Source organism: Pseudomonas sp. A214 (assembly GCF_900156295.1).
Lineage (GTDB): Bacteria > Pseudomonadota > Gammaproteobacteria > Pseudomonadales > Pseudomonadaceae > Aquipseudomonas > Aquipseudomonas rhizophila.
Window position 1 is genome coordinate 1779492 of the sequence record NZ_LT707062.1, and the last position, 230686, is coordinate 2010177.

The window sequence follows — 230686 nt, forward strand, 5'->3', positions numbered from 1 at the left end:
GCCGTCCTGGTCGTAGTTCCTGCCGATGAACTGCGGCGGAATCTTCAGTTCCTGGAAATGCACCACCACTTCGTCAACTTTTCCGCAGAGCAAATCCCAGTACCCCGGTCGGCCGCCGGGATAGTGGATGGTCACGTTGATGATCGACTCCAGCTGTTCGCCCATGGCATCGAGCACAAACGCAATCCCACCGGCCTTGGGTTTGAGCAGGTAGCGAAAGGGTGACTGTTGCTGGGCATGCTTGCCTTCGGTGAAGCGTGTGCCTTCGACGAAGTTGAAGATGCCCACGGGGTTGTTGCGAAATTTCGCGCAGGTCTTGCGGGTGGTTTCCAGGTCCTTGCCTTTCTTTTCCGGGTACTTCTCCAGGTAAGCCTTGGAGTAGCGCTTCATGAACGGGAACCCCAGGGCCCACCAGGCCAGGCCGATCACCGGTACCCAGATCAGTTCCTGCTTGAGAAAGAACTTCAATGGGCGAATGCGCCGGTTCAGCACGTACTGCAACACCATGATATCGACCCAACTCTGGTGGTTGCTGGTGATCAGGTACGAGTGCTGGTAGTCCAGGCCTTCCAGGCCGCTGAGGTGCCAGCGGGTGCGGCGCAGCAGGTTCATCCAGGCCTTGTTGTTGCTGATCCAGACTTCATGAATGTGGCCCATCAGCCAGTCGGTGAAACGCTGGGCGGCGGGGAAGGGCAGCAACAGCTTGAAGATTGCCACGATGAACAGCGGGGTGCAGCAGGCGATGGTGTTCAACGCCAACAGCAGCGAGGCAATGACGCCGCGCACAGGAGCAGGCAGGAAATCCAGCATTTAAATATCCATGGGTCGGTTGGCGGCCTGGATCGCGGTCAGGGCGATGGTGTACACGATGTCGTCGACCTGAGCGCCGCGGGGCAAGTCGTTTACGGGTTTGCGCAGGCCTTGCAGCATGGGCCCGAGGCTGACGCAATCGGCGCTGCGTTGCACGGCCTTGTGGGTGGTGTTGCCGGTGTTCAGGTCCGGGAAGATGAACACCGTCGCCCGGCCGGCCACCTGGCTATTGGGCGCCAGTTGTCGGGCCACGGTTTCGTTGGCGGCGGCGTCGTATTGCAGCGGCCCGTCGATCAGCAAGCCGTGTTGCGCCTCGTGGGCCAGCAGGGTGGCTTCGCGGACTTTCTCCACCTCTTCACCGCTGGCCGACTCGCCGCTGGAATAGCTGAGCATTGCCACCCGTGGCGTGATGCCGAACGCGGCAGCCGAGTCGGCGCTTTGCAGGGCAATCTCCGCCAGCTCCGCGGCGCTGGGATGCGGGTTCATCACGCAGTCGCCATAGACCAGCACTTCTTCGGGGAACAGCATGAAAAACACCGAAGACACCAGCGAACATCCCGGGGCGGTCTTGATCAGTTGCAAGGCCGGGCGGATGGTGTTGGCGGTGGAGTGGATAACACCGGATACCAGCCCGTCGACTTCATCGAGCGCCAGCATCATGGTGCCGATCACCACGGTGTCTTCCAGTTGCTGTTCGGCCATCGGCGCGTTCAGGCTTTTGCTCTTGCGCAGCCGCACCATCGGTTCGACGTAACGCTCACGAATCGAATCCGGGTCGAGGATCTCCAGCCCCGGCGGCAGTTCGATGCCCTGGGCTCGAGCCACTGCCTCGACGTCCGCCGGTTTGGCCAGTAGCACGCAGCGAGCGATGCCTCGGGCCTGGCAAATGGCGGCGGCCTGGACTGTCAGCGGTTCACTGCCCTCAGGCAGCACAATGCGTTTGTCGGCGGCCTGGGCGCGCTGGATCAATTGGTAGCGGAACACGGCCGGCGACAAGCGCATTTCCCGTGGCGTACCGCAACGCTGATGCAGCCATTTGGCATCCAGGTGGCTGGCGACAAAATCGGTGATGATCTCCGCACGTTCGCGGTCGTCGATCGGAATTTCCTTGTTCAAGCCATTGAGCAGGTTGGCGGTGTCGTAAGACCCGGTACTGACCGACAGCACCGGAAGCCCCGCCTGCAAGGCGCCTCGACAAAGGTCCATGATGCGCGGGTCGGGCAGGGTGTCGCTGGTCAGCAGCAGGCCGGCCAACGGTACGCCGTTGAGCGCTGCCAGGCTCACGGCCAGGATGATGTCGTCGCGATCACCCGGGGTCACCACCAGCACGCCGGGCTTGAGCAGCTCCACGGTGTTGCGCATGGTGCGGGCGCAAATAATGATGTTGCTCATGCGCCGGGTTTCGTAATCGCCGGCATTGAGCACCTGCGCGCCCATCAGGTCGGCCACGTCACGGGTGCGTGGGGCGTTGAGTTCGGGGCGGAACGGGATGCAACCCAGCAGGCGGAAATCGCCGCTGCGCAACAGCGGCGAGTGCTCCTTGAGCCGCGCGGAGAAGGCCTCCATGCTTTCCTCGGTATGGACTTTGTTCAGGATCACGCCGAGGACTTTCGGGTCTTTGGGCCCGCCGAACAGTTGCGCCTGCAGCTCGACGCGACCGGAAAGCTCGGTCAGCACTTCGTTCTCCGGCGCCGACACCAGGATGACCTCGGCGTCCAGGCTCTTGGCCAGGTGCAGGTTGACCCGCGCGGCATAGCTGGCGTTGCGGGTCGGGACCATACCCTCGACGACCAGCACGTCCTTGCCGATGGCAGCCTGCTGGTAGAGGGTGATGATTTCTTCCAGCAACTCATCGAGCTGGCCGTCGCCCAGCATGCGTTCGACGTGCGCCAGGCCCAGCGGCTGCGGCGGCTTGAGGCCGTGGGTGCGGGCCACCAGTTCGGTGGAGCGTTCCGGTCCGGTATCGCCGGGATGGGGCTGGGCGATAGGTTTGAAAAAACCGACTTTCAGCCCGGCCCGTTCGAGTGTGCGCACCAGCCCGAGGCTGATGGAGGTCAGACCCACACCAAAATCGGTGGGCGCGATAAAAAAAGTTTGCATGCGGATTCTCTAAAGGTGCATGGCAAAGGCGAGGCTATAACTGCCGTCTACCGTCAATTCAGGCGCCAAGGTTATCGCTAACCGGGGCCTGTGCGCACCAGCCGCAGTCAAAGGACTGGCCTATTTTTTCAATACGTTGCGCCGGGTCCAGCACCCAGGCCCGGGACTGCCACGGCGGCAGGTGGCGCAGATGCTGGGTGTGGCCACAGGACAGCTCGGCCACCCAGTGCCCGTCCTCATCCTGATGAAAACCGGTGACCGTCGGTCTGTTCGAACAAGCCCGTTTGTCCGGGTTCCGTTCGCTTTCGGGCAAATCCTTGTTTAGACTTGTCCGTTCTTCATTCTTATGCAAAAGGTCTCGCCCCATGCTGATCGCCGCCAATAAGGCTGTCTCCATCGACTATACCCTGACCAACGACGCTGGTGAGGTCATCGACAGCTCTGCCGGCGGCGCTCCGCTGGTCTACCTGCATGGCGCAGGCAACATCATCCAGGGTCTGGAAAAAGCCTTGGAAGGTAAAACTTCCGGTGACGAGCTGAACGTTACCGTTGAGCCGGAAGATGCTTATGGCGAATACTCCGCCGAGCTGGTCAGCACCCTGAGCCGCAGCATGTTCGAGGGCGTGGATGAGCTGGAAGTAGGCATGCAGTTCCACGCTTCGGCCCCCGATGGCCAGATGCAGATCGTCACCATCCGCGACCTGGAAGGCGATGACGTCACCGTTGACGGCAACCACCCGTTGGCCGGTCAGCGCTTGAACTTCCAGGTCAAGATCGTCGACATTCGTGATGCCAGCCAGGAAGAAATCGCCCATGGTCACGTCCATGGTGAAGGTGGCCATCACCACTGATTTGTGCGCTACGCTCAAGTGAACTGGAAAGGCGCCTTACGGCGCCTTTTTAGTCTGTTGCTGTTAGCATCGTCCATGGCTGTTCGAAAAGATCCGCAAACCTGGAGTTCGTCATGAGTGCTTTCCACGACCTTAAACTTAAAGCCCTGGATGGTCAGGAACTTGATCTGGCGCCGTTCAAGGGGCAAGTCGTGCTGGTGGTCAATGTCGCCTCCAAATGTGGCCTGACACCTCAGTACGCTGCGTTGGAAAACCTCTATCAGCAATACAAGGCCAAGGGGTTCTGTGTGCTGGGCCTGCCTTGCAACCAGTTCGCCGGACAAGAGCCGGGGACGGAACAGGAAATCCAGGATTTCTGCAGCCTCAATTATGGTGTGACGTTCCCGTTGTCCAGCAAACTGGAAGTGAACGGGCACGACCGTCATCAGTTGTACCGTCTGCTGGCAGGCGAGGGGGCCGAGTTTCCGGGGGACATCACCTGGAACTTCGAGAAGTTCCTGCTGGGCAAGGACGGTCGGGTGCTGGCGCGTTTCTCACCGCGCACGGCGCCGGATGATCCGGCCGTGATCCAGGCTATCGAAAAAGCCTTGAGCTGAACCTCCGGAGCAACCATCACCCTGTTGTGTGCGGGCACACTCCTCTCGGCTTCCTTTTGATCCACAATCATTCAAATCAATAGTGCTACCCATTGCTTTCCACGGTCCATATTATCGCTGTCATATTCGACCTGCGACCCTGTTTCCGTGGAGTGTCCCATGCCTGTAAAAGCCTTGTTCAAACCCTTCCATCTCGGTGCGCTGGAGCTGCCGACCCGGGTAGTGATGGCGCCGATGACTCGCTCCTTTTCCCCAGGCGGCGTGCCGAACACCAAGGTCGTGGAATATTACCGCCGTCGCGCGGCGGCCGGCGTCGGTCTGATCATTACCGAAGGCACGACTGTCGGGCACAAGGCCTCCAACGGTTATCCGAACGTGCCGCATTTTTACGGCGAGGCCGCGCTGGCCGGCTGGAAACAAGTGGTTGATGCCGTGCATGCCGAAGGCGGCAAGATCGTTCCGCAGCTCTGGCACGTAGGTAACGTGCGGCGCCTGGGGACCGAGCCGGACGCGAGCGTGCCGGGCTATGGTCCTTCGGAAAAACTCAAGGACGGCCAGGTCGTGGTTCACGGCATGACCCAGGCGGATATCGACGAAGTCATCGCAGCGTTCGCCCAGGCGGCGAAAGACGCCCAGAGCATCGGCATGGACGGCGTGGAGATCCACGGCGCCCATGGTTACCTGGTGGACCAGTTCTTCTGGGAGGGCAGCAACCAGCGCACCGACGGTTATGGTGGAAGTCTGGCCAACCGATCGCGATTCGCCATCGAACTGATCCGCGCCGTGCGTGCTGCGGTAGGTGAAGGGTTCCCGATCATCTTCCGTTTCTCCCAATGGAAGCAGCAGGACTACAGCGCGCGTCTGGTGCAAACGCCAGAGGCCTTGGGCGAATTCCTCAAGCCTTTGGCAGAGGCCGGTGTGGATATTTTCCATTGCTCGACACGTCGCTTCTGGGAGCCTGAATTCGAAGGCTCCGAGCTGAATCTGGCGGGCTGGACCCGCAAGCTGACCGGCAAACCAACCATCACCGTCGGCAGCGTTGGCCTGGATGGCGAGTTCCTGCAGTTTATGGTCAACACCGACAAAGTCGCGCAGCCGGCCAGCCTGGAGAAACTGCTGGAGCGCCTGAACAATGATGAGTTCGACCTGGTGGCGGTGGGGCGTGCGCTGCTGGTAGACCCGGATTGGGCGCAAAAAGTGCGTGAAGGCCGGGAGCAGGAGATCTTGCCGTTCAGCCGTGAGGCGTTGATGACACTGGTTTAAGCGGCGCCTGCCATCGCGAGCAGGCTCGCTCCCACACCGGATTTGGGTTGTTCACCGAACGTGTGATCAACACAACACCCTGTGGGAGCGAGCCTGCTCGCGATGGCGGCCCCAGCGTCACTGAAAAAATCAGCGCACCGTCGGCGCAGCCGGCATCACCTGTTCACCGACACAAACCCCGCGCAACTGCGTCTCGAACTGCTCGATCACCGATGGCCAGCCCTGGCGACTGGCATGCTGGCGCGCATTGAGCCGCACACAACGCAAGGTTTCACGCTCCTCCAGCAGCCACCGGGCCGCGTCGCAGAACGCCTCTTCATCCCCCGGCATGGCCAGCACGCCGTTGTGACCGTGACGGATGTGTTGCGCCGCCGCGGCCTGATCATAGGCCACCACACCCAGCCCGGACGCCAGCGCCTCCAGCACGACATTGCCGAAGGTTTCGGTCAGGCTCGGAAAGACGAATACATCCCCGGACGCATAGTGGCAGGCCAGCGATTCGCCACGCTGGGCCCCACAAAAGATCGCGTCGGGCAGTTCCTGTTGCAGCGCGGCCCGTTGTGGACCGTCGCCTACTACCACCAGTTTCAGCCGCCGCTCCGGGAAAGCGCTGCACAGTGTGTTGAAACTACGTTTGAGCAGACCCAGGTTCTTCTCCGACGCCAGACGCCCGACGTGGATCAGCGCAATATCGTCATCGCCCAAGCCCCAGGCCTCACGCAGGGTTGTCGAGCGTTTGATCGGATGGAACAGTTGGCTGTCCACACCGCGGGACAACAGCGCCACACGCTCGAAATGCCGGCGTTCCAGCTCCATGCGCTGGCTGAGGCTCGGCACCAGGGTCAGGCTGGAGCTGTTGTGGAACCAGCGCAGGTAATGGGTGAGGGCCCGACTCAACAACCCGAGGCCATACTGCTGGGTGTATTGCTGGAAATTGGTGTGGAAGCCACTGACTACCGAGATGCCCAGGCGCCGGGCCGCCCGCAATGCCGATAAACCCAGCGGCCCTTCCGTGGCGATATACAGCACGTCCGGGCGATGACGTTTCCAGCGCCGCAGCAGCTTGTGCATCGAAGCCTGGCCCCACTGCAAGCCCGGATACCCCGGTAGCGGCCAGCCTCGGCACAGCAACAACTGCTCGTCGCTGGCCTGGCGTTGATCGCCAGCCTGACGGGGCCGTATCAATTCCACCTGATGCCCGCGAGCGCGCAAGCCGTCGCACAGGCGGCCCAGGGTATTGGCCACGCCATTGATTTCCGGCGGGAAGGTTTCGGTGATGAGGGTGATATGCAGGTGTGTGCTCATGACCCCAGTGTCGACCGGGGCCATTTCGCCATTGTGACGCTTGAATGATGGATTTGTGACGGGTCAGCCTTGGCGGGCCAACGCGGTCTCGGCGCCTTGCTCGCGCACCCAGAACAAGGTCGCGCCGGCTACCGCTGCCGGCATCATCAGGATGTTGACCACCGGGATCAGCAGCACCAGGTACACGCTGCCGCCAAAACCCAGGCTCTGCCAGCGTTTTTCCCGCAGCCAGGCGAGCATTTCGTTCCAGCCCAGCTTGTGGTTGTCCGCCGGGTAGTCGATGTACTGGATCGCCATCATCCACACCCCGAACAGCAGCCATAACGGCGCCGCGACGATATTGATCACCGGAATGAAGGACAGCACCAGCAGGCCCAGGGCGCGGGGCAGGAAGTAGCCGAGCTTGCGTGCCTCCCGGGCCAAGGTGCGAGGGATCATGGCGATCAACTCGCCCCAGCTGAAGGCCGGGAAGTCGTCGGTGCCACGGATCACCACTTCGACTTTCTCCGCGAGAAAACCGTTGAACGGCGCGGCGATGACATTGGCGAGCATAGTGAAGGTGAAAAACACCATCAGCACCACAAGCACCACGAACAGCGGCCACAGGACATAGTTGAGAAAGCTCAGCCAATCCGGTAACGACGGCATCAGCGTGTCGACCCATAGGCTGAACTGATGGCCGGCCAGGTAGATCAATCCGACGAACAGCACCAGGTTGATCACCAATGGCAACAGCACAAACAAGCGCAGACCCGGGCTTAAGACCAGTTTGAGTCCTTCTCGCAAATATTGCGGGCCGGACAGGACGGGGGCGGGCATAAGAGGCTCCGAGCGAAGATGAACGCGCCGACCATACCGGCTTTGCCGGGCTCGGGAAAGCATCGACATGGCGTGTAACAACGTTTGCCGAGTTTATTGAACTGACTGATCTGGATAGAGCTCACCTATGAGCTGGATTGTTAAACCGTATTTCCTTAATCTTCGCTCCCTCGATACGCTGCACCCATTCTTTTCAGGACTGTCGAACCCAAGCCTTCCCCAAGTGCGTCAACAGTCCCTTTTATTCGCGCCGCTCACCCGGCGTTCCGGCCCGCAAGGGCCGGTCAACAGGAGCAGGTCATGTCTGAAGTGCGTCATTCGCGAGTGATTATTCTCGGTTCCGGCCCTGCCGGTTACAGCGCTGCGGTGTATGCCGCCCGTGCCAACCTCAAGCCGCTGCTGATTACCGGCATGCAAGCCGGCGGTCAATTGACTACCACCACCGAAGTCGACAACTGGCCGGGCGACGTCCACGGTCTGACCGGCCCGGTGTTGATGGAGCGTATGAAAGAGCACGCCGAGCGCTTCGAGACCGAGATCGTTTTCGACCACATCAATGCCGTGGATTTCGCCGCCAAGCCGTACACCCTGACCGGTGACAGCGCGACCTACACCTGCGATGCCCTGATCATTGCAACCGGCGCCAGCGCTCGTTACCTGGGCCTGCCATCGGAAGAAGCCTTCATGGGCAAAGGCGTTTCCGCCTGCGCCACTTGCGACGGCTTCTTCTACCGCAACAAGCCAGTGGCTGTGGTGGGTGGCGGTAACACCGCCGTCGAGGAAGCCCTGTACCTGGCCAACATCGCCAGCACGGTCACCCTGATCCACCGTCGCGAAACCTTCCGCGCCGAGAAGATCCTGATCGACAAGCTCAATGCCCGTGTGGCTGAAGGCAAGATCATCCTCAAGCTCAACGCCACCCTGGATGAAGTGCTGGGCGACAACATGGGCGTGACCGGTGCCCGGCTGAAGAACAACGACGGCAGCTTTGACGAGATCAAAGTCGACGGTGTGTTCATCGCCATCGGCCACACTCCGAACACCTCGTTGTTCGAAGGCCAGCTGGAACTCAAGGACGGCTACCTGGTGGTCAAGGGCGGCCGCGACGGCAACGCCACCGCCACCAGCGTCGAAGGTATCTTCGCGGCCGGCGACGTGGCGGACCACGTCTACCGTCAGGCGATTACCTCGGCGGGTGCCGGTTGCATGGCAGCCCTGGACACCGAGCGTTACCTGGATGGTCTGCAGAACGCTTCGTTCTGATTCAACAGGTACAAAAAAACCGGCTTCGGCCGGTTTTTTTATGCGCGGGATTTTTCTGTTCAGTGGACAAGATGTTTTGTTCACCACAACCCCCCCTGTGGGAGCGAGCCTGCTCGCGATGGCGCCGGGTCAGCTTGCATCAGTGTTGGATGTGCCACCGAATCGCGAGCAGGCTCGCTCCCACAGTTTTTTGTGTGGTCAGGGGAATCTGTATTTCAAGACAACTTCGCCAAGCACGTCTCCAGAATATCCAACCCTTCCTCCAACACCGCCGCCTCGGTCGTCAACGGCGCCAGCAGCCGAATGATGTGCCGCGATTTACCGCTGGGCATCAGCAACAAACCAGACTCCCGCGCCAAGGCCAGCAATTGTGTCAATTGTGCCGAAGCCGGGCTGCCGTCGGCATGGGCCAGTTCGATGCCGCGCATTGCCCCGACGCCAGTCAGGCGGCCCAGGTAAGGGGACAGCCCGCGACTGCGCCATGACGCGTAGCGGCTGACTATCGCCTCTTCCTGTTGCGTGCCCCAGGCTTGCAGGTTTGCGTCGGTCATTTCCTCCAGGGTTGCCAATGCGGCGGCGCAGGCGATGGGATTGCCTGAGTAAGTGCCGCCCAAGCCACCTTTGGGCAGATTGTCCAGCAGCGCCTTGCGCCCCACCACGGCGCCCAGGGGGACGCCGCCGGCAATGCTTTTACCCAGCAGGATCAGGTCCGGCTCGATGCCCAGTCGCGAGAACGCAAAGCGCTGGCCGGTGCGACCGAAGCCGGACTGGATTTCATCGATGATCAGCACGATGCCTTTCTCGTTGCAGAACTGTCGGAGGGCCTGGGCAAAGGCAATATCCATCGGCAGGAAACCGGCTTCGCCCTGCACAGGTTCGACGATGAAACACGCCACGTCATTCACGTCGATTTCGACGCTGAACAACCGCTCCATGGCCTTCAACGCTTCTTCGCAGGTGACGCCGTTGTCCTTGCTGGGGTAGGGCAGGTGATAGACCGGTCCGGGCAGTACGCCGACTTTCTGTTTGTAGGGCGCGACCTTGCCGTTGAGATTGAGAGTGGCCAGGGTTCTGCCGTGGAAGCCGCCATCAAAGGCGATGACGGCCGTGCGCCCCGTGGCGCCGCGCACGATCTTCAAGGCGTTTTCCGCGGCTTCGGCGCCGCTGTTGGTGAGCATGCCGCTGACCGGGTAATCCACCGGGATAAATGCTGCCAGACGCTCCATCAATTCGATGTAGGGTGCGTGCGGGGCGGCGTTGAAGGCGTAGTGCGTCAGCCGGGTTGCCTGTTCGCGGATGGCTTCGACGACACGGGGATGGCAGTGGCCAAGGTTCAACACGCCGATGCCGCCCACGAAATCGATGTAGCGTTTGCCGTCGGTGTCCCAGACCTCGGCATTTTTGCCGTGGCTGAGGCTGACAGGGTGCACGGTGGAAATCGATTGGCTGATGGTTTCACTGCTCATGGATGACGGCTCGGAGGAAGGAAAGATTCCCTTTATCTAAGCCGCGAGCAGAGGTGGCCGGCAAACGAAATAAAGTTGCCGGGTCAATCTTAAAAGTCGGGATGTGAGATCAGTGAGTCTGGCGAGAACTGTTTCTGTGGCGAGGGAGCTTGCTCCCGCTGGACTGCGCAGCAGTCCCAAATCAGCACGCCTGGTGCATCAGTTCACATGCCGGGGCCGTCTGGGGGCTACTTCGCAGCCCAGCGGGAGCAAGCTCCCTCGCCACAGAAAAGCGGACCTCGGCACAGAGGGGAGGCGCGTTGGGTCAGCGCCGCCGCAACGGCTGAGTCTCGAACTTCACACCCGCCAAGCCATGGGCCATCAGCGCCCGGATATTGCCGTGGTCGCTGCCCTCAGGCGTGGCCAGTACCGACCGGTAATGTTCGCCGAACGCCAGCAGCGCTTCTTGATCGCTCAAGCCTTCGAGCAGCGCCAGGCCCAGGGTCTTGCAGGAACCTTCGTTCTGCCCGGCGGCGTTGTCGACGTCACCGTTTTTAAAAGGCTGAGGCTGGTAGTCGTAGCCATTGGCGATAAACGCCAGGGTGTCGGCAAAAATGTGTTCGCCGCTCTTGAGGCTGGCGCGCAGGGTGTTCAGGTCAGGCATCGGGTTTTCCTTTGGCGAACGCCGCTTGCTGTTCGGCGCTGGCTTCTTGCTGGTATTGGGCTTTCCACTCGGCGTAGGGCATGCCGTAAACCACTTCGCGGGCGTCATCGAGGCTGACCTCGATCTGGCGTTCATCGGCAGCTGCCTTGTACCACTTGGACAGGCAGTTACGGCAGAAGCCGGCGAGGTTCATCAGGTCGATATTCTGCACATCCTTGCGGCTGTCCAGGTGGGCAACCAGCCGACGGAAAGCGGCGGCTTCAAGTTCGAGGCGTTGTTGGTCGTTCATGGTGGTCTCTGCGAGACAGCTTCAAGTGGCAAGCTTCAAGCTGCAAGTGGGTTTGCGGTCATCAGGCTTGAAGCTTACAGCTTGTAGCTTTTAGCGGCTACGAAGTAGCCCGGCTGGCGGCGAGCGTAATCGATACTGACTCGGCAAATCGCAAGGCGTGGGGCTTGTCGACTTCGACTTCGGCATACAGCACCGATTCGTTGGCCATGACCAGATCGAGCAGTTCCTGGGTCAGGCGTTCGAGCAGGGCGAAACGGTTGCCTTCCACGTGGGCGATGATCGCCTTGGTGATGGTGCGGTAGTTCAGAGCGTGGTCGATGTCGTTGTCGCGCACCGCATCCTGGGCCGCGTAGAGGATGGTCAGGTTGATCAACACATCCTGTTTGTTGAGGATTTCGTCCTCGTTGATGCCAATGAACGTGCGCAAGCGCAAGTCCTTGACCTTGATGCGCGCCATGGCGGGTTGAAGTTGTGGCATTTACTTGCTCCGTCGAATCAATTGCAGGAACTCCTGGCGGGTGGTGCTGGATTCGCGAAAGACGCCGAGCATCACCGAGGTGTTCATGGTCGAGTTCTGTTTTTCGACACCGCGCATCATCATGCACATGTGCTGGGCTTCGATCACCACCGCAACGCCGGCCGCCTGGGTGACCTGCTGCACCGCGTCGGCAATTTGCCGGGTGAGGTTTTCCTGGATTTGCAGGCGGCGGGCGAACATGTCCACCAGCCGGGCGATCTTCGACAGCCCCAGGACCTTGCCCGTAGGAATATAAGCCACATGAGCCTTGCCGATGAAGGGCAGCAGATGATGTTCGCACAGGGAATAGAGTTCGATGTCGGCGACGATCACCATTTCATCGCTGTCGGAGGCGAACAGGGCGCCGTTGACGATCTGTTCGACGCTTTGTTCATAGCCGTGACAAAGGTACTGCATGGCCTTGGCCGCGCGCACCGGAGTATCCAGCAGGCCTTCGCGTTCCGGGTCTTCACCCAGGCCGATGAGGATCTCGCGATAGTTCTGGGGCGATAGCGCCATGGTGCATCCTCGAAGCAAGGCTATTTGACGTGCCGGCCGCCGTTGACGGTCAGGGTCGTGCCGGTGACGTAGGGGTTGTCCAGCAGATAACGCAGGCTCTGATAGATCACTTCACTGCCGGGCTCGATGCCCAGCGCGGACTTGGCCAGGGCCTTGGCACGGTAGGCCGCGTCGTCTTCGGGATTGAACAGTAGCAGGGCCGGGGCAATTGCGTTGACCTTGATGTGTGGCGCGTATTTCGCCGCGAACGACAGGGTCAGGCTTTCGAGCCCGGCCTTGGTGGCGCAATAGGCGATATGCCGGCTGCTGCCCTTGCGCGTGACGTCATCGCTGATGTGCACGATATCCGCCGGGGTTGAGCGTTGCAGCAGCTCGGCACACTGCAGGTTGATCAGGTAGGGGGCGAGCATATGCACGGCGAACATGGCGTTGAACGCAGCGGCTTCGTGGCCGGGCGTCTCGGTCAGCCATGCCGAGGCGTTGTGGACAATGGCGCGCAATCGGTCGGTGTGCTGCTTGAGCTGATCAATGAAGGCCGAAATCCCGGTTTCATTGGAAAAGTCAGCGAACAGCACGATCGCCCCCAGATCCCGCAACGCCTGCACGCCCGGGCGCTCGGTGCGGAAAGTGGCGATTACCGGATGACCGTCTTCGAGCAATCGACGGGCGCAGTGCAAACCGACGCGCTGGGCTGCGCCAGTGATCAGGATCGGAGCGGTGGCGCTGGGCATAGGAAGGCTCGGTTCACGGCAATCGTAAAACTATAACAGCGACGCAAGGTGGCGACGACTCTGTGGGAGCAAGCCCGCTCCCACAGTGACCCTTGTTGAACGCGAACGCTGCGGCCGACGAGAACGGCCCGGCATCACTGATTCTGCGTAGCCGGCTTGGCTGGCAGTGCTTTGGGCGCTGCACCGTTCAACCAACCCGCCAGCAGGTGAGTCGACATCGGAATAAACAGATAGACCATCAATGGCGTCAGAATGAGTGTGCTGATCAGCACGCGGCTCATCATTCCCAGCTCACTGAGCAATGGCCCCAGCAGAAAGTTGAACAGCAGCGACACCGGAAAGAACGCGAGCCAGATGGCCACGGCCTGTTTCCAGCGCGGTGGCCGTTGATCGCCGGCGCCAAACCAACCGTCGATACCGCGCACCCTGTGTTCCGAAGGGTGGGCAAACAGCTCGCTGCCTCGCGCCAGCCACGCCGTGCGCGAGGCCGAGTGCTCCCAGGCATGCAGGGTCTGCTCGTCGGCAAAGCGGAAAATAATCTGGAATTCATCGCTCTGAGGCGGTGGCGCGAGTACACCGGAACCCAGGTAGCCGGGAAAGTCGGTGGCCAATTGTTCGCCTTCGCGCAACCAGACGATCAGGTCCTGATAGCGCCCATTGGCGACACGACGGGCCACCATCAAGGTGACGGGTGAGGTAGACATTATGTATCTCCGTAAAACAGGTGCGGTACTCCGGGTAGGAGATTCGCGGGAACGCCCCAGGGTGGTGGGGCGCGTCCGTTCGCCAAAAAGCACGCAAGGTTTATTCCTTCTTGAGTGAAAAGCAACAAAATCGCGCATCAGTGGCGTTTGTTCTTGTCATCCTATGACTCAGAGGGAGTACACTGGGATCCAATTTGCCAGCCGGAATTGTCTGCCAAAATGAGCGTAATCACTGAGGATAACTTCGTTTTCCAGGCAACCACTGCCTTGAGGCAGGAGGAACTGTTCCCCATCCGCGAAGTAGCGCGGTTGACCGGCGTGAACCCCGTGACCTTGCGCGCGTGGGAGCGTCGCTACGGTCTGATTCAGCCCACGCGCACCGAAAGCGGGCATCGCTTGTACTCCGTCGGCGATATCGAAAAGGTGCGCAGCATCCTCGCCTGGATTGAGCGCGGGGTGGCCGTGAGCAAAGTGGGAAAGATCCTGACCAAGACCGAATCGGTGCAACCGGTTTCCGCGCTTATTTCCTCAGATCTGGTGAAAGCCGACTATGCCCAGTGGCAACAACAGGTGGCTGGCGCGGTTGGCAACTTTGACGATATAGAGCTGGACCGTCTCTACGGGCAGATATTTTCCACCTACGCCGTGCCGATCGTATTTCAGGACATCCTGATGCCGGTCTGGCGACAGTTGCAGCAACGCCAGCAGGAGTTCGGACAAACCAGCGAATGGGTGTTTTTCGATGGGTTCCTGCGCTCACGCATCATCCAGCGACTCCTGCTCAAGCGCGAAGCCCAGTCGCGACGGGTGTTGGTCGTGGGCATTGTCGGTCAATGTCGAGAGCTGGAGTTGCTGGTCACGGCGCTGTTCGTCTCCAAGGCGGAAGTCGGCGTCAGGGTGTTGACCATTGGGCTGCCATTCGACGAACTGACCCTGGTGTGCCAAAAGGTCCAGCCGTTGGCGTTGGTGCTGGTTTCCAACCATGCACCGCCTGCCGAGTTACCTAAGCGCCTGAACAAGTTGGCGATGGGCCTGGACTGCCCACTGATGCTGGCCGGTGACGCGTCCGATCTGCTTCAGGACAGCCTCGCCGGGTCGTCGATCGGTTGCCTGGGCAGTGAAGGGACCTTGATACATCAGCGGTTGCGACAGCTATTGGCGGGAAATCTGGATACCTGATAACCGGCAGGTCAAGCCGTGCACTAGATGTGCATGGCCGGATGGGTCAGACGGTGTTGCTGAAGGATGTATTGGCGCAGGCGCTCGGTCTCATCCTCGTCATTCTGGCTCAGGTGGTAGGCGTACAGGCCCTGATCGGTTTCCCGTTCCAGTGTGCCGCGCAAGGAAATCCTTTCATAACCTGATGGGCTGAACCACAAGGCAAATTGCTTTGGCGGCTTGGTCCGACTGCGGTTTTGCAACAGGATTCCTTTGCAGGACACCTCATGGGCCCAGAGCGGCCCGGGCAGGCCTTTGGCATTTTCCAGCGCCACCGGCTCGTCAAGCGTGAGGCGCCATGGCCGAATTTTCGGCCCATCTTCGTAGATGCTGGGCACACCCAGACGCAGGTGCATTGCGTGGAATTCGTCTTCCACCAGGTGCAACGGAAAAGTCATTTGCTGGTTTTCGAAGTTGGCTTGCAGCGTCACCTGTTCGTTGGCCGCCAGACGCGTCAGCAAGTCACGAATCTGCGACCCGCCGTTTACCAGCAAGCTCGACGTTACATCCCGCTCGTTGAGTTGCGGGTTGTGCTGCATGGTCCGGATGAAATCCAATTCATCCTGCGTCAGTAGGGCGTCGCGCTGCATGATGTGCTCGAAAAGAGGATTTACACTTTCACTGGTGATTGTAGTGACTGACCGCTAATTCGCCGGTTTGTTTGCGCCGTTCGTCGCTTCGAGTCGGGCAATGGTTGCTCGTGCTTCGGCCAGCTCCTTTTCCAGCTGGGCGACGCGTTGCTGAGCCTTGACCTGAGCGGTCACGTCTTTTTGCACGCCCACGAAATAAGTGCGTCCGTCAGCCTCGTTTTTCACCGTCGACAGAGACAACTCATTCCAGAAAGGGCTGCCGTCCTTGCGGTAGTTGCGCAGAATTTCCCGGCAGGCACCGTTCTGCTTGAGGGCCGTGCGAATCTGCTCCAGGGCCGGCTGGTCGCGATCACCTGACTGCAGGAATCGGCAATCCTGATAAAGAATCTCTTCACTGCTGTAGCCGGTCAGCCGTTCGAAAGCCGGGTTTACATAGATCAGGATATTGTCTTCATCGCCTTCTTTTTCAGCGATGACAATGCCGTCGTTCGAGGCGTTGATGACCAGTTGCATCAGTTGAGCATTAATCATGGGCGACATCCCTTGAACATCCCTGTGTGCGCTGCATTTTAGAAGAACCTACCGCGATGTCTACTGGCCATTATTGGATGTTGAGAGTCAATCGCAGCGTTGCGTCTGAGCCTGCTACTATCGCCGCTCTTTTTATTCAGGTTCAGGATCAGATTGATGAAAGTCGCCATCCTTTCGGGTTCCGTCTACGGGACCGCCGAAGAAGTCGCTCGGCACGCCGCCAAACTGCTCGGTGAAGCGGGTTTTGAAACGCTGCACAACCCGCGCGCAAGCCTTGCGGACATTCAGGCGTTTGGCCCGGCGGCCTTGCTGGCCGTGACTTCCACGACGGGCATGGGAGAGTTGCCGGACAACTTGATGCCCTTATATTCGACGATTCGCGACCAATTGCCAGCCTTTTTTCGTGACCTGCCGGGTGCCGTGATAGGCCTGGGCGACGCCAGTTATGGCGATACCTTCTGCGGCGGTGGCGAGCAGATGCGCGAGTTGTTCGCCGAGCTGGGCGTGCGCGAGGTATTGCCCATGTTGCGTCTGGATGCCAGCGAAAGCGTCACCCCGGAAACCGATGCCGAACCTTGGCTGGAGGCGTTGATCGACGCGCTGCGTCGCTAACGTAATGTGAGGTGAACGGTCACCCCCGGATGACTCGCTCGGCCAGTAAGCTGGCTGCCAATGCAACTACCGACCTCGCGGGAGCTGACTAGACTGGTTAGCTTGTTCATGACTGTTTCAGAACAAGCACCTATAACTAGAAAGCAGAGGTCAGAGCCGTGAGCGTAGCGCCCGTCCCATCGACACTCAGCATCAAGGATCAGGTCAGTGCCGCCGAATGGCAAACCCGCGTCGATCTGGCCGCCTGTTACCGGCTAGTCGCCCTGTATGGCTGGGATGACCTGATTTTCACGCATATATCCGCCAAGGTGCCCGGGACCGATGATTTTTTGATCAACCCGTTCGGGTTGATGTTTCATGAGGTCACCGCCTCGAGCCTGGTCAAGGTCGATCAGGCCGGCAACAAGCTGATGGACAGCCCCTACGAGATCAATCCGGCCGGTTATACCATCCACAGTGCGGTGCATGAGGTGCGGCACGATGTGGTGTGTGTGCTGCATACCCACACGGCGGCCGGCGTTGCTGTGTCGGCACAGAAGCAGGGTGTGTTGCCTATCAGCCAGCAATCGTTGTTCGTATTGTCGAGTCTGGCGTATCACGCCTATGAAGGCGTGGCCCTCAATCACGAAGAGAAGGCCCGCCTGCAGGCGGATCTGGGCGCCAATAATTTCCTGATGCTGCACAATCACGGTCTGCTGACCTGTGGCGGCACCATTGCCGACACCTTCCTGATGATGTTCACCTTCCAGCGAGCCTGTGACATCCAGGTCCTGGCGCTCAACGGTGGGGCTGAACTGATCGCCATCGAGCCGCAGATACTGGCCGGCGCCCGGGCGATGATTGCCGGGGTGACCAAAAGCGCCCAAGGCATGGGAGGCGCGCTGGCATGGCCGGCGTTGCTGCGCAAGCTGGATCAACAAGATTCGGGTTATAGATGCTGATGCCTCTGGTCCAGATTCCCCTGCGTATTTGGCGCCAGCGCGGCCAGACTTTGATGTTCCGTGGCCACGCTATCCGGTATTGGGTGGCGGGGCACGGCGAGCCGTTGTTGCTGATCCATGGTTTCCCCACCGCCAGTTGGGACTGGCATTACCTGTGGCAGCCGCTGGCACAGCGTTATCGGGTGATCGCCTGCGACATGCTCGGTTTTGGCGACTCGGCCAAGCCGACGGATCATGCCTACAGCCTGTTGGAGCAGGCTGACCTGCAGCAGGCTTTGCTGGCACATTTGAATGTGAAGCAAGCCGTGCATGTACTGGCCCATGATTATGGTGACAGCGTGGCCCAGGAACTGATCGCCCGTCACTACGAGGCGCGCATCGAACTCGCCAGTTGTGTCTTTCTCAACGGCGGTCTGTTTCCCGAAACCCATCGTCCGGTGCTGATGCAAAAACTGTTGCTCAGCCCCTTGGGCTGGCTACTGGGCCGAGCTTTTTCCCGAGAAGGCCTGGTCAAGAGTTTTCGCCAGATATTCGGCCCCAGGACTGGCCCGACCGAAAGCGAGCTGGACGATTACTGGAGCCTGGTCGAAACCCATAACGGACCGCGGATCATGCACAAACTCATTGCCTACATTCCCGAACGGCGTGTGCAGCGTGACCGCTGGGTGCAGGCCATGCAGCGCGGCGAGGTGGCGCTGCGGGTGATCGACGGCGCGGTCGATCCGATTTCCGGTGAACACATGGTGGCGCGCTACGAGGCGCTGATCCCCAACCCTGACACCGTACTGCTGCCCGACATCGGCCACTACCCGCACACCGAAGCCCCGGTGCAGGTACTCAAGCATTACCTGGAGTTTCGCGAAAACATGGCCGCACCGGTCAGGCAGGTGGTCTGCTCATAACTGTTGAAGGTTGGAGCACTATCGCGAGCAGGCTCGCTCCCACGGAGAGGCGAGTCTACGCAGGCCTGTGTGGGAGCGAGCCTGCTCGCGATGGCAGCGACTCGGTCCCGCCTCTGGTGAGGGTCACGGAGCCCACAGCAGATCCGGCTCGTATCATCCCCTCACCTTATTGGCCACCATTCACTTGCAACCCTGTTGATTGTGACCAACCGCCCTGTGCCCGACACTCGGGGCATTGTCCTATTGCCTGCTGGAGTTCTGCCCATGAGTGAATCTGTGCGCTTCGAAGATAAAGTCGTGATCGTCACGGGAGCTGGCGGTGGCCTGGGGCGAGCCCATGCCCTGTTGTTCGCCAGGCAGGGGGCCAAAGTGCTGGTCAACGACCTCGGCGGCTCTGCCCAGGGAGAAGGGGCCAACGCCTCGGCGGCGGATCGGGTGGTCGCTGAAATTCGCCAAGCCGGCGGCATTGCCGAAGCGAACCACGACTCCGTCACCGATGGCGACAAGCTTGTTCAAAACGCGCTCGACGTGTTTGGCCGGGTCGATGTAGTGGTCAACAACGCCGGGATCCTGCGGGACAAGACCTTCCACAAAATGGAGGACGCCGACTGGGATCTGGTCTACCGCGTCCATGTCGAGGGCGCCTACAAAGTCACCCGCGCCGCCTGGCCACACCTGCGTGAGCAGAATTACGGGCGGGTGATCTTTACGGCCTCCACGTCCGGCATCTACGGCAACTTCGGTCAATCCAACTACGGCATGGCCAAGCTCGGCCTTTATGGCCTGACGCGCACTCTGGCCATCGAAGGTCGCAAGAACAATATTCTGGTCAATGCCATCGCGCCCACCGGTGGCACCCGCATGACCGAAGGCCTGATCCCGCCGCAGGTGTTCGAACAGCTCAAGCCTGAACTCGTCAGCCCGTTGGTGGTGTACCTGGCCAGCGAGACCTGCCAGGAAACCTCCGGGTTGTTCGAAGTGGGCGGCGGCTGGATGGGCAAGGTGCGTTGGGAGCGCAGCCTGGGTGCCGGCTTCGATCCAAACAAAGGTTTCTCGCCCGAAGACGTCGCGGCCCACTGGCAGCAAATCTGTGATTTCGAGGGTGCGGTACACCCCAATGACAACCTTGAAGCGTTGAAGGAAATGATGGCGAACTTGCAGCGCTACACCGTTTGACCTTGCGGCCTCGACCCGTTGTCGTCAGACGCGGCAACGGTGGTCAGGGGACGTATTTCTTCACCAGCGCCGCCAGATTCGCGGCAGTCTCGATGTCCATCACACCGTCGTATTTCGCTGGACGAAAGTGCAGCTGAAAGGCTCGCACCAAACGCTGAAAACCCGCACTTGTGGCAGCTGCCGACGTGTCATACCCATATTTGCGGAACAAGCCGAGCAGCTGCTCGCGAGTCGGCAGGCCGTTGCATTGGTAGGCGCGGGTGTAAGCTTTCTGCGTGGGTTCATCGAACCATGCGCCGATGCCCTTCAGATACAGCGTATGCCAAGGGAACATCGGGCCGGGATCGCTTTTCCTGCCAGCAGCAATATCCGAGTGTCCCACCACATTGACCGGGCTGATGTCCGGATAGCGCTTGAGGATGTTCAACGCCAGGTATTCGATCGCCTCGACTTGCTGAGGTTGATAAGGCGGGAAAGTGAATTGCCCGTGGTTATCGGTGGCCAGGTTGACGATTTCAACACCGATCGAGGTGTCGTTCAGATTCGTGCGACCACCCCAACTGCTCACCCCCGCGTGCCAGGCTCGTTGGTTCTCGTCGACCAGATTGAAAATCTGCGGTTCCTGGAAACCTGCTTTCAAGTAACTCGGGTCGCTGAAGTCCGGGATGAGGTAGTGGGCGCTGACAGAGGAACCGGTCAGTGCGTTGATGGAGGATGAAAAGTTCGCGGCGGTGTAATGAAAGACTAGAAAACGAATTCTATTGTTGAAGCCTTTTACCGAGCGATAGCTGTTGTAGTTGATAAGTGTCATAAAAACTCACTGAGGTTTAAAGTCAAAACAGAATGCTGTGACTGACATTCAGCCTAACAGTGAGTTTTTGATGGGGCCGTAGTGGGATTCTTGCTTTGTTGTAGGAATAGGCCTTAGAAGGTTTGGGAGTCTGCTGTTGGTAAAAGTAAGGCGCAAAAATAATCTTGTAGCATTTAAAAAGTGTCGCTGAGATTTCAGCGGCCAAGTTGCTTGGGTATAGTATGTGTCAGGTGTATCTCTTCTCTAACATGAATTTAGGCGCTTTCCAGTTTGGACCTTTGATGCATAGCCCTTTATCACCGCTTATCAATACTCCTGCTTCGAAAAGTTTTATGTAAGCTTTTTCAAGTTCTCCATGCTGTACAAGCTCACGATTGTGACGTCTGATCAGCATGTCTAAATGTGGGTGTGCTCTCAGTAACGCAAATACCGTGACGATCTCTTCCAATGGCTCGTTCTTGACTATTTGCTCAACAGTGTTCATTGCGACATCTCCTTCAGAAGCTGCTGGTAATCTCTTTCGTCCTGTAGGTTTGCTTTTGCTAAGGCATCCGACGTATAAAACAATGTTCTCGCGATCTGAGATTTTATAATCTTCGAGCGTTGCGGTATGAGCATTATTCCAGTCAGGTGAGCCTTCTTTGGGTGAAAAGTTATCAGCCAGTCCCATAGCTCGAAATCTTTCGAGTTCCCTGATTTCGTGAGTGTAGTACCGTCGATCTGTATCGGTGACATCGACCTTGCCACTCACAATACTCTGAAGCCGTTCGACCATGACATCATTCGCATCAGACTGATTCAGTCGTGCGATATGCAGCTTCACGGCGTCTATCCCCTCCTGAGTAATCGTCGCTGTCCGCCAATCCAGCTCAAGAATAGGTCCACCTGCCTGCTCCGGATTAAAGTCGCGTCCACTGTGCTCACCCTTGGTAGTCGCGCCCTCATAAGGACTGTTGAAGACGGTATAGATCGGTGGAAGACCCGATTCAACGGGGAACACCGTGACAAACCCACCAAAACTGTAGAGATCAAACTCCGGGTGCGTATCGATTCGCCCGTCTACCGCCATCGGGGTAGGGCCTTTGTAGGCGGTCACGTTTGGCATGGCCGCCGGCAATACTGTGGACGCGCTACCCGGCTTCACTATGGGCGTCCAGATCATGCTGGTGGAAGTGGCGTCGGGGCTGTAGGACCTGTAAAAATTACCGTGGGGATCAGGCGTGGCGAACCGAACCGGTGCTTTGGAGCGCGCCGATGTACTGTTGCCACCTGTCACGACAAATTCCGTTCTGTTACCCACAGTTCTGGAACCAATAACGACCGGCAGGTTGACCTCACCTTGCGCAGCTGCGATGGCGTGCAGATCGTCGGAATTACCCGGTGCAAGTTCGGACAGCGGGACGCTCAAGGCATAGAGGTCACCGTTGCCCAGTTCCGATGGATAAAGCAGGGCCGCAAATCCTGCCAAAGCCGGTGCGGCTACTGCGATGGCCGATTCGATAGCCATGGCTATCGCAGTTCGTAACGCAGCCTGGATTGCCGAGGTTGTTGCCGGATTTGTGATCAGACTACTGCCAGCGAGTGTGAACACTGGACCGGCTGCGACTGCCGCGCCCAGTACGGGGAATGCTCCGTCAGCCAGAGCGTGGCGCAACGCTTGTTCCTGAGTTTGGCGTCGGGTCTCCGCCTCGGCTGCCTTACGTGCATGAGCAGCGGCACTGCGTTTGGCTTCAGCCTGAGCAGCGGCTTTTTCAGCCGCTGCCAGACGTTGTGCCTCTGCCGCAAACCGTGCTCGTTCTTCGGCAACGCGTTTAGCCTCGGCATCAGCTGCCTTGCGTGCCTTCTCAACAGCCGCACGTTTGGCTTCGGTCTGGGCCTTTGCCTGCGCTGCGGCTTTTGCTGCGGCTGCTGCTTTTGCCGCGGTGCTGGCAATGGTTTTGTTATGCGTGGCTAAGCGAGCGTCCAGTAGCTCTATCTGCGCAGCCAGGAACTTCGCTTGGAAGGCCGCGGCGTAAGAAATATTCCATTTGGCTATTGCGTTGTAATAACGCCTTTGCCCTCCGAGACGACCAAGAAGCTCAAAACCCTTATAGGAAGGATCTCGAGTTTTATGGGTTAGTGGGTCATGGCCATAATAAAGGTTGGCCGTTTCTATTTGTTGCTGAAAGTCTGTCCTTGCTCTGAAAATCTGTAGCTTCAGTGTCCGTAAGTCAATTTCGAGAGCATCGGTTTCACGGGGGACCACAGCACGAACGGCCGCTCGTGTTTTTGCGAGTTCGGCATCGGTTATGCGTTTGATATTTTTTATGTTTTCTTTGAATAGTGTCTCGGTGAAGTCATTGCTTTCAATCAGCCATTCAATGGCATAGTCAACTGCGTCGTATGCACGATCGGAGTGGTCGGGGCCTGACACGCCTCTAGCACTGAATCCGTATCCAGGAGACGACGAAGGCTTACGAGGTATACCTCTATTTACAAGTATGTTTTTTTCTTGTTGCATATCGATTTCCTTTTCGATACGTGCATTTCAAATGTCCCTGCCAGTACTCACTGTATGCAGCCGTGCCTGTTCATTTATTCGTCACCATCAAGGCGGCGAAAAAGACTATAAGTTCGATTGCATTGGCTGGGCAGGTGAGAGATTCCGACCATGTTGTAGGAATCGAGAAGTTTCACGCAGGAAATCAACCCACATAAAAAAAGGCCGCTGCAAAAAGCAGCGGCCTGAAAATGACGTTGCAAAGGAGCAGAAAACCAACGTCAGTGAACACGGGAGGTGATGGACCGATGCGCCAATCCATCCGAGTGACGGTGCGCCGGTCGCGAGGGACGCGATGGCGGCTTGTGCCTGCAGGCCCGTTGCCCTGAAAGCCCGGCCAGCATAGGGATTGGCCATCGTCGGAAACAGCCCGGATCCGGACATGCACCGTTGCAGGGCGCGCAACAGTTAACAGGCCCGATGAATATGCGCGGCGCTGATGACCCATCATCCAGTGCGTCCATGCGCGGCGCAAAGCCCCGTATTCCATGACCTGTAATCCTTTCGGGGTACAGCGCGAATACCTCCTTGGTGCGCTTATCGCCCATGTCGTGCGGCAGTAGGGTGAAGGCTCTGTCACTCACCGGGGAAGACGCATGACAACAATAACAATGCGCGCCATCTTCAAACCGCAGGCGCTGGCCGTCGCGGTGGCCTTGGGTTGCTCTGCCCAGGCGCAGGCCGTTTCATTCAATATTGGCGAGATCGAGGGGCAGTTCGACTCCTCGTTGTCCGTGGGCGCGAGCTGGGGCATGCGCGACGCCGACCGGGACTTGGTTGGCAGCGTCAACGGCGGTACGGGGCAGTCATCCACCGGTGACGATGGGCGGCTGAACTTCAAGAAGGGCGAGACCTTTTCCAAGATATTCAAAGGCCTGCACGATCTAGAACTCAAGTACGGTGATACTGGCGTGTTCGTGCGCGGTAAGTATTGGTATGACTTCGAACTCAAGGACGAAAGCCGCCCGTTTAAGGACATCAGCGACAGCAACCGCAAGGAAGGCTCCAAGTCGTCAGGGGCGCAGCTTCTCGATGCGTTTGTCTATCACAATTACTCCATCGCCGACTTGCCGGGTACGGTGCGTGCGGGCAAGCAGGTGGTCAGTTGGGGTGAAAGTACCTTCATCGGCAACTCCATCAACAGCATCAACCCGGTGGACGTCTCCGCGTTCCGCCGGCCGGGTGCCGAGATCAAGGAAGGCCTGATCCCGGTGAACATGCTGTTCGCCTCCCAGGGCTTGACCGACAAGCTCACCATCGAAGGTTTCTACCAACTGGAATGGGATCAGACGGTCGTCGATAACTGCGGCACTTTCTTTGGCAACGACGTGGTAGCCGATGGCTGCACCAGCGGCTACACCGTGGGCAGCCCGGCGATTGCGCCATTCGTACCATTGACTCAGGCCTTTGGCCAAGGCATCCAGGTGAATGACGAAGGCGTTGTCATTGCTCGCAGCGGTGACCGTGACGCCCGTGATTCCGGCCAGTGGGGCACGGCGTTGCGCTGGCTCGGTGACGACACCGAGTACGGCCTGTACTTCATGAACTACCACAGCCGCACGCCAACCGTGGGCACCACCACCGCCGGCCTGTCTACATTGTCGGCATTGCCGGGAATGGTCGCGATTGCAGAAGGGCTTGCCCCTGGCAGCGGTTCGGGGCTGGCGCAAAGCGTGATGCTGGGGCGCGGTCAGTATTACCTTGAATACCCCGAGGACATCCGTCTGTACGGTGCCAGCTTCGCCACCACGCTGCCTACCGGCACCGCGTGGACCGGGGAAATCAGCTACCGCCCCAACGCACCTGTGCAGCTCAACACCAACGATCTGACCCTGGCCTTGCTCAACCCGATCGCAGGCGGTGCAGCTTCGCCCATCGCGACCTCGCCCGGGGCCGATAACACCGGTTATCGTCGTAAGGAATTGACCCAGATCCAGAGCACCCTGACGCACTTCTTCGACCAGGTGCTGGGCGCTGATCGCCTGACCGTGGTGGGCGAGGCGGCGGTGGTGCACGTCGGTGGCCTGGAATCCAAGGACAAGCTGCGTTATGGCCGTGACTCGGTCTACGGCCAGTACGGGTTTGGCGGTGACACCGACGGCTTCGTCACCTCGACCTCGTGGGGCTATCGCGCCCGGGCAATTCTTGACTACTCCAACGTCGTTGCCGGTATCAACTTCAAGCCCAACGTCTCCTGGTCCCATGACGTAGCCGGCTACGGTCCCAACGGCTTGTTCAACGAAGGCGCCAAGGCCATCAGCCTGGGTGTCGATGCCGACTACCGCAACACCTATACCGCCAGCCTGAGTTACACCGACTTTTTCGGCGGCGACTACAACGTCCTCGAAGACCGCGACTTCCTCGCGTTGAGCTTTGGCGTGAACTTCTGATCTGGCTGACAAGGAAAAACCAATGCGCAAGATGATTCTGCAATGCGGCGCCCTGGCCCTGAGCCTGCTGGCCGCGAACGTGATGGCGGCAGTTTCGCCGGATGAAGCAAACAAATTGGGCACCAGCCTTACGCCGCTGGGCGCGGAAAAGGCAGGCAATGCCGATGGTTCGATTCCGGCCTGGACCGGCGGCATCGCCAAAAACGCCGGGGCGGTGGACAGCAAAGGCTTTCTGGCCGATCCCTTTGCCGGGGAAAAACCGCTGTTCACCATCACCGCCGAGACCGTGGACAAGTACAAGGACAAGCTTTCCGAAGGCCAGATAGCGATGTTCAAGCGCTATCCGCAAACCTACAAGATTCCGGTCTATCCGACCCATCGCAGCGTCTCGCTACCGCCCGAGATCTACGAGTCGGCCAAGCGCAGCGCCCTCAACGTCACCACCATCAATGACGGCAACGGCCTGGCCAACTTCACCGGTAACCGTTACTACGCATTCCCGATCCCCAAGAACGGCGTGGAAGTGCTGTGGAACCACGTCACCCGCTATCACGGCGGCAACGTGCGGCGCATCATCACCCAGGCCACCCCACAAACCAACGGCAGCTTCACCCCGATCCGCTTCGAAGAAGAGATCGCCGTGCCGTTTCTGATCAAAGACGCCGATCCGGAAAAGGCCAGCAATGTGCTGACCTATTTCAAACAGTCGGTCACCGCGCCGGCACGTCTGGCCGGTAACGTGCTGCTGGTGCATGAAACGCTTGACCAGGTGAAGGAGCCGCGCCTGGCCTGGATCTACAACGCCGGCCAGCGCCGTGTGCGTCGCGCCCCGCAAGTGGCCTACGACGGCCCGGGCACCGCCGCTGACGGGTTGCGTACCTCCGATAACTTCGACCTGTTCTCCGGCGCGCCGGACCGCTACGACTGGAAGTTGGTGGGGAAGAAGGAAATGTACATCCCCTACAACAGCTACAAACTGGATTCCCCCAGCCTCAAGTATGACGACGTGATCAAGGCCGGCCACATCAATCAGGATCTGACCCGCTATGAACTGCATCGGGTCTGGGAAGTGGTCGGTACGGTCAAGCCAAACGAACGTCACATCTACGCCAAGCGCCACATGTATTTCGATGAAGACAGCTGGCAGGCGGCACTGGTGGATCACTACGACGGTCGCGGTCAACTGTGGCGGGTGGCCGAAGGTCATGCCCAGTTCTACTACGCCAACCAGAATCCGGGCTACACCCTTGAGGCGCTCTACGACATCATCGCCGGCCGCTACATCGCGCTGGGGATGAAGAACGAAGAGAAGCGCAGCTACGAGTACGGTTTCGAAGCCAGGGCTGCTGACTTCACGCCCGCGGCGCTGCGCTCGACGGGGGTTCGTTAAGACCTGGCGGTTTGAAGCTGACTGTGGCTGCCGTTAGATAATCGTGAGGACCGGCAATCGATTTGCCGGTCTTTTTTTATGGGCGCCAATCAGCGCGCTGAATACTTCTCCAAAGGTGAGCGCCACAGGACTAGGGTGATGAAACAATAATAAACTGGACTTCGCACATGACCGCCATGACCCCGTGTCCGGACCGTCCTGGATTGCTGCCCCGCCTGTCTTCGACCCATGTGCCGCGCAGGTCCTTGAGCGAGCCCTTGCTGGCCTCCGAGGCGCGGGTAAAACTGCTTTGCGCACCAGCGGGCAGTGGCAAGAGTGCGTTGTTCGCTGAGTGTTTCCTGCAAGCCCCCGCCGCTTGCCGGTTGCATTGGTTGCCGCTTGGGGGCGCAATGCTGGACGCGGCGCAAATGTGCGAGCGTCTGGCGCAGACCCTCGGGCTGCCGTTGCTGGATGAAGGGGGGCTGCTGGCTCACCTGGCGGGCTTGCAAGCACCGACCTGGCTGTTCCTGGATGATTACTGTCGGGTACCCAACCCCGAGCTGGATCAGTTTCTCGATCGTCTGTTGAGCATCAGCAGTCCGGCGCTTCACCTTTGGTTGAATGGTCGCCGTCGTCCTCACTGTAACTGGCCGCGCCTGCTACTTGATGACGAACTGCATGAATTCGATGCCCAGGCGCTGGTCTTCACCCATGACGATGTCCAGCAGTTGCTCAAACATTTGCCCGGTCCCCAGGGCGCTCGCACCGCGCGCGAGGTGATACAGCGCAGTGGCGGTTGGTGCGCCGGGGTGCGCATCGCCCTGCTTGAACGTTGTGAATGGGCGCGCAGCCACGCGTCGCCGGGGCGGCCCGGGACCCTGCATGACTACCTTGAATATGAGCTGTTCAGTACGCTGACCCCGGACCTGGCGCAGGCCTGGCGAGTGCTGGCGCATCTGCCGCGCTTCAATGCCCGGCTCTGCGAGCATCTGTTTGGTGACACGGTAGGCGCCGAATGCCTGCCCTTGTTGTTGGACCTGGGCTGTTTTATCGAACCGTGGGAGCAGTCTTCGGACTGGTTGCAGATTTTCCCGGCGCTGGCCCGACTGGTGCGTGACGAGCCCTGGCCGCAGGGACGCTCCTGGCATCGCCGGGCTTGCCAGTGGTTTGCCGCCGAGCAGGATTGGCAAATGGCATTCGAGCAGGCCATGCAAGCGCAAGAGTTCGAGGCTGCCGTCAGTTTCCTGCAGCATCTGAATTTTGAACACGTACTGCAGCGCAGCAACGTGACGCTGTTGCTGAAGCTGCATGATCAACAAGGTGAAGCGCTGACACTCGGTACACCGCAATCGGTGGGGTTGGTCACGGCTGCGTTGCTGTTCGCCGGACGCTTCGATCAGGCATCGGTGTGCATCGACCAACTGGCCAGGTTCATGCCGCAACCTTCGGCCTGCCTGCAGCGGCAACTGCTGGCCCGGTGGCAGGTTCTGCTGGGCTGGCTGCTGCACCTTTCGGGGGATGGCGAGCAGTCCCGCGAGCACTTGCTCCAGGCCCAGGCGAGCCTCGACCCAGAGGCCTGGGCCTTGCACCTGTTGTGCCAGTTGGGGCTGACACAGCAGGCACTGCTCAAGGGGGAACTGGCCACTGCGCAATGGATCAATCGCCAAGCCCTGTGCCTGGCGCGCGCCCAAGGCTCACTGGTCTTCGAGGGCTTGCTGGAACTGGAGCACGCCCAAGTCCTGGAGCAACGCGGCGCTCCTCACCGGGCCGATCATCTGTTGAGCGCAGTTCAGGGGTTGCTCGATAAGCCTGGCCAGGACTTTTCTGCCTTGCTGGGACGTATTGCCTTGCGCCGTGGCCGTCTGGCTTTGCGCATGGGGTTGGCCGAGCAGGCTGCCGAGCAGTTCCAGGCGGGCCTGGAAACGGGCCTGCATTGCCAGGACAAACAAGTGCTTTATGGTTTTCTCGGCAAGGCCACCCTGGCGGCCAATGGTGGCGACTATGGCGAGGCTTTCCTGCAACTGCGCGATGCCGAGCGGATCATGCAACAGCGGCACATCCCCGACACGGTGTACCGTGGCGTGCTGTTGCAAACCAGTTGCCAGTTCTGGCTGCAACAGGGACGCCCGGAACTGGCTCACGAGGCCCTGACCCGGGTCTTGCGTCACTTTCACGGGCCGCAGGCCAAGCATGCCCCACCTGCGACCCTGGAGTTGATTCCGCGACTTGAGTACCTGTTGGTACTGACCGAAGTTTATCTGCATCGGGCGCAAGACCCGCAAGCGCAACTCAAGGCAATGATCGACCGGGCACAGCACTGTGAAATGCATGGCCTGGAGACCGAACTGTATCTGGCGCTGGCTGAAGTCGTCTGGCTGTCCGCTGATCGTTCCCAGGCACGATCGCTTGTGCAAGAGGGCCTCAAGCGAGTTGCCTGTTGGCGCGCCCAGCAAGCCTTGTGCGAGTTACGCGCGCGCCAGCCCGATCTGTTGGGCTGGGCGCAATCGGCTGAGCACATTGAGCAGCCGGCGGTGGCAGTCGAAGACACGTTGTTGAGTCATCGGGAATTGGAAGTGCTGGAGCTCATTGCGCAGGGCTATTCAAATCAGCAGATTGCCGAACGTTTGTTCATATCCTTGCACACGGTAAAAACCCATTCGCGGCGGATACACAGCAAGTTAGGCGTTCAGCGGCGCACGCAGGCGGTCGCCAAGGCCAAAGTCATGGGCGTGATGAGATAAAGAATTCCCAAGGGCAAGACGATTACCTGCCGCCGCTACGTATCACCGCTCACATCAATGGTGTGATCAGGATTGGCCCGTTGGCTGATCCGATCCTGCGCCTGCCTCATACCCCATCCGCCAGCTCACGGCCCGGGTCGCGGCCAACAGTCGTTGCGCCGCCGGGCCGTTTTCATCGGCATGGAACAGGGAAGTCGGGCCGACAATGGTCATCACCGCCGTCACTTGGCCGACAGCATTGAATACCGGGGCTGACAGGGCATCCACGCCGGGCATCAGCAAGCCATGCACATGGTGCAGGCCGCGACTGCGTATTTGCTGGCACAGGGTGGCATAGGCCTGGTCGTCGGCCAGGGCGTGGGCGGTGGAAGCGCTCACTTCCTGTTCGCGCAAGCCGATCGTTTCGCGCGTCGGCAGGTAGGCGCTGAACACCAGCCCCGTGGACGAGCTGAGCAGCGGCAATACCGACCCCAGTTGCGTCACCACGGTCACTGCCCGTATGGCGGGTTCGATCCGAACGACCGTGGCGCCGTGATTACCCCACACCGCCAGGAAACAGGTTTCGTTCAAGTCATCGCGCAGTTCGGCCAAGGGCAGGGCGGCCACTTGCAACACGTCCATGCCGTTCAACGCCGCCAGGCCCACGCGCAAGGCTTCGCGCCCGAGGCCGTAGTGGTTGGTGGACGTGTTCTGTTCAGCGAAACCGCTGGCGATCAAGGCCTGCAGGTATCGATGAACCTTGCTCGCCGGCATTTGCACGTGTTCGGCCAGGCGCGACAGCGACGTGGAGGGCGACAGTTCGGCCAGGGCCTTGAGGATGTCGGTGCCGACTTCGGCCGAGCGGACTTTCTGTTTACCGTTGCTGAGCGGGGTTTCCATGGAGGCGCTGAGTCCAGAGGCGAATGGGCGTCTTTATAGCTTGACGGTCGCTGTCGAGCAAATTACGTTATGCGTAATTGAATTACGATAAAAATAACCTGTGCGCCTGACGTTTCTTCGTGGAACGACGAGGTCGTACCCAGTCCTGTGTTCAGGAGGCTCCATGACCCTCGATTCCACAGTGTCGGACCTGGCCTATCAGTCAGGCTTTGGCAATGAATTTGCCAGCGAGGCGCTGCCCGGCGCCTTGCCCGTTGGCCAGAACTCCCCGCAAAAAGCCCCTTACGGTCTCTATGCCGAATTATTCTCCGGCACTGCCTTCACCATGGTTCGCAGCGAAGCGCGGCGGACCTGGATGTATCGCATCCGGCCGTCGGCCAATCATCCGGCCTTCGTCAAGCTTGAACATCAGATAGCGGGCGGTCCTCTGGGTGAGGTCACGCCCAATCGCCTGCGCTGGAACCCGTTGGATATTCCTGCCGAGCCAACCGATTTCATCGATGGACTGGTGCGCATGGCGGCCAATGCCGGCTCGGACAAACCGGCCGGTATCAGCGTCTACCATTACCGCGCCAACCGTTCCATGGAACGGGTGTTCTTCAACGCTGACGGGGAATGGCTGATCGTGCCGCAGCTGGGACGGCTGCGGATCGCCACCGAGCTGGGCGTGCTGGAACTGGCGCCGCTGGAAATTGCCGTGATCCCCCGGGGCCTGAAATTTCGCGTCGAGCTGCTTGATCCACAAGCCCGCGGCTATATCGCCGAAAACCATGGCGCACCGTTGCGCCTGCCGGACCTTGGGCCGATCGGCAGCAACGGCCTGGCCAACCCGCGGGATTTCCTGGCGCCGGTCGCTCATTACGAAAACCTCGCCCGACCGACTGCGCTGGTGCAGAAATTCCTCGGTGAGTTGTGGGGTTGCGAGCTGGATCATTCGCCCTTCGATGTGGTGGCCTGGCATGGCAACAACGTGCCTTACAAATATGACCTGCGCCGTTTCAACACCATCGGTACGGTCAGCTTCGACCACCCGGACCCGTCGATCTTCACCGTATTGACCTCACCCACCAGCGTCCACGGCCTGGCCAATCTCGATTTCGTGATCTTCCCGCCGCGCTGGATGGTCGCGGAAAACACCTTCCGTCCGCCGTGGTTCCATCGCAACCTGATGAATGAATTCATGGGCCTGATCCAGGGCGCCTACGATGCCAAGGCCGAAGGTTTCCTGCCCGGCGGCGCCTCCTTGCACAGTTGCATGAGTGCCCATGGCCCGGACGGCGAGACCTGCACCAAGGCGATCAACGCCGAGCTGACGCCTGCGAAAATCGACAACACCATGGCCTTCATGTTCGAAACCAGCCAGGTCCTGCGCCCGAGCCGTTTCGCCCTGGACTGCCCACAATTGCAAACTGACTACGACGCCTGCTGGGCCTCGCTGCCGGTCACGTTCGACCCGACCCGGAGATAACCCATGACTCAACTTTCCCCTGCCCGTAGCTGGGTCGCCTCCGCCAACGGCCATGCCGACTTCCCGCTGCAGAACCTGCCGCTGGGCATCTTCAGTATCGATGACGGTGCTCCCCGTAGCGGCGTGGCGATTGGTGAGCAGATTTTCGATTTGCAGGCCGCGTTGCAGGCGGGCTTGTTTGACGGCGCGGCGCGCGAAGCCGTCGAAGCCATGAAGGACGGCCAGTTGAATGCATTCTTCGACCTCGGCCGCAGCGCTCGGGTGGCCCTGCGTGAACGCTTGCTGGAGCTGCTGCGCGAAGACAGCTCGCTGCGGGGCAAGATCGAAGCCCAGGGCGCGAAACTGCTGGTCCGCGCAGCCGACTGCCAGATGCATTTGCCGGCCAGGATCAATGACTACACCGACTTCTACGTCGGTATCGAACACGCGCAAAACGTCGGCAAGTTGTTCCGCCCCGACAATCCGCTGTTGCCCAACTACAAGTACGTCCCCATCGGTTATCACGGTCGCGCCTCGACCATTCGCCCGTCCGGTACCGACGTGCGTCGCCCCAAGGGTCAGACGCTGCCCGCCGGCCAGACCGAGCCGACCTTCGGCCCGTGCGCGCGACTGGACTATGAGCTGGAACTGGGCATCTGGATCGGCAAGGGCAACGCCTTGGGCGAACCCATCGCCATCGGTGATGCTGCCGAGCACATTGGCGGTTTCTGCCTGCTCAACGACTGGTCGGCCCGGGATATCCAGGCCTGGGAATACCAGCCGCTGGGGCCCTTTCTGTCCAAAAGCTTCCTGACCAGTATCTCGCCATGGGTGGTGACGGCCGAAGCCCTTGAACCGTTCCGTCGCCCACAACCGGCGCGTCCGGCAGGCGATCCGCAGCCGTTGCCATATCTGCTGGACAAGCGTGACCAGGCCGGTGGGGCCTTCGACATTGAACTGGAAGTCCTGCTGCTGACCGAAGCCATGCGCGAGCAGAACCTGCCGGCCCATCGCCTGACGTTGAGCAACACCCAGTACATGTACTGGACCGTAGCGCAGATGGTCGCCCACCACAGCGTCAATGGTTGCCAGTTGCAGGCCGGTGACCTGTTCGGTTCGGGCACCTTGTCGGGGCCTGAGAGCGGTCAGTTCGGCAGCCTGCTGGAGATTACCGAGGGCGGTAAAAAGCCAATCGAGCTGGCCTCTGGCGAAGTGCGCAAATTCCTTGAGGACGGTGACGAGATCATCCTGCGGGCCCGTTGCCACCGCGAAGGTGTTGCGTCCATCGGCTTTGGCGAATGCCGGGGCAAGATCCTGCCGGCGCGGTGAGGGACAGGGCATGGAACTCTACACCTACTACCGCTCCACTTCGTCCTACCGGGTGCGCATTGCCCTGGCGCTCAAGGGCCTGGATTACCAGGCCCTGCCGGTCAACCTGATCGCTGCGCCTGGGGGCGAACATCGTCAGCCGGCCTATCTGGCGATCAACCCTCAGGGCCGGGTTCCGGCGCTGCGTACCGACGAAGGCGCGTTGCTGGTGCAGTCACCCGCCATCATCGAGTACCTGGAGGAGCGTTATCCACAGGTGCCGTTGCTCAGCGCCGACCTGACGGTTCGGGCTCATGAGCGAGGCGTCGCGGCATTGATCGGTTGCGATATTCATCCGCTGCACAACGTCAGCGTACTCAACCAGCTGCGGCAGTGGGGCCACGATGAAACGCAGGTGGCGCAGTGGATCGGGCATTGGATCAGCCAGGGACTGGCGGCGGTGGAACAGTTGATTGGGGATGACGGCTACTGCTTCGGTGCAGCACCCGGGGTCGCGGACGTGTATCTGATCCCGCAGGTATACGCGGCAGAACGGTTCAATGTCTCCCTGGAGGCGTATCCACGGATCCGTCGCGTTGCGGCGTTGGCGGCTGCGCATCCAGCGTTTCAACAGGCGCATCCGGCAAATCAGCCTGATACACCTTGAGCCCCCTGTGGGAGCGAACCTGTTCGCGATGGCGGTGGTTGAGCTTACAAACATGTTGTCTGACACACCGCTATCGCGAGCAGGCTCGCTCCCACCGAAGGAGAGGGGGCGAGCCGTTGGGTTACCACCTCGTCATCCGCGATCTACACCTGCTCAATGCACAATTGAATTGGGCGGCAGATGCCCCAGCCGTTCCGTCAGCCGGATTCGCTGGATCGGGTCTTCGCTGAGCATCAGCGCGTGCTCCAAGTCGAATCGTTCGGCGTTGGGACAGTCGAGCCGTTGGTACAGGCTGGCGCGGGCCAGGTAATCGGCGGCGCTGGCGTTGCCCAGTTCAAGCACCCGTTCGGCGTCGATCAGTGCAGCAATGTAGTCGTCGTTGGTCAGATGCAATTGGCGAAGATTGCGCGACAGGCGCTGGAGCATCTGCATGGGCTCGGCACTGACCAGGTGCTCGGCTTTGAGGGGCATGTTGGCGCCGTATTGGCGTTGCAGCAGTTCCCGACAGTCGTTGGGGTACAACCGGCGTCCGCCACACGGGTCGAGCAGATGATCGGCACCGGGGACCCGCAACAGGAAGTGACCGGGGAAATTGACACCGACCATCGGAATCTCCAGGCCACGAGCCAGCTCCAGGGCGATCAGGCCGAGGGCCAGGGGCTGTCCACGTTTACGCGTCAGCACCTTGTCGAGCAACGCGGCCCGTGGGCGCAGGGGCGTGAAATCGTCCTGGGCGAATCCAAGGTCATTGAGGCGGCGCAGCAAGGGTTGGCCCAGTTCGCTGACGGGCAGCATCGGCAGGTCATGGCTGACACGCTGTTGCAGATCCTTGAAATCGTTCAGCAACGCCGGTACGTCCACTTCGCGATCATGTTCGGCAGCAATCCACAACGCTGCTTCGAACAGCGCCGGTGGGGAGCGGTGCAGGCAATCAAAAAAGGCTTGGCGCGGTGTCATCACAGTCTCCGGGCTATGCCTCGTTTTTAGCTCTGCTGCGGGCTTTCGTCCAGTCTCGTCCGGGGAAGGAATCAGGTTATGCCCAAAAGACTGGCCGTCCGGTCGACTTATTCCGGCGCGCTCCAGCAAATTTTGAGCGCACGCCTATACTGGCGGAACAAACAAAAGTGATTCGGGAGCCTGTCGATGTTTGCTCTCATGCAAAGCTCCCGCCTTGAATCGCTGCACCTGAGCGTAGACCCGGCCACCGGGTTGAAGGCGGTGATTGCCATTCATTGCAGCCGTCCTGGGCCTGCTCTGGGTGGATGTCGTTATCTGTCCTACCCCGACGATGAAAGTGCCGTGGTCGACGCCGTGCGCCTGGCCCAAGGCATGAGCTACAAGGCCGCACTGGCCGGCTTGCCGGTGGGCGGCGGCGTGGCCGTGATCATGCGTCCGGCCCATGTCGAAAGTCGGGCTGCGTTGTTTGAGGCATTTGGGCGCTGCATCGAGCAATTGGATGGCCGCTATATCACCGCCATCGACAGCGGCACCTCGGTGGCGGACATGGACTGCATCGCCCAACAGACCCGTCATGTGACCAGCACCACGGCTTCGGGAGACCCAGCGCCTCACGCGGCGATGGGGGTATTCGCCGGCATCCGTGCCACGGCCATGGCCCGCCTGGGCAGCGATAACCTGGAAAGCCTGCGGGTAGCGATCCAGGGCCTGGGTAATGTCGGTTTCGCCCTGGCCGAACAGTTGCACGCCGCAGGCGCCGAACTGTTGGTCAGCGACATTGACCCTGGCAAGGTTCAACTGGCGATGGAGCAACTGGGCGCGCATCCGATCGCCAACGATGCACTGCTCAGTACCCCGTGCGACATCCTCGCCCCCTGTGGCCTGGGCGGGGTGCTCAATAGCCAGAGCGTGGCGCAACTACGCTGCTCGGCGGTTGCCGGGTCGGCCCATAACCAGTTGAGCAACCTGCAGGTGGCCGATCAATTGGAACGGCGCGGGATCCTCTATGCGCCGGATTATGTGATCAACTCCGGAGGCCTGATCTATGTCGCCTTGAAGCATCGCGGCGAAGAGCTGTCGACGATCACCGCGCATTTGTCGAAGATCGGCGCCCGGCTTACGGAAGTCTTTGCCCACGCCCAGGCAGAAAAACGCTCACCGGCCAGGGTGGCCGATGAATTGGCAGAGCGTTTGTTGTACCGATAAAAAAGATCGCAGCTTTCGGCAGCTCCTTGGTGGATTCCATGGAGCTGCCGAAGGCTGCGATCTTTTCAAGGCTTATTCAGCAGGGGCATTGAGCAGTTCGGACAAGGCGTCCGGTTGACTCTTGAACGCCTTGGCGAACACATCGCGATTTTTCGCCATGTAGATGCCGGCTTCCTCAACCTGTTTCTCGCTCAGCGAGGGAACGGCTTTTTGCAATACTTCGGCCAGCAATTCGGCGAGTTCCAGCATTTTGTCATGACGGTCAGCTTCGGCTTTATCCATGAACAAGCGCTCCAGATCTCGGCTGCTGCGGTATACCACTTCGACGGCCATTCACCACCTCACATGCCTTCACATTGGTTATCTTTGTGACTACTGTATTTATATACAGCCAAAAGGATAAGCGAATCCCTTCCCTTTGGATAGTGGCTTTTTAATGTAGACGTATTTGCACATTTGTCGCGAGCGCTGGTGTGTGAGCCAGCCTGCTCACGACAGGGCGGCATCAACATCGCAAAAGTGTCGGGTTGCGGCCCATCGCCATCTCACCCTCAGCCGCTGGCCTTTTTTCTGCATGCAGAACAACCGTCACGTCCAACCCGCATCATCCGGTCGAGTCGACCTAAGGAAACTACATCGTGAAAATCAACTGGGCCGAGAACCTGCGCCAGAACGTACATCAGTTGGCCGAATCCCTGGGCAATCTGTTCGTCGAGACGTTCCATTACCTGGCACTGTTTGCCATCGGAGCGGTGACCGCCTGGGCGGCGGTGATGGAGTTTTTGCAGATGCTCGAGCAGGGGCACATCAAGATCGATGACATCCTGCTGCTGTTCATCTATCTGGAATTGGGAGCGATGGTCGGGATCTACTTCAAGACCAACCACATGCCGGTGCGGTTCCTGATCTACGTGGCGATCACGGCGCTGACGCGCTTGTTGATTTCCAACGTCTCCCACCACAGTCCGCCTGACCTGGGCATCATCTACTTGTGCGGCGGCATCTTGCTGCTGGCGTTCGCGATCCTGGTGGTGCGTTACGCTTCCTCGCAGTTCCCTTCGGTGAAAATCGAGCACCCGCACCGCAAGGTTGGCGCGGGTTCCAGCGAGCACGCCGAAGTGGAGAAGGGCGAGATCTAGAAACCGGCGGGGGCGGATGTCGCGCCCTGCGTCTGCGGTGGTGGCAGCTTGACGTTGTCACCGCCGGTCATGGCTTCGAGGATCGCCACAGCGCTGTGGCCCTGCTCGATGGCGATGCCGAACTGGATGCTCTGGACCAGGCGCCGCAGGCGTTCCGGGTCATTGCGTTGCTGGGCGCTGATCATGCGCTTGGCGACGATGCGCCCGGCCTTGGAGAGGGTCAGCATGATGCTGCCGTCCAGGCCCTGGATGCTCAGATTGATTTGATACTGCGGCGCAAAAGCGTCGGTAATGAGCTGAAAAGGGTTGTCCATGATGCGTCACCGCCTGATTGAACGTGCAGTTGTTGACCGGCCGTGATCGGGATTAGTTCGCGATACCGGACCACCGGCCATTCCATGATCGTGCTTCATCCAGAGCCAGGCAGAGGTTGGATCGGAAGATCCCAACCTGCGACCGCTCCAGCAGAGAGGTAGCAAGGGGCATGCCGGAAAAACTGTCGGACAATGATCATGGCGCATAGGCGCTGAAGGCCTTGGCATGCGGCCCGGGAGGCTGCCCGTTTCTGTGCAGGAATGGGCGAATGGTCGCTGACGGTGCAGGGTGAGCGCAGAATTTTCGTGGGGTAAGCAAGGCGAGGCAACTCCCGACATTAACAGCGCTTTTGTCCGTTGTCCGGCTTTATTTGCGTATGAATATTTATCTTTTCGAAGGGGTTGAATTGTTCTGCCGCCAGCCCGACTCTGTATTCAAGGGGCCGTCGCGCTACCGTCGATTGGCCCCTGGCGAGCTAGCCGAAATAAGGGATGAACTATGCAAATCCAAGTCAACAGCGATAACCATATTCAAAGCAGCATCCGACTGGAGGAGTGGGTACGTACTACCATCGAAAGCACGCTCGAACGTTATGAAGAAGACCTGACACGGGTCGAGGTCCATTTGCGGGACGAGAACGGCGACAAGCCCGGTCCCCATGACTTGCGTTGTCAGCTGGAAGCACGGCCAAAGGGTCTGCAACCGGTCTCGGTGACACACAAGGCCGATACGCTGGAATTGGCCATCGAAGGGGCGGCCACCAAGCTTGAACATGCCCTGGAGCATCTGTTCGGCAAACTGCGCGTCAAACGCGCCACCGCTGAGAAACCGACCGAGTCGGTGGCCTTGGCCGATGCGATGCTGGAAGAAGAATTCCTGGAGAACGAACGGGCTGCACTCAACGGCTGAGCCCGATCATTTAAAATTACCCACCGAACAGACGGGCCTGCAATCGCAGGCCCGTCTTGTTTCAGCGATCCATCGCAGCCCCTGATCAGAACGCCACGGACGTCTGCACATACAGCGTGCGCGGTTCCCCTACGTATTTGCCCCGGTTGTTATCGTCGAACGAGCGGGTGAAATACTGGGTATTGAAGATGTTCTTCACACCCACCGCCACGTTCAGGTCCGACAGTTGCGGGCCGAAATCATAGGCGGCGCGGCTGCTGAACAGCATATAGCCAGGGATATTGCCGGTACTGCCGTCGGCGCTTTCGGCGCGGGTATTGGCGTTGTCGGCAAACTGCGCGCTCTGATAGGTGCTGTCCAGGTTCAATTTCCACGGCCCGTCCGTGTAACCCACGCCCAGTGTGCCTTTGTGCTTGGAAGAAAATGGCACGCGGTTGCCTTTGTTCGGTCCGTCTTCCCGAATGGTGGCATCGACGAAGGCATACGTGGCATATACGTCAAAACCGGCCAGCGCCGGACTCAGGCCGTCGAGGGCGTAGTTGATGCTGGTTTCGATGCCCTGGTGGCGGGTTTCGCCACGGGCAATCACCGAATCGTTGGTTTGGTTGCTTTCGTATTGGTTGTCGAAGTTGATCAGGAACGCACCGATCTCCGCCCGCAGGTTGCCATTGTCATAGCGGGTTCCAAGTTCCCAGGTGCGGGCTTTCTCCGGTTTCACTTCACCGCTGCTCACACGGTTGGGCATCTGGCTGTACTGCACACTGCCGAATGAACCTTCGGTATTGGCATACAGATTCCATTCATCGGTCAGGTGGTACAGCACATTCAGCGCTGGCAGGGCGGTGTTGTAGTCACCCTTGTATTTCACGTTGGTCAGATTGTTTGTCTGTTGCGATTCGATCATTTCGTAACGAATACCGGGCGTGATCGTCCATTTGCCAATATCGATCCGATCATCGATGAAAATTGCATTGGCTTCAGTTCCACCCCGTGTATCGCGGTCGTTTCGGCTGGAGGTTGTCGGCAATTCGTTGCTGGCGATCGGCGTGCGATAGCGCAGTTCATGGCCGGCCTCGTTGATGTAGCGATAGCCGACGCCGACCTCGTGGCTGGTCGGCCCGAGGTCGAAACCTTGGGCAAAACGGGTTTCCAGGCCGCGTACCCAATATTCGCGAGGCGACAGGGACAGGAAGGAGCCCTGGTCCAGGTAGCCGCTGCGCAAAGTCTTGGTGAAAAACGTGCTGGCGGTAAATTCGCGTCGATCCTGCTGGTAGCGGTAGCCGAAGTTGACCAGGGTGCGACGGCCCCAGAAGCGGTCATTCTGACGGGTGGACTGATACGGGTTGGCGTCGTAGTCGGCCACATTCAGGCCGCCGGGCATGTCGGCCTCGCCTTCGTAGTATTGGGCCATGGCATTAAAACTGTTGGCCTCGTCCAGTTGGTAGTTGCCCTTGAGGATCAAGTCGTCGATTTGTGTGTCGCTGTGTTCGCGCCAGTCGCCGCCGCGAGTGCCGGAGTACAACAGGGCACCGCCAAGGCCGTTGTCGGCGGTGCCGCCGGCCAGCAGGTTGGCGGATGTCTTGAAGCCGTCGTGGCTGGAAGACGGACTGGTCTCGGTCTGGAAGCCGCCCTTTACCGTCGGCGCCTCGGGAATCGCCCGCGTCACGAAGTTGACCACGCCACCGACGTTTTGCGGACCGTAGCGCACCGCGCCGCCTCCGCGCACGACATCCACCGCGTCCATGTTGCCCATGCTGACCGGCGCGAACGATAGCTGCGGTTGGCCGTAGGGTGCGAAAGGCACCGGGATGCCGTCCATCAGCACCGTGGAACGTGAGGCCAGGCGAGGATTGAGCCCGCGGATACCAAAGTTCAGCGCCATGTCATGGCTGCCGGTGCCGTTGTTTTCCGGTGCGTTGACGCCAGGAATGCGATTGAGCACATCCCGGGCCTGGGTCGCGCCCTGGCGTTCGAACGCCTCACGACGGATGACGTCTCGGGCACCGGCGTGTTCGAAGACATTGGTCGGCGCGGCATCGCCGAGCCAGTCACCGACCACGGTGGTGGTGCCGATGTCCAGCGCGGTGCTGGCGGCCGGTTGCAGGCTGAAGGCGTTGTCTGCCTCAGGGCGGGCTTGCAGGCCTGTGCCTTCGAGCAGCGCGCTCAGCCCTTGCTCTGGGCTGTAGCTGCCTTCCAGGCCACGACTCTGCAGGCCTGCGGTCGTCTGTGAGCTGAAGGAAATCAACACCCCAGCCTCGCGTCCGAATTGATTGAGGGCATTTTCCAGTGACGACGGCGCGATGTGATAGGGCTTGGCATCTGCAGCCTGTACGCAAGGCAGTACGACGAAACTCAAGCTGGCCCCCAGGAGCAATTGACGCACGGTACGGGCGAGCGGGGTGAGACGGGTGGGTTGTTGCGGCATGGATGAGAATCCCGAGAAGGTTGTATCGAAGTGCTTTCCTTCTCTGTCACCCCAGGTGTGGAAAACGGCTCACTGGTGCATCACTTTTTTTCAGCTGGGGTGGCCGTGGTTCAGGCTCGAGCTTCGACCGAGATCCAATAGCGGGTGAAACGACGCACTTTTACCGGCAGGCTGACTTCCAGCAGATCGAGGATTCGCTCGCTGTCGTCCAGCGGATAGGTTCCGGAGATCAGAAGGTTGGCGACCGCCTCGTCGCAGTGCAATTGGCCACGTCGGTAGCGGCCTAGCTCGTCGAGAAAGTCTGCCAGGCGCATGTGCGCCGCTACCAGCATGCCCTCTGTCCAGGCGCCGCTGTTGGCATCCAGGGCCGTGGCGGGCCCGGCGCCGTTGATGCCAAGGCTCAGTTGCCGTGACGTCGCCAGCAACAACGCCGGGCCGTGTCGGCTACGAATGTCCACCTGGCCTTCAAACACCGCCACCTGGGTGTGGTCCGGATACTCGCGTACGTTGAACCGGGCGTTGCGGCTTTCCAGCAGGCCATGGGCGGTCAGCACTTGCAGGGGCCTTGGGTCGCGGGCAGCGGTCAATAACAGTTCCCCCTCCAGCAGGTGGATCAAGCGGCGTTGAGCGTCGAAGCGAACGTCTACCGCACTGCCGCTGTTGAGCTGCAACTGACTGCCGTCATCCAGCGTCAGACGACGCCGTTCGCCTACCGGGCTGCGAAAATCGGCCATCAATGGGGGTAGCAGTTGGCGTTCACGCAGGCTCCAGGTCAACGCTGAACCGGCCCCAAGCACCAACAACATTTTGAGCGCTCGACGCCGCGCAGCGGACTTCGGTGCATTGAGGGCCGCATGGGCCAACGGAGAGGGCACGCTGCGCAGCCGCTGATTGACCCGCTGGATATGCTCCCAGGCGCGGCGATGTTCGTTGTGAGCATTGAGCCATTGCTCCCAGGCTTTCTGCCGGCGAGTATCGAGTGGGCCTTGCTGCATTTCCAAAAGCCAGTGCACGGCCTGTTCGGCCACTTTCGCACTGACATCTGGTGCGCTGTTCATCGCTGGGGTCATAAGGCGAAGTAGCAGCGCATCGCTGCCTTGTTCAAATGACGCTTGACCGTCGCCAATGAAATTCCCAGTTCACGGGCTATTTCGTTGTAGGTCAGGCCATCGACCTGGGCCAGCAGAAACGCCTGCTTGACCGCTCGCGGCAAACCATCGAGCAGTTGGTCCAGTTCCATCAGGCTTTGCAGGATGATTGCCCGTTCTTCCTCCGACGGCACCACCTGCTCCGGCAGTTGGGCGAGGGTATCGAGGTAGGCGCGCTCAAGGTCCTGGCGTCGGTAGTGGTTGAACAGTACGCGCTTGGCAATGGTCGTAAGAAACGCCCGGGGTTCCAGGACAGGCTGCGGGTCGCGCGCAGTCAGTACGCGCATGAACGTGTCCTGGGCCAGGTCGGCGGCACTGTCGGGGCAGCCGAGTTTTCTTCGCAACCAGCCGTTAAGCCAACTGTGATGGGCGTTGTAGAGCACTTCGACGGTGTGTGCAGGCGGCAACGAGGAGCATCCCGACAGCGATGAGCTGTGCTAGAGAACAAGAATTGTTCGCATTGTAGGGGCGCGGCGGTGGCTACGGCAATCGGGATCAGTACCTGCTTGTTTCATTTGACCGGGGCACGTTGATGCCTAGCGCAAAAACGCCTGTCGATACTCGCCGGGTGTTGCGCCGAGGGCCTGCCGGAAACGATTCGTAAAATGGCTGGCGCTGGCGAACCCGCAGGCCAACGCGACCTCACCCAGCGGTTTTGACGTGCTGCGCAGCCAGTGCCGCGCGTGGGCCAGACGTCGTGCCAGTACGTATTGATGGGGCGGCAGGCCGAAGCTTTCGCGGAACATCCGGGCAAAGTGATATTCAGACAGCGCACATAGGGCCGCCAGTTGGCCGAGGCTGATGGCGTCGGCCAGATGGCTGTCGATGTAGTCCACCAGCATTCGCCGCTGGTGAGCGGCCAGCCCGCCCTTGAGGCGAAGCCCCTGGCGCTGGCCGACCTGGCTCAATAGCAGATGGTTGAGCAAGTCATGGGCCAGGCTGGTGGTCAGAAGGCGTTCACCGGGCTCATCCCAGTTCAGGGCGATCAACTGGCGAAAGCGCTGTGCCTGTTGCGGGTCGTCGAGAAAGGTGGTTTCGCGCAGTTGCACTTGCCGCGGCTCGCGATCCAGTAGCGTGACGCAACCGAGGGCGAATTGCTCAGGGCTGAAGTACAGGTGCGCGAGGCGAATGTCGCCATTGATGACCCAGGCCGATTCATGCCCGGCCGGCAGGACGCAGAGTTTGCCGGGTGCCCCGGTGGTGTCGGGGCGTTCGCGGCGAAACGTGCCGGTACCACCGGCGATATAGCACGACAGCGTGTGGTGAGTCGGCGCCTCGTAGTCTTGGGCGTCGTGATGGTTGCTCCACAAAGCGGCCGCCATGCCATCTCCAAGCTCGGCACTGTGCTCAAGGCGAGCATTGGGCGAACTGTTGAGGGCTTGAAAGACTTGCAGGGTTTGCAGTGTGGGCATGATCGGGTCTCTCCAACGCCTTGCATCCTACTCCGTCGATCGGCTCATGCCAGCCTGCAAAGCGACAAAACCGCAAGTTTACGCAAGCGCCCGGTGGCGGGCGGCGCAACACTGGCGGTCATTGTCAGGAGTTGCCGTCATGAACCTCTCGTTGTATCTACTTACCGTGCTCATCTGGGGCACCACCTGGATTGCGCTGAAATTGCAGTTGGGCGTGGTCGCCATCCCCGTGTCGATTGTCTATCGCTTCGGCCTGGCGGCGCTGATTCTGTTTGTGATGCTCTTGCTCAGCCGACGTCTGCAAGCCATGAACCGGCGCGGTCATTTGATTTGCGTGGCCCAGGGCCTGTGCCTGTTTTGCATCAACTTCATGTGTTTCCTCACTGCCAGCCAATGGATTCCCAGCGGGTTGGTCGCGGTGGTGTTCTCTACCGCCACGCTCTGGAATGCCCTCAATGCCCGCGTGTTCTTCGGTCAAAGGATCGCCCGCAACGTCATGCTGGGCGGCGCCTTGGGCTTGCTGGGGCTGGCGCTGCTGTTCTGGCCGGAGCTGGCGGGTCATAGCGCAAGCCCGCAAACGCTGCTCGGGTTGGCCTTGGCGCTGCTGGGAACCTTGTGCTTTTCGGCGGGTAACATGCTCTCGAGTTTGCAACAGAAGGCCGGTCTCAAACCGTTGACCACCAACGCCTGGGGTATGGCTTATGGTGCGGCGATGCTGGCGGTGTGGTGCCTCTTCAAAGGCATCCCGTTCGATATGGAATGGAACGCGCGCTATGTCGGCTCGCTGTTGTACCTGGTGATCCCAGGTTCAGTGATCGGCTTCACCGCCTACCTGACGCTGGTGGGGCGCATGGGGCCGGAGCGGGCGGCGTATTGCACGGTGCTGTTTCCGGTGGTGGCGTTGAACGTCTCGGCGTTGGTCGAGGGCTACCAATGGACGGCGCCGGCACTGCTCGGGCTGGTGTTGGTGATGTTGGGGAACGTGCTGGTGTTTCGCAAACCCCGGCCCGTGGCGACGCAAGCCGCCCTGGGCGCACGCTGAGCCAGGGCATGGCAGGCCCGGACCCGGCGCCTGCCCGATGGTTTACTTCCAGACTTGTGGGTTGACCAGGTTCTTCGGTCGCTCGCCCAGCAAAGCGCTGCGCAAGTTTTCCACGGCAAGATTGGCCATGGCTTCACGGGTTTCGTGGGTGGCCGAGCCGATATGGGGCAGGGTTACGGCGTTTTTCAGCTGGAACAGCGGCGATTCGGCCAATGGTTCTTTCTCGTAAACGTCCAGCCCGGCGCCGCGGATGCGGTTGTTCTGCAAGGCTTCGATCAGCGCCGGCTCATCCACCACTGGGCCGCGGGAAATATTGACCAGAATGGCACTCGGTTTCATCAGGGCCAGTTCACGCTGGCCAATCAGGTGGCGGGTCTTCTCACTCAATGGCACCACGAGGCAAACAAAGTCCGCTTCGGCGAGCAACTGATCCAGATCGCGAAATTGTGCGCCCAACTGATCTTCCAGTTCGGTCTTGCGGCTGTTGCCGCTGTAGAGAATCGGCATGTTGAACCCCAGCCGGCCACGCCGGGCAATGGCGGCGCCGATGTTGCCCATGCCGACAATCCCCAGGGTCTTGCCGTGCACGTCAGTGCCGAACAGCTGCGGGCCGACCGTCGCCTGCCATTGGCCGGCCTTGGTCCAGGCGTCCAGTTCAGCGACGCGCCGAGCGCTGCTCATCAGCAGGGCGAAGGCCAGGTCAGCGGTGCTTTCGGTGAGCACGTCAGGGGTGTTGGTGAGCATGATTCCACGCTCATTGAAGTAGGCCAGGTCATAGTTGTCGTAACCCACCGACACGCTGGACACCACTTGCAGATTCGCGGCGCTCTGCAGTTGTTCGCGGCCGAGCTTGCGTCCGACACCGATCAGGCCATGCACGTGGGGCAAGGCTTCGTTGAACTGTGCATTGATGTCGCCGTTCGACGGATTGGGCACGATCACGTCGAAATCCTGTTGCAGTCGTTCGACCATCTTGGGTGTGACACGGCTGAAGGCAAGTACGGTTTTTTTCATCGCAGAAGGCTCATCAGGCAAGGAATACCAAGCACGCTAACATTCTGGATGTGGGTTAGGCGAGAGGGGAGCGTCGATTGAGGCGAGTCAGTGGCAGGAATGGAGTACTTATGGGCAGTACCTATGGGGGAGCATCTATGTTGGATGTGGGAGCGAGCCTGCTCTCGATGACGGCGGCACATCCACCATCACTGCAAACTGATCCACCGCTATCGCGAGCAGGCTCGCTCCCACAAGGGATTTCTATTTCATCCCTGGGGTGTTTACGCCGCCCGCAGCGAAATAAACGCGTAGTTGACCGGTGCCTCAGTGGCAACCCGTGCTCCACTGGCCAGGACCTGGCAGGCCACGTCATCACCGGACAAATGGAACTGCCATTCACTGGCCGCTTGCTCCAGTGGCTGCAAACGGACCTGATCAATGACTGCGGCGAATGCGCTCATGTCCGGCAGGTACGCGGTAAACCCGTCGCCCTTCAGCGCGGTGGTGAGGATGCCCAGCGAAGCGCAGATGCGCTCCTTGATCCGGATTTCCTCGCGATCGGCCTGACGTGAGCGTTCGATCAACTGCGCCAGTTCCCTGTCGACCAGTTCACCGCCGAGTATCAGTTGCGGTCCGGTCTCCCACGACTCTGGCGGGCATTCCTTTACGGCAATGTTGAGCGGGATGTGCGGGTTGATTTCCATCGGATAGATACGGCACACCAAGGGGCGGCGCTCGTAGATGCGGCACAGGTTTTCTTCGTCAAGATTGCGGCAGCGCCCGGCGTTATAGGCGGCGAAGGTGATTGCCACCAAGGCCTCGGTGGTGCCGCTGTGGACCCGCGCCGAACGGCGCTCAGCGTGTTCGCGTTGCGCCGCCGGCAGGCCGAGGCCGTTGGGCAGGAAGGCTTCCACCAGGACAATCAGCTGGCCGCCGTCGTCAGCCCACATCCGGGCCTCGTCGAGGGTCAGGGGGACATGGTGATCGGTGCAGCATTTGCCACAGCCTACGCAGGAAAACGTTGTGTTCATTGAGCGCCCGGTCAAAAGCTGGAAGGCGGCGACAGAAAAACGCCGCGATTAACCGATGCGAAGCAAGTTGTGCGCCATCACCGGCTGTTGTCGGCGGGGCGGATGGAGTCCCACTCGGTCACGTAGGCGGTCTTGGATTTCTTGCGGTAAAGGCACAGCTCGGTGCCCGTCGCGCCTTTCATGTGTTTCTGCGGATACTGGCCTTGCAGCAACAGCGCGGTATAACCCACCCGGTCATCGAACTGCGCGGCAGTGCCCACAGGCTCGGCGTTCTTCAAGCCGCTGGCCTTGATGCAACTGGCAAGCACGGTTTTGTCATGGGTGGCCCAGGCCTCTGGGCTGGAGGCGTGGGCCTGGGCGGCGAGGGCCGTGAAGCCCAAAAACATGAGTGCGTGGATTTTCATCAGCAAGATCCTTGTTCTGGGAAGCCAGGACAGGAGTATGCCTGAGGTGCCGGGATGATCATTCCCCTATACGCATGGGAATGATCATCAGGCATGACTCAGTGGCCTTGCTCGGCAACCGCCTTGGCGGCCGTGATCAGGCACTTGGTCAGCTCCGGTGAGGAGAACTTGGTCAGCACGCCATTGGCCCCGGATAGCCGAGCCTTCTCGCTGTTCATGGCGCTGTCCAGCGAGGTGTGCAGCAACACATAGAGGTGGGCGAAGTCCGGCGTTTCCCGCAGGGTCCGGGTAAGGGCGTAGCCGTCCATCTCCGACATTTCGATGTCGGAAACGATCAGGTTGATCTGCTGTGCAGTGCCTTGCAGGTCCAGCAGGCATTCGATGGCTTCCTTGGCGCTGCGAGCGGTGTGGCATTGCAGCCCGAGGTTGCGCAAGGTGTGTACCGATTGTTGCAACGCCACCTGACTGTCATCGACCACCAGGATCCGCGCGTTGCCCAGGACTTCGGCGTCTTCCATGCTCAGCTCGGTGGGCGCCGTTTCAATCTGCGCCGGGGCGATACCGTGGATGACTTTTTCGATGTCCAGCACCTGCACCAGCGTGCCATCCACCGACGTCACGCCAGTGATGAAGGCGCGTACGCCGCCTGAGCCGAAAGGCGGGGGTTTGATGTCGGTGGTCAGGCAATGCACGATCTTGCTCACCGCCTGCACATGCAGACCCTGTTTGGATCGACTCACATCGGTGACGATCAGGCAGCCGCCATCCGGATCTTCCAGAGGGCGTTCGCCGATGGCGCGGCTCAGGTCGATCACCGACAACGAGGCCCCGCGCAGGGTGGCGATGCCTTTGACGTGCGGGTGCGACTCCGGCAGTTTGGTCAACGGCGGGCAGGGAATGATTTCGCTGACTTTGAGCAGGTTGATTGCCATCAGCTTGCCGCTGCGCAAGGTAAACAGCAGAAGCGAAAGTGAGTCTGCGCGGGCTTTGTTGGAAGACATAAAAACCTTCTGTGGAAAAAGGTGGGGCGAGCGTGAAGAACGCCAAAACAGCTTTTGATATTGGGTTATCGACCCGATGGGGGCTGGCTTTAGGGCGAAACCCACAGACAATCGATTTCAGCTCAGTGGCCTGGGAATGCATACGCTATGGTCAGGCGATAAATGCCCTCGCCGCATGGGGCGTCGGTGGTACAGAAGGTTTATTTGAGTCCCAACCGCTTGGCCATCCGCCCCAGGTTTGCCCGATCCAGACCCAGTTCCCGAGCGGCGCTGGCCCAGTTGTGCTGATGCCGTTCCAGGCAGGCGATGATCAGCTTGCGTTGAAAATCGTCCATGGCTTCACGCAAGTCCCCCGTGACCCCCTCCAGGGCAGGTGCGGGGCTGGCGGATGAAGGTGGCGGGTGTTCTTCCGGGCTGCGGGGCAAGTCCAGGTCCTGGGCGCTGAGGCTGAGGATCTTTGGCCGCACCGGACACCGGCCCAAGGCTTTCAAGGCGCTTCGGCCGATCAGGTGCTCCAGTTCACGTACGTTCCCCGGCCAGTCATACGCCAGCAATGCGGCCTGGGCGTCACTGGTCAGGCGCAGGCTGCCCAGGCCCATGCGCGAACGGTTCTGCTCCAGGAAAAACCCGCTGAGCAGCAGCACATCGCGCCCACGATCCCGTAGTGCCGGCACCAGCAACGGGTACACGCTCAGGCGATGATAGAAGTCGGCCCGATATCGCCCGTTGCGCACTTCTTCGGCCAGATCGCGATTGGTGGCCGCAATCAGGCGTACATCGACACGATGTTCCTTGTCCGAGCCCAGCCGTTGCAACTGGCCGCTCTGCAACACTCGCAGCAGCTTGGCCTGCACGGTCAAGGACAACTCGCCCACTTCATCGAGGAACAACGTGCCGCCATCGGCCAGTTCGAATTTGCCACGCCGGTCGTTCGTGGCCCCTGTGAACGCGCCGCGTACATGGCCGAAGAGTTCGCTTTCCACCAGGGTATCCGGCAGTGCGGCGCAGTTGAGGCTGATAAGCGGCTGCTCGGCGCGCTTGGAGGCCGCGTGTATGGCTTGGGCGACCAGCTCCTTGCCAACCCCGGTTTCGCCAGTGATCAGCACCGTCAGGTCGCTGCCCCCCACCAGGTTGATTTCTTCCACTAATCGCTTGTGGGCCTTGCTCTGGCCGACCATGTCGCGAGGTTGCTGGCCGCTGGCCTGGCGGTAGACCTCGGCGCGGCGATGTTCGTCTTCGGCTTTCAAGGCCAGCCGATCGATGCGTTCGGCCGCGCTGACCGTGGCGGCAGCCAGGCTGGCAAAGGCCTGCAAGGCGCTCAGGTCGATGGGCTCGAAGCGTTCGGGGTTCAGCGCGTCGAGGGTCAGCAGGCCCCACGGTTGCTCGTCGACGAACAGTGGGCAGCCCATGCAGTCGTGGACCTCCAAGTGCTCCTCCAGACCTTCGACCAATCCGTCGTACGGGTCGGGCAGGTCACTGTCGGCGGCAAAGCGAGTGGGCTGCGGGCTGGCCAGCAGTGCCTGGAAGCGGGGGTGTTCGCTAATCCGGAAGCGTCTGCCCAGGGTATCGGTACTCAAGCCATCCACCGCCAGCGGCACCAGACAGTCTCCGTCCAGGCGCAACAGCGCGGCGGCGTCGCAGGGCAACAGGGCTCGCAGCGCGCCAAGCAGGCGACGATAGCGCTCGCCTTCCGGCAACTCGCGGGAGAGGTCGGCCACCAGCGGAAGCAGTGAGGTCAGCAGGGAGGTTGCGGTCATAATGACTCCATATGGTCCTAATGACTATAAGATGCCATATGTCTTTATGACTACTTAATTCGTAAGCAATTGAAAATGTTCAATAAATTTTATGGCATGAAACCTGATAGGCATAGGTATCAGTTTTTCGTAATACGCCAGGAGTCACCTTATGCTCAGCCGAGAAGAACGCGCCATCATCCGCTCCACCGTGCCCTTGCTTGAAAGCGGTGGTGAAGCGCTCATTACTCACTTTTATCGCATGATGCTGTCCGAATACCCGCAAGTGCGCCCGTTGTTCAACCAGGCTCACCAGGCCAGCGGTGATCAGCCCCGTGCCCTGGCCAACGGCGTATTGATGTACGCCCGGCACATTGACCAGCTCGATCAGTTGGGCGACCTGGTGGCCAAAATCGTCAACAAGCACGTCGCCCTGCAAATCCTGCCGGAACATTACCCCATTGTGGGGGCCTGCCTGTTGCGGGCGATCGCCGAGGTGCTGGGTGAAGAGATCGCCACGCCGCAAGTGATTGCCGCGTGGGGCGCTGCCTATAACCAGTTGGCCGATATCCTGATCGGTGCCGAAACCGGCATGTACGAGCAGAAAGCCGCAGCGCCGGGCGGCTGGCGGGGCGAGCGTGAGTTCATCCTGGCAGCCAGGGTGCAGGAGAGCTCGGAAATCACTTCGTTCTACTTCGAACCGGCGGACAAAGGCGCGATCCTGGTGGCGGAACCAGGCCAGTACATCGGCATGAAGCTGGTGTTGGATGGCGAGGAGATGCGCCGCAATTATTCTCTGTCGGCCCTGGCGGACAACGGTCAGTATCGCATCAGCGTCAAGCGCGAGCCGGGCGGGCGCGTGTCCAACCACCTGCACCATCATTTCCCGATTGGCAGCAGCATCCAGTTGTTTCCACCGTCAGGGGACTTCTTCCTGACCCAGAGCGACAAACCGCTGGTGCTGATCAGCGGCGGCGTCGGCATCACGCCGACCCTGGCGATGTTGCAGGCGGCGCTGCAAACCGAGCGGCCGGTGCATTTTATCCACTGCGCACGTAACGGCGGCGTGCACGCGTTCCGTGACTGGATCGATGACCTGGCCCAGCGGCATCCACAACTCAAGCGCTTCTATTGCTACGACGAAGATGACGGCTTGAGCCCGGCAGCTGACAAGGTCGGCTTGTTGAGCCAGGAACAACTGGCGCAATGGTTGCCGCAGCAGCGTGACCTGGATGCCTACTTCCTTGGGCCCAAAGGCTTCATGGCCGCCGTCAAGCGCCACCTCAAGGCACTGGGCGTGCCGGACGGGCAAAGCCGCTACGAATTCTTCGGCCCGGCGGCGGCGCTGGAGTAACGGCGGGGCGAGCCGGGGTGATCCGGTTCGTCTGCATCGCGAGCAGGCTCGCTCCCACAAGGGGTTTTGGTGGTGAACACGATGGGTGAACACCGCAGAAAACTGTGGGAGCGGGCTTGCTCGCGAAGGCGGTTTGTCTGAAACAGTGATGCTGGATGTGCTGGCCTCTTCGCGAGCAAGCCCGCTCCCACAATGGATTTGCGGCGGGCACGATTGGGTGAACAACGCAAAGACAACTGTGGGAGCGAGCCTGCTCGCGATAGCGGCGCCATGTTCACCCCATCCCGCCTGACTTCTCCAAGCAAAATTAATCCGTACTTAACCTCCCTCCTGTTTATTCCCCTCAATGTGGGCGGCAGCCGCTCGTTCTCTGTCATGGTCAGCGTGTAGACTTTGGCCATCCGACAGTGCGCCGGGTTTCTCCAGGCTGCGCGTCGATCCAATGCATACAAAGGGAAACGCAATGAATGAGCAAATGCTGCGCTTAGGCCGTGAACGGCGCTATCTGGTGCTGTTGGGGCTGATCTGTCTGGCGCTGATCGGCGGTGCGCTGTACATGCAGGTGGCGCTCGGCGAGGCGCCGTGCCCGCTATGCATCCTGCAGCGGTATGCATTGTTGCTGATCGCTATTTTCGCCTTCATTGGCGCGGCCATGCGTACCCGTCGCAGCCTGACGGTTTTCGAAGGCCTGGTGGTGCTCAGTGCCCTGGCCGGTGCGGCGGTAGCGGGGCATCACGTGTACACCCAGTTCTTCCCGGCGGTCAGCTGTGGCGTCGACGTGCTGCAACCGATTGTCGATGACCTCCCGCTGGCGAAGATCTTCCCGTTGGGCTTCCAGGTCGACGGCTTTTGCTCCACCCCGTATCCGCCGATCCTGGGCTTGTCCCTGGCACAATGGGCACTGGTGGCGTTCGTCCTCACGGCGATCCTGGTGCCGTTGCTGGTGTCGCGCAATCGCAAACAACTGCCCTAAAGCGCCTCAATCAGACGCCCCGGTTTTCTGTAGGAAGCCGGGGCGTTTTGCGTTTCAGTCTTACTGCGTGCCAGCCTTGATCCGAGACAATAATGAGCCGCGACAGCGTGCGACACGTTGTCACACATTTGCTGTCATCCGGCCACTTGCTGCGCGAATAAGCACCTCGTTCTGCAATGAAAAATCAGCCGTTGCAGGCTCCATCCGGCTAACTGCCTCCCCCCGTAGCAGGCATTTCTAACAATCGGGCGTCTTGCCGCTCAGCCCCCGAATGACGGGGGCTCTACGGGCGTAAAAACTCTCTTTAATCAGCGCAAGCTGTCTAAATCGGGCGTAGTAGACCTACGTTTTCTGGGGTTCTTGTTGAGAATGAATTTCGATAAGATGCCGGCTTGTTTCGAATTCTGCGAAAGATTGTTGCTCGATTTGATGAAAATTATTTCAGGATAAGACATGGTCTCCGGCGCCTCAGCTCACTACAATCGCCCGCACCGAATTTCCGACCCGGCTCAAGCTTGAGTCCGTGAGGTGGTCGAAGGGCTCAAGGCCCCATGCGACCCCAGGTGTCGGTGCCTTCCAACTACCCGCACCAAATGGAATTGGGCTGTAACAAGGCCTTTGACCTACGAATTCGAATAAGAACTCACTGCTGGCCCGGGATGTGTCGAACAGCGTCTGACGCTGCGACGGTCAGCCCTTATTCAATCCAAGAAAAATGCCAACCCTTGGCAGGGTGAAGTGTTGGCGATCAAAACCCAACTGCATTGCGCAAGCTGCTTTAGAGGTCGTGAGATGAGTAAAAACAGGTACCCCCGATTACTAGGCTTGTTGCCTTTGCTCGGCACGTTGTTGCTGGGAGGCTGCAACATGACCTTGCTCGATCCCAAGGGTCAGGTCGGCCTGGATGAACGTAATCTGATCATCACCGCTACGCTGTTGATGTTGCTGGTCGTCGTGCCGGTTATCGTCATGACCTTCCTGTTCGCCTGGAAATACCGCGCGTCCAACACCAGTGCCACGTACACGCCCAAGTGGTCGCACTCGACCAAAATCGAAGTGGCGGTGTGGACTATTCCGGTACTGATCATCATTGCCCTGGGTTACATCACCTACAAGTCCACCCATGCCCTTGACCCGTATCGTCCGCTGGACTCCGACGTCAAGCCGATCACCATTGAAGTGGTCTCGATGGACTGGAAGTGGCTGTTCATCTATCCGGAACAAGGCATCGCCACGGTCAACAAGATCGTGTTCCCGGCCCACACGCCGATCAATTTCAAAGTCACCTCCGACACCGTGATGAACTCGTTCTTCATCCCGGGCCTGGGCGGCCAGATCTACGCGATGGCGGGCATGCAGACCAAGTTGCACCTGATCGCCAACCAGAACGCCGAACTCGACGGTATCTCCGCCAACTACAGCGGCGCGGGTTTCACCGGCATGAAGTTCAAAGCAATCGCCACGACCCAGGAAGAATTCGACGCCTGGGTCAACGATGTGAAGAAGGCACCTAAACAGCTTGAAAAAGCTGAATACGAAGCCCTTTCCAAACCGAGCCAGAACAACCCAGTCGAGCTCTACTCTTCGGTCACGCCGAACCTGTTCCAGACCATCATCGACAAGTATGAAGGGATGAACCCGGGCAAGCCGATGCACCACGAGAAGAACGAAAAGGAAGTGGCCCACAACATGGAAGGGATGGACATGAGTTCGCATTCAGCTGCCGGGGCAGAGGAGTAAACGATGTTTGGTAAATTAAGTTGGGAAGCGATCCCGTTCCACGAGCCGATTGTCATGGTGACCCTCGCCATCATCGCGCTCGGTGGTCTGGCGTTGTTCGCGGGGATTACCTACTTCAAGAAGTGGACCTACCTGTGGACCGAGTGGCTGACGTCGGTCGACCACAAGAAAATCGGCGTGATGTACATCATCGTCGCCATGATCATGCTGCTGCGCGGTTTTGCCGACGCCATCATGATGCGTACCCAGTTGGCCATGGCCACCGAGGGTTCGCCTGGCTACCTGCCGCCTGAACACTATGACCAGATCTTCACCGCCCACGGCGTGATCATGATCATCTTCATGGCGATGCCATTCTTCACCGGCCTGATGAACCTTGCAGTGCCGCTGCAGATCGGCGCGCGTGACGTGGCCTATCCGTTCCTGAACTCCTTGAGCTTCTGGCTGCTGGTTTCCGGTGTGGTACTGATCAACCTGTCCCTGGGCGTTGGCGAGTTTGCCAAGACCGGTTGGGTTGCCTATCCACCGTTGTCGGGACTGCAATACAGTCCGGGCGTGGGGATGGATTACTACATCTGGGCGCTACAGCTATCGGGACTTGGGACAACGCTAACGGGGGTCAACTTCCTGGCCACCGTGCTGAAGATGCGTACCCCGGGCATGAAGCTGATGGACATGCCGATCTTCACCTGGACCTGCACCTGGGCCAACGTCCTGATCGTCGCTTCGTTCCCGATCCTGACCGCTACCCTCGCTTTGCTGACGCTTGACCGCTACATGGATTTCCACATTTTCACCAATGAACTGGGTGGAAATCCGATGATGTACGTCAACCTGTTCTGGGCCTGGGGTCACCCCGAGGTGTACATCCTGATTCTGCCGGCGTTCGGGATTTTCTCCGAAGTCATCTCGACGTTCTCCGGCAAGAAGCTGTTCGGCCACCACTCGATGATCTACGCCAGCGGCGCGATCTCGGTGCTGGGTTTCATGGTCTGGCTGCACCACTTCTTCACCATGGGTTCGGGTGCCAGCGTCAACGCCTTCTTCGGTCTGGCGACGATGCTGATTTCGATCCCGACGGGTGTGAAGCTGTTCAACTGGCTGTTCACCATCTACCAGGGCCGTCTGCGTTTCACCAGCCACGTGCTGTGGACCCTGGGCTTCATGGTGACCTTCGCCATCGGCGGCATGACCGGCGTACTGCTGGCCATCCCGGGTGCGGACTTCGTGCTGCACAACAGCCTGTTCGTGATCGCGCATTTCCATAACGTGATCATCGGCGGCGCTGTATTCGGCTACATCGCCGGCTTCGCCTTCTACTTCCCGAAAGCGTTCGGCTTCAAGCTGCACGAGGGCTGGGGCAAGGCTGCATTCTGGTTCTGGATCTCGGGCTTCTTCGTCGCGTTCATGCCGCTCTATGCACTGGGCTTCATGGGCATGACCCGTCGTCTGAACGCCACCACCAACCCTGAGTGGGTGCCGTACCTGTACGTCGCCATGTTCGGCGCGGTGATGATCGCCGTGGGTATCGCCTGCCAGCTGATCCAGTTGTACGTCAGCGTGCGTGACCGCAAGAAGCCAGAGAACATGTGCGAGCACGGTGACCCGTGGAATGCCCATACCCTGGAATGGTCGACCTCGTCGCCTCCACCGTTCTACAACTTTGCCGTGCTGCCAAAAGCCGACGTCATCGACCCGTTCACCGAAGCCAAGGAAAACGGTACCGCGTACCAGACTCCGGCCAAGTACGCGCCGATCCACATGCCCAACAACACCGCGACCGGTGTGGTCATGGGGGCGCTGTTGACCGTGTTCGGTTTCGCGATGATCTGGCACATCTGGTGGCTGGCCATCGCCAGTCTGGTCGGCACCGTGGTGTATTTCACCATTCATGCCGCCCGTGACGATCAGGGCTACATGGTGCCGGTGGATGTCATCGAGCGCATCGAAGCCGAGCAGCACAAACGTCTGGTCGCGGCAGGGAAAGTCCCAGCCACCGCCACCCGTGTTGAAACCTCGTTGGAACAGGCTTAAACCATGTCGAACTTAGTGACCAATGTTGGACACGCCCATGGTCATGACCATGGGCACGATGACCATCACCACGACTCGGGCGAGATGACCGTATTCGGTTTCTGGCTCTACCTGATGACCGACTGCATTCTGTTTGCGTCGATCTTCGCGGTGTACGCGGTGCTGGTTAACAACGTCGCCGGTGGCCCGTCGGGCCACGACATCTTCGAGCTGCCGTATGTGCTGGGCGAAACCGCACTGCTGTTGTTCAGCTCGATCACCTACGGCTTCGCCATGCTGGCGTTGTTCAAGGGCAAGAAAACCCAGGTACTGGGCTGGCTGGCGATGACCTTCCTGCTGGGCGCCGGCTTTATCGCCATGGAGATCAACGAGTTCCACATCCTGATCGCCGAAGGCTACGGCCCTAGCCGCAGCGGCTTCCTGTCCGGGTTCTTCACCCTGGTCGGCACCCACGGTCTGCACGTGACCAGCGGCCTGATCTGGATGGCGATCATGATGTACCAGGTCCACAAAAACGGCCTGACCGCCACCAACAAGACGCGCCTGAGCTGCCTGAGCCTGTTCTGGCACTTCCTGGACGTGGTGTGGATCTGCGTATTCACCGTTGTTTATCTGATGGGGACCCTGTAAATGGCTAACGCACATTCCCACGATGGCCACGACGCCGGCCACGGCAGCGTCAAGTCCTACGCCATCGGTTTCATTCTGTCGGTGATCCTGACGGTTATTCCGTTTGGCCTGGTGATGTACCCGACGCTGCCGAAAAGTCTGACCCTGTGGATCATCCTGATCTTCGCCGTGGTCCAGGTACTGGTGCACCTGGTGTACTTCCTGCACCTGGACCGCTCCGCTGCCCAGCGTAACAACGTGGTCGCGTTTGTCTTTGCCGCGATCGTCATTGTCCTGCTGGTCGGCCTGTCGTTGTGGATCATGTTCAGCATCCACACCAACATGATGGCGCACTGAGGAAAGTCCGGATGTCCTTAAAGCACTTTATCCAAATCACCAAGCCGGGGATCATTTTCGGTAACGTGCTTTCTGTGGCAGGCGGGTTTTTCCTGGCCTCGAAAGGGCATGTCGATCTGGCCATCTTTCTGGCGGCGATGATCGGCACTTCCCTGGTGGTGGCGTCCGGTTGTGTATTCAACAACTGCATCGACCGCGACATCGACATCAAGATGGAGCGCACCAAGAACCGCGCCCTGGTCCAGGGCCTGATCCCGGTGCAACTGGCCCTGGCGTTCGCCACGGTGCTGGGTGTCGCCGGTGTGGCGCTGCTGTACTGGGTGGCCAACCCGTTGGCGGCGCTGTTCGCGGTGATCGGGTTTGTCATCTATGTCGGTTTCTACAGCCTGTACCTCAAGCGCAAGTCGGTCCACGGCACGCTGGTGGGCAGTCTGTCGGGGGCGATGCCGCCAGTGATCGGTTACGTGGCGGTGAGCAACAGCTTCGACATGGCGGCGCTGACGCTACTGGTGATGTTCAGCCTGTGGCAGATGCCGCATTCCTATGCCATTGCGATCTTCCGCTTCAACGATTACCTGGCCGCCTCGATTCCGGTGCTGCCGGTCAAGCGCGGCATCCAGGTGGCCAAGAAGCACATCCTGCTCTACATCCTGGCCTTCCTCGTGGCGACCTTGATGCTGACCTTCAGCGGCTACGCCGGCATGAGCTACCTCGCCGTCGCCGCCGCCATGGGCATGTACTGGTTGTACATGGCCTGGACCGGCTACAAGGCGGTGGATGACACGGTCTGGGCACGCAAGCTGTTCGTGTTCTCGATCTTCACCATCACCGCCCTGAGCGTCATGATGTCCCTGGACTTCAAAGTGCCGAGTGAGTTGTTGCTGACTTACGCGCCTTAAGCTTCAGACACCACACAAAAAGCCCCGCCTTCGAGAGAAGTGCGGGGCTTTTTTGTGGGTGTTGCTTCGAACTGTCGACATTCCTGTGGGAGCGAGCTTGCTCGCGAAAGCGGTGGGTCAGCTGAGGTGATGTTGACTGACAGGGCGCATTCGCGAGCAAGCCCGCTCCCACAGGTGCTACGGCGAGCACATAATCTGCGAACGCCGCTGATCCATTGTGGGAGCGAGCCTGCTCGCGATGACGCCGGCCCATTCAACATCGATGCAAGCTGAACCACCGCTATCGCGAGCAAGCCCGCTCCCACAGGTTCTGGCGGCGGGCTGACAACCGCCGAACAAGAAGGCTTATTGCTGGGCGATGCTGTAGCCGTCGAACGCTTTGTGCTGTTGCAGGGCGGTGACGATGCTTTTGCGGGTGACCGGTTGTTCGGTGCCGTCGTTGTCCAGGAAGATGTCATTTTCCAGCTCGGCCTGGTCGCCTTCGCCGACGAAACTGAAGCCCAGGAATTCAAAGGCCTCGCGGTCGACGTTCGGCTTGGAGCGTGGGGTGCGCAAGGGCAGGGTGACGCTGATGCCGTCCTTGCTGATGACAAACACTTCGGCCTCTTTCTTGGGCCGCGAAGCCTTGCCTTTGCTGCCGCTCGGATTGCTGATGGCCTGGTGGGTCTGGTTCAGCACTTTCAGGGCCAGGCCATAAACCAGTTCCTGGAAGGTCGGGTCGTCCTTGTAGCTGGACAGGATACGGCTGATGGGGAAGCGGCTGCTCAGGTCTTCCAGTGCCGCGAAATCGGCGGCTTCGGCGTCCTTGAGCTGCTTGAGCTGGCCCATCAGTTCGTAGGCCTTGTCATCGTCGAACGCGTCATGGGCCTGGCGGATGGCGTTGCGCAGCTCGCGAATCTGATCGCTTTCGCGGTTCGACTGGAACGCATCGAGAACCATCTCACTGATGCTTTTGGCCTGAGGCAGATGCTGTGAAAGATTGATGGAGTTTTCGTATTCCGCTTTGGACGACAGGGTGACTACGGATTCAGCGGTATTGGAATCGGACATTGAAATTTCACTACTTCTGTTAGCTGGATGAGGCGAGAAAGGCGTTGAGCTTTTTTCCGGTCGCCTAATCTATTGGACCCGGGCGGCGTTGTCACGGTTGAACCGGTGGCAGGTCGGCATTTGTTGTTCAGATACGCATCATTGGCAGATCACATTCTTGCCGGCCACCTTGGAGCGATACAGCGCCTGGTCCGCCCGGTCCAGCAGCATCGTGTGCTGCTCATCCCCACGCCGCTGCACCACGCCAAAACTCATGGTGACCTGGAAATCGCCCACCGGCAGCAGATCGGACAGGCTACGGCGAATGGTTTCAGCCATCAGGCAGGCGTCGGCCAGGGAGGTATTGGGCAAAATCATGATGAATTCATCACCCCCCCAACGTGCGAGCAAGTCGCCGTCGCGTTCGCAGCGTTTAACGGCTTGCACCACTTGTACCAGCGCTGCGTCGCCGAAAGCATGACCGTAACGATCATTGATGTCCTTGAAGTCATCGACGTCCATGGCGATCAGTGACAACGGCTCGCGAAAACGCTGGGCACGCTCGCAGGCCAGCGGCAGGGCCTGTTCGAGACGATAGCGGTTGGCAACCCGCGTCAGGGCGTCGGTTTCGGCAAGCCTGCGGTTTTCGTCGAGCTGTATCTGCAACTGATGGTTGACCCGGGACAGTTCCAGGGTGCGCTCCTGGATAACGGCTTCCAGCGATTTGTTGCGCCGTTCCAGTTGTTCGAACAGACGCTTCTTGTCGTCAATGCTGCGATGGGCGCCGATCATCCGCGCCACCGTGCCGTCGGGGTTACGGGCGATCACATAGCCACGGTCCTCGATCCACATCCAGGAGCCGTCGCGCGTGCGACAGCGGTATTCGGCCTGGTAGTGATGGGAGCGTTGTTGCAGGTGGTCGTCGAACAAAGCCATCACCTGCGGGTAATCATCGGGATGGATCACGCTTTCCCATGTCAGCACGGTGTTATCGAGTGAGTGAGGCGGATACCCCAGCATCGTGTACCAGCCAGGGTTGCGGTAGACGAAACCGGTGTTGGCGTTCCAGTCCCAGATGCCATCGCTGACCAGCTCAAGGATGGTGTGCAGCACACCTTCGTCCAGACCGGACAGGTCGAGGCGCAGCATATCGATGTTCGAGGCGTCGCCCATCGTCGTTTCCTCAATCAGCCTTGATATCAAAATGCTCGTCCAAGGAAGAAGAGTAGCCGATGGGGCGGGGTGGCACTAGCGAGGTTACGCTCTGTTGGGGCGCTGACGAGGGCCGGGGGTGGACGGTCTGTGTGGGACTCAAGCGCTGGGGGGAAGATCGCAGCCTCGTTGCACTCGTCAGCTCCTACTTTGTCATTCGGGTTGGGTTTGGGGTTTGCCCCATTGCTGCATCGCAAATTCGACAAAGCTGCGCAGTTTGGGCAACCGATAGCGATCCTGGGCATACATCAGGTTCATTGGCCGGTGGGGAAGTTGATAGTCCTGCAGCAGCGCGACCAGATGGCCTTCTTCCAGGTCTTGCGCCACCAGTGCATCGGGCAGCATCACCACGCCCATGCCGGCCAGGGCCGCGCGATGCAGTCCTGAGGAGCTGTTGATCAGCATCGGCCCAGTCACCGGTACTTTGATTTCACCTTCCGGCCCGTTGATGGGCCAGTGATCCTGGGCGAAGCGCCACTCGTCGCCGGCGGAATAGGCGAAGGACAGGCAGTCGTGCTGCTCCAGGTCAGCGGGTTTTTGCGGTGTGCCGCGGCGCGCCAGGTAGGCCCTGGATGCGCAGATGGTCAGGGTGTAGTCCATCAACGGTCGGGCGATCAGCTTAGGGTCGGTGGGGCCGAGACGGATGGCGACGTCGAAACCATGATCCAGCAGGTCCAGGCGTTGGTTGGTCAGCACCACGTCGAGTTTAAGCTGGGGATGGAGCCGGCTGAATTCGGCCAGCGCCGGGGCAAGGCGCTCGGTGCCAAAGGTCAGTGGCGCGGTGATGCGCAAGGTGCCGGTGGGCTCGCCTTGCGTCTGCTCGGCCAGTCGTTCGGAGTCGGCCACCAGCCCGAGTACTTCCAGGCAGCGCTGGTAATAGGAAGAGCCGAATTCCGTCAGGCGCTGGCGCCGCGTCGTACGGTTGATCAGGCGCACGCCAAGACGTTCTTCCAGTGCGCGAAGGTGATTACCCACCATGGTGGTGGACATTTCGCACACCTGGGCCGCCGCTGTCAGGCTCCCGGTTTCCACCACTTTGACGTAAACCGTCATTGCCTGAAAAAGATCCATTATCAAGCCTGGCTTTAAAATGATTGAAGGAATGTAGCGTTTATCCAGCAAGGGTGGCTAACCATACTGGAAAAAACCACCTGATGGAGCTTGAAGCCATGACCGCCGCCTGCCTGATGACCACCTACCAACCCCTGGCGCTGAATTTTACCCATGGGTTGGGTACGCGCCTGTGGGATCAGGACGGTCGCGAGTACCTGGATGCGGTGGCGGGCGTGGCTGTGACCAACGTCGGCCATTCCCACCCTCGACTGGTGGAGGCTATCAGCGAGCAGGCTGGCCTGCTGCTGCACACCTCCAACCTGTACGGCATCGACTGGCAGCAACGGTTGGCGAAAAAACTCACTCAGCTCTCAGCCATGGATCGGGTGTTTTTTAACAACTCTGGTGCCGAGGCCAACGAAACCGCACTGAAACTGGCGCGCCTTTATGGCTGGCACAAAGGTATCGAGCAGCCACTGGTGGTGGTCATGGAGAATGCGTTTCACGGACGCACATTGGGCACCTTGTCCGCCAGTGATGGCCCGGCGGTGCGCTTGGGCTTCAATCGGTTGCCGGGGGATTTCATCAAGGTGCCATTCGGTGATCTGGCGGCGCTGGAAAATATTCAGCAGGTTCATGGCGAGCGCATCGTTGCGGTACTGGTGGAACCGATCCAGGGCGAAAGCGGTGTGCAACTGGCGCCGCCGGGCTATCTCAAGGCCTTGCGTCAACTGTGCACCCGGCGCGCCTGGTTGCTGATGCTCGACGAGATCCAGACCGGTATCGGCCGCACCGGCCAATGGTTTGCCTTCCAGCACGAAGGCATCGTGCCGGACGTCATGACCCTGGCCAAGGGCTTGGGCAATGGCGTGCCCATCGGCGCCTGCGTGGCCCGGGGCAAGGCGGCCGAACTGTTTACCCCTGGCAGCCACGGCAGCACCTTCGGCGGTAATCCGCTGGCCTGCCGGGTGGGCTGCACGGTGCTGGACATCATCCAGGAGCAAGGTTTGCTGGACAACGCCAGGCATCAGGGTGAACAGTTGCTCAACCGGCTGACGGCCGAACTGGCGGACAACCCGAACGTGCTGGCGATTCGCGGCCAGGGCTTGATGATCGGCGTCGAACTCAAGCAACCGGTCCGCGACCTGAGCCTTTGTGCCGCACGTGACCACGCTCTGCTGATCAATGTCACTCGCGGCAAGACCATCCGCCTGCTGCCCCCGTTGACCATTGATGGGCGGGAAGTGGAGATGATCGTCAGGGGGGTGAGCCGGTGCCTGGCGCAGGATTAAGGCAAGTGCGACACGGCTGGACGGAATTTTTGTCAATTGCCGTGTTCCAACGCCAGCCAGAGTCGATACTGGCACTTCAGAATTAAAATACCAGGAGCACCTTCATGTTCACCTCGCGTCGCTTGATTGTTGTCGCAACCGCTGTGGCCCTGCTGTCCGGCTGCGCGTCGCCTAATCCTTATGACAACCAGGGGCAGGCCTCCACAGAGTCCTCCGGCATGAGCAAGACTGCCAAGTACGGCGGCCTCGGTGCCCTGGCCGGTGCGTTGGCCGGTGCGGCCATCGGTCACGATAACCGTGGCAAGGGTGCATTGATCGGCGCTGCGGTCGTGGGGGCTTCCGCGGCCGGCTACGGTTACTACGCCGACCAGCAGGAAAAGAAACTGCGTGCCAGCATGGCCAATACCGGCGTTGAAGTGCAGCGCCAGGGCGACCAGATCAAACTGATCATGCCGGGCAACATCACCTTCGCCACCGACTCGGCGAACATCGCGTCCAGTTTCTACCAGCCGCTGAACAACCTGGCCAACTCCCTCAAGGAGTTCAACCAGAACCAGATCGAAATCGTGGGTTATACCGACAGCACCGGCAGCCGTCAGCACAACATGGATCTGTCGCAACGTCGTGCACAGAGCGTGGCGACCTACCTGACGTCCCAAGGTGTCAGTGGCGCCAACCTGACGGCCCGCGGTGCCGGCCCGGACAATCCGGTGGCCAGCAACGCCGACGTCAATGGCCGCGCGCAAAACCGCCGTGTCGAAGTCAACCTCAAGGCCATTCCGGGCCAGCAATACCAGACAGCGCCGCAGCAGGGGCAGACTTACCAGCAATACCCATAACCGCTGGGCGGTAAATGAAAGGGGGCCCCTGAAAACAGGGGCCCCCTTTTTTGCGGCTAGCGTTTGGACCTTTGCAGTGTTCACTTTAGTAGATAGGTTCAGTTAGCCTCTTTCACCGCACTCAAGAACGCGCACGTGCGCTCCTGCTGCGGGTTTTCGAAGATCTGCGCCGGAGTGCCCTGTTCGTGGATCTGCCCTTTGTAGAAGAAGCACACCCGATCGGCGAATTCCCGGGCGAAGCCCATCTGGTGGGTCACCATCAGCATGGTCAGGTTGTGCTCGGCCCCCAGTTTGCGGATCACATTCAGCACTTCGCCACACAGTTCCGGATCGAGTGCCGAGGTCACTTCGTCAAACAGCATCACCTTGGGTCGCATCGCCAGCGCCCGGGCAATCGCCACCCGTTGTTGCTGGCCGCCGGACAACTGCGAAGGGTAATGGTCGAGCTTGCTGCCCAGCCCTACCAGCTCCAGTAAATCGGCGGCGCGCTCCCGGGCTTCCTTCGGATTCATGCCCAGCACTTGCACCGGCGCCTCGATCACGTTTTGCAGCGCGGTCATGTGGGGAAACAGATTGAAGCTCTGGAACACCATGCCGATCTTGCCGCGCACACGGCGGATGTGCCGGTCGTTGGCCGGCACCAGCACGCCGTTGCGGTTGGGCATGTGGGTCAGGGAGTCATCTTCGATGCGGATCTGGCCCTGGTCGATGCCTTCCAGGGTCATCAACACCCGCAACAATGTGGACTTGCCCGAGCCGCTGGGGCCGATGATCGCGACTTTTTCACCGGGCGCGACATCCAGGTTCAGATGGTCGAGCACCGTAAAGCTGCCATAGCTTTTGGTCACGTCCTGGAAACTCACGATCGGCCGGGACGGTGTCTGATCTTGCATGGCCGGGGCCTCCTGCTGCGACGCCAGCGTGCTGCGCCGGGACAAATCGGTGGGCGAGGACAGGGGTAAAGTCATTAGCGTAGCTCCATGCGCGTTTCAAGGCGCCGTACCAGATAGGCCAAGGCGAGGCTCAGGGCGAGGAAGAACAGGCCGACCATGGTGATCGGCTCCAGGTAACGGAAATGCTCGGAGCCGATGTTCTTGGCCTGCTGCATGATTTCCACCACGGTGATCGCCGACAGCACCGGCGTGTCCTTGAGCATCGCCACCAGGTAATTGCCCAGCGGCGGTATGATCGGCCGCAGCGCCTGGGGCAGGATGATGTTGCGGTAAGCGTTGTACGGAGCGATGTTCAGTGCCGTCACCGCTTCCCACTGCGCCCGCGGCACCGCGTCGAGGCCGCTGCGATAGACCTCGGCGATGTAGCAGGCGTAGTGCAGGCCGATACCCAGGACCCCCACTTGCATGGCCGTCAGGCTCAAGCCGTAGTTAGGCAGCACGTAATAGAGGAAATACACCTGGATCAGCAGCGGCGTACTGCGGATGAACTCGATCACGGCGGTGGCCGGCCATGACAGCCAGACTTTTCGGCTGCGCCGACCAATTGCCAGGAACAGCCCCAGGACAATCGCAATCAGAAAGCCGATCAGGGTGATGCCCACCGTATTGAGCGAGGCGCGCAGCAAGTCCGGCAGGATCTGTGCGGCGTAGGACCAGTCGAACAGGGTCATGACAGACCTCCACGCATCCGGCCCCGGCTCAGTCGTCGTTCGACATGGCGCATGCCCAGGTTAATGGCCTGGGCGAGGATGAAATACATCACCAGCGCCAGGCTGAAGATCTCCAGGGTCTGGAAGGTTGCCTGATCCAGCTGCCGCGCGCGGAAGCTCAGGTCGGACAACGTGATCAACGACACCAGTGACGTGTTCTTGAGCAATTCGATCAGCAGGTTGGTGCCCGGTGGGATCGCCGCCAGCAGGGCCTGGGGCAGGATGATCCGCTTGAAGCGCTTGAAGCCGCTGAAATTCAGCGCCGTGCACGCTTCGTATTGCCCCTTGGCCACCGAGCTGATGGCGCCGCGCATGACTTCGGCACCATAAGCGCCGATGTGCAGGCCCAGGCCGACAATCGCCACAGCATAGGGGCTCAACTCAACGTTGAACGGCGGCAGTGGTAGCACGAAGAACAACCAGAACAACTGCACCAGCAGCGACGTGCCACGAAACACTTCGATGTAGGTGATGGAAAACCAGCGCAGCGCTCGCCACGGTGACAGTCGCCCCAAGGCCGCCAGGACCGCGGCGACGATCGCCAGCAGCGAGCCGAGAAAGGTCACCTGAAGCGTGACCCAGGCCCCTTGAATCAATAACGGAAGTAATTCGCCCATGGTTCAACCCGATATCCGATGAAGCAGGGAACAGGCATCACGCACTGCGCGTCATGCCCGTTTCGGCTATGGCTGAGCGCAGAGCTCGGCCGCGGTTTTGCTGGTCACGTTGGACTTGTCGAAACCGAACGGCGCAACGGCCTTGAGGTGTTCTTCAGAGCCTAGCCATTTCTTCAGCTCGGCATTGACCGCATCGCGCAGGTCTTTGTCTTCGGGGCGGAAGGCGAGGGCGCCGTAGCCGATGTGCGACGGGTCGTCCTTGAACTCGGTCATCGCCTCAACCTTGTCACCGCCCTTGCTGGCCAGGCCCTTCATGGTCAGTTGCGTCCCGACGGCAGCGTCCGCGCGACCGGCGCGCACCGCTTGCAACTGCGCGGTGGTGTCGGGGACCTGAAGGATCTGCTCATCCTTGACCCCGGAATCCCGGGCGTACGCCAGGTTCACCGTACCGGCCATGATTGCCAGCTTCACGTCCGGTTGTTTGGCGATGTCTTCATAGCTGTGCAGTTGCTTGGGATTGCCCTTGGCCACGAGCAGGGCATCGGGCAACTGGTATTGCGGATCGGTGAACAATACCTGCTTGCAGCGCGCCGGCGTGATGTACATCCCGGCGGCAATCACATCGAATCGGCCGGCGCGCAGGCCGGGAATCAGCGAGCCCCATTCGGTGAGCACGCCGTTGACCTGCTTGATGCCCATCTTGGCGAAGATGATCTTGGCGATTTCCGGTGATTCACCGGTAACGGTGCCGTCGGTTTCGGTAAAGGCGAACGGCGTTTCGTTGGCGTAGCCGATCCGGATGCTGCTGTTGCTTTTGACGGTATCGAGGGTGGCAGCGTGAACGCTGCCAGCCAGGCCAAGTACGGCACAAGTCATTAAGAGCCGACGCAGGGGCGCGCATGTGGCGGGAAGGAAATTGCTCATCGGTAAAATCTCCTGTTTCTTGTGGATCCGTCGTTTGACGGCTCTGTGGTAGGAGGCAGTGTTACAAGAGCAAAGCGTACAGCGGCTGATCCGGCCTTGGCCTGGAATCGGGAGCGGCGCCGGTACAGGTCGATCCGGCTTTTTTGTCGGGGTGGTGAACCCGCCTGGATGACAACCTTGGACCGAGCATACAAAAGCCCCGGCACCGATTGTATTGCACTAGGACAATTGCTTTGTCGCCGTTGCCGCGGGATGCTGTGCGCACCAGAACACACGCGGGTTGCAGCGTCATGGAAAAGTGGAAATCAGCCTTGGACGCGGCCCGTAGCGGTGAGTCCAAATACAAGATTCTGGTACAGGCCATTGCTGACGATATCGAGCAGGGCGCCCTGGCCAATGACCAACGTCTGCCGCCGCAACGGCAAGTGGCCGACGCCATGGGCATCAGCGTGCAGACCGTCACGAATGCCTACAAGGAGCTGGAGCGCCAGGGGCTGGTGCGCTGTGAAGTGGGGCGCGGCAGCTTCGTTTCGCGACGCATGAGTGATCGGGTCGCGACCTACATTCTCGACAGCCCCGAGCGCGCGCTGGTGGACTTTTCCATCACGCGAATCATGCACACCCGCGAGCACGACCAGTTCTGGCGCGACACCTGCCTTCAATTGAGCACCGAAGAAGATCAGCCGTGGATTCATGCTTTTCGTCCGATCGCAGGTTTTGAATCCCATCGCGAAGCGGCCGCCCAATGGATCGGCCGCCAGAGGTTGAAGGTTGATCGCAACGACATATTGATCACCAACGGCGCAGCCCATGGGATCTTCCTTGCTCTTGCTTCCCTGGCCGGCCCCGATGATGTGGTGCTCTGCGAAGGGGTGACCGACCACGGGGTGATCGGCAATTCCCAGGTGCTGGGTTTCACCCTCAAGGGCCTGGAGATGGATCGCTATGGCATCGACCCTGAACACTTCGAGGACATGTGCAGCAACGAGCGCATCACCGCGCTGGTGTGCACGCCGAACCTGAACAACCCCACCACCAGCCTGATGCCCGACACCCGCCGGCGGGAAATCGCCGAGATTGCCCGGCGCTTTGGTGTGCACATCATCGAAGATGACGTATACGGTCCGCTGCTGGACGAGCGCCGTGCGCCGCCCATCAGCCACTACCTGCCGGAGCTGTCGTTCTATTGCACCAGCATGACCAAGTCGGTGCTCACGGGGCTGCGCATCGGTTATCTGGTGGTGCCCAAGCGCCTGGCGCTACGCACCGAGAGCATCCTGCGGGTCAACAGCTGGATGGCCACGCCCATGGTCTCGGAGATCGCCGCCCGCTGGATTCGCGATGGCCGCGCCGAGTCGCTGGTGCAGCTGCAACGACGGCTGTTGGCCGGGCGCCAGGCGATGGTGACCGAGTACATGGGCGAGCATCTGCTGGGCCAGCATCCTCACGCCTTGAATGCCTGGATAGGCATCCCACCTCGGTGGGAGGTGGACAGCCTGGTGCGGGCGCTGCGGCACAAACACATCGCCGTGACCTCTCCCGACCCGTTCACCGTGCGCGGCACCCCCAAACCTCGTGCGGTGCGAGTATGCGTAGGCGCCGAATGCAGCGATGAGGAAATGCGCCATGCGCTGATCGGCATGCGCGAGATGTTTGACCAGTATCCGCAGGTGCATGATTTTTAACTGTGGGAGCGAGCCTGCTCGCGATAGCGGCGTAACAGCCAACAGAAACTGTGGCTGTACTGTCTCCATCGCGAGCAGGCTCGCTCCCACAGGGGATTTGTAGTGGTCGAGGATTTGGGGCCGGACAATCATTGATTAAATTGCCCTAGTACATTCATCACCACAATCCAGCCCTCTTAGACTGCGCCCAACACATCAGCTCGGGATGCGGTCATGGCAGTGTTGCAGCTACAGGATGTCTACCTCGCTCGCCAGCGCATCGAATCGCTGGTGCGGCGTACGCCCATGGAGCATTCCCCCAGCCTGTCACGGCTGATGGGGGTGGCGGTGTACCTCAAGCTCGAATCCCTGCAAATCACCGGCAGCTTCAAATTGCGTGGTGCGAGCAATGCCGTGGCCCAGCTCAGCCCCGAGCAAAAGGCCCTCGGCGTGGTCACCGCTTCGACCGGCAATCATGGTCGGGCGCTGGCCCATGCCGCTTCGCAACAAGGCGTCAAGGCGATTGTCTGCCTGTCGAACCTGGTGCCGGCCAACAAGGTCCAGGCGATCCGCGACCTCGGCGCGCAGGTGTGCATCGTCGGCCAGTCCCAGGACGATGCCCAGCGCGAAGCCGAACGCATCGCCAGAGAGCAGGGTGCGACCTTTCTGCCGCCCTTCGACCATCCAGCGATCATCGCCGGCCAGGGCACCCTCGGCCTGGAGATCCTCGAACAACAGCCGGATGTGGCCCAGGTGCTGGTGCCGTTGTCCGGTGGCGGCCTGTTCGCCGGCGTGGCGCTGGCGCTCAAAAGTGCGAATCCGGCGATTCAGGTGCATGGCATCAGCATGGCCCGAGGTGCCGCCATGGGCGCCAGCCTCGCCGCCGGGCATCCGGTGGAAGTCGAGGAGTTGCCCACTCTGGCGGACTCCCTCGGCGGCGGCATCGGCCTGGACAACCGCTACACCTTCGACATGACCCGGCAACTGAGCGATGACCTGCACCTGCTTTCAGAAGCTTCCATCGCAAATGCTTTGCGCCACGCCTATCACGAGGAACGCCTGGTGCTTGAGGGCGCTGCCGTGGTGGGTATTGCCGCTTTGCTCGACGGCCTGATCGAACCGCGCGGCCCCATTGTGCTGGTGATCAGCGGGCGCAACGTCGACACCGAACAACATGCCCGCGTGATCGCCGGGGACCCTCAATAACCTTCAGCCGCAACGGAGCCAGCCATGAGTGAAGTCACCCTATTGAGCGAAGCGGATCTGCGCAGTTGCGTGGCCCTCGACTTGCCCAGCATCGACGCCATCGAGCAGGCCTTTGTGCTGCTGGCAACGGCAGCCGTGGCGATGCCGCCGATCCTGCGGCTGGACATCCCCGAACATAACGGTGAGGTGGATGTGAAGACCGCTTACCTGCCGGGTCTGGAGCGGTTTGCGATCAAGGTCAGCCCAGGCTTTTTCGATAATCCGAAACTCGGCCTGCCCAGCCTCAACGGCATGATGATGCTGTTGTCGGCGCGCACCGGTTTGCTCGAGGCGCTGTTACTCGACAACGGCTACCTCACTGCCGTGCGCACGGCCGCGGCCGGGGCGGTGGCGGCGCGCTGCCTGTCCCGCCCGCAGAGCCGCAGTGTCGCGTTGATCGGCGCTGGCGAGCAGGCCGCGTTGCAGCTTCAGGCACTGCGTCTGGTGCGGCCCATCGAGGAGGTGCGGGTCTGGGCTCGCGATGCACAAAAGGCCCAGGCCTTCAGTGCCGAACTGGCACGTGAGACGGGGCTTTCGGTGACACCGTGCGCAACGCTCGACGCCGCGCTGGAAGGCGTGGACATCGCCATCACCTGTACCCCCAGTCGTGAGCCGCTGATCGAGTCCCGGCATCTGCATCCCGGCCTGCATATCACGGCGATGGGCTCGGACGCGGAGCACAAGAACGAGATTTGTCCGCAAGCCCTGGCGGCAGTCGACTGCTACGTCGCTGATCGCCTGAGCCAGACCCGCGTGCTCGGCGAATTGCATCACGCCCTGGCGGCCGGTGTCGTCGGCGATGAGTCGGCGTTGCTGGAGCTGGGCCAGGTACTGGCGGGGCAGCGGGCCGGGCGGACCGATGAGGCGCAAGTCACCTTGTGCGACCTCACCGGCACCGGCGCCCAGGACACCGCCATCGCCAACCTGGCCTTTGAGCGGGCGCGGGCGGCAGGCAAGGGTTTCCCATTCGGTCGTTGACCGATCTTTTATTCGTGCGTCATTGATCAGAGGGCAGGTGGATGTCAGAGATAGTCGTCAATCTTCCGTTCCAGCGGGAGGAATACGCCCAGCGCCTGGCGAAGGTCCGTGTGGCCATGCAGGTTCAGGGCCTGGAGCTGTTGCTGGTCACCGATCCGTCGAACATGGCCTGGCTCACCGGCTACGACGGTTGGTCGTTCTACGTACACCAGTGCGTGCTGCTGGCGCTGGACGGCGAGCCCGTGTGGTTCGGTCGCGGCCAGGATGCCAACGGTGCCAAACGCACGGTGTTCATGCAGGCCGAGAACATCGTCGGCTACCCGGACATCTACGTGCAGTCGCGCGAACGCCATCCCATGGACTACCTGTCCCGGGAAGTGATCAGCGCTCGTGGCTGGGGCGCGCTGACCATCGGCGTGGAGATGGACAACTACTACTTCAGCGCCGCCGCATACCTGTCGCTGCAAAAACATTTGCCGCAGGCCAAACTGGTGGACGCGGTGGGCCTGGTGAACTGGCAGCGGGCGGTCAAGTCCCCCCAGGAAATCGCCTACATGCGCATCGCCGCGCGCATCGTCGAGAACATGCACGGTCGGATTCTGGAGCGGATCGAGCCGGGTATGCGCAAGAACGAACTGGTGGCCGAGATCTACAGCAGCGGCATCCTTGGGGCCGATGGTCATGGCGGCGATTACCCGGCCATCGTGCCCTTGCTGCCCACTGGTGCCGACGCCAGCGCGCCGCACCTGACCTGGGACGACTCGCCGTTCGAGAAGGGCGCCGGGACTTTTTTCGAGATTGCCGGTTGCTACAAGCGTTACCACTGCCCGCTGTCACGCACCATCTACCTGGGCAAGCCGCCGCAGCATTTTCTCGACGGCGAAAAAGCCGTGGTCGAGGGCATCGCCGCCGGCCTGGACGCGGCCAAGCCGGGCAACACCACGGGCGACATCGCCGTGGCGTTTTTCAAAGTGCTGGAGAAGTTCGGCATCCACAAGGACAGCCGTTGCGGCTACCCGATCGGTATCAGTTACCCACCGGATTGGGGCGAGCGCACCATGAGCCTGCGCCCCGGCGACACCAGCGTGTTGCAGCCGGGCATGACGTTCCACTTCATGCCCGGATTGTGGATGGACGATTGGGGCCTGGAAATCACTGAAAGCATCCTGATCACCGAAACCGGCGTCGAGACGCTGTGCAACGTGCCTCGTCAATTGTTCGTGAAGGATTGAGCCATGACTGACTTGCCTGCCAATCCCATCAGCGCCACGGTCGATTTCACCCGCGAGGGCGTACAGCACGGTTTTCTCAAACTGCCGTACTCGCGAGACGATTCGGCCTGGGGCGCGGTGATGATTCCCATCACCGTGATCCAGCGCGGCAGTGGCCCGACGGCGTTGCTCAGTGGTGGCAACCACGGCGATGAGTACGAAGGCCCGGTAGCCCTGAGCAAGCTGGCACAACGGTTGACCGCGCAAGAGGTGAGCGGAAGGGTGATTATCGTGCCGTTCATGAACACCCCGGCGTTCCATGCCGCACGCCGGACTTCGCCCATCGACAAGGGCAATCTCAACCGCAGTTTTCCCGGCAAGCCGGACGGTACCGTCACTGAGAAAATCGCTGACTATTTCAACCGTACGTTGCTGCCTTTGGCCGACATCGTCCTGGACATCCACTCCGGTGGCCGGACCCTGGACTTCCTGCCGTTCGCCGCCTGCCACGTGTTGCCGGACAAGCAGCAACAGGCCCGTTGCGAGGCGGGGATGCTGGCGTTCAATGCGCCGTATTGCATGCGCATGCTGGAACTGGACGCCGGGGCGATGTACGACACCGCCGCCGAATCCCAGGGCAAGGTGTTTGTCACCACCGAACTGGGCGGTGGCGGCTCATCGACGGCCCGCAGCGTGGCGATTGCCGAGCGCGGCGTACGCAATCTGCTGATCCACGCCGGCATCCTGCGCGGCGAAATCGAGCTACAGCCATCGATGATGCTCGACATGCCCGATGCCAGTTGCTTCATCGCCAGCGAACACGACGGCCTGCTGGAAATGTGCCGCGACCTGGGAGAACACGTGACCCTGGGCGAGGTGGTGGCGCGTATTTACGACGCCACCCGCAGCGGCGTCGCCCCCATCGAATACCGCGCCGCCCGCAGCGGACTGCTGGCGGCCCGGCACTTTCCGGGGCTGGTGCGATGTGGCGATACCTTGGCAGTGATTGCGGATGTGTTGGCGTGAGTCGGGTTGGGCACTGAACTTGTGGCGAGGGGATTTATCCCCCGCTGGGTTGCGCAGCGACCCTACAACCTGACACTTCGGTATGGCAGACAGATTGAGTCAGTAACTTGGGGGCTGCTTCGCAACCCAGCGGGGATAAATCCCCTCGCCACAATTGATGTATGCCTTGAGTTTTTAATCACCGGGAGCCCGGCCCATGCACAAGCTCGACCGCTATGACCTCAAGATCCTGCAGATCCTCGCGGAGGATGGACGGATCACCAAGTCGAGTCTGGCCGAGGCGATCAACCTTTCGGTGACGCCGGCCTGGGAGCGGGTGCGCAAGCTGGAAATGGCAGGGCTGATCACCGGCTATCGGGCGCAGATCGACTGGGGCGCGGTGTTCAAGCGTCAACAGGTGCTAGTGGAAATCACCCTGGCCCGACACACCGCCCAGGACATGCGTCGCTTCGAGCAGCGCATGGCCACCGCCCCGCAAGTCGCGTTCTGTTACGCCACCGGCGGCGGGGTGGATTACCTGGCGATGATCCAGTCTCCGGATATCGATCACTACCAGCGCTTTGTCGATCAACTGCTGCTCGAAGACCTCGGCATCGAGCGCTATTTCACCTACATCGTCACCAAAACCATCAAGACCGGCGGCGCCTTGCCGGCGGAGCTGGCACCGTCAACCTGAGCACCGCAGAAATCACTTTTACAGCCCCTTGTTTCAGAAAAAACCAAGCAATGACCTACGGCAAACACCCGATTATCCAAGTGCCGCTGCCCTAGCATGGTTTCACGCACACGGTCTGGAGTGAACGTCATGACTTATCAACATCCGCTGCTGTTCAAAGCGCTTTGCTACATCGACGGCCAGTGGGTCCACAGCGACAGCGGCCAGAGCATTGCCGTGCACAACCCCGCCACCCGCACGGTGATCGGCCATGTGCCGATGCTCGATCAGCCGCAGATTGTCGCGGCGGTGGACGCGGCCCAGCAAGCATTCCCCGCGTGGCGTGAACAGAGCCTGGATGCCCGGGGCGAGATTCTACGACGCTGGGCGGCGTTGATCGTCGAACACAGTGAAGACCTGGCGCGCATCCTCAGCCTGGAGCAGGGCAAATCCCTGGCCGAATCCCGCGGCGAAATCGCCTATGCCGCAAGCTTCATTCCCTGGTTCGCCGAAGAAGCCCGGCGCTTGTACGGGCAGAATATCCCCAGCCACATTCCCAACGCCCACCTGGGCACCCTCAAGGAACCGGTGGGCGTCTGCGCGCTGCTCACGCCGTGGAATTTTCCGTCGGCGATGATCACCCGCAAGGCCGCCGCTGCCCTGGCTGCCGGTTGCACCGTGGTCATCAAACCGGCCCACGAAACGCCGTACTCGGCTTTGGCCTTGGCGCAATTGGCCGAGGAGGCGGGTTTTCCTGCCGGGGTCTTCAACGTGGTGTTGGGTGAGCCGCAGATGACCATGGAAACCCTGGTCAAGGATCGCCGTGTCCGCTCAGTGAGTTTCACCGGCTCGACTCGGGTCGGCAAACTGGTGCTGCAAGCCGCCGCCCATGATGTGAAGAAAGTCGCCCTGGAGTTGGGCGGCAACGCGCCTTTCATTGTCTGCGCCGATGCTGACCTGGCGCTGGCGGTAAAAGTCGCCGTGGAGGCGAAGTTCCAGACCTCGGGCCAGGATTGCTGCGCGGCGAACCGGATCATGGTCCAGCGCCCGGTTTATCAGGCGTTCCTCAGCCGTTTCGCCGCGGCGGTTCGGGCGTTGCGGGTCGGCCCGGCCATGGTCGATCAGCAGGAGCAGGATGTGGATATTGGCCCGTTGATGCACCAGGCTGCATTCGACGTAACTGCCGACCGGGTCGCCGATGCGCTGGCCCTTGGCGCCCAGCGCCTGGTCGGTGGCGAGGCCCATGCCTTGGGCGGCTTGTTCTACCAGCCAACGGTGCTGGCTGATGTCACGCCGCAGATGCGCATCTACCGCGAAGAAAATTTCGCGCCCATCGCCGGGGTGATGCCGTTCGACACCCTGGATGAAGCCATCGAAATGGCCAACGACACCGAATACGGTCTGGCAGCCTATATTTGCTCCAACCGCCTGGACCTCATTTATCCACTGATTCGCCGTCTCGACCACGCCATGGTCGCGGTCAACGGCGTCAAGTTCACCGGCCATCCGATCCCCTTCGGTGGCATGAAAGCCTCGGGCCTTGGTCGCGAGGGTGGCAGCGAGGGCTTCGAGCCCTTCGTCGAAACCAAATACTTTTGCCTGCACCATCAAGGCCAGTTCCCAGGAGAATCCGCATGAGCCAGGAATTCAACACGCTGTTCGAACAAGACCGTGCGCATTTCATGCACCCCTCGACCCACGCCCACGACCACGCCAGCGGTGCGCTCAAGGGCCGGATCATCAAGAGCGCAGCGGGCATCCGCATTCGCGACCATGAAGGCCGTGACTTCATCGACGCCTTTGCCGGCCTCTACTGCGTGAACATCGGCTACGGCCGCACCGAAGTGGCCGATGCCATCTACAAGCAGGCCAAGGAACTGGCCTACTACCACACCTACGTCGGCCACTCGAGCGAGGCGATCATCGAACTGTCCAGTCGCATCATGGACTGGGCACCGGAAGGGATGAAGAAGGTCTACTACGGCCTGTCCGGTTCCGATGCCAACGAAACCCAGGTCAAACTGGTGCGTTACTACAACAACGTGCTGGGCCGGCCGCAGAAGAAGAAAATCATCTCTCGCGATCGTGGCTACCATGGTTCGGGCATCATGACCGGCAGCCTGACTGGGCTGGCGACCTTCCACCAGCATTTCGACCTGCCGGTGGAAGGGGTCAAGCACACCGTGTGCCCCCATTGGTATCGCAAGGCCCCGGCGGGCATGGACGAAGGCACGTTCGTACGCTACTGCGCCGATGAGCTGGAAAAAATGATCCTGGCTGAAGGGCCGGACACCGTGGCGGCGTTCATTGGTGAGCCTTTGATGGGCACGGGCGGAATCATTGTTCCGCCGGCCGGTTATTGGGACGCGATCCAGGCGGTGCTGAAAAAGTATGACGTGTTGCTGATTGCCGATGAAGTGGTCTGCGCCTTCGGTCGCCTGGGCTCGAAGATGGGCAGCCAGCGCTACGGCATGAAGCCGGACCTGATAACCACCGCCAAAGGCCTGACCAGCGCGTATGCACCGTTGTCGGCGGTGATCATCGGGGAAAAGGTCTGGAGTGTGATTGAAAAAGCCTCCCAGACCGAAGGCGCCATGGGGCACGGCTGGACCTATTCAGGGCATCCGATCTGCGCGGCGGCGGCACTGGCCAACCTCGACATTCTCGAGCGGGAAAACCTCACCGCCAACGCCGAGGATGTCGGCGGCTACCTGAACCGCCGGCTGCGTGAGAGCTTCGAAGGCCATCCGCTGGTGGGTGAAGTGCGCGGTGATGGCATGCTTGCGGCGGTGGAGTTCATGGCTGATCGCGAGCAGCGCAGCGCTTTTGATCCGGCGCTGAAAGTCGGCCCCAGGGTCTCGGCCGCTTGCCTGGAACGCGGCATGATCGCCCGCGCCATGCCCCACGGCGACATCCTGGGCTTCGCCCCGCCGCTGATCCTGACCCGCGAAGAGGCGGACCTGATCGTCGACATCACCAAAGGGGCTATCGATCAGGTGGCGGGTGAAGTGTTGGGGTGAGGGCAGGGTGGCGCAGAACCTGTGACACCAGCTCCCACAGGAGATGGGTGCGGGCACAGACTTTGTGAACACCCCAATCAAAACTGTGGGAGCGAGCTTGCTCGCGAAAGCGGTGTGTCTGAAACGGTGATGCTGGATGTGCCGCCGACATCGCGAGCAGGCTCGCTCCCACAAGGCGTCGGAGTCAAAAAAAAGCCCGCCCGATCATGCGATCGGGCGGGCTTTTGGGTGCCGCTTGGAGATTACTTCTTCAAACCGTAATGCTCATCGAGCATGCCGGGTGAATTGGGGGCCTTGGGGGCGTAGTCCCGGGGCGGTTCCTGAACCTCTTTTGGCGGGGTCAGGCGTTCCCGTGGCGTCTGCGCCGCATCAGCGTGCAGGGCGGCCAGCAGGCGTTGGCGAGTCTGCTCGTCGAGGGCCAGGCGATTGGCACCCTCGGACAAATGATCCTGGACGTCCTGGTAGCTCTGAGTGAGTTTTTTCACCAGAGAAGCGGTGCTGTTGAAGTGAGTGACCACTTCATTCTGATAACTGTCGAAACGTTCCTGAATGTCGTCCAGCTGACGTTGCGTGCTGTTAGGCACCGCATTGGGCAGCAGTCGGGCAAGCAGGAATCCAATGGCGACACCGGCAACCAGGGCAAGAGTCGGCAACAGCCAAACTAAGAGCGAGTGTTCCACGAGTCCTTCCTCTATAAACGGCTTTGCTTTACGTTAACGGCTCGGACCTGCGCTGTATACCGCGAAGAACATCGCAATCATGCCAGGCACAGACTTTTAGCTAGACGAGTCGACCCTATTCGGGGTCACGGAGTTCTTTCCCTTGCTTATGCGCGAAACCCCTGTAGTCATTGATGGCCCCGTGGGCCAACTGGAAGCCTTGTACCTGGACAGCGAAGCGCCCCGTGGCCTGGCGCTGATCTGCCACCCCAACCCGGTGCAGGGCGGGACCATGCTCAACAAAGTCGTCTCGACCTTGCAACGCACTGCCCGTGATGCTGGCCTGGTTACGTTGCGTTTCAATTATCGCGGGGTCGGCGCCAGTGCCGGCAGCCATGACATGGGCACCGGCGAAGTCGACGACGCCCAGGCTGCAGCCGATTGGTTGCGGGAAAAATACCCGCAACTGCCGCTCACCCTGTTCGGTTTCTCGTTTGGCGGCTTCGTTGCCGCAAGCCTTGGCGGACGTCTGGAAGCCCAGGGCCAGCCACCCAAGCACCTGTTCATGGTGGCCCCGGCGGTGATGCGCCTGGACGCGCAATCGCCCTTGCCGATGAGCGGCGAGTTGACCGTGATCCAGCCGGAAACCGACGAAGTGGTCGACCCCCAGCTGGTTTACCAATGGTCGGACGCGCTCCAGCGCCCCCATGAGCTGCTGAAAGTGGCAGAATGCGGGCACTTTTTCCATGGCAAGCTGACCGATCTCAAGGATCTGCTCCTGCCGCGCCTCTCGAATTGACAGCAGTCTGACAAGCGATAACCCATGACGACTCGTACCCGCATCCTGACCGGCATCACCACCACCGGCACCCCGCACCTGGGCAACTACGCCGGCGCTATCCGTCCGGCGATCCTCGCCAGCCGCGACAGCAACGCCGATTCGTTCTATTTCCTGGCCGACTACCACGCCTTGATCAAATGCGATGACCCGTTGCGCATCCAGCGCTCGCGCCTGGAAATCGCAGCGACCTGGCTTGCCGGTGGCCTGGACGTGGACCGCGTGACCTTCTATCGCCAGTCCGACATTCCCGAAATTCCGGAACTGACCTGGCTGCTGACCTGCGTCGCCGCCAAGGGGCTGCTCAATCGCGCCCACGCCTACAAGGCGTCGGTGGACAAAAACGTCGAGGCCGGCGAAGACCCGGACGCCGGCATCACCATGGGGCTGTACAGCTACCCGGTGCTGATGGCCGCGGACATCCTGATGTTCAACGCCCACAAGGTGCCGGTCGGTCGCGACCAGATCCAGCACGTGGAAATGGCCCGCGACATCGGCCAGCGCTTCAACCATCTGTTCGGCCAGGGCAAGGAGTTTTTCACCATGCCCGAGGCGCTGATCGAGGAGAGCGTCGCCACCCTGCCGGGCCTTGATGGCCGCAAGATGTCCAAGAGCTACGACAACACCATCCCGTTGTTCAGCAGCGCCAAGGACATGAAGGACGCGATCTCGCGGATCGTCACCGACTCCCGCGCACCGGGCGAAGCCAAGGATCCGGACAACTCCCACCTGTTCACCTTGTTCCAGGCCTTCGCCACGTCAGCGCAGTCCGACGAGTTCCGCAGCGAACTGCTGCAGGGCCTGGGTTGGGGCGAAGCCAAGAACCGCCTGTTCCAATTGCTCGACAGTGAACTGGGCGAGTCCCGCGAACGTTATCACCAGTTGATCGAACGCCCGGCGGACCTTGAAGACATCCTGCAACTGGGTGCGAAAAAAGCCCGGGCCGTGGCCACACCGTTCCTCAACGAACTGCGCGAAGCCGTCGGCCTGCGTTCGTTTGTCAGCCAGGTTCAGGTGGCGACCAGCACGAAAAAGAAAGTGGCCAAAGCCGCACGTTTTGTGAGCTTTCGCGAAGACGACGGCAGTTTCCGCTTCCGTCTGCTGGCCGCCGATGGCGAGCAATTGGTGTTGTCGCGCAATTTTGCCGATGGCAAGACCGCGGGCCAGGTCACCAAGCAACTGCAAGCCGGCCAGCCACTGGACGTGCGCAGCGACGAGCTGAGCTTCAGTGTCTGGCTTGACGGCGCCTGTGTGGCCGACAGTCCGGCCTTTGCGGACAGCGCCGCTCGGGATGCTGCCATCGAGGCTTTGCGCGTGGCCCTGACGCCAGTTCAGGACTGAACCGGGGCTATTCCGACCATCGGCTCGAATAAGGGCCGATTGCCATTCCCGCGGGCCGTCGCTACAGTGACGGCCCGTTTTTGTTGCCTTGCTAACGAATATGACGCCCCTAGAACGATATCAAGCTGATCTGAAACGCCCGGAGTTCTTTCACGACGCAGCCCAGGAAACGGCAGTGCGGCATTTGCAGCGCCTGTACGACGATCTGGTCGCCGCGTCGAACAACAAGCCGGGCTTGTTGGGCAAACTGTTCGGCAAGAAGGATCAGGTCCCGGTCAAGGGCCTGTATTTCTGGGGCGGTGTCGGCCGTGGCAAAACCTACCTGGTCGACACCTTCTTCGAGGCGTTGCCGTTCAAGGAGAAGACACGGACGCACTTCCACCGCTTCATGAAGCGTGTGCATGAAGAAATGAAGACGCTGGGCGGCGAGAAGAATCCGCTGACCATCATCGCCAAGCGGTTCTCCGACGAGACCCGGGTGATCTGCTTCGATGAGTTTTTCGTTTCCGACATCACCGACGCCATGATTCTCGGCACCTTGATGGAGGAGTTGTTCAAGAACGGCGTGACTTTGGTCGCCACCTCGAACATCGTGCCGGACGGCCTTTACAAGGACGGCCTGCAACGCGCGCGCTTCCTGCCGGCCATTGCGCTGATCAAGGAACACACCGATATCGTCAACGTCGACAGCGGGGTGGACTATCGCCTGCGTCACCTGGAGCAGGCGGAGCTGTTTCACTTCCCCCTGGACGCCGCAGCTGAAGAAAGCCTGCGCAAGAGCTTCCGGGCCCTGACGCCGGAATGCACCCAGGCGGTCGAAAATGATGTGTTGGTTATCGAGAATCGCCAGATCCGCGCCGTGCGGACTTGCGATGACGTAGCCTGGTTCGACTTTCGTGAACTGTGCGATGGCCCTCGTAGCCAGAACGACTACATCGAGCTGGGCAAGATCTTCCACGCGGTACTGCTCAGCAACGTGGAGCAAATGAGCGTCACCACCGACGACATTGCCCGCCGGTTCATCAACATGGTCGACGAGTTCTACGACCGTAACGTGAAGCTGATCATTTCGGCCGAAGTCGAACTCAAGGATCTCTACACCGGCGGTCGCCTGACCTTTGAGTTCCAGCGAACCTTGAGTCGTTTGCTGGAAATGCAATCACACGAATTCCTGGCGCGGGCGCATAAGCCGTAATCCGGTTCGGATAAAAAAAGGCCTGCAATTGCAGGCCTTTTTTGCGCGTGCGAGCTCAACGGCGCACCGCATAACCCTGTGGGAGCGAGCCTGCTCGCGATAGCGGCGTATCAGTCAACATCTATGCTGGCTGCCACACCGCTATCGCGAGCAGGCTCGCTCCCACATTGGACTGTATTCAACCCTTGATTCACGCCGCCTGCTGAAATTGCTGTCGATACTGGTTCGGCGATAACTCGGTATGTTGGCGGAACAGCCGTGCGAAGAAGCTCGCATCGTCGTAGCCGACTTCATAGCTGATGGTCTTGATGCTTTTGCGGCTGCCGGACAACAAGCCCTTGGCGGTTTCTATACGCAGCCGTTGCAGGTAATGCAGCGGTTTGTCTCCCGTGGCGGTCTGGAAGCGGCGCATGAAGTTGCGGATGCTCATACCGTGCTCCCGAGCGACGTCCTCAAAGCGGAACTTGTCGGCGAAGTGTTCTTCGAGCCAGTGCTGGATCTGCAGGATGATCACATCCTGATGCAGTTTCTGGCCCCCGAAACCGATTCTTCCCGGTGAGTAGCTGCGCTGCACTTCATAGAGAATGTCTCGTGCCACGGCCTGGGCCACGTTGGCGCCGCAGAACCGTTCGATGAGGTAGATATAGAGGTCGCAGGCCGAGGTCGTGCCGCCGGCGCAGAACAGGTTGTCGGCGTCGGTCAGGTGCTTGTCCTGGTTGAGGTGGACCTGGGGGAAGCGCTCCTTGAAGGCGTTGAAGAACCGCCAGTACGTGGTGGCTTCCTTGCCATCGAGCAGCCCGGCCTCGGCCAGCCAGAACACCCCGGTCGCCTCGCCGCAGAGCACTGCGCCACGGGCATGCTGTTCCCGCAGCCAGGGCAGGACCTGCGGGTAACGTTGGCAGAGGGTGCCGAAATCATCCCAAAAAGCCGGGAGGATGATCACATCGGTATTTTCCAGGCCGCCGTCCACCGGCATGATCACGTCGCTGAAGCTGTTCACCGGTTTGCCGTCGGGACTGACCAGCCGGGTTTCGAACGCCGGTGTCAGGCCGTGGCCCAGTTGTTTGCCGTAGCGCAGGCTGGCCAGGTGGAAAAAATCCTTGGCTTGCATGAGGGTGGAAGCGAAAACCCGGTCGATAGCCAGGATGCTGACGCGCCGCAAAGGCGTGGAGACGTGTTTGGACATAATTGATCTTTATTTTTATAGGGGAAAGTGGTCACCAGACGGCTGGATCGTCTTATTTTTTGTCGGATGTGTCCAGTGTCCTGTCATCCCCCGCAGGCTTAGGCTCTGTTGGATAACCCCATCGAACAATAATGCAAAGGTGTCCCATGATCCCCAGAACCCTGTTCAGTTCCGAACACGAACTGTTTCGCGACAGCGTACGAACCTTCCTCGAAAAAGAAGCGGTGCCGTACCACAGCCAGTGGGAAAAGCAGGGGCATGTGGATCGTCAGCTGTGGAACAAGGCGGGGGAGGCGGGGATGTTGTGCTCGCATCTGCCAGAGGCTTATGGCGGGCTGGATGCCGATTTTCTCTACAGCACCGTGGTGATTGAAGAAATCGGAAGATTGGGGCTGACGGGCATTGGCTTCTCGCTGCACTCCGACATCGTTGCGCCCTACATCCTGCACTACGGCAGTGAAGCGCTGAAACACAAGTACCTGCCCAAACTGGTGTCTGGTGAGATGGTCACGGCCATCGCTATGACCGAGCCGGGCGCCGGTTCCGACCTGCAAGGCGTGAAGACCACGGCGGTGCTGGAGGGTGATGAGTACATCATCAACGGCTCGAAGACCTTTATCACCAACGGCTTTCTGGCCGATCTGGTGATTGTGGTTGCCAAGACCGATCCGAAAGCAGGCGCCAAGGGCACCAGTCTGTTCCTGGTGGAAGCGGGCACACCTGGCTTCGAAAAAGGCAAGCGCCTGGAGAAGGTCGGGATGAAGGCTCAGGACACTTCGGAGCTGTTTTTCCAGGATGTTCGCGTGCCCAAGGAAAACCTGCTGGGGCAGGCCGGGATGGGCTTTGCCTACCTGATGCAGGAACTGCCCCAGGAACGCCTGACGGTGGCTATTGGTGGCCTGGCGTCGGCCGAAGCGGCGCTGCAATGGACGCTGGACTACACCCGCGAGCGCAAGGCTTTCGGTAAATCCATCGCGGACTTCCAGAACACCCGGTTCAAACTGGCGGAAATGGCGACCGAGATCCAGATCGGTCGGGTCTTCGTCGACCGCTGCCTGGAACTGCATCTGCAAGGCAAGCTCGACGTGCCGACGGCGGCGATGGCCAAGTACTGGGGCACCGACCTGCAGTGCAAGGTGCTCGACGAATGCGTGCAGCTGCATGGCGGCTACGGGTTCATGTGGGAATACCCGGTCGCCCGGGCGTGGGCCGACGCGCGGGTGCAGCGCATCTATGCTGGGACCAATGAAATCATGAAGGAAATTATTGCGCGGTCGCTTTGATGTCGTAGTGACTGTTAGACCGCTATCGCGAGCAGGCTCGCTCCCACATGGGCTCTGTGTCGATCACAATGTTGTGGTCAGACATAAATCCAATGTGGGAGCGAGCCTGCTCGCGATGGGGGCTATGAACTGATCAAGGCGCCGGGTTCGGCTGATCCTTGTGAATCGCCTCGATCCCCGCCAGCACTTCATCGGACAGCTTCAGGTCGAAGCTGGCGATGTTGCTGTCCAGTTGCTCCAGCGTGGTGGCGCCAATGATGTTGCTGGTCACGAATGGTTGTCGGGTAACGAAGGCCAGGGCCATCTGTGCCGGGTCCAGGCCGTGTTCCCGCGCCAGGGCCACATAACGGCTGCACGCGGCTTCCGATTGTGGATTGAAATAGCGCATGAAGCGGCTGTAGAGCGTCAGGCGGCCCTTGGCTGGCCGTGCGCCGCCTTCATACTTGCCCGACAGGAAACCGAACGCTAATGGCGAGTAAGCCAGCAGGCCACACTGTTCGCGGATGGCGATTTCCGAAAGCCCGATCTCGAAACTGCGGTTGAGCAGGTTGTAGGGGTTCTGGATCGACACTGCCCGCGGCCAGCCACGGGCTTCGGCCAGGGCGAGGAACTTCATGGTGCCCCACGGCGTTTCGTTGGACAGGCCGATGTGGCGGATCTTGCCGGCCCGGACCTGCTCGTCCAGGGCCTCGAGGGTTTCCTCCAGCGGGGTGAAATCTTCGTCGGCCTTGTGCTGGTAGCCCAACTGGCCGAAGAAATTGGTGCTGCGTTCCGGCCAGTGCAGTTGGTAGAGATCGATCCAGTCGGTCTGCAGGCGCTTGAGGCTGGCGTCCACCGCTTCGACGATATGGCGGCGGTTGTGCTTGAGGTTTTTGTCGCGGATGTAGTCGATGGTGTTGCCGGGGCCCGCGATCTTGCTCGCCAGGATCCAGTCGGCACGGTCGCCGCGGCTCTTGAAGTAATTGCCGATGTAGCGCTCGGTGGTGGCGTAGGTCTCGGCCTTGGGCGGTACCGGATACATCTCGGCGGTGTCGATGAAATTGATCCCGGCACCCTTGGCGCGTTCGATCTGGGCGAAGGCCTCGGCCTCGCTGTTCTGCTCACCCCAGGTCATGGTTCCGAGGCACAGGGCGCTCACGTTTAGATCGGTACGGCCTAGCTGGCGATAATCCATCGGGAACTCCTTGGGCAAAACAATCATAAAAGCAGGTTGAATTATTTTTCGCAATCTGCATAATTGCGCACCTCTTTCTGCAGTGGAAGTGATGCGCCGCCGCCGAAGAATCTTGCCGTTGAACGGACGCGCCGACCCGAGCCCCCGAAAGCGTCTGTATCCGGCTGCCTTTGACTTGTCAAAGTACGCACTATTCAGTAAGATCCGCCGTCTAATTTACAGGGCGGCCCCTGAGGCTATAAAGAATGAAAACTTTTACTGCTAAACCGGAAACAGTAAAGCGCGACTGGTTTGTCGTCGACGCTGCTGGTCAGACCCTGGGTCGTCTGGCCACCGAAATCGCGAGCCGTCTGCGTGGCAAGCACAAGCCTGAGTACACCCCTCACGTCGACACCGGTGACTACATCGTCGTCATCAACGCTGAGCAAGTACGTGTTACTGGCGCTAAAACCACTGACAAAATGTACTACTCCCACTCCGGTTTTCCTGGCGGCATCAAGTCGATCAACTTCGAAAAGCTGATCGCCAAAGCCCCTGAGCGCGTGATCGAGACCGCGGTTAAAGGCATGCTGCCTAAAAACCCACTGGGTCGCGACATGTATCGTAAGCTGAAGGTTTATGCGGGCGCTGCTCACCCTCATACTGCTCAGCAGCCCCAAGAACTGAAGTTTTAACGGAATAGTTCATTATGTCGGCGACTCAAAATTACGGCACTGGCCGTCGCAAGACTGCAACCGCACGCGTTTTCCTGCGTCCGGGCACTGGTAACATCTCCATCAACAACCGCTCCCTGGATAACTTCTTCGGCCGCGAAACTGCCCGCATGGTAGTTCGTCAGCCGCTGGAACTGACCGAGACCGTCGAAAAATTCGACATCTACGTCACTGTTATCGGTGGTGGTGTAAGTGGTCAGGCTGGCGCAATCCGCCACGGCATCACTCGCGCCCTGATGGATTACGACGAAACTCTGCGCGGTGCACTGCGCAAAGCCGGCTTCGTAACTCGCGATGCTCGTGAAGTTGAACGTAAGAAAGTCGGTCTGCGTAAAGCGCGTAAGCGTCCGCAGTACTCGAAGCGTTAATTTCGCTTTCGCGTTCAAAAGGCGCCCAGTTCCTCACGGAGCTGGGCGTTTTTTTATGCGCGAAAGATTTATGCTGTGACAACTTGCCACATCCGTGAAGCCCCTATACTACAAGGCTTGGCGGTTGGGTCGCTTGGTAATTACCTTGTCAGAACTGGGGCTTTTCATTACCATTCGGCAAAATTTTTATAAGTTCAGATTTTTACTTAGTAGACGCCTGATTTAACAGGCCACAAAGCTGATGGGAGAGGACTGAATGAGCAATGACGGCGTGAATGCAGGCCGGCGTCGCTTCCTGGTAGCAGCCACATCCGTGGTGGGTGCTGCAGGAGCGGTGGGGGCTGCGGTCCCGTTCGTGGGGTCATGGTTTCCCAGTGCCAAGGCGAAAGCCGCAGGTGCACCGGTGAAAGTGGATGTCAGCAAGATCGAGCCAGGCCAGCAGATGATTGCTGAGTGGCGCGGTCAGCCGGTGTTCATCGTCCGCCGTACAGAGGAAATCCTGGGGAATCTGAAAAAGATCGAGGGCCAGTTGTCTGACCCTACCTCCAAGAACTCGACGCAACCGACCTATGTCGATCCGGAGACACGCTCGATCAAGCCGCAAGTCCTGCTGCTGATCGGGATTTGTACGCACCTGGGTTGCTCGCCAACGTTCCGTCCTGAGGTAGCCCCTGCCGACTTGGGCAAGGACTGGGTCGGTGGTTATTTCTGCCCTTGCCACGGCTCCCATTACGACCTGGCGGGTCGCGTCTACAAATCGCAGCCTGCACCTCTGAACCTGCCAGTTCCCCCGCATTCCTATGAGACCGACGACATCATTGTCGTTGGCGTCGATACGGAGACAGCGTGATGAGCAAATTCATGGATTGGGTTGATGCGCGCTTTCCCGCGACCAAAATGTGGGAAGACCATCTCAGCAAGTATTACGCTCCGAAAAACTTCAACTTCTTCTACTTCTTTGGCTCCTTGGCATTGCTCGTTCTGGTCAACCAGATCGTCACCGGTGTCTGGCTGACCATGAGTTACACCCCTTCGGCGGAAGAAGCGTTTGCCTCCGTCGAATACATCATGCGTGACGTCGAGTACGGCTCGATCCTGCGTCTGCTGCACTCCACCGGCGCTTCGGCGTTCTTCATCGTGGTTTACCTGCATATGTTCCGTGGTCTGCTCTACGGTTCGTATCAGAAGCCTCGTGAGCTGGTGTGGGTCTTCGGCATGCTGATCTACCTGGCGCTCATGGCGGAAGCCTTCATGGGCTATCTGCTGCCGTGGGGCCAGATGTCCTACTGGGGCGCCCAGGTGATCATCTCGCTGTTCGGTGCAATCCCGGTCATCGGTGATGACCTGACCCAGTGGATTCGCGGTGACTACCTGATCTCGGGCATTACCCTGAACCGCTTCTTCGCCTTGCATGTGGTGGCCCTGCCGATCGTGATCCTCGGTCTGGTGGTGCTGCACATCCTGGCGCTGCACGAAGTCGGCTCGAACAACCCCGATGGCGTGGACATCAAGAAGTACAAGGACGAAAACGGTGTACCGCTGGACGGCATCGCCTTCCACCCGTACTACACCGTCAAAGATATCGTCGGCGTGGTAGTGTTCCTGTTCATCTTCTGCTCCATCGTGTTCTTCTTCCCAGAGATGGGTGGTTACTTCCTCGAGAAGCCTAACTTCGAGCAGGCGAACGCCTTCAAGACCCCTGAGCACATTGCTCCGGTCTGGTACTTCACGCCGTTCTACGCGATTTTGCGGGCGGTTCCAGACAAGCTGCTGGGCGTCATCGCCATGGGTGCGGCGATCGCCGTGCTGTTCGTCCTGCCGTGGCTGGACCGCAGTCCGGTCAAGTCGATGCGCTACAAAGGCTGGCTGAGCAAAATCTGGCTCTGGGTGTTCTGCATCTCGTTCGTGATCCTGGGTGTGCTGGGCGTACTCGCTCCAACGCCGGGCCGGACACTGCTGTCGCAGGTCTGCACCTTCCTGTACTTCGCCTACTTCATTCTGATGCCGTTCTACACCAGGCTCGAGAAGACCAAACCGGTTCCGGAAAGGGTGACTGGCTGATGAAAAAGCTATTTTCTGTACTGATTCTTGCTGCTATGCCTGTACTGTCCTTTGCGTCCGCATCCGGTGGTCCTGAGCTGGAAAAAGTCGACATCGACGTTTCCGACAAAGCTGCCATGCAGGATGGCGCGCGTACGTTCGCCAACTACTGCATGGGCTGCCACAGCGCCAAGTTCCAGCGTTACGAGCGCGTAGCTGATGACCTGGGCATTCCCCATGAGTTGATGCTCGAGAAGCTGGTGTTCACTGGCGCCAAGCTGGGCGATCACATGAACATCGGCATGCAGCCGGCAGACGCCAAGACCTGGTTCGGGGCTGCACCGCCCGACCTGACCCTGGTGGCACGCGTGCGTGGCACCGACTGGCTCTACGGTTACCTGCGTTCGTTCTATGAAGATCCTGCGCGTCCTTGGGGCGTGAACAACAAGGTCTTCCCGAACGTCGGCATGCCAAACGTTCTGGTCGGCCTGCAGGGTCGCCAGGTGGTAGGCTGCAAACAGGTTCAAATCGTCGAGGACGGCAAGAAGCAATACGATCCGCTGACCGGCACCGCTTTGACTCACGAAGCCTGCGACCAGTTGACCGTGTTGCCTAACACCGGCAGCCTGACTGAAGAGCAGTTCGACGAGAAGGTCAAGAATCTGGTGACCTTCCTGGCCTACTCGGCCAACCCGGTGAAGCTGGAGCATCAGCGCATCGGTACTTATGTGTTGCTGTATTTGGCGTTCTTCTTCGTATTCGCTTACCTGCTCAAGCGCGAATACTGGAAAGACGTGCATTGATAAAGCTGTAAACCGTTGCTGTTAATCGTGCGCGCCCAAGGGCGTCTCTGGATGTAACGAACCTGGTCCGCCAGGTGTTACGGGAGGCGCCCTTTGGGCGCGCTCGTTTTTCCGTTTTTCGATAATTTCAACAAGCGAGGAGGATCGCCATGGGCGTGACCAATCGGTTGGCCTGTTACTCCGACCCCGCCGACCACTACTCCCACCGGGTACGTATCGTACTGGCAGAGAAGGGTGTCAGCGCCGAGATCATTTACGTCGAAGCGGGCCGTCAGCCGCCGAAGCTGATCGAAGTGAACCCTTACGGCAGCCTGCCCACGCTGGTCGATCGTGACCTGGCATTGTGGGAGTCGACAGTGGTGATGGAATACCTGGATGAGCGTTATCCGCATCCGCCTTTACTGCCGGTATATCCTGTTGCGCGGGCCAACAGCCGTTTGCTGATCCATCGCATCCAGCGTGACTGGTGCGGGTTGGTGGACCTGATCCTGGATTCACGAACCAAAGAACCTGCGCGGGTCGTGGCGCGCAAAGAATTGCGTGAAAGCCTGACTGGCGTATCGCCGCTGTTCATCGACAAGCCATTCTTCCTCAGTGAGGAACAAAGCCTGGTGGATTGCTGCCTATTGCCAATACTCTGGCGTTTGCCGATTCTGGGTATTGAACTGCCGCGGCCTGCCAAGCCGTTGCTTGATTATATGGAGCGCCAATTTGCGCGTGAGGCATTCCAGGCGAGTCTGTCTGGTGTCGAACGTGACATGCGCTAAGGCTTAGGGAGCCGCTATGAACTCCAGTCGACCTTATCTGGTCCGCGCGCTCTATGAGTGGATTGTGGACAACGATTGCACCCCGCACATGCTGGTCAACGCCGAGTATCCATCGGTGCAGGTGCCGCAGGGTTTTGCCAACGATGGGCAAATTGTCTTGAACGTATCACCGGCCGCCGTGCGTCACCTGCACATGGACAATGACGCGGTCAGTTTCGAGGGACGCTTCGGGGGGGTGCCACACACCCTGTACGTGCCTATCGCCTCGATCCTGGGGATTTATGCCCGGGAGAATGGTCAGGGTATGGTGTTCGAGCTGGAATCGCCGTTGGATGGCGAAGAAGAGTTCGAGGCTGATGATGACCTGCCGCCACCGGATGACGAGCCGCCGCGTCCTAGCGGGCGGCCTAGTTTGAAAGTGGTGAAATAGCTGGCAGACATGTGCCACAAGGCCATGTAGCCACAGGTTGTGTGAAGGCCTGGCAAGTTGGTTTAGAGAATGCCTGTGTCGCGAGATGCGGGCATTTTTTTTGTGTCGTTGGTGGGTGTGTATATCCGTTTCTGCGGTAACGGCTACTTATGGTTCCGCTCTTACAGCGGCTCACTTTTGAGAAGCGCAAAAGTAAGCAAAACGCTTCTGCCCCACCACTCGGTGCCTCGCCTAGGCTCGGCATGCCCGAACGCAGGCATTGCTCCGTGGGCCCGCCGCGAAGGGCCATCCATGGCCCAGCGCGGCTATCCCGGCATCCATGCCGGGATGCCCACTGCGCAATGCCTGCGTTCGGCCAGCGTGGTTTAACGGGGCGTCGAGATCAAGATCAAAAGCAGAGCAAGAGCAAGAGCAAGAGCAAGAGCAAGAGTGGGGTAGATGCCAGTATCTATTTAGCTGAACTACCGCTATCGCGAGCAGGCTCGCTCCCACATTGATTTGTGGGGGCTCACACATCTGCAAGCGACACAAAAACCTGTGGGAGCGAGCCTGCTCGCGATGACGCCGGTACATCCAAGCATCACTGCAAACTGACCCTCCACTTTCGCGAGCAAGCTCGCTCCCACAGGGGAAACCCGTTCGCTCCAGAACAGGCCGGCTGTCAGGCCGCCTCGTTTTTGATTTTGATCTGGGGCGCCCCGTTAACCACGCTGGCCGAACGCAGGTATTGCGTAGTGGGCACCTCGGCATGGATGCCGAGGTAGCCGCGCTGGGCCATGGATGGCCCTTCGCGGCGGGCCCACGGAGCAATGCCGGAGTGGGGGCATGCCGAGCCTAGGCGAGGCACCGAGTGGTGGGGCAAAGCGCTTTTGGTTACTTTTGGCGCTCTTCCAAAAGTGACCCGCTGTAAGAGCGGAACCATAAGCAGCCGTTACCGCAGCAACGGATATACACACCGATCAAACCTCCCCCCCCCCAAAAAAAAATGAAGCCAAAAAAACGGCGCTTTCCGTCTCGGAAGAAGCGCCGTTTTTCTTGAGTACCTGAAGTTCAGTATCAGTCAATGTACTCAAACAACTTGACGATCTTCTGCACCCCGGAAACCCCTTGCACCAGAGTGGTCGCCTGCGCAGCCTCCTGCTTGGTCAGCAGCCCCAGCAGATAGACGATGCCATTCTCAGTCACGACCTTGATGCGCGAGCCGGGAATGCTGGCGTCGGTGAGCATCTGCGTCTTGATCTTGGTAGTCAGCCAGGCATCGTTCTGACGCGCCAGCAACGAGGAAGGTGGCAGGACCTGCAGTTCGTTGTGCACGGTCTTGACCCGCTGCACGGCGCTTGCAGCCTGTTCGGCCTTGGCCTTGAGGTCCGCGCGTGGGGTCTGGCCTGCCAGCAGCACGACACCGTTGAAGCTGGTGACGACGATGTGCGAGTTGTTGTCCAGGTCCGGGTCGGCCTTGGCGATGTTCACGCCTGCCTTGGTTTCGATCAACGAATCGTCGATCTTGCTGCCGAAGGTGCGGGTGCCGCGGTCGTCTTCAATCGGCTTTTCCCGGCTGGCGTTAACCACCGATGTGCAGCCGCTGATGCCGAGGCACAGGGTCAGGGCCAGAAGGCCTAGGCGATTAGGGGTCATTCTTCACTCCCGAACAGTTGGCTGTCGATCAAGTCGCAAAGACAATGAATCGCCAGCAGGTGGACTTCCTGAATGCGTGCAGTGACATTGGCCGGTACGCGAATCTCGACGTCCTCAGGCAACAGCAGTGACGCCATGCCGCCGCCATCGCGACCGGTCAATGCTACGACAATCATTTCGCGATCATGTGCGGCCTGGATCGCCTGAATAATATTGGCCGAGTTGCCGCTGGTGGAGATCGCCAGCAACACATCGCCGGGCTGGCCCAGGGCGCGGATCTGTTTGGAGAACACTTCGTTGTAGCTGTAGTCGTTGGCGATCGAGGTGATCGTCGAGCTGTCGGTGGTCAATGCAATGGCCGGCAGGCTGGGGCGCTCGCGCTCGAAGCGGTTGAGCAGCTCCGATGAGAAATGCTGGGCGTCGCCGGCAGAACCGCCATTGCCGCACGAAAGCATTTTGCCTTCGTTGAGCAGGGCGTTGACCATCACTTGGCTGGCTTGCTCGATGTGCGGTGCAAGTACGTCCATCGCCTGTTGCTTGGTGTCGATACTGGCCTGAAAAAGCTGGCGAATTCGCGATTGCATGTCCATCTGTGTGACCTTAAGTAGCGCGGCTTATCGGCACAAGCATGTGCGGCGCGCAAAGCAAAGAGCAAAAATTGGGTGAAGGTGTCCGGCTCGGCTCGTCATGGGTGTTGACGTTCAACTGTCGAAGGCATTCTGCAACCAGTTCAACTGATCGGCGTTGCTGTCGATGGCAACCACGTCGAAGCGGCAGGGATGATCGGCCCAGCGAGACTCGATTTGCAGGAAATACTGCGCGGCGAAAACCAGCTTCTGGCGCTTGCGTGCATCGATGCTGTCGAGCGCGCCACCCCATTGAGTATTTTTTCTGTAGCGGACTTCGACGAATACTACTGTATCGCCGTCAAGCATGACCAGATCAAGCTCGCCACGTTTACACAGCCAGTTCTTCGCCAGCAGCCGCAGACCTTGTTGCTGAAGATGCGCGAGAGCCTGGCTCTCGGCATCCCGTCCGCTTTGCTGGCGAGATCGGTCAGGCATCAGCGCTGAGTGTCTGGCAGGCGCTGCACCTGACCGTTGACGAATTCGGCCCACGGCAGTTGACGTTGCACGCGCTGGGACTGCGACACTGCCAGGCTGCCCGACAACCCCTCGATGCGGGTGTCCGGTAATGTCTTTAGCTGACCCAGGCGCGGAGCCAGACGATAGGCATCTGCTCCCATCGCGTACAACCGACCCAGGCTACCGCCGGCCTGGGGCCACTGGGCGGTGACCTGCTTGCGCAGCGGGTCGTTGGCATCGAGCAGCCACGGGGTTTCGCAGAAGCGCACGCCGCTCATGTCGTTGTACTGATTCTCGTCGCCACTGGCGCTGAACACATGCGAGGTGGCGTACACAGGTACGTCGCCGGCGTACTGGAAGTTCAGGGTCGGCTTGATCTGCTGGGCCTGTTGCGGGGTCGAGGCCAGGAACAGGAATTCGATGTCCTGGCGACGGGACGGCTGGGCCGCGACGGCGGTGTCGACTGTGCTTTGCAGGCGCTTGGCGCGACCTTCGCTCTGGCGCAGATGGAACATGTCGGCAATCTGCTGGGCCAGTTGTACGGGTTGATCGATACGTTCGACAGCGATGATGGTGCCGCCATTGGCCTGCCAGTCCTCGCTGAAGGCTTTGAGGACGCGATCGCCCCATTCACCTTTTGGCACCATGACGGCGGCACGATGCAGGCCGTCAGTACGGGCGCGACGCGATACTTCGCGGGCTTCGTCTTCCGCGGCCAGGCCAAACTGGAACAGCTGGGCCGGGCCTTGCTCGCCTTCGCTGTAATTGAGCGCGAGGGTCGTGATCGGCAGTTGCGGGCGGGTGCTGAGCTGCTTGACCAAAGGTTTTTCCAGCGGGCCGACCACCAGTTGCACGCCGTCGGCCTGCGCCTTGCGATAGAAGTCATCCAGGGAGGTCAGGCGCGAGCTGTCATAAAACTGAATGCTCGGCGGGTTCTGCCCGGCTTGTTGGGCCTGATAGTGGGCAGCCATGAAACCTTCGCGCAGAGCTCTGGCGACCGAGGACAGCGGGCCATCCTGGGGCAGCAGCAAGGCGATCTTGCTCAGGGGCTGGCTCGCCAGTTCCTTGAGCTTGACCAGCGGCGTCGGCAACTGGAGCGCGGCCGGGTGCTTGGGGTTCTGCTCGCGCCAGCTGTCGATAGCCGCCTGTTGCTGTTCCAGCGTACCGGCAGTTTTTACAGCCTGGGCCAAACTCAGCCAGCCACCCAGGTCGTCGGTGGTGGTCGGTTGCAGTTGATCGGTGGGCAGCGAGGCGATCAACGACCAGATCGCCTCGTGGTTTTTCGCCGCCGCTTCGTTTTCAAGCAGGGGCGCAATGAAGATCCGTTCCTTGGCGGCGGCCAGGGTCTGGCCATCGGCCTCGAGGGCGCGGGCGTGGACGGTGCCGGTACGGACCTGCTGTTCCACCGGTAGCTCGCCCAGGTGCTGCAGGCTCGGGTGGCTCAGGGCGCTCAGCGCTGCTTTGGGTTGATTGCGCGTCATTGCCAGTTCGGCCGCCAGAGTGCTGGCGAAAATCTGCTGGCCGGGCTTGAGTTGCTCCATCGGCACCTGTTGCAGGATCTGCGCGGACTGGCCGGCATTGCCCTGGCGGTAGGCCAGGTCTGCTGCACTCAGGCGCAACAGGGCGGCTTTTTCCGGGGTTTTGCTTTGAGTGGCCTGTTCGAGCAACTGCTCGATACTGGCATCCGGGGTCCGTGGAAGTTCGCCAAGGCTGGAGGAGGGCGAGCTGGCGCAGGCCGCCAGAAGGGCAGCGAGGCAGAGGGCGGAGAGCAGCCGCAGGCAAGCGATCATGTAAATGTTCCTGATACGAGATCAAATTAGCGTCGAATTGTACCCAAGCACTGGCCGGGGCGCGATGTTAGTGGCGTGAATCGATCAATTTAGGTATTTCAAATGTTGCGGCGCAGCACGGCAGGTCGCCGGACAGCGAGGCGCTGCGGGCAGTCGTGACGCACACTACGCGCTACAATGGCGGTTTTACCGATCATGAGGTGTGCGCTTTGACTGCTCCAGGTGCTTTGAATTCCGCTGCCGGCTCGCTTTATGTGGTGGCGACGCCCATCGGCAACCTGGACGATATCAGTGCCCGGGCGCTGAAAATCCTGCAGGAGGTGGCCCTCATTGCGGCCGAAGATACGCGCCACTCTCAACGCTTGTTGCAACATTTCGGCATTTCAACGCCGTTGGCGGCCTGTCATGAGCACAACGAGCGGGAAGAAGGCAGTCGTTTTATCACTCGTTTGTTGGCGGGCGATAACGTCGCGCTGATTTCCGACGCGGGTACACCGCTGATTTCCGACCCTGGCTATCACCTGGTGCGCCAGGCTCGGGCGGCCGGTATCAGCGTAGTGCCGGTGCCGGGGGCGTGCGCCTTGATCGCAGCCCTTTCGGCGGCGGGCCTGCCGTCGGACCGTTTCATTTTCGAAGGTTTTCTGCCAGCCAAGGCGGTGGGGCGACGGGCGCGCCTGGAGTCTATAAAGGAGGAGCCGCGTACGTTGATCTTTTATGAGGCGCCGCACCGCATCCTTGAATGCCTGCAGGACATGGAGCTGGTGTTTGGTCCGGAGCGCCCGGCGCTGCTCGCCAGGGAGCTGACCAAAACCTTCGAAACCCTCAAGGGGTTGCCGCTGGCGCAGTTGCGCGCCTTCGTCGAAGGCGATAGCAACCAGCAGCGCGGTGAATGCGTCGTGCTGGTGGCGGGCTGGACGGCGCCGGACAATGAAGAGACCGTCAGCAGTGAAGCGATGCGCATCCTGGACCTGCTGCTTGAGGAAATGCCCCTCAAGCGCGCCGCCGCCCTCGCGGCGCAGATTACCGGCGAGCGTAAGAACGTCCTGTATCAGGTTGCGCTGGAAAAACAGAAGGGCCAGTGAAACCGGGGCGCGGCGCTGGCCAAGGGCTTTTAGCGCTTGTTCTTCGGCCGCTCTGCCGTTAACCTTCGCGGCGGAGAGTCGATCGGACAGTCGCTGCCCTCTATGAAAATTAGGGGGGGGAGGAAAGTCCGGGCTCCATAGGGCGAAGTGCCAGGTAATGCCTGGGAGGCGTGAGCCTACGGAAAGTGCCACAGAAAATAACCGCCTAAGCGTTTCGGCGCCGGTAAGGGTGAAAAGGTGCGGTAAGAGCGCACCGCACGGCTGGCAACAGTTCGTGGCTAGGTAAACCCCACTTGGAGCAAGACCAAATAGGGTCCCAAGGCGTGGCCCGCGCTGGGACCGGGTAGGTTGCTAAAGATGTCCAGTGATGGCCATCGTAGACGAATGACTGTTCAAGACAGAACCCGGCTTACAGATCGACTCTCCACCTTTTCCCCTCCTGCCAGAATCGCTGGCAGACGCAATTGCTAAGACCAAAAAAATCTTACTCTTAACAAATCACTTTAACTTCTGAGCGCAGCTTCCTGTGTTCGCTGAAGTTGTGGCGAAAAATCCTACGTCAGATTCCCATCGCCCCTCCAGATACGCTCCTAAATCTCCGATCTATAAGGCTTTTCCTTCACTCCGCGCCTTGACGGTGCGGTGGGCGCATTCCTATAGTGTGCGCAAGTGGCGGAAAGTGGCATGAAGTGGGTTTTTTGAGCGTAAAACGCAAAATTTTTGGAGAAACGCTGACGTGTTTCGCGGAGCTAACGCTATCAGTCTCGATGCAAAGGGCCGTCTCGCCATGCCGAGCCGGTACCGTGACGAGCTCGTTTCGCGTAGTTCCGGGCAGTTAATCGTCACGATCGACGCCGTTGACCCATGTTTGTGTGTTTACCCTCTTGATGAGTGGGAAATCATCGAAACCAAACTGCGCGCACTGCCTTCACTGCGTGAAGAAAACCGCCGCCTGCAACGCTTGCTGATCGGTAACGCCGTCGACCTCGAACTCGACGGCAGCGGTCGTTTCCTGGTTCCGCCGCGCCTGCGCGAATACGCCAAGCTGGACAAGCGCGCGATGCTGGTGGGCCAACTGAACAAGTTCCAACTGTGGGACGAAGATGCCTGGAATGCGGTCTCTGCCGCTGACCTTGCTGCTATTCAACAACCGGGCGCCATGCCTGATGAACTGCGTGATTTGATCCTGTGACTATTGATAGCGGCTTTAACCACATCACCGTACTGCTTGACGAAGCCGTCGAGGCTCTCGCCGTACGTCCTGATGGCTGCTATCTGGATGGCACGTTCGGGCGCGGCGGGCATAGCCGGCTGATCCTCAGCAAGCTCGGTCCGGACGGTCGGCTGCTGGGGTTCGACAAGGATCCTCAGGCGATTGCCACCGGGCAAGCGCTAGCGGCCGAAGACGGCCGCTTTGTCGTTGTGCAGCGCAGCTTTGCGGAGCTGGGATCGGAAGTCGCCCAGCGTGGCCTGGCTGGCAAAGTCAGTGGCGTCTTGCTTGACCTGGGCGTGTCTTCGCCGCAGTTGGACGACCCTGAGCGCGGCTTCAGTTTTCTCAATGATGGCCCGCTGGACATGCGCATGGATCCGTCCCGCGGAATCAGCGCCGCCGAATTCGTCAATACCGCTGCGGTGGAAGAAATCGCCCGTGTTTTCAAGGAATACGGCGAAGAACGTTTTTCCGGTCGCATGGCCCGTGCCGTGGTTGAGCGTCGCGATATCAAACCGTTCGAGCGCACCGGCGACCTGGCCGAAGTGCTCAAAGTCGCCAACCCGGCATGGGAGAAGGGCAAGAACCCGGCTACCCGGGCTTTCCAGGGTTTGCGCATCCACGTCAATAATGAACTGGGTGATCTGGAGGCCGGCCTTGAGGCGGCACTTGAAGCACTTGAGGTCGGCGGGCGACTGGTGGTGATCAGCTTCCATTCCCTGGAAGACCGTATCGTCAAACTGTTCATGCGCAAGCTCACCAAGGGTGAGGCCGATAACCTGCCGCGCAACCTGCCGGTGCGTTTCGAAGCCTTCGTGCCGAAAATCAAGATTCATGGCAAGGCGCAGTTCGCCTCCGAGGCTGAACTCAAGGCCAACCCGCGTGCCCGTAGCGCCGTCATGCGTGTTGCGGAGAAGTTGCGGTGAGCAAGCTCTTCGCCAAGCCCCTGCCTGGCGGCAGCTTTTTCATGCTGCTGTTGTTTATCGGCGTGCTCGTGTCGGCCATCGCCGTGTCCTACAGCGCGCACTGGAACCGGCAGTTGCTCAACACCCTTTACAGCGAACTGAGCGTGCGCGACAAGGCCCAGGCCGAGTGGGGCCGGTTGATCCTGGAGCAGAGCACCTGGACCGCCCATAGCCGCATCGAAGTACTGGCGACCGAACAGCTGAAAATGCGCATTCCCGGGGCTGCCGAAGTGCAGATGGTGGCGCCATGATGAAGCTCGAAGGGGCACTCTTTCCGTGGCGCTTCCGCCTGGTCCTGGGCCTGCTCGGGATCATGGTGGCGGCCATCGTCTGGCGGATCATCGATCTGCAAGTGGTCGACCGTGACTTCCTCAAAGAGCAGGGTGATGCCCGTAGCATGCGGCACATCCCGATCCCGGCTCACCGTGGCCTGATCACCGACCGCAATGGCGAACCGTTGGCTGTGAGCACCCCGGTGACTACCCTGTGGGCAAACGCCAAGGAAATGCAGCAGGCCAAGGAAAAGTGGCCGGCCCTGGCCGTCGCCCTTGGCCAGGACCCCAAGGCCCTGGCCGAACGCCTTGAAGCCCAGGCCAGCAAAGAATTCATCTATCTGGTGCGCGGGTTGACGCCCGAGCAAGGCCAGAGGGTGCTCGACCTGAAAGTGCCGGGCGTCTACGGCATCGAAGAGTTCCGGCGTTTCTACCCGGCCGGTGAAGTGACCGCCCACATGGTCGGCTTTACGGACATCGACGACCGGGGGCGAGAAGGGGTCGAGTTGGCCTACGACGAATGGCTCGCCGGGGTTCCCGGCAAGCGTCAGGTCATCAAGGATCGGCGTGGCAGGCTGATCAAGGATGTCCAGGTCACCAAAAACGCCAAGGCCGGCAAGCCCTTGGCGTTGTCCATTGATCTGCGCCTGCAATATCTGGCCAACCGTGAGCTGCGCAATGCCATCGTCGAGAACGGTGCCAAGGCCGGCAGCCTGGTGATTCTCGACGTGAAGACCGGCGAGATCCTGGCCATGGTCAACCAGCCCACCTATAACCCGAACAATCGCCGCAACCTGCAACCGGCGATGATGCGCAACCGCGCGATGATCGACGTGTTCGAACCGGGCTCGACCATGAAAGCCGTTTCCATGGCGGCGGCTCTGGAAACCGGGCGCTGGAAGCCGGGGGATACGGTCGAGGTGTATCCGGGCACTTTGCAGATCGGCAAGTACACCATTCGGGACGTCTCCAAGACCGAAGGTCCGGTGCTTGACCTGACCGGCATCCTGATCAACTCCAGTAACGTGGGCATGAGCAAGATCGCCTTCGATATCGGTGGGGAAACGATTTACCGTCTTGCCCAGAAAATCGGTCTTGGCCAGGGCACTGGCCTGGGCTTTCCTGGCGAGCGGGTCGGCAATCTGCCGAACTACCGTGAGTGGCGCAAGGCCGAAACGGCCACGTTGTCATACGGCTACGGTGTTTCCGTGACCGCGATCCAGTTGGCCCACGCGTTTTCGGTGCTAGCCAACAACGGCCGCATGACACCGCTGTCATTGATCAAAACCGACAAGGCCCCGGAGGCTACTCAGGTCATTCCGGAGGACGTCGCCAAGACCATGCAAGGCATGCTGCAACAGGTGATCGAAGCGCCGCGTGGGGTGTACCGCGCCCAGGTGCCGGCCTATCACGTGGGCGGCAAGTCGGGTACGGCCCGCAAAACCTCCGCGGGCGTCAAGGGCTATGCCGAGAATTCCTACCGTTCGCTGTTCGCCGGTTTCGGCCCGATGAGCGACCCGCGCTACGCCGTCGTGGTGGTCATCGACGAACCGAGCAAGGCCGGTTATTTCGGGGGGCTGGTTTCGGCACCGGTGTTCAGCAAAGTGATGTCCGGCACCCTGCGCCTGATGAATATCACCCCGGATAACCTGCCGCCGACCCAGCAAGCCAATACCGCGCCGGTCGTACCCTTGAAAGCCGAAGGAGGGCGTGGCTGATGTCCCTGAGCCTGAACAAGATTTTTGCCCATGCCGGCCACGATCTGCTGATTCGCGAATTGGCCCTGGACAGCCGCCATGTGCGCGCCGGGGATCTGTTCCTGGCCGTACCGGGTGCCCGGTTCGACGGTCGCGCTCACATCGCCGACGCCTTGAAGCGCGGCGCGGCTGCCGTGGCTTATGAAGTCGACGGTGCGACCGTGCTACCGATCACTGATGTGCCGCTGATTCCGGTCAAGGGCCTGGCGGCCCAGTTGTCGGACATTGCCGGGCGTTTTTACGGCGACCCGAGTCGTCACTTGAACCTGATTGGCGTGACCGGCACCAACGGCAAGACCAGCGTTTCCCAACTGGTGGCCCAGGCCCTGGATCTGCTGGGTCAGCATTGCGGCATCGTCGGGACCTTGGGTAACGGATTCCACGGCGCGCTGGAGAGTGGCCTGCACACCACGCCGAACCCGATCGCCGTGCAAGCAACCCTGGCCGACCTGAAAAAGGCCGGAGCCAAGGCTGTTGCGATGGAAGTCTCTTCCCATGGCCTGGATCAGGGGCGCGTGACGGCCTTGGCGTTCGACGTCGCGGTATTGACCAACCTGTCGCGCGATCACCTGGATTACCACGGCACCATGCAGGCTTACGGCGAAGCAAAAGCCAGGTTGTTTGCCTGGAATGACTTGAAGTGCCGGGTCCTCAACCTTGACGACGCGTTCGGCCGGCAATTGGCCGCCGATAAGCGCGAGTCCCGGTTGATCACCTACAGCCTGGAAGATGCCAGCGCCTACCTTTATGTACGCCAGGCGCAATTCGATGACGAAGGCGTGCGCGCGACCTTGGTTACACCTCAAGGCGAACACCACCTGCGCAGCACCTTGTTGGGGCGTTTCAACCTGAGCAATGTGTTGGCCGCCGTGGGTGCCTTGCTTGGCCTGGACTACGCCCTGGATGAAATCCTCAAGGTCCTGCCCAAACTCGAAGGGCCGGCCGGACGTATGCAGCGGCTGGGCGGCGGAACGCAACCGTTGGTGGTGGTCGATTACGCCCATACCCCGGATGCGTTGGAAAAAGTCCTGATGGCCCTGCGGCCACACGCCAAGGGCAAGTTGCTGTGCCTGTTCGGCTGCGGCGGCGACCGTGACCGTGGCAAGCGTGCGCTGATGGCCGAAGTGGTGGAGCGCTTGGCCGACGGTGTAGTGGTCACCGACGACAATCCGCGCACCGAAGACCCGTCGCAGATTTTCGACGACATCCGCGCCGGCTTCTCGGCGGTGGATAACGTCACCTTCGTGGCCGGTCGCGGCCAGGCCATTGCCCAGTTGATCGCCGGTGCGTCGGCGGACGACGTCATTGTCCTGGCCGGTAAAGGCCATGAGGACTATCAGGAAATCAACGGCGAACGCCACGCATTTTCCGATTTGGTGGAAGCCGATCATGCCCTGACCGCGTGGGAGGTGGCCCATGCTTAAGGCTTTGAAGCTCAGCGAGCTGACGAATGTCCTGCAGGCGCGGCTGATCGCGGCTGACGCCAGTTTCGATGGGGTGAGCATCGACAGCCGGGCGATTGCCCCGGGGCAGTTGTTCGTTGCCCTGGCCGGGCCGCGTTTTGACGGCCACGATTACCTGAACGATGTGGCCGCCAAAGGTGCGGTCGCGGCGCTGGTCGAGCGGGAAGTGACCAACAGCACGCTGGCGCAATTGCAGGTAAACGACACTCGCCAGGCCCTGGGCCAGCTCGGTGCATTGAACCGCGCCGCATACCGCAACCCGGTCGCGGCCATCACCGGCTCCAGTGGCAAGACCACGGTCAAGGAAATGCTCGCGAGCATCTTGCGCACCCGCGGTCCGGTGTTGGCGACTCGTGGCAATCTTAATAATGACCTGGGTGTACCCCTGACATTGCTGGAACTGGCACCGCAACACAGTGCCGCGGTCATTGAGCTCGGTGCCTCGCGGCTCGGTGAGATCGCCTACACCGTGGGCATGACCAAACCTCACGTGGCCGTGATCAACAACGCCGGGACCGCCCACGTCGGTGAGTTCGGTGGTCCGGACAAAATCGTTGAGGCCAAGGGCGAGATTCTCGAGGGGCTGGATGCCGATGGCGTCGCCGTGCTGAATCTTGACGACAAGGCCTTCGAAATCTGGAAGACCCGGGCGGCTGGGCGCAAGGTCCTGACATTTGCCTTGAGCAATCTGGCGGCGAATTTTTACGCCAGCGACCTGGACCGCGATGCTCGCGGCTGCCCGGCCTTCAACCTGCACAGCCCCGACGGTGCAGAGCGGGTCCAGTTGAACCTGCTTGGCACCCATAACGTCGCCAACGCCCTGGCCGCTGCGGCCGCGGCCCATGCTTTGGGCGTGTCATTGCCGGGCATCGTGGCCGGCTTGAACGCGGTGCAACCGGTCAAGGGGCGTTCCGTTGCGCAATTGGCCAGCAACGGCATGCGCGTGATCGACGACACCTACAACGCCAACCCGACGTCCATGTGCGCCGCGGTCGATATCCTCGCCGGTTTCCCCGGCCGTACCGTGCTGGTGCTGGGAGATATCGGCGAGTTGGGCGAATGGGCGCAACAGGGGCATCACGATGTCGGCGCCTACGCGCGCGGCAAGGTCGATGCACTGTATGCCGTCGGCCCGATGATGGCCCATGCGGTGGCCGCGTTTGGCGAGCACGCACAGCATTTCAGCACTCAGGCCGAGTTGATTCAGGCCCTGAGCGCCGAGCAGGACCCGAACACCACCTTATTGATCAAGGGCTCACGCAGTGCCGCGATGGAAAACATCGTCGCGGCGCTGTGCGGTTCCCGTATGGAGAAACATTAATGCTGCTGCTGCTAGCGGAGTACCTGCAACAGTTCCACAAAGGCTTCGCGGTCTTCCAGTACCTGACCCTGCGCGGGATCCTGGGTGTGCTGACCGCGTTGTCGTTGTCGCTGTTCCTGGGCCCGTGGATGATCCGCACCTTGCAGAACCTGCAAATCGGTCAGTCGGTCCGCAATGACGGCCCGCAATCGCACCTGTCCAAATCCGGTACTCCAACCATGGGCGGCGCGCTGATCCTGTCGTCCATTGGCATCAGTACCGTGCTCTGGGCCGACCTGGCGAACCGGTATGTGTGGGTGGTATTGCTGGTGACCCTGTTGTTCGGCGCCATCGGCTGGGTCGACGACTACCGCAAGGTCATCGAGAAGAACTCCCGGGGGCTGCCGAGCCGCTGGAAGTATTTCTGGCAGTCGGTATTCGGCCTCGGCGCGGCGATCTTCCTTTATATGACCGCAGCCTCCCCGGTGGAAACCACCCTGATTCTGCCGATGCTCAAGGATTACAGTATCCCGCTGGGCGCAGGCTTCATCGTGCTGACCTACCTGGTGATCGTCGGCTCGAGCAACGCGGTCAACCTGACTGATGGCCTCGATGGCCTGGCGATCATGCCGACCGTGATGGTGGGCGGCGCGCTGGGGATCTTCTGCTACCTGTCGGGTAACGTGAAATTCGCTGAATACCTGCTGATCCCTTATGTGCCGGGGGCGGGCGAGCTGATCGTGTTCTGCGGTGCGCTGATCGGTGCCGGCCTGGGTTTCCTGTGGTTCAACACCTACCCGGCGCAGGTCTTCATGGGCGATGTCGGCGCGCTGGCGCTGGGCGCGGCCCTGGGCACCATCGCCGTCATCGTTCGCCAGGAAATCGTCCTGTTCATCATGGGCGGTGTGTTCGTGATGGAGACGCTGTCAGTCGTCATTCAGGTTGCTTCCTTTAAATTGACCGGCCGCCGGGTATTTCGCATGGCGCCGATCCACCACCACTTTGAACTCAAGGGCTGGCCCGAGCCGCGTGTGATTGTCCGTTTCTGGATCATCACCGTGATTCTGGTCCTGGTCGGCCTTGCCACCCTGAAGCTGAGGTAGAACGAGTGTCCCTGATCGCTTCTGACCACTTCCGCATCGTTGTCGGCCTCGGCAAGAGCGGCATGTCCCTGGTTCGCTTCCTGGCGAACCGGGGCGTGTCGTTTGCCGTGGCCGATACGCGGGAAAATCCACCTGAGCTGGCCACGCTGCGTCGTGACTACCCGCAGGTGGACGTGCGTTGTGGCGAGCTGGATGTCGAGTTCCTGTGCCGCGCCGACGAGCTCTACGTGAGCCCCGGCCTTGCGCTGGCAACCCCGGCCTTGCAGGCCGCCGCCGCCCGTGGCGTGAAGTTGTCCGGTGACATCGAGCTGTTCGCCCGTCACGCCAAGGCGCCGATCATCGCCATCAGCGGCTCCAACGCAAAAAGCACCGTCACCACCCTGGTGGGTGAAATGGCTGCGGCGGCCGGTAAGCGGGTTGCCGTGGGTGGCAACCTGGGAACCCCGGCGCTGGATCTGCTCAGTGATGACGTCGAGCTGTACGTGATGGAGTTGTCGAGCTTCCAGCTTGAAACCACCGACCACTTGGGCGCCGAAGTGGCGACCGTGCTCAACATCAGCGAAGACCACATGGACCGCTACAGCGGTCTGCCGGCTTATCACCTGGCCAAGCACCGGATTTTCCGGGGGGCTCGGCAGGTAGTGTTCAACCGTCAGGACGCCCTGACTCGTCCGTTGCTGGGCGAGGGCATGCCATGCTGGTCCTTCGGCCTCGGTGTGCCGGATTTCAAAGGCTTCGGGTTGCGCGAAGAGAATGGCGAGAAATACCTGGCCTTCGAATTCCAGAACCTGATGCCGGTGCGCGAGCTGAAGATCCGCGGTGCCCACAACCAGGCCAATGCCCTGGCGGCGCTGGCCCTGGGACATGCGGTCGGTCTGCCGTTCGACGCCATGCTGTCGGCCCTGCGCACGTTTGCCGGGCTCGAGCACCGCTGCCAGTGGGTTCGCGATCTTGACGGGGTGGCCTGGTACAACGATTCCAAGGCCACCAACGTGGGTGCCGCGCTGGCTGCCATCGAGGGCCTGGGCGCGGACATCGAAGGCAAGCTCGTGCTGATCGCCGGCGGCGACGGCAAGGGTGCCGACTTCAAGGACCTGCGCGATCCGGTTGCGGCCAACTGCCGGGCCGTGGTGCTGATGGGGCGTGACCGCGAATTGATCGCCCAGGCCCTCGGTGACGGCGTGCCGCTGGTTCGCGTCGCTTCGCTGGACGAAGCGGTGCAGCAATGCCGCGCCCTCGCACAGTCGGGCGATGCCGTGCTGTTGTCGCCGGCCTGCGCCAGTTTCGACATGTTCAAGAACTACGAAGAGCGCGGGCAGTTGTTCGCCCGGGCCGTGGAGGGCTTGGCATGAACCTGATGAACATCATCAAGCCATACCCATCCCCGCTGATCACCGGGCGCGGCATCGACCTGGATTTCCCGATGCTCGTCGGTTGCCTGGCGCTGCTGGGCCTGGGCCTGGTGATGATCACTTCCGCATCGTCGGAAGTGGCTGCCGTGCAATCGGGTAACACCCTTTATCACATGATTCGTCACCTGATTTACCTGGTGATCGGTTTGGTCGCGTGCATTGTCACCATGATGGTGCCGATCGCCACCTGGCAACGCCTGGGCTGGATGATGTTGCTCGGTGCCTTTGGTCTGTTGGTGATGGTGCTGTTGCCGGGCATCGGTCGCGAGGTCAACGGTTCGATGCGCTGGATCGGCTTCAGCTTCTTCAACGTACAGCCTTCGGAGATCGCCAAGGTCTTCGTGGTGATCTACCTCGCCGGGTATCTGGTGCGTCGTCAGAAAGAAGTGCGCGAGAGCTGGATGGGATTTTTCAAGCCGTTCATTGTGTTGCTGCCGATGGCCGGCCTGCTGCTGATGGAGCCGGATTTCGGCGCCACGGTGGTGATGATGGGGGCCGCAGCGGCGATGTTGTTCCTCGGCGGTGTCGGGCTGTTTCGCTTCACCCTGATGGTGGCGCTGGCGGTCGGCGCGGTGACGGTGCTGGTGCAAGCGCAACCTTACCGGATGGCGCGTCTGATCACGTTCACCGACCCGTGGGCCGACCAGTTCGGTTCCGGTTATCAATTGACCCAGGCCCTGATCGCCTTCGGTCGCGGCGAATGGCTGGGCGTAGGCCTGGGCAACAGCGTGCAGAAGCAGTTCTATCTGCCCGAAGCCCATACCGACTTCGTGTTCTCGGTATTGGCCGAAGAACTGGGCGTGGTCGGTTCGCTGCTCACCGTCGGGTTGTTCGTCTTCGTCTGTGTGCGCGGCATGTACATCGGTTTGTGGGCCGAGCGGGCCAAGCAGTATTTCGCCGCGTACGTGGCGTATGGCTTGTCGTTCCTGTGGATCGGTCAGTTCCTGATCAACATCGGCGTGAACGTCGGCCTGTTGCCAACCAAAGGCCTGACGCTGCCGTTCCTCAGTTACGGCGGCAGTTCCCTGGTGATTTGCTGTGCCTGTCTGGGCTTGTTGTTGCGCATCGAATGGGAGAGTCGAACCCACCTGGGCAGCGAAGAGATGGAATTCCAGGAGAGCGACTTCGCCGAGGAGCCGACTCATGGGCGCTAACGTGCTGATCATGGCCGGCGGAACCGGGGGGCATGTGTTCCCGGCGCTGGCCTGTGCCCGGGAGTTCCAGGCGCGCGGTTACACCGTGCACTGGCTGGGCACGCCACGGGGCATCGAGAACGAACTGGTGCCCGCCGCCGGCCTGGAACTGCACCGGATCAGCGCCAGCGGCCTGCGGGGCAAAGGCAAGTTGTCGCTGCTCAAGGCGCCGCTGATGCTGCTCAAGTCGATCTGGCAGGCCCGGGCGATCATTCGTCGGTTGCGGCCGGTATGCGTGGTGGGCTTTGGTGGTTATGTGACCGGTCCTGGCGGTGTTGCGGCAAAACTGGCCGGTGTGCCGGTTATCGTTCACGAGCAGAACGCCGTGGCCGGTACCGCCAATCGGTTACTGGTGCCGTTGGCCGCTCGAGTCTGTGAAGCCTTTCCCGACACCTTTACCCTGTCGGGCAGCCGTCGTACCACCGGTAACCCGGTGCGTACCGAGCTGTTCCTCGATACACCGCGCCCGGCCCTGGCCGGACGCAAGGCGCGTTTGCTGATCCTGGGCGGAAGCCTGGGGGCGGAGCCGTTGAACAAATTGCTGCCCGAAGCCTTGTCGCAGGTCGCTCCCGAACTGCGGCCCGAGGTGTTTCACCAGGCCGGCAAAAACCACGATGAAGTCACCGCCGAGCGCTACCGCGCCGCAGGCGTCGAGGCGCAAGTGCAGCCTTTCATCAAAGACATGGCCCAAGCCTATGGCTGGGCCGACCTGGTGGTCTGCCGCGCAGGCGCGTTGACCATCAGCGAACTGGCCGCCGCCGGTCTGCCCTCGATGCTGGTGCCTTTGCCCCACGCCATCGACGACCACCAGACCCGCAACGCCGATTATTTGGCCCGTGAAGGCGCTGCCTTCCTGATGCCGCAAAGAACGACTGGTGCCGCGGATCTTGCCGCGCGCCTGACAGAGGTTTTGATGCAACCGCAAACAATCGAAGACATGGCCCGCGCCGCCCGTCGCCTGGCCAAACCCGACGCCACGGCCCAAGTGGTCGATACCTGCCTGGAGGTGGCCCATGGTTGAGAATCGCAAAGCCATGCCGCAACCGGAAATGCGCCGTATCCGCCGTATCCATTTCGTCGGTATCGGCGGGGTGGGCATGTGCGGGATCGCCGAAGTGTTGCTGAACCTGGGCTATGAGGTTTCCGGTTCCGACCTGAAAGCCTCGCCGGTTACCGAGCGCCTGGAATCCTTTGGCGCGCAGATTTTCATCGGCCACCGTGCCGAGAACGCCGCCAACGCTGATGTGCTGGTGGTCTCCAGCGCCGTGAACACCTCCAACCCGGAAGTCGCCACCGCCCTGGAGCGGCGCATTCCCGTGGTGCCGCGTGCCGAGATGCTGGCCGAACTGATGCGTTATCGCCACGGCATCGCCGTTGCCGGTACCCATGGCAAGACCACCACCACCAGCCTGATCGCCTCGGTGTTCGCTGCCGGTGGCCTGGACCCGACTTTCGTGATCGGCGGTCGTCTGAATGCCGCGGGCACCAATGCCCAGCTGGGCACCAGCCGTTACCTGATCGCCGAAGCCGACGAAAGCGATGCGAGCTTCTTGCACCTGCAGCCGCTGGTGGCCGTGGTCACCAACATCGACGCCGACCACATGGCGACCTACGACGGTGACTTCAACAAACTGAAGAAAACCTTCGTCGAGTTCCTCCACAACCTGCCGTTCTACGGTTTGGCAGTGGTGTGCCTGGACGATCCGGTGGTGCGCGAGATCCTGCCGCTGATCAAGCGCCCGACCGTGACCTACGGTTTTGGCGAAGAAGCCGACGTGCGCGCCATCAACGTGCGCCAGCAGGGCATGCAGACGTTCTTCACGGTGCTGCGCCCTGACCGCGAGCCGCTGGATGTGTCGGTGAACATGCCGGGCAACCACAACGTGCTCAATGCCCTGGCCACCATTTGCATCGCCACCGACGAAGGTGTCAGTGACGAAGTCATTGTCCAGGGCCTGTCCGGGTTCCAGGGCGTGGGACGACGTTTCCAGGTCTACGGCGAACTGCCGGTGGACGGCGGTAACGTGATGCTGGTGGACGACTACGGCCACCACCCGACCGAGGTCGCGGCGGTGATCAAGGCCGTGCGCGGTGGCTGGCCGGAGCGTCGCCTGGTGATGGTCTACCAGCCGCACCGCTACAGCCGTACCCGCGACCTGTACGACGATTTCGTCCAGGTTTTGGCCGACGCCAATGTGCTGCTGCTGATGGAAGTCTATCCGGCCGGCGAGGAGCCGATCCCGGGTGCCGACAGCCGTCAGCTGTGCCACAGCATTCGCCAACGCGGTCAGTTGGACCCGATCTACATCGAGCGCGGCGTGGACCTCGCACCGCTGGTCAAACCGCTGCTGCGCGCTGGCGACATCCTGCTGTGCCAAGGCGCCGGTGACATCGGTGGCCTGGCCCCGAAACTGTTGAAAAGTCCGTTATTCGCCGGGGCAATCGTGGCATCCAGCGAGGGGAAACTGAAATGACTGCTGCCTACGCCAACCTGGTTTCGACCCTGGACCCGAAAGCCTTCGGCCGCGTCGCCGTGCTGTTCGGCGGCAAGAGCGCCGAGCGCGAAGTGTCCCTCAAGTCTGGCAACGCCGTGCTGCAAGCCCTGCAAAGCGCCGGTGTCGACGCGTTCGGCATCGACGTAGGCGACGACTTTTTGCAGCGCCTGCTGAACGAAAAAATCGACCGCGCGTTCATCATTCTCCATGGCCGCGGCGGCGAAGACGGCAGCATGCAGGGCCTGCTCGAATGCCTGGGTATTCCCTACACCGGCAGCGGCATCCTGGCGTCTGCCTTGGCCATGGACAAACTGCGCACCAAGCAGGTCTGGCACAGTCTCGGCATTCCCACGCCCCGTCACGCCGTGCTGGCATCCGAGGCCGATTGTATTTCGGCGGCCACGGAACTGGGCTTCCCTTTGATCGTCAAACCGGCCCATGAAGGTTCAAGTATCGGCATGGCGAAAGTGACTTCGCTGCCTGAGTTGACCGCGGCATGGAAAGACGCCAGTTCCTACGATTCGCAAGTGTTGGTCGAGCAGTGGATCACCGGTCCCGAGTTCACCATCGCCACCCTGCGTGACCAGGTGTTGCCCCCGATTGCCCTGGGCACGCCGCACACGTTCTACGACTACGACGCCAAGTACGTGGCCAATGACACCCAGTACCGCATTCCATGCGGGCTGGACAGCGCCAAGGAAAAACAACTGATGGACCTCACGGCCAAGGCCTGTGAGGCGCTGGGTATTGCCGGTTGGGGCCGGGCGGACGTGATGCAGGACGCCGATGGGCAGTTCTGGTTCCTGGAAGTCAACACCGCCCCGGGCATGACCGATCACAGCCTGGTACCGATGGCGGCCCGTGCCGCCGGCCTGGATTTCCAGCAATTGGTGCTGTCGATCCTGGCCGCCAGTGTCGGCTCTCAAGAGCCAAGAGGTTAAGCATGCAAGGCGCATCGCTTCGTCATCAGCCATCCGCACCCGGTCGCAAGCCGGTGCCGCGGGGTGCCAGCCGAATGGTGGCCAAAGAGCCGATGTCGGCGCGCCTGCCGAAAGCCAACTTCGGTTTTCTCAAGAGTCTGTTCTGGCCGGTGTTGTTGGTGGCGTTGGGGTTCGGTACGTACGAAGGGGCTCAGCGGTTGCTGCCCTATGCGGATCGGCCGATCGCCCGGATCAATGTGCAGGGCGACCTGAGCTACATCAGTCAGCAAGCAGTGCAGCAGCGGATCGCCCCATTCGTGGCGTCGAGCTTCTTCACCATCGACCTGGCGGGCATGCGCAAGGAACTGGAGCAGATGCCCTGGATCGCTCATGCCGAAGTACGGCGGGTATGGCCTGACCAGGTATCGATCCGCCTGGAAGAACAACTGCCCGTGGCCCGCTGGGGTGACGAGTCGCTGTTGAACAACCAGGGTCAGGCGTTCACGCCGCGGGAACTGGCCAACTACGAACATTTGCCACAACTGTTCGGTCCTCAGCGGGCCCAGCAGAAAGTAATGCAGCAGTACCAGGTGTTGAGTCAGATGTTGCGGCCGCTGGGCTTCTCCATCGCGCGCCTGGAGTTGCGTGAGCGCGGCAGCTGGTTCCTGACCACTGGCGCGGGCAGCTCGGGGCCGGGCATCGAGCTGCTGCTCGGGCGCGGCAACCAGGTGGAAAAGATGCGCCGCTTCATTGCCATCTATGACAAGACGCTCAAAGACCAGATTACGAACATCGCGCGCATCGATCTGCGCTACGCCAACGGCCTGGCTGTTGGCTGGCGGGAACCTGTAGCGCCCACGACGGCTGAACCCGCCGTCGCGAAGAATTAAGAAGAGGCAGGACCCATGGCAAACGTGCAAAGCGGAAAAATGATCGTCGGTCTGGATATCGGCACTTCCAAGGTGGTTGCGCTGGTAGGCGAGGTCGCGGACGACGGCACGCTGGTCATCGTCGGGATCGGTACCCACCCGTCCCGTGGCTTGAAAAAAGGCGTGGTGGTGAACATCGAGTCCACCGTGCAATCGATCCAGCGCGCCATTGAAGAAGCGCAGCTGATGGCCGGTTGCCGGATCCACTCGGCGTTCGTCGGTGTGGCAGGTAATCACATCCGCAGCCTGAACTCCCACGGCATCGTGGCGATTCGTGACCGTGAAGTCAGCTCCGCTGACCTTGAGCGCGTGCTCGACGCGGCGCAGGCCGTGGCGATCCCGGCCGACCAGCGTGTGCTGCACACCCTGCCGCAGGATTATGTGATCGATAACCAGGAAGGCGTGCGGGAGCCCCTGGGCATGTCCGGCGTGCGCCTGGAAGCCAAGGTCCACGTGGTGACCTGTGCCGTGAACGCCGCGCAGAACATCGAGAAATGCGTGCGCCGTTGCGGCCTGGAAATCGACGACATCATCCTCGAGCAACTGGCCTCGGCCTACTCGGTACTGACTGACGACGAGAAGGAACTGGGCGTGTGCCTGGTGGACATCGGCGGCGGCACCACCGACATCGCGATCTTCACCGAAGGCGCGATCCGCCACACGGCAGTGATCCCGATTGCCGGTGATCAGGTCACCAACGACATCGCCATGGCCTTGCGCACTCCGACCCAGTACGCCGAAGAAATCAAGATCCGCTACGCCTGCGCCCTGGCGAAACTGGCCGGTGCCGGTGAAACCATCAAAGTGCCAAGCGTTGGCGAACGTCCTCCGCGCGAGTTGTCCCGCCAGGCGTTGGCCGAAGTGGTCGAGCCGCGTTACGACGAGCTGTTCACGCTGATCCAGGCTGAGCTGCGTCGCAGTGGCTACGAAGACCTGATCCCGGCCGGCATCGTGCTGACCGGCGGTACGTCGAAGATGGAAGGCGCGGTCGAACTGGCCGAAGAGATTTTCCACATGCCGGTGCGCCTGGGCGTGCCCCATGGCGTCAAGGGCCTGGATGACGTGGTCCGCAACCCGATTTACTCCACCGGCGTGGGCCTGTTGATGTACGGCCTGCAGAAGCAGTCCGACGGGGTTTCGTTCTCGGGCATCGGCAGCCGCGACAGCTACAACAGCGACGAGCCGAAGGCGCCGCTTTTCGAGCGGCTCCAGGCTTGGGTGAAGGGCAATTTTTAGCAACAGGTTTAAAGCTTCAAGCGACGAGCCTCTGGCTTGGCACTGGAAGATGCAACAAACGCAGTAGGCGAAAAAACTAGAGAATGAAAGGAGAGGGAAAATGTTCGAACTCGTAGACAACATCCCCGCTAGCCCGGTTATCAAGGTAATCGGTGTCGGCGGTGGCGGCGGCAACGCTGTCAACCACATGGTCAAGAGCAACATCGAAGGCGTCGAATTCATTTGCGCCAACACTGATGCTCAAGCGCTGAAAAACATCGGCGCGCGAACCATCCTTCAACTGGGTACCGGCGTGACCAAGGGCCTGGGTGCCGGCGCCAATCCCGAGGTTGGCCGTCAGGCTGCCCTGGAAGACCGCGAGCGCATCGCTGAAGTCCTGGCTGGCACCAACATGGTGTTCATCACCACTGGCATGGGCGGCGGTACCGGTACCGGTGCGGCGCCGATCATCGCCGAAGTAGCCAAGGAAATGGGCATCCTCACCGTTGCGGTGGTGACCCGTCCGTTCCCGTTCGAAGGCCGCAAGCGCATGCAGATTGCCGATGAGGGCATCCGCGCGCTGAGCGAAAGCGTCGACTCGTTGATCACCATTCCCAACGAGAAGCTGCTGACCATCCTGGGTAAGGACGCAAGCCTGCTGTCGGCTTTCGCCAAGGCCGATGACGTACTGGCCGGTGCCGTTCGCGGTATCTCCGACATCATCAAGCGTCCAGGCATGATCAACGTCGACTTCGCCGACGTACGCACCGTGATGTCCGAAATGGGCATGGCGATGATGGGCACTGGCTGCGCCAGCGGTCCGAACCGTGCTCGCGAAGCCACCGAAGCGGCTATCCGCAACCCGTTGCTCGAAGACGTCAACCTGCAGGGCGCCCGTGGCATCCTGGTGAACATCACCGCCGGTCCGGACCTGTCCCTGGGCGAGTACTCCGACGTGGGTAGCATCATCGAAGCGTTCGCTTCCGACCACGCCATGGTCAAGGTCGGCACCGTGATCGATCCTGACATGCGTGACGAGCTGCACGTGACCGTGGTTGCCACTGGCCTGGGCGCGAAAATCGAGAAACCGATGAAGGTGATCGATAACACCGTTCAGACCTCCCTGGCATCGCAGCCGCAGCAACAAGCAGCCGCTCGTCAGGAACAACCCGCGGTGAACTACCGTGACCTGGACCGTCCGACCGTCATGCGCAACCAGGCTCAGGCCGGTGCTGCGACTGCCGCGAAGATGAATCCGCAAGACGATCTGGATTACCTGGACATCCCGGCATTCCTGCGTCGTCAGGCCGATTGATGAAATGTATCAGGGGGATACGGGTGATTGGTGTTCAGCAAAGGTCTGGTCTGCTATTATCGCCAGCCTTTGTTGATACCAGTTCGCAATTTGCGCTGAAGCGGCCCATGCCATGATTAAACAACGCACCCTGAAGAATATTATCCGTGCCACAGGTGTCGGCTTGCACTCCGGTGAGAAGGTCTACCTGACCCTCAAGCCCGCGCCTGTCGATACTGGCATCGTGTTTTGTCGTGCCGACCTCGACCCTGTGGTGCAGATCCCTGCTCGCGCGGAAAACGTTGGTGAAACCACTATGTCGACCACACTGGTCAACGGTGACACCAAAGTGGATACGGTGGAGCATTTGCTCTCGGCCATGGCTGGCCTGGGCATCGATAACGCCTACGTCGAGCTCTCCGCGTCCGAAGTCCCGATCATGGATGGCAGTGCCGGACCCTTCGTATTCCTGATTCAATCGGCTGGCCTGGAAGAGCAGGACGCAGCCAAGAAGTTCATCCGTATCCTGCGGGAAGTGACAGTGGAAGACGGCGACAAACGCGCCACTTTCGTGCCTTTCGAAGGTTTCAAGGTGAGCTTCGAGATCGATTTCGATCACCCGGTTTTCCGTGACCGCACCCAGAGTGCAAGCGTGGACTTTTCCAGCACTTCGTTCGTAAAAGAAGTCAGCCGCGCCCGTACCTTTGGTTTCATGAGTGACATCGAGTACCTGCGCAAGCACAACCTCGCACTCGGCGGCAGTGTTGAAAACGCGATCGTGGTTGATTCCGATGGTGTGTTGAACGAGGACGGCCTTCGTTATGAGGACGAATTCGTCAAGCACAAGATTCTCGATGCAATCGGCGACCTCTACCTGCTGGGCAATAGCCTGATTGGTGAGTTCAAAGGCTTCAAGTCCGGCCACGCGCTGAACAACCAGCTGCTGCGCAAGTTGATTGAGCAGAAAGATGCTTGGGAAGTCGTGACGTTCGAAGACGCCAGCACCGCACCAATCTCTTACATGCGCCCTGTAGCGGCCGTGTAAGCATAAAAACCTCTCTAGTTTTTAAAGGCTGCCTTCGGGTGGCCTTTTTTTATGGCTGCTTTCTGGGACGTTTGTGGCAATAGGGGTAATGCTGTTTTTTGAGTTGAGTTGAGTTGAGTTGGGGTACATATCCGTTTCTGCGGTAATGGCCACTGGCGGTTCCGCCCTTACGGCGGGTCACTTTCGAAAAGCGCGAAAGTAACCAAAGCGCTCATGCCCCACCACTAGGTGCCTCGCTTAGGCTCGGCATGCCCTCACTCCGGCATTGCTCCGTGGGCCCGCCGCGTAGGACCATCCATGGTCCAGCGCGGCTATCCCGGCATCCATGCCGGGATGCCCACTCCACAATGCCTGCGTTCGGCCAGCGTGGTTAACGGGGCGCCGAGATCAACGTCCACCGCGAGGCGGCCTGACAGCCGGCCTGGTTCTTTCGGTCGTACACCTGTCAGATCTGTGGGAGCAAAGCTTGCTCGCGAAGGCGGCCTGACAGCCGGCCTATTTCTTGTGGTAGTACTCCGATCCAATTGTGGGAGCGAGCCTGCTCGCGAAGAGGCCGGCACATTCAACATCCTCATTGACTGAACCACCGTCATCGTGAGCAGGCTCGCTCCCACAGGATGAACGCGGTCATCAAAAAACAGGTCGGCTGTCAGGCCGCCTCGCGGAGGACGTTGATCTCGGCGCCCCGTTACCGCAGCAATGGATACACACCTACCCAAATCGGTCGAATAGCCACATGGAAGGGGCCATTACATCGCACAAACCACACGATTGCGCCCACTGGCCTTGGCCTGGTATAGCGCCTTGTCAGCAGCGAACATGAGCTGCTCGAGTTCGCCATAAGGTCCTTGGGCCCAGGTGGCAATGCCAATGCTGACGGTCATGGGGGCTGCGCCGGTAATGAAGGGGGGCAACTGTTCCACCGCTTCGCGAATGTTCTGGGCCATGGTAAAGGCTCCGGCGGTGGTGGTTTCCGGCAGTACCACCGCGAACTCCTCACCGCCGTAGCGCGCTGCCAGGTCGGCCGGTCGGCGGACATGCCTGCCGATCAGATGCGCAAGGGTGCGCAAGGCCTCATCACCACTTGGGTGGCCGTGGCGATCGTTGAATGCCTTGAAGTGATCGGCATCGATCATCATGACTGACAGCGGTTGGCCCGAACGCTGGGCCCGCAGCCATTCCTGTTGTAGCGTTTCGTCCAGAGTCCGGCGGTTGGCCAGGCCCGTCAGCGAGTCGATGGACGCCAGTTGCGCCAGTTCCCGTTCAGCATGGTGGCGCCGCCTAAGTTCATGACGCAGCAGCCAGGTGAGCCAGAGCAAACCGATGCACAATGCCCCCGTAGCACCGCTGACCAGCAGCGCCGTGCGTTTCCAGGAGGCGAAGACTTCATCGGAGGAGAGCGCTACCACCACTATCAAAGGCAGGTCGCCCACTTGGGAGAAGGTGTACAGGCGCGGCTTCTGGTCCTGACCGGATACGCTGGTGAAGCTGCCGTTGCCTTCGCGCAGGATGCGCATGAAGTTCGGGCGGTTGCTGAAATCCTTGCCAATCAGGTCCTCGGCCAGGGGCGGCTCCTGGGCCAACAGAAAGCCTTCGCTGCTCACCAGATTGACTGTGCCGCCATGACCGATGTTCAGGCTCTTGAACAATTGGTTGAAATAGTTCAAGCGCATCGCGGCTTCCGCCACGCCCAGGAACTCCCCTTGTTCGTCGTTTAGTCTGTAGCTGAAACTGATACGCCAGTCCTGCGCGGCACTTCTGGAGCGAAACGGGCGACTGATCATCATGCCCGGGCTCGGGTTCTGGACATGGGACTGGAAATATTCCCGGTCGGCGTAGTTGCCCTTTCGTGGCTCGATCGAGGCGGAGTCGGCGACTACATTGCCGCGCTTGTCGAGCAGCAGGATGTCGCCTTTATAGGGGGCGGCGGTGGCACGGTCGAAGAGGGCCAAGTGGCGAATCGTCGGCGAAACGTCTTTCAGGTCGTTGCGTTGGGCGGCGGCGACCAAACCTTGTAGCGACAGATCGTAGAGCTCCACGTTGCGCAGCACGTCGGCATCAATCAGTTGCACGATATTGGTCGCCGAACGTGTCGCGGCCTGTTGGGCAGCGGCGTATTCGCGGATCAGCAGGAAGGTCACGATGCTCAGGATGGCAATGACAACCAACGAACTGGCCAGTACGAGTACCCGTTCCGAGCGTATCGAAAACGGGGTATTGCCGGGTGTCGCACTGCTCGCGCTCATGGTTCCGATGTCTGCATTTGTCATGTGGCTGGGATCCGTCCCAAAGGGTTGCATAACCGGCAATGCACCAGATGCTGGCCTTTTGCTGATTGTGCTTGGATCGGTGAGAGCGGGCAATCAGTGTTCGCGCAATAACGCGTGAGCGCTGCCGAAGGCGGAGATCTTTTTACTTTGCTTGATATGGCTTTCATCCAGCATTCAATCGCCTGGAATTCATCCCAATACGATCTAAACAGCGTGGGGTGTCAGGCCGGCAAGCGGATCCCGAAGGTATTCACGCCCCGGTCACTGCGCACGAAGACATCCCCGCCGTGCATCAGCGCAATCGCCTTGACGATGGCCAGCCCCAACCCGTGGTTGGCGCCACTGTTGCTGCGGGAGGCATCTACCCGGTAGAACCGTTCGAACAGGCGTGGCAGGTGTTCATCGGCAATCGGTTCGCCGGGGTTGGTGACGGCGAGGGTGATCTGGTCGCCCAGGGCCTCGATGCGCACATTGATCACTTGCCCCGGGGCGGTGTGTCGCACCGCGTTGCTCAGCAGGTTGATCAGTGCGCGGCGCAGGTGGGCGATCTCGATGTTGGCCTGGGCGTCACCGCTGACCCTGACCTGGACCTGGGCGTCTTCAAGGATGAAGTCCAGGTAGTCGAGGGTGGTCGCCACTTCGCCGGCCAGGGAGGTGCTGGTGAGTTTGGTGGCTTTGTTGCCCTGGTCGGCGCTGGCGAGGAACAGCATGTCGTTGATGATCGAGCGCAGTCGCTCCAGCTCTTCGAGATTCGATTGCAGCACCTCGAAGTAATGTTCGGCCGAGCGCCCACGGGTCAGCGCCACCTGGGTCTGGCCGATCAGGTTGGTCAGGGGCGAGCGCAGTTCATGGGCGACGTCGGCGTTGAACGACTCCAGTCGCGAGTACGCCTGTTCGACCCGGTCGAGGGTGGCGTTGAAGGAACTGACGAATTGACTGAGCTCCGGCGCCAACGGTGACATCTGCAAGCGCCCGGACAAGCGCGGTGGTGTCAGGCGTCTGGCCTCATCGGACAGTTTGATCAGCGGCTTGAGGCCGATACGCGCTACCCAGTAGCCCAGCAAGGAGGCCAGGATCACCCCGACAATCGCCAGGCTCACCAGTGCCACCAGCAAATAGTGTTGGGTCTGGTAGAACGTCTGGGTGTCGATGCCGATCATGAAGCGCAGCGGCGGACGCTGTTCCTTGGCCGGAAATTGGCTGACGAGCACTTTCATCGGGTATTGCTGCGCCGCCAGCTTCAGGTCGCGCTTGCCCAGCGAACCTTCGGCGAAGGCACGAATCTGTGGATCGGGGTTGCCATATTCAAAGCGCGGGTCGCCACTGACGATCCAGAAGTGGATGCGTTTGTCTTCCTCTCCCAGCAGGCGCAACTTGTTATTGATCTTCACCCAATGCTCGGGTGTGCCGTAGCGGCCGACCATGGATTCGAGCACGCTGTAGCGCGCATCGAGTTCGGCTTCCGGCAACAGACCCAGACCCTTTTCGACTTGCTGGTACAAGGCCCCGCCGATCAACAGGAACACCAATGCCGCCACCAGCGTGAACATGCCGCTCAGGCGCAGGGCGATACTGTCAGGCAAAGTCACTCTCTGCTCTCCAGCACATAACCCATTCCACGAATCGTGTGCAGCAGTTTCTGTTCGAACGGCCCGTCGAGCTTGGCACGCAAGCGTTTGATGGCCACTTCCACCACATTGGCGTCGCTGTCGAAGTTGATGTCCCAGACCATTTCGGCAATGGCGGTTTTCGACAGTATTTCGCCCTGGCGACGTGCCAGGACGCTGAGCAGCGAGAACTCCTTGGCCGTCAGGTCCAGGCGTTGGCCTGCTCGGGTGGCCTTGCGGCTGATCAGGTCGATCCACAGGTCGGCGATGCTGACCTGCACCGGTTCATGACTGCCGCTGCGGCGGGTCAGGGCTTGCAGGCGGGCCACCAGCTCCAGGAAGGAGAACGGCTTGCCCAGGTAATCATCGGCGCCGTCTCGCAAGCCCTTGATGCGATCTTCGACCCGTTCACGGGCGGTGAGCATGATCACCGGGGTCTGTTTGCGGGCGCGCAGGGCCCGCAGGACGCCGAAGCCGTCCAGGCCTGGCAGCATGACGTCCAGCACGATCACCGCGTAATCGCTTTCCAGCGCCAGGTGCAGCCCCTCGACGCCGTCCGGCGCCACATCCACGGTGTAGCCCTGTTCGGTCAGGCCGCGATGCAGATAGTCCGCGGTTTTTTCTTCGTCTTCGATGATCAGAACGCGCATGGCCCCGCCTCAGTCTGTGGTCGCCAGCGTCGTCGGCGCAGGTCCGGGCTGCTGGACGGGCCGATGAAACAATCGCTCGAGCCATAAGTATATGACCGGTGTGGTGAACAACGTCAGCGCCTGGCTCACCAGCAGGCCGCCGACCACTGCAATGCCCAACGGCTGGCGCAGTTCTGCGCCGGGGCCGGAGCCGAGCATCAGCGGCAGGGCGCCCAGCAGGGCGGCCAGGGTGGTCATGATGATCGGGCGAAACCGGGTCAGGCACGCCTGGAAAATCGCTTCCTGGGGCGTCAAACCACCTTTGCGCTGGGCGTCGAGGGCGAAGTCGATCATCAGGATGCCGTTTTTCTTGACGATGCCGATCAGCAGCACCAGCCCGATCAGCGCCATGATCGAAAAATCCTGGCCCAGCAACCACAGCATGACCAGCGCGCCGAGGCCGGCCGAGGGCAGGGTGGAGATGATCGTCAACGGGTGTACGAAACTCTCGTAGAGCACGCCGAGGATGATGTACACCGCCAACAGCGCGGCGAGGATCAGCCATGGCTGGCTGGCCAGGGAGCTTTGGAACGCCTGGGCCGCGCCCTGGAAGTTGCCGGTAATGGAGGCCGGCATGCCGACCTCGTTCTTGGCCTGGTCGAGCATGCGCACCGCATCCCCCAATGCCACGCCAGGCGCCAGGTTGAACGACAGATTGGCGGCCGGGAACATGCCGTCGTGGGCAATGGACAGCGGGCCGTTGGTCGGCGCATCGAAGCGGGCCAGGGCCGAGAGCGGGACCATCTCTCCACTGAGCGGCGAGCGCAGGTAGAAATAGGCCAGGCTTTCGGCCTTGCCGCGTTGCGCGGTGTCGAGCTCCAGGATCACGTTGTACTGGTTGGTTTCAGTCTGGAATTCGTTGATCTGCCGCTGGCCGAAGGCGTCGTACAGGGCCTGGTCGACATCGCTGGCGGTGAGGCCAAAGCGCGCCGCCGCGCTGCGGTCGATGTTGATGTGGGTGATGCTGCCGCCCAGTTGCAGGTCGTTGGAGATGTCCCGGAACGCGGGGTTGCCGCGCAGCCTGTCGGTGAGTTTTTGTGTCCAGGTGTTCAGCGTCGGTCCGTCGTTGCTCTTGAGCACGTATTGATACTGGGCGCGGCTCGGACCCGGGCTGAGGTTGATGTCCTGCCCGGCCCTCAGGTACAGCACCACGCCGGGGACGCCCAGCAGTTTGGGGCGGATCCGGTCGATGAACGCGCTGGCCGACACGTCACGCTGATCCTGGGGCTTGAGGGCGATCCAGAAGCGACCATTGGCGATGGTCTGGTTGGAACCCGAGACGCCGACAGCGTGAGAAAAGCTCTGCACCGCCGGGTCGGCGGCGACGATCTCGGCCAGGGCCTTGTGTTTGGCCACCATGTCCGGGAATGACACGTCGGCGGCGGCTTCGCTGGTGCCCAGCACCAGGCCGGTGTCTTGTACCGGGAAGAAACCCTTGGGAATGAATACGTAGCCCGCCACTGCCAGCGCCAGGCTCACGCCGAACACGCCGATCATCAGCCTCTGATGGGCCAGGGCCCAGCGCAGTGTCCGTTCATACCCACCCAGCAGGCGTTCGCCGAAACTTCGCTTGCCATGGGCATGAGGCGTCGGGGCGCGCATGAACAGCGCGGCCAGGGTCGGTGCCAGGGTCAGGGACACCACCACCGAAATCAGGATGGTCGAAGTGGCGGTCAGGGCAAACTCCTTGAACAGACGCCCGACCACGCCGCCCATGAAGAGCAAGGGAATGAACGCGGCTATCAGCGAAAAACTGATGGAGATCACCGTGAAGCCGATTTCGCCAGCTCCTTTGATCGCCGCTTCGCGCATGCCATCACCCGCCTCCAGGTGCCGGTGAATGTTCTCCACCACTACAATCGCATCGTCCACCACGAACCCGACCGAGATCACGATAGCCACCAGGGTCAGGTTGTTCAGACTGAAGCCCATCACATACATCAGGGCGAAACTGGCGATCAGCGACACGCCCAGGACCGCTGAGACAATCAGGGTCGCCGAGAGCTGGCGCAGGAACAGCGCCATCACCGCCACCACCAGCAGCACCGCGATCAGCAAGGTGATCTCCACCTCATGCAGCGAAGCGCGGATAGTCTGTGTACGGTCGTTCAGTACCTTGACTTGCACGGCCGCAGGCAGCATGGCTTCCAGGGTCGGCAAGGCTGCCTGGATGCGGTCGACGGTGTCGACGATGTTCGCCCCCGGCTGACGGAAAATCACCAGGTTGAGCCCCGGTTGCTCATCGGACCAGGCCTGAATGTAGGCGTCTTCCGAACCATTGATGACTTTGGCGACGTCCTTGAGATGAACCGGTGCCCCATCCTTGTAGGACACGATCAACTCACCATATTCCTCCGGCTGGAACAGCTGATCGTTGGTGGACAGGGTGGAAACGCTCGACTCGCCGTAAAGCGCCCCCTTGGCCAGGTTGAGGCTGGCCTGCTGGAGCGCCACGCGAATGTCGGCCAGGGTCAGACCGATGGCGGCGAGTCGGTCCGCCGAGGCCTGTACCCGGATCGCCGGACGTTGCTGGCCGGTGATGTAGATTTGTCCCACGCCATCGATCTGGCTGAGTTGCCGGGCGAGCAGGGTTTCGACGTAGTCGCTCAATTCGGTGCCGGGCATCAGGCTGGAGCTGATGCTGAGGATCAACACCGGGCTGTCGGCCGGATTGACTTTGCGCCAGGTGGGCAGATTCGGCATGTCCTGGGGCAGTTTGCCGGAGGCGGTATTGATGGCCGCTTGCACTTCCTGGGCGGCGGTGTCGATGCTTTTGTCCAGGCTGAACTGCAAGGTCAGGTTGGTCGAGCCCAGGGCACTGCTTGAGGTCATCTGGGTAATGCCGGAAATGGCGCTGAATTGCACTTCCAGTGGGGTCGCCACCGACGACGCCATGGTTTCGGGGCTGGCGCCGGGCAACAGAGCCCTGACCTGGATGGTCGGGAATTCCGCTTCAGGTAACGGCGCGACAGGCAGGCGAGGAAAGGCGATCAATCCCAGCAGTATCAGGGCGAAGGTCATCAGGACCGTGGCGATGGGATGGTCGATGCACCACGCCGAAACCGAACCGCGGCCCTTCATGGTTTTGGCTCCGACACATTGGCCTGGGCCACTGGGTCACCGAGCACCTGGATGCGGCTGCCCGGCTTGAGCCGTGACTGACCGTCGCTCACCAGTTGATCGCCCGCGCTCACCCCTTTGATGATGTGCAGGTCACTGTCCTGGTAGACCATCACCACCGGTACGCTCTCTACCCGGTCGCCGGTGATTCGGTACACGAAAGGTTGCTCCAGGCCGCGCTGAACCACGGTCGGTGGAACCACCAGGGCGTCCTTGTCGAGTGCGGTCTGGATTTTCAATGTCACCAACTGCCCTGGCCATAGCCGTTGCGCGGCGTTGCTGAATTCAGCCTTGGCCCGCAGGGTGCCGGTGTTGGCGTTGATCTGGTTGTCGATCAGGCTCAGGCGGCCCTCGCCGAGCATTTCACCGGAGGTCCCATCAGCGCCTATGTAGGCCTGGACCAGCGCTTGCTCGGGGGCGGCCATCAACCGTTGCAAGGTGGGCAGCATTTGTTGGGGCAGGGCGAACTCCACTGCGATCGGGTCGATCTGGGTCACGGTGAACAAGCCCTCGGTGTCGCTGGTGCGCAGGAAGTTGCCTTCGTCCACGTTGCGAATGCCGACGCGACCGGTCACCGGGGAGCGGATCCGGGTGTAGGACAACTGCACCTGGGCGGCATCGATGGCCGCCTGATTGCCCTGGGCGGTGGCCTTGAGCTGGTTGACCAGTGCCTGTTGCTGGTCGTAGGTCTGTTTCGATACGCCGTCGTCGACACTGAGCAATTTGTAACGCTTGAGATTGACCTGGGCGACCGCCAGTTGTGCCTGGCTTTCACCGAGTTGGGCCCTGGCCTGGTCAAGGCTGGCGCGGATCGAGCGGTCGTCGATGGTGGCCAGCAGTTCCCCCTTCTTGACCTGTTGCCCTTCCTTGACCAGCAGTTGAGTGAGGATGCCGTCGATCTGCGGGCGGATCACCACGCTGTGCAGTGACAACACCGTGCCGATGCCACTGGCAAAGCGCGGCACATCCTTTTGCACCACGCTGACGACCCTTACCGGCACGGCCACGGGCGCGCCGGGCTTGGCGGTGACAGGCTTCATGACATACCAGAGGGCGACAGCTGCCAGAGCGACCAGGAGCGCGACGAGCAAGACGGTTTTTTTCTGGATGTGCATGGATGTGGGAGGCCGGTTCAGGACAGAGGGATTTTTATCTTTCTTATATAGCGTTGTGAGGTGGTCAGGAAGGTGACGCCTAACTGACGGGCTTGTCAGTTTTGTCCCGACTTGCTGTCAGACGAGTGAAGGGCCGATTGAATCCGCCCTGCGCGCGCTGGTATCGGGCGGGTATACTGCCGACTTTCGCGGCTCGCTCTCCGGGCCCGACTTGCACGCATTACCCGGAGCTTTACATGACTTCCCCAACACCTTCGCCCGCGGACGAACGCCCGAACGGCGAACAGGCCGACCGGCCCGACAGCGATGTTTCCAGCGGCGAGAGCGTCAACGCGATCCCGACCTTCAAGTTTCCGTTCAAGCCCGGTGAGCTGGCCGCGGCCAAAGGGGCCGGGCAGCAGCCTTGGTACAAGAACGGCGCGAAGAACGGTCATACCAAGACCCCTGGCGCCGCGCCTCCCGGCACGCGTCGCTCGATGGGCAAGCGCTGATATCACCCTTGGAGCACGGGCGCGAAACGCGAAATCAGTTCGCGACCCGTGCACCGGCCAGACTGCCACTCAACTCATAGGCAGTCAGTTCGGCCTGGTGCGCCGCGAGGATTTCCGGCAGCGAGCCGCGCAGGTACTCGACCCAGGTCTTGATCTTCGCATCCAGGTACTGGCGCGAAGGATAGATGGCGTAGAGGTTCAGTTCCTGGGAGCGGTAGTTGGGCATGACCCGCACCAGCGTGCCATTGCGCAAGCCCTCAATGGCGGCATACACCGGCAACACGCCCACGCCCATGCCACTGGTGATCGCGGTTTTCATGGCATCGGCGGAGTTCACCAGGAACGGTGAGTTGCTGATGGTGACCATCTCTTGGCCTTCGGGGCCGTCAAATACCCATTTCTCCAGCGGAATGACCGGGCTGACCAGGCGCAGGCAGGCGTGGTTGAGCAGGTCGCCGGGTTTCTGCGGGCAGCCGCTGGCTTTCACGTAGGCAGGTGATGCGCAGACGATGCTGTAGGTGATCCCCAGGCGCTGGGAGACAAAGCCCGAGTCCGGCAATTCGCTGGCCAGTACGATGGAAACGTCGTAACCCTCGTCCAGGATGTCCGGCACACGATTGGCCAGGGTCAGGTCGAAAGTCACATCGGGATGGGTTTTACGATAGCGGGCGATGGCATCGATCACGAAATGCTGGCCGATGCCGGTCATGGTATGGACCTTCAACTGCCCGGCAGGACGTGCGTGAGCATCGCTGGCCTCGGCTTCAGCCTCCTCGACATACGCCAGGATCTGCTCGCAACGCAGCAGATAACGTTTGCCGGCCTCGGTCAGGGCGATGCGGCGGGTGGTGCGGTTGAGCAGGCGGGTTTGCAGATGGGTTTCCAGGTTGGAAACCGCACGCGAAACGTTGGCTGTGGTGGTATCCAGTTGCACGGCGGCGGCGGTGAAACTGCCCGCTTCAGCAACACAGCTGAACGCACGCATGTTTTGCAAAGTGTCCATGGGAGGCTCTCTTGGGAGATGGCAAATTGTGACACGAAGTTACAGCGCAGCGGACCCCGACTAATGGATTATCGCAGTAACGGTAACAAAGATTCGCAGAAAGGTCGGCTTATCGCCGTTCGATGGGGTGCCTAGAATTGCGGCCAATCCTGGATCGCTGATTGCTGTGGGAGCGAGCCTGCTCGCGATGGCGGCATCACATTCCCCTCAATGTGTCTGCCTGGACGCTATCGCGAGCAGGCTCGCTCCCACAGTTGCGTCACCGGGCATTCAGCCTCTTCACGCCTCCCCATCTCAGGAATTTTGCGCAAGTGCCGCGTTGCATCAGCAGAGAGCTGAAGACTCTCAGTGTTTGGCTTTTAACGTTCACCATCAGCGGTTGCATCGGCACGGGAGGGATTGCGCCGCAAGGCCAGGCATTGTCGGCCAATCAACTGGCCACCGATGAAGCGATCCGCGAGGCTGCCCGTGATGCTCACTGGCCCACCGGCCAGTGGTGGAATGCCTATGGCGACCGGCAACTGGATCGCTGGATCGACCTGGCCGTGCATGACAGCCCGAGCCTGGCCCTGGCCGCTGCCCGCGTGCGGCAGGCCAAGGCCATGGCCGGTGTCGTCGAGGCTGCCGAGTCGCTACAGATCAATGGTCAAGCGACCCTCAAGCGCCACAACTGGCCCACCGATCAGTTCTATGGCCCTGGCGAGTTGGCCGACACCACCACTTGGGACAATAACGCGGGCCTGGGCTTGAGCTATGCGCTGGACCTGTGGGGCCGCGAGCGCAACGCCAGTGAGCGGGCCGTCGACCTGGCTCATGTCAGCGTGGCCGAGGCGCGGCAGGCGCAGTTGGAGTTGCAGAACAACATCGTGCGCACCTATATCCAGTTCGCGTTGCACTATGCCCAGCGCGATATCGTCGTGGCGACCCTCCATCAGCAGGAGCAGATTCTCGAACTGGCGCAAAAGCGTCTGGACGGCGGCATCGGCACCCATTTCGAAGTCAGCCAGGCCCAGGCGCCATTGCCTGAGACCCATCGGCAACTCGACGCCCTCGACGAAGCCATTGCCTTGAGCCGCAATCAACTGGCGGCGCTGGCGGGCAAAGGGCCAGGAGACGGGGCGCGGCTGCAGCGCCCGACCCTGGCCCTCGGTGCGCCCTTGAAGTTGCCGTCGGCCTTGCCCGCCGAATTGCTCGGCCAGCGTCCGGACGTGGTGGCCGGGCGTTGGCAAGTGGCCGCTCAGGCACGGGGTATCGATGTCGCGCGTGCCGGGTTTTATCCCAATGTCGACCTGGTGGGCAGTATCGGCTACATGGCGACCGGTGGCGGGGCGCTGGAGTTCTTGACCGGCAAGAAGCTCAACTACAGCGTCGGACCGGCCATCACACTGCCGATTTTCGACGGTGGGCGCCTGCGCTCACAGTTGGGGGAGGCGGCGGCCGGTTATGACATCGCCGTGGCCCACTACAACCAGACGCTGGTCGATGCACTCAAGAGCATTTCCGATCAGTTGATCCGCCGTGAGTCCATGGACAAACAACACGTCTTCGCTGCTGAGTCGGTGGCCGCCGCGCAACGCACCTACGACATCGCGATGGTTGCGTTCCAGCGCGGGCTCACTGACTACCTCAACGTGCTCAACGCCCAAAGCCTGTTGTTCAAGCAGCAACAGGTGCAGCAGCAAGTGGAGGCGGCGCGTCTGACGGCCCATGCCGACCTGGTGACGGCGTTGGGCGGTGGCCTGGACGCCGGCAAGGACATCCCTGACTTGAGCCATGTTGAGTAGTTCTATTGTGATGTCTTTATGCGCTCCTGCCCGCTGGCTGTACCGCCTCGAATGGCGCCGTGGTTTCTTCGACTGGGCTCGCAGCGACGGTGTGACGTGGGTCTACATTTTCAAAGTGCTGCTCGCCGCCTTCCTGACATTGTGGCTGGCGATGCGTCTGGAGCTGCCGCAACCGCGCACGGCCATGATCACGGTGTTTATCGTCATGCAGCCCCAGAGCGGGCAGGTGTTCGCCAAGAGTTTCTATCGCTTGCTCGGCACGCTGGCCGGCTCGGCGGTGATGGTGGCGCTGATTGCCTTGTTCGCCCAGAACACCGAACTGTTTCTGGGTAGTCTGGCGATCTGGGTCGGCGTCTGTTCAGCGGGCGCGGCGCGTTATCGCAACTTCAGGGCCTATGGTTTTGTGCTGGCCGGCTACACCGCGGCCATGATCGGTCTGCCGGCCCTGGCTCATCCGGAAGGCGCGTTCATGGCGGCGGTCTGGCGTGTGCTGGAAATTTCCCTGGGGATTCTCTGCGCAACCCTGATCAGCGCCGCGATCTTGCCGCAAACCGCCAGCGCCGCCATGCGCAACGCCCTGTACCAACGCTTTGGAGTGTTCGCCCTGTTTGTCACGGATGGCTTGCGTGGACGCAGCAAACGCGAGGCATTCGAGGCGCGTAACGTCGGTTTCATTGCCGAAGCCGTGGGCCTGGAAAGCCTGCGCAGCGTGACGGTGTTCGAAGACCCGCACATGCGTCGGCGCAACGGTCGGCTCAGCCGCTTGAACAGCGAGTTCATGGGCATCACCACCCGATTCAACGCCTTGCACCAGTTGCTCGAACGTCTACGCAGCCGCGGGGTGGATCATGTGGTGAATGCCATTAAACCGGGTCTGCTAACGTTGGCCGAGTTGCTGGACGGTTTTAGCGCCCGCGCCTTGACCGATAAAGACGCCGCGCGCCTGGCGGCGGAGCTGGCAACCTATAAAGCCGATTTGCCGGCACAGGTCCGCAGGCTGCGTGGGGTGTTCGAAGAAACAGATCCGAGCGAAGCGCAACGGCTGGACTTTCACACCGCCTACGAGCTGCTGTATCGCTTCGTCGATGACTTGCACGGTTACGCCCAGACCCATGCGTCGCTGGCTGATCATCGCCACGAACGCGAGCGATGGGACCAACCTTTCATGCCGCAGACCAACGGTCTGGCGGCTGCGGCGTCGGGGTTTCGGGCAGCGTTCATCCTGCTGGTGCTGGGCAGCTATTGGGTCGCCACGGCCTGGCCGAGCGGTGCGACCATGACGATGATCGCCGCCGCCACGGTGGGCTTGTCGGCCGCCACGCCAAACCCCAAACGCATGGCGTTCCAGATGGCGTGTGGCACGCTGCTCGGGGCCTTGATCGGTTTCGTCGAGATGTTTTTCATCTTCCCGCTGATCGATGGCTTCCCCTTGCTCTGCGTGATGTTGGCGCCGGTGATCATGTTGGGCTCATTCCTCAGCTCGCGACCGCAATACGCCGGGGTCGGGTTGGGGTTGTTGATCTTCTTCTGCACAGGCTCGGTGCCCGACAACCTGACGGTCTACAACCCCTACACCTTCATCAACGATTACCTCGCGATGATCCTTGGCATGCTGGTATGTGCCGCTGCCGGGGCAATCATTCTGCCGCCCAACAGTCGCTGGTTGTGGCGCCGGCTCGAACAAGACCTGCGCGAGCAGGTGGTGTTTGCCATCAGCGGCCGGCTCAAGGGCCTGGCCTCGGGCTTTGAAAGTCGCACCCGGGACTTGCTGCATCAGGCTTATGGACTGGCGGCGGGGCAACCTGGGGTGCAGCGGGATCTGTTGCGCTGGATGTTTGTGGTCCTGGAAGTCGGCCACGCGATTATCGAATTGCGCAAGGAACAGGCGATCTTGCCCGTGCATCCGGCCTATGCCCCAAGCCAGCCCTGGCGCCAGGCGATCCGCGTGATGGGGCGGGCGCTGGTGCGGCTGTTTCGTCAGCCCGGCCAGAGCAATCTGGAGCGCGCCCTTCTGGCGGTCGACCATGCCATCAGCCGCGTACAGGCCGGTGACGAACCCTTCGCCCCGCATTTCGACACCTCAGCCCTGCGCCGGGTGAAAAGCTACCTGCATTTCATCCGCACCTCGCTGTTGGACCCGCAATCGCCATTGGCGGCCTACGCCAGGCCGCTGCCCCAGGAACCCGAACATGCCTCGTGAAATCGCCTTCCATGGCGTGTACATGCCCACCATGACCTTGATGTTTTTCATCGCCGCCGCCCTGGCCTGGGCCCTGGATCGTTTTCTGTCGGGGTTGGACCTGTACCGCTTCTTCTGGCACCCGGCGCTGCTGCGCCTGAGTCTGTTTACCTGCCTGTTTGGCGCGCTGGCGCTGACGGTCTACCGTTGAGATCAATGCGATGAAAAAGTTTTTCAGCCTGCTTGCGACGCTGTTGGTGCTGGCCCTTGCCCTGTGGATCGGCCGGGTGTTGTGGGTGCACTACATGAACACTCCGTGGACCCGTGATGGTCGGGTGCGCGCCGACATCATCAACGTCGCCGCCGACGTCAGTGGTGAGGTGGTCGAGGTACCGGTGCGTGATAACCAGTTGGTAAAAAAGGGCGACCTGCTGATGCGCATCGACCCCGAGCATTACCGCATTGCGGTGAAACAGGCTCGCTCTTTGGTGGCCTCGCGCAAGGCGACCTGGGAAATGCGCAAGGTCAACGCGCATCGGCGTGCCGACCTGGACAGCCTGGTGATCTCCCGGGAAAACCGTGACGACGCCAGTAACATTGCCGACTCGGCCCTGGCCGATTACCAGCACGCCCAGGCGCAACTGGAGGCCGCCGAACTGAATCTGGCCCGTACCCAGGTCCGCGCGGCGGTGGACGGTTATGTCACCAACCTCAACGTGCATCGGGGCGACTATGCGCGCATCGGCGAGGCGAAAATGGCCGTGGTGGACATGAATTCGTTCTGGGTCTACGGCTTCTTCGAAGAAACCAAGCTGCCCAAGGTGCGGGTCGGTGATTCGGCGCAGTTGCAGTTGATGAGCGGCGAGGTGCTCAAGGGGCATGTGGAAAGCATCTCGCGGGGCATCTACGACCGTGACAACCCCGCAAGCCGCGAGTTGATCGCCGATGTGAACCCGACCTTCAACTGGGTTCGCCTGGCGCAGCGGGTGCCGGTGCGGATCCATATCGACGAAGTGCCGGACGGCGTGCTGCTGGCGGCGGGGATGACCTGTACGGTGGTGGTCGATCCCAAACCGAGCGCTGACGCCCACGGATAATTGTGGGCGCGAGCCTGCTCGCGATAGCGGTGTTTCAGTGGGCAGAGAGGTTGGTTGTGCCGCCGCTATCGCGAGCAGGCTCGCTCCCACAGGGTTTCATGCGTGTTTACCCTGTATTTTACAGCGCCCCACCCAACCCGAACCGCTTCATCAAGCCTTTTTCCAGCAACCCTTTGGGCAGCAAACCGGCCATCAACGGCAACGCCCGGCTGCCATTGCCCAAGCGCAGCAGGCGCGGGGGCCTGGGTTGCTGCACGGCCTTGAGCAGTCCTGCGGCAAAATCGCTGGCCGGGGTCGGGTTGTCCTGGGACGCCTTGGCGCGGCTGCGGATGCCGTCGCGCAGAGGCCACCAGGGTGACTGTTCGCTGATCAGTTGCTCGGCTTCATGGCCGGCATTTTTGGCGAAGCTGGAGGCAATGGCGCCGGGCTGGACTTCCATCACGCGGATGCCGAACGGTGCCAGTTCCATGCGCAGCGCATCGCTCAAGGCATGCACCGCCGCCTTCGAGGCGCAATAGGCGCCGGCAAATGGCGTCACCAGCACGCCGGAAACGCTGCCGATGTTCACCACCAATCCCTTGGCCCGGCGCAGCACCGGGAACAGTGCGCGGGTCACTCCGACGACCGCGAACACGTTGGTTTCGAACTGGCGCTGCATGGCCGGCACACCACCGTCCAACAAGGGACCCATGGCGCCGTAGCCGGCATTGTTGATCAGCACATCGAGACCGCCGTGTTGTTGGTTGATGCGTTCGCTCAACTGTTCCAAGGCCGGGCCATCATTGACGTCCAGTTGTATGGCGGTAAACCCGGCAGCACTGAGCAGCGCCACGTCCTCATCCTTGCGTGCACTGGCCCATACTTGATAGCCGGCGGCCTTGAAGGCATCGGCGAGGGCGCGGCCGATGCCGCTGGAACATCCGGTAATCAACGCAACGGGCATAGCCATTCCTTATGCAAACAGTGAGAGGGGATCAGTTGGAGAAGCTGCCTTGCAATCGTTCGGCGCGAAACTCCAGGGTTTGTGGGCGGTAGCCGGGACGCAGTGGCGGCAGGGGCAGGCAATCCTGCCAGTCCGCGCCGGGCTGCAACTCGCCTGGGCCTCTGTAACGAGGTGCGGTGTACTGATTGTCGGCCAGGTTGATGGTGTCGCCGGGTGCATACGCCGCGATTCGCCAGCGCAGTTCGATCAGCGGTACATCGTTGCCATTGGTCATGTTCAGCAACAGCGGACGGTCGGCCGGGCAGCGTTCGGGGGCGTAAGTGACGCGCAGATCCAGGCGCGCCAGTTGCCGGGTTTCGCGGCTGTCCTCCCAGAGTACCCACGCGGCCACCAGTCCCAGCCCGACGAACGCCGCCAGGGACACCGGCAACGCCTTGGCCGGATAGCGCAGCAGCAGGATGAGCCAGGTGATGACCAGCAAGACGCCGATAAGCATGGGTGAAGCCTCCGTTACCGTCACACCATCCTACCGGAGGGGGCGGGCCGTGGGTATTCATCCGTCTCGGGCCGTCGGTCGCCGCTGTCATATCTGACAGTAGGCAAGGGTTGTCTGCCCTTGTTAGATGCCGTTTACGACGCTGCGGTGCTACGACCAAGAGGTCTGATTAGATGGGCATGGATCAGAGAACCCCGAGGCTGATGGCCTTTGACCCAAGGAATTTACCGGTTCGTTCGGTCGACTATTGGCGCAACATCGAGAACGGGCCCACGCAAGAGCGCGTCACTCGCAGCCTTTTCGATGCCGCCGGTCGTTTGGCAAAACAGTGGGATCCTCGATTGTGGCGCTTGCAACCAGACGATCAGTCGGCGCCGGCCAACCTTACGACGGTTTATTCGCTGTCCGCTGCCGCGCTGCGTACCGATAGCGTCGATGCGGGCAGGCAGATCGATCTGCCTGGGCTCGCCGGCGAGGGTTTGCGGGCGTGGGACGGTCGGGGCACGCATCGCGAGGTGGGCTACGACGACCTGCTCCGTCCCGTGGTGGTGCTCGAACAAGGCGCCGGGCAACTGCGTCGGTGCATGGAGCGGTTGAAGTACGGTTCCCCGGGCCGGGGCGATCGCGACCATAACCAGTACGGGCAGTTGATCCGTCACGATGACCCGGCGGGTAGCGTGCTGCTGGAGTCGTTTTCCCTCACCGCGCAAAACCTTGTCCAGAACCGTCGCTTCATCCTTGATGCCGTCACTCCCGACTGGCCGGAGCCGGAAGCCGAGCGCGAAACACTGCTCGAGCCCGGCGAGGGCGCCCGGTCAACCTGGTGCCTTGGCCCCCAGGGCGACGTGCTGGAGCAAATGGATGCCCTGGGCCATCGACAAAGCAAGAGACTGACCCGCGATGGCCGGTTGCATGAAAATCACTTGTTATTAAACGGGCAGGACACATGGCAGCCGCTGGTCAGGGATATCCGTTACAGCGCCGAGGGGCAAATAGAGCAAGAAACGGCCGGGAACGGCGTGCAGACCACACTTCGATACAGTCCCGATGATGGCCGGTTGATGGAACGCCACGCCAGGTGCGCGGAACAGGTGCTGCAAGACCTGTTCTACACCTATGACCCCATGGGTAACGTGCTGAGTATCGAGGACAAGGCTCTGCCGGTGCGCTACTTCGCCAATCAGCGTATCAACCCGATCAGTCGTTTTATCTACGACAGTCTCTACCAATTGCTTGAAGCCAACGGCTGGGAGGCGGGCGCTGCCAATCAGGGACCGGAGTCCGTTGGTCGCGTCGACCCGGCGGCGGTGAGCAACTACCGGCAGACCTATCGCTACGACGAAAGCGGCAACCTGCTGGAGCTGACCCATGTCGGCGCTCAGAATCATGGCCGCCAGTTGCAAGCGGCCCGCTACAGCAATCGTTGTTTGCCGTACCGCAACGGCGTGCCCCCAACGGAAGATGAAATCTGCGCCGCGTTCGATGCGCGGGGCAATTGTCTGGAACAGGACGAGGGGCGTTTCCTGGCTTGGGATCTGCGCAACCAGTTGAGTTCGGTCACCCCCATCGAACGCGCCTCAAGGCTTAACGACGGTGAGATTTATGTTTACGACGGCAGCGGTCTGCGCGTTCGCAAATTGCGCACTCTGCAAGCCGGTGCCCGGACGCTGACCGCCGAGGTGCGTTATTTGCCAGGGCTGGAACTGCGTGCCGACAGCGGCACTGGGGAGTCTCTCCAGGTCATCATCGTCCAGGGTGGGCTCAACAGTGTGCGGGTATTGCATTGGGAAAGCCCATCACCTGCGGGGGCCAATGACCTCTATCGATACAGTTTTACCGACCAATTGGGTTCGACCAGTCTGGAGCTTGCCCAGGACGGGAGAATCATCAGCCGCGAGCACTTCTATCCTTTCGGCGAGACCGCGTACCTGGCCGGGGAAGATGTGATCGAGGTCAGTTACAAGACAGTTCGTTACTCGGGCAAGGAGCGGGATGCAACAGGGTTCTATTACTACGGCTATCGGTACTACATGCCCGGTCTGCAGCGCTGGCTGAATCCGGACCCTGCGGGAGATATCGATGGGCTGAATCTGTACGCGATGGTGAGCAATAACCCGCTGACTTTTCGGGACGCCGACGGGCTCAACAAGACTGGCAAGTACGAAATAGAAGTGGGCGTAAAAAACCGACTGAAGCTCACAGCGGCAGCGCTTACGAGCAGGGTTGGCGTGTTCAAGGAAGCCACAGGAAAGTTCAGCGATGTGAATGACTTCAAAGTGGTGGAGGTCGGTGCATTCAATGACTATCTGGTGGGAGGGGATGAGGTCAAACAGAATCTACAACGCTACAAGCAACGCTATAAAGCCCTCTCCAGCGAAACATCGAGTTCGAAGGTCGTTGGGCAACCTTCAAACTTCGGTCTGGGGGCAAGCATTTCCAGTTACATGTTGCGCAGTGCCAATGATGTATTCGTGGACGAGCCGATCGATCCGGACGCGTTGAACAGGCACCCTGATTTCGTCGTTGAGCGGCGCTTTTTCGCGGTCATGAAAAAATCCGACAAGTTGAAACCACCTGAAGAGCGACAGATTTATGGTCTGGCCGAATTGAACGCGTTTACAACGAAGGGAAAAACCGAAGTGGATGTTGTGCAAGTGGTCGTCCACCCTGAAACCCAGGATGGCGGGACCTTGAAGAAAGAGGCGTTGGCGCAGGCCACCTCAGTGGCGCGACTGCCGATCCTGAAGGGGGTGGGTACATTCTTGACGGTGCATGCAATCAAGGCCATTTCGAAGGGCGCGGACATCAGAAAAATCAGAACGGACGCGGTCAATCCGCGCTCGGCCAGGATTGCCGAAAAGTTTGATGCCAAGCGAGTGGTCAATCAATAAAAAAGCCCCCACCCAACCCACTGCGGATAGGGGACGCAGTGGGCTGGACGGGGGCTTCTTGTTCTGCTGATCGTTATTGGGCGATGGTTTTCACCGACACGCCGCGTTCGACCGGGGTGGAGCGACCGTAGATGTCTTCGAAGCGTTCGATATCGTCTTCGCCCAGGTAGCTGCCGGACTGCACTTCGATGATTTCCAGCGGGATCTTGCCCGGGTTGCGCAGGCGATGAACCGAGGCGATCGGGATGTAGGTCGACTGGTTTTCGCAGAGCAGGAACACGTTCTCGTCGCAGGTCACTTCAGCGGTGCCGCTGACCACGATCCAATGTTCGGCGCGGTGGTGGTGCATCTGCAGCGACAGGCATGCGCCCGGCTTGACCGAGATGTGCTTGACCTGGAAACGACCGCCCATGTCCACCGAGTCATAGGAACCCCATGGACGATAGACCTCGCAGTGGTTCTGGGTTTCGGTGCGGCCCTGGGCGTTGAGGGTGTTGACCATTTGCTTGACGCCTTGGACCTTGTCCTTGTGGGCGATCATCATGGCGTCCTTGGTTTCGACCACCACGATGTTGTCCAGGCCGATCACCGACACCAGCTTGCCATTGCCGTGGATCATGCAGTTGCGGCTGTCCTGGACGACGACGTCGCCCTTGGTGACGTTGCCGTTGGCATCCTTGGCGTTGACTTCCCACAGCGACGACCAGCAGCCGACATCGCTCCAGCCGGCCGACAGTGGCACCACGCAGGCGCGCTGGGTCTTTTCCATCACCGCGTAGTCGATGGAGTTGTCCGGGCAGCAGGCGAAAGTGGCTTCGTCAAAGGTGATGGTATCGGCCGTCTGTTCGCTGCGCTCCAGGGTCAGCAGGCAGGTGTCGTAGATGTCCGGATCGTGTTTTTTCAGCTCTTCGAGGAAACGGCTGGCGCGGAACAGGAACATGCCGCTGTTCCAGAAGTAACCACCGGCTTCGACGAACTCGGTAGCGCGCTTGACGTCGGGTTTTTCGACGAAGTGCGAAACGCGGCTCACCCCTTCAGGCAGCAGGGCGTCGTTGGTCGACTTGATGTAGCCATAACCGGTTTCCGGTTTGGTGGCCGGTACGCCGAACAGAACCATTTCGCCACGCTCGGCGGCCACGGTGGCCAGGGCCAACGCACGCTGCAAGGCTTTCTGGTCTTCCAGCACGTGGTCGGCCGGCAGGACCAGCATCAGCTCGTCGCGGCCTTCATTGACCAGCATCATCGCCGTCAGGGCCACGGCCGGCGCGGTGTTGCGCCCGAACGGTTCCATCAGGATGCGCTGGGCTTCCAGCTTGCGGTTGGTCAACTGCTCGTTGACGATGAACCGGTGGTCTTTGTTGCAGACCACGATCGGGGTGTCCATGCCTTCGAACACCAGGCGCTCGAGGGTCTGCTGGAACAGGGTATGTTCGCCGGTCAGGGCCAGGAACTGTTTAGGGAATTGCTTGCGCGAAAGCGGCCAAAGACGTGAGCCGCTACCACCTGACAAGATCACCGGAATCATGTTTGTTACTCCTACAAATCGAAATGGTTTTTAGAGCTACTGCGTTCTGTCGTTTCACTCTCTTGTTGTTGTTCCTGCGGCAGTGGCAAGCCTTGAGCTTCAAGCTGCAAGCAAAAGCTTTCCGCTTGAAGCTGGAAACTTGCCGCTGCTCTTATCGGGTCGACACCGGGCGTTTTACCCACACTGGCGACAGGCTGCTGCCGGAGCCGGTGACGTACAGCACGGCCGCTTCGCCGCGTTCCAGGGCCACGGGCTTGAGGTCGCCGACTTTCTTGTCGCCGTCGAACAGCGCCAGGCTCACTTTCACCGGGTTGATTTCACGCTCGCCACGGCTCTTGGCCGCTACGGTCTTGACCACTTCGGTCTTGCCGTCGGCGGTCTTGAGGGTCAGCGGCTTGTCGCTAAGGTTCTGCACGCGAACCAGGGATTTCTGCTTGTTCTTGAATGGCGGTTCTTCGATCAACTGAGGCTGGCCGCTGGCGTTGTTGACCAGGGTGTAATAGTGATCGGGAGCCAGCTTTACCGGGACGGTCTGGCTGCCGACCTTGGCACTGTAGTCGCCGCCAGGCATGAAGCTGAAGTCGGTGCTGGCCAGTGGTGCTACGTCGCTCAGGTTGGTGCTGCCGACGGTCGCGCTGACTTCGGCGTTGCTGGCGTTGTAGATCCGCACGAAGCTCGATCCTTTTGGCGCAACCGGGCCATACAGGGCCGAGTCACCTCCGGCAAAGGCAGACAGTGAAAGGGCGCTCATGCTGGCAACCAGGGCAACGGCCTTGAGGGAGCGAGCGGCGAGACGGCGAGGAGTTGTAGTGAAAGTCATGGTGGACCTCTCTTTCAGTTTTGCGCCCGGTCGGGCGTCTCGGATGGGGTGTTGGCGGCTACGTTCTGTTGGCGTGCGCCGGCTTGCTTGAGTTCTGCGACCCACTGCGGGTCGGCGTCACCGATTTCGTTGTTCACAGGCAGATAACGTTCAGGAAACTCCCAGATCAGCACCTGGGGCGGGCTGTTCTTGAAGGCGTCGCTCTTGAGGTAGCTGAGCATCGGCAGAATCGGGCCATGGCCGTCTTCGGCGTAGTTCACGACGTCGCTGTTCAGGGCCTGCTTGAGGGCACCGACGAAGTTCCAGGTGGGGTTGGCGCTGTAGCTGGTGCCGATCAGCGCCACGGGCACTTGGGCATCGGCAAACAGCGCGTCGCCTTCGGCCGGCTGATCGTCGGCTTCACGGGTGGTGCGCTTGACCAGCGGCTCCTGGGCTGGCATCAGGTTTTCGAACAGCGGGTCCAGGGGCAGGAACTGACGCAGGTCGCCCTTGTGGATGATTTTTTCCGCTGGCGTTGTCACGAAACGTTGTGGTTCGCCGTTGAGTGGGGTGCGCTCGGCAATCGTCTTCGCCAGCTTCTCGGCGGCGACCTGCGCGCCTTCGGGAGTCCAGTGGGTGTCGGTGCGCAGGAACACTTGTTGGCCGTTTTGCTTGGCCTGTTGCATCGGGCCGAGCAGGTCAGGGGCCAGGATCTTGTCTGCCGCCACACGGGCATGGAAATCCTGGTAGAGGTTGGCGTGAATGCTGGACGGCTTCACTTCACCCAAGTGTTCCGGGTAGAGGCGCGCCTTGGCTGGCACGATCGCCATCACCAGGGTAATGCCCTGTTCCTTGAGCTTCTGGCGCACGCCTTCGACCAGCGCGTAGTTGCCTTGCAGGTTTTGCTCTTCGTTGACGATCGGATTGAACTCTTCGTCGCTGTACAGCCACTGATCGCGACCCAGGACCACGCCTTTGCGGCCCTCGTTGAACAGCTTGTAGTCCAGTGCCGCCCAGATGTTGGTGCCCAGGCGCTTGATCGGGAACTCGTCGTCGTAGTGCGTCTCGACGGCTTTGCTCCAACGACCGTTGAGCACGGTCGCATCCGGGTTGGTGCTGAAGCCGAAGAAGCTGCGCACCGACCACAGGCCCAGGACCGTCAAGGTCAGCAGGAACAGTGCGATGTAGAAGATGCGTAATGAGCGGGTCATGTTCAGATCCCTCAGAACTGGAAGTAAAGGAACGGCGAGAAGCTTTGCGCCGAGAGTTTGAGAATCGAGGCGATGAACAGCACCAGCACCAGCGTGCGCATCACGTAGCGCGGCCAGTCAGCGACCCAGTACGCCGGTTGCACCTGGGCTTCGACGCCCACGGTGTAGCCCGGTTGATGAATGCTCGACGGGTTGTCGCCCGGTACAGCCTTGATCAGTCCCGGTTGTGCAGTGGCCGGGCCATCGGCCTCGGTGTTCACTTCAGGCTTGGTCTTGACCGGTGGACGATTGGTGTAGAGATCGCGCAGGCCAAAGAAGGCGAGGGTGGCGTAGGCCACCGCCAGCGTGGCGATTTGCAGGCCGGTGAGGTTGGCACGGGTCAGTTCCGACAGCGACAAGTCACCGAAGCTGAACATGGCGCCATACATGCGGCCGGCCACATGCAGGTTCTCGGCACGGAAGATCACCCAGCCCATCACCACCAGCAGGAACGTCAGTGCCCAACGGATCGGATTGATGCTGCGTGGCGTGGTGTTGATACCCACCGCTTTTTCGATGGCCAGCCACATACCGTGCCAGGCACCCCAGATCACGTAGGTGATGTTCGCGCCGTGCCACAGACCACCGAGCAGCATGGTCAGGAACAGGTTGCGATAGGTCATCAGCGTGCCTTTGCGATTGCCGCCCAGGGTGATGTAGAGGTAATCGCGCAGCCAGGTCGACAGGCTGATGTGCCAGCGCCGCCAGAACTCGGTAATCGACTGGCTGATGTAGGGCTGCTTGAAGTTCTCCATGAAACGGAAGCCCATCATCAAGCCCAGGCCGATGGCCATGTCGCTGTAGCCGGAGAAGTCGAAGTACAGTTGCGCGGTGTAGGCCAGGGCGCCGAGCCAGGCATCGCCCGTGGTCGGGTTCTCCAGGGCAAAGCAATGATCGGCCACCACCGCCAGGGTGTCGGCGATGAACACCTTCTTGATGAAGCCCTGCATGAAGCGCGTGCAGCCTTCGGAGAACTTGTCCAGGGTGTGGGTGCGGTTGTTGAACTGATCGGCCAGGTCGCGGAAACGCAACACGGGGCCGGCGATCAGGTGCGGGAAGATCGCCACGAACGCTGCAAAGTCGATCAGGTTGTGGGTCGCCGGGGTATCACCGCGATACACGTCGATGATGTAGCTGATGGACTCGAAGATGTAGAACGAGATCCCGATCGGCAACAACACGTGGGTCAGGATGAACGGATTGAGACCGAAGCCGGTAATGATCGCGTTGAGGCTGTCCACACCGAAGTTGGCGTACTTGAAGTAGCCCAGGATGCACAGATCCACACCCACGCCGAGCAACAGCCAGCGCTGGGCCGGTTTGGTGCGCACGCCGGCGGCGCCGACTTTCAGGCCGATCCAGTAGTTCCACAGGGTGACGCCGGCGAACAGCGCAAGGAAGTCCACGCGCCACCAGGCATAGAACACATAGCTGGCCAGCAATAACAGCAGGTTGCGATAGCGTTGCCCGCTCAAGTAGTACAAGCCGAGAAAGATCGGCAAGAACAGGAACAGGAACACATTGGATGAAAATACCATCCCGATCTCTCCATGTTGAATCAACAGTCAAGGGCCAGAGCCCCCCCAAACCCCCCCCATGAAAACCGGGAGGTTTTATTACATTTCAGACGCTTTGCTCCCACAGCTCCCCTGCCAGGCAGGGGATACGGCATCAGCTACCTTTTTCGCCTTTTTCCCATGACGGGTCGTACACCTTGGTCAAGTCCCCGCCGAGGCGGAACGTCTTGAACGGTTGCATTTCATGCTTGCGTTCCAGCACATCCTCGGGGCATGTGTAGAGGCTGCAGAACGGTTCCAGCCAGGCGAACTTGGAATCGATTTTCAGATCCTTCATGTCCTGCTCATCGCCGTTCTTGTCTTCGAATATCTCCGGGTCTTTCACCCCGGCCAGCACCTGGTCACCCAGGCGCTTGAGGGCGCCGTTGTTTTCCTGGCGCAGGTCCACGCCGTTGACCTGGGCGAAACTGGCGATCATCGCCAGGGGCGGCAGGGCATAGTTGTGATAGGACAGCGCCCGTTGCTTGCGCTTGAGTTCGTTGGGCAAGAAGCCCTCGGCGTCGACCTGGTTGACGCCGACCTTGTATTCCTTGACGGCCCAATCGAACAGGTCGCGGCGGTTGGTCGCCACGGCGGTGGCCATCACCGACCAGGCGGCCCAGTAGGAGTGGTTGTTGATTTTTTTCAGCGGCAGGTTGTCCCAGTCGCTCACCACCTGATCGGCCATCTTGCTGAACCAGCCTTCGATCAGTTGCGCCTGCTCCTGGTGATTGGCCAGTGGGCGAGACTCGGAGAACTTCAGGCGTACGTAGGCCGAAGCCATGCTTCCCAGGGCCCATTTGCGCATGGACTTGCCGGTGTGGTTGAAGTCCTTGGACATCAGCGCATCGGCCTTGGCCCAGGCGGTCAGCCAGTTCAGGGTGCATTCCAGCTGCTCGGGGCGGCCGTCACGCATGAATTGCATCACTTGTTTGCTGACGCCGCGTTCGATCCGGGTGATGTCGGAAGTGGCATCACGGAAGGCTTTTTCCGATTTCACGTTCAGCGTTGCGCGGGCCTTGTCGGAACCCTCGTACTTGCTGCGAAATTGCAGGGCGCCCGTGTAGGGCGTTGGTACTGCCTCGCAGCGCTCGTCAGAGCTGCCCGTCTTGAATTTTTCAATCGGTGCGAAGTAACCCTGGGGCGGGCGTAGCGGGGCCGCGGCCTGCGTCGCGCCGGCGAATATCGCCAGGGTCAGCAGGGACGGCGCCAGCAGCGTTTTCAACGTTCGGGTGCGCATGGTTCTAGTCATGAGACGAGACCTCATTGTCCGATTTGAGCCGTTTGTTGCCCGGCTTGCGGAGATGCGTTGCGTTTGCAGACTTTCGCTTCGATTTGCTGTGGCTCGGCACCGGCTTCAGGTCCCTGGACTTCTACAGCCAGCAGGTTCTGGGAAGCCCAGTCCTCGTCGGTGCGCAATTGGAAGGCGAAACGTCCGTCGGTTTCGGAAGTGTCCGGTTTTTCGATCTTGATATCCTCGTGGCGCCCATTCATGTACCAGAGGGTGGCTTGTAAGGTTTTCACCGACGTATCGGCGAAGCGGATATCGATCTGGTGGCTGCCGTTACGCAGGTCCATGTTCTTGCTGTTGACCATCAATTCGTTCTTGCCGGGCTTGAGGGCAGTCTTGCTGCTCATCAGCGCGGGCTTGCCTTCGCAACCGTTGTTGTCCAGCAGCGCCATCATCTGGCGATAGATGGTTTCCTGGTCCAAGCGATACAGCGGCGAGAATTCCCAGATGAGGATTTTCGGCGGGCTCTTCTGGAATTCTTCGCTGCCCAGGTACTGGATCATCGCGCCTTCCAGACCGCCGCCGGGGAAGGCGACGTTGAGGACGTCGGCGCCGATGGCTTCTTGAAGGAAGCCGGCGAAGTTGTAGTTCTTGCCGCTGTGACTGGTGCCCACGAGGGTGATTTGCGGATCACTGGAGTCGCCGAACAGGTCGCCGTCGCCGGCCTCGCCTTTAGGCTCGGTGGTGAACTGGTCCATGTACTGGACCGCGTAGCTGGTGCCGCACAGCTGGCCGGCCATGTTGTGCAGGGTGCCGGTCTTGCCCATGCGGCCGGACTTCTTGGTCTCGAACTCACGCTTGGGAATGTCGGCAAAGGCCGGGATCTGCTTGACCTTCTCGGCCACGATCTTCGCCGTGCGCTGGGCGCCGTACGGGGTCCAGTGCTGGTCGCCACGGAAGTAGAAATCGTGGGCCGGCAGGGTGTCGGGCAGGTTTTCGTTGGTCAACGGCGACAGGTCCGGCACTACATAACCCATCTGCGCGAAACGCCCGAGCATGCTCTTGTAGTTGGTCAGGGCCTTGTCGAAGTCGTAACTGGCCTTTTCCTGAGGGTTGAGTTTGTTGCGGTTCACCAGGCCCCGGGTCGGTTGATACACAAGCACCAGCTCAACGCCTTTTTTCTTGAACGCGTCGTGCAACTGCTGCATGCGCTTGTAGCCGGCCGGGGTGGTATTGAATTCGGTACGCAGGTCTTCCTGGGTACGGAACAGCCAATCACCCTGGGCCTGTACCAGCGTGGTGAAGTTCTGCTGATAGCGCGTGGTGTAGTTCTTCGCGTCATAAGCAGCCGGGCACAGGTTGCAGCACGGTTCGGCAGTGAACACAGGCGCTGTGGTTTCAGCGGCGCGCGCGCCGCTTGTGGCGGCGAGAATGCCGGCAGTCAGGGCGGACAGGCCCAGAAGTTTGATCATCTGTGGGTTCATAAAGGTCATCCTCAGTCCCGCAATTCAGTCTGGCGTTCGACAGGGTCGATCAGCACGGCTTTCTGCTGGCGCACCAGCAGGTCGAGAATTTCATCCTGGCGCTCGCCCAGGATCCCCGAGAAGCTGATGCCGCTGGATTTGGTCGGCGCGAGCATGGACACGCGGTAGAGCTCAACGCTCAACGGTGAGTCGATGGACAATGGGCCGCTGCCGTTGGCAGCCAGTTCACCGCCGACCACGATCAGCGAGACCTGGGCGTCGAACGGGTCGAGCTTGATGTCCCGGTCGGTGTCGGACAGGTCCTTGATGTGGCCGTAAAGACCGGTCAGGCCGTTGGCCATGGACACGTTTTCGTAAAGGCGGATGTTCACGCTGTTACGAATCCGGATGCCGTGGCGCCGGTTGCTGATCACTTTGTTGCCCCACAACAGGTTGTCACCACTCTCGTAAAGCGTGATGCCGTCGGTGTGGTTCTTGTAGATCTCGTTGTAGGCGATCAGGTTGTTCACGCTGTTACGGTCGATCACCAGGCCCGAGAGTTTGTTGTCGTAGCTGCGGTTGTTGAAAATGAAGCTGTCGTTGACCTCACGGGAAATAATGATCCCGTGCTTCTTCTTGGTCCCGTAGACGGTGTTGTCGGCGATGATCAGCCGATGGGAACGGTCGTGGGGGTCAATGCCGTAGACGATGTTGTCCTTGTAGGTGTTGCCCTTGACCACAAAGTCGTTGGTTTCGTAGCAATAGAAGCCGTACCACATGTCCGAGAACTCGGAATCGATGATCCAGCCGGTCGGTTCCGGGCGCTTGAGGACCTTGGCCATGTTGGGCGTGTACTGGGAAATACTGACCCCGTACGACTTACTGTTGGCGTAGCCGAAGCTGGCCATTTTGGTATTGACGATGTAAGTCTCGGTGCCGCCCCAGGACAGCAGGAACGGACGGAATTCGTTGGCCGAGCGGAACGTGGCGGGGCCATTGTCCTTTTCGCGCCAGCCAGTGACCTTGGTGTCGCGGATGAACATCTTTCCATCGTTGACCAGGAAGGAGCCGCCCTCTTGGGACAGGCGCAGTTCCTGGGTCTGTTGGTCGATTTCCAGAATGCCTTTTTCACCCACCACAATCGGAATCCTGGCCAGGAAGACACCTGGCGAGGTTTCCCTGAGGTACTGCTTGGGCACTTTCTTGGCCAGGTCCTTGAGGTTCATGTAGCCATCGTCGATGAAGATGGCCTGTGGGATGCCGTGCTGGCGCACCACCCACTCGGCCATCTTGTTGTCACCGCCGATGAAGTCCTTCAAGGCGTTTTCCTGCATCATCCGGCGCACGCTGACCTTGCCGGGCTTGCTGCGCACGATCTTGGCCGCGGCCGCTTCGGCGGTGAAGCCTGTGAGGTCGGGCAGGGTCGGCGCAGCCAGTTCCAGCGGAGCGGTCGGCGCGCTGCTGACGGTGTAGGTCTTGGCCTGCTGCAGTTCCTTGACCACGTTGCCCGGTTTGACCACCGGTTCAACGTTGGCGAACGCCGACGAGCCGGCCAGCAGCATCGCTGCGGCCAACAGGCTGATCGAACCTTTCATCGCCTGGCTGTTCCTGAGGTAGCGGTTCATATCGGGCACTCCCATGGTCATTCGCATCAGAAGCGCCAGATCACGTCGACAAAGGCGCGATGCATGTATGAATCGACCTCTTTGCCGTAGGCGTCGCCAGGCTTGAACACACCGCCGCGAAAGCGCACCAGCGCCGACGGCTCGTCGATGGACTGGCTCAGCGCTGCCGGCAGCAGGCCTTGCTTGAAGTACTTGGTGACCACAAGGTCGACTTCCTGGCCCAGGTCCTTGTTACCGTCGCGCAGTGGCAGGGACGAGGTGGACAGGATTGCGCCGGTCACATCGTCGGTGTTGTTTTCCACCGCGTTGATGCCGTTACTGCCCACGGGCTTGTTGCCGTCCACGCGCCAGAACTTGTGGTACACCAGGCTTGCGTCGTATTCGTCACGCAACTGCCAGGAACCGAACAGGCTGGCGCTCTGGGTGTTGGCCATTTCGCCACGGAAGGCTTCACCGAAACGGTGGACCCGCGAGCGGGTACCGGTGTAGTTCGAGCGGTTGCTTTGCAGACCGTTCTGTTCGTAGTCCTCGCTGGCGCGGGCATAGGCCGCACCGACTTGCCACTGCGGATCCAGGCGCAGACGGATGCCCAGGTCGGTGGCCCAGCCATCGACGTCGTCACTGCGCTTGAGTTGCGTGGGGCGCGTGCCATCGGCGTTGAGCGGGTTGACGGTGTCGCGATCGCCGGTCATGCCGGTCAGGCTGGCCCAGTAATTGACGGTGTTGGTGTTACGCCAGTTGTAGGCGTCACTGTTGGCTTCCAGGCCCAGCCAGGACAGGTCACCGTTCTGGGTCTTGTCCAGGGAATCGGTGGCTTCGCCCGGGGTCGGGTAATCGAGACTGCCATTGTCGTGGGTATGGTGGGCACGGATTCCGGCCCACTGGCCTGGCATCCACTGGTAGCCCACGTCACCGTAGACGTGCAGGCGGTCCTTGTCGTCAGGCGACAATTCCTTGAGGTCGGTGCGGTATTCGCTGAAGCGCTCGGCGACACCCAGGTTGGCCCGCAACAAGGTGGTATCGAAGGTCCAGTTCAGGGCTTCGATGTTGGTGTCGCGCCATTGGCCGTCTTCGTTGCGCAGGCGTTGGCGACCGAATTTCAGCTGTTCGCCCGGGTAAGGGGTCAGGCCCCGATAGCCAATCCAGAATTCGCGCATGGCCAGGTAGTTCTTCTTGACTTCGCGATCACCGCTGTCGGTTTGCGCGGTCGCGTCATCGGACTGTTGCAGGGTGTCGGTCTCGATGGTGTCGGTAGACGTCACGGCCTGGGCCATGGCGTAGGCGCTCCAGGCCCCGCGCTCACCGTAGATCCACGGACGCAGGTCCAGACCGATACCGTTGACGTCGCCGCCGCGCTGGGTGCCGAGGTCGCGATCGTCTTCGGACTGGGCGGTGATTTTCACGTCCAGGCCGAAGTTCTGGTCTTCAGTCAGGGCCGCCAGGGTCGGACAGGACCACAGCAGGGCAAACGACAGGCCAATACCGGCCTGCACAAAAGGATTGAGCTTCAAAGGCTTCATAGAGGTTCCTCGCCGTCATCTTCTTTTAGGGCTTGCAGTTCCAGCGTATCGGGGCTCATGGAGCCGCGAATGGCCTGCTCTTGTTGTAGCAGGCGCTGGGCTTGTGCAAGCTGGTTCGGCGGTAATTGGGCTTCGAGGGTCTGGGCAAGCTCGATGGCTTGCGGGGTGTTCTGGGCCTTGGCCAATTGACTGAACACATAGGCATTGACCGGGTCGGGCTTGGTGCCCTTGCCTTGGGAGAACAACTGGGCAATGGCGAAATCGGCGCTGTTCTGGCCGTTACGGGCGGCCTTGAGCAGATGGTCCAGGGCCTTTTGCGAGTACACCTGGCCCAGGTAACCACGGCGATAGATCTGGCCCAGGTAGTAATCGGCGGCCACTTCGCGGCCAACGGCTTTCTGGAAATGCGCTTCGGCGACCTTGGCGTCAGCCGGCACCCATTTGCCTTCGTAGTACAGCTTGCCCAGCAACAGATCGGCACGTGGCTGATCGGCGGCGCGGCCGTTTTCCAGGTACTGCATCATCTTGTCGACGTCACCCAACTCGGGGAAGTCGTAGAGAATCTGCGCCAGGCTGACCCAGGCAGCGGGATAGCCAGGGGCGATGCCTTCGAGCAACGACTGTGCGGTTTTTTCGTCGGTCTTGCCCAGGCTCGCATCGGCCAGGACACGGGCGACGCTGTCCACACGCTGGGCGGAGACGGTGCCACTCTGGTGACCGGCCTGCATTTGCTTGAGCAACTCGGCCTGCTGTTCAGGCTGGCCGCGTTTCTGATAGACCGTGGCCAGTTCGACGTAGCAGATGTCGGTGGTGGCCAATGCCGCCTTGCAGACTTTTTCCACTTCATCCAGATGCTGGTCGTAGGTGCCCTGGGTGCGATAGAGCAGAATCTGCGCCAGGCCCGCTTCCGGGTAACCGGCGCTGCGCCATTGGCTGATCTGCTGCTGAGCGTTGACGTTCGGGAAGCTTTGGGGATATTGCAGGTACAGCATCGCCAGCGGGATCAGGGTGCCGCCCTGACCGTTGGCGAAGGCTTTCTTCAACAGGCCTTCGGCTTCGTGCTTTTCCGCTTCGCTGGAGCCTGGCTTGGCCACCAGCAGGCGGCCCAGGCGAGCCTGGGCCCGTGGCGAGATATCGGCCGCGGCGCGGTAAGTCGCCTCGGCCTTTTTCATCTGCTCGGGGTCGCGGCTGTCCACCTGGATGTCGGCCAGGCCGACCTGGGCTTCGCTGTAGCCCAGGTCTGCCAGTTGCTGATAGTTCTGCTGCGCCAGCGTCGTGTCACCGCGCTTGAGGGCTTCGTTGGCCAGGCGCTGGTCGGGCAGACCGGCGCAGCCGCTGAGGCCGATTGCCAGCGCCAGCGCACACAACGCATACCCTGTGTGGGAGCGAGCCTGCTCGCGATGCGGGCGGCTCGATACACCAGGCACACCGCTTTGATCCCATCGCGAGCAGGCTCGCGCCCACAGGGTATGCGGCGTCTTGTTGTCTTGTGGAGTCGTCACGAGCATGTCCTCCGCTTAAATACCGACAGCCATGGCTTTGTCGATCAGCCAGTTCAGGTTCGGGCCACGGTCGCTGGTAACTTCTACCGGCCGGCCGGCCAGCGAGCTGTCCAGGGGTTCGTCAGGCTGGATCAGTACGCGGATATCGGACGACAGGTCGGCACTTTTCAGGCTGGTGCTGCTGACGATCTTGCCGGTACGGGTGGTGTCTTCGCCGGCAACCTGGAAGCTGACCGGAGTGCCTGGGCGCACGTCGCCGAACTGGCGATAGGAGAAGCGTGCTTCAACGTTGGCTTCGGTGCCCCGTGGGACTAGTTGGAAGATCACGTCACCCTTGCTGGCGTACTGACCGTCGGACACCAGTTGCTGGGACACGATGCAGTCGCACGGCGAGGTCAGGGTGCCGGTCATTTGCTTGCCGAACAGCTCCTCGACCTTGGCCGGTTGCAGCTGGTTGTCGTCCAGATGGCCCTTGAGCACATCGAGCATGCTGGTGCTGAACGTGGCCAGCGGGGCGCCTTTGGCGGCAACGCCGTCAGCCTTGACCAGACTCTGCACGGTGCCGTCGCGCGGCATGGTGATAGCCATGCCCGGTACGTTCACCAGGCCCGCCTGGGCGTGGCTGACGAAGTACATGCCGTACACCGACTTGAAGATGAAGCCGAATGCCGCCAGGCCGACGATAAAAATCGCCAGGCTGAAGGTCACGGCCCGCAGGCGGCCCAGGGCGGTCATGCCACCGTTGTCGTCCTTCTGCTTGCGCGCCTTGGTGAAGTTGTCGCGTTGCAAAGTCGCCAGCACATCGCCGACGCCGACGATGTCGCCGGCCAGGTGCGAGGTGATGATGTGACGCAGCGTCGAGATGTCCCGAGGCTCCAGATTCTGGAACTGGCAACCGGTACGACCGGTCTGGCGGTCGTAGGAGCGAACCTGCAGTTCCACGTCCATGGCCAGGCCAAGGTTGTCGATCACGAATTGCAGGCGGCCTTTGTACGCTTCGCCGACCTTGAGCGGCATCTGGCCGGCGTTGAAGCACAGGCCTCCGGCCGACAGGTCCAGGACCTTGACTTCCATGGGGGTACGGTCGGGACCGAAGAAGCGCAATTTGGCCGGGATTTTCACTCGGGCGTGTTGGCGCTGGGCTTCGGATTCATGCACTACGTTGACATTCACGGCGGTGTTCATAGGGGCGATTTCCTAGTTAATTCAGGCGAGTTCGGTCAGACCATCATCAGCAGCACGGCAACGAAAACGCTGCCGGCGGAGAAGGTCATGGTCCGAGACGACCAAGTGTTGAACCAACGTTGAAAGCTGGCGAGATCACGGGTCAGATGGGTGGGCTGGCGAGTCCAGGACTGTTGGTCGAGGCGGAAGAACACGTAGATCTTCACCAGCGCGCCAACGATCTGGTTGTAATACAGAATCGCCGGGTAGGCCGGACCGATCCGGTGTCCGGAGCACGACAGCAACAGGGTCAAGAGCAACCGGGTGATGCCGATCCACAGCAGGTACACCAGGATGAACGCGGTGCCGTACTTGAAGCTGGCAATCAGCGCCACGGTCAGGCCCAGCAGCGAGGTCCACATCGACACGCGCTGGTCGAACAGCACCACCGAGGTGAACAGGCCCAGACGCTTCATGCCCAGGCCCAGTGCCCGGGAGTTCTGCCGCAGGTTGTTGCCATACCAGCGGAACATCAGCTTGCGACTGGCCTTGATGAAGCTTTTTTCCGGCGGGTGCTCGACGGTGTTGATCGCCGCATCGGGTACGTAGAACGTGTCGTAGCCCAGGCGCATCAGGCTGAACCAGCTCGATTTGTCGTCGCCGGTGAGAAACTTGAAGCGGCCCAGGCGCCAGTGTTGCAGCGAGTCGCTTTCCACGTCGGCGATGAAGTCCGGGTTGGTGACCACGGTGGCGCGGAACACCGACATGCGGCCGGTCATGGTCAGCACACGCTTGGACAGGGCCATGGAGCACATGTTGATGTGGCGCTGAGCGAAGCGCAGTTTGTGCCATTCGCTCATGATGTAGCCGCCGCGCACCTCGCAGAACTCGTTGGTGGTCAGGCCGCCGACGTTGCCGAACAGCTGGAACCACGGCACGGTCTTGCGCACCACGCCTTCGCCGAGCACGGTATCGCCATCGATCACGGCGACCACTGCACGGTCGTCCGGCAAGTGGCGGGAGATGGCGCGGAAACCGAAGGCCAGGCCGTCACGCTTGCCGGTGCCAGGAATGCGCACGAAGTCCAGCTTGACGTGCTCTGGCGGGTTCATGCGGGCCCAGAGGCTCTTGACCAGTAGTTCATCGGACATTTCCACGATGGAGCAGACCACAGTGGTCGGCAGCCCGCAGTCGATGGCTTCGCGGATTACCGAACTGTAGACCTGGGCGGTCGTCAGCGCGTCGATCCGGAAGCTGGTGACCATCAGGTACACGTGGGACGGATCCGCCGCCTTGCCCAGCTTGCGTACCTTGCGGCGCAGATGCGGGTAGACGATGTACAGGAAGATCATGCCGCGCACGAAATGCGTCGCTCCCATGGAGTAACGCCAGATGCCCACGGCGCCGATCAGGAAAATGAAATCCTTGGATTCGGAATCGAACGTGGACGTGGGCAACGCCATGGCGATGCCCATCAATAAACTCAAGTAAAACAGCCAACCGGCGGCCTGAAGCAGGCCGTGCTTTAGCCTGTGCATAATCTGCATCCGTCTCTATCTCGGGCGGGCCTTGTGGGCGGCCCGATGGGTTAAGGCAGGCGAAAGGCCGGCCGGGCCTGGGCCCGGCCGGCAAACAGACTTACCAGCAGATGCCTTCGGTCCGGCCACTCGGGTTGGTGGCCTTGGACATGAAGCCAACCAGGTCGATGACCTGCTTGCCTTCCGGTACGTTCTCGGTCAGCGCGCGGAACTTCTCGTCGCGGTTGCCCAGGATGATGATGTCGGAGCCGTCGATCACCGAGTCGAAGTCGGAGTTGAGCAAGGACGAGACGTGAGGGATCTTCGACTCGATGTAATCCTTGTTCGCACCGTGGACGCGGGCGTATTCGACGTTGCTGTCGTAGATTTTCAGGTCGAAACCCTTGCCGATCAGCATTTCCGCCAGTTCCACCAATGGGCTTTCACGCAGGTCGTCGGTGCCGGCCTTGAAGCTCAGGCCCAGCAGGGCGACTTTGCGCTTGTCGTGGCTGGAAACGATGTCGAAGGCGTTCTGCACCTGGGATTCGTTGCTGCGCATCAGCGAGTTGAGCAGCGGCGCTTCCACGTCCAGGGAACCGGCGCGGTAGGTCAGGGCGCGAACGTCCTTGGGCAGGCACGAGCCGCCGAAGGCGAAGCCTGGGCGCATGTAGTACTGGGACAGGTTCAGGGTCTTGTCTTGGCAGACCACGTCCATCACTTCACGGCCATCGACGCCGACTGCCTTGGCGATGTTGCCGATCTCGTTGGCGAAGGTCACCTTGGTGGCGTGCCAGACGTTGCAGGTGTACTTGATCATCTCGGCGACAGCGATGTCCTTGCGGATGATCGGCGCATCGAGCTCTTCGTACAGCGATTGCAGAACGTCGCCGGAGGCTTTGTCGAACTCGCCGATAACGGTCATCGGTGGCAGGTCGTAGTCCTTGATCGCGGTGCTTTCACGCAGGAACTCAGGGTTGACCGCGACGCCGAAATCGACACCGGCTTTTTTGCCGGAGCAGTCTTCCAGAATCGGGATGACCACATTCGCCACGGTGCCTGGCAGCACGGTGCTGCGAACCACGACGGTGTGGCGGGTGGTCTTGTCGCGCAGAACAAAACCGATCTCGCGGCACACCGCTTCGATGTAGTTGAGTTCCAGATCGCCGTTCTTCTTGCTCGGTGTACCGACGCAAATCATCGACAGGTCAGTATCACGAATCGCTTCGGCGAAGTTGGTGGTTCCGCGCAGACGGCCTGTTTCAATACCTTGTGCCAACAGCTCGCCCAGACCGGGTTCAACGATCGGCGATTTACCGGCGTTGATCATGTCGATTTTGTCTTTGGCGACATCTACGCCAACGACATCATGGCCCCGTGCAGACAGGCAACCGGCACATACTGCACCGACGTAACCCAAACCAAATATGCTAATGCGCATCGCATTTACCTCTGTTTTTCACGCCATTAAATGGCCGGAGTTAATAGTGTTCAGCGGTCATAGTGCACTCGGAAGTGTGGAATGCAGGCGCCACAGTGCCGTGTGCAGGCATACTAAGTTCCGAGTGTCTAAATAAGTGCACTCAAGTTGTGCGCAATGCGGCCTAGTTGTTATGACCTGCCCTGTTATGCAGCCAGTCCTCGTATTCGGGAACGTTCGTGCAAAGGTCCTTCACCTCCGATCTCTGGCAAAAAGCCCACAAAATCAGAAGCTTGTGTGCTCTGGCGAGCACGTTATAGGGGCGCAGCCTTGGCCTTGTAGGGGATAGTAATGGTGCGTTATCTCCTGTCCTTTATAAGATGGATCCAAATAGGCGACCGTTTCGCTAAATTGCCATGACAACTTGGTTACTTGGATCGACGGCCTATGTAAGTCATCTCTTACACGCACGGCGAGAATCGTTACGGGTGGTATGAGCCGTGCAATTTCACATAGTTCCGATCCGCTCATCGCGATTTTCGAAATTTTTCGAAATATTATGAAAGATGGCACTGACCTCATGATGATGGCACTCACCGTTTTGACCTTTGATAACGGGGAGTTAAGGGGGGTAGATATTTTTGTGCCACTACCGAATAAAAAATTTGGTGCCACTACGTAAAAAACTGACAGGTGTCGAGTGAAACAAAAGTTAGCGAGGGAAGGGGGCGATTTATTGGCGTCATGGAACTGACGAAGTGGGCGGGGAAGTTGGATGACGTGTTCGGGTTTGATCAAGGCCCCTGATCAAGGGGCCATATAAAGATGTGCTTTATTCGGGGGCATGGTCACGCAGGAACACCAGTTTGTCCGCGCTCGATTGTTGAGCATTGAAACGGTAGCCCTGGGCATCGAACTGCTTGAGTGCTGCTGGATCGTTGATGCGTTCCTGAATCACGAAGCGGCTCATCAGGCCGCGGGCCTTCTTGGCGTAGAAGCTGATGATTTTGTACTGGCCGTTCTTCAGGTCCTTGAACTCGGTATCAATGACCCGCGCTTTGAGCGCGCTGCGTTTGACCGCCGAGAAGTATTCATTGGAGGCCAGGTTCAACAGTATGTCGTCGCCCTGGTCAGCCAGCGCTTCGTTCAGCCATTCGCTGATGCGTGTGCCCCAGAAGGCATACAAGTCTTTGCCGCGGGCATTGGCCAGCTTCGTGCCCATCTCCAGGCGATAGGGTTGCATCAGGTCCAGTGGGCGCAGCAAGCCATAAAGACCGGAGAGCATGCGCAGATGCTCCTGGGCATAGTCGAAATCGGCTTCGGCAAAGCTTTGTGCATCGAGGCCGGTGTACACATCACCCTTGAAAGCCAGCAGAGCCTGTTTGGCATTGGCCGGGGTGAACGCCGGCGTCCAGCTGCCGAATCGTGCGGCATTGAGACCGCCGATCTTGTCGGAGACGTGCATCAGCTCGCTGATCTGTGCCGGCGAGAGTTCGCGCAACTGTTCGATCAGTTCCTGGGAATGATCCAGGTACTGCGGCTGGGTAAAACGCTCGGTGGCCGGCGGTGTTTCGTAATCGAGGGTCTTGGCGGGGGAAATCACCATCAGCATGTAATCGTCTCCTTCAAAGGTGCGGCGATTCTAGGGGGTTGTCCGGGTGGACTCCAGCTATTGGGGTGATAGGTGATGGATGGGCAAGCCTTGCTCCCACCGAGTCCTCTGACCACAAGGGTATTGCGTCAGGATCGGCTATGATGCGGCGCGGGTTTCGTTATGGAGACATCCCTTTTGCGCATCGTCCTTCTATTGTCGGCCTGGTTCCTGAGTTTCGCGGCCATTGCCGCACCCAGCGACATCGCCACCCTGGACCGCAGCACCTGGCCGGAACAGCTCACCAGCCCGACGCTGTTCGACGTGGCCTCGCGAGCCGAGATCCTGATGTTCGCCCGGGTCCTGCTGGACACCGATGCCATGGACGAAATCGCCCTCAAGCAGCACCTGGGGCTGCGCACAATCAATATGGCGGCGATCGACACCCTGCGCGCGCGGTTGTGGCAGCGACTGCTGAGCAACTACAACTTCGCTCAGCAAAGCTGCGATCAGGACGCTTCGTTCTGTTTTCTGGTGGAAGACCTGGCGACGTTGCGCGAAGAGGCGGGCAGGCTCACGCTCGATGAAAACTCCTACTACATCAAGTGGGCTGAGCCGAGCCGGATCTTCCACGCTCAATATCTGGACGAGTTGCTGCGCAAGGCCGCGTTGTTTCCGCAGACCAGCAGCGAAATTGCGCGTTTCGGCGATTACGAGCGCAACGGTGATGATCTGAATGACCGGCTGTTCCTGCTGACCTTCGACAGCGCGGCCAACATCACGCCGGACAATACCCCGTGGCTGACTGAATACCTGCGCAAGTCGAACATGAACGGCACCTTCTTCGTGCTGGGCAAGGACATCCAGGCGCGGCTTGCAGAGCGCTCGGTCAACCACCTCCAGGCCTTGTATTCGGGGCAATGCGTCGGTGTCCAGGGTTGGGAGTTCCGCTCCCACAGCCATTGGCAGGATTGGCAGGACTCGGTGCGGCGCAGCGTCGATCTGGTCAAGGGCAAGCTGCCGGAAAACTACGTGCCGCTGTTTCGCCCGCCCCAGGGCCAGCGCCGTGGCGATGCCGGCGCATTTTTCCGCAACCAGGGCCTGCAGGTGGCGCTCTGGGATATCGACCCTCAGGACAGCGCCGGCCGGCTCAACCCCGAGCAAAGCGCCCAGCGCACACTGACCCTGATGCTGTTGTGGCGCCGCGGTGTGATCAATTTCAACGTCAAGCAGGATGCGCTGAAAACGGCGCTGCCCTGGCTCATTACGCAAACGGCGCAAAGCGGGATCGGCTGGGAAGATTGTCGGGTCGCGTTTCGCTGATTTGGCCAAAGGCCCGGAAACACTGGGGGAGGAGGAGAATTCGGCGCACTTTCATGGCGACCGGACTTCCGACTTTAACGGCGCAACGGCGCAACGCCAAGCGTTATTCGTCACTCTGAAAAATAAACTTCAAAAAAGCGTCAAAGTGCTTTTTCCTGTCATGTGTTTTGGAGTATCAAGAAGTCAGACCGCCGAAACCTGCAACACAGGTGGCGTCTTCCAAGACCCAGTTGTGTGCAGTTCACCTCAAGCCTTGCGGGTGAATTCGGTGGCTACTTCGAGGCGCAGCACTGTCACGGTATTGCGTCGAATGGCCCCCACAAAGGTGACCGAGTATGGATGACCACGGACGTAGCCCTTCCTCCAACCAGCCAATCCTCTATGTACTCGATACCAACGTATTGATCCACGATCCAAACGCACTCCTGAACTTCGAAGAACACCATGTTGCCATCCCGATGACCGTGCTCGAGGAGCTGGACAAGCTCAAGAGCGGGCATCACAGCGTCGCCGCCGAATGCCGGCAGGCGATCCGCCTGATCGACAAGACCCTGGGAGACGCGTCGCCCGAGGACGTTGAACTGGGTGTGCCGATCCAGCGTGGCAAAAGTGGTCCCAAAGGCCTGCTCTCGATCCTGATGAGCAAGCGCACCGAACCCAACCTGGTGCTGCCCGAACACCTGAACGACAACATCATCATCAACCAGTTGATCGACCTGCACGCGCGCAACCAGGATCAGGCCGTGGTTCTGGTGACCAAAGACATCAACATGCGCCTCAAGGCCCGCGCCTGCGGGATCGCGGCGGAGGACTACAGCACCGACCAATTGGTCGACGACGTATCACTGCTGCCCAACGGCTATCACACCATGACCGGCTCCTTCTGGGACCGGGTGAGCAAGGTCGAGACCCGTCAGGACCATGGTCGCACCTGGCACCAGGTGCAGTTGATCGACAATCTGCCGGCGGTGCACATCAATGAGTTCATCATCGACGAACAGGGTTTCGTCGGCTGGATCAAGGAAATCCAGGTCGACAAGCTGCTGATTCTCGATCTGCACCAGGAACCCCTGCTGCATCAGGAGGCCTGGGGCCTCAAGCCGCGGGATATCTACCAGAGCCTGGCCTTGTTCGCCTTGCTCGACCCGGATATCCACCTGGTCAACCTGTCCGGCGCCGCCGGTTCGGGCAAGACCATCCTGGCCCTGGCCGCCGCCATCGAACAGACCATGGTCAGCAAGCGCTACCGGCGCATCATCGCCACTCGCAGCGTGCAGGGCCTGGACCAGGAAATCGGCTTTTTGCCCGGCACCGAAGCGGAAAAAATGGAGCCTTGGCTGGGCGCCATCACCGATAACCTTGAAGCCTTGCACATGGATGACGAAAGCACTCATGGCAGCGTCGACTACATCCTCAGCAAGGTGCCGTTGCAGTTCAAATCCCTCAACTACATTCGCGGCCGCAGCTTCCAGCAGAGCCTGATCCTGATCGACGAATGCCAGAACCTCACCCCGCACCAGATGAAAACCATCATCACCCGTGCCGGCGCCGGTTCCAAAGTGGTGTGCCTGGGCAACCTGGCACAGATCGACACCCCTTACCTGTCCGCGACCAGTTCCGGGCTGACCTACCTGACCGAACGCTTCAAAGACTTCCCCAACGGGGTCCACATCACCCTGCAGGGCGTACCGCGCTCGATCCTGGCCGAATACGCCGAATCTCACCTGTAACTGACCATCAGAACCGGGCGACCTCAAGGTCGCCCGGTTTTTTTATGACTGTACGAAAACCCCTGTGGGAGCGAGCAGGCTCGCGATAGCGGTGCATCAGCCACCTATTTTTATCTGATACACCGCCTTCGCGAGCAAGCCCGCTCCCACAGGAGGATTTGCGGTGATTGGGCAATTGCGCTCGCCACAGGTGCGACAATCAGGCCTGCCGGAATCTGACTCACAGGTTTACAATCGATGCTCCCGATCAGGAGTAACCCTGTGCTGACTCATCTCGATTCCCAAGGTCGCGCCAACATGGTCGATGTGACCGACAAGGCCGTGACGTTCCGTGAAGCCACGGCCGAAGCCTTTGTGCGCATGCTGCCCGAAACACTGCAGATGATCGTCAGCGGTGGTCATCCCAAAGGCGATGTGTTCGCCGTTGCGCGCATTGCCGGCATTCAGGCGGCGAAAAAAACCAGTGACCTGATTCCGCTCTGCCATCCGCTGATGCTCACCAGCGTCAAGGTCGAGCTCAATGCCGAAGGCGAGGACCGGGTGCGCATCGTTGCCCGTTGCAAACTGTCGGGGCAGACCGGCGTGGAGATGGAAGCCCTCACCGCCGCCAGTGTTGCTGCGCTGACCATCTACGACATGTGCAAGGCCGTGGATCGGGGCATGACCATTGAAGGCGTGCGGGTGCTGGAGAAACTCGGCGGCAAGAGCGGCCACTTCCAGGCGGATGCACCATGAAAATTACCGTGAAGTTCTTTGCGCGTTATCGCGAAGCGTTGGGCGTTGATTCGCAGAAGGTCGAGGGCGATTTCTCCACGGTGGACGACGTGCGGATACTGTTGGCCGCGCGTGAAGGTTTCGATGTCTTGAAAGAACAAAACCTGATGTGCGCCCGCAACGAAGACCTGTGCCAGCTCGACGAGCCGCTGGTCGATGGTGACGAAGTGGCATTCTTTCCCACCGTGACCGGAGGCTGAGCCATGGCGATTCGGGTGCAAGCCGATCCGTTCGACCCGGGCGTCGAAGTCAACGCGATGCACGCGGCCAATGTTGGCGTGGGGGCGGTGGTGAGTTTTGTCGGCTACGTGCGTGACTTCAATGACGGCCTTGATGTGTCCGGGATGTTCCTGGAGCACTACCCGGGCATGACTGAAAAAGCCTTGGGCAAGATCGTCGCCGAGGCCGAGCAGCGCTGGCCGTTGCTCAAGCTGGAGGTCCTGCATCGCATCGGTGCCCTGGAGCCGGGCGAACCGATCGTCTTCGTGGCGGCCGCCAGTGCCCATCGCCAGGCGGCATTCGACGCCTGCGCCTTTGTCATGGACTACCTCAAGACCCGTGCGCCGTTCTGGAAAAAAGAAAACACCGCCGATGGCCCGCGCTGGGTAGAAGGGCGTGACAGTGATCATGCGGCGGCGGATCGCTGGAAGCGGTAGATAGCCTGTTGCTGATTCATTGCCTGCCAACCGCTATCGCGAGCAGGCTCGCTCCCACAAGGGATCCAGGTTGTACACAGTATTCGTGTTCGACGCAGGCCTCCTGTGGGAGCGAGCCTGCTCGCGATGAGGCCATTAGCCTCCCATCACTTTTCGCGGTTGCCCCAATTGACGATATGTACATTAAAGTCCAGTATGGATTTATAAGTACATAAAATCCGTCGCTTCACCTTTCTCTGCCAAAACCAACAACAAACCCGCGAGAGATCGATCATGAAAAAGCTCCCCCTCATCACCGGCTTGGCCTTGAGCCTGCTGGCCTCCAGCAGCCTGTTCGCCGCCGACAAGACCTTGCGTATCGGCATTGAAGCGGCGTATCCGCCGTTTGCTTCCAAGACCTCCGAAGGAAAGATCGAGGGATTTGACTATGACATTGGCAACGCGCTGTGCGCGCAGATGAAGGTCAAGTGCCAGTGGATCGAAAGTGAGTTTGACGGGCTGATTCCGTCGCTCAAGGTGAAGAAAATCGACATGGCGCTGTCGTCCATGACCATCACCGAAGAGCGCAAGAAGTCGGTGGATTTTACTCACAAGTACTACTTCACCTCGTCGCGGCTGGTCATGAAGGAGGGCGCGGTGGTCGATGACCAGTACGCCAGTCTCAAAGGCAAGACCGTGGGTGTGCAACGGGCGACCACCACCGACCGCTTCGCTACGGAGGTCTTCGAACCCAAGGGCGTGACAGTCAAGCGCTACAGCAACAACGAAGAAATCTACATGGACCTGGCGTCCGGTCGACTGGACGCGATATTCGCTGACACCATCCCGCTCGAGGATTTTCTGTCGATGCCCCGGGGCAAGGGCTACGCGTTTGTCGGGCCGGAGCTCAAGGACCCGAAATACGTCGGTGAAGGCGCGGGTATCGCGGTGCGCAAGGGCAATACCCAACTGGTGTCGGACTTGAACAAGGCCATCGACGGGATTCGGGCCAGTGGGGAGTATCAGAAGATCCAGGCCAAGTATTTCAAGTCGGATATCTATGGCGACTGATTGATCGTTATCGCGAGCAGGCTCGCTCCCACATTGGATCTCATTGAACACAAATAGCGTGTTCGACACAGACCCCCTGTGGGAGCGAGCCTGCTCGCGATGAGGCCAGGTCAGGCAAGAAAAACCTCAGCCCTTCAACTCCTTCAAATGCTTGTAAACCGTCGCTCGTCCCATGTTCAGCACATTCGCCACATAGTTGGACGCGCTCTTGCCCTTGAACGCGCCTTCGGCATGCAGCGCCAGCACCAGTTCGCGTTTATGGTCGCGGGTCAGCAGGTTCAGGCTCAACTGACGCTCGCGCATCCAGGCGTGGAGGAAGGTGTTGATCCGTTCCTGCCAGTCATCGCGAAACAGTGAGTCCGGTTGCGGGATCAACTTGCCCGGCGACAGGAACAGGTCCAGCGCGGCCTTGGCATTCTCGAACAGCGAAATATTCAGATTGATGCACAGCACCGCCAGCGGGCGCCCCCCTGCATCGCGCAGGACGCTGCTGAGGCTGCGGATTTTCTGCCCGTCCCAATTGAGTTTTTCGTATGGGCCGATGTTCCGTTCGCTGATCTCTTCGCTGAGCATGTCCTCCAGGGACGAGTCATCCCCTATCACGCGCTTGGACAGGTTGTTGGCGATGTAGTCGACTTTCTGCGTACGCAGGTCGTGCAGCACCACTTCGGCGTGAGGGTAGAACAGCGTGGCGATGGCGTCGGCGATGGTGCGGAAATTATCCAGTGTCGGATCAGGTTGCGGGGCATTCATGACAGGGCTCCGGGCAGCGTCAGCGCCCCGTGAAGCAGGGGCGCGCAGGAGTGTGCCGCAATCGTGGCGATGCGTCACCTGGGTGGGTTCAAGCCAGGCGTGCCGGCGACAGCTGGGTGGTGCTCAGGCCGAAACGGGTCAAGGTCTCGGGCAATGGCTCACCGCGCACCAGGGCCGCGCTGGCCTGACCCATGGCCGGGGACGTCTGGATGCCGTAGCCGCCCTGGGCCGCGACCCAGAACAACCCCGGTACCTGGGGATCGAAACCGGACAAGAGGTCGCCGTCGGGGACGAAACTGCGCAACCCGGCCCAGGTGCGGGTCGGACGGCGGATGGTCAGGGTGGTGGCTTCTTCGATCTGGTAGATGCCCATGGCAATGTCCAGTTCTTCAGGCTGCACGTCGTGAGGTTCCACCGGATCGGCATTTGCCGGCGAGCCGAGGAACATGCCGGCGTCGGGCTTCATATAGAACGACTCGTCGAGGCTCACCAGCATCGGCCAGTCATGAATGTCCACGCCCTCGGGGCCGGCAAAAATGAATGCCGCCCGCCGCTTGGGTTGCAGGCCCAGCTTGCGCGCGCCGGCCATTTCGGCAATGTGATCGGCCCAGGCGCCGGCCGCGTTGATCAGCACCGGAGCGCTGAAGGTCTGGCCAGCGGTTGCTACCTGCCACATCCCCTGATCGTCGCGGCTCAGGCCCAGCACTTCGGTGTCGGTGTGCACCTGACCGCCGTTGCGGCGGATACCGCGCAGGTAGCCTTGGTGCAGCGCATCGGTGTCGATGTCACAGGCGGTGGGGTCGTAGATTGCACCATGCACCTTGTCCCGTCGCAGGATCGGCAGTCGCACACAGGCCTCTTCGGCGCTGAGTAGCTGCATCTGCGGCACCGTGGCCTTGGCGCTGAGGTACTGGTTGTTCAGCTCGGCCGGGTCGCCGGTGAAATCCACGGTCATTTCGCCCCGTGGGGTGAGCAGCGGGTGTTCGCAGAAATCGGCCGGCGGGGCGTCGAAAAAGTCACGGCTGGCCTGGGTCAGCGCCCGCACCTGAGGCGTGCCATAGGCCGCGGTGTACAGCGCCGCCGAGCGCCCTGTGGAGTGGTAGCCCGGATGGGATTCGCGCTCGAGCACAATGACCCGACCGTGGGGGGCCAGCCAGTAACCGGTGGAAGCACCGGCGATGCCACCGCCGATGATGATGAAGTCTGCTGAGGTCATGAAGCTCTCCTGTGGAGCGCGGTGCCGGGAGTTAGTAAAACCTTCTGGGCAAATTGGCTGTGTCAGTTGTGCAACTGATAAAGCGCATTCGCCAGCGCAACGTCTTCCAACCCCAGGCCGATGGAGCGGAAAAACACATGGCGCTCATAGCCGGGACGCGCTACGTGTTCGCTGAGCAGTTCAGGCAAATCCCCAACCAGGCGTGACGCGTCCCAGCCGTGCTGTTCAGCGGCAATCAACATTTCACCGGCCGAACCGGGGGTGGTCTGACGATAGTCACAGAACACGTCCATGTCGTTGAGGCTCTGGGGGGGCACTTCGTGGGCGCGCGGAGCATTGGTGCTGATGGAGGTAATCAGGGCTGGCTTGCTCAGTGTCTGTGGGTCGAGCACTGCCTTGGCGGACGAGGTGCAGAGCATCACCACATCGGCGTCGTGCAGCGCCGCTTCAAGGCTGGCCGCGATTTGCAGGCGCGGATCCAGCTCGGTGAGCGAAGCACGCTCTTGCGCCGATTTATTCTGTAGGCTGGGCGAATAGAGGCTGATGCTTTGCCAGTCCCGCAGACCCTTGACGTATTGCACGTGGGCCCTTGCCACTGCGCCGCTGCCGATGACTGCCAAGCGCCGGGCCTGGAATGGGGCCAGGGCATCCACGGCGACGGCAGTGGTGGCTGCGGTGCGGGCGGTGGTCAGTTCGGCGGCGTCGCACAGCAGCAGTGGCTGGCCGGTCTGCATCGACATCAGTAGGGTCCAGGCGGTCACCAATGGACCTTGCTCGCGCACGATATACGGTGAGGTCTTGACCCCGTAGACCTGCTCTTCAGCCAGCACGCCCAGGTAGTTGATGAAATCCCCGGCGCCTTGGGGAAACGCCACAAGTTGCTGGGGCGGTTGGACGGCCTGTCCGGCGGCAAGGTCGTGGAACAGCTTGCGTAAAATCTGCGGTACGTCGACTTGGCCGAGCAGCTCTCGGGCCTGGGCTTGGGTCATCACGTAGGGCGTGCTGGACATCGGGACTCCGGGGTGCTTTGTGTAAACTAATTTGTCCATTATGGACTTATAGTTCTGTTGGGCAATATCCCGGACGAAAAAAAAGCGCAGCGTTTGCGGCTGCGCTTTCTGGTTCCTGACGACGGTTAAGGGCGTTTGCGCTCAACCGGCCGAAGCAGATGAGTCGGTGGGGTTTCGCAATTGATCTTCTTCCCCAGCAACGCTTCGATGGACGGCAACTGATAGGAGTCATCCTCACCGGCGAAGCTGATCGATACGCCAGCGGCGCCTGCACGCCCAGTACGCCCGATCCGGTGCACATAGTCATCCGGCACTTCCGGCAGGGTGAAGTTGATCACGTGGCTGATCCCGTCGATATGAATCCCGCGCCCGGCCACATCGGTGGCCACCAGCACACGGATCTTGCCTTCGCGAAAGCCTTCCAGCGTCTTGATACGCTTGTGTTGCGGCACGTCGCCCGACAACTGGGCTGCGTTGACGCCATCGCGTACCAGTCGCTCCTCGATACGACGTACTTCGTCCTTGCGGTTGGCGAACACCATCACGCGCTCCCAACCGTTGTCGTTGACCAGGTTGTAGAGCAGCTTGTACTTGTCGGCGCCGGCCACAGCGTAGATGTGCTGCTCGACGTTTTCGCTCGCGACGTTCAGCGCCTCGATCTCGACGATGGACGGGTCGGTGGTCCATTGCTTGGCCAGGTTCATCACGTCTTCGGTGAACGTGGCGGAAAACAGCAGGGTCTGGCGTTCGCTTTTCGGTGGGGTCTGGCGAATGATCTGGCGCACTTGCGGGATGAAGCCCATGTCGAGCATGCGGTCGGCTTCGTCCAGCACCATCACCTCGACCATGTCCAGGTGCACATCGCCGCGCTGGTTGAAGTCCAGCAGGCGTCCCGGTGTTGCCACCAGAATGTCGCAGTGACGGGCTTCGAGGTGCTTGAGCTGCTTGTCGAAGTCCATGCCGCCGACGAACGTCATGACGTTCAGTCCGGTGTACTTGGTCAGGTCGGCGGCGTCCTTGGCGATCTGCACCACCAGCTCGCGGGTCGGTGCGATGATCAGCGCCCGTGGCTCGCCCATGTAGCGTTCTTTGGGCGGCGGGGTCTGCAGCAACTGGGTAATGATGGAAATCAGGAACGCGGCGGTCTTGCCGGTGCCGGTCTGGGCGCGGCCGATGGCATCTTTACCTGCGAGGGTGAATCCCAGCACCTGCGCCTGGATTGGCGTGCAGTAGGGGAAGCCCAGGTCCTGGATGGCATGCATCAGTTCAGGGGCGAGTTTGAAATCATGGAAGCGGGTCTTGCCTTCCTGGGGTTCTACGACGAAATCCTCGAGCTTCCAGGCGACGACCGGCGGTTTTGGGGCGCGCTCGCGGCGCGGCTTGGGGGCTTCGTTGTGTGGCTGTTGCGGCGCGGGAGCGACAGGCGCGGTGGCCGCGTCTTTTTCTGTGTTCGCAACAGGCGTTGTCCGCCGCGGCTTTTTTTGCACCTCGGCACGACTCGGGCTGTGGGCAGGTGCGCTGGGGCCAGGCACGAGCTGCTCGGCCTCGCTTTTACCGAACATCTTCTTGAGTGCTTTGAGCACGGTCATCTCATCGATTGGTTAAGGAATGTACGCCGGCCAGTGTAATGCAAGAAACGGGCGCGGCGTAGTGTGATCGTCAAGGGGTTGACATGTCCTCACGCCCGCTTAGCGCAACCGCTCGCTCAGCCAGGTGCCGATGTCGCGAATCTCTTCGGGTAACACTTCATGGCCCATTGGGTATTCTTGCCATGTCACGGTGACACCATGCTGTTTCAAATACTCTTTCGCGGTCCGCCCCATGGGGTTGAGTACCACTTCGTCGTACTGGCCGTGTAGCGCCAATACCGGAATGCGCTGCTGGCTGGCCGACAATTGCAGTTCTTCGCTGAAAGTCGGTGCATAAGTGGACAGCGCGACTACGCCCCCCAATGGACCCTGCCATTTCACGAACGCGGTGTGATAGACCACCGCGCCGCCTTGGGAAAAACCTGCGAGGAAAATCCGCGAGGCGTCTATTCCAAGGGCTCGCTGGGCTTCGATCAGGTCGATGACCCGCTGCGCCGACACTTCCAGCTGTTGCTCGTCGATGGCCCGCGCGGGGCTCAGGGCGCGGATATCGTACCAACTCGGCATGGCGTAGCCGCCGTTGATGGTCACCGGCTGGGTCGGCGCTTGAGGCAGAACGAAACGTGTCGTGAGCAGGCTTTGCTGCAGCATTTCGGCCACCGGCAGGAAGTCGTAACGATCGGCGCCCAGGCCGTGGAGCCAGATGACGCACGCGTCGGCGGTGCCGCTGGGCTCGAGAATCAAGGGGTCGGTCATGGTCTGCTCCAAATCTGTGCGGGCGCGCTCATTCAGTGCGTTATTACAGTGCGGGCCCGGTGCCTCAGTTAATTAGATGTCGCAATCTTAAAAGTTTTTGTCTTGACGTGTCTCATAAGGGTCAAGCGCAGCGGTGTGGTACGGCGTTTGCTTTGAGGTAGCTTGAGTGATGATTCTTACGCTGCGCGGTAACACTATCAGCTTGACGCGCCGCATGGGATATCAGAAATCCGGTGATGGATGTTCGCCAATAGCCGCTACGGGCTTCGCGAACGTGAAGGGCTACAGCCCGTTCGGCCGATTGGTGAGAGATGAGGCAGGCGCCCTGTTTAGGGGCATTCTCATTATTAGACTCATAGCGAAGGTCCAGACGTCGGTTGACCCTAAAAAAAGCCAACAAGGGTCGGCAATGCCCCATAAGGGTGCGACAGGGCTCGAGCTCCGACACAACAAGAGCAAAACTGGAGGTTTGAATGAAGTTACTGAAATCCACCCTGGCCGTCGTGACTGCAGCAGCAGTGCTCGGCGTCAGCGGGTTCGCTCAGGCGGGTGCAACCCTGGATGCCGTACAGAAGAAAGGCTTTGTGCAATGTGGCGTGAGTGATGGCTTGCCGGGTTTCTCGGTACCCGATGCAAGTGGCAAGATTCTCGGCATTGACGCGGACTTCTGCCGTGCCGTGGCGGCTGCTGTGTTTGGCGATGCGACTAAGGTGAAGTTCAGCCAGTTGAACGCCAAGGAGCGCTTCACCGCGCTGCAGTCCGGCGAAATCGACATCCTTTCGCGCAACACCACCATGACCAGTTCCCGTGACGCGGGCATGGGCCTGAAATTTCCAGGCTTCATCACCTACTACGACGGCATCGGCTTCCTGGTAAACAACAAGCTGGGCGTCAAGAGCGCCAAGGAACTGGACGGTGCAACCATCTGCATCCAGGCCGGTACCACTACCGAGCTGAACGTCTCCGACTACTTCCGTGGCAACGGCCTCAAATACACCCCGATCACCTTCGACACCTCCGATGAAAGCGCCAAGTCGCTGGAATCCGGTCGTTGCGACGTGCTGACCTCCGACAAGTCCCAGCTGTTTGCCCAGCGCAGCAAGCTGGCCGCGCCGAAGGACTACGTGGTTCTGCCGGAAACCATTTCCAAGGAACCACTGGGCCCGGTCGTGCGTAACGGCGATGACGAGTGGCTGGCCGTTGTGCGCTGGACTGGCTACGCCATGCTCAACGCCGAAGAAGCCGGCATCACTTCGAAGAACGTTGAAGCTGAAGCCAAATCCACCAAGAACCCGGACGTCGCCCGTATGCTCGGCGCTGACGGTGAATATGGTAAAGACCTGAAGCTGCCCAAAGACTGGGTTGTCCAGATCGTCAAACAAGTCGGTAACTACGGTGAAGTGTTCGAGCGCAACCTCGGCAAAGGCACCCCGCTGGAAATCGATCGCGGCCTGAACGCGCTGTGGACCAACGGCGGCATTCAATACGCACCACCAGTGCGCTGATGGTTCTATCACCCGGTGGGCCAACCACCGGGTGATGTTCTGTTCCATTCTTTGCGGGGCACTTCATGCAAAATTCAATCGGCGCACCTAAGCAGAGGCTTAGCCTCAGCGATCCACGCGTGCGTGCCTGGGTATTTCAGATCGTCACCATTGTGGCGGTGGTTTCACTGGGCTGGTTTCTGTTCGACAACACGCAAACCAACCTAGAGCACCGGGGCATCACCTCCGGCTTCAGCTTTCTGGAGCGCAGTGCCGGGTTCGGCATCGCTCAAACCCTGATCGACTACACCGAAGCGGACAGCTATGCCCGCGTCTTTGTCATCGGGTTGCTCAACACTCTGCTGGTGACGTTCATCGGCGTGATCCTGGCGACGATTCTCGGTTTCATTGTCGGCGTGGCCCGACTGTCGAAAAACTGGATCATCGCCAAAGTGGCAACGGTGTATGTGGAGGTTTTCCGTAATATCCCGCCACTGCTGCAGATCCTGTTCTGGTACTTCGCGGTATTCCTCACCATGCCGGGGCCGCGCGCCGCCCATAACTTCGGCGACACCTTCTTTGTCAGCAGCCGGGGCCTGAACATGCCGGCCGCGCTGGTGGCGGACGGGTTTTGGCCATTCGTGATCAGCGTCGTGCTGGCCATCGTCGCCATCGTGCTGATGACCCGCTGGGCCAACAAGCGTTTCGAAGCCACGGGTGAGCCGTTCCATAAATTCTGGGTGGGCCTGGCGCTGTTCCTGGTAATCCCGGCGCTGTGCGCCCTGGTCTTCGGAGCCCCTGTGCACTGGGAAATGCCGGAACTCAAGGGCTTCAACTTCGTCGGTGGCTGGGTGCTGATTCCCGAATTGCTGGCATTGACGTTGGCACTGACGGTGTACACCGCGGCGTTCATCGCCGAGATCGTGCGTTCGGGCATCAAGTCGGTCAGCCACGGCCAGACCGAAGCCGCCCATTCCCTGGGCCTGCGTAACGGTCCGACCTTGCGCAAGGTGATCATCCCGCAAGCCCTGCGCGTGATCATCCCGCCGTTGACCAGCCAATACCTGAACCTGGCGAAGAACTCCTCGCTGGCGGCCGGTATCGGTTATCCGGAAATGGTTTCGCTGTTTGCCGGTACGGTGCTGAACCAGACCGGGCAGGCGATCGAAGTTATTGCGATCACCATGAGCGTGTACCTGGCGATCAGTATCAGCATTTCCCTGCTGATGAACTGGTACAACAAGCGCATTGCGCTGATCGAGCGGTGAGGAAAAACGCGCATGACATCCCATACTTTCAAACCTGACATGCCCCCACCGAGCAGTAGCATCGGCGTGGTGGCGTGGATGCGCGCGAACATGTTCTCCAGCTGGCTCAACACCTTGCTGACGTTGTTTGCGTTCTACCTGATTTACCTGGTCGTTCCACCGATCATCAGTTGGGCGATCCTCGACGCCAACTGGGTCGGCACCACACAGGCTGACTGCACCAAGGAGGGCGCCTGCTGGGTGTTCATCCAGCAGCGCTTCGGCCAGTTCATGTACGGCTACTATCCGACGGACCTGCGCTGGCGCGTGGACCTGACCGTGTGGTTGGCTGTCATTGGTGTGGCTCCGCTGTTCATCTCGCGCTTCCCGCGCAAGGCGGTCTACGGCCTGAGTTTCCTGGTGCTGTATCCGATCATCGCCTGGTGCCTGTTGCACGGTGGTGTATTCGGCTTGACCACCGTGCCGACCAGCCAATGGGGCGGCCTGATGCTGACCCTGGTGATCGCCACCGTCGGTATCGCCGGGGCTTTGCCGTTGGGCATCGTGCTGGCTTTGGGGCGGCGTTCGAACATGCCGGCGATTCGTGTGGTCTGCGTGACCTTCATCGAATTCTGGCGCGGCGTGCCGTTGATCACGGTGCTGTTCATGTCCTCGGTGATGCTGCCGCTGTTCCTGCCTGAAGGCATGAACTTCGACAAGCTGCTGCGGGCACTGATCGGCGTGATCCTGTTCCAGTCGGCCTACGTGGCTGAAGTGGTGCGTGGCGGCTTGCAAGCCATTCCCAAAGGTCAGTACGAAGCGGCCGCGGCGATGGGCCTGGGCTACTGGCGCAGCATGGGCCTGGTGATTCTGCCGCAAGCCCTGAAGATGGTGATCCCGGGTATCGTCAACACCTTCATCGCGTTGTTCAAGGACACCAGCCTGGTGATCATCATCGGCCTGTTCGACCTGCTCAACAGCGTGAAACAAGCTGCCGCCGACCCGAAATGGCTGGGCATGGCCACCGAAGGCTATGTGTTCGCCGCCCTGGTGTTCTGGATTTTCTGTTTTGGTATGTCCCGCTATTCCATGCATTTGGAACGCAAGCTGGACACTGGCCACAAGCGTTAGGAGCGTAGTTTATGAGTGAAGCGATCAAACAGCCTGTGAGCCCTGAAGGCATTATTCAGATGCAGGGCGTGAACAAGTGGTACGGCCAGTTCCACGTGTTGAAAGACATCAACCTGAACGTCCAGCAGGGCGAGCGTATCGTGCTGTGCGGCCCGTCGGGTTCCGGCAAGTCCACCACCATCCGTTGCCTCAACCGCCTGGAAGAACACCAGCAGGGTCGCATCGTGGTCGATGGCGTGGAACTGACCAACGACCTCAAGCAGATCGAAGCGATCCGCCGTGAAGTCGGCATGGTGTTCCAGCACTTCAACCTGTTCCCGCACTTGACCATCCTGCAGAACTGCACCCTGGCGCCGATGTGGGTGCGCAAGATGCCCAAGCGCAAGGCCGAGGAAATCGCCATGCATTACCTGGAGCGCGTACGCATTCCAGAGCAGGCGCACAAATACCCGGGCCAGCTCTCCGGCGGCCAGCAGCAGCGTGTGGCCATCGCCCGTGCCCTGTGCATGAAACCGAAAATCATGCTGTTCGATGAACCGACTTCGGCGCTCGACCCGGAAATGGTGAAAGAGGTTCTGGACACCATGATCGGCCTGGCCGAAGACGGCATGACCATGCTCTGCGTGACCCACGAAATGGGCTTTGCCCGCACCGTGGCCAACCGTGTGATCTTCATGGACAAGGGCGAAATCGTCGAACAGGCCGCGCCGAACGACTTCTTCGATAACCCGCAGAACGACCGCACCAAGCTGTTCCTGAGCCAGATTCTGCATTGATCCGGCCTTAGGCATTGAAATAGACCCGGACTTGTCCGGGTTTATTTTTGCCTGGGATTCAGGGTGTCAGAACGGTTGCCTGTTCCGGATGGCGGGTAGTCAACAACTGCTTCAAATCGGTGCCCTCGCTCAGTGCGAGTATTTCCGCCATCAGGTGGGGATGACGATCGAGCAGGCGCATCAGCATGAACAGTGGTTGCGGTGGGGCGACTTCGCCACGCTCGTAACGGGAAAAGGCGTTGTGTCCGCCGCCAGACAGCAGCTTCACCGCGTCTTTTTGCGTGAGGTGCAGTTTGCGGCGGATGCGTTTCATCTCCGCCGCCATCGCCTGGGCACAATCTTCGAGCAACTGATCGCTCGCCTGGGAATAACGTTGCGCGCTGTCGGTGTCGTGATCAAATTCGATTTCACCACAGACCCGGCACTCCCATCCGACGATGTCGTGCACCTGCCGTGCTACTTGCTTGTAGTCGATGGTAAAGCTGCGGCCCTCAAAGTGTTGCATGGCGTCTTGAGTACCGCAGTTGACACATTGCTGCGTTTTCATTGGTCTTTCTCCTTGAAGGAGACTACCGGATGCCCACCGCCAGGGCGGTAGGTCACCTTGATGTAAATCTCCCGATCCTGAAATGTGGTGTGATAAACGTCCTGCCAGATTCGATGATCGGCATAGGTCGTCATCGATTTGTGCAACATCCTGTACTCCAGCGAGGCCATGATTTGCAGCATCCGGGCAGTGCTTAACGACATTCTTCGAGCGCCTTGCTGAGCGCTCATTGTGAATGCCTTGTTCCCCAGCCTGAGGACTTCGGCCTTGACGACTGCCAGGTCGTCGTGGGGTGTGCTCTTTTCCATAGAACTGTATGCCTTGTCCTTAAAATTACCCTTAAGGGGTAATTTTGACCAATCGAAAATTTCGCTCCTTTTCCCTCGCATTGACCTTAGGCGGTTGCCGTCCTACAAGAAGCTGACTAATCTGTCAGAAAATTCAACCCATGCTGCCTACCCCTGCGCTCAGCGAACGCTATCGTGACTTCCCAAGCGTCATCGGCGCGCAGTGGCGCCAGAGCTTCGTCCTCGTCCTCAACCGGTGTTCGATCTGCACATCGAATCCTCGACGCTGTCGAACAACAGGTTCGGCAATGGGCCAAGGCCCTCCGTCGACAGTTGATCAATGAACCCTGAACCAGAGCTTTCCATGTCCCGCGATACGCTTGACCGCATGACCCCGACGACGCCCAAACGCGCCGCAGAGCTTGAACATTTGCTGATCGACGCCGAAACCGACGATGAGCAGACCCAGCAGGCCCCTCCATTGCTGCGCAAACCCTGGCTGTTACTGCTCGGGTTGATCCTGGTGGCGCTGAACCTGCGTCCGGCGCTGTCGAGCATGGCCCCATTGCTTAGTGAAGTTTCAAAAAGCCTTGGTTTGTCGGCTGCCCAGGCCGGCTTGCTGACGACGCTGCCAGTGCTTTGCCTGGGCCTGTTCGCACCGCTGGCGCCGGTGCTGGCGCGGCGCTTTGGAGCTGAGCGGGTAGTGTTGGGAATCTTGCTGGCCCTGGCCGGTGGGATCATTTTGCGCAGTTCTTTCGGCCAGATCGGCCTGTTTGCTGGCAGCATCCTGGCCGGCGCGAGCATTGGTGTGATCGGTGTGCTGTTGCCGGGCATCGTCAAGCGTGACTTCGCCAAACACGCCGGCGCCATGACCGGCGTCTACACCATGGCGCTGTGCCTGGGGGCGGCGATGGCGGCCGGGGCCACCGTGCCGTTGAGCGAGCATCTGAATCACAGCTGGGCGATGGGCCTGGGTTTCTGGGTGGTGCCGGCGCTGCTGGCCGCCGTGTTCTGGCTGCCGCAAGTGGGCCAGAAACACGGTGCTCATCAGGTGGCATATCGGGTTCGCGGTTTGCTGCGTGACCCGTTGGCCTGGCAGGTGACGTTGTACATGGGGTTGCAGTCGTCCCTGGCCTACATCGTGTTCGGGTGGCTGCCGTCGATCCTCATTGGCCGTGGCCTGACGCCGACCCAGGCCGGGCTGGTGTTGTCCGGCTCGGTCATCGTGCAACTGATCAGTTCCCTGGCGGCGCCCTGGCTGGCGACCCGGGGCAAGGATCAACGCCTGGCCATTGTGATCGTCATGGTCATGACTCTGGGCGGGCTGTTTGGATGCCTCTATGCGCCCATTGAAGGTTTGTGGGGTTGGGCGATCCTGCTGGGGCTTGGGCAGGGAGCAACGTTCAGCCTGGCGCTGACGCTGATCGTGCTGCGCTCGCGGGACGCCCATGTGGCGGCGAATCTTTCCAGCATGGCCCAAGGGTTCGGCTACACATTGGCGTCCATGGGGCCGTTCGCGGTCGGGGTGGTCCACGACTGGACCGGCGGCTGGAGTGCTCTGGGTTGGATCTTCGGTGTGATTGGCCTGGGCGCGATCATCGCGGGCATCGGGGCCGGCCGGGCGCTATACGTTGGGGTCAGCAGCGAAAGAGTCAGTGATCTTCGCTGATGTTATTTTCATGGCGAATGACGATAGTGTTCCTCGCCAGAGCAGATTATCGTGCAGCTCTACTGAAGATTTTCGGAGCTTGTCCATGAGTGATGCCCACAACGCCTTGATCACCCGCTTCTACCAGGCCTTCCAGCGTCTGGATGCCGACGCCATGAGCGCCTGCTACACCGACGACGTGGTGTTCAGCGACCCGGCGTTCGGTGAACTGCGCGGGCGCGATGCCGGCGACATGTGGCGCATGCTCACCACTCGGGCCAAGGATTTTTCCCTGACCTTCGATAACGTGCGCAGTGATGAGCGTACCGGCGGTGCCCACTGGGTCGCGACTTACCTGTTCAGCCAGACCGGCAACACGGTGGTCAATGACATTCAGGCACGGTTCGTGTTTCGCGACGGCAAGATTTGCGAGCACCATGACAGTTTTGATCTATGGCGCTGGTCCCGCCAGGCATTGGGCACCAAGGGCCTGCTGCTGGGCTGGACGCCGCTGGTGCGCAATGCCGTCAGAGCCCAGGCCCTCAAGGGGCTACGGGCGTTTCAGGCCAGTCGCTGATAAGATTGCGGCTTGTTTTCTACACGTCTGCTGAACATCCTGTGACGACCGCCAACCCATCCTCCGACCTGCCAGGGCAAGCTGCAGCCGAACCGGGCAAGCCCTGGTTCGTCTACCTGGTGCGGGCCGCCAACGGTTCGCTGTACTGCGGCATCAGTGATGACCCGGTACGGCGTTTCGCCAAGCATCAAAGCGGCAAGGGCGCGCGTTTTTTTCTTTCCAGCCCGGCGGTGGCGTTGGTGTACACCGAAGCCTGTCGCGACAAGGGTGAAGCCCTGCGCCAGGAGCGACTGATCAAGAAACTCAAGAAAAGCGCCAAGGAGTGCCTGGTGGCGAGCGCATCGATGTTCCATCAACCGCGCTGATACGGCTTCATCAGAAGGGTAGGCTGTCGGACCCTGGCACGCTAAGCTGCGGAACTTCCTCCCTGCAGTGGCGAACCTCATGTCAGAACTGATTCTTCATCATTACCCGACGTCTCCCTTCGCCGAGAAAGCCCGTTTGTTACTGGGTTTCAAGGGCCTGTCCTGGCGTTCGGTGAACATACCGCCAATGATGCCCAAGCCTGACCTGACGGCACTGACGGGCGGCTATCGCAAGACCCCGGTATTGCAGATCGGCGCGGATATCTATTGCGACACGGCGCTGATCGCCCGTCGGTTGGAGCAGGAAAAAGCTTCGCCGGCGCTGTTTCCCGAAGGCCGGGAGATGATTGCAGCGTCTTTTGCCGCATGGGCCGATTCGGTGGTGTTTCAACATGCGGTAAGCCTGGTGTTTCAGCCGGAGTCGGTGGCGGTGCGTTTCGCTAAGTTGCCGCCTGAAGTCATCAAGACGTTTATCAGCGATCGGGCCGGGCTGTTCAGTGGCGGTACGACCAAGCATCTGTCTGCCGAACAGGCCAAGCACCAATGGCCCACGATCATGGCGCGTCTCGAGCAACAGTTGCAGCGCGAGGAGGGTGACTTTCTGTTGGGCGATCCATCGATTGCCGACTTCGCCATGGCTCACCCTCTGTGGTTTCTCAAAGGCACTGCGGTGACTTCGCCGCTGGTAGACACCTACCCGGCGATCTCGGCATGGTTGGCGCGAGTGCTGGGTTTTGGCCATGGCGCGTCGAACGCGATGAGTTCCGAAGAGGCTTTGGAAGTGGCTCGCAACGCTGCGCCGGCAGCGCTGCCGGATGAGTCATTCGAGGAACCGAACGGGTTCACGAAAGGGCAGCAGGTGACGATTGCCGCAACCGATTATGGCGTCGACCCGGTGGCCGGAGAGTTGTTGTTTGCCGGTCGTGAAGAGCTGATCCTGCGTCGCGAAGACGCGCTTGGCGGTGTGGTGCATGTGCACTTTCCACGGCTGGGTTTTCAATTATCAACCTGATAAGAAAGTCAGGCGCTCGATTAAAGTCGATCTGTCGCCCGGAGCAGGCAATTCCGGGCGTTTATTCCAGAAGCGATCACCCGATATTACAGCTCGCATAGAACCAGGTGTGGCGCATTGGGAGGAATAAGGCCTTGCAGGTCGAAGATCGTTGTGGCGCGGCGGATTGCATCGCTCGTGCTGCTCCCGTTGAAAACGGTGGTGGTCTGTATGACGGTTTGATTCGGTGGCAGGAAGAGTTGGCAGGTGTATTGCGCGGCAGAGGCGGAACCGGCGTAGATCGCAATGAAAGACAACACCAGGGCGCGGTGGGTGTTTTTTATAACGCGGTTTCGGGCTGGGTAGTGCTGTATCGAGTTCATTTTATATGCTCCGTCTGTTCAGGCGTTCTCGCAAGAGGTTCGGCTCAGCGACGGCTTCGGCTGAGGGGGCATATAAAAAATGAACGCTATTTCAGGCATTGATACTGTAGGAGTCGACAGTCCCGACTAATGGGCGCTTACCGTCTACCCAGGGCTGGCGCTCTGACTGGACCACCGCCATCGCGAGCAAGCTCGCTCCCACACTGGATTTGCAGTGGTAACAGGCTTGGCGTCCGCCACGAATCCCTGTGGGAGCGAGCCTGCTCGCGATGAGGCCATCCGATCCAGCATCATCGCTAGCGGACAAACCTATTTCGCGGACAGTGCCTCAAGGATGTTCTGCGGCTCAAAACCACGAATCAGCGTGCCATTTACATCCAGAATCGGGATCCCGCGCCCGCCCAGCGCCTCATAGGCCTTGCGCGCCTGAGCGTCTTTCTCGATATCGAACTCGCGATAGGGCACGCCTTTTTCATCCAGGAACCGCCGGGTCGCCTTGCAGTAACCGCACCAGTCGGTGGCGTACAGCACGACCCGGGCATCGGCCCGGATCTGTTCTGGCAGCATCTGCGAGGGATTGAATACCCGCTCGATCTTGCCCCAGTTCTGGTACGCCACAACCACCAGCAAAATCAGCAGAAACTTCTTCAGGGCCTTTGCGAGCATCAGTTACGGCGCTTGAGCTGATCGGTCAGCGACGTGGGCAGGCCCTTGATGATCAGCGTGCCGGCTTCTTCGTCATATTCGATCTTGGAGCCCAGCAGGTGGGCTTCAAAGCTGATGGACAAGCCTTCGGCGCGGCCGGTGAAGCGGCGGAACTGGTTGAGGGTGCGTTTATCCGCCGGGATTTCCGGCGACAACCCGTAGTCCTTGTTGCGAATGTGGTCGTAGAAGGCTTTTGGGCGATCTTCGTCGATCAGTTCGGACAATTCTTCCAGGCCCATCGGCTCGCCGAGCTTGGCCTGGCTGCTGGCGTAATCCACCAGGGTCTTGGTTTTCTCCCGGGCGTCGTCTTCGGGCAGGTCTTCGCTTTCGACGAAATCACTGAAGGCCTTGAGCAGGGTGCGGGTCTCGCCGGGGCCGTCGACGCCTTCCTGGCAGCCGATGAAGTCGCGGAAATATTCCGAGACCTTCTTGCCGTTCTTGCCCTTGATGAACGAGATGTACTGCTTGGACTGTTTGTTGTTCTGCCATTCCGACACATTGATCCGCGCTGCCAGGTGCAGTTGGCCCAGATCAAGGTGACGGGACGGGGTCACGTCCAGTTCGTCGGTGACCGCCACGCCTTCGCTGTGGTGCAGCAGGGCGATCGCCAGGTAATCGGTCATGCCCTGTTGATAATGGGCAAACAGCACGTGGCCGCCCACCGAGAGGTTGGACTCTTCCATCAGCTTTTGCAGGTGCTCCACCGCTACGCGACTGAATGCGGTGAAGTCCTTGCCGCCGTCGAGATACTCCTTCAGCCAGCCGCTGAACGGGTGCGCCCCGGACTCGGCATGGAAGAAGCCCCAGGCCTTGCCTTGTTTGGCGTTGTAGCTCTCGTTGAGGTCGGCGAGCATGTTCTCGATGGCCGTGGACTCGCTCAACTCGGAGTCACGGGCATGGAGCACGGCGGGCGTGCCGTCGGGTTTTTTGTCGATCAGGTGGACGATGCAATGACGGATCGGCATGGATTTCTCGGCTGATGAAAGAGAGGAGGGCGCGCTCCCCCAAAAAGGCCCAGTGTACCGCAATCACTGGTTTTGGAACCCTGCAAAGCCCCTTTCAGACCCGTCCGACACGCCATATGCATTTTTTTACCGTTTTCGCGCAAGAAAGCTGACCAAATGGGTAGCTAGAGGCGGATATTTCACAGGCGTTGTGCTAGTTTTGCCCGGTCTTACGCGAAGTCACTGCGTTAAGCGTGCATTCAGCATTTGTCAGGTCGAACCAAACCCGGTTTTCGGCATCTATTACCCCGATCCGTCGTGGTGATTACCGAGGGTGTCTGATCCTCTGAGATCGGGCTCGATGGCTGACACTGCACTCTGCAATCCATATGAATTTGATAGGGAAGGAACACTACATGGCTCTTACTAAAGACCAACTGATCGCTGACATCGCTGAAGCTATCGACGCGCCTAAAACCACCGCGCGTAACGCTTTGGACCAACTGGGTCAGATCGTTGCCGATCAGCTGGAAAATGGCGGCGAAATCACCTTGCCAGGCATCGGCAAGCTGAAAGTCACCGAGCGTCCTGCCCGCACCGGCCGCAACCCTTCGACTGGCGCAGCCATCGAAATCGCTGCCAAGAAAGTTGTTAAGTTCGTTCCAGCCAAAGCGCTGACCGACGGCATCAACAAGTAAGATCGCGTTTAAAAGAAAACCGTGCTGCGGAGTGATCCGGGCACGGTTTTTTATTGCCTTGGAAAAAGTGGTCTGTGGTCAGGGCATTTGTGGCAGCAAGGCCATGCTCCCACTCAGCCCTTGCGAACCCAACGCGACTGGCGCCACGCCTGCTGCTGTGCCTCGGTCTGGAAGGTCCAGGCCACAAAGCGGCTCTGCTTCTGCCCCTGGGACATTTCCACCACCTGGCTGTGCAGCGCCCCGGCCTTTTTCAAGGCGGTTTGAATCGCCGGTAGATTCGACGCCTTTGACACCAGCGTGCTGAACCACAGCACCTGGCTGGCCACCTGTGCGCTCTCGCCGATCAGTTGCGTCACAAACCGGGCCTCTCCGCCCTCGCACCACAACTCCGCCGCCTGACCGCCAAAATTCAGCACCGGTAGCTTGCGCTTCGGGTCGGCCTTGCCCAGCGCACGCCATTTGCGCTGGCTGCCCTTGGTGGCTTCCTCCAGGGAGGCGTGGAAGGGTGGGTTGCACATTGTCAGGTCGAACCGCTCGGCCTCTTCCAGCAAACCCAACAGGATCTGCTTGCGGTTGGCTTGCTGGCGCAGTTGGATGGCTTTGTTCAGCCCGTTGGACTGGACAATGGCTTTGGCCGAGGCAATGGCCGTCGGATCGATTTCCGAACCGAGGAAATGCCAGCGGTAATCGCTGTAGCCGATCAGCGGGTACACGCAGTTGGCCCCCGTGCCGATGTCCAGCACCTTCACCGCCGCCCCGCGTGGAATCGTTCCTTCGTTGTGGCTGGCCAGTAAATCAGCGAGGAAATGCACGTAGTCCGCGCGTCCTGGCACCGGAGGGCACAGGTAGTCGGCCGGAATGTCCCAATGGGCGATGTCGTAGAAGGACTTGAGCAGCGCCCGGTTGAACACCCTTACGGCTTCCGGGCTGGCGAAGTCGATGCTTTCCTTGCCATAGGGGTTGATGATCACGAACTTCGCCAATTCGGGCGTGGACTTGATCAATGCCGGGAAGTCGTAGTGACCCTGGTGGCGATTGCGTGGGTGCAGGCTGGCTTTCTCCCGCGGCACTTTGGCCTCGATGGCGGGTTTGGGCTTGGAGCGTGCTGGCTTGGGCGTGCGAGGGGCGGTCATGTGCGGGTCGATTCGGGGAGGGTTCAAAAAAGTGGCGGGTATTGTCCCACATCCTGCCTCTGCGAACCCAACTGCAACGATCGGCGCGATCTACTGTGGGAGCGAGCCTGCTCGCGATAGCGGTGGGTCAGCTTGCACCAATGTTGGATGTACCGCCGTCATCGCGAGCAGGCTCGCTCCCACAGGGGGTAAGCGTGTTCACTAGAAAGTACCAGGCATAAAAAAGGAGGTCCATCAGGACCTCCTTCTTCATTGCAAATCCCCGTTACAGGCTGGAGATCCGCGCATGTTGCTCGGCCAGCTTGCCCAAGGCCTGTTCAGCCTCGGCCAGTTTGGCGCGTTCCTTCTCGATGACTTCAGCCGGCGCCTTGTCAACGAAACCGGCGTTGGACAGTTTGCCGCCGACACGCTGGACTTCGCCCTTCAAACGCAGGATTTCCTTATCCAGGCGCGCCAGTTCGGCAGCCTTGTCGAGCAGGCCGGCCATCGGCACCAGCACTTCCATCTCGCCAACCAAGGCGGTGGCGGACAGCGGCGCTTCTTCGCCAGCGGCCAGGACGGTCACCGATTCGAGCTTGGCCAGTTTCTTGAGCAGTGCTTCGTTCTCGTGGAGGCGGCGCAGGTCTTCGGCGCTGGCATTGTTCAGGAACAGGTTCAGCGGTTTGCCCGGGCCGATGTTCATTTCGGCGCGGATGTTACGCAGGCCCAGCATGAAGGTCTTGAGCCATTCAATGTCGTCTTCGGCGGCCGGGTCGATGCGGGTTTCGTTGGCCACCGGCCACGGTTGCAGCATGATCGTCTTGCCTTGGGCGCCCGCCAGCGGAGCGACACGCTGCCAGATTTCCTCGGTGATGAACGGCATGAACGGATGCGCCAGGCGCAGGGCGACTTCCAGCACGCGCACCAGGGTGCGGCGGGTGCCGCGCTGGCGTTCGACCGGGGCGTTTTCGTCCCACAGCACTGGTTTGGACAGCTCCAGGTACCAGTCGCAATACTGGTTCCAGATGAACTCGTACAACGCTTGTGCCGCCAGGTCGAAACGGAACTGATCGAGCTGGCGGGTCACTTCGGCTTCGGTGCGTTGCAGCTGGGAAATAATCCAGCGATCAGCCAGGGTCAGCTCAAAGGCTTCGCCGTTCTGGCCGCAGTCTTCGCCCTTGTCCAGCACGTAGCGCGCGGCGTTCCAGATCTTGTTGCAGAAGTTGCGATAACCCTCGACGCGGCCCATGTCGAACTTGATGTCACGACCGGTGGACGCCAGCGAGCAGAAGGTGAAGCGCAGGGCGTCGGTGCCGTAGCTGGCGATGCCGTCGGCGAATTCTTCGCGGGTGGCCTTCTCGATCTTCTTCGCCAGTTTTGGCTGCATCAGGCCCGAAGTGCGTTTCTGCACCAGGGTTTCCAGATCGATGCCGTCGATGATGTCCAGCGGGTCCAGGACGTTGCCCTTGGACTTGGACATCTTCTGGCCCTGACCATCGCGCACCAGGCCGTGCACGTAGACGGTCTTGAACGGGACTTGTGGCGTGCCGTCTTCGTTTTTCACCAGGTGCATGGTCAGCATGATCATCCGGGCGACCCAGAAGAAAATGATGTCGAAGCCGGTGACCAGTACGTCGGTGGAGTGGAATTTCTTCAGGAACTCGGTCTGCTGTGGCCAGCCCAGGGTGGAGAAGGTCCACAGGCCGGAGCTGAACCAGGTATCGAGTACGTCGTTGTCCTGTTGCAGAGCTACGTCAGGACCGAGGTTGTGCTTGGCGCGGACTTCGGCTTCATCGCGGCCGACGTAGACCTTGCCTGACTCGTCGTACCAGGCCGGGATGCGGTGGCCCCACCACAGTTGGCGGCTGATGCACCAGTCCTGGATGTCACGCATCCACGAGAAGTACATGTTTTCGTATTGCTTGGGCACGAACTGGATGCGGCCATCTTCTACCGCAGCGATCGCAGGCTCGGCCAGCGGTTTGGTGGATACGTACCACTGATCGGTCAGCCACGGCTCGATAATGGTGCCGGAGCGGTCGCCTTTCGGCACTTTCAGGCCGTGATCATCGACGCTGACCAGCAGGCCGGCTGCGTCGAATGCCGCGACGATCTGCTTGCGCGCTTCAAAGCGGTCCAGGCCGGCGTATTCGGCCGGGATCTGGCCGTCGACGCTTTCGTTCAGCGTGCCGTCGAGGTTGAACACCTGGGCCGCCGGCAACACGTTGGCGTTCTTGTCGAAGATGTTCAGCAGCGGCAGGTTGTGGCGCTTGCCGACTTCGTAGTCGTTGAAATCGTGGGCCGGGGTGATTTTCACGCAGCCGGTGCCGAATTCGGGGTCGCAGTAATCGTCGCCGATGATCGGAATGCGCCGGCCAACCAGGGGCAGCTCGACGAACTTGCCAATCAGGGCTTGGTAGCGCTCATCGTTCGGGTTCACCGCAACGGCGGAGTCACCCAGCATGGTTTCCGGGCGCGTGGTGGCGACGATCAGGTAATCCTTGCCTTCGGCGGTCTTGGCGCCGTCGGCCAGCGGGTACTTCAGGTTCCACAGGAAGCCTTTCTCGTCGTGGTTCTCCACTTCGAGGTCGGAAATGGCCGTGTGCAACTTGGTGTCCCAGTTGACCAGGCGCTTGCCGCGATAGATCAGCCCGTCTTCATGCAGGCGCACGAAGGCTTCCTTCACCGCTTCCGAAAGACCGTCATCCATGGTGAAGCGTTCGCGGCTCCAGTCCACGGACGAGCCCAGGCGACGGATCTGGCGGCTGATGTTGCCACCGGACTCGTCTTTCCATTCCCAGACTTTCTCGAGGAATTTCTCGCGTCCCAGGTCATGGCGGTTCTGGCCCTCGGCTTCGAGGCGACGTTCCACCAGCATCTGCGTGGCGATGCCAGCGTGGTCGGTGCCCGGCTGCCAAAGGGTGTTGCGGCCTTGCATACGGCGGAAACGGATCAGGGCATCCATGATCGCGTTGTTGAAACCGTGGCCCATGTGCAGGCTGCCGGTGACGTTCGGCGGCGGGATCATGATGGTGTAGGAATCGCCCGCGCCTTGCGGAGCGAAATAATTCTCGGACTCCCAGGTGTTGTACCAGGAAGTTTCAATGGCGTGCGGCTGGTAGGTCTTATCCATGCGCGGCGGGACCCTATTGGCATTTATTCAGGAAAAGCCGGGAAGTATAGCGGGCGGGGGAGATGCAAGCCACACGCAGCAAGCGAGAAGCCGGACACGGTTGAACCCTGTGGGAGCGAGCCTGCTCGCGATGAGGCCAGCAGATTCAACATCAATGGGGACTGACAGTCCGTTATCGCGAGCAGGCTCGCTCCCGCAGGATGTTCACAATGAGGCAGAGGGCGTTATTCGTACTGACTCAGCAATCGCTCCATCCGCGCATCCAGCCGGCGCTTGATCTCGGTCTCGATGTGCGGAGCGAAGTCGTCGATGACGTCTTGCATGATCAATTGCGCGGCGGCGCGCAGTTCGCTTTCCAGGTGCAACAGCGCATCGGGGCCTTTGGCCTCGGCCTTGGGCGCCGGCTTGGGTTCGGGCTGGCCGTTGATCGGCTCGAACAGCAGTGGAATCTGCTCGTCATGCTCGGGCTCGTGCTCCACCGTATCGGTCAACAGCGGTGGTTGCAGGTTGTCGTCGCCGAGCAGTTGGCGGATCGACTCGAGGTCGTCCAGCAGGTGCGTGGGCTTTTGTGGCGGTTTTGGAGTGTCCATCGTGGGCTCAGAGTCGCTGTAAACGGTGGTCTTGCAGAGGATAGCCCTGTTCGCGGTAGAAACGGAAACTCTCCCGCGCGGCTTGCCGGATGCCCGGGTCTTCCACCACCACTTCCGCCACACGGGCGAAGCGCTGGGCAAAAGGCGGCACTTTCAGGTCAAGGTTGACCAGCAAGTCCTGGTGCTGACCGCAGTCATCTCCCAGCCCGAGCACGATCAATCCTTCGGGTTCGTTTTCGGCCGGGCCATGGGGTACGAAGCTCTCGCCCTTGAAGGCCCACAGACGTGCATCGAGGTCATCGCGCTGGGCGGCATCGCTGCAATGCAGGTAGATGCGGTGGCCCATGCGCCAGGCCTTTTCGGTGAGCTTGCAGGCGAAATCCAGCCGCGCCGACGGATCGGCGCTGGGCAGAATGTAGAAATCGACTTTGGTCATTGCAGTTCCTGAGCCGCCATTGGCGCCGCCCGAAGGCGACGCCAACGCCGGTCATCGGTGTCAGGCCTTGGCGCGGTCCAGCAGGTATTGGGTCAGCAGGGGAACCGGCCGGCCGGTGGCGCCCTTGTCCTTGCCGCCGCTGGTCCAGGCTGTGCCGGCGATATCCAGGTGCGCCCAGTTCAGGTTCTTGGTGAAGCGCGAGAGGAAGCACGCCGCGGTGATCGTCCCGGCTTTCGGGCCGCCGATGTTGGCGATGTCGGCGAACGGGCTGTCCAGCTGCTCCTGGTATTCGTCGAACAGCGGCAATTGCCAGGCGCGGTCGTCGGCTTGCTGGCCGGCGCTGAGCAGTTGGCCGATCAGCTCGTCGTTGTTGCCCAGCAGGCCCGAGGTGTGGGCGCCGAGGGCGACGACGCAGGCGCCGGTCAGGGTGGCGATGTCGATCACCGCTTGCGGCTTGAAGCGTTCGGAGTAGGTGAGGGCGTCACACAGCACCAGGCGGCCTTCGGCGTCGGTGTTGAGGATTTCCACGGTCTGGCCGCTCATGGTGGTGACGATGTCGCCTGGACGCGAGGCGTTACCGCTGGGCATGTTCTCGGCGCAGGCCAGGATGCACACCAGGTTGATCGGCAGTTGCAGTTCGAGCACGGCGCGCAGGGTGCCGAACACGCTCGCGGCGCCGCCCATGTCGTACTTCATTTCATCCATGCCGGCGCCCGGCTTGAGGCTGATGCCGCCGGTGTCGAAGGTGATGCCCTTGCCGACCAGTGCGTACGGCTTCTCGGACTTCTTGCCACCGTTGTATTGCATGACGATCAGGCGTGGCGGCTGGGCGCTTCCCTGGCCGACGGAGTAGAACGAGCCCATGCCCAGGTCTTTGATTTTCTTTTCGTCGAAGACTTCGACTTTCAGGCCCTTGAATTCCTTGCCCAACGCCTTGGCCTGTTCACCCATGAACGTCGGGTGGCAGATGTTCGGTGGCAGATTGCCCAGGTCGCGGGTGAAGGCCATGCCGTTGGCGATCGCGGTGGCGTGGGTCACGGCACGCTGAACTTCAGCCTGGGCAGCCTTGATGGTCAGCAGGGTGATTTTTTTCAGGGCGCGGGGTTCGGCTTTCTGGCTCTTGAACTGGTCGAACTGGTATTCGCCGTCCACCAGGGTTTCAGCCAGTAGGCGGTTTTTGCCGTAGCTGTCGCGACCCTTGACCACCAACTCGTCCAGCGCCAGGACGGCATCAGCGCCACCCAGACCCTTGAGGGTGCCCAACACGCCGGCGATGATTTTACGGAACGGACGGTCGCCCAGTTCGGCGTCCTTGCCCACGCCCACCAGCAGCACGCGCTCGGCCTTGAGGTTGGGCAGGTTGTGCAGCAACAGGCTCTGGCCGACTTTGCCAGCCAGGTCGCCGCGCTTGAGCACAGCGCTGATGGCACCGCCGCTCAGGCTGTCGAGTTGGGTGGCGACGACGCCGAGCTGGCGGTTTTCACCGACGGCAACCACCAGCGTGGCGGTTTTCAACGTTTCTGGGCTGACGCTTTTTACAACCAGTTCCATGTCCGGATCCCTGAATGAATGGTCAAGATGCCAGGCGCCGACACAATGGCGCGCTGAGCGAGCTTCTTCTATATAAGAGAAGCGCCGGTGCTTGCCGGCGACAAAGGCCGCAGTTTGAACCCCGGCGCCAGGGCCTGACAACCCCACCGACAGCGCTAAATTGTGGCTTTAAGCACCGGGTTAAAGCGTGCGAAGTGACAGGCGCCCCCAATCACAGGATAATGCGGCTCTTTTTTCGGCGGCGCGCTGTGGCGGGCCGGCTCGATACATTTGCTTGTTTGGCCGCCTTAGGGTTTGTATGAAAAGTCGCCGAGCGGCGATCAGGCAAGGCGAAAACAGGCGAGGAAGCGGAGTTGACTGGTTGTCAATGAGCATTCCGAGCCTGTTTTCAACGCAGCATGATCGTCGCGCAGGCACTTTTCGTACAAATCCTAGCCTGACAGCCCTGGAGTGTCTGGTGTGATCGTCTTCCGTTATCTATCCCGCGAAGTCCTGCTGACCCTGAGCGCAGTCAGCGCCGTGCTGCTGGTCATCATCATGAGCGGGCGCTTCATCAAATACCTCGCCCAAGCGGCCTCCGGTGCCCTGGATCCAGGCTCGCTGTTCCTGATCATGGGCTTTCGCCTGCCGGGCTTTTTGCAACTGATCCTGCCGCTGGGGTTGTTCCTGGGCATTCTGCTGGCCTACGGCCGGTTGTACCTGGACAGCGAAATGACCGTGCTGTCGGCAACCGGCATGAGCCAGCAACGCCTGTTTCGCATGACCCTCTTCCCGGCCACTCTGGTGGCGCTGGTTGTGGCCTGGCTGAGTCTTAGCCTGGCGCCCCAGGGAGCCAACCAGTTCCAGATGCTGATCAATCAGCAAGACGCCCTGACCGAGTTCGACACCTTGGTGCCCGGGCGCTTCCAGGCCCTGCGCGACGGGACTCGCGTCACCTATACCGAAGAACTCTCGGAAGACCGGGTCGACCTGGGCGGCGTCTTCATTACGCAAAAGAACGTGTCTTCCGACACCAAGAAGGACCGCGGCATTTCGGTGCTGGTGGCTGAGAAGGGGCGTCAGGAAATCAACCCCGACGGCAACCGCTACCTGATCCTGGAAAACGGCTACCGCTACGACGGCAAGCCGGGGCAGGCCGATTACCGGGCCATCAAGTACGACACCTATGGCGTATTGCTGCCCAAGCCCGAGGTCAGCGACGAAGTCACCGACCGCGATGCCATGCCCACCTCCAGCTTGCTGGGCAACAACGACATTCGGGCGCGCACTGAATTGCAATGGCGCCTTTCGCTGCCGCTGCTGGTATTCATCGTGACCCTCATGGCGGTCCCGCTGGCGCGAGTCAATCCGCGCCAGGGCCGTTTCCTCAAGCTGCTACCGGCGATTCTTCTGTATATGGCTTACCTGACCATCCTGATTTCCGCCCGTAGCGCGCTGGAGAAAGGCAAGATCCCGCCCGCGCTGGGCCTTTGGTGGGTGCATTCGATCTTCCTGGCGATTGGCCTCGGGTTGCTCTACTGGGAACCACTGCGCCTGAAGCTGGCCAGTCGTCGCAGCGCGCTGGAGGTGGCCCGTGGTTAAACTCGATCGGTACATCGGCAGCAGTGTGTTCATGGCGATTCTCGCGGTGCTGGGGATCATTCTTGGCCTGGCGACCCTGTTCGCCTTCATCGATGAAATGGGTGATGTCAGCGACACCTATACCTTGATGGACGTGTTGAGCTACGTATTGCTGACCGCCCCGCGGCGGCTCTACGACATGCTGCCGATGGCGGCGCTGATCGGTTGCCTGATCGGGCTGGGCAGCCTGGCGAGCAACAGCGAGCTGACCATCATGCGCGCCGCCGGTGTTTCCGTTGGTCGGATCGTCTGGGCCGTGATGAAACCGATGCTGGTGCTGATGCTGGTGGGTTTGCTGGTCGGCGAATACGTTGCCCCGGCCACCGAAAACACTGCCCAGGCCAACCGTTCCCTGGCCCAGGGTGGCGGCGACGCACAAAGCGCCAAGCATGGCCTGTGGCACCGCCAGGGTGACGAGTTCATCCACATCAACTCGGTCCAGCCCAACGGTGTCCTGTACGGCGTGACCCGCTACCGCTTCGACGACCAGCGGCACATGCTGTCGTCGAGCTTCGCCAAGCGCGCCAAGTTTGTTGAAGATCACTGGCAGCTCAATGATGTCACCACCACGTTGTTCCATGACAAGCGCACCGAAGTGGTCGCTGCGCCGCAAGAGCGTTGGGACGTGGCGCTGAGCCCGCAGTTGCTCAGCACTGTGGTGATGGCGCCGGACTCCCTGTCGATTACCGGTTTGTGGGGGTATATCCACTATCTGGCGGATCAGGGCTTGAACAACGGTCGCTACTGGCTGGCTTTTTGGGTCAAGGTGTTGCAGCCGCTGGTCACCGCAGCCTTGGTGCTGATGGCGATTTCCTTCATCTTCGGCCCGCTGCGTTCGGTGACCCTCGGTCAGCGTGTGTTTACCGGCGTACTGGTGGGTTTCACCTTCCGTATTGCCCAGGATTTGCTGGGGCCGTCGAGCCTGGTATTCGGTTTCTCGCCGCTGTTTGCGGTGCTGGTACCGGCCGCCGTCTGCGCCTTGGCCGGGCTCTGGCTGTTGCGCCGGGCCGGTTGATCAGCGCACCGATGGCGAGGGGGCTGCGGGGGCAAGGCTGTGTGGGAGCAAAGCTTGCTCCCACTTGCGCGGTGTATCAGGTACAATTCCCGGCTATTTTTCGGCGGGCCATGCCTGCAGCCTTTTTGAGTGTTGATCCGTGAGTGATTTGAGTCATATCCGCAATTTCTCCATCATCGCCCACATTGACCATGGTAAGTCGACGCTGGCTGATCGCTTCATCCAGATGTGCGGCGGCCTGGCCGAGCGTGAAATGGAGGCCCAGGTCCTGGATTCCATGGATCTGGAGCGTGAGCGCGGGATCACCATCAAGGCCCACAGCGTTACGCTCTACTACAAGGCCCGCGACGGCATTACCTATCAGCTGAACTTCATCGATACCCCGGGCCACGTCGACTTCACCTATGAAGTCAGCCGGTCGCTGGCGGCCTGTGAAGGTGCATTGCTGGTGGTCGATGCCGGCCAGGGCGTCGAGGCGCAATCGGTTGCCAACTGCTACACGGCCATCGAGCAGGGCCTGGAAGTCATGCCGGTGCTGAACAAGATCGACCTGCCCCAGGCCGATCCGGACCGCGTGAAGGAAGAAATCGAGAAAATCATCGGCATCGATGCCACCGACGCGGTCACTTGCAGCGCCAAGACCGGCCTGGGCGTGGACGAAGTGCTCGAGCGCCTGGTGACCACCATTCCTGCGCCGACCGGCAATATCGAAGATCCGCTGCAAGCGTTGATCATCGATTCCTGGTTCGACAACTACCTGGGCGTCGTCTCCCTGGTTCGCGTGCGCCACGGCCGCGTCAAGAAGGGTGACAAGATCCTGGTCAAATCCACCGGCAAGATCCACCTGGTGGACAGCGTCGGTGTCTTCAACCCGAAACACACCGCCACCGTTGATCTGAAGGCCGGTGAAGTGGGTTTCATCATCGCCGGCATCAAGGACATTCACGGTGCACCGGTCGGTGACACCCTGACCTTGAGCTCCACCCCCGACGTCGATGTGCTGCCCGGCTTCAAGCGTATCCAGCCTCAGGTCTACGCCGGCCTGTTCCCAGTCAGCTCCGACGACTTCGAGGATTTCCGCGAAGCCCTGCAAAAGCTGACCCTGAACGACTCGTCCCTGCAATACACCCCGGAAAGCTCCGACGCCCTGGGCTTTGGCTTCCGTTGCGGATTCCTGGGCATGCTGCACATGGAGATCATCCAGGAGCGCCTGGAGCGCGAGTACGACCTGGACCTGATCACCACGGCGCCGACGGTAATTTTCGAGCTGCTGCTCAAGAACGGCGAAACCATCTACGTCGACAACCCGTCCAAGTTGCCGGATCTGTCGGCCATCGAGGATATGCGCGAGCCGATCGTGCGGGCCAACATCCTTGTGCCGCAGGAGCATCTGGGCAACGTCATTACCCTGTGCATCGAAAAGCGTGGCGTGCAGCACGACATGCTGTTCCTCGGTACCCAGGTCCAGGTGACCTACGACCTGCCGATGAACGAAGTGGTGCTGGACTTCTTCGATCGCCTGAAATCCACCAGTCGCGGCTATGCTTCGCTGGACTATCATTTCGATCGTTACCAATCGGCTAATCTGGTGAAGCTGGATGTGCTGATCAACGGTGAGAAAGTCGATGCCCTGGCATTGATCGTGCACCGTGACAACGCGCACTACAAAGGTCGTGCATTGACCGAGAAGATGAAGGAACTGATTCCGCGGCAGATGTTCGATGTGGCAATCCAGGCCGCCATTGGTGGGCAGATTGTGGCGCGTACAACCGTCAAGGCGCTCAGAAAGAACGTATTGGCCAAATGCTATGGCGGCGACGTCAGCCGTAAGCGCAAGCTGTTGGAAAAGCAGAAGGCCGGTAAAAAACGCATGAAGCAGGTTGGTAACGTGGAAATTCCACAGGAAGCCTTCCTTGCGGTGCTCAGGTTGGATAGTTAGGTCCTATGTCGCTAAATTTCCCGCTGTTGCTGGTTATCGCCGTGTTCGTCTGCGGCCTGTTGGCGTTGCTTGATCTGTTGTTCCTGGCGCCGCGGCGCCGGGCTGCCATCGCCTCCTATCAGGGCAGCGTCAGCCAGCCTGATGGGGTGGTGGTCGAAAAACTCAACAAGGAACCGCTGCTGGTCGAATACGGCAAGTCGTTCTTTCCGGTGTTGTTCATCGTACTGGTGCTGCGCTCGTTCCTGGTGGAACCGTTCCAGATCCCGTCCGGCTCAATGAAGCCGACCCTGGATGTGGGCGATTTCATCCTGGTGAACAAGTTCTCCTACGGGATCCGCCTGCCGGTGATCGACAAGAAGGTCATCGAAATCGGTGACCCGCAACGCGGCGATGTCATGGTGTTCCGTTTTCCTAGCGATCCGAACGTCAACTACATCAAGCGTGTGGTCGGCTTGCCGGGAGACAAGATTCGCTACAGCGCCGACAAGCGCCTGTTCGTCAACGGCGAACTGGTGGCCGAACGGTTGATCGGCTCCGAGCCGGGCACACTGGGCAGCGCCGAGCTCTACCAGGAAAAGCTCGGCGAGGCCGAACACCTTATCCGCAAGGAAATGAGCCGTTACCGCGCCGCACCGGACCATTCGTGGACCGTGCCGGCCGGGCACTATTTCATGATGGGCGACAACCGCGACAACTCCAACGACAGCCGGTACTGGGATGATCCGAACATTCCCAAGGACATGCTGGGCATGGTCCCCGACCGTAATATCGTCGGCAAGGCCTTTGCGGTCTGGATGAGCTGGCCGGAACCCAAACTCAGTCACCTGCCGAATTTCTCGCGGGTTGGCCTGATCAAGTAATCACACACGGCGCTGTTGAACACAGCGCCGAATGCATTTCTGGAGCCTGCACAAGGCTGCCCGAAGGCATGAAGCCAACGATAGTCAGGACGTCATTTTTGAACACAGCGTTAATTGTCCCAAGCCAACGGCGCTTCGCGGCCGTGGTGGTGGAATCCAGCCACGAACTCAGCGTGGGTAAACCGTGAGCGTTTCTCTAAGCCGTCTCGAGCGTCAGCTCGGCTACACTTTCAAGGATCAGGAGCTGATGCTTCTGGCTCTCACTCACCGCAGTTTTGCCGGGCGCAACAACGAACGCCTGGAATTTCTGGGTGATGCCATCCTCAACTTCGTGGCTGGCGAGGCATTGTTCGAACGCTTCCCGCTGGCTCGGGAAGGCCAGTTGTCGCGTTTGCGCGCGCGCCTGGTCAAAGGTGAGACCCTGGCCGTGCTGGCCCGCGGTTTCGACCTGGGTGAGTACCTGCGCCTGGGCTCCGGTGAATTGAAGAGCGGCGGTTTCCGTCGTGAGTCGATTCTGGCCGATGCCCTGGAAGCGCTGATTGGCGCGATCTATCTGGACGCCGGCATGGAAATGGCGCGCGAGCGCGTGCTGGCCTGGCTGACCTCCGAGATCGACAGCCTGACGCTGGTGGACACCAACAAGGACCCGAAAACCCGTTTGCAGGAATTCCTGCAATCGCGCAGTTGCGAGTTGCCGCGTTACGAAGTGGTGGATATCCAGGGCGAGCCGCATTGCCGAACCTTCTTCGTCGAATGCGAAGTGGTCTTATTGAATGAAAAAAGCCGGGGTCAGGGTGTGAGTCGTCGTATTGCCGAACAGGTAGCGGCCGCCGCAGCACTGATTGCCCTGGGCGTGGAGAATGGCAATGACTGATACAACCGTCACCCGCTGCGGCTATGTCGCCATTGTCGGCCGGCCGAACGTGGGCAAGTCCACGCTGCTCAATCACATCCTGGGCCAGAAGCTGGCGATCACTTCGCGCAAGCCCCAGACCACCCGCCACAACATGCTGGGTATCAAGACCGAAGGCGCCGTACAGGCGATCTACGTTGATACCCCCGGCATGCACAAAGGTGGCGAAAAAGCGCTGAACCGCTACATGAACAAGACTGCTTCGGCGGCGCTGAAAGACGTCGATGTGGTGATCTTCGTGGTTGATCGCACCAAGTGGACCGAAGAAGACCAGATGGTTCTCGAACGCGTCCAGTACGTGACAGGTCCCTTGATCGTGGCGCTGAACAAGACCGACCGCATCGAAGACAAGGCCGAATTGATGCCGCACCTGAGCTGGTTGCAGGAGCAACTGCCCAACGCCCAGATCATGCCCATCTCGGCCCAGCACGGCCACAATCTCGATGCGCTGGAGCGGGTGATCGCCGAGCACCTGCCGGAAAACGATCACTTCTTCCCCGAAGACCAGATCACCGACCGCAGCAGCCGCTTCCTGGCCGCCGAACTGGTGCGCGAGAAAATCATGCGCCAATTGGGCGCAGAGCTGCCGTACCAGATCACCGTGGAAATCGAAGAGTTCAAGCAGCAGGGCAAGACCCTGCACATCCATGCGCTGATCCTCGTCGAACGCGACGGCCAGAAAAAAATCATCATTGGCGACAAGGGCGAGCGTATCAAGCGCATCGGCACCGAAGCGCGCAAGGACATGGAGCTGTTGTTCGACTCCAAGATCATGCTCAACCTGTGGGTCAAGGTGAAGGGTGGTTGGTCCGATGATGAGCGGGCGCTGCGGTCGTTGGGTTACGGCGACCTGTAAAGCTCTTCCTGAGTGCATGAATTTCCATTGTGGGAGCGAGCCTGCTCGCGATAGCGGTCTGTCAGTCAACATTCCTGTTGAATATCAGTCCCTCATCGCGAGCAGGCTCGCTCCCACAGTGGTTTGTGGTTGTCAGTAATACTGCGTTTACTCATTGAGAGCTGCGATCCCATGCCGCCAACCCAACCCACCGCCCAACCCGCCTACGTTCTGCATTCGCGCGCCTACCGCGAAAGCAGCGCCTTGGTGGACTTTCTTACGCCCCAGGGGCGACTGCGGGCGGTGTTGCGGGGCGCGCGTGGCAAGGCCGGAACGCTGGCGCGGCCGTTCGTGCCGCTGGAAGTGGAATTCCGGGGGCGGGGCGAGTTGAAGAACGTCGGGCGCATGGAAAGCAACGGTGTTGCGGCCTGGCTTAACGGCGAGGCGTTGTTCAGCGGCCTTTATCTCAACGAGCTGCTGATCCGCCTGCTGCCCGCCGAAGACCCCCATCCCGCAGTGTTCGATCACTATGCCGCCACACTGTTGGCCCTGGCCGAGGGTCGCCCTCTGGAACCGCTGTTGCGTTCCTTCGAATGGCGGCTACTGGACGATCTGGGCTACGGTTTTGCCCTGAACACCGACCTGCATGGCGAGCCCATCGCAGCGGACGGTTTGTATCGGCTGCAGGTGGATGCCGGCCTGGAACAGGTCTACCTGCTGCAACCCGGGTTGTTCAATGGCACCGAACTTCTGGCCATGGCCGAGGCCGACTGGAGTGCGCCGGGCGCGCTCTCGGCGGCCAAGCGTCTGATGCGCCAGGCCCTGGCGGTTCATTTGGGCGGTCGGCCGCTGGTCAGTCGCGAGCTGTTTCGCAAGCCTTGATCAACCCGTATGCTGTGGGCCGAATCTCTGTCCATCTCAGGAGCGCTTTTCGTGAGCACCAGCAATCGCATTCTTCTCGGCGTGAACATCGACCATGTCGCCACCCTGCGCCAAGCCCGTGGTACCCGCTACCCGGACCCGGTCAAGGCCGCGCTGGATGCTGAAGAGGCAGGCGCCGACGGCATCACCGTGCACCTGCGTGAAGACCGCCGTCACATCCAGGAGCGCGACGTACTGCTGCTCAAGGACGTGTTGCAAACGCGCATGAATTTCGAAATGGGCGTGACCGAAGAAATGATGGTGTTTGCCGAACGCATCCGCCCCGCGCACATTTGCCTGGTGCCCGAGACGCGTCAGGAGCTGACCACCGAAGGCGGCCTGGACGTAGCGGGGCAGGAAGCACGGATCAGGGCGGCGGTGGAGCGTTTGTCGAAGATCGGCGCAGAGGTGTCGCTGTTCATCGACGCCGACGAGCGGCAGATCGAAGCCTCCAGGCGCGTCGGTGCCCCGGCCATCGAACTGCACACTGGCCGTTATGCCGATGCGCAAACGCCCACCGAGGTGGCTGAAGAGCTGCAGCGGGTAGCCGACGGCGTCGCCTTCGGTCTGGCCCAGGGCCTGATTGTGAATGCTGGCCATGGCTTGCATTACCACAACGTCGAGGCCGTCGCGGCCATCAAGGGCATCAATGAACTGAACATTGGCCATGCGCTGGTGGCCCATGCATTGTTTGTCGGGTTCAAGTCGGCGGTGGCTGAAATGAAAGCGCTGATCCTGGCAGCCGCCAAAGTTTGATGCATACGCAGGGCCCATGTGGGAGCGAGCCTGCTCGCGATAGCGGTCTGACATTCACCATTGATGTCGACTGACACACCGCTATCGCGAGCAGGCTCGCTCCCACAAGGGGGCCTCAGTGTATTGGGGATTCAGAGCGGCGGGGTTTCTGGATTTGGCTTGCTCTTGTCGACGCCCGGCACGTGCAGGTTGCCCTCGGCCACCTGGTCGCCTTCGAGCTGCGGCTGTGTGACCCAGGTCAGGATGTCGTAGTAGCGGCGGATGTTTGCCACGAAATGCACCGGTTCACCGCCCCGGGCGTAGCCGTAGCGGGTTTTGCTGTACCACTTCTTCTGGGAAAGGCGCGGCAGGATCTTCTTCACATCCAGCCACTTGTTCGGATTCAACCCTTCCTTGGCCGCCAGTTTGCGAGCGTCATCCAGGTGACCGCCACCCACGTTGTAGGCGGCGAGGGCGAACCAGGTGCGGTCCGGCTCCTCGATGCTCTCGTCCAGTTGTTCTTTTATGTAGGCCAGGTACTTGGCGCCACCCATGATGCTCTGCTTGGGGTCCAGGCGATTGGACACACCCATGGCCTGGGCGGTGTTCTGGGTCAGCATCATCAGGCCGCGCACACCGGTCTTGGACGTGACTGTCGGCTGCCACAGTGATTCCTGGTAGCCGATGGCCGCCAGCAGGCGCCAGTCGACTTTTTCCGCCTTGGCGTAGTTCTTGAAATGCTTCTCGTACTTGGGCAGACGCTGCTGCAAATGCTGGGCGAAGGTGTAGGCGCCGACATAACCCAGGACATCAACGTGCCCGTAGTAGCGATCCTTCAGGCGTTGCAGGGTGCCATTCTTCTGCACTTTGTCCAGGTAGGCGTTGATTTCGTTGAGCAGGCTGTTGTCTTCGCCAGGGGCCACGGCCCAGCTCTGGTTGCTGGCATCGCCCAGGTCGAAAGCGACCCGCACGTTGGGGAAGTACACCTGGTTCATTGCCACTTCGTTGGAATCCACCAGCGTCAGGTCGATCTGGCCTTCATCCACCATGCGCAGCAGGTCGACGACTTCTACCGCGTCGGACTCTTCGTATTCGATGCCGGGATATTTCTGTTTCAACTGCGCCAATTGTTCGGCGTGGGTGCTGCCCTTGAGCACCATGATCTTCTTGCCCGCCAGGGCGGCCGGGTCGGTGGGGCGTGATTGGCCGTTGCGGTAGATGATTTGTGGGGTGACTTCGAGGTAGGAGTGGGAAAATCGCACCTGACTCTTGCGTTTTTCGCTGCTGACCAGGCCGGCGGCAGCCAGTACCGGGCCGTTGGGCTTGCCCAGTTGGGTGAAAAGGTCATCGAGGTTGTCGGCGGTCTCGATTTTCAGCTCCACCCCCAAATCGTCGGCGAAACGCTTCACCAGCTCGTATTCGAAGCCGGTTTCACCATTGCGATCCTGGAAGTAGGTGGCGGGGCTGTTTCGGGTAACCACCCGCAGCACGCCATCCTCCTTCACGCGCTCCAGTGTGTTGGGTTTCTCAACACAACCACTGAGCACCAGGAAGAGTCCGGTTGCGATCAGCCACTTGGCGTACCGCGGACGCAAAGCCGTTGGGGAAAACATCTGCGCAGTATACGCAAACGGCCCCGACCGCCATATCTCGACAGCAGAAGGCCAGTCTGCTAGCGGTTGCAAAACGTGTCCGCAACACAGGCGGGCCGGGGGGCGCCGTGTTTTGCCCCGATGAAAAATATCTCGGTACGACCGTGCAAACGGGGGCCGGAAGAGCCATTCCTGCAAAGACCGACATTCGGCCAGCATCGTACGTGCCGTTTCGGGTGCCGTCGCCAGCGGTTTAGGCTAGAATGCACGGCCTCAAAGCACACCCCCTTCCCGAGGCTGTCCCGAAGATGTTGATCCTGCGCGGCGCTCCTGCCCTTTCTGCCTTTCGCCACAGCAAACTCCTTGAGCAACTGAGCCAGAAGGTTCCGGCTGTCAGTGGCTTGTATGCTGAATTCGCTCACTTCGCCGAAGTCACCGGCGGTTTGACCGGCGACGAACAGCAGGTGCTCGCGCGCCTTCTGAAGTACGGTCCCAGTGTTCCTGTCCAGGAGCCGACCGGTCGTCTGTTCCTGGTGCTGCCACGTTTCGGCACCATTTCGCCATGGTCGAGCAAGGCCAGCGACATCGCCCGCAACTGCGGCCTGGCGAAAATCCAGCGCCTGGAGCGCGGCATTGCCTTTTATGTCGCCGGTGAGTTCAGCGAGGCCGAGGCCCAACTGATCGCCGAGGGCCTGCATGACCGCATGACCCAGATCGTCCTGGGCAACCTGGAGCAGGCCGCGGGCCTGTTCAGCCATGCCGAGCCAAAACCGCTGACCGCCATCGATGTGCTGGGCGGTGGCCGTGCCGCACTGGAAAAAGCCAACGCCGAACTGGGCCTGGCCCTGGCCGAAGACGAGATCGATTACCTGGTCAACGCCTTCCAGGGCTTGAAGCGCAACCCCCACGACATCGAACTGATGATGTTCGCCCAGGCCAACTCCGAGCACTGCCGGCACAAGATCTTCAACGCCAGTTGGGACATTGATGGCCAGAGCCAGGAAAAAAGCCTGTTCGGCATGATCAAGAACACCTATCAGATGCACAACGAAGGTGTGCTCTCGGCCTACAAGGACAACGCCGCGGTGATCGTCGGCAACGTCGCCGGGCGTTTCTACCCGAACCCTGAGACCCGCCAGTACGGTGCGGTCCAGGAGCCGGTGCACATCCTGATGAAGGTCGAGACTCACAACCACCCGACCGCCATCGCCCCGTTCCCGGGTGCGTCCACCGGTTCCGGTGGCGAGATCCGCGACGAAGGCGCCACCGGTCGCGGTGCCAAGCCCAAGGCTGGCCTGACCGGCTTCACCGTATCGAACCTGCAGATCCCGGGCTTTGAACAGCCGTGGGAAAAGCCCTACGGCAAGCCCGAGCGCATCGTCAACGCCCTGGACATCATGATCGAAGGTCCTCTTGGGGGCGCGGCGTTCAACAACGAATTCGGCCGTCCGGCCCTGACCGGTTACTTTCGTACCTTCGAGCAATCCATCACCACCCCTCGCGGTGAAGAAGTGCGCGGCTACCACAAGCCGATCATGCTCGCCGGCGGCATGGGCAACATCCGCGCCGAACACGTGCAGAAAGGCGAGATCCTGGTCGGTTCCAAGCTGATCGTCCTCGGTGGGCCGGCCATGCTGATCGGCCTGGGCGGCGGCGCCGCTTCCTCCATGGCCACCGGCACCAGCTCGGCGGACCTGGACTTCGCCTCGGTCCAGCGGGAAAACCCGGAAATGGAACGCCGTTGCCAGGAAGTCATCGACCGTTGCTGGCAGTTGGGTGAACACAACCCCATCAGCTTCATCCACGACGTCGGCGCGGGCGGCCTGTCCAACGCCTTCCCGGAACTGGTCAACGACGGTGGCCGTGGTGGCCGCTTCGAACTGCGCAACATTCCGAACGACGAGCCGGGCATGGCCCCGCACGAAATCTGGAGCAATGAATCTCAGGAACGTTATGTCCTGGCGGTCGGCCCGGCCGACTTCGAGCGTTTCCAGGCCATTTGCGAACGCGAGCGCTGCCCGTTCTCCGTGGTCGGCGAAGCCACTGCCGAGCCGCAACTGACCGTCACCGACAGCCACTTCGGCAACAGTCCGGTGGACATGCCGCTGGAAGTGCTGCTGGGCAAGGCCCCGCGCATGCACCGTTCGGCCGTTCGCGAAGCCGAGCTGGGCGATGATTTCGACCCGTCGACGCTCGACGTTGCCGATTCCATCGAGCGCGTTCTGCACCACCCGGCCGTGGCGAGCAAAAGTTTCCTGATCACCATCGGCGACCGCACCATCACCGGTCTTGTGGCCCGTGATCAAATGGTCGGCCCGTGGCAGGTGCCGGTGGCCGACGTTGCCGTGACCGCCACCAGCTTCGACGTCTACACCGGCGAAGCCATGGCCATGGGCGAGCGCACGCCGTTGGCGTTGCTGGACGCTCCGGCGTCGGGCCGCATGGCGATTGGCGAGACCCTGACCAACATCGCGGCCTCGCGCATCGGCAAGATCTCCGACATCAAACTGTCGGCCAACTGGATGTCCGCCGCCGGTCACCCGGGTGAAGACGCCCGCCTGTACGACACCGTCAAGGCTGTCGGCATGGAGCTGTGCCCGGAGCTGGGCATCACCATTCCGGTGGGCAAGGACTCCATGTCCATGGCCACGCGCTGGAACGACGAAGGCGTGGACAAGAGCGTCACCTCGCCGCTGTCGCTGATCGTCACCGGTTTCGCCCCGGTCACCGACATCCGCCAGACCCTGACCCCGCAACTGCGCATGGACAAGGGCACCACCGACCTGATCCTGATCGACCTGGGCCGTGGCCAGAACCGCATGGGCGCCTCGATCCTCGCCCAGGTGCACGGCAAGCTCGGCTCGCAAGCGCCGGACGTCGACGATGCCGAAGACCTGAAGGCGTTCTTCGCGGTCATCCAGGGCCTCAACGCCGACGGTCATCTGCTGGCCTACCACGACCGTTCCGACGGTGGTTTGCTGACCACCGTGGTGGAAATGGCTTTCGCCGGCCATTGCGGCCTGAGCCTGACCCTCGACAGCGTTGCCGAGTCTACGGCTGAAATCCCGGCCATCCTGTTCAATGAGGAACTGGGCGCGGTGATCCAGGTTCGCCAGGACGCCACCCCGGACATCCTTGCCCAGTTCAGCGCAGCGGGCCTGGCCGACTGCGTCTCGGTGATCGGCCAGCCGATCAACAACGCCCACATCAACATCACCTTCAACGGCGACACCGTCTTCGAAGGCCAGCGCCGTCTGTTGCAGCGCCAGTGGGCGGAAACCAGCTACCAGATCCAGCGCTTGCGGGACAATGCCGACTGCGCCGAGCAGGAATTCGACGCGCTGCTGGAAGAAGACAACCCGGGTTTGAGCGCCAAGCTCAGCTACGACGTCAATCATGACGTGGCCGCGCCTTACATCAAGAAAGGCATTCGCCCACAAGTGGCGGTGCTGCGTGAGCAGGGTGTCAACGGTCAGGTGGAAATGGCGGCGGCGTTCGACCGCGCCGGTTTCAACGCGATCGACGTGCACATGAGCGATATCCTGGCCGGCCGTGTCGACCTGAACGACTTCAAGGGCATGGTCGCGTGTGGCGGTTTCTCCTACGGCGACGTGCTGGGTGCCGGTGAAGGCTGGGCCAAGTCGGCACTGTTCAACAGCCGCGCCCGCGACGCGTTCCAGGGCTTCTTCGAACGCACCGACAGCTTCACCCTCGGCGTGTGCAACGGTTGCCAGATGATGTCCAACCTGCACGAGTTGATCCCGGGCAGCGAGTTCTGGCCGCACTTCGTGCGTAACCGTTCCGAGCAGTTCGAAGCGCGCGTGGCGATGGTCCAGGTCCAGGAATCCAACTCGATCTTCCTGCAGGGCATGGCCGGTTCGCGCATGCCGATCGCCATCGCCCACGGCGAAGGCCATGCGGAATTCGAAAGCGAAGAAGCCCTGCTCGAAGCCGATTTGTCCGGTTGCGTGTCGCTGCGGTTCGTCGACAACCACGGCAAGGTCACCGAAACCTACCCGGCCAACCCGAACGGCTCGCCGCGCGGAATCACCGGCCTGACCAGCCGCGACGGCCGCGTCACGATCATGATGCCGCACCCCGAACGTGTGTTCCGCGCGGTGCAGAACTCGTGGCGTTCGGACGACTGGAACGAAGACGCACCATGGATGCGCATGTTCCGCAACGCCCGCGTCTGGGTGAACTAAGGGCGTGTACAAGCTCTGCTTCTTCGTCCCGGCCAGCCACCTGGACGTGGTCAAAAGCGCCGTATTCGCCGCCGGTGGCGGACGGATCGGCGCCTATGACCACTGCGCCTGGCAAGTGCTGGGCCTGGGCCAGTTCCGCCCCTTGGACGGCAGCCAGCCGTTCATTGGCGAAGCGGGGCAGGTCGAGCAGGTCGAGGAATGGAAAGTGGAGCTTGTCGTGGCCGATGAGTTGATTCGTGCGGCGGTGGCGGCGTTGAAGCAGAGCCATCCCTATGAGACACCGGCTTATGAAGTGTGGCGGTTGGAGGATTTTTGATCGTCCGGCCGTTGAATGAGAAACCCGCTGATTGATTCAGCGGGTTTTTTATTGGTCGCGATATAGGTTGAAACACAACTGTGGGCACGGACCTGTGGCGAGGGGATTTATCCCCGCTGGGCTGCGCAGCAGCCCTCAAGCCAGGCAATTCGGTGTTTCAGGCAGATTGAGTTGTTGGCTTAGGGGACTGCTGCGCAGTCCAACGGGGATAAATCCCCTCGCCACAGGGAACTCATGTGTGGTCGGGCGCTACGGCCGGATCTCGATCATGGTGCCATCCGGCACCAGGTTCCACACCTCGCGCATGTCCACATTGCGCATGGCAATGCAGCCGTCGGTCCAGTCCAGGGTGTGGAACAACTGCTCAGGGTTTTCTTCGGAATCAGGGGTGCCGTGGATCATGATCATGCCCCCAGGTTCCACGCCTTCGCGGCGGGCGCGGGCGGCGTCGCTGATGTTGGGGTAGGAAATGTGCATCGACAGGTAGAAGCGGTCGCTGGTCTTGCGCCAGTCGATCCAGTAGAAACCCTCGGGGGTGCGCTTGTCGCCTTCGATCAGCTTGGGGCCTTTTTTGGCGCCTTTGCCCAATGAAATGCGATAGGTCTTCAGTGGTTTGCCGTCGTTGATCAATTGCAATTGATGGGCGGACTTGAGCACCAGCACTTTTTCGATGGTCTTGCCGTTGTAGGTTCCCACCGCAGAAGCCTGGGACACCGCAGCGAACGACAAGCAGAACAGGACAAGCAACCAGCGCATTGAAACGATATCCCTAGAGGTGTCGCGGCTATTATGGATTTTTAGGTATTGGCAGGCTGGGCCAGCGGCGGGATCGATTCGGATCGCACCGGGTAGTCCTCGGTTCGCCGGTCAGCATAGAAGTATTCTAGGGTACGGCCCACCGTGCGGAAAGCCAGCTCGTCCCAGGGAATGTCCGCTTCGTCGAACAGTTTCACTTCCAGGCTCTCGGGCCCGGCGGCGAAATCTTCGTCCACCAGCTCGGCGCGGAAGAATACATGCACCTGGCTGATATGCGGAACATCGATCAGCGTATAAATGCTCAGGTTGCGCACGCGGGCGCAGGCTTCTTCGGCGGTCTCGCGCACGGCGGCCTGCTCGACGGTTTCGCCGTTCTCCATGAAACCTGCCGGCAATGTCCAGTAACCGCGCCGTGGCTCGATGGCACGTCGGCACAGCAGCACTTTGCTGCCCCAGGTCGGCACGCAACCGGCCACGATATTGGGGTTCTGGTAGTGGATGGTGTGGCAGGTATCGCAGACAAAGCGCAAGCGCGAGTCGCCTTCGGGGATACGCTGGGTTACCGGGTTACCGCACTGGCTGCAGAATTTCATGCTTGGGTTCCTGAATGCTGCGCCTATCTTGGCGTCTGCGGGCGGCTGTCGGCAAGTTGTCGTTTCGCGACACGTCGCAGTGCGGGGGTTGGGCGGCTTGCCTGATTGGTGCATGATGCAAGGTAGCGAATAAATCGAGAAGTCTCATGCTGGACGAGCTACTGCATCGAGTAAGCAACCATACCCCACGTGATCTGGAGACTGACCGACGTTTCCCTGAAGCGGCGGTGCTGGTGCCCATTACCCGCAGTGACGAGCCGGAACTGGTCCTGACCCTGCGCGCCAGCGGGCTTTCGACTCATGGCGGCGAAGTTGCATTTCCCGGTGGGCGCCGCGACCCGGAAGACCCGGACCTGATTTTCACCGCCTTGCGCGAAGCCGAAGAAGAAATCGGCCTGCCCCCCGGCCTGGTGGAAGTGATCGGCCCCCTCAGTCCCTTGATCTCGCTGCACGGCATCAAGGTCACGCCCTACGTGGGGGTGATTCCCGACTATGTCGAGTACCAGGCCAACGATGCCGAGATCGCCGCGGTGTTCAGCGTACCGCTGGAGTTCTTTCGCAAGGACCCGCGCGAGCACACTCACCGCATCGACTACCAGGGCTGCAGTTGGTACGTGCCCAGCTATCGTTTTGGCGAGTACAAGATCTGGGGCCTGACGGCGATCATGGTGGTCGAGCTGGTCAACCTGATGTTCGACGCCGGCATCGACCTGCACACTCCGCCCAAGACTTTCATCAATACCTGAAGCCCCGAGGAACCTCATGAAATACCGCCTGGGTGATGCCCGTGTCGAAACCCACCCACAGAGCTGGGTCGCCCCCAACGCCACATTGGTGGGCAAGGTCCGCCTCGAAGAAGGCGCCAATGTCTGGTTCAACGCGGTGCTGCGTGGCGATAACGAACTGATCCTGATCGGCAAAAACAGCAACGTGCAGGACGGCACGGTGATGCACACCGACATGGGCTTCCCGCTGACCATCGGCATCGGCGTGACCATCGGCCATAACGCCATGCTTCACGGTTGCACGGTGGGGGACTACAGCCTTATCGGCATCAATGCGGTGATCCTCAACGGAGCGAAGATCGGCAAGAACTGCATCATCGGCGCCAACTCGCTGATCGGCGAAGGCAAGGAGATTCCTGACGGTTCTCTGGTGATGGGCTCACCCGGCAAGGTTGTGCGGGAATTGACTGAAGCGCAGAAGAAGATGCTCGAGGCCAGCGCGGCGCACTATGTTCACAACGCGCAGCGCTACGCCCGCGACTTGGCCGAGCAAGAGCAATGAACCCGCCAGAACGCCCGGTTCCGTCGCCCTGCGTGAACATCTGCGCCCTGGACGATGACGACATCTGCACCGGCTGCCAGCGCACCGTGGCGGAAATCACCCGTTGGAGCCGGATGGACAACGATGAGCGACGCAGTGTTCTGGCGTTGTGTCATGAAAGGGCCAAGGCCAGTGGATTGGTGTGGATGTTGCCGGTGAGGCGCTGACGCCCACACAAGACTCTGTAGGAGCACATACCTGTGGGAGCAAAGCTTGCTCGCGATGCAGGCACCCAGGTCGTCAGGTGGACCGCGTGATCATTCATCGCGGGCAAGCCTTGCTCCCACAGGTTTGGCCTCCACAGATATTTTTCCTCAAAATCTTTATTTCAGCGACGCCACCGATCCAATCCCACCACCCCCAGCGCAATCGCGACAAACCCCGCCAATATCCCTGCGGCATTGATGAGCACCTGTGGATAACCCAGGTTCGCCACGTCAATGAAAGGGTAGGGGTACGCCGCCAGTAATTCCCCCCGCAGCAGGAGCCACGCGAAGTACACCACCGGGTAAATCATCCACAGCCCGATGTGCTTCATGCGCAAGGTGCCCTTGGGTACGCAGAACCACCAGTAGGTCATGAACAGCAACGGCATGACGTCGTGCAGCAATTCGTCGGCCACGAACTGCCAGCCTTCGGGTTGCCACAGATGTCGCAGCAGCAGGTTGTAGGCCAGGCCGACCAAGGTAATGCTCACGGTAATGCCGCTGCTGACCCCCGGCTGCAAGAACCAGCGCCGGGCCGGCGATTCTCGCTGGATCAGTTCCCAGGTCAGCACCACGGCCACCAGAGTGTTGGTCAGCACGGTGAAGAAACTGAGAAAGTTCACCAGGCCGCCGAGCAAGCTCGCGCCCAGTTCCCAGCGACCGAGCAGGATCAGGTACAACTGGATGCTCAACCCGGCCCAGCCCAACAGGGCCGCCACTGACACGAAACATTGTCGCAGCGCGGGGCGCCGACGGATCTGAATGTCCACAGCTCAGACCGGTCGTTTGGTGCGCATCAGCTTGATGTACAGCCGCTCGACTTTCTCCCGCGCCCACGGCGTCTTGCGCAAAAAGGTCAGGCTGGACTTGATGCTCGGGTCGCTCTTGAAGCAACGAATGTCGATGCGCTCGGCCAGACCCGACCATTCGTAGTGCTGCACCAGGGCGTTGAGGATCTGCTCCAGCGTCACGCCGTGCAGCGGGTTGTTGTTGGATTCGGTCATGGGAGGCCTTCGCGCAAAGAGGTGTAAAGCCGCGCACCTTAGCCGAGGTGCCCGCGTGGTGGAAGTATCACTGAAACGCTGCCTGTTTGTTTCGCGGCTTTGCGCAACGCCTACTGTTACCGAATCCGAAATGATTCATGTCAGTAAAAGGCCTTTCTCTATTTGTAACAGGACATTATCCTTGCGCCGCCTGCTGAAACGCTTCTTCTGCCGTGCCAAAGCCCCCGGCGTTCAGCGAATCCCCTAAAAAGATCAAGAATTCCTTCTTTATGTTCGATGTTCAGACTCTGCAAGACAGCGCTGTCCGGCACTGTATTGCCGCCAGAAACACCCTTCACCTGATGGCCGGTCTCGGCATCTTGGGCATTGCCATCGGCGCTCAGGCCGCTCCCGCGTTCGACAGCGACTCACCCTGGATGCTGGGTGACTGGAATGGCACGCGAAGCGAACTCGCGAAAAAAGGCTACGACTTCAAGTTCGATTACACCGGCGAAATGGGCAGCAACCTGCACGGCGGCTACGACCATGACCGCACCGCTCGCTACAGCGACCAGTTCGCCTTTGGCACGCACCTGGACCTGCAGAAAATCCTCGGTTGGCGCGCCGCCGAGTTTCAACTGACGGTCACCGAGCGCAGCGGCAATAACATCAGCAATGACCGGATCAACGACCCGCGCGTTGGCGGTTTCACTTCCGCCCAGGAAGTCTGGGGCCGTGGCCAGACCTGGCGGTTGACGCAGATGTGGTATCAGCAGGCATTTTTCGATGACCGGCTCGATATCAAGGCCGGTCGTTTCGGTGAGGGCGAGGATTTCAACAGCTTCCCCTGCGACTTCCAGAACCTGGCGTTCTGCGGCTCGCAAGTGGGCAACTGGGTGGGCGGCATCTGGTACAACTGGCCGGTCAGCCAGTGGGCGCTGCGGGTCAAGTATCACCTCACGCCTGAGCTGTACGCGCAGATCGGGGCTTATGAACAAAACCCCTCGAACCTGGAAACCGGTAACGGCTTCAAGCTCAGCGGCAGCGGCACCCAGGGCGCCGTAGTGCCGGTGGAGCTGGTGTGGTCGCCCAAGCTCAATGGTCTGCCGGGCGAATACCGCGCCGGTTATTACTACAGCAGTGCCAACGCCACCGACGCCTACAAGGATCGCAACGGCCAGCCGGCCGCCCTGAGCGGCGAGGCGTATCGCAGCGCGTCGAGCAAGCATGGCGTGTGGTTGGGGGCGCAACAGCAACTGACCAGTGTCGCCAGTGACCATTCCCGTGGCCTGAGTGTGTTCGCCAACGCCACGATGCACGACAAGAAAACCAACGCCATCGACCACTATGTCCAGGCCGGTCTCGTCTACAAGGGGCTGTTCGACGCCCGCGCCAGGGATGACATCGGTTTTGCCCTGGCTCGGGTTCACGTCAACCCGGCTTACCGCAAGAACGCCGAGGCCACCAACCAGGCCCGCGCCGTCCAGGGTTACGACAACCCGGCCTTTTTGCCACCCCAGGACACCGAGTACAGCGCCGAGTTGTATTACGGCGTACACGTGACGAACTGGCTGACCGTGCGCCCGAACCTGCAGTACATCCGCCATCCGGGCGGCGTGGACAAGGTCGATGACGCGCTGATTGGCGGGATCAAGATTCAGTCGTCGTTCTAGTCAGTGCACAAGACCCTTGTGGGAGCGAGCCTGCTCGCGATAGCGATTTCACATCCAACATTGAAGTCGACTGTCACGCCGCCATCGCGAGCAGGCTCGCTCCCACAGCAACCGCTTCAACCCAATTACCTCTTTCAACTGAACCATGCCCCCTCAAGATCGTCATCTACAGTGACTACTTGCGCGGGACTCCTTAAAACCTCACGGAGAATCACACTATGAGCACTGAGGGTGCTATGAGTCGAAGCCGTCTGCTACCGAGCCTGCTCGGCATTCTGCTTCTATTGATGGGCCTGGCCCTGTTGGCGGGGGGAATCAAGCTGAGCACGCTTGGCGGCTCGCTGTATTACCTGCTGGCCGGTATCGGCCTGGCGCTGACCGGCGTGCTGCTGATCATGGCCCGGCGTGCAGCCCTGGGCCTGTACGCGCTGGTGCTGTTCGCCAGCACCGTGTGGGCGCTGTGGGAAGTGGGCCTGGACTGGTGGCAACTGGTGCCGCGCCTGGCAATGCTGTTTGCCTTGGGCATCGTCATGTTGCTGCCGTGGTTCCGCCGTCCACTGTTGACCCCCGACGCTTCGCCCATGGGCACCCGTGCTTTGGGCGCCGCCGTGGTCATTGCCGGCATCACCGCGCTCGCCAGCCAGTTCACCAATCCGGGTGAAATCGAGGGCCAACTGGACCGCGACAGCGTGCCTGGCATGACCAACACCGCCCCGGCGATGCCGGACGGGGATTGGAACTCCTATGGCCGCAGTGCCCATGGTGACCGTTATTCGCCCCTGGCGCAGATCACCCCCGAGAACGTCAGCAAGCTGGAACCGGCCTGGACCTATCGCACTGGCGACCTGCCAGGGCCGAACGACCCGGGTGAGACCACGGCGGAAAACACACCGCTGAAGGTCAACGGCATGCTCTACGTGTGCACGCCCCACAGCCAGGTGATTGCTCTGGAGCCTGAAACCGGCAAGGAAATCTGGCGGTTCGATCCGAAGCTTTCCACGCAGAAAGCGGAAAACTTCAAGGGCTGGGCCCACATGACCTGCCGCGGCGTGACCTATCACGATGACGCGGTGTACGCCTCGGCCGAGCAGAGCCCGACCGGCGCGGCCAGCACCACGCCGGCGAGCACCGTGTGCCCACGCCGGATCTTCCTGCCGACCGCCGACACGCGCCTGATCGCGCTGAACGCCGACACCGGCAAGATGTGTGAAGACTTCGGTGACAAGGGCCAGGTCGACCTGACCGCCAACATTGGCGGCTTCACGGCCGGCGGTTACTACTCCACGTCGCCACCGGCCGTGACCCAGAACCTGGTGGTGATCGGTGGCCACGTCACCGATAACGTCTCCACCGACGAGCCAAGCGGGGTCATCCGCGCCTATGACGTGCACACCGGCGAGCTGGTGTGGAACTGGGACAGCGGCAACCCGGACGACACTACGCCGATTGCCGAAGGCCAGACCTACACCCGTAACTCGCCGAACATGTGGTCCATGTTCAGCGTCGATGAAAAACTCGGCATGCTCTACCTGCCGATGGGTAACCAGACGCCCGACCAGTTCGGTGGTTTCCGTACACCAGAATCGGAGAAATACGCCGCCGGCCTGACCGCGCTGGATATCGCCACAGGCAAGGTGCGCTGGTACTTCCAGTTCACCCACCACGACCTGTGGGACATGGACGTGGGCGGGCAACCGACGCTGATGGACTTGAAAACCGCCGATGGCGTGAAGCCGGCGGTACTGGCATCGACCAAGCAGGGCAGCATCTACGTGCTGGACCGCAGCAATGGTCAGCCGATCGTGCCGATCAAGGAGATCCCGGTGCCGCAAGGCGCGGTAGAGGGTGACTACACCTCGCCGACCCAGCCGATGTCCGACCTGAACTTCGTGCCGCCGGTCCTCCAGGAACGCGACATGTGGGGCGTGACCCCGTTCGACCAGATGCTGTGCCGGATCGACTTCAAGTCGCTGCGCTACGAAGGCATGTTCACGCCGCCGTCGCTGCAAGGCTCGATCGTCTACCCAGGTAACTTCGGTGTGTTTGACTGGGGCGGTATTTCGGTTGATCCGGTACGCCAGATCGCTTTCGTCAATCCGAGCTACATGGCGTTCAAGTCGAAACTGGTTCCTGCGGCCGAAGTGGCCGGCGGTCCGGGGCGCAAGAGCGAGACCGAAGGCGTGCAGCCGAACAAAGGCGCGCCGTATGGCGTGATCCTCGAAGCGCTGCTTTCGCCAATGGGCCTGCCTTGCCAGGCACCGGCCTGGGGTTATGTGGCGGCCGTTGACCTGACCAACAACAAAACTCTGTGGATGCACAAGAACGGCACCGTGCGTGATAGCTCGCCGGTACCGATCCCGCTGAGCATGGGCGTACCGAGCCTGGGCGGCGCCTTCACCACCGCCAGCGGCCTGGCGTTCCTGAGCGGTACCCTCGACCAGTACCTGCGTGCCTATGACGTGAAAAACGGCAAGCAACTGTGGGAAGGCCGCCTGCCAGCGGGCGCCCAAACCACGCCGATGACCTACACCGGCAAGGACGGCAAGCAATACGTGCTGGTCGTCGCCGGTGGCCATGGTTCCCTGGGTACCAAGCAGGGTGACTATGTGATCGCCTATAAACTGCCGGATTAAGCGGGAGTGATCGTTCCCACGCTCCTGCGTGGGAATGCATCCTCCGACGCTCTGCGTCACCGTTTCAGAAGCGGAGCGCGGAGCGTCCTTGGCGGCGTTCCCACGCTGAGCGTGGGAACGATCTGGGGTAAACTGGCGCTCATGAAAAAGGCGACACCTTTGCGGGTGTCGCCTTTTTCTTTAGCCCAATGTCATCCCAAGTTAGCTGTGGGAGCAAAGCTTGCTCGCGATGCTGGCGCCCTGGTCTTCAGTTGGACCGCGTTATCGTTCATCGCGGGCAAGCCTTGCTCCCACAGATCACCATGAGGCAAGCGATACTGCTTACAACTCGATCTTGACGGCCTGGGAAGCCCGGGTCGCCTTGGCGCGGGCGGCGTCGATGGACTCGTCTCGCGCCAGGGCCACGCCCAGGCGGCGCTGGCCGTTGACTTCCGGTTTACCGAACAGGCGCAGGGCGGTGTCCGGTTCGGCCAGGGCTGCGCCGAGGTTGGCGAAAGCGGTCTGGGTCGACTGGCCTTCCACCAGGATCACCGCCGAGGCCGATGGGCCGAACTGGCGGATCAGCGGAATCGGCAGGCCGAGGATGGCGCGGGCGTGCAGGGCGAACTGCGACAGGTCCTGGGAAATCAGCGTCACCAGGCCGGTGTCGTGTGGGCGCGGCGAGACTTCGCTGAACCACACCTGGTCACCCTTGATGAACAGCTCGACGCCAAACAGGCCGCGACCACCCAAGGCCTCGGTCACGGCTTTAGCCACGCGCTCGGATTCAGCCAGGGCCACCGGGCTCATGGCCTGGGGCTGCCAGGATTCCTGATAGTCGCCTTTTTCCTGGCGGTGACCGACCGGTGCGCAGAAGGTGGTGCCGCCAACATGGCGTACGGTAAGCAGGGTGATTTCATAGTCGAAATCGATGAAGCCCTCGATGATCACCCGGCCCTTGCCGGCACGGCCGCCTTCCTGGGCGTAGTCCCAGGCTTTCTGCACGTCATCGGCACTGCGCAGCAGGCTCTGGCCCTTGCCCGAGGAACTCATCACCGGCTTGACCACGCACGGGAAGCCCAGGGTTTCAACGGCCTTGCGGTAGTCTTCCACGGTGTCGGCGAAGAAATACGGCGAGGTCGGCAGACCCAACTCTTCGGCGGCCAGGCGCCGGATGCCTTCGCGGTTCATGGTCAGTTGCGCGGCACGAGCGGTGGGGATCACGGTGAAGCCTTCAGCTTCCAGTTCCACCAGCGTGGCGGTGGCGATGGCTTCGATTTCCGGCACGATGAAGTGCGGCTTCTCGGCCTCGATCACCGCGCGCAGGGCCGCGCCATCGAGCATGTTGATCACATGGCTGCGATGGGCCACTTGCATGGCCGGCGCGTTGGCGTAGCGATCCACGGCAATCACTTCAACGCCCAGGCGCTGCAGTTCGATTACCACTTCCTTGCCCAGTTCACCGCTGCCACACAACAAAACGCGGGTCGCGGTGGGCGACAATGGAGTTCCGATACGGGTCATCTGAAGGTCCTCAAACAGGAGCGGAGCATCGAGGGTCGCGCGCCGGGCGAGCTTCCCATGGGGAGAAAGCGCGGCATTTTACATGAACCGCAGGTTTTGGCTTCAGCCGGTGACGGCCTGTTTGCGCAAACGCCAGGCCATGATCAGCCACACTGCCGTGACCCCGGCAAATTTCGAGACCAGCGCGGTGATCACCACAGCCGGTGTCAGGGCATCGATCATGCCGAAGAAAATGAAGGTGTCCAGGGGAATGCTCAGGGCCGAACTGATCCACAACCGGTCATGCAGCGGACGCTTGGTGATGGAGAACACCAGCCAGTCAATGCATTCGGATACCGCGAACGCCGTGGCGCTGGCCAGGGCAATGGTCGGGTCGGAGGTGACGTAGGACAACACCAGCGCCACCAGCATCGCCACGATGGCGCCGTGGCCGAATCGAGTTTGCACCATGTCGCGCAGGACAAACACCAGCCCGCCCCAGGCCGACCAGATGATGTCCAGGTGCGGCGCGGCGGAAAACGCGAAGTTGATCAGCACGACGCTGCTGATATAGGCGATCAGGAAAAGCATGGATCGGGGTACCTGGTGGGGTGTAAATCAAGTATTCAAGAGCGACGAAAGCCCTGTGGGAGCAAAGCTTGCTCGCGATGCAGGCGCCTCGCTTTCTGAAAGACCTCATTGCCTTCATCGCGGGCAAGCCTTGCTCCCACACAGGTTGTGTTCGGTCAGTGGGTGCAGGGTACTTTAGCAGGCCAGCACGCCGCACCTCATTCCTCCTCGCTGTCATCCGCCTTCCAATACCCCACCGCCTTCACAAAATCCTGATCCAACCCTTTATCCTCCAACAACACCTTGCGAATCTGTCGCGACACCTTGCTCTCGGTGGCGACCCAGGCGTACAGCTTGCCGCCGGGCATTTCCAGGTGGCGCACGGTGGTCAGCAGATTGTTCTGGCGGCCTTCGCGCAGCACCCAAATCACGTGTACTTGCGCGGGGCTGTGAAGGATTTGCTGCTCGGCGCCGTTTTCCACTTCCACCACCACCAGCGCACGCCGGTTGGCCGCCAGGTTTTCCAGGCGACGGGCGATGGCGGGCAGGGCGGTTTCGTCGCCGATCAGCAGGTAGTGGTCGAAGATGTCCGGGACAATCATCGAGCCCCTTGGCCCGGCGATGTTGAGGTATTGCCCGGGCGTCGCTTGGGTCGCCCAGGTCGCGGCAGGCCCATCGCCATGCAGCACAAAGTCGATGTCCAGCTCCAGCGTCTGCAGGTCATAACGGCGCGGGGTGTAGTCGCGCATTTGCGGCATCGGGCCCTGATCCTTGCCAGCGCCGGGGGCGAAATTTTCCAGGGCGGCGTGTTCCTCGGCGTTCTGTGGGAACAGCAGTTTTACGTGATCGTCGCTGCCGAGGCTGGTGAACCCGGCCAGTTCCGGCCCGCCCAGGGTGATGCGGCGCATGCGCGGAGTCAGGTCCTGCACTCGCAACACTTGCAGGCGGCGGCGCTTGATCTCGTGGCTGACACGGTGAATGGTGTTTTGATCGACTTCAGTCATTGGCTGGACTCCGAAACAGGTGGACGGTCGGGACCGTCGATAATGGCTTTGGCGGTGTTGTTGAGCAGGTCGCGAATCCGCAGGGTTTCTTCCGGGCTCCACCGGCCATGGTGTTTGTGCAGCGCATTGCGCAGGTTATACACCGCTTCGTGGATTTCCGGGGGGCGGTCTTGGCCGCGCAGGGAGCGCTTGCTCGCTTCAATGCGCATGCGTACCTCATTCAACGCCGGGGCCTGGTCTTCAAGGAATAGACGTCCGGCGTCGGTCACGCTGTAGCGTTTTTTTCCACCTTCGGCGTTGCCGGCGATCAAAACGCCCATTTCCAGGAAGGTCAGCGTCGGATAAATCACGCCGGGGCTGGGGCTATAGGCGCCGTCGAACATGTTTTCGATCCGGCGGATCAAGTCGTAGCCGTGGCAGGGCTGCTCGCCAATCAGCGCGAGCAACAGCAATTTCAGGTCACCGGAGGCGAAGACCCGGGGGCCCCGGCTACCACGCCCACGGCCTGCGGGTCGACGTTCGAAACCATCGTGTTCATCGTGTTCATCGTGTTTTCGGCTGGGATGGGAAGGGGGGACTGTCATATGCCTGCTCTCCGTTCTGCATAAGATAGAACTGAGATACATCTTTATCCGTAGATATATCTTTGACCCTCGATATATCTTGGAACTAAGATATATCGAAGTCGGGTTCCAATTGTTTGAAAAAGATAAGACCTTACCCGAATCCCTTGCCTGTACGGGCGGCAAAGTAGGCAACTGTCTGCATTTGCAGTTTTAAATCCGGGGTGTGACTTGCAGGTGTGGGTTGTTTCTTACATCCAAACTTCGGTTTTATATAAAACAGTGTATTTTTCGTTATTGCGCATGGCGGTTTGGCTACGTGCTTTTGGGAATAGGCCTGCTTATTTTTAATTAAAGAGAGTGGATCATGCTCCGGCGTTGAGGTCAGGCCAGGCTGTAGTGGGTCTGCAACTTCAAGCCTTCTCTTTATGCTATGAACAGGTGTCAAACATGCTCAAACAAATCGTATCCGGTACTGCTCTGGTCGCCGCTGCCCTGAGTTCCTCGCTGGTCTTCGCTCTGGACGATGCTCGCTCCTCTATTCATATCACCGCGACGATCCCCACCAAGCAGTTCCATGTACTGCCACGCAACCCTGACTTCGGTAAGGATGAAGTCATGCACTACAACCCGGTGACCAACTCCTTGAGCCCTTTGCGTCAGACCTTCGACGTGAAGAACACCGACGGTTCGGTGCATGCCTATATCCTGGGCGGCCAGGCTTCGCTGACCAATGGTACGGACGCCATTCCGCTGCTGACCCGGTTCAACAATGTCACCCTGACCGAGTTTCCTCAGGAAGTGGTGACTGACGCGGCATCCACTCCAGGTACCCAGGCCGACATGCTCATCATGGCCTCGACCGTGCCTCTGGAGAGCCAGGTCGGTCAATACACCGCCGACTTCACCGTGATCTTCGACGCGGTGCCTCGCCCGTAAACCCTTCACTGCCCGATGAGGCTTTTCTCGTCCTGCGGGCATGAACGCAGGTCGGCCGCCCGGCCGGCCTGTACCTGGAACGTCCCGATAGTTTGCTGATATGAGAATCCATTGATGTTTGCGATGACACCCATCGTGGGTGCGCTGGCGCTGTTGTTGTGCGCCAGTGCATTGGCTGCGCCGACCGCCCCGGGTACGACGCCCAGAAGTCTGTTGTCCCAGGCCAAGGGGCTACCGGAGGAGTTTGAAGCCCACTTTTTCGATGTGCCTCTGGCGGTTCGTATGGAACTCGATCAACAGTACCTCGGCGAAGCCATGGTGGTGTTGACACGCGATGATCGTATTACCTTGCTCGAATTCACCGACACCCAGGACAGCCCGATCCCGCCCGTCGAGCGCGGGCAATGGGAGCAACTGCTCAAACAGGGGCGCGCCTTGGGTGCCTGCGAAGCCAAATGCACGGCGGGGCTGCTGGCGGTGCATTACAGCCTTGAACATTCACTGGTGTCGATCCTCACTGAAAAAGTGGAGCGCGGCAGCGTGGAGAAACGTTATTACGATCAGCCACAGGGGGGCAGTCTGGGCTTGATCGTCAATAACCAACTCAATCTCAACGGTGGTCAGGAGCAGGATACGGGCGGGCGTTATGGCCTCAATGCCAGTTCCAGCGTGGGTAACTGGACCCAGTCGTTCGATCTGCAGCTTTCGCGCCTGGGCGGGCCGGACGATAAGCTCTACCACGCCGTTCATGAGTTGCACACCCAGCGCGAGATGCAAGACAGTTTTTTGCGCCTGGGTTATTTCATGCCGGGCTCCGATGGTTTGAACCGTCAGATCCGTTCGTTCGGGGCCAACCCGGATACCGCGCTGGGGGTCATGTACGGCAGTTCCGACAGCCTGGTGATCAATAATCCCAAGCCCAGCGTGTACCCCATTTATGTCACCGCCAGTCGTCAGGCGGCGGTAGAGATCTATCGCAACGGCCTGTTGCTCAATACCCAGGCCGTCAGCGCCGGCTTGCAGAGCCTGGATACCCGGCCATTGCCTGGCGGCATCTATGAAGTGGAAGTGCGGCTGATTGAAGACGGGCAGACCACCGCCACGTCCCAGGAGCTGGTCTACAAGCCCAACAACTGGCGCAGCGCCGATGATCGCTGGCGCTACAACCTGTTTGCCGGCCGTGAAACCAAACTGCTGAGCAACTGGGACGATCAACCCTCGGGCTTCACGACTGCCGGGGTCGGTCTCAATTACTTGCTGCACCCGCGAGTGGTGTTGGGGCTTTCCACGCGCCAGGTGCAGGACAAGCTGCAGTACGGCACCTCGGTGGACTGGACGCTGCCCAACAACACCAGCCTCTTTGCCAACGTTTACCAGACCGAGCAATACGGCACCGGCATGGACCTGCAGGCGCTGTACAGCTACGGTCTGGGCAGTGTGGTAGCCAGCCATAACCGCAGTTGGCTGGACACGCGCAACACTTACGAAATCCTGCCTGACGGCACTCGTATCCGCCAGCGCGACGTGTTCGTCGGCCAGACCAGCAATTCGTCGCTGTCGGTCTCCCATCGACTGAGCAACAAGTCGTCGATCAACGGGCGGCTGTTCTACAGCGAAGGCAATGTCGAGGGCGCCGGTGTGGACCTGGGATGGACCCAGCGTGGCAAGCTTGGCGGCAGCGATGCCAACTGGCGGTGGTCGGTGTTCGACCGTCCGGGCACCTCCAGTACCGCCGATCGACGAAATCGCGGCGTGGACCTGAGCGTCAGCGTGGCCTTGGGCGGGCCGGGCGAGTATTGGTCAGGCAGTATCGGCACCCGCACATCCCGTGACGGAACGCGGGACAACAATGGGTCGCTGAGCTATCGCCGGGACCTGCAGGATCACGTGCTGCAAAGCGTGTCCGCCACGGTACTGGCCGATACCTATGGCGTGGGTCTGTCCGGCCTCGCCAGTTTCGACACCGATACGGTGTACGGCGACGGTTTCATCCAGCGCTCTTCCTACAACGACAACCTCACCGGTGGCTTGAACCTGAGCAGCACGGTGGCCGTGGGTGGCCAGAAAGTCGCCTTCACCGGCCTGCCCCAGAGTGGCGGCGCGGGCATGATCGTGGATGTGGAAACCGACCTGGACGACATCGTCCTGCTCGCCGACGACCTGACGGGTGGCACCACCACCTTGCGTCCCGGCCGCAACTTCGTGCCCATCACCGCCTATCAGAACAGCCTGTTGACCTTCGACTTCGACGGCGTGCATCCACCGGCGGCCAACATAGAGCCTTCACGCAGCCGCTATCACTTGAACAAAGGGGGCGTGGACTACCGCAAAGTCAGCGTGATGAGAAGCGTGACCGTGCTCGGTCGTCTGCTGGACGCGCAGGGCCAGCCGCTCAAGGGCCATCACGTGATCAACCACGCCAGCCGTGGAGTCAGCGAGGTGGACGGTTTCTTCTCCATGGAGATGAACGCCAGCTCCCCGACGCTTGAAGTGCGCTATGGCAATGACTTGCTTTGCCAGTTCCGCCTCGACCCGGATAACGCCAACAGCGAGGGCGATGTGTTGATGATCGGTGATTTGCGCTGCACGCCAGACACCCTGGCCGACAGCAACAACCCGATCGAGACGGCGGGTTGAACTTGATCCTGGCGCGCCGGCCAGCGCGGTGCGCCCTTCAACATTGCAAGCAGTGTTCCGTGAAACGGTCGCCATCGGCCGCCTTCCACTCATGAGGTTTTAGTAATGAAGCGCTTATTGGTTCTGTGTGGTTTGTCGCTGTTTTCGCTGATGGCCCAGGCCGGGCCGCAGATTAATGTCGGGGTGGTCTACGACTATCTCGAAGGCGACAAGAGCACCTACATGAAACGGATCTTCAACGGCGGAACGTCCACCGCATTCGTCAAGGTCGACATCCTCGAGATTCTTTACAGCGATGACGGCAGCTACCTGGAGGTGCCGCTGCAGGATCAGGACGGCGTACTCGCCAGGAATGGTCTGATGGCCAGCCCGGCACGCCTGATCGTGCCGGCCAACGGCATGCAAGGCACGCGTCTGCTGTTCATGGGCGACCGCAGCAAGGAGCGGTACTTCCGGGTTCGCTTCGTACCGGTGGTGCCGGAGGCCGAGGACGAGTTCGCCGTCAGCACCGAGGAACGCGAGCAATACAAGAAGGAACGGATCGCCGCCGGGGTGAAGGTGCTGGCCGGCTTCGGCACGGTGTTTTTTGTCAGGCCCAAGGAGACCCGTTTCGAGACCGCCATCGATGACAGCGCCGATCGCTACCTGGTGCGCAACAACGGCAACAGCGTGGTGGTGATCGATGAGTTCAAGGATTGCGCTGCGCAAAAAGACAACGATTGCCGGCCGACCACCAAGCACCACGTCATGGCCGGTCGCACCTTTTCGTTCGACAAGGAGCCTGGGCGTGAGTACCGCTTCAGCCTGATCGAAGGTCGCGAGGAAAAAGCCATTGAGATCAAAGGCTGACGGTATGCCGTCACTGAACCGCCGTTGGCGCCACAGGTAATCATCATGTTCAAGACGCTGTTACGTACTCTCCTGTTCACCGCCTTGACGCTGCCGGGTTTGCCCGCGTGGGCAGCGCTGGAGCGGGAAACGTTCGAACTCTTCGTCACCATCCCGACGATCGACTTCCACGTGCTGCCGGTCGACCCGCAACTGGTCGAGCGTGAACAGCCGATGCTGTTCAGCACCCTGACCTCCGGGCTCCTGCCGCTGCGGGCCAATTACGAAGTGAAGAACATCAACGGGGCCATTGGCGCCCGTCTGGGGCAAGAGGCTTACCTGTCCAATGGCCGTGAGCGCATCGACCTGCAGGTGACGTTCAACAACGTCCAACTGACCCTGGATTCGGCCCAGGTGGTCTCGGCCGCCGAGGCCCGGCCCGGTCGGCGTGTGGGGCTGGAAATCATCGCCGTCAAGACCGAGGAGGAGTATGCGCCTGGGGATTATTTCGGCACCGTGCACATGGTGTTCGATGCCATTGCGCCGTAGGGCAATTGCGGTTTATTGGAGTGGATCGAAATGAGTCGTTCAAACATCTTCGGGCGCGGTGTTTCGCTGTGCCGCGTTGCCACGGCTTTTGTCTTGTTGTGTATAGGCATGCCGACGGCCAATGCATTGACCCAGGAGATCAGTGCGCGTTTCCGGCCTGATCCGGCGAAGCCCATGGACAACAAGTTCACCAATACCACACCGGTGAGTGGGTATTGTTCCCAGCACCCCAGGGAATGTGAAATCACGGGCATGTTCAGTATTCGGATGCCCATTACCTTTGATTCGTCCGCGCCTATTCAGGCCAACCACCCCAGTAATCGGCAAGGCGCCATGTTCAAGGTGCCCGCCAACTGGCGTCCGGCAACCGTCTTCAATTCAAGCACCGGCGAAAGTGAAGAGGTTGAAGTGCGCGTATCCGGTATCGGTTCGCAATATCGCCTCAGCGTGAGTCCTGTCGAGCTGGTGGGAGGGGGTGAGGATCTCAAGACGGCCCATTACAGGCTATGGGGCGGCAGTTGGGTGTATGCGCCTTCGCCGTGCCGCTACAGTGGTGTTGCGACCTACAACACGCTCACGTACGCATTTTTTTGGAAAACGCCGCAAGAAAGCGCCTGCGCCAAACAAGCCAAATACCTGGTGCCCGATATGCGCTACACCTATCTGGATTTTGCCTACGAACTGCGCACCCCCAACCCCTTGAAGATGTCGGCCGGTCATTACACTGGGACGTTGAGCTACAGCGTCGGGCCGGGCCAGGACTTCGACATGGGTGACGTGATGATCCCGAACGATTCGGTGATTGCGCTCAATTTCAATCTCGAAGTCCAACACACGCTCAAGGTCGAAGTACCTCCTGGCGGCAACAAGGTCGTGCTCGAACCCCAAGGCGGCTGGCAGGCCTGGTTGAACCAAGGGCAAAAACCGACCCGGTTGTTCCGTGACCAGACCTTCCATATCTGGGCTTCATCGCGGTTCAAGATGCGTATGCAATGCCAATTCGCCGATACGAGCGATAACACCTGCCTGCTCTGGGCACCCAGCTCCGGCCTTCTGGTGCCGGTGAATGTCAGCGTGACCCTGCCCAACGGCTTGACTGACGCCGCCGGCCAACCGGTCAACCGCCGTCGGCTCTACCTCGACGGCAGCGGCACCGAACTGTTCCAGCCGGGGCACTACATCGACCGCAAGCCGGGCACCCTGCATTTCGAAGTCGGCCGCAATCAGGTTGAGGAAATGCTAGCTGGGGAAGCCAAGAGTTACATAGGCAATGTGACGGTGATCTGGGATTCAGAGGTTTAGGTGATCCCTTGTGGGAGCGGGCTTGCTCGTTGCAGTTTTATTGGAGTGAAAATGAGTCGTTCAAACATCTTCGGGCGCGGTGTTTCGTTGTGCCGCGCAGTCGCGGTTTTTGCCTTGTTGTTGACAGGCGTTCCGACGGCCAATGCGCTGACCCGGGAAATCAGTGCCGTATTCAGGCCAGACCCTGCTAAGCCTCAAGAGAATAAATTTCGCAATACCACTCCGACCACGGGTTACTGCGCGTCATTTCCAAATCAATGCAAGACGATGTTCAGCATTCGCTTGCCTATCACTTTCAGTTCGACCCTTCCTATTGAAGCGAATCATGGGGACGCTCGGCAAGGTGCGATGTTCAAAGTGCCTGCCGGTTGGCGCTCGCTACAAGTAACCCATGCAAGTACGGGTGAAACTGAAGTCGTTGAAATACGTTTGTCCGGCATAGGTTCGGAATACCGACTTCCTGTTAACGCAGCCGACTTGGTCGGTGGAGGTGTTGACGCTTTAAAGGCTCATAACCTGTTATGGGGTTCTAGCTGGGTCAGTGCGCCCTCGCCATGTCGATTCGGCGGTAATGCACCTTATAACGTCAATTGGTACGGTTTTTTCTGGACCACCCCGGTAGAAGGTGTGTGCGCCAAAAGGGCTCGTTACTTGATCCCCAGCATGACTTACCGTTATCTGGATTTTGCCTACGAATTGCGTACCCCCAATCCCTTGACCATGTCGACTGGTCAATACACGGGCTCGCTGACGTATAGCGTTGGTCCGGGGCAGGACTTCGATATGGGCGATGTGATGATCCCGAATGATTCAATAATCGCGTTCAATTTCAAACTGGATGTCGAACACACCCTCAAGGTCGAAGTGCCTCCTGGCGGCAACAAGGTCGTGCTCGAACCTCAGGGCGGTTGGCAGGCCTGGTTGAGCCAGGGGCAAAAACCGACGCGGTTGTTTCGTGACCAGACCTTCCACATCTCAGCCTCATCGCGTTTCAAGATGGGCCTGCAATGCCAATTCGCCGGTTCGAGTGATAACACCTGTCTGCTCTGGGCACCCAACTCCGGCCAGATGGTGCCGGTGAATATCAGTGTGACCCTGCCCAATGGCTTGACCGACGCTGGTGGCCAACCGGTCAACCGCCGTCGGCTCTATCTCGATGGAAGCGGCACCGAGTTGTTCCAGCCGGGGCATTACATCGAGCGCCGGCCGGGAACGATGCATTTCGAAGTCGCCCGCAACCAGGTCGAGGAAATGCTGGCCGGCGATGCCAAGAGTTACATAGGCAATGTGACGGTGATCTGGGATTCAGAAGTCTAGCGGCCTGCCACCCATCCCCGGTGGGAGCAAGCTTTGCTCCCACCGCCTGCGTTACCCAGTGCAGTGCCTCAATGGCGCGCCACCAACGGCTGGCACTGGGTATGGCTACCCGGTTGCAAGTACGGCGAGAGGAACGGCGCCATGCCCTTGAGCACCTGCACCGGCAAGGCCGAGGTGAATTTGAAGTTCTGCGCCGAAACCCCCGGCACATAGGCGGTGAGGGTGCCGAAATGGCTGTCGCCGATGTAGAACACAAAGGTCGCGGTGCGGTTGATCGACTTGGAACTGATGACCCGCCCGCCGGCGCCAACGGCTTCGATGCGATTGTCGCCGGTGCCGGTCTTGCCACCCATCGATAACGGCGTGCCATCGGCCAGGGTGAAACTGCCGGCCACCCGTTTCGCGGTGCCGGCATCGACCACCTGGGACAACGCACCGCGCAACGCCCGGGCCACTTCCACCGGCATCACGCGTTTGCCGTTATCCGGATCGCTGATCAGCCGTGTCTCATAAGGGGTATTGACGGCGAAGTCGAGGCTGTCGACGCGCAGCGCCGGGAGCCGGATGCCGTCGTTGAGGATGGTGCCCACCAGCTCCGCCAGCGCGGCGGGGCGGTCGCCGGAGCTGCCGATGGCGGTGGCCAGCGACGGCACCAGATGGTCGAACGGGTAGCCGACTTTCTGCCAGCGTTGGTGGATATCAAGGAAGGCCTCGACTTCCAGCATGGTGCGGATACGACTGTCGCGGGCGCTCTTGTGCCGGCTTTTGAATAGCCAGCTGTAGACCTCCTGGCGTTCGAACCGGCTGGCTTTGACGATCTGGCTGAACTTGGCATCAGGATTGTTCAGCAGATAACCCACCAGCCACAGGTCCAGCGGATGGACTTTGGCGATAAAACCCTGGTCGGGCAGGTCATAGTTGCCCGGGCCGTAGCTGCTGTAGAGCCGTTCCAGGCGTTCGTCGGTGAGCTTTTCGGCGCTCTTGGCCGACTTGAGGTGCGAACGCACAAAGTGGTTGAAGCTTTCCTGGCTGTCGCCGGGAAAGAAATAGCGGTGCACGGCGGCCAGGCGGATCGCCGTGGGGCGCATGCCGTCGAGGAAGGTTTCGAGACGCTGGCCGGTGTCCTTTTTCTGGTACTTCTTCCAGAACTTGAGCAGGAAGGTGGTGCCTTCGCGGTCGGCAAACTGGGCCAGGTACTCCTGGCGGCGCGGATTCTTGTCGTCCTTGAGCAGCTCCGAACTGTTGTCGGGACCCGCGTACGTGGCGTAGCGCACCAGGTCACGCATCAGGCGAATGAATGGCAGGTTGATCGACTCGCGCAGGGCGTCGCGCAAGGTAGGATTACGGCCGTTATCTTCCTTACGGAAATTATTGAAGGTGTGCAGCCCGCCGCCGGTGAAAAACGCCTCGCCGGGGCTGGCTGAATAGGTACGATCCAGCGCCGCCTCCAGCATCGTCGGCAGGTTGCGATCGCTGTGCTGGATCAGGTAGTCGACGGCCCAGCGGGAGAGGCGGTCCTGGTCGGCGATCTCGGCTTTTTTCAATGTTGCTGGGGTTTCGTGGGCATAACGTTCGTGCAGTTCGGCGATGATCTGCAGGTAGGTGGTGAGCACCCGCAACTTGGCGGTGGAGCCCAGTTCCAGTTTGCTGCCTTCGTTGATATCAAAGGGTTGGTCGGTGCTGTCGGTTTGCACGCGCACGCGCGAGCCGTCCGGGGTCAGTTCCAGCAGGGTGAAGCTGTAGCGCACCTGGGCGGTGCTGGTAGGCGTCAGAAGACGTTCGCCCATCAGGCCGATTTCGGCAGCGAACGCCGGGTCCGCCAAGCGCTTGAGGTAATCGGTGGCCTGGGTCTGCAAGTCGTTTTGCAAGGTGCTGGTGGCGGAGAGGTCCAGGCGATCGAGGTCGTAGAACGAGCGGTTGAGCAGCGTGGCCAGACGACTGCGGGCGGCGCTGATGCCCTTGTTGATTTCGTTGGGCTGAATGGTGGGTTGCTGCACCCAGTCGCGATAACTGACCTTGCTTGCCAGGGTCGCTTCGGCCAAGGAGGCGTCGATCACGCCGTTCTGGGCCAGCAGCCGGACGTGGCTGTCGGTCAGGCGCGCCAGTTCGTCCCGGCCTTTGGACAGGTAATAGGAGGGGCGGCGCTGGGCGATCATCAACGACAGCATTTCCCGCAGGGCCAGGCCTTTTTCCGCGAGGCTGGCGGGATCTGTCGCGGTGCTGGACAAACGTTCGTTGGCACGCTTGAAATCGGCGCCGTACCAGACCCGCAAACCTTCGGCCATGCCGTGGACTTCGCCATGCCCCGGTACGGCGGAGAGCGGCACGCTGTTGAGGTAATCGCGAATGATTTTCTGCCGGGCCTCAAGGGTCTGTGGGCCTGCCTGATAAGCCCGCACACTGGCGGAAATCATCTGGCGGATTTTCTCCGCCCCCGACCCGGTGAGGCCGTCGGCGGAGTGGCGATATTTTTCCAGCTGCGTAGCCAGTGTACTGCCCCCGGCGGACTGCCCCGGCAGACTCAGGAGCTTGGCGACTTGTGACCACGCCGCCATGCCGAAGCGCGGCCAGTCCACCGCCGGGTTGGCCTGGGGGTGCTTGGGGTCGAGCAGAAAGCGGTTCTCGATGAACAACAGGCTTTGCACCACCACGGGGGGGATTGCCTCGAAGCTGGCGTACAGTTGCTGCGGGTACTTGAACTGGTACAGCGGCGCGACGCGGCAATCGGTGATCGTCAGGCCGGCCTGGATCTTTTCCGCATAAGGGGCAAACAGGCCCTTGTCGACGTAGTTCATCAAGGCCGGGGAGAAACGTGCCTGGGCCTGGATCACATAATCGCGCTTGAGCAACCGCGGCAGGAATTCATCCAGCGAGCTGTAACCCAACCGCCGGTCGAACGGACCTGCGCCAGGGTAGACGATGGCGTCGCTGGGCCCCGGTTGCACCGAATAGGTCAAAGACGCGGCGTACCGGCTTAGCTCCTGGGCTTGAAACCTGGACGTGCGCATTTCCTTGGCCACCGCCAGGCCGACCACCACCACGATAATCAACAGCAACAACCAGAACGCTCGCCAGCCATGCCCTGCGCGGCGTTTTTTTTGGGGTAAAGGTGCTTCTTCCATACGTTCAGTCGGGCCCACAGGTTTACTCGAATCGGTTTGCCATAACGCGCCCATAGTCGACTGATCCATTCACGCATTGATCGGGACTTGCTTGAAGCTTAGACGGTGGCGGCGCGGGCGGCGGGGAAATTGTGGACACCGTATGTATAAGACGGTTGTTGTTCTCTATGGCTGAGGGGCTTTTGTGGCGAGGGAGCTTGCTCCCGCTCGGCTGCGCAGCAGACGCAACTGATGCATGGCTGAGCAGTATTCCAAGGTTGAAAAGGCCGGGGGCGGCTGCGCCACCCAGCGGGAGCAAGCTCCCTCGCCACGGGTACTACGTTGCTATCGGAAACGTCGTTCAAACATCAAAGTCTCGGGTCAGACCGGGCGGGGCTACCGTAAGTTGATACCCCAACGACAGGAAGCCAAGGAATGTATCCACCACGCCCAAACTCTCATCAATTGCGTCGCGGACGCTCTTCGGAACGGGGGCGAGGCTACCTCGTCACTACGGTCGTTCACCAACGCATGCCGCTCTTCAAGGACTGGCGATTGGGACGCTTGCTGGTTGCAGAACTGCGCCGGGCTCATGAACGAGGCCAGGTTAATTCGCTGGCCTGGGTTGTCATGCCGGACCATCTGCATTGGCTGGTGCAACTGGAGCAAGCCCAACTCACTCAGGTCATGCAAGCCGTCAAATCTCGCAGCACCCTGGCGATCAATCGAGCAATGAATAGAAAAGGTGCCTTCTGGCAAAGCGGTTTCCACGATCGTGCGATCCGCGACAACCAGGAGCTGCGGCCCTTCGCTCGGTACATCATCGCCAATCCGCTTCGCGCAGGGCTGGTGGATCGCATTGGTGATTACCCGCTCTGGGACGCGAAATGGCTCTAGTCGCTTTGGTTGCTTTGGTTGCTTTGGTTGCTTTGGTTGCTCTTGTGGCGAGGGAGCTTGCTCCCGCTCGGCTGCGCAGCAGACGCAACTGATGCATGGCTGAGCAGTATTCCCAGGTTGAAAAAGCCGGGGGCGGCTGCGCCACCCAGCGGGAGCAAGCTCCCTCGCCACAGGGGCTGTTCAGCCCAAGAACCCTGCGCTAGAGCCATCGGCATGTCCCCGGGCATGACGCTGCACCATCGCTGTGCAATACTCGGCGCCGTTTTACGAATTGACTGTAATCCCAGGCAATACGTCTCCATAGATGGGTATAGGGATGAGGTTTATCCCTGATTTTCCCTGGTTTTACAGTGAAACTCTCTGCCTCTGGCTTTTTATACTGCACGACCCGCTGATCCTGCGGCTTTTGTTCTACAGGACGGTCTGTCCACAAAACAGACCCGGTTTCGGCAAGGTGGCAGGCCTATCGGCTTGCGGCTTTGGAGACTCGGTGGTCAATCCAATAACAAAACGAGGTTGTATCCCTATGCCTGTCGGCAATCATCTGCCCCATGGCGAGACCGCTCAGGGTGGTCCGCTCAAACGTGAACTCGGCGAGCGGCATATCCGCCTGATGGCGCTCGGCGCTTGCATCGGTGTCGGGCTGTTCCTCGGCTCGGCTAAGGCCATCGAAATGGCCGGTCCGGCAATCATGCTGTCCTACATCATTGGTGGCCTGGCGATCCTGGTGATCATGCGTGCGCTCGGCGAGATGGCCGTGCACAACCCGGTGGCCGGCTCGTTCAGTCGTTATGCCCAGGACTACCTCGGGCCGCTGGCGGGCTTCCTGACCGGCTGGAACTACTGGTTCCTGTGGCTGGTTACCTGCGTGGCGGAAATCACCGCGGTGGCGGTGTACATGGGCATCTGGTTCCCCGACGTGCCCCGCTGGATCTGGGCCCTGGCGGCACTGATCAGCATGGGCTCGATCAATCTGATCGCGGTCAAGGCCTTCGGCGAATTCGAGTTCTGGTTCGCCTTGATCAAGATCGTCACCATCATCGCCATGGTCATCGGCGGCGTGGGCATCATCGCTTTCGGGTTCGGCAACGACGGCGTGGCCCTGGGTATTTCCAACCTCTGGACGCACGGCGGTTTCATGCCCAACGGCGTGCAGGGTGTGTTGATGTCCCTGCAAATGGTGATGTTCGCCTACCTGGGTGTGGAAATGATCGGCCTGACCGCCGGTGAGGCGAAGAACCCGCAGAAAACCATCCCTAACGCCATCGGTTCGGTGTTCTGGCGGATCCTGCTGTTCTACGTCGGCGCTCTGTTTGTGATCCTGTCGATCTACCCCTGGAACGAAATCGGCACCCAGGGCAGCCCGTTCGTGATGACCTTCGAGCGCCTGGGTATCAAGACCGCCGCCGGCATCATCAACTTCGTGGTGATCACTGCGGCGCTGTCGTCCTGCAACGGCGGTATCTTCAGCACCGGGCGCATGCTCTACAGCCTGGCGCAGAACGGCCAGGCCCCGGCTGGTTTCGCCACCACCTCGGCCAACGGCGTGCCGCGCCGCGCGTTGCTGCTGTCCATCGCCGCGCTGCTGCTGGGCGTGCTGCTCAACTACCTGGTGCCGGAAAAAGTCTTTGTCTGGGTGACCTCCATCGCCACCTTCGGTGCGATCTGGACCTGGGTGATGATCCTGCTGGCCCAGCTCAAATTCCGTAAAAGCCTGAGCGCTTCGGAACGTGCGGCCCTGAAATACCGCATGTGGTTGTACCCGGTCAGTTCGTATTTGGCGCTGGCGTTCCTGGTGCTGGTGGTGGGCCTGATGGCCTACTTCCCCGACACCCGTGTGGCCCTCTACGTGGGCCCGGCGTTCCTGGTGCTGCTGACGGTGTTGTTTTATACCTTCAAGTTGCAGCCCACGGGTGATGTGCAGGGGTCGATGGATACCGCTTCATAAATTGCCGGCAATAAAACGAAAAGCCCCGGTCGAATGATCGGGGCTTTTTCTCAAGGGGATACCCCTCGTACCGTGGAGGATCCTGTCTCATGCCTGATGGCACTGCCGTCAAGCGGCGGCGACTTCCTGCGGCTCAAAACTGTCCGCCCGCGCCATCTGCCACATCCGCGAATAAAACTCCCCATTGACCTCACCCGTCAGCAATTCCCCCGGTTTCAAGAACACATGCAACTGGGAAAACAGCTTGATTTCAGTGGCGGACATGCGGCGGACCAGATGTTTGGGTTGCAGTTGTGAAGGATGGTCGAGGCCGGCGGCGGCGAGCATTTCGGCTAGGGCCTTGAGGGTGTTGCGGTGGAAGTTGTAGACCCGCTGGGCCTTGTCCGGCACAACCAGGGCGCGCTGGCGCAGGGTGTCCTGGGTGGCGACGCCGGTGGGGCATTTGTTGGTATGACAGCTTTGGGACTGGATGCAGCCGATGGCGAACATGAAGCCCCGCGCGGCGTTGGCCCAGTCGGCACCGATGGCCAGGACGCTGGCGATGTCGAAGGCGCTGACGATCTTGCCGCTGGCGCCGAGCTTGATCTTGTCCCGCAGGTTCAGGCCCACCAAGGTGTTGTGGACAAACAGCAGGCCCTCGCGCAACGGCACGCCAATGTGGTCGGTGAATTCCACTGGCGCTGCACCCGTGCCACCTTCCTTGCCGTCCACCACGATGAAGTCGGGCAGGATGCCGGTTTCCAGCATGGCCTTGGCGATGCCCATGAACTCCCAGGGGTGGCCCAGGCAGAACTTGAAACCCACTGGTTTGCCACCGGACAGTTCGCGCAATTGCTGGACGAACTGCATCAGTTCGATCGGTGTGGAGAAAGCACTGTGGCGTGACGGTGAAACGCAGTCCTCGCCCATGAGGATGCCACGGGTTTCGGCGATTTCCCGGGTGACCTTGTGCTTGGGCAGAATTCCGCCATGGCCGGGCTTGGCGCCCTGGCTCATCTTGATTTCAATCATCCGCACCTGCGGGTTTTGCGCTTGGGCGGCGAAGCGCTCCGGGTCGAAGCGACCTTCACGGGTGCGACAGCCGAAATAGCCGCTGCCCAGTTCCCAGGTCAGGTCGCCGCCGTGTTCGCGGTGATAAGGGCTGATGCTGCCTTCGCCCGTGTCGTGGGCGAAATTGCCGAGCTTGGCGCCCTGGTTCAACGCCCGAATGGCGTTGGCGCTCAGGGAACCGAAGCTCATGGCGGAGATGTTGAACACCGACGCTGAATACGGTTGGGTGCATTGCGGTCCGCCGACCGTCACGCGAAAACCGCTGGGGTCGCTCAACGGAGCCGGACGCATGGAATGGCCGATGAATTCGAAACCGGTCTGATAAACATCGATCAGGGTGCCGAACGGTTTGTCGGCGCTTTCGTTCTTGGCCCGGGAGTACACCAGGGAACGCTGTGCGCGCGAGAAGGGCAGGGCGTCGCTGTCGGATTCGAGCAGGTACTGACGAATTTCCGGGCGGATGCCTTCGACCAGATAGCGGATATTGCCCAGGATAGGGTAGTTGCGACGCACGGCATGGCGGTTCTGCAGCAGGTCGAACAGTCCCAGCAGACTTAACAGCCCCGTGACCAGCGTGATCGGCCAGAGCCAGTCGTGTTGCAGAAACGGCAGGCAGGCGAGGGTAAAAACTACGCAGCCGGCAAAGAAGGCGTAACGGCTCAGTAAAGACAGGCTCATGCGGTTTCCTTCGGGTGAGCGATGGGGTGGGGCGGTGCAGGCATTCTGCGCTGGCAGCGAAAGGGCGGGCAACTGTGGCGAGGGGATTTATGCTCGCTGGGGTGGGGCAACCCCTGCTCGCTAAACAGGCGCCTCGGTTTCTGAAGACCGCATCGCCTCCATCGCGGGCAAGCCTTGCTCCCACACAGCGCGATCTCAGCTCGCCTGTTTCATCTGCCGCACCGGCAACTCCACGCGGAAGGTGGTTCCCACCCCGACCTCGCTGCGCACTGTGATCTCGCCGTTGTGTTTTTTCACGATGCCGTAGGACAGTGAAAGTCCCAGTCCCGTGCCCTGGCCGACAGGTTTGGTGGTGAAGAACGGGTCGAAGATTTTTTGCAGTGTCTCAGGCGGCATGCCCGAGCCATTGTCGGCGACTTCGATCCACACGGTGTCTTCTTCAATGCCGTTGCGCAAGGTGATGGTGCCACGCTCGGGGCCGATGGCCTGGGCGGCGTTGACGATGAGGTTCATGATCACCTGGTTGATCTGCGACGGCAGGCATTCGACTTCCGGCAACGGGCTGTATTGCTTGATCACGTCGGCCTTGTACTTGATTTCATTGGCGACGATGTTCAGCGTCGAATCCAGGCCTTGTTGCAAGTTGGCCATCTGCCATTCCTGGTTGGAGTCGACGCGGGAGAAGTCCTTGAGGTCCTTGACGATCTGCCCGACCCGGCTGATGCCGTCCTTGGACTCTTTGATCAGCAGTGGAATGTCCTCGACGAGGAAGTCCAGCTCCACCTGCTCGCGCAGCTTTCTCAGATTCACCACCAGTTCCGGCGAAGCAATGGCTTGCTCGGCACTGTCATAGGCCTGGAGCATCTCCTGGAGTTTGCCAAAGTAGCCATCCAGGGCCCCCAGATTGGAAGAAATGAAACCGATCGGGTTGTTGATTTCGTGAGCGACCCCGGCGGCCAACTGGCCCAGCGAGGCGAGTTTTTCCGACTGGACCAACTGGCTTTCCAGCATCTTGCGTTCGTCGATTTCCATCTGCAGCAAAGAACTGGCCTGTTTGAACGCCTGGGTCCGCTGCTCCACCAGCTCCTCGAGTTTGCTCATCTGCAATTGCGCGCGGGAAGTCATTTCCCACTTGGTGGTCAGGGTGTTGGCCATTTGCTGGACTTCGATGTTGTCGAAGGGTTTCTTCAGAATCAGCAACCGGTCATGGCCATTGAGGCGGTCCAGCAGTTCGTCCCAGGAATAGTCCGAGTAGGCGGTGCAGACCACCACTTGCAACAGTGGGTCGTGCTTCCAGAGTTCCTCGATGGTTTTGGCGCCATCCCAGCCCTCGGGCATGCGCATGTCGACAAAGGCCAATGCATAAGGGTGCTCCGTTTCCAGCGCTTGCAGCAGTTTGTTCAGACCTTCCTGGCCGCCATAGGCCGAGTCGAGTTCGAATACGGTGCCGGCCGGTTTCGGTGCGTCGCCGAACAAGGCGTTTTCCATGTCCAGCAGATCGACATTGACCTGATCCTCCGGCGTGAGGATTTTGCGGAAATCGTCATGGATGGCCGGTGTATCGTCGATCAACAGGATGCGGCGGTTGCTCAGATTATTCATGCTCACCTTCTGCGAGTTTCAAGGGCAGTTGCAACACGAACGTTGCTCCTGTGCCTGGTCCCTCACTGTGAGCGGTGAGGTGGCCGTTCATCTCAATGGCCGCGAGCGCGCAACTGTGCAAACCGAACCCGTGGCCCTCCTTACGGGTGGTAAACCCATGGGCGAAGATACGCGTCATGTTTTCCGCCGGGATGCCTTCGCCTTCATCCTTGACACTGATCTGCAGGGTGTCGTCATTGATCACCGTAGCCTTGAGGGTCATGTTCCGTGCGTGGTTGGAAACCCCCGCCATGGCGTATTTGGCGTTGCTGATCAGGTTGATCAGAATCAGCAGCAAGCGGTGTTTGTCGCCCAGGATCCGCGGCACGTCGCCGTATTCCTTGAGCACCGTCACGTGGTGTCGGGTCAGGGCGCCGGAGTTCATGCGCAGGGCGTCTTCGAGCAGTTCGCTGACCACCAAAGGCTCCACCAGGCTGTTGGCGCCGGCATAGGATTGCTGGGTGGAGACAATATCCTTGATGTGATCCACGCTCTTGCTCAACTGGGCCAACTCGTCGGTAAGGCCTTGCTGTTCGACCGCGATGGCCTCCACCAACTGGTTCAGATAGCCGGGCAACAGCTTGCCTTTTTCGTCTTCGGTAAGGAAGTGCCCCAGGTCGTGGGGGTGTTCATTGATCAGTTGCATCGCCTTGCCCAGTCCCAGGGCCTTGCTGCTGCGCAGTTTACGGCTGATCAGGTCGGCGGAGATGTTCACACTGTTGAGCACGTTGCCAACGTTGTGCAGCACGTTGGTGGCGATTTCCGCCATGCCGGCCTGACGGGCGGTGTCCATCAGTTCGCTCTGGGTGTCCTTGAGTTGGCGGGTGCGCTCTTCGACCCTTAGCTCCAGCTCGTCGTTGGCGGTTTGCAGGGCGTTGTTGGCGCGTTTGGTTTCGGCGAAGCTGCGCATCAGCCGGATGGCCAGCCAGATCAGGATCAACACCAGGAACGTGGCGAAAACCAGCAGAAGAATATGGTTGCGCTGATGCCTGGCGGCAGCTTTCTCCTGGTCTTTGTCCAGTAGGCTGGTGATGGTGTCCAGTCGGCCGGCCACGGGAACGGCTTCGATTCCCTGCAAGAGGTCATTGACCCTGGGTTGTTCGCGCAAGATCAGCGCGATGTGCCTGCTCAGGATATCGACGGATTTTTGCAGGCCTTCCGGCAGACGCTCCTTGTTGACGTCCAGCCGATTCAGGCCTAGCAGCACTTCGGCGGCTTGCTCACGGGTGGCCAGATGGGCGAACTCCATGGAACTGAGCAACAGGTCGTAGGTATCGATGGCAACGTTTTGCAGCTGCAGTTTGTCGGCGTCCGAAAGCTGGGCGAACTGGGCCTGGATGTCATCTTCGGCGGTGGGCAGGAAGGCGAGGGAATTGCGCAGTACCGCATTGTGGGATTTGAATCTTTCCACCAGGCGGGTTTTCTCCTTCACCGCCTTGAGGTATTCGTCGCGCTCCTGTTCCCAGCTTGACGGTGCGTGGCGAGCCGGTTCCGATTCGATGGCGTTGAGGCGCTGCCACAGACGTGCCATCTCATTGAGGGGCGAAACTAGGGGGTCATAGTTTTGGCTCAAAGCCATCCGGGATTTAAGGACTTCGTTGTCCCAGATGGCGTCCTGCTGTTTGAGCAGGCGGATCAGGTCCCGAGATTCAATGTACGAGGCGGCCTGCTGTGCACTCGACTGGATGTACATGAACAGCAGGATCGACACCAGCAAGAGGCCGACGAATGCCAGACCGAGGCGACGCAGGGCGGTCATAGCGGCTTGCCCTCCCGTTCGCCGGTGAGGGTCTTGAGGAATTCGACGATCAGTTCCGTGTCGTTCTTCAAGGGTTCACGGCCCAACTGGTACTTGAACATCACTTCCACCGCGTTCTCCAGGGTAGGCGCTGACCCGGCGTGAAAGTACGGGGCGGTGATGGCGACGTTACGCAGACTCGGCACCTTGAAAACCTGGCGGTCAGCCTCGTCGCCAGTGACGTTGAAGCGGCCCTCGTCGGCCCGGGTAGGGTTGCCCCGGTCCTGGATGTAGTCGCCCATCACGCCGAATTTCTGGAACATGTTGCCGCCGATGTTCACGCCCTGGTGGCAGGCGATGCAGCCGTATTCCTTGAAGCGCTGGTAACCGAACTTTTCCCGGGGTGTGAGGATGTCGGTGTTGCCCAGCAGGTACTGGTCGAAACGTGAATTTGGGGTCAGCAGGGTGCGTTCATAGTCGGCCAGGGCACCCTGGATGTTGGCCTGGGTCACGCCGTCGGGGTAGGCATCGTTAAAATCCCGGGCGTAGTCCGGGTCCTGGCCGATGCGCTTGAGCACCGTTTCCCAGGTACTGCCCATTTCCGCAGGGCTGGTCACGACGATGTGCACCTGTTCTTCCAGAGTGTCGACGCGGCCGTCCCAGAACTGATGGAAGTTCAGGCTGGCGTTGAACACCGTGGGTGTATTGAACTCCACTGGTTTACCGTCGAAGCCCAGGGAAAACTGTTTGTCGTCGGCGCCACCCTTGTCCAGGCGATGGCAACTGGCACAGGACAGGGTGTTGTTGACCGACAGCCGCGGGTCGTTGAAAAGCCGCAGGCCCAACTGGACGCGCTTGGGGTCCAGGGTCGGAATGGGGGGCAGCGGTTTGAGCGGTTCATCCAACGGCTCGGCGTGAACGGTCACGCTCAATCCCACCAGCAGGCCGAGGGCCAGAATCAGTCCATGTGACGCCATGGGATGCTTTCCTTGAAACTTTTGGTTGATGGAACTCAGGTGTGTTCACGCAAACGGGTTGTGGCGTTGTTCCCACTCGCTCATCCACAGGGCAAAGGCCTGTGGCTCCACGGCCTTGCTGAAGTAGTACCCCTGGGCTTCCTCGCACTGGTGAGCCTTGAGGAACTCCAGTTGCTCAAGGGTTTCCACGCCTTCGGCAATGATGTGCAGGTTCAGGCTCTTGCCCAGGCTGATGATGGTGCTCACCAGCTTTGCGTCATTACTGTCGATGCTCAGGTCGCCGACGAACGACTGATCGATCTTCAACACATCCACCGGAAATTTCTGCAGGTAGCTCAGGCTCGAGTAGCCGGTGCCGAAATCGTCGATGGCCAGCCGTATTCCCAGGCGTTTGACGGCCTTGAGGATGGCGACGGTGGTGTCGACGTTCTGCATCAGCACGCTTTCGGTGATCTCCAGTTCTAACTGTGTCGGGTCGAGACCGGTTTCCTTGAGGGTCCGGGCGATGCCTTCGACGAAACCGCGCTGGCGAAAATCGATGGTGGAGACGTTCACCGACAGGTAGAGCGGGCGCATGCCATCGGCTTGCCAGCGACAGGCCTGCTGGCAGGCTTCCTGGAGCACCCATTGGCTCAGCGGGACGATCAGGCCGCTGTCTTCGGCCACGGGGATGAAGTCCGATGGATAGATCAAGCCGATGTCAGGCCGGTTCCAGCGCACCAGCGCTTCGGCGCCGACCACTTTGCCACTCCTCAAATCGATCTTGGGCTGGTAGTGCAGCACGAACTCCTTGCGTTGCAAGGCCAAGCGCAGGCCCGATTCGATGGTTTGCTGCTGTCGCGCCCGACGGTTCATGTCTTCAGTGAAAAAACGGTAGTCGTTGGGGCCGGTTTCCTTGACGTTGCGCATCGCCGTTTCGGCTTTTTTGATCAACGCCACGGCATCGAAACCGTCGGCCGGATACATGCTGATGCCCAGGCTTGCGGTAACGGTCAGGTCGTGTCCGTCGATGGGGTGGGGCGTGCTGATGGCCGTCAGCAGTTTGTCGGCCACGCCTTTGGTCTGTTGCGAGTCGGTGATGTCTCCCAGTATCACCACGAACTCATCGGAGCCGTAGCGAAACACCGAGTCGGATTCACGCACCACCGTTGCCAGCGCCCGGGCCACCCGCTTGAGCATTTCGTCGCCCACCGGGTGCCCCAGTGCGTTATTGATACGCTTGAAACGGTCCATGCCGATGAACATCACCGCCAGTTGCCGGTCGTGGCGACGGCACTGGGCCATGGCCTGGGTCAGGCGATCACCGAGCAACATGCTGTTGGGTAACTCGGTGAGTACGTCGTATTGCAGCAAGTGGGAGACTTTCAGCAACTCCTGGACCCGTTCCTCGATGGTGCGCTCCAGACTGCGCATTTTTCTCGCCGCATCCTGGGCCAGTTGCCATTTCCAGGTCATGGCACTGGCCATCTGGCGGATTTCCAGGGTGTCGAAGGGTTTCTTCAGGATCAGCAACTGATCGTCGAACTCGATGCGTTCGGACATGGTTTCCCAGGAATAATCCGAAAACGCCGTGCACAGCGCGATTTGCAGCCGTGGGTCGGCCTCCCACAAACGCTCGATGGTTTGCAGGCCGTCCCAGCCCGGCGGCATGCGCATGTCGGCGAACACCAGCGCATAGGGCTGGCCTTCGGCCTGGGCGCGCTTGACCAGTTCCAATGCCTCTTCGCCCTGATAGGCCGAGTCGATCTGAAATTGCAGGCGGCTGACCTGGGGCGTGCCAAACAGCAGGCTTTCAGTGTCGTCCAGCGAGTCGTCGCTACCGGCGCCCGGGCTGAGGATCTTGCGGAAGTCCTGGTGGATCGCCGGGGTGTCGTCCACCACCAGGATTCGCCTGTTCGCCGGCACCGACATGGGGTTCATGGGTTGCTCTCCGATAACTGGCTGGCAGGCCGGGTCCAATGGTCCGTCACGGGAACGATGGTGCCGGCCTTGAGCAGTTCGCTGGCTTGCCCACTGTCTACGGCAGTGCTGAAGTAATGCCCCTGGGCCTGCATCGACCCGCCGCTGGACATCAGCGTGGTGCGTTGCTCCTGGGTTTCGACGCCCTCGGCAATGATCCCGATGCCCACATCCCGGGCGAAATTGATGATCGCTCGCAGCGTCATTGCGTTCTCGGGGTCGACGTTGGCGCTGTCGAGAAACCGTTGGGCGAGCTTGAGATGGTTGACCCGGTAGGTCTTGAGGTAATCGAACGAGGAGTACTCGGTGCCGAAATCATCGATGGCAATTTGTACGCCCAGTTCGCACAGACGTGGCAGCACGTCGTTGTGGGTCCACTTGGTTTGCGCCAGGGTGGCCTCGGTGACGTCAAAGCGCAGGTCCCAAGGGGCCAGTTCCCAGCGGGCGGTGGTGCGCAGCACGTCATAGATCAGCTCCGGACCGGTCTTGAGTTGCGTCAGGCAGAGGTCGATGGCGATCACCGGGGGCGCCATGCCCTGGTCACGCCACTGGCGCATCTGTTGACAGGCCTGGTCCAGCACCCAATGCCCCAGGCCAACGATGATCCCGGTCTTCTCGGCGGCCGGCATGAACGACGCCGGCTCCAGCCAGCCGCGCTCAGGGTGGTTCCAGCGCACTTGCACGCCCATGCCCAGGATTTTGCCGGTGCCCAGGTCGACCTCCGGCAGGTAGTGCAAATGCAGCTCGTTGTTTTCGATGGCCTGGCGCAGGTCATTGGCCAGGGCGACGCGGTCGGTGACTTCCTGATTAATCTCCTCGCTATGGAAATGGTACTGGTTGCGGCCCTTTTCCTTGGACCGGTACAAGGCCATGTCGGACTGTGCCATCAGGCTGTCGGCGCTTTGGCTCTGGGAGGAATACAGGCTGATGCCGATGCTCACGGAGATCCGCACTTCGTTGCCGTCCAGGGAATAGGGCGCCACCAGGGCATCCCGGATCTTGGCGGCCAGGGCGGCGCAATGGGTCGCTTCGTGGACATCCAGTTGCAGGATGGCGAACTCGTCGCCACCCAGGCGCGCTACCACGTCGTTTTCCCGGGTACAGCCCTTGATGCGTGCGGCGACCTCCTGCAGCAGCAGGTCGCCGATCGGGTGACCCAGGGTGTCGTTGATCCGCTTGAAATGGTCCAGGTCCAGGTAAAACATCGCAAACGGCGCCGCTCCCCGGCGAGCCGCGGCAAAGGCTTGATGCAGGCGCTCGATCATGGTGGCGCGGTTGGCCAGCCCGGTCAGGCCGTCGGTGCGGGCCAGCAGGGCGATTTTCTCCTCGGCCAGCTTGCGTTCGGTGATGTCAAGAATGATGCCTTCCACTTCCAGCAGCAGGCCCTGTTCGTTGCGCACCGGAATGTAGCGGTTTTCCACCCAGCGGAACGTGCCGTCGCCGGTGCGCATGCGGAACTCGATGGACGCCCCCGCCGTGTCGCGGTTCAAGACGCGGACCATGGCGTCGTCGATCTTGCTTTGGTCGTCGGGATGGATCAGGGTTTGCGCCCAGTCCGGCGAGTTGACCAGTTGCGCCGCCGCGTGGCCGAACTTGGTGATGTTGTGGGAAATGTACATCAGCGCGAACGGCGGCTCGCCACGCAGGCGATACAGGATGGTCGGGCTGTTCTGCACGATGATATTGGCGTCGGCCAGTTCCCGCGTGCGCTCCTGCACCGCGCGTTCGAGCATGTCCATTTTCAGCGCCGCGTCTTCGGTCATCTGCCATTTGACGGTCAGGGTACTGGCCATCTGGCGGATCTCGATGGCATCGAAGGGTTTTTTCAGGATGAGCAGGCGGTCGCCCAGTTCGAGGCGCTCGGCGATGTCTTCCCAGGAATAATCGGAATAGGCGGTGCACAGCGCCACTTGCAGCTTGGGGTCGACGCGCCATAGCCGTTCGATGGTTTCAAGGCCGTCCCAGCCAGGGGGCATACGCATGTCGATGAACGCCATGGCGTAG

203 protein-coding genes and 1 other RNA gene (2 of these 204 only partly in view) are annotated in these 230686 nt (G+C 60.5%); 109 read left to right on the forward strand and 95 right to left on the reverse strand.

The annotated features are described in order from the left end of the window. The 3 genes in view from BW979_RS08030 to BW979_RS08040 are tightly spaced (at most 58 nt apart) and all read right to left on the reverse strand, a layout consistent with a single transcriptional unit that may run on beyond the window. Positions 1 to 810, reverse strand: the 5' portion of a protein-coding gene (locus tag BW979_RS08030; RefSeq protein WP_076383568.1) for an acyltransferase. It extends 99 nt beyond the left edge of the window; 810 of the gene's 909 nt are visible here — the first part of the coding sequence; the start codon lies at positions 808 to 810; its stop codon lies beyond the left edge, outside the window. Further along, a complete protein-coding gene (gene pta, locus BW979_RS08035) occupies positions 811 to 2910 on the reverse strand; it encodes a phosphate acetyltransferase (protein WP_047228647.1) in 2100 nt (699 codons plus the stop codon). A gap of 58 nt (positions 2911 to 2968) precedes the next feature. Next, complete coding sequence (locus tag BW979_RS08040; RefSeq protein ID WP_076383569.1) at positions 2969 to 3307, reverse strand: DUF3565 domain-containing protein; 339 nt, start codon at positions 3305 to 3307, stop codon at positions 2969 to 2971. Between BW979_RS08040 and BW979_RS08045 the strand changes: the two genes are divergently transcribed. The 3 genes from BW979_RS08045 (at position 3276) to BW979_RS08055 (ending at position 5620) form a co-directional block, all read left to right on the forward strand. After that, positions 3276 to 3761, forward strand: a complete 486-nt coding sequence (locus BW979_RS08045; RefSeq protein WP_047228645.1) for an FKBP-type peptidyl-prolyl cis-trans isomerase — start codon at positions 3276 to 3278, stop codon at positions 3759 to 3761. The genes BW979_RS08040 and BW979_RS08045 overlap by 32 nt on opposite strands. 113 nt (positions 3762 to 3874) lie before the next feature. Then, complete coding sequence (locus BW979_RS08050) at positions 3875 to 4357, forward strand: glutathione peroxidase (protein WP_047228644.1); 483 nt, start codon at positions 3875 to 3877, stop codon at positions 4355 to 4357. Positions 4358 to 4516: 159 nt separating this feature from the next. Then, positions 4517 to 5620: an NADH:flavin oxidoreductase gene (locus BW979_RS08055; protein WP_076383570.1), complete on the forward strand. Its 1104-nt coding sequence runs from the start codon at positions 4517 to 4519 to the stop codon at positions 5618 to 5620. Positions 5621 to 5749: 129 nt separating this feature from the next. Here the strand turns inward: BW979_RS08055 and BW979_RS08060 are convergent, their stop codons facing one another. Then, complete coding sequence (locus BW979_RS08060) at positions 5750 to 6949, reverse strand: glycosyltransferase family 4 protein (protein WP_076383571.1); 1200 nt, start codon at positions 6947 to 6949, stop codon at positions 5750 to 5752. Positions 6950 to 6988: 39 nt separating this feature from the next. Continuing rightward, positions 6989 to 7744: a sulfate transporter CysZ gene (gene cysZ / locus BW979_RS08065; protein ID WP_047228641.1), complete on the reverse strand. Its 756-nt coding sequence runs from the start codon at positions 7742 to 7744 to the stop codon at positions 6989 to 6991. A gap of 300 nt (positions 7745 to 8044) precedes the next feature. Between cysZ and trxB the strand changes: the two genes are divergently transcribed. Beyond that, positions 8045 to 9007: a thioredoxin-disulfide reductase gene (gene trxB / locus BW979_RS08075; protein WP_047228640.1), complete on the forward strand. Its 963-nt coding sequence runs from the start codon at positions 8045 to 8047 to the stop codon at positions 9005 to 9007. A gap of 215 nt (positions 9008 to 9222) precedes the next feature. On the opposite strand, the gene BW979_RS08080 is transcribed toward trxB, so the two are convergent. The 7 genes from BW979_RS08080 to BW979_RS08110 all read right to left on the reverse strand — a co-directional run bounded on the left by BW979_RS08080 (position 9223) and on the right by BW979_RS08110 (position 13876). Beyond that, complete coding sequence (locus BW979_RS08080) at positions 9223 to 10473, reverse strand: 2-aminoadipate transaminase (RefSeq protein ID WP_047228639.1); 1251 nt, start codon at positions 10471 to 10473, stop codon at positions 9223 to 9225. Positions 10474 to 10777: 304 nt separating this feature from the next. Then, the gene (locus BW979_RS08085) at positions 10778 to 11116 is read right to left on the reverse strand and encodes a HopJ type III effector protein (protein WP_076383572.1); all 339 of its coding nucleotides are present in this window, start codon (positions 11114 to 11116) and stop codon (positions 10778 to 10780) included. Continuing rightward, the gene (locus tag BW979_RS08090; protein ID WP_076383573.1) at positions 11109 to 11405 is read right to left on the reverse strand and encodes a DUF1244 domain-containing protein; all 297 of its coding nucleotides are present in this window, start codon (positions 11403 to 11405) and stop codon (positions 11109 to 11111) included. The genes BW979_RS08085 and BW979_RS08090 overlap by 8 nt, the downstream gene beginning before the upstream one ends. 97 nt (positions 11406 to 11502) lie before the next feature. Beyond that, on the reverse strand, positions 11503 to 11883 hold the full coding sequence (folX, locus tag BW979_RS08095; protein WP_047228636.1) for a dihydroneopterin triphosphate 2'-epimerase: 381 nt from the start codon (positions 11881 to 11883) through the stop codon (positions 11503 to 11505). Then, complete coding sequence (folE, locus tag BW979_RS08100; protein WP_047228635.1) at positions 11884 to 12441, reverse strand: GTP cyclohydrolase I FolE; 558 nt, start codon at positions 12439 to 12441, stop codon at positions 11884 to 11886. 20 nt (positions 12442 to 12461) lie between these two features. Beyond that, complete coding sequence (gene folM / locus BW979_RS08105; RefSeq protein ID WP_076383574.1) at positions 12462 to 13172, reverse strand: dihydromonapterin reductase; 711 nt, start codon at positions 13170 to 13172, stop codon at positions 12462 to 12464. A gap of 134 nt (positions 13173 to 13306) precedes the next feature. Then, the gene (locus tag BW979_RS08110) at positions 13307 to 13876 is read right to left on the reverse strand and encodes an antibiotic biosynthesis monooxygenase (protein WP_047228633.1); all 570 of its coding nucleotides are present in this window, start codon (positions 13874 to 13876) and stop codon (positions 13307 to 13309) included. A 219-nt stretch (positions 13877 to 14095) separates the two neighbouring features. Between BW979_RS08110 and BW979_RS08115 the strand changes: the two genes are divergently transcribed. Then, positions 14096 to 15055 (forward strand): MerR family transcriptional regulator, encoded by a 960-nt coding sequence (locus tag BW979_RS08115; RefSeq protein WP_076383575.1) that lies wholly within the window; start codon positions 14096 to 14098, stop codon positions 15053 to 15055. 23 nt (positions 15056 to 15078) lie between these two features. Here BW979_RS08115 and BW979_RS08120 read toward each other — a convergent pair whose 3' ends face one another. Then, complete coding sequence (locus tag BW979_RS08120) at positions 15079 to 15684, reverse strand: hypothetical protein (protein ID WP_047228631.1); 606 nt, start codon at positions 15682 to 15684, stop codon at positions 15079 to 15081. A 54-nt stretch (positions 15685 to 15738) separates the two neighbouring features. After that, complete coding sequence (locus BW979_RS08125; RefSeq protein ID WP_047228630.1) at positions 15739 to 16215, reverse strand: PAS domain-containing protein; 477 nt, start codon at positions 16213 to 16215, stop codon at positions 15739 to 15741. Positions 16216 to 16371: 156 nt separating this feature from the next. Between BW979_RS08125 and BW979_RS08130 the strand changes: the two genes are divergently transcribed. From BW979_RS08130 to BW979_RS08145, 4 genes are all read left to right on the forward strand, one after another. After that, the gene (locus BW979_RS08130) at positions 16372 to 16827 is read left to right on the forward strand and encodes a flavodoxin (protein ID WP_076383576.1); all 456 of its coding nucleotides are present in this window, start codon (positions 16372 to 16374) and stop codon (positions 16825 to 16827) included. A gap of 158 nt (positions 16828 to 16985) precedes the next feature. Beyond that, complete coding sequence (locus BW979_RS08135; RefSeq protein WP_047228628.1) at positions 16986 to 17768, forward strand: class II aldolase/adducin family protein; 783 nt, start codon at positions 16986 to 16988, stop codon at positions 17766 to 17768. Beyond that, positions 17768 to 18670 carry an alpha/beta fold hydrolase gene (locus tag BW979_RS08140; RefSeq protein ID WP_076386551.1) on the forward strand — a complete coding sequence of 301 codons (903 nt, stop codon included), beginning with the start codon at positions 17768 to 17770 and terminating at the stop codon, positions 18668 to 18670. The genes BW979_RS08135 and BW979_RS08140 overlap by 1 nt, the downstream gene beginning before the upstream one ends. 264 nt (positions 18671 to 18934) lie before the next feature. Beyond that, positions 18935 to 19846, forward strand: a complete 912-nt coding sequence (locus BW979_RS08145; RefSeq protein WP_076383577.1) for an SDR family oxidoreductase — start codon at positions 18935 to 18937, stop codon at positions 19844 to 19846. A gap of 43 nt (positions 19847 to 19889) precedes the next feature. Here BW979_RS08145 and BW979_RS08150 read toward each other — a convergent pair whose 3' ends face one another. Both BW979_RS08150 and BW979_RS08155 read right to left on the reverse strand, forming a co-directional pair. Further along, on the reverse strand, positions 19890 to 20657 hold the full coding sequence (locus tag BW979_RS08150; protein ID WP_047228626.1) for an N-acetylmuramoyl-L-alanine amidase: 768 nt from the start codon (positions 20655 to 20657) through the stop codon (positions 19890 to 19892). A 226-nt stretch (positions 20658 to 20883) separates the two neighbouring features. Next, positions 20884 to 23157: an S-type pyocin domain-containing protein gene (locus tag BW979_RS08155; RefSeq protein WP_076383578.1), complete on the reverse strand. Its 2274-nt coding sequence runs from the start codon at positions 23155 to 23157 to the stop codon at positions 20884 to 20886. 635 nt (positions 23158 to 23792) lie between these two features. Between BW979_RS08155 and BW979_RS08160 the strand changes: the two genes are divergently transcribed. The 3 genes from BW979_RS08160 (at position 23793) to BW979_RS08170 (ending at position 29696) form a co-directional block, all read left to right on the forward strand. Continuing rightward, positions 23793 to 25586: a DUF1302 domain-containing protein gene (locus tag BW979_RS08160; RefSeq protein WP_076383579.1), complete on the forward strand. Its 1794-nt coding sequence runs from the start codon at positions 23793 to 23795 to the stop codon at positions 25584 to 25586. Positions 25587 to 25608: 22 nt separating this feature from the next. Beyond that, positions 25609 to 26976, forward strand: a complete 1368-nt coding sequence (locus BW979_RS08165; RefSeq protein WP_076383580.1) for a DUF1329 domain-containing protein — start codon at positions 25609 to 25611, stop codon at positions 26974 to 26976. 167 nt (positions 26977 to 27143) lie between these two features. Beyond that, positions 27144 to 29696 carry a helix-turn-helix transcriptional regulator gene (locus BW979_RS08170; RefSeq protein ID WP_076383581.1) on the forward strand — a complete coding sequence of 851 codons (2553 nt, stop codon included), beginning with the start codon at positions 27144 to 27146 and terminating at the stop codon, positions 29694 to 29696. Between the two features lie 66 nt (positions 29697 to 29762). On the opposite strand, the gene BW979_RS08175 is transcribed toward BW979_RS08170, so the two are convergent. Continuing rightward, positions 29763 to 30575 carry an IclR family transcriptional regulator gene (locus BW979_RS08175; protein WP_047228622.1) on the reverse strand — a complete coding sequence of 271 codons (813 nt, stop codon included), beginning with the start codon at positions 30573 to 30575 and terminating at the stop codon, positions 29763 to 29765. Between the two features lie 163 nt (positions 30576 to 30738). Here BW979_RS08175 and hmgA point away from each other — a divergent pair, with 163 nt between their 5' ends. The 3 genes from hmgA to maiA are packed head-to-tail and all read left to right on the forward strand — an operon-like array spanning position 30739 to position 33997. Further along, entirely contained in the window at positions 30739 to 32043 is a 1305-nt protein-coding gene (gene hmgA / locus BW979_RS08180) for a homogentisate 1,2-dioxygenase (RefSeq protein WP_076383582.1), read from the forward strand. A 3-nt stretch (positions 32044 to 32046) separates the two neighbouring features. Beyond that, the gene (gene fahA / locus BW979_RS08185) at positions 32047 to 33351 is read left to right on the forward strand and encodes a fumarylacetoacetase (RefSeq protein ID WP_076383583.1); all 1305 of its coding nucleotides are present in this window, start codon (positions 32047 to 32049) and stop codon (positions 33349 to 33351) included. 10 nt (positions 33352 to 33361) lie between these two features. Continuing rightward, positions 33362 to 33997, forward strand: a complete 636-nt coding sequence (gene maiA, locus BW979_RS08190; protein WP_047228619.1) for a maleylacetoacetate isomerase — start codon at positions 33362 to 33364, stop codon at positions 33995 to 33997. A 153-nt stretch (positions 33998 to 34150) separates the two neighbouring features. Here the strand turns inward: maiA and BW979_RS08195 are convergent, their stop codons facing one another. Continuing rightward, complete coding sequence (locus BW979_RS08195; protein WP_076383584.1) at positions 34151 to 34954, reverse strand: SirB1 family protein; 804 nt, start codon at positions 34952 to 34954, stop codon at positions 34151 to 34153. 186 nt (positions 34955 to 35140) lie between these two features. Between BW979_RS08195 and BW979_RS08200 the strand changes: the two genes are divergently transcribed. After that, positions 35141 to 36160 (forward strand): Glu/Leu/Phe/Val dehydrogenase family protein, encoded by a 1020-nt coding sequence (locus BW979_RS08200; RefSeq protein ID WP_047228617.1) that lies wholly within the window; start codon positions 35141 to 35143, stop codon positions 36158 to 36160. A 72-nt stretch (positions 36161 to 36232) separates the two neighbouring features. Here the strand turns inward: BW979_RS08200 and BW979_RS08205 are convergent, their stop codons facing one another. After that, positions 36233 to 36493 carry a YebG family protein gene (locus BW979_RS08205; protein WP_047228616.1) on the reverse strand — a complete coding sequence of 87 codons (261 nt, stop codon included), beginning with the start codon at positions 36491 to 36493 and terminating at the stop codon, positions 36233 to 36235. 305 nt (positions 36494 to 36798) lie between these two features. Between BW979_RS08205 and BW979_RS08210 the strand changes: the two genes are divergently transcribed. Continuing rightward, a complete protein-coding gene (locus tag BW979_RS08210) occupies positions 36799 to 37299 on the forward strand; it encodes a phosphate-starvation-inducible protein PsiE (protein ID WP_076383585.1) in 501 nt (166 codons plus the stop codon). On the opposite strand, the gene BW979_RS08215 is transcribed toward BW979_RS08210, so the two are convergent. Continuing rightward, on the reverse strand, positions 37296 to 37613 hold the full coding sequence (locus BW979_RS08215; RefSeq protein ID WP_047228614.1) for a DUF3509 domain-containing protein: 318 nt from the start codon (positions 37611 to 37613) through the stop codon (positions 37296 to 37298). The two genes, BW979_RS08210 and BW979_RS08215, sit on opposite strands and share 4 nt — an antisense overlap. Positions 37614 to 38112: 499 nt before the next feature. On the opposite strand from BW979_RS08215, the gene BW979_RS08220 reads away from it, so the two are divergent. Beyond that, complete coding sequence (locus BW979_RS08220) at positions 38113 to 38523, forward strand: HPF/RaiA family ribosome-associated protein (protein ID WP_047228613.1); 411 nt, start codon at positions 38113 to 38115, stop codon at positions 38521 to 38523. Positions 38524 to 38608: 85 nt separating this feature from the next. On the opposite strand, the gene fecA is transcribed toward BW979_RS08220, so the two are convergent. The 4 genes from fecA to BW979_RS08240 form a co-directional block, all read right to left on the reverse strand. Beyond that, on the reverse strand, positions 38609 to 40948 hold the full coding sequence (gene fecA / locus BW979_RS08225; RefSeq protein ID WP_076383586.1) for a TonB-dependent Fe(3+) dicitrate receptor FecA: 2340 nt from the start codon (positions 40946 to 40948) through the stop codon (positions 38609 to 38611). Positions 40949 to 41058: 110 nt separating this feature from the next. Then, entirely contained in the window at positions 41059 to 42006 is a 948-nt protein-coding gene (locus BW979_RS08230) for a FecR domain-containing protein (RefSeq protein WP_172833786.1), read from the reverse strand. A gap of 8 nt (positions 42007 to 42014) precedes the next feature. Then, positions 42015 to 42503: a sigma-70 family RNA polymerase sigma factor gene (locus tag BW979_RS08235; protein ID WP_047228610.1), complete on the reverse strand. Its 489-nt coding sequence runs from the start codon at positions 42501 to 42503 to the stop codon at positions 42015 to 42017. Positions 42504 to 42632: 129 nt separating this feature from the next. Next, entirely contained in the window at positions 42633 to 43508 is an 876-nt protein-coding gene (locus tag BW979_RS08240; RefSeq protein WP_076383588.1) for a helix-turn-helix domain-containing protein, read from the reverse strand. Positions 43509 to 43647: 139 nt separating this feature from the next. Here BW979_RS08240 and BW979_RS08245 point away from each other — a divergent pair, with 139 nt between their 5' ends. Next, positions 43648 to 44550 carry a DMT family transporter gene (locus tag BW979_RS08245; RefSeq protein ID WP_047228608.1) on the forward strand — a complete coding sequence of 301 codons (903 nt, stop codon included), beginning with the start codon at positions 43648 to 43650 and terminating at the stop codon, positions 44548 to 44550. Positions 44551 to 44592: 42 nt separating this feature from the next. Here BW979_RS08245 and BW979_RS08250 read toward each other — a convergent pair whose 3' ends face one another. From BW979_RS08250 to norR, 5 genes are all read right to left on the reverse strand, one after another. Continuing rightward, the gene (locus BW979_RS08250; RefSeq protein WP_076383589.1) at positions 44593 to 45564 is read right to left on the reverse strand and encodes a 2-hydroxyacid dehydrogenase; all 972 of its coding nucleotides are present in this window, start codon (positions 45562 to 45564) and stop codon (positions 44593 to 44595) included. A gap of 263 nt (positions 45565 to 45827) precedes the next feature. Continuing rightward, on the reverse strand, positions 45828 to 46577 hold the full coding sequence (locus BW979_RS08255; RefSeq protein ID WP_076383590.1) for a YkgJ family cysteine cluster protein: 750 nt from the start codon (positions 46575 to 46577) through the stop codon (positions 45828 to 45830). Between the two features lie 77 nt (positions 46578 to 46654). After that, the gene (locus tag BW979_RS08260; protein ID WP_076383591.1) at positions 46655 to 46981 is read right to left on the reverse strand and encodes a hypothetical protein; all 327 of its coding nucleotides are present in this window, start codon (positions 46979 to 46981) and stop codon (positions 46655 to 46657) included. Between the two features lie 98 nt (positions 46982 to 47079). Next, entirely contained in the window at positions 47080 to 47982 is a 903-nt protein-coding gene (locus BW979_RS08265) for a chemotaxis protein CheV (RefSeq protein ID WP_047228604.1), read from the reverse strand. A gap of 200 nt (positions 47983 to 48182) precedes the next feature. Beyond that, positions 48183 to 49739 (reverse strand): nitric oxide reductase transcriptional regulator NorR, encoded by a 1557-nt coding sequence (gene norR / locus BW979_RS08270; protein WP_076383592.1) that lies wholly within the window; start codon positions 49737 to 49739, stop codon positions 48183 to 48185. Between the two features lie 151 nt (positions 49740 to 49890). Here norR and hmpA point away from each other — a divergent pair, with 151 nt between their 5' ends. The 7 genes from hmpA (at position 49891) to cyoE (ending at position 57684) form a co-directional block, all read left to right on the forward strand. Then, on the forward strand, positions 49891 to 51072 hold the full coding sequence (gene hmpA, locus BW979_RS08275; protein WP_076383593.1) for an NO-inducible flavohemoprotein: 1182 nt from the start codon (positions 49891 to 49893) through the stop codon (positions 51070 to 51072). A 463-nt stretch (positions 51073 to 51535) separates the two neighbouring features. Beyond that, positions 51536 to 52045, forward strand: a complete 510-nt coding sequence (locus tag BW979_RS08280; RefSeq protein ID WP_047228601.1) for a disulfide bond formation protein B — start codon at positions 51536 to 51538, stop codon at positions 52043 to 52045. 792 nt (positions 52046 to 52837) lie between these two features. Beyond that, positions 52838 to 53785, forward strand: coding sequence for a ubiquinol oxidase subunit II (cyoA, locus tag BW979_RS08290; RefSeq protein WP_047228600.1), 948 nt, complete (start codon positions 52838 to 52840; stop codon positions 53783 to 53785). A gap of 3 nt (positions 53786 to 53788) precedes the next feature. After that, entirely contained in the window at positions 53789 to 55819 is a 2031-nt protein-coding gene (cyoB, locus tag BW979_RS08295) for a cytochrome o ubiquinol oxidase subunit I (RefSeq protein ID WP_047228599.1), read from the forward strand. Positions 55820 to 55822: 3 nt separating this feature from the next. Next, on the forward strand, positions 55823 to 56449 hold the full coding sequence (locus BW979_RS08300) for a cytochrome o ubiquinol oxidase subunit III (RefSeq protein WP_047228598.1): 627 nt from the start codon (positions 55823 to 55825) through the stop codon (positions 56447 to 56449). Further along, complete coding sequence (gene cyoD, locus BW979_RS08305) at positions 56450 to 56785, forward strand: cytochrome o ubiquinol oxidase subunit IV (RefSeq protein WP_025211927.1); 336 nt, start codon at positions 56450 to 56452, stop codon at positions 56783 to 56785. 11 nt (positions 56786 to 56796) lie between these two features. Continuing rightward, a complete protein-coding gene (cyoE, locus tag BW979_RS08310; RefSeq protein ID WP_047228597.1) occupies positions 56797 to 57684 on the forward strand; it encodes a heme o synthase in 888 nt (295 codons plus the stop codon). A 345-nt stretch (positions 57685 to 58029) separates the two neighbouring features. Here the strand turns inward: cyoE and BW979_RS08315 are convergent, their stop codons facing one another. The 3 genes from BW979_RS08315 to BW979_RS08325 all read right to left on the reverse strand — a co-directional run bounded on the left by BW979_RS08315 (position 58030) and on the right by BW979_RS08325 (position 60996). Continuing rightward, positions 58030 to 58734, reverse strand: a complete 705-nt coding sequence (locus BW979_RS08315; RefSeq protein ID WP_047228596.1) for a hypothetical protein — start codon at positions 58732 to 58734, stop codon at positions 58030 to 58032. Positions 58735 to 58872: 138 nt separating this feature from the next. Next, positions 58873 to 59886 carry a GGDEF domain-containing protein gene (locus BW979_RS08320; RefSeq protein WP_047228595.1) on the reverse strand — a complete coding sequence of 338 codons (1014 nt, stop codon included), beginning with the start codon at positions 59884 to 59886 and terminating at the stop codon, positions 58873 to 58875. A 192-nt stretch (positions 59887 to 60078) separates the two neighbouring features. Beyond that, entirely contained in the window at positions 60079 to 60996 is a 918-nt protein-coding gene (locus tag BW979_RS08325; RefSeq protein WP_076383594.1) for a LysR family transcriptional regulator, read from the reverse strand. A gap of 98 nt (positions 60997 to 61094) precedes the next feature. Between BW979_RS08325 and BW979_RS08330 the strand changes: the two genes are divergently transcribed. After that, a complete protein-coding gene (locus BW979_RS08330) occupies positions 61095 to 62270 on the forward strand; it encodes an aspartate aminotransferase family protein (protein WP_076386553.1) in 1176 nt (391 codons plus the stop codon). 104 nt (positions 62271 to 62374) lie between these two features. Beyond that, positions 62375 to 63109, forward strand: coding sequence for an OmpA family protein (locus BW979_RS08335; protein ID WP_076383595.1), 735 nt, complete (start codon positions 62375 to 62377; stop codon positions 63107 to 63109). A gap of 98 nt (positions 63110 to 63207) precedes the next feature. On the opposite strand, the gene ehuA is transcribed toward BW979_RS08335, so the two are convergent. The 4 genes from ehuA to ehuB form a co-directional block, all read right to left on the reverse strand. Beyond that, positions 63208 to 64077, reverse strand: a complete 870-nt coding sequence (gene ehuA / locus BW979_RS08340; protein ID WP_370695169.1) for an ectoine/hydroxyectoine ABC transporter ATP-binding protein EhuA — start codon at positions 64075 to 64077, stop codon at positions 63208 to 63210. Further along, positions 64077 to 64733, reverse strand: coding sequence for an ectoine/hydroxyectoine ABC transporter permease subunit EhuD (gene ehuD, locus BW979_RS08345; RefSeq protein WP_076383596.1), 657 nt, complete (start codon positions 64731 to 64733; stop codon positions 64077 to 64079). The genes ehuA and ehuD overlap by 1 nt, the downstream gene beginning before the upstream one ends. Continuing rightward, positions 64730 to 65389, reverse strand: a complete 660-nt coding sequence (gene ehuC, locus BW979_RS08350; protein WP_047228591.1) for an ectoine/hydroxyectoine ABC transporter permease subunit EhuC — start codon at positions 65387 to 65389, stop codon at positions 64730 to 64732. Before ehuC ends, ehuD begins: the two co-directional genes overlap by 4 nt. A 66-nt stretch (positions 65390 to 65455) precedes the next feature. After that, complete coding sequence (gene ehuB, locus BW979_RS08355) at positions 65456 to 66313, reverse strand: ectoine/hydroxyectoine ABC transporter substrate-binding protein EhuB (protein WP_047228590.1); 858 nt, start codon at positions 66311 to 66313, stop codon at positions 65456 to 65458. A 290-nt stretch (positions 66314 to 66603) separates the two neighbouring features. On the opposite strand from ehuB, the gene ehuR reads away from it, so the two are divergent. The 8 genes from ehuR (at position 66604) to BW979_RS08395 (ending at position 76112) form a co-directional block, all read left to right on the forward strand. Beyond that, positions 66604 to 67998, forward strand: coding sequence for a MocR-like ectoine utilization transcription factor EhuR (gene ehuR, locus BW979_RS08360; protein ID WP_047228589.1), 1395 nt, complete (start codon positions 66604 to 66606; stop codon positions 67996 to 67998). Positions 67999 to 68211: 213 nt separating this feature from the next. Next, on the forward strand, positions 68212 to 69183 hold the full coding sequence (gene eutB, locus BW979_RS08365; protein WP_076383597.1) for a hydroxyectoine utilization dehydratase EutB: 972 nt from the start codon (positions 68212 to 68214) through the stop codon (positions 69181 to 69183). Positions 69184 to 69207: 24 nt separating this feature from the next. After that, positions 69208 to 70200 (forward strand): cyclodeaminase, encoded by a 993-nt coding sequence (locus BW979_RS08370; protein WP_076383598.1) that lies wholly within the window; start codon positions 69208 to 69210, stop codon positions 70198 to 70200. A gap of 41 nt (positions 70201 to 70241) precedes the next feature. Further along, a complete protein-coding gene (gene doeA / locus BW979_RS08375; protein WP_047228586.1) occupies positions 70242 to 71432 on the forward strand; it encodes an ectoine hydrolase DoeA in 1191 nt (396 codons plus the stop codon). A 3-nt stretch (positions 71433 to 71435) separates the two neighbouring features. Then, complete coding sequence (gene doeB / locus BW979_RS08380) at positions 71436 to 72437, forward strand: N(2)-acetyl-L-2,4-diaminobutanoate deacetylase DoeB (RefSeq protein WP_047228585.1); 1002 nt, start codon at positions 71436 to 71438, stop codon at positions 72435 to 72437. 196 nt (positions 72438 to 72633) lie between these two features. Further along, positions 72634 to 73113, forward strand: a complete 480-nt coding sequence (locus BW979_RS08385) for an Lrp/AsnC family transcriptional regulator (protein WP_076383599.1) — start codon at positions 72634 to 72636, stop codon at positions 73111 to 73113. 129 nt (positions 73114 to 73242) lie between these two features. Continuing rightward, positions 73243 to 74730, forward strand: a complete 1488-nt coding sequence (locus BW979_RS08390) for an NAD-dependent succinate-semialdehyde dehydrogenase (protein ID WP_076383600.1) — start codon at positions 73243 to 73245, stop codon at positions 74728 to 74730. Continuing rightward, positions 74727 to 76112 carry an aspartate aminotransferase family protein gene (locus BW979_RS08395; protein WP_076383601.1) on the forward strand — a complete coding sequence of 462 codons (1386 nt, stop codon included), beginning with the start codon at positions 74727 to 74729 and terminating at the stop codon, positions 76110 to 76112. Before BW979_RS08390 ends, BW979_RS08395 begins: the two co-directional genes overlap by 4 nt. Before the next feature lie 242 nt (positions 76113 to 76354). On the opposite strand, the gene BW979_RS08400 is transcribed toward BW979_RS08395, so the two are convergent. After that, a complete protein-coding gene (locus tag BW979_RS08400; protein ID WP_047228581.1) occupies positions 76355 to 76792 on the reverse strand; it encodes a YhcB family protein in 438 nt (145 codons plus the stop codon). 148 nt (positions 76793 to 76940) lie between these two features. Here BW979_RS08400 and BW979_RS08405 point away from each other — a divergent pair, with 148 nt between their 5' ends. The 3 genes from BW979_RS08405 (at position 76941) to zapE (ending at position 80145) form a co-directional block, all read left to right on the forward strand. Continuing rightward, positions 76941 to 77570, forward strand: coding sequence for an alpha/beta hydrolase (locus BW979_RS08405; protein ID WP_047228580.1), 630 nt, complete (start codon positions 76941 to 76943; stop codon positions 77568 to 77570). A 24-nt stretch (positions 77571 to 77594) separates the two neighbouring features. Continuing rightward, a complete protein-coding gene (locus tag BW979_RS08410; RefSeq protein ID WP_076383602.1) occupies positions 77595 to 78950 on the forward strand; it encodes a tryptophan--tRNA ligase in 1356 nt (451 codons plus the stop codon). A 100-nt stretch (positions 78951 to 79050) separates the two neighbouring features. Further along, positions 79051 to 80145: a cell division protein ZapE gene (gene zapE / locus BW979_RS08415; RefSeq protein WP_047228578.1), complete on the forward strand. Its 1095-nt coding sequence runs from the start codon at positions 79051 to 79053 to the stop codon at positions 80143 to 80145. Positions 80146 to 80335: 190 nt separating this feature from the next. Here zapE and BW979_RS08420 read toward each other — a convergent pair whose 3' ends face one another. Then, entirely contained in the window at positions 80336 to 81232 is an 897-nt protein-coding gene (locus BW979_RS08420) for a GlxA family transcriptional regulator (protein ID WP_172833813.1), read from the reverse strand. Positions 81233 to 81477: 245 nt separating this feature from the next. Here BW979_RS08420 and BW979_RS08425 point away from each other — a divergent pair, with 245 nt between their 5' ends. Further along, complete coding sequence (locus BW979_RS08425; RefSeq protein ID WP_047228576.1) at positions 81478 to 82614, forward strand: acyl-CoA dehydrogenase family protein; 1137 nt, start codon at positions 81478 to 81480, stop codon at positions 82612 to 82614. A gap of 133 nt (positions 82615 to 82747) precedes the next feature. On the opposite strand, the gene BW979_RS08430 is transcribed toward BW979_RS08425, so the two are convergent. Further along, positions 82748 to 83788, reverse strand: a complete 1041-nt coding sequence (locus BW979_RS08430; RefSeq protein ID WP_047228575.1) for an NADP(H)-dependent aldo-keto reductase — start codon at positions 83786 to 83788, stop codon at positions 82748 to 82750. Between the two features lie 245 nt (positions 83789 to 84033). Here BW979_RS08430 and rplM point away from each other — a divergent pair, with 245 nt between their 5' ends. The 7 genes from rplM to BW979_RS08465 all read left to right on the forward strand — a co-directional run bounded on the left by rplM (position 84034) and on the right by BW979_RS08465 (position 88909). After that, a complete protein-coding gene (gene rplM / locus BW979_RS08435; RefSeq protein ID WP_003205365.1) occupies positions 84034 to 84462 on the forward strand; it encodes a 50S ribosomal protein L13 in 429 nt (142 codons plus the stop codon). Between the two features lie 14 nt (positions 84463 to 84476). Beyond that, entirely contained in the window at positions 84477 to 84869 is a 393-nt protein-coding gene (rpsI, locus tag BW979_RS08440; protein ID WP_003205364.1) for a 30S ribosomal protein S9, read from the forward strand. Between the two features lie 256 nt (positions 84870 to 85125). After that, the gene (gene petA, locus BW979_RS08445) at positions 85126 to 85719 is read left to right on the forward strand and encodes a ubiquinol-cytochrome c reductase iron-sulfur subunit (protein WP_047228574.1); all 594 of its coding nucleotides are present in this window, start codon (positions 85126 to 85128) and stop codon (positions 85717 to 85719) included. Further along, positions 85719 to 86930 carry a cytochrome b gene (locus BW979_RS08450; protein WP_047228573.1) on the forward strand — a complete coding sequence of 404 codons (1212 nt, stop codon included), beginning with the start codon at positions 85719 to 85721 and terminating at the stop codon, positions 86928 to 86930. Before petA ends, BW979_RS08450 begins: the two co-directional genes overlap by 1 nt. Beyond that, positions 86930 to 87712, forward strand: coding sequence for a cytochrome c1 (locus tag BW979_RS08455; protein ID WP_047228572.1), 783 nt, complete (start codon positions 86930 to 86932; stop codon positions 87710 to 87712). The genes BW979_RS08450 and BW979_RS08455 overlap by 1 nt, the downstream gene beginning before the upstream one ends. A 149-nt stretch (positions 87713 to 87861) precedes the next feature. Further along, on the forward strand, positions 87862 to 88479 hold the full coding sequence (locus tag BW979_RS08460) for a glutathione S-transferase N-terminal domain-containing protein (RefSeq protein ID WP_047228571.1): 618 nt from the start codon (positions 87862 to 87864) through the stop codon (positions 88477 to 88479). Positions 88480 to 88495: 16 nt separating this feature from the next. Then, on the forward strand, positions 88496 to 88909 hold the full coding sequence (locus BW979_RS08465) for a ClpXP protease specificity-enhancing factor (RefSeq protein WP_047228570.1): 414 nt from the start codon (positions 88496 to 88498) through the stop codon (positions 88907 to 88909). A gap of 1056 nt (positions 88910 to 89965) precedes the next feature. On the opposite strand, the gene BW979_RS08475 is transcribed toward BW979_RS08465, so the two are convergent. The 4 genes from BW979_RS08475 to BW979_RS08490 all read right to left on the reverse strand — a co-directional run bounded on the left by BW979_RS08475 (position 89966) and on the right by BW979_RS08490 (position 93419). Next, positions 89966 to 90544, reverse strand: coding sequence for a BON domain-containing protein (locus tag BW979_RS08475; protein ID WP_076383605.1), 579 nt, complete (start codon positions 90542 to 90544; stop codon positions 89966 to 89968). After that, positions 90541 to 91134 carry a phosphoheptose isomerase gene (locus tag BW979_RS08480; protein WP_007928463.1) on the reverse strand — a complete coding sequence of 198 codons (594 nt, stop codon included), beginning with the start codon at positions 91132 to 91134 and terminating at the stop codon, positions 90541 to 90543. Before BW979_RS08480 ends, BW979_RS08475 begins: the two co-directional genes overlap by 4 nt. A gap of 111 nt (positions 91135 to 91245) precedes the next feature. Beyond that, the gene (locus tag BW979_RS08485) at positions 91246 to 91608 is read right to left on the reverse strand and encodes a YraN family protein (RefSeq protein WP_047228808.1); all 363 of its coding nucleotides are present in this window, start codon (positions 91606 to 91608) and stop codon (positions 91246 to 91248) included. After that, positions 91608 to 93419, reverse strand: a complete 1812-nt coding sequence (locus BW979_RS08490) for a penicillin-binding protein activator (protein WP_076383606.1) — start codon at positions 93417 to 93419, stop codon at positions 91608 to 91610. The genes BW979_RS08485 and BW979_RS08490 overlap by 1 nt, the downstream gene beginning before the upstream one ends. Before the next feature lie 209 nt (positions 93420 to 93628). Between BW979_RS08490 and rsmI the strand changes: the two genes are divergently transcribed. The 18 genes from rsmI (at position 93629) to lpxC (ending at position 113074) form a co-directional block, all read left to right on the forward strand. Continuing rightward, positions 93629 to 94501, forward strand: coding sequence for a 16S rRNA (cytidine(1402)-2'-O)-methyltransferase (gene rsmI, locus BW979_RS08495; RefSeq protein ID WP_076383607.1), 873 nt, complete (start codon positions 93629 to 93631; stop codon positions 94499 to 94501). Positions 94502 to 94575: 74 nt separating this feature from the next. Beyond that, positions 94576 to 94929: RNase P RNA component class A (gene rnpB, locus BW979_RS08500), an RNA gene on the forward strand. A 308-nt stretch (positions 94930 to 95237) separates the two neighbouring features. Beyond that, positions 95238 to 95693 carry a division/cell wall cluster transcriptional repressor MraZ gene (gene mraZ / locus BW979_RS08505; protein WP_003205355.1) on the forward strand — a complete coding sequence of 152 codons (456 nt, stop codon included), beginning with the start codon at positions 95238 to 95240 and terminating at the stop codon, positions 95691 to 95693. After that, entirely contained in the window at positions 95690 to 96637 is a 948-nt protein-coding gene (rsmH, locus tag BW979_RS08510) for a 16S rRNA (cytosine(1402)-N(4))-methyltransferase RsmH (RefSeq protein ID WP_047228811.1), read from the forward strand. The genes mraZ and rsmH overlap by 4 nt, the downstream gene beginning before the upstream one ends. Beyond that, complete coding sequence (gene ftsL / locus BW979_RS08515) at positions 96634 to 96927, forward strand: cell division protein FtsL (RefSeq protein WP_047228812.1); 294 nt, start codon at positions 96634 to 96636, stop codon at positions 96925 to 96927. The genes rsmH and ftsL overlap by 4 nt, the downstream gene beginning before the upstream one ends. Then, positions 96927 to 98666, forward strand: a complete 1740-nt coding sequence (locus tag BW979_RS08520; RefSeq protein WP_172833814.1) for a peptidoglycan D,D-transpeptidase FtsI family protein — start codon at positions 96927 to 96929, stop codon at positions 98664 to 98666. The genes ftsL and BW979_RS08520 overlap by 1 nt, the downstream gene beginning before the upstream one ends. Further along, positions 98666 to 100129 (forward strand): UDP-N-acetylmuramoyl-L-alanyl-D-glutamate--2,6-diaminopimelate ligase, encoded by a 1464-nt coding sequence (locus tag BW979_RS08525; protein ID WP_047228814.1) that lies wholly within the window; start codon positions 98666 to 98668, stop codon positions 100127 to 100129. Before BW979_RS08520 ends, BW979_RS08525 begins: the two co-directional genes overlap by 1 nt. After that, positions 100122 to 101489, forward strand: a complete 1368-nt coding sequence (locus tag BW979_RS08530) for a UDP-N-acetylmuramoyl-tripeptide--D-alanyl-D-alanine ligase (protein WP_076383609.1) — start codon at positions 100122 to 100124, stop codon at positions 101487 to 101489. The genes BW979_RS08525 and BW979_RS08530 overlap by 8 nt, the downstream gene beginning before the upstream one ends. After that, positions 101489 to 102571 (forward strand): phospho-N-acetylmuramoyl-pentapeptide-transferase, encoded by a 1083-nt coding sequence (mraY, locus tag BW979_RS08535; RefSeq protein WP_047228816.1) that lies wholly within the window; start codon positions 101489 to 101491, stop codon positions 102569 to 102571. Before BW979_RS08530 ends, mraY begins: the two co-directional genes overlap by 1 nt. Positions 102572 to 102576: 5 nt before the next feature. Beyond that, positions 102577 to 103923, forward strand: a complete 1347-nt coding sequence (gene murD / locus BW979_RS08540; protein ID WP_076383610.1) for a UDP-N-acetylmuramoyl-L-alanine--D-glutamate ligase — start codon at positions 102577 to 102579, stop codon at positions 103921 to 103923. Then, positions 103920 to 105137 (forward strand): putative lipid II flippase FtsW, encoded by a 1218-nt coding sequence (ftsW, locus tag BW979_RS08545; protein WP_047228818.1) that lies wholly within the window; start codon positions 103920 to 103922, stop codon positions 105135 to 105137. The genes murD and ftsW overlap by 4 nt, the downstream gene beginning before the upstream one ends. Beyond that, positions 105127 to 106197 (forward strand): undecaprenyldiphospho-muramoylpentapeptide beta-N-acetylglucosaminyltransferase, encoded by a 1071-nt coding sequence (gene murG / locus BW979_RS08550; RefSeq protein ID WP_076383611.1) that lies wholly within the window; start codon positions 105127 to 105129, stop codon positions 106195 to 106197. The genes ftsW and murG overlap by 11 nt, the downstream gene beginning before the upstream one ends. After that, entirely contained in the window at positions 106190 to 107650 is a 1461-nt protein-coding gene (murC, locus tag BW979_RS08555; RefSeq protein WP_076383612.1) for a UDP-N-acetylmuramate--L-alanine ligase, read from the forward strand. The genes murG and murC overlap by 8 nt, the downstream gene beginning before the upstream one ends. Next, a complete protein-coding gene (locus BW979_RS08560; protein WP_076383613.1) occupies positions 107647 to 108612 on the forward strand; it encodes a D-alanine--D-alanine ligase in 966 nt (321 codons plus the stop codon). Before murC ends, BW979_RS08560 begins: the two co-directional genes overlap by 4 nt. A 2-nt stretch (positions 108613 to 108614) precedes the next feature. Next, positions 108615 to 109481, forward strand: a complete 867-nt coding sequence (locus BW979_RS08565; RefSeq protein WP_047228822.1) for a cell division protein FtsQ/DivIB — start codon at positions 108615 to 108617, stop codon at positions 109479 to 109481. A gap of 15 nt (positions 109482 to 109496) precedes the next feature. Next, positions 109497 to 110756 (forward strand): cell division protein FtsA, encoded by a 1260-nt coding sequence (gene ftsA, locus BW979_RS08570; RefSeq protein ID WP_076383614.1) that lies wholly within the window; start codon positions 109497 to 109499, stop codon positions 110754 to 110756. 100 nt (positions 110757 to 110856) lie between these two features. Beyond that, the gene (ftsZ, locus tag BW979_RS08575) at positions 110857 to 112050 is read left to right on the forward strand and encodes a cell division protein FtsZ (RefSeq protein WP_047228824.1); all 1194 of its coding nucleotides are present in this window, start codon (positions 110857 to 110859) and stop codon (positions 112048 to 112050) included. Between the two features lie 112 nt (positions 112051 to 112162). Further along, entirely contained in the window at positions 112163 to 113074 is a 912-nt protein-coding gene (gene lpxC / locus BW979_RS08580) for a UDP-3-O-acyl-N-acetylglucosamine deacetylase (RefSeq protein WP_030139673.1), read from the forward strand. A 749-nt stretch (positions 113075 to 113823) separates the two neighbouring features. Here the strand turns inward: lpxC and BW979_RS08585 are convergent. From BW979_RS08585 to BW979_RS08605, 5 genes are all read right to left on the reverse strand, one after another. Next, positions 113824 to 115320, reverse strand: a complete 1497-nt coding sequence (locus BW979_RS08585) for a sensor domain-containing diguanylate cyclase (protein ID WP_076383615.1) — start codon at positions 115318 to 115320, stop codon at positions 113824 to 113826. 245 nt (positions 115321 to 115565) lie between these two features. Continuing rightward, complete coding sequence (locus tag BW979_RS08590; RefSeq protein WP_231990619.1) at positions 115566 to 116894, reverse strand: heavy metal sensor histidine kinase; 1329 nt, start codon at positions 116892 to 116894, stop codon at positions 115566 to 115568. A 35-nt stretch (positions 116895 to 116929) separates the two neighbouring features. After that, positions 116930 to 117601, reverse strand: a complete 672-nt coding sequence (locus BW979_RS08595; protein ID WP_076383616.1) for a heavy metal response regulator transcription factor — start codon at positions 117599 to 117601, stop codon at positions 116930 to 116932. A 9-nt stretch (positions 117602 to 117610) separates the two neighbouring features. Next, positions 117611 to 120721 carry a multidrug efflux RND transporter permease subunit gene (locus BW979_RS08600; protein WP_076383617.1) on the reverse strand — a complete coding sequence of 1037 codons (3111 nt, stop codon included), beginning with the start codon at positions 120719 to 120721 and terminating at the stop codon, positions 117611 to 117613. Then, positions 120718 to 121875 (reverse strand): efflux RND transporter periplasmic adaptor subunit, encoded by a 1158-nt coding sequence (locus tag BW979_RS08605; protein ID WP_076383618.1) that lies wholly within the window; start codon positions 121873 to 121875, stop codon positions 120718 to 120720. Before BW979_RS08605 ends, BW979_RS08600 begins: the two co-directional genes overlap by 4 nt. A gap of 236 nt (positions 121876 to 122111) precedes the next feature. Between BW979_RS08605 and BW979_RS08610 the strand changes: the two genes are divergently transcribed. Next, positions 122112 to 122366: a hypothetical protein gene (locus BW979_RS08610; protein ID WP_047228828.1), complete on the forward strand. Its 255-nt coding sequence runs from the start codon at positions 122112 to 122114 to the stop codon at positions 122364 to 122366. A 34-nt stretch (positions 122367 to 122400) separates the two neighbouring features. Here BW979_RS08610 and BW979_RS08615 read toward each other — a convergent pair whose 3' ends face one another. Then, positions 122401 to 123369, reverse strand: a complete 969-nt coding sequence (locus tag BW979_RS08615; protein WP_076383619.1) for a LysR family transcriptional regulator — start codon at positions 123367 to 123369, stop codon at positions 122401 to 122403. A 311-nt stretch (positions 123370 to 123680) separates the two neighbouring features. Between BW979_RS08615 and BW979_RS08620 the strand changes: the two genes are divergently transcribed. Genes BW979_RS08620 through BW979_RS08635 form a run of 4 tightly spaced genes read left to right on the forward strand, consistent with a single transcriptional unit; the run spans position 123681 to position 128429 of the window. Next, positions 123681 to 125153, forward strand: coding sequence for an efflux transporter outer membrane subunit (locus tag BW979_RS08620; RefSeq protein WP_047228830.1), 1473 nt, complete (start codon positions 123681 to 123683; stop codon positions 125151 to 125153). Between the two features lie 7 nt (positions 125154 to 125160). Next, the gene (locus BW979_RS08625) at positions 125161 to 127353 is read left to right on the forward strand and encodes an FUSC family protein (RefSeq protein ID WP_156893543.1); all 2193 of its coding nucleotides are present in this window, start codon (positions 125161 to 125163) and stop codon (positions 127351 to 127353) included. Next, a complete protein-coding gene (locus BW979_RS08630) occupies positions 127343 to 127543 on the forward strand; it encodes a DUF1656 domain-containing protein (RefSeq protein WP_024617598.1) in 201 nt (66 codons plus the stop codon). Before BW979_RS08625 ends, BW979_RS08630 begins: the two co-directional genes overlap by 11 nt. A gap of 10 nt (positions 127544 to 127553) precedes the next feature. After that, positions 127554 to 128429 carry an efflux RND transporter periplasmic adaptor subunit gene (locus tag BW979_RS08635; protein ID WP_047228832.1) on the forward strand — a complete coding sequence of 292 codons (876 nt, stop codon included), beginning with the start codon at positions 127554 to 127556 and terminating at the stop codon, positions 128427 to 128429. A gap of 118 nt (positions 128430 to 128547) precedes the next feature. Here BW979_RS08635 and BW979_RS08640 read toward each other — a convergent pair whose 3' ends face one another. Next, positions 128548 to 129372: an SDR family oxidoreductase gene (locus BW979_RS08640; RefSeq protein ID WP_047228833.1), complete on the reverse strand. Its 825-nt coding sequence runs from the start codon at positions 129370 to 129372 to the stop codon at positions 128548 to 128550. A 31-nt stretch (positions 129373 to 129403) separates the two neighbouring features. Beyond that, a complete protein-coding gene (locus BW979_RS08645; protein WP_047228834.1) occupies positions 129404 to 129868 on the reverse strand; it encodes a hypothetical protein in 465 nt (154 codons plus the stop codon). Between the two features lie 173 nt (positions 129869 to 130041). On the opposite strand from BW979_RS08645, the gene BW979_RS08650 reads away from it, so the two are divergent. After that, entirely contained in the window at positions 130042 to 132759 is a 2718-nt protein-coding gene (locus BW979_RS08650; RefSeq protein ID WP_076383621.1) for an RHS repeat domain-containing protein, read from the forward strand. Positions 132760 to 132832: 73 nt separating this feature from the next. Here BW979_RS08650 and BW979_RS08655 read toward each other — a convergent pair whose 3' ends face one another. The 13 genes from BW979_RS08655 to yaaA form a co-directional block, all read right to left on the reverse strand. Then, on the reverse strand, positions 132833 to 134284 hold the full coding sequence (locus tag BW979_RS08655; protein ID WP_047228836.1) for a mannose-1-phosphate guanylyltransferase/mannose-6-phosphate isomerase: 1452 nt from the start codon (positions 134282 to 134284) through the stop codon (positions 132833 to 132835). 151 nt (positions 134285 to 134435) lie between these two features. After that, positions 134436 to 135104: an alginate O-acetyltransferase AlgF gene (locus BW979_RS08660; protein WP_047228837.1), complete on the reverse strand. Its 669-nt coding sequence runs from the start codon at positions 135102 to 135104 to the stop codon at positions 134436 to 134438. Between the two features lie 14 nt (positions 135105 to 135118). Beyond that, a complete protein-coding gene (locus BW979_RS08665) occupies positions 135119 to 136294 on the reverse strand; it encodes an alginate O-acetyltransferase (protein ID WP_047228838.1) in 1176 nt (391 codons plus the stop codon). An 11-nt stretch (positions 136295 to 136305) separates the two neighbouring features. Beyond that, positions 136306 to 137871, reverse strand: coding sequence for an MBOAT family O-acyltransferase (locus BW979_RS08670; RefSeq protein ID WP_047228839.1), 1566 nt, complete (start codon positions 137869 to 137871; stop codon positions 136306 to 136308). 133 nt (positions 137872 to 138004) lie between these two features. Continuing rightward, positions 138005 to 139129 (reverse strand): mannuronate-specific alginate lyase, encoded by a 1125-nt coding sequence (locus BW979_RS08675; RefSeq protein WP_047228840.1) that lies wholly within the window; start codon positions 139127 to 139129, stop codon positions 138005 to 138007. A gap of 23 nt (positions 139130 to 139152) precedes the next feature. Continuing rightward, complete coding sequence (locus BW979_RS08680; RefSeq protein ID WP_076383622.1) at positions 139153 to 140604, reverse strand: alginate O-acetyltransferase; 1452 nt, start codon at positions 140602 to 140604, stop codon at positions 139153 to 139155. A gap of 11 nt (positions 140605 to 140615) precedes the next feature. Continuing rightward, positions 140616 to 142208, reverse strand: coding sequence for a mannuronan 5-epimerase AlgG (gene algG / locus BW979_RS08685; protein ID WP_047228842.1), 1593 nt, complete (start codon positions 142206 to 142208; stop codon positions 140616 to 140618). A 26-nt stretch (positions 142209 to 142234) separates the two neighbouring features. Further along, entirely contained in the window at positions 142235 to 143719 is a 1485-nt protein-coding gene (locus BW979_RS08690) for an alginate export family protein (RefSeq protein WP_047228909.1), read from the reverse strand. A gap of 5 nt (positions 143720 to 143724) precedes the next feature. Continuing rightward, the gene (gene algK, locus BW979_RS08695; RefSeq protein ID WP_269458132.1) at positions 143725 to 145230 is read right to left on the reverse strand and encodes an alginate biosynthesis TPR repeat lipoprotein AlgK; all 1506 of its coding nucleotides are present in this window, start codon (positions 145228 to 145230) and stop codon (positions 143725 to 143727) included. A 15-nt stretch (positions 145231 to 145245) separates the two neighbouring features. Further along, positions 145246 to 146415, reverse strand: coding sequence for an alginate biosynthesis protein Alg44 (locus BW979_RS08700; protein WP_047228844.1), 1170 nt, complete (start codon positions 146413 to 146415; stop codon positions 145246 to 145248). A 35-nt stretch (positions 146416 to 146450) separates the two neighbouring features. Next, positions 146451 to 147932, reverse strand: coding sequence for a mannuronan synthase (alg8, locus tag BW979_RS08705; protein WP_370695168.1), 1482 nt, complete (start codon positions 147930 to 147932; stop codon positions 146451 to 146453). A gap of 100 nt (positions 147933 to 148032) precedes the next feature. Next, a complete protein-coding gene (locus tag BW979_RS08710) occupies positions 148033 to 149349 on the reverse strand; it encodes a nucleotide sugar dehydrogenase (RefSeq protein WP_076383623.1) in 1317 nt (438 codons plus the stop codon). Positions 149350 to 150160: 811 nt separating this feature from the next. Beyond that, the gene (yaaA, locus tag BW979_RS08715) at positions 150161 to 150940 is read right to left on the reverse strand and encodes a peroxide stress protein YaaA (protein WP_047228847.1); all 780 of its coding nucleotides are present in this window, start codon (positions 150938 to 150940) and stop codon (positions 150161 to 150163) included. Between the two features lie 177 nt (positions 150941 to 151117). Here yaaA and BW979_RS08720 point away from each other — a divergent pair, with 177 nt between their 5' ends. The 6 genes from BW979_RS08720 to BW979_RS08745 all read left to right on the forward strand — a co-directional run bounded on the left by BW979_RS08720 (position 151118) and on the right by BW979_RS08745 (position 156452). Then, positions 151118 to 152242: a polysaccharide deacetylase family protein gene (locus BW979_RS08720; RefSeq protein WP_047228848.1), complete on the forward strand. Its 1125-nt coding sequence runs from the start codon at positions 151118 to 151120 to the stop codon at positions 152240 to 152242. Between the two features lie 335 nt (positions 152243 to 152577). After that, on the forward strand, positions 152578 to 153972 hold the full coding sequence (locus BW979_RS08725; RefSeq protein WP_047228849.1) for a PhoH family protein: 1395 nt from the start codon (positions 152578 to 152580) through the stop codon (positions 153970 to 153972). 261 nt (positions 153973 to 154233) lie between these two features. Next, positions 154234 to 154707, forward strand: a complete 474-nt coding sequence (gene moaC, locus BW979_RS08730) for a cyclic pyranopterin monophosphate synthase MoaC (RefSeq protein ID WP_076383624.1) — start codon at positions 154234 to 154236, stop codon at positions 154705 to 154707. Further along, a complete protein-coding gene (locus BW979_RS08735) occupies positions 154704 to 154946 on the forward strand; it encodes a MoaD/ThiS family protein (protein ID WP_047228851.1) in 243 nt (80 codons plus the stop codon). The genes moaC and BW979_RS08735 overlap by 4 nt, the downstream gene beginning before the upstream one ends. 3 nt (positions 154947 to 154949) lie before the next feature. Beyond that, complete coding sequence (gene moaE, locus BW979_RS08740; RefSeq protein ID WP_076383625.1) at positions 154950 to 155402, forward strand: molybdopterin synthase catalytic subunit MoaE; 453 nt, start codon at positions 154950 to 154952, stop codon at positions 155400 to 155402. Positions 155403 to 155675: 273 nt separating this feature from the next. Next, positions 155676 to 156452: an ABC transporter substrate-binding protein gene (locus BW979_RS08745; protein WP_076383626.1), complete on the forward strand. Its 777-nt coding sequence runs from the start codon at positions 155676 to 155678 to the stop codon at positions 156450 to 156452. A gap of 126 nt (positions 156453 to 156578) precedes the next feature. Here the strand turns inward: BW979_RS08745 and BW979_RS08750 are convergent, their stop codons facing one another. From BW979_RS08750 to BW979_RS08770, 5 genes are all read right to left on the reverse strand, one after another. Beyond that, entirely contained in the window at positions 156579 to 157205 is a 627-nt protein-coding gene (locus BW979_RS08750; protein WP_076383627.1) for a helix-turn-helix transcriptional regulator, read from the reverse strand. A gap of 88 nt (positions 157206 to 157293) precedes the next feature. Next, a complete protein-coding gene (locus BW979_RS08755) occupies positions 157294 to 158421 on the reverse strand; it encodes an NAD(P)/FAD-dependent oxidoreductase (RefSeq protein ID WP_076383628.1) in 1128 nt (375 codons plus the stop codon). A gap of 62 nt (positions 158422 to 158483) precedes the next feature. Further along, complete coding sequence (locus BW979_RS08760) at positions 158484 to 159431, reverse strand: ornithine cyclodeaminase family protein (RefSeq protein WP_047228856.1); 948 nt, start codon at positions 159429 to 159431, stop codon at positions 158484 to 158486. Between the two features lie 125 nt (positions 159432 to 159556). After that, on the reverse strand, positions 159557 to 161020 hold the full coding sequence (rhlB, locus tag BW979_RS08765; protein WP_047228857.1) for an ATP-dependent RNA helicase RhlB: 1464 nt from the start codon (positions 161018 to 161020) through the stop codon (positions 159557 to 159559). Positions 161021 to 161119: 99 nt separating this feature from the next. Next, positions 161120 to 161776: an alpha/beta hydrolase gene (locus BW979_RS08770; protein ID WP_047228858.1), complete on the reverse strand. Its 657-nt coding sequence runs from the start codon at positions 161774 to 161776 to the stop codon at positions 161120 to 161122. A gap of 473 nt (positions 161777 to 162249) precedes the next feature. Between BW979_RS08770 and BW979_RS08775 the strand changes: the two genes are divergently transcribed. From BW979_RS08775 to BW979_RS08790, 4 genes are all read left to right on the forward strand, one after another. Then, a complete protein-coding gene (locus BW979_RS08775; protein WP_047228859.1) occupies positions 162250 to 163281 on the forward strand; it encodes an amino acid ABC transporter substrate-binding protein in 1032 nt (343 codons plus the stop codon). Positions 163282 to 163346: 65 nt separating this feature from the next. Further along, entirely contained in the window at positions 163347 to 164528 is a 1182-nt protein-coding gene (locus tag BW979_RS08780) for an amino acid ABC transporter permease (protein ID WP_047228860.1), read from the forward strand. Positions 164529 to 164540: 12 nt separating this feature from the next. Further along, positions 164541 to 165638: an amino acid ABC transporter permease gene (locus BW979_RS08785; RefSeq protein ID WP_047228861.1), complete on the forward strand. Its 1098-nt coding sequence runs from the start codon at positions 164541 to 164543 to the stop codon at positions 165636 to 165638. Between the two features lie 11 nt (positions 165639 to 165649). Then, complete coding sequence (locus tag BW979_RS08790) at positions 165650 to 166414, forward strand: amino acid ABC transporter ATP-binding protein (RefSeq protein WP_047228862.1); 765 nt, start codon at positions 165650 to 165652, stop codon at positions 166412 to 166414. Between the two features lie 58 nt (positions 166415 to 166472). On the opposite strand, the gene BW979_RS08795 is transcribed toward BW979_RS08790, so the two are convergent. Together BW979_RS08795 and BW979_RS08800 are read right to left on the reverse strand one after the other, a co-directional pair. After that, a complete protein-coding gene (locus BW979_RS08795) occupies positions 166473 to 166961 on the reverse strand; it encodes a type II toxin-antitoxin system MqsA family antitoxin (RefSeq protein ID WP_076383629.1) in 489 nt (162 codons plus the stop codon). Further along, a complete protein-coding gene (locus BW979_RS08800; protein WP_076383630.1) occupies positions 166958 to 167269 on the reverse strand; it encodes a type II toxin-antitoxin system MqsR family toxin in 312 nt (103 codons plus the stop codon). Before BW979_RS08800 ends, BW979_RS08795 begins: the two co-directional genes overlap by 4 nt. A 319-nt stretch (positions 167270 to 167588) precedes the next feature. On the opposite strand from BW979_RS08800, the gene BW979_RS08805 reads away from it, so the two are divergent. The 4 genes from BW979_RS08805 (at position 167589) to BW979_RS08820 (ending at position 170850) form a co-directional block, all read left to right on the forward strand. Next, positions 167589 to 168917, forward strand: a complete 1329-nt coding sequence (locus BW979_RS08805; RefSeq protein ID WP_076383631.1) for a CynX/NimT family MFS transporter — start codon at positions 167589 to 167591, stop codon at positions 168915 to 168917. A gap of 85 nt (positions 168918 to 169002) precedes the next feature. Further along, positions 169003 to 169473, forward strand: coding sequence for a nuclear transport factor 2 family protein (locus tag BW979_RS08810; protein ID WP_047228866.1), 471 nt, complete (start codon positions 169003 to 169005; stop codon positions 169471 to 169473). A 41-nt stretch (positions 169474 to 169514) separates the two neighbouring features. After that, entirely contained in the window at positions 169515 to 169838 is a 324-nt protein-coding gene (locus BW979_RS08815; protein ID WP_076383632.1) for a GIY-YIG nuclease family protein, read from the forward strand. Positions 169839 to 169917: 79 nt separating this feature from the next. Beyond that, entirely contained in the window at positions 169918 to 170850 is a 933-nt protein-coding gene (locus BW979_RS08820; RefSeq protein ID WP_047228868.1) for a glutathione S-transferase family protein, read from the forward strand. 86 nt (positions 170851 to 170936) lie between these two features. On the opposite strand, the gene BW979_RS08825 is transcribed toward BW979_RS08820, so the two are convergent. The 3 genes from BW979_RS08825 to yejK all read right to left on the reverse strand — a co-directional run bounded on the left by BW979_RS08825 (position 170937) and on the right by yejK (position 172882). Next, complete coding sequence (locus BW979_RS08825; protein WP_047228869.1) at positions 170937 to 171212, reverse strand: hypothetical protein; 276 nt, start codon at positions 171210 to 171212, stop codon at positions 170937 to 170939. Between the two features lie 309 nt (positions 171213 to 171521). Further along, positions 171522 to 171878 (reverse strand): glutaredoxin family protein, encoded by a 357-nt coding sequence (locus BW979_RS08830; protein ID WP_047228870.1) that lies wholly within the window; start codon positions 171876 to 171878, stop codon positions 171522 to 171524. Further along, positions 171878 to 172882 carry a nucleoid-associated protein YejK gene (yejK, locus tag BW979_RS08835; RefSeq protein WP_047228871.1) on the reverse strand — a complete coding sequence of 335 codons (1005 nt, stop codon included), beginning with the start codon at positions 172880 to 172882 and terminating at the stop codon, positions 171878 to 171880. Before yejK ends, BW979_RS08830 begins: the two co-directional genes overlap by 1 nt. Positions 172883 to 173277: 395 nt before the next feature. Between yejK and BW979_RS08840 the strand changes: the two genes are divergently transcribed. Next, positions 173278 to 173559, forward strand: a complete 282-nt coding sequence (locus tag BW979_RS08840) for an HU family DNA-binding protein (protein ID WP_047228872.1) — start codon at positions 173278 to 173280, stop codon at positions 173557 to 173559. A 113-nt stretch (positions 173560 to 173672) separates the two neighbouring features. Here the strand turns inward: BW979_RS08840 and rlmF are convergent, their stop codons facing one another. The 5 genes from rlmF to BW979_RS08870 form a co-directional block, all read right to left on the reverse strand. Continuing rightward, positions 173673 to 174692, reverse strand: a complete 1020-nt coding sequence (rlmF, locus tag BW979_RS08845) for a 23S rRNA (adenine(1618)-N(6))-methyltransferase RlmF (protein ID WP_076383633.1) — start codon at positions 174690 to 174692, stop codon at positions 173673 to 173675. 265 nt (positions 174693 to 174957) lie between these two features. Next, positions 174958 to 177804, reverse strand: a complete 2847-nt coding sequence (locus BW979_RS08855) for a valine--tRNA ligase (protein ID WP_076383635.1) — start codon at positions 177802 to 177804, stop codon at positions 174958 to 174960. Between the two features lie 224 nt (positions 177805 to 178028). After that, positions 178029 to 178394, reverse strand: a complete 366-nt coding sequence (locus BW979_RS08860; RefSeq protein ID WP_047228875.1) for a hypothetical protein — start codon at positions 178392 to 178394, stop codon at positions 178029 to 178031. Positions 178395 to 178401: 7 nt separating this feature from the next. After that, a complete protein-coding gene (locus tag BW979_RS08865; RefSeq protein ID WP_047228876.1) occupies positions 178402 to 178830 on the reverse strand; it encodes a DNA polymerase III subunit chi in 429 nt (142 codons plus the stop codon). A gap of 60 nt (positions 178831 to 178890) precedes the next feature. Beyond that, positions 178891 to 180381: a leucyl aminopeptidase gene (locus BW979_RS08870; RefSeq protein WP_047228877.1), complete on the reverse strand. Its 1491-nt coding sequence runs from the start codon at positions 180379 to 180381 to the stop codon at positions 178891 to 178893. Positions 180382 to 180840: 459 nt separating this feature from the next. On the opposite strand from BW979_RS08870, the gene lptF reads away from it, so the two are divergent. The 8 genes from lptF to pdxJ all read left to right on the forward strand — a co-directional run bounded on the left by lptF (position 180841) and on the right by pdxJ (position 189240). Beyond that, positions 180841 to 181962 carry an LPS export ABC transporter permease LptF gene (lptF, locus tag BW979_RS08875; protein WP_047228878.1) on the forward strand — a complete coding sequence of 374 codons (1122 nt, stop codon included), beginning with the start codon at positions 180841 to 180843 and terminating at the stop codon, positions 181960 to 181962. Then, positions 181955 to 183016 (forward strand): LPS export ABC transporter permease LptG, encoded by a 1062-nt coding sequence (gene lptG, locus BW979_RS08880; protein WP_047228879.1) that lies wholly within the window; start codon positions 181955 to 181957, stop codon positions 183014 to 183016. The genes lptF and lptG overlap by 8 nt, the downstream gene beginning before the upstream one ends. A 139-nt stretch (positions 183017 to 183155) precedes the next feature. Next, positions 183156 to 184955: a translation elongation factor 4 gene (gene lepA, locus BW979_RS08885; RefSeq protein ID WP_047228880.1), complete on the forward strand. Its 1800-nt coding sequence runs from the start codon at positions 183156 to 183158 to the stop codon at positions 184953 to 184955. A 5-nt stretch (positions 184956 to 184960) separates the two neighbouring features. After that, complete coding sequence (gene lepB / locus BW979_RS08890; RefSeq protein ID WP_047228881.1) at positions 184961 to 185815, forward strand: signal peptidase I; 855 nt, start codon at positions 184961 to 184963, stop codon at positions 185813 to 185815. A 184-nt stretch (positions 185816 to 185999) separates the two neighbouring features. Next, on the forward strand, positions 186000 to 186689 hold the full coding sequence (gene rnc, locus BW979_RS08895) for a ribonuclease III (protein ID WP_047228882.1): 690 nt from the start codon (positions 186000 to 186002) through the stop codon (positions 186687 to 186689). Beyond that, entirely contained in the window at positions 186682 to 187584 is a 903-nt protein-coding gene (gene era / locus BW979_RS08900; protein ID WP_047228883.1) for a GTPase Era, read from the forward strand. The genes rnc and era overlap by 8 nt, the downstream gene beginning before the upstream one ends. 171 nt (positions 187585 to 187755) lie before the next feature. Next, a complete protein-coding gene (gene recO, locus BW979_RS08905) occupies positions 187756 to 188445 on the forward strand; it encodes a DNA repair protein RecO (RefSeq protein ID WP_076383636.1) in 690 nt (229 codons plus the stop codon). A gap of 9 nt (positions 188446 to 188454) precedes the next feature. After that, the gene (gene pdxJ, locus BW979_RS08910; RefSeq protein WP_218575751.1) at positions 188455 to 189240 is read left to right on the forward strand and encodes a pyridoxine 5'-phosphate synthase; all 786 of its coding nucleotides are present in this window, start codon (positions 188455 to 188457) and stop codon (positions 189238 to 189240) included. Between the two features lie 131 nt (positions 189241 to 189371). On the opposite strand, the gene mltF is transcribed toward pdxJ, so the two are convergent. Continuing rightward, a complete protein-coding gene (gene mltF / locus BW979_RS08915; protein WP_047228886.1) occupies positions 189372 to 190832 on the reverse strand; it encodes a membrane-bound lytic murein transglycosylase MltF in 1461 nt (486 codons plus the stop codon). A 287-nt stretch (positions 190833 to 191119) separates the two neighbouring features. Between mltF and purL the strand changes: the two genes are divergently transcribed. Continuing rightward, positions 191120 to 195016, forward strand: coding sequence for a phosphoribosylformylglycinamidine synthase (gene purL / locus BW979_RS08920; RefSeq protein ID WP_076383637.1), 3897 nt, complete (start codon positions 191120 to 191122; stop codon positions 195014 to 195016). A gap of 4 nt (positions 195017 to 195020) precedes the next feature. Next, positions 195021 to 195332: a Nif3-like dinuclear metal center hexameric protein gene (locus BW979_RS08925; protein ID WP_047228888.1), complete on the forward strand. Its 312-nt coding sequence runs from the start codon at positions 195021 to 195023 to the stop codon at positions 195330 to 195332. Positions 195333 to 195581: 249 nt separating this feature from the next. Here BW979_RS08925 and BW979_RS08930 read toward each other — a convergent pair whose 3' ends face one another. Together BW979_RS08930 and BW979_RS08935 are read right to left on the reverse strand one after the other, a co-directional pair. Further along, positions 195582 to 196088, reverse strand: a complete 507-nt coding sequence (locus tag BW979_RS08930) for a L,D-transpeptidase family protein (RefSeq protein WP_047228889.1) — start codon at positions 196086 to 196088, stop codon at positions 195582 to 195584. 41 nt (positions 196089 to 196129) lie between these two features. Then, positions 196130 to 196681: an NUDIX hydrolase gene (locus tag BW979_RS08935; protein WP_047228890.1), complete on the reverse strand. Its 552-nt coding sequence runs from the start codon at positions 196679 to 196681 to the stop codon at positions 196130 to 196132. A 146-nt stretch (positions 196682 to 196827) separates the two neighbouring features. On the opposite strand from BW979_RS08935, the gene BW979_RS08940 reads away from it, so the two are divergent. From BW979_RS08940 to BW979_RS08950, 3 genes are read left to right on the forward strand one after another with little or no spacing between them, the layout of a single operon-like run. Continuing rightward, positions 196828 to 197427 carry a CoA pyrophosphatase gene (locus tag BW979_RS08940; protein WP_047228891.1) on the forward strand — a complete coding sequence of 200 codons (600 nt, stop codon included), beginning with the start codon at positions 196828 to 196830 and terminating at the stop codon, positions 197425 to 197427. Positions 197428 to 197443: 16 nt separating this feature from the next. Further along, the gene (locus BW979_RS08945; protein WP_076383638.1) at positions 197444 to 197968 is read left to right on the forward strand and encodes a gamma carbonic anhydrase family protein; all 525 of its coding nucleotides are present in this window, start codon (positions 197444 to 197446) and stop codon (positions 197966 to 197968) included. Further along, entirely contained in the window at positions 197965 to 198174 is a 210-nt protein-coding gene (locus tag BW979_RS08950) for a DUF1289 domain-containing protein (RefSeq protein ID WP_047228893.1), read from the forward strand. The genes BW979_RS08945 and BW979_RS08950 overlap by 4 nt, the downstream gene beginning before the upstream one ends. 161 nt (positions 198175 to 198335) lie before the next feature. Here BW979_RS08950 and BW979_RS08955 read toward each other — a convergent pair whose 3' ends face one another. Beyond that, complete coding sequence (locus tag BW979_RS08955) at positions 198336 to 198932, reverse strand: Pr6Pr family membrane protein (protein WP_231990611.1); 597 nt, start codon at positions 198930 to 198932, stop codon at positions 198336 to 198338. Positions 198933 to 198986: 54 nt separating this feature from the next. Beyond that, positions 198987 to 199217 carry a VF530 family DNA-binding protein gene (locus BW979_RS08960; protein WP_047228895.1) on the reverse strand — a complete coding sequence of 77 codons (231 nt, stop codon included), beginning with the start codon at positions 199215 to 199217 and terminating at the stop codon, positions 198987 to 198989. Between the two features lie 269 nt (positions 199218 to 199486). Here BW979_RS08960 and BW979_RS08965 point away from each other — a divergent pair, with 269 nt between their 5' ends. Beyond that, positions 199487 to 200869 (forward strand): carbohydrate porin, encoded by a 1383-nt coding sequence (locus tag BW979_RS08965; protein ID WP_076383639.1) that lies wholly within the window; start codon positions 199487 to 199489, stop codon positions 200867 to 200869. A gap of 218 nt (positions 200870 to 201087) precedes the next feature. Continuing rightward, the gene (locus BW979_RS08970) at positions 201088 to 203502 is read left to right on the forward strand and encodes a glucose/quinate/shikimate family membrane-bound PQQ-dependent dehydrogenase (protein WP_047228897.1); all 2415 of its coding nucleotides are present in this window, start codon (positions 201088 to 201090) and stop codon (positions 203500 to 203502) included. 321 nt (positions 203503 to 203823) lie between these two features. Here the strand turns inward: BW979_RS08970 and purT are convergent, their stop codons facing one another. The 4 genes from purT to BW979_RS08990 form a co-directional block, all read right to left on the reverse strand. Beyond that, positions 203824 to 205005, reverse strand: coding sequence for a formate-dependent phosphoribosylglycinamide formyltransferase (gene purT / locus BW979_RS08975; protein ID WP_047228898.1), 1182 nt, complete (start codon positions 205003 to 205005; stop codon positions 203824 to 203826). A gap of 102 nt (positions 205006 to 205107) precedes the next feature. Continuing rightward, a complete protein-coding gene (locus BW979_RS08980) occupies positions 205108 to 205575 on the reverse strand; it encodes a preQ0 transporter (protein ID WP_047228899.1) in 468 nt (155 codons plus the stop codon). A gap of 197 nt (positions 205576 to 205772) precedes the next feature. Beyond that, on the reverse strand, positions 205773 to 206558 hold the full coding sequence (locus BW979_RS08985) for a siderophore-interacting protein (protein WP_076383640.1): 786 nt from the start codon (positions 206556 to 206558) through the stop codon (positions 205773 to 205775). Beyond that, a complete protein-coding gene (locus BW979_RS08990; protein WP_076383641.1) occupies positions 206555 to 207142 on the reverse strand; it encodes a PadR family transcriptional regulator in 588 nt (195 codons plus the stop codon). Before BW979_RS08990 ends, BW979_RS08985 begins: the two co-directional genes overlap by 4 nt. Before the next feature lie 429 nt (positions 207143 to 207571). Between BW979_RS08990 and BW979_RS08995 the strand changes: the two genes are divergently transcribed. From BW979_RS08995 to BW979_RS09020, 6 genes are all read left to right on the forward strand, one after another. Beyond that, positions 207572 to 208060 (forward strand): CS1 type fimbrial major subunit, encoded by a 489-nt coding sequence (locus BW979_RS08995; protein WP_047228902.1) that lies wholly within the window; start codon positions 207572 to 207574, stop codon positions 208058 to 208060. A 114-nt stretch (positions 208061 to 208174) separates the two neighbouring features. After that, on the forward strand, positions 208175 to 210697 hold the full coding sequence (locus BW979_RS09000; RefSeq protein WP_076383642.1) for a TcfC E-set like domain-containing protein: 2523 nt from the start codon (positions 208175 to 208177) through the stop codon (positions 210695 to 210697). A 105-nt stretch (positions 210698 to 210802) separates the two neighbouring features. Next, entirely contained in the window at positions 210803 to 211546 is a 744-nt protein-coding gene (locus BW979_RS09005) for a pilus assembly protein (protein ID WP_047228904.1), read from the forward strand. Positions 211547 to 211591: 45 nt separating this feature from the next. Then, entirely contained in the window at positions 211592 to 212074 is a 483-nt protein-coding gene (locus BW979_RS09010; protein WP_047228905.1) for a CS1 type fimbrial major subunit, read from the forward strand. A gap of 30 nt (positions 212075 to 212104) precedes the next feature. Next, positions 212105 to 213376 (forward strand): hypothetical protein, encoded by a 1272-nt coding sequence (locus BW979_RS09015; RefSeq protein ID WP_076383643.1) that lies wholly within the window; start codon positions 212105 to 212107, stop codon positions 213374 to 213376. Positions 213377 to 213427: 51 nt separating this feature from the next. Further along, on the forward strand, positions 213428 to 214693 hold the full coding sequence (locus BW979_RS09020; protein WP_231990612.1) for a hypothetical protein: 1266 nt from the start codon (positions 213428 to 213430) through the stop codon (positions 214691 to 214693). A gap of 68 nt (positions 214694 to 214761) precedes the next feature. On the opposite strand, the gene BW979_RS09025 is transcribed toward BW979_RS09020, so the two are convergent. Continuing rightward, positions 214762 to 217869, reverse strand: coding sequence for a transglycosylase domain-containing protein (locus BW979_RS09025; RefSeq protein WP_076383644.1), 3108 nt, complete (start codon positions 217867 to 217869; stop codon positions 214762 to 214764). 360 nt (positions 217870 to 218229) lie between these two features. Here BW979_RS09025 and BW979_RS09030 point away from each other — a divergent pair, with 360 nt between their 5' ends. Both BW979_RS09030 and BW979_RS09040 read left to right on the forward strand, forming a co-directional pair. Beyond that, the gene (locus BW979_RS09030) at positions 218230 to 218691 is read left to right on the forward strand and encodes an REP-associated tyrosine transposase (RefSeq protein ID WP_047230585.1); all 462 of its coding nucleotides are present in this window, start codon (positions 218230 to 218232) and stop codon (positions 218689 to 218691) included. 526 nt (positions 218692 to 219217) lie between these two features. Beyond that, positions 219218 to 220639 (forward strand): amino acid permease, encoded by a 1422-nt coding sequence (locus BW979_RS09040; RefSeq protein ID WP_047230406.1) that lies wholly within the window; start codon positions 219218 to 219220, stop codon positions 220637 to 220639. Positions 220640 to 220747: 108 nt separating this feature from the next. On the opposite strand, the gene BW979_RS09045 is transcribed toward BW979_RS09040, so the two are convergent. From BW979_RS09045 to BW979_RS09070, 6 genes are all read right to left on the reverse strand, one after another. Continuing rightward, on the reverse strand, positions 220748 to 222367 hold the full coding sequence (locus tag BW979_RS09045; RefSeq protein WP_076383646.1) for an FMN-binding glutamate synthase family protein: 1620 nt from the start codon (positions 222365 to 222367) through the stop codon (positions 220748 to 220750). A 195-nt stretch (positions 222368 to 222562) separates the two neighbouring features. Continuing rightward, complete coding sequence (locus BW979_RS09050; RefSeq protein WP_047230404.1) at positions 222563 to 223969, reverse strand: ATP-binding protein; 1407 nt, start codon at positions 223967 to 223969, stop codon at positions 222563 to 222565. Next, the gene (locus tag BW979_RS09055) at positions 223962 to 225767 is read right to left on the reverse strand and encodes a DAHL domain-containing protein (protein WP_076383647.1); all 1806 of its coding nucleotides are present in this window, start codon (positions 225765 to 225767) and stop codon (positions 223962 to 223964) included. Before BW979_RS09055 ends, BW979_RS09050 begins: the two co-directional genes overlap by 8 nt. After that, positions 225764 to 226723 (reverse strand): cytochrome-c peroxidase, encoded by a 960-nt coding sequence (locus BW979_RS09060; protein ID WP_076383648.1) that lies wholly within the window; start codon positions 226721 to 226723, stop codon positions 225764 to 225766. The genes BW979_RS09055 and BW979_RS09060 overlap by 4 nt, the downstream gene beginning before the upstream one ends. A 45-nt stretch (positions 226724 to 226768) precedes the next feature. After that, on the reverse strand, positions 226769 to 228643 hold the full coding sequence (locus tag BW979_RS09065) for a putative bifunctional diguanylate cyclase/phosphodiesterase (protein ID WP_076383649.1): 1875 nt from the start codon (positions 228641 to 228643) through the stop codon (positions 226769 to 226771). After that, positions 228640 to 230686 carry the 3' portion of a GGDEF/EAL domain-containing response regulator gene (locus BW979_RS09070; RefSeq protein ID WP_047230400.1) on the reverse strand. Its footprint extends 245 nt past the window's final position, so the window shows 2047 of its 2292 coding nt (coding positions 246–2292); the start codon falls outside the window, past its right edge; the stop codon is at positions 228640 to 228642. The genes BW979_RS09065 and BW979_RS09070 overlap by 4 nt, the downstream gene beginning before the upstream one ends.

Bases quoted from the DNA above. Each gene is read 5' to 3' on its own strand.
- BW979_RS08315 (WP_047228596.1), bottom strand. From the start codon at position 58,734: ATGTCCGATTCCAATACCGCTGAATCCGTAGTCACCCTGTCGTCCAAA.
- BW979_RS08280 (WP_047228601.1), top strand. From the start codon at position 51,536: ATGAATGAGCAAATGCTGCGCTTAGGCCGTGAACGGCGCTATCTGGTG.
- BW979_RS08870 (WP_047228877.1), bottom strand. From the start codon at position 180,381: ATGGAACTGGTTGTAAAAAGCGTCAGCCCAGAAACGTTGAAAACCGCC.
- BW979_RS09040 (WP_047230406.1), top strand. From the start codon at position 219,218: ATGCCTGTCGGCAATCATCTGCCCCATGGCGAGACCGCTCAGGGTGGT.
- fecA (WP_076383586.1), bottom strand. From the start codon at position 40,948: ATGCCGCAACAACCCACCCGTCTCACCCCGCTCGCCCGTACCGTGCGT.
- BW979_RS08130 (WP_076383576.1), top strand. From the start codon at position 16,372: ATGAAAGTCGCCATCCTTTCGGGTTCCGTCTACGGGACCGCCGAAGAA.
- mraY (WP_047228816.1), top strand. From the start codon at position 101,489: ATGCTGCTGCTGCTAGCGGAGTACCTGCAACAGTTCCACAAAGGCTTC.
- rhlB (WP_047228857.1), bottom strand. From the start codon at position 161,020: ATGACCGTGCTCAAAGCACTCAAGAAGATGTTCGGTAAAAGCGAGGCC.
- BW979_RS08520 (WP_172833814.1), top strand. From the start codon at position 96,927: ATGAAGCTCGAAGGGGCACTCTTTCCGTGGCGCTTCCGCCTGGTCCTG.
- rpsI (WP_003205364.1), top strand. From the start codon at position 84,477: ATGTCGGCGACTCAAAATTACGGCACTGGCCGTCGCAAGACTGCAACC.
- BW979_RS08970 (WP_047228897.1), top strand. From the start codon at position 201,088: ATGAGCACTGAGGGTGCTATGAGTCGAAGCCGTCTGCTACCGAGCCTG.
- BW979_RS08640 (WP_047228833.1), bottom strand. From the start codon at position 129,372: ATGCCCGTTGCGTTGATTACCGGATGTTCCAGCGGCATCGGCCGCGCC.
- BW979_RS08810 (WP_047228866.1), top strand. From the start codon at position 169,003: ATGAGTGATGCCCACAACGCCTTGATCACCCGCTTCTACCAGGCCTTC.
- BW979_RS08335 (WP_076383595.1), top strand. From the start codon at position 62,375: ATGTTCACCTCGCGTCGCTTGATTGTTGTCGCAACCGCTGTGGCCCTG.
- BW979_RS08675 (WP_047228840.1), bottom strand. From the start codon at position 139,129: ATGCGCACCCGAACGTTGAAAACGCTGCTGGCGCCGTCCCTGCTGACC.
- BW979_RS08410 (WP_076383602.1), top strand. From the start codon at position 77,595: ATGACGACTCGTACCCGCATCCTGACCGGCATCACCACCACCGGCACC.
- BW979_RS08935 (WP_047228890.1), bottom strand. From the start codon at position 196,681: ATGAAATTCTGCAGCCAGTGCGGTAACCCGGTAACCCAGCGTATCCCC.
- murG (WP_076383611.1), top strand. From the start codon at position 105,127: ATGGGCGCTAACGTGCTGATCATGGCCGGCGGAACCGGGGGGCATGTG.
- BW979_RS08230 (WP_172833786.1), bottom strand. From the start codon at position 42,006: ATGAACAGCGCACCAGATGTCAGTGCGAAAGTGGCCGAACAGGCCGTG.
- BW979_RS08240 (WP_076383588.1), bottom strand. From the start codon at position 43,508: ATGCCCACACTGCAAACCCTGCAAGTCTTTCAAGCCCTCAACAGTTCG.
- BW979_RS08530 (WP_076383609.1), top strand. From the start codon at position 100,122: ATGCTTAAGGCTTTGAAGCTCAGCGAGCTGACGAATGTCCTGCAGGCG.
- moaE (WP_076383625.1), top strand. From the start codon at position 154,950: ATGGCGATTCGGGTGCAAGCCGATCCGTTCGACCCGGGCGTCGAAGTC.
- ftsA (WP_076383614.1), top strand. From the start codon at position 109,497: ATGGCAAACGTGCAAAGCGGAAAAATGATCGTCGGTCTGGATATCGGC.
- BW979_RS08610 (WP_047228828.1), top strand. From the start codon at position 122,112: ATGACTTCCCCAACACCTTCGCCCGCGGACGAACGCCCGAACGGCGAA.
- BW979_RS08995 (WP_047228902.1), top strand. From the start codon at position 207,572: ATGCTCAAACAAATCGTATCCGGTACTGCTCTGGTCGCCGCTGCCCTG.
- hmgA (WP_076383582.1), top strand. From the start codon at position 30,739: ATGACCCTCGATTCCACAGTGTCGGACCTGGCCTATCAGTCAGGCTTT.
- ehuR (WP_047228589.1), top strand. From the start codon at position 66,604: ATGGAAAAGTGGAAATCAGCCTTGGACGCGGCCCGTAGCGGTGAGTCC.
- ehuA (WP_370695169.1), bottom strand. From the start codon at position 64,077: ATGACTTTACCCCTGTCCTCGCCCACCGATTTGTCCCGGCGCAGCACG.
- BW979_RS08635 (WP_047228832.1), top strand. From the start codon at position 127,554: ATGAAAAAGTTTTTCAGCCTGCTTGCGACGCTGTTGGTGCTGGCCCTT.
- ftsZ (WP_047228824.1), top strand. From the start codon at position 110,857: ATGTTCGAACTCGTAGACAACATCCCCGCTAGCCCGGTTATCAAGGTA.
- BW979_RS08255 (WP_076383590.1), bottom strand. From the start codon at position 46,577: ATGAACACAACGTTTTCCTGCGTAGGCTGTGGCAAATGCTGCACCGAT.
- BW979_RS08780 (WP_047228860.1), top strand. From the start codon at position 163,347: ATGCAAAATTCAATCGGCGCACCTAAGCAGAGGCTTAGCCTCAGCGAT.
- BW979_RS08745 (WP_076383626.1), top strand. From the start codon at position 155,676: ATGAAAAAGCTCCCCCTCATCACCGGCTTGGCCTTGAGCCTGCTGGCC.
- BW979_RS08480 (WP_007928463.1), bottom strand. From the start codon at position 91,134: ATGGACATGCAATCGCGAATTCGCCAGCTTTTTCAGGCCAGTATCGAC.
- BW979_RS08590 (WP_231990619.1), bottom strand. From the start codon at position 116,894: ATGTTCACGCTGGTGGCGGCATTGGTGTTCCTGTTGATCGGCGGGGCC.
- BW979_RS09030 (WP_047230585.1), top strand. From the start codon at position 218,230: ATGTATCCACCACGCCCAAACTCTCATCAATTGCGTCGCGGACGCTCT.
- pta (WP_047228647.1), bottom strand. From the start codon at position 2,910: ATGCAAACTTTTTTTATCGCGCCCACCGATTTTGGTGTGGGTCTGACC.
- BW979_RS08795 (WP_076383629.1), bottom strand. From the start codon at position 166,961: ATGAAAACGCAGCAATGTGTCAACTGCGGTACTCAAGACGCCATGCAA.
- BW979_RS08820 (WP_047228868.1), top strand. From the start codon at position 169,918: ATGTCAGAACTGATTCTTCATCATTACCCGACGTCTCCCTTCGCCGAG.
- BW979_RS08775 (WP_047228859.1), top strand. From the start codon at position 162,250: ATGAAGTTACTGAAATCCACCCTGGCCGTCGTGACTGCAGCAGCAGTG.
- BW979_RS08940 (WP_047228891.1), top strand. From the start codon at position 196,828: ATGCTGGACGAGCTACTGCATCGAGTAAGCAACCATACCCCACGTGAT.
- BW979_RS09050 (WP_047230404.1), bottom strand. From the start codon at position 223,969: ATGAATAATCTGAGCAACCGCCGCATCCTGTTGATCGACGATACACCG.
- purL (WP_076383637.1), top strand. From the start codon at position 191,120: ATGTTGATCCTGCGCGGCGCTCCTGCCCTTTCTGCCTTTCGCCACAGC.
- BW979_RS08700 (WP_047228844.1), bottom strand. From the start codon at position 146,415: ATGAACACCGCCGTGAATGTCAACGTAGTGCATGAATCCGAAGCCCAG.
- BW979_RS08660 (WP_047228837.1), bottom strand. From the start codon at position 135,104: ATGACTTTCACTACAACTCCTCGCCGTCTCGCCGCTCGCTCCCTCAAG.
- BW979_RS08390 (WP_076383600.1), top strand. From the start codon at position 73,243: ATGACTTATCAACATCCGCTGCTGTTCAAAGCGCTTTGCTACATCGAC.
- BW979_RS08770 (WP_047228858.1), bottom strand. From the start codon at position 161,776: ATGACCGACCCCTTGATTCTCGAGCCCAGCGGCACCGCCGACGCGTGC.
- BW979_RS08830 (WP_047228870.1), bottom strand. From the start codon at position 171,878: ATGCTCGCAAAGGCCCTGAAGAAGTTTCTGCTGATTTTGCTGGTGGTT.
- BW979_RS08965 (WP_076383639.1), top strand. From the start codon at position 199,487: ATGTTCGATGTTCAGACTCTGCAAGACAGCGCTGTCCGGCACTGTATT.
- ftsW (WP_047228818.1), top strand. From the start codon at position 103,920: ATGAACCTGATGAACATCATCAAGCCATACCCATCCCCGCTGATCACC.
- BW979_RS09015 (WP_076383643.1), top strand. From the start codon at position 212,105: ATGAGTCGTTCAAACATCTTCGGGCGCGGTGTTTCGCTGTGCCGCGTT.
- BW979_RS08220 (WP_047228613.1), top strand. From the start codon at position 38,113: ATGCAAATCCAAGTCAACAGCGATAACCATATTCAAAGCAGCATCCGA.
- BW979_RS09000 (WP_076383642.1), top strand. From the start codon at position 208,175: ATGTTTGCGATGACACCCATCGTGGGTGCGCTGGCGCTGTTGTTGTGC.
- BW979_RS08485 (WP_047228808.1), bottom strand. From the start codon at position 91,608: ATGCCTGACCGATCTCGCCAGCAAAGCGGACGGGATGCCGAGAGCCAG.
- BW979_RS09020 (WP_231990612.1), top strand. From the start codon at position 213,428: ATGAGTCGTTCAAACATCTTCGGGCGCGGTGTTTCGTTGTGCCGCGCA.
- BW979_RS08805 (WP_076383631.1), top strand. From the start codon at position 167,589: ATGAACCCTGAACCAGAGCTTTCCATGTCCCGCGATACGCTTGACCGC.
- BW979_RS08455 (WP_047228572.1), top strand. From the start codon at position 86,930: ATGAAAAAGCTATTTTCTGTACTGATTCTTGCTGCTATGCCTGTACTG.
- era (WP_047228883.1), top strand. From the start codon at position 186,682: ATGACTGATACAACCGTCACCCGCTGCGGCTATGTCGCCATTGTCGGC.
- BW979_RS08045 (WP_047228645.1), top strand. From the start codon at position 3,276: ATGCTGATCGCCGCCAATAAGGCTGTCTCCATCGACTATACCCTGACC.
- BW979_RS08055 (WP_076383570.1), top strand. From the start codon at position 4,517: ATGCCTGTAAAAGCCTTGTTCAAACCCTTCCATCTCGGTGCGCTGGAG.
- murC (WP_076383612.1), top strand. From the start codon at position 106,190: ATGGTTGAGAATCGCAAAGCCATGCCGCAACCGGAAATGCGCCGTATC.
- BW979_RS08595 (WP_076383616.1), bottom strand. From the start codon at position 117,601: ATGCGCGTTCTGATCATCGAAGACGAAGAAAAAACCGCGGACTATCTG.
- BW979_RS08195 (WP_076383584.1), bottom strand. From the start codon at position 34,954: ATGACACCGCGCCAAGCCTTTTTTGATTGCCTGCACCGCTCCCCACCG.
- lepB (WP_047228881.1), top strand. From the start codon at position 184,961: ATGTCGCTAAATTTCCCGCTGTTGCTGGTTATCGCCGTGTTCGTCTGC.
- BW979_RS08605 (WP_076383618.1), bottom strand. From the start codon at position 121,875: ATGCACATCCAGAAAAAAACCGTCTTGCTCGTCGCGCTCCTGGTCGCT.
- BW979_RS08475 (WP_076383605.1), bottom strand. From the start codon at position 90,544: ATGACCCCTAATCGCCTAGGCCTTCTGGCCCTGACCCTGTGCCTCGGC.
- cyoE (WP_047228597.1), top strand. From the start codon at position 56,797: ATGTCCTTAAAGCACTTTATCCAAATCACCAAGCCGGGGATCATTTTC.
- BW979_RS08385 (WP_076383599.1), top strand. From the start codon at position 72,634: ATGCACAAGCTCGACCGCTATGACCTCAAGATCCTGCAGATCCTCGCG.
- trxB (WP_047228640.1), top strand. From the start codon at position 8,045: ATGTCTGAAGTGCGTCATTCGCGAGTGATTATTCTCGGTTCCGGCCCT.
- BW979_RS08160 (WP_076383579.1), top strand. From the start codon at position 23,793: ATGACAACAATAACAATGCGCGCCATCTTCAAACCGCAGGCGCTGGCC.
- BW979_RS08260 (WP_076383591.1), bottom strand. From the start codon at position 46,981: ATGAAAATCCACGCACTCATGTTTTTGGGCTTCACGGCCCTCGCCGCC.
- rlmF (WP_076383633.1), bottom strand. From the start codon at position 174,692: ATGACCGCCCCTCGCACGCCCAAGCCAGCACGCTCCAAGCCCAAACCC.
- BW979_RS08710 (WP_076383623.1), bottom strand. From the start codon at position 149,349: ATGCGCATTAGCATATTTGGTTTGGGTTACGTCGGTGCAGTATGTGCC.
- BW979_RS08250 (WP_076383589.1), bottom strand. From the start codon at position 45,564: ATGAAAAAAACCGTACTTGCCTTCAGCCGTGTCACACCCAAGATGGTC.
- BW979_RS08680 (WP_076383622.1), bottom strand. From the start codon at position 140,604: ATGAACCCACAGATGATCAAACTTCTGGGCCTGTCCGCCCTGACTGCC.
- cysZ (WP_047228641.1), bottom strand. From the start codon at position 7,744: ATGCCCGCCCCCGTCCTGTCCGGCCCGCAATATTTGCGAGAAGGACTC.
- cyoD (WP_025211927.1), top strand. From the start codon at position 56,450: ATGGCTAACGCACATTCCCACGATGGCCACGACGCCGGCCACGGCAGC.
- yaaA (WP_047228847.1), bottom strand. From the start codon at position 150,940: ATGCTGATGGTGATTTCCCCCGCCAAGACCCTCGATTACGAAACACCG.
- BW979_RS08785 (WP_047228861.1), top strand. From the start codon at position 164,541: ATGACATCCCATACTTTCAAACCTGACATGCCCCCACCGAGCAGTAGC.
- doeB (WP_047228585.1), top strand. From the start codon at position 71,436: ATGACTGACTTGCCTGCCAATCCCATCAGCGCCACGGTCGATTTCACC.
- BW979_RS08245 (WP_047228608.1), top strand. From the start codon at position 43,648: ATGAACCTCTCGTTGTATCTACTTACCGTGCTCATCTGGGGCACCACC.
- BW979_RS08560 (WP_076383613.1), top strand. From the start codon at position 107,647: ATGACTGCTGCCTACGCCAACCTGGTTTCGACCCTGGACCCGAAAGCC.
- zapE (WP_047228578.1), top strand. From the start codon at position 79,051: ATGACGCCCCTAGAACGATATCAAGCTGATCTGAAACGCCCGGAGTTC.
- doeA (WP_047228586.1), top strand. From the start codon at position 70,242: ATGTCAGAGATAGTCGTCAATCTTCCGTTCCAGCGGGAGGAATACGCC.
- folX (WP_047228636.1), bottom strand. From the start codon at position 11,883: ATGCCACAACTTCAACCCGCCATGGCGCGCATCAAGGTCAAGGACTTG.
- BW979_RS08565 (WP_047228822.1), top strand. From the start codon at position 108,615: ATGCAAGGCGCATCGCTTCGTCATCAGCCATCCGCACCCGGTCGCAAG.
- BW979_RS08405 (WP_047228580.1), top strand. From the start codon at position 76,941: ATGCGCGAAACCCCTGTAGTCATTGATGGCCCCGTGGGCCAACTGGAA.
- BW979_RS08060 (WP_076383571.1), bottom strand. From the start codon at position 6,949: ATGGCCCCGGTCGACACTGGGGTCATGAGCACACACCTGCATATCACC.
- norR (WP_076383592.1), bottom strand. From the start codon at position 49,739: ATGACCGCAACCTCCCTGCTGACCTCACTGCTTCCGCTGGTGGCCGAC.
- BW979_RS08755 (WP_076383628.1), bottom strand. From the start codon at position 158,421: ATGACCTCAGCAGACTTCATCATCATCGGCGGTGGCATCGCCGGTGCT.
- BW979_RS08750 (WP_076383627.1), bottom strand. From the start codon at position 157,205: ATGAATGCCCCGCAACCTGATCCGACACTGGATAATTTCCGCACCATC.
- BW979_RS08985 (WP_076383640.1), bottom strand. From the start codon at position 206,558: ATGACTGAAGTCGATCAAAACACCATTCACCGTGTCAGCCACGAGATC.
- BW979_RS08125 (WP_047228630.1), bottom strand. From the start codon at position 16,215: ATGATTAATGCTCAACTGATGCAACTGGTCATCAACGCCTCGAACGAC.
- BW979_RS08395 (WP_076383601.1), top strand. From the start codon at position 74,727: ATGAGCCAGGAATTCAACACGCTGTTCGAACAAGACCGTGCGCATTTC.
- BW979_RS08585 (WP_076383615.1), bottom strand. From the start codon at position 115,320: ATGAGCGCGAGCAGTGCGACACCCGGCAATACCCCGTTTTCGATACGC.
- lpxC (WP_030139673.1), top strand. From the start codon at position 112,163: ATGATTAAACAACGCACCCTGAAGAATATTATCCGTGCCACAGGTGTC.
- BW979_RS08865 (WP_047228876.1), bottom strand. From the start codon at position 178,830: ATGACCAAAGTCGATTTCTACATTCTGCCCAGCGCCGATCCGTCGGCG.
- fahA (WP_076383583.1), top strand. From the start codon at position 32,047: ATGACTCAACTTTCCCCTGCCCGTAGCTGGGTCGCCTCCGCCAACGGC.
- BW979_RS08615 (WP_076383619.1), bottom strand. From the start codon at position 123,369: ATGGACACTTTGCAAAACATGCGTGCGTTCAGCTGTGTTGCTGAAGCG.
- hmpA (WP_076383593.1), top strand. From the start codon at position 49,891: ATGCTCAGCCGAGAAGAACGCGCCATCATCCGCTCCACCGTGCCCTTG.
- BW979_RS08790 (WP_047228862.1), top strand. From the start codon at position 165,650: ATGAGTGAAGCGATCAAACAGCCTGTGAGCCCTGAAGGCATTATTCAG.
- purT (WP_047228898.1), bottom strand. From the start codon at position 205,005: ATGACCCGTATCGGAACTCCATTGTCGCCCACCGCGACCCGCGTTTTG.
- BW979_RS08490 (WP_076383606.1), bottom strand. From the start codon at position 93,419: ATGATCGCTTGCCTGCGGCTGCTCTCCGCCCTCTGCCTCGCTGCCCTT.
- BW979_RS08165 (WP_076383580.1), top strand. From the start codon at position 25,609: ATGCGCAAGATGATTCTGCAATGCGGCGCCCTGGCCCTGAGCCTGCTG.
- petA (WP_047228574.1), top strand. From the start codon at position 85,126: ATGAGCAATGACGGCGTGAATGCAGGCCGGCGTCGCTTCCTGGTAGCA.
- BW979_RS09060 (WP_076383648.1), bottom strand. From the start codon at position 226,723: ATGGCGTCACATGGACTGATTCTGGCCCTCGGCCTGCTGGTGGGATTG.
- BW979_RS08080 (WP_047228639.1), bottom strand. From the start codon at position 10,473: ATGAGCAGTGAAACCATCAGCCAATCGATTTCCACCGTGCACCCTGTC.
- BW979_RS08840 (WP_047228872.1), top strand. From the start codon at position 173,278: ATGGCTCTTACTAAAGACCAACTGATCGCTGACATCGCTGAAGCTATC.
- BW979_RS08140 (WP_076386551.1), top strand. From the start codon at position 17,768: ATGCCTCTGGTCCAGATTCCCCTGCGTATTTGGCGCCAGCGCGGCCAG.
- BW979_RS09055 (WP_076383647.1), bottom strand. From the start codon at position 225,767: ATGACCGCCCTGCGTCGCCTCGGTCTGGCATTCGTCGGCCTCTTGCTG.
- BW979_RS08930 (WP_047228889.1), bottom strand. From the start codon at position 196,088: ATGCGCTGGTTGCTTGTCCTGTTCTGCTTGTCGTTCGCTGCGGTGTCC.
- cyoA (WP_047228600.1), top strand. From the start codon at position 52,838: ATGAGTAAAAACAGGTACCCCCGATTACTAGGCTTGTTGCCTTTGCTC.
- BW979_RS08085 (WP_076383572.1), bottom strand. From the start codon at position 11,116: ATGCCTGACCTGAACACCCTGCGCGCCAGCCTCAAGAGCGGCGAACAC.
- algG (WP_047228842.1), bottom strand. From the start codon at position 142,208: ATGAACCGCTACCTCAGGAACAGCCAGGCGATGAAAGGTTCGATCAGC.
- BW979_RS08760 (WP_047228856.1), bottom strand. From the start codon at position 159,431: ATGTCCAGCACGCCCTACGTGATGACCCAAGCCCAGGCCCGAGAGCTG.
- BW979_RS08990 (WP_076383641.1), bottom strand. From the start codon at position 207,142: ATGACAGTCCCCCCTTCCCATCCCAGCCGAAAACACGATGAACACGAT.
- BW979_RS08825 (WP_047228869.1), bottom strand. From the start codon at position 171,212: ATGAACTCGATACAGCACTACCCAGCCCGAAACCGCGTTATAAAAAAC.
- BW979_RS08325 (WP_076383594.1), bottom strand. From the start codon at position 60,996: ATGGATCTTTTTCAGGCAATGACGGTTTACGTCAAAGTGGTGGAAACC.
- BW979_RS08800 (WP_076383630.1), bottom strand. From the start codon at position 167,269: ATGGAAAAGAGCACACCCCACGACGACCTGGCAGTCGTCAAGGCCGAA.
- mltF (WP_047228886.1), bottom strand. From the start codon at position 190,832: ATGTTTTCCCCAACGGCTTTGCGTCCGCGGTACGCCAAGTGGCTGATC.
- BW979_RS08945 (WP_076383638.1), top strand. From the start codon at position 197,444: ATGAAATACCGCCTGGGTGATGCCCGTGTCGAAACCCACCCACAGAGC.
- BW979_RS08460 (WP_047228571.1), top strand. From the start codon at position 87,862: ATGGGCGTGACCAATCGGTTGGCCTGTTACTCCGACCCCGCCGACCAC.
- BW979_RS08725 (WP_047228849.1), top strand. From the start codon at position 152,578: ATGGATGACCACGGACGTAGCCCTTCCTCCAACCAGCCAATCCTCTAT.
- BW979_RS08265 (WP_047228604.1), bottom strand. From the start codon at position 47,982: ATGTCTTCCAACAAAGCCCGCGCAGACTCACTTTCGCTTCTGCTGTTT.
- recO (WP_076383636.1), top strand. From the start codon at position 187,756: ATGCCGCCAACCCAACCCACCGCCCAACCCGCCTACGTTCTGCATTCG.
- BW979_RS08450 (WP_047228573.1), top strand. From the start codon at position 85,719: ATGAGCAAATTCATGGATTGGGTTGATGCGCGCTTTCCCGCGACCAAA.
- BW979_RS08430 (WP_047228575.1), bottom strand. From the start codon at position 83,788: ATGGATTATCGCCAGCTAGGCCGTACCGATCTAAACGTGAGCGCCCTG.
- BW979_RS08670 (WP_047228839.1), bottom strand. From the start codon at position 137,871: ATGGTATTTTCATCCAATGTGTTCCTGTTCCTGTTCTTGCCGATCTTT.
- BW979_RS08120 (WP_047228631.1), bottom strand. From the start codon at position 15,684: ATGCAGCGCGACGCCCTACTGACGCAGGATGAATTGGATTTCATCCGG.
- BW979_RS08855 (WP_076383635.1), bottom strand. From the start codon at position 177,804: ATGGATAAGACCTACCAGCCGCACGCCATTGAAACTTCCTGGTACAAC.
- BW979_RS08150 (WP_047228626.1), bottom strand. From the start codon at position 20,657: ATGACACTTATCAACTACAACAGCTATCGCTCGGTAAAAGGCTTCAAC.
- rplM (WP_003205365.1), top strand. From the start codon at position 84,034: ATGAAAACTTTTACTGCTAAACCGGAAACAGTAAAGCGCGACTGGTTT.
- folM (WP_076383574.1), bottom strand. From the start codon at position 13,172: ATGCCCAGCGCCACCGCTCCGATCCTGATCACTGGCGCAGCCCAGCGC.
- BW979_RS08960 (WP_047228895.1), bottom strand. From the start codon at position 199,217: ATGACCGAATCCAACAACAACCCGCTGCACGGCGTGACGCTGGAGCAG.
- BW979_RS08215 (WP_047228614.1), bottom strand. From the start codon at position 37,613: ATGGACAACCCTTTTCAGCTCATTACCGACGCTTTTGCGCCGCAGTAT.
- maiA (WP_047228619.1), top strand. From the start codon at position 33,362: ATGGAACTCTACACCTACTACCGCTCCACTTCGTCCTACCGGGTGCGC.
- BW979_RS09010 (WP_047228905.1), top strand. From the start codon at position 211,592: ATGTTCAAGACGCTGTTACGTACTCTCCTGTTCACCGCCTTGACGCTG.
- eutB (WP_076383597.1), top strand. From the start codon at position 68,212: ATGGCAGTGTTGCAGCTACAGGATGTCTACCTCGCTCGCCAGCGCATC.
- BW979_RS08205 (WP_047228616.1), bottom strand. From the start codon at position 36,493: ATGGCCGTCGAAGTGGTATACCGCAGCAGCCGAGATCTGGAGCGCTTG.
- pdxJ (WP_218575751.1), top strand. From the start codon at position 188,455: ATGCTGTGGGCCGAATCTCTGTCCATCTCAGGAGCGCTTTTCGTGAGC.
- BW979_RS08665 (WP_047228838.1), bottom strand. From the start codon at position 136,294: ATGACCCGCTCATTACGCATCTTCTACATCGCACTGTTCCTGCTGACC.
- BW979_RS08145 (WP_076383577.1), top strand. From the start codon at position 18,935: ATGAGTGAATCTGTGCGCTTCGAAGATAAAGTCGTGATCGTCACGGGA.
- yejK (WP_047228871.1), bottom strand. From the start codon at position 172,882: ATGCCGATCCGTCATTGCATCGTCCACCTGATCGACAAAAAACCCGAC.
- BW979_RS08155 (WP_076383578.1), bottom strand. From the start codon at position 23,157: ATGCAACAAGAAAAAAACATACTTGTAAATAGAGGTATACCTCGTAAG.
- BW979_RS09005 (WP_047228904.1), top strand. From the start codon at position 210,803: ATGAAGCGCTTATTGGTTCTGTGTGGTTTGTCGCTGTTTTCGCTGATG.
- BW979_RS08525 (WP_047228814.1), top strand. From the start codon at position 98,666: ATGTCCCTGAGCCTGAACAAGATTTTTGCCCATGCCGGCCACGATCTG.
- cyoB (WP_047228599.1), top strand. From the start codon at position 53,789: ATGTTTGGTAAATTAAGTTGGGAAGCGATCCCGTTCCACGAGCCGATT.
- BW979_RS08300 (WP_047228598.1), top strand. From the start codon at position 55,823: ATGTCGAACTTAGTGACCAATGTTGGACACGCCCATGGTCATGACCAT.
- BW979_RS08630 (WP_024617598.1), top strand. From the start codon at position 127,343: ATGCCTCGTGAAATCGCCTTCCATGGCGTGTACATGCCCACCATGACC.
- BW979_RS08425 (WP_047228576.1), top strand. From the start codon at position 81,478: ATGATCCCCAGAACCCTGTTCAGTTCCGAACACGAACTGTTTCGCGAC.
- BW979_RS08645 (WP_047228834.1), bottom strand. From the start codon at position 129,868: ATGCTTATCGGCGTCTTGCTGGTCATCACCTGGCTCATCCTGCTGCTG.
- BW979_RS08200 (WP_047228617.1), top strand. From the start codon at position 35,141: ATGTTTGCTCTCATGCAAAGCTCCCGCCTTGAATCGCTGCACCTGAGC.
- BW979_RS08950 (WP_047228893.1), top strand. From the start codon at position 197,965: ATGAACCCGCCAGAACGCCCGGTTCCGTCGCCCTGCGTGAACATCTGC.
- BW979_RS08980 (WP_047228899.1), bottom strand. From the start codon at position 205,575: ATGCTTTTCCTGATCGCCTATATCAGCAGCGTCGTGCTGATCAACTTC.
- BW979_RS08040 (WP_076383569.1), bottom strand. From the start codon at position 3,307: ATGGAGACAGCCTTATTGGCGGCGATCAGCATGGGGCGAGACCTTTTG.
- folE (WP_047228635.1), bottom strand. From the start codon at position 12,441: ATGGCGCTATCGCCCCAGAACTATCGCGAGATCCTCATCGGCCTGGGT.
- BW979_RS08175 (WP_047228622.1), bottom strand. From the start codon at position 30,575: ATGGAAACCCCGCTCAGCAACGGTAAACAGAAAGTCCGCTCGGCCGAA.
- ehuB (WP_047228590.1), bottom strand. From the start codon at position 66,313: ATGAGCAATTTCCTTCCCGCCACATGCGCGCCCCTGCGTCGGCTCTTA.
- BW979_RS08110 (WP_047228633.1), bottom strand. From the start codon at position 13,876: ATGTCTACCTCACCCGTCACCTTGATGGTGGCCCGTCGTGTCGCCAAT.
- BW979_RS09065 (WP_076383649.1), bottom strand. From the start codon at position 228,643: ATGAACCCCATGTCGGTGCCGGCGAACAGGCGAATCCTGGTGGTGGAC.
- ehuD (WP_076383596.1), bottom strand. From the start codon at position 64,733: ATGACCCTGTTCGACTGGTCCTACGCCGCACAGATCCTGCCGGACTTG.
- BW979_RS09045 (WP_076383646.1), bottom strand. From the start codon at position 222,367: ATGAGCCTGTCTTTACTGAGCCGTTACGCCTTCTTTGCCGGCTGCGTA.
- BW979_RS08320 (WP_047228595.1), bottom strand. From the start codon at position 59,886: ATGGGCGACGCCTCGAACATCGATATGCTGCGCCTCGACCTGTCCGGT.
- BW979_RS08090 (WP_076383573.1), bottom strand. From the start codon at position 11,405: ATGAACGACCAACAACGCCTCGAACTTGAAGCCGCCGCTTTCCGTCGG.
- BW979_RS09025 (WP_076383644.1), bottom strand. From the start codon at position 217,869: ATGGGCGCGTTATGGCAAACCGATTCGAGTAAACCTGTGGGCCCGACT.
- BW979_RS08735 (WP_047228851.1), top strand. From the start codon at position 154,704: ATGAAAATTACCGTGAAGTTCTTTGCGCGTTATCGCGAAGCGTTGGGC.
- BW979_RS08330 (WP_076386553.1), top strand. From the start codon at position 61,095: ATGACCGCCGCCTGCCTGATGACCACCTACCAACCCCTGGCGCTGAAT.
- BW979_RS08050 (WP_047228644.1), top strand. From the start codon at position 3,875: ATGAGTGCTTTCCACGACCTTAAACTTAAAGCCCTGGATGGTCAGGAA.
- BW979_RS08170 (WP_076383581.1), top strand. From the start codon at position 27,144: ATGACCGCCATGACCCCGTGTCCGGACCGTCCTGGATTGCTGCCCCGC.
- BW979_RS08115 (WP_076383575.1), top strand. From the start codon at position 14,096: ATGAGCGTAATCACTGAGGATAACTTCGTTTTCCAGGCAACCACTGCC.
- BW979_RS08465 (WP_047228570.1), top strand. From the start codon at position 88,496: ATGAACTCCAGTCGACCTTATCTGGTCCGCGCGCTCTATGAGTGGATT.
- BW979_RS08650 (WP_076383621.1), top strand. From the start codon at position 130,042: ATGGGCATGGATCAGAGAACCCCGAGGCTGATGGCCTTTGACCCAAGG.
- alg8 (WP_370695168.1), bottom strand. From the start codon at position 147,932: ATGCACAGGCTAAAGCACGGCCTGCTTCAGGCCGCCGGTTGGCTGTTT.
- ehuC (WP_047228591.1), bottom strand. From the start codon at position 65,389: ATGGGCGAATTACTTCCGTTATTGATTCAAGGGGCCTGGGTCACGCTT.
- BW979_RS08655 (WP_047228836.1), bottom strand. From the start codon at position 134,284: ATGATTCCGGTGATCTTGTCAGGTGGTAGCGGCTCACGTCTTTGGCCG.
- BW979_RS08860 (WP_047228875.1), bottom strand. From the start codon at position 178,394: ATGGACACTCCAAAACCGCCACAAAAGCCCACGCACCTGCTGGACGAC.
- BW979_RS08600 (WP_076383617.1), bottom strand. From the start codon at position 120,721: ATGAAGGGCCGCGGTTCGGTTTCGGCGTGGTGCATCGACCATCCCATC.
- BW979_RS08370 (WP_076383598.1), top strand. From the start codon at position 69,208: ATGAGTGAAGTCACCCTATTGAGCGAAGCGGATCTGCGCAGTTGCGTG.